This is a genomic window from Kribbella kalugense (genome assembly GCF_004365875.1).
Classification (GTDB): domain Bacteria; phylum Actinomycetota; class Actinomycetes; order Propionibacteriales; family Kribbellaceae; genus Kribbella; species Kribbella kalugense.
Window position 1 is genome coordinate 1,911,033 of the sequence record NZ_SODF01000002.1, and the last position, 230,686, is coordinate 2,141,718.

The following is a 230,686-nucleotide window of genomic DNA, read 5'->3' on the forward strand; positions in this document are numbered from 1 at the left end:
GCCTGGCAGGCCGGTGCATTCACCCTGGCCTCGGTAGCGCGGACTTCGCCGGTGTCCGGTGCGGGCGGCAACTCGAGCTTGACCACGGCCAGGTTCACCGCAGCTGACATCCCGTAGGCCCGGCCGGTCACGTATTCGAGGTGCGCCGTACCGCGGACGACTGACCGTTCGTGCCCACGATCACCGGAGTACGTCGCTGCCAACGGCACCGAGCCCTGATCGTTCAACGGCTGGTTGACCTCGCCGATCGTGCAGTGCGCCGTCCCGGTGAAGTCGGTTGTGGCGTAGCAGGTCTGCTCGTTGACGCCGGCGCCCAGTGTCAGCGCGACCGTCCGTCGAGCCAGCGGGCCTACGGACGACTCGACCAGCTTCGCCCGCAGTTCGGCCGGCGCCCCGTTGGTGACGCGCGGCGCTCCGTCGAAGGCCAGCGAGGTAGCGATCTTGCGCAGCTGGATACGGCCGGCGTACGACGACCACAGCTGGTCAGCGCCACCCGCCCAGTTGAGCCACACTCGGCCGTTGAACGCGTTGATGGCCGGCGCGGTGTCGCCAGAGTTGTCCGCCGCGACCGCCGAGGTCCAGCCGGTGCCGTCCGCGGTCCCAGCAACCCGGAACCCGTCTTCGCCCTTCCAAGCGGCGTAGAGCGTGTCGCCCACGGTCAAGGTCGCCGGGCCGTTGGACTCGCCAATTGTTGCGCCAGGCACCCACTGTGCACCGTCGGAGCTGGACGCGGAGCGAAGAGCCGAGCCGGCGGCCTCCTGCCACAGCAGCACCAGCCGACCCTTGTACGACGCCATCGCCGGGCTGACCGTGGTCCGTCCATCACCGGCATTTGCCGGAGCTGACCAGCTTCGACCGTCCGCACTCGCGGCAATCGACAGACCATCACCCGCACCCCTCCAGGCGACGAAGATCTTGCCGCCCAGCACACTCAGAGCGGGTCCCGCGGTCCCGGCAGCGGCGAGGGTCTTCGCAGCGGCCTGGTCGGTCACCTGAACCGGAGCCGACCAGGTCACTCCATCCGGACTCGTTGCGACCAGGACCTTGTTGCCCTCGGCCCACGATGCGACCAGGTTTCCACCCTGTACGGCGAGCGCCGGGCGTGCAGTCGTCGTCTGCCCGGCGAGCACCTGCGACGCTTCACTCCAGGTCACCCCGTCAGCTGTCGACGACAGGTAGAGCCCGGAGTCCTTCCCGCGCCAGAGCGCGAACTGAACGCCCTTGAAGCTGGTTACAGCAGGCGTGTCGTCCAGGGCCGGCGCCGCAGCGGTTGGGGTTGCCGCCGACCAGGTCGCCAGCGCGGGCGAGTCCACCGGCAGGTCATCGGCCGGCGCACCAGGCGCCGTACCAGGGTTGACCGTATCCGTGACCAACCGCAGATTGCGCATCGCCGTCTGGACCAGCGGCAAGGTCTCGTCGACGCCTTCCCACCGGGACTTGAAGTGGTCGGCGTAGACGCCGGCCAGCCGGTTCAGCCGAACGGCTGCGCTCCAACTCAGGCAGGCCGCGAACGGATCCTCGCCTTCCAGCCCCGGCAGCCGCTGACAGTTGTCGGTGCCTTCGAGCTGATCCTGCTGTTCCGGTGCCTGTCCGGCGGCCAGGTTGTCCGCCGCCGCGTCGAGCAGGGCCGCGAAGGTGAATCCGTCGTCCGACGTGTTGTCGTAGATCGCATGGTCGCCGAACAGCAGCGCCCGTAGGCTGTCGTCGGACTCGAGCGCCCGCGGGAAGCCGAGCTGCGTGTAGGCACGCAGCAGCTTGACCGTCAGGTTGACGTCAGCCGTGGTGTCCAGCTCGCGCCGGAGCGCTGTTGCCGCCTCGCGGTAGTGGTCGATCCGCTTGTTCTTCAGGAACTCCGTCATCCGCGTCACGGCGTCGGCCTCGGTGTCGGCCGGTACGTCGATGGTCGCGTTCTGCTGGAACGCCGTCCGATCGCCCTTCTCCCAGTTGTCGATCAACGGCTTCGACGGCTCGAGCACCGGACCGCATTCGTTCGGCCCTTGCTGCCAGTACTGCTTGCAGGTCTGGTAGGTGACGTGGTTCTCGACGACCTTCGTTGTGGTCCGGGCGACCTTCGTCGCGCTGCCCGGCCAGGTCAGACTCTCGGTGAACTTCACCCGCAGATCCGCGAAGCGCACGGTGATCAGGAACGGTCCGACGATGTCCGAGGTCTCGCCCGGGTTGACCCAGTCGGCGCTCCAGCAGACGTCGTACTTCGGACCTTGCGGATGCGCGTACCGGGCGAACTGCTCGGCGGCGGCCAGGTCCTTGCCGTTCACGTTCTCCGGCGTCAGGAGATTCTCGCCGCCGCCGCATTGCGGGGTGTCCTGCGGACTGACCAGATCGTCTTCCGGAACGTTCTGCTCGGGGCCGTCGAAGAGCCCGTACTCCTTGCCCTCCTTGACGTTCTTCTCCCGCGCCTGGATCGCGTTCGCCAGCTTCACGGTCTGCGAGGTGTAGTTGCCGAGCAGCTGGCCGAACAGCGGGTTCGTCGTACCGTCGGCAGCAGGCTTGCTGAACGACTGGGCAGCGTCGCGGATGTCCCGGCCCGCAGTGATGACGAAGCCGGCGCGGGCCGGCAGGATGCTCTTGGCCAGGGTCGGGTTCTGGCTCGACAGCAGGCTGTACCCGTTCGCGGCCAGCTCCCAGACCGAGGAGTTGCCGACTCGTCCGGACTCCGAGAAGTTCGGGTCCAGGTTCCGCTTCGCGTAGGCACCGAGGAACGAGATCGAGCCGTACGGTCCGTACTGGTCGAGCACCTGACCCACCTTGCCGGTGACGTCGGAGTACGCATCCTCCGGTACGACGTACGTGTCGGTCCCTGCCGTCGTCGTGCCCGCGGTGTAGAACGCGGTCTCGCCCTGCAGGTACTGATCCTTGGTGAGCACACTGCCCGGGCGGTAGTAGCTGTAGTCGATCAGTGCGTCCGTCGTGTCCCACAGCTTGCTCTCGCCGAGCGCCTGGATGGCGCGCAGCAAGGAGACCCCGAGGACCTGCAGCTGGTTCTCGACGTTCGCGAGGTTGGTCGAGATGGAGCCGGCCTGCTCCTGAACCTCCTGGACGTTCTCGTTGATGCGGTCGAACTGGCTCATCATGTCGAGATACAGCCCGTTCAGCTTTCGATCGATCCGGTCGAACTGTTTGTCCAGATGGACGCGCAGATCGGCGATCTGCTGCTTCAGGTCCTTGATCGCGTCGAGGATCTGCTTGTTGACGTCCGAGCCGGCGCCGGCGAACAGCGTGACCAGCGTGCTGATCGCGCCGATGAAGTTGCCGGTCAGCCCGACGGCGGCGAGCGAGAAGACGGTGTTCACCAGTTGGGCGGAGGTGATCACCTTGTCGACCGCCTCGGCGATCTGGATCGCACCGTCCCCGAAGAGCTTGATCTCCCGGGCGAGGTCCTTGTCGACCACCCCGGCCAGGAAGGCCAGCCCGGTCAGCCCGGCCTTCGCGTCGTTGATCCTGGCCTCCCGCTCGTCCGCGGCCTTCTTCGCCGCAGCGCGTTGCTCTGGCGTCGGCTCCGGAGTGGAGGTACCGGCGGGCTTGTCCTTGACGGCCTGCTCCAGGGTGCCGAGGTCGTTCTTGCGGGCCTCGTACAACTTGTCGGTCAGGATCTTGAACTGATCGGTCGTCGCCAGCTTGTATTCGTCGGGATGGCCCTGCTGGGACAGGATCTTGGGGAAGTCCAAGGTGTTCTTGAGCTGGTCGGTGCCCGCCAGGGTGAGGCCGCTCGCGGCCGCGCTGACGTGCAGCGGCGCGCCCAGCGTCGCGTTCCAGCCGCTGTTGAAGGCGGCGTCGGCGCGGGCCGTCTGCGCGACGGCCGCCCAGACAGACGCCTGCGCCGTCGAGTACTCGGCGTTCCAGCTGATCTGCTGCTGCGCGCCGCTGATCCGGTCCGGCGCCTTGCCGGACTGCGACGGGTCGTTCGTCCCGACAATCGAGAGGATCAGCTTCGTCAGGTTCGGCCCGGCCGGTTCAGCGCCGGGCGTCGTGCGAATCGCCTCGATGGCCGCGCCGACCGCCTCGGCGGCGTTTCGCGTCCACAGATAGTCGGCGACCTTCGCATCGATCTGGGCCGTGGTGGCGGCCAGGTGATCACTGATCTCGTCCGCGGTCGCGGCGGGATGAGTCGCCCGCCAGTCGAGCGACTCGGCGCTGGTCACCAGGTCCTTCGGCTCTTGCTTGTCAGCCACCACGAGGTAGCTGCCGAGCAGCGCGTCCGCCAACCCGTCTCCGTCAACCATCGCCGCCCGCGTCGCCGCAGTAGCCGGGCGGATCCCCAGCAGACCGGTGATCACGAGCAACATCACCATCAACCCGACGCGTCGATGTGCGCGCCGCCGTACCTGCATCCTCATGCGTCTCCCCCGGGAGCGAAAACCCCCGGATCGTCCGGGGGGCCTACAGCAGAGTGCGGGCACCCCCTCACACCCCGCGACCTTTTGCCCCCACCACCGCACCAACGCCCCCAACCCCTGCCCGCCCGGGCAACGTGATGCCTGTACCTGTGGGTACAGTGGTGTGGTGGAGACGGTTGAGCGGTTGATTCGGAGTACGCAGGAGTTGTTGTGGGAGCGGGGGTACGTCGGGACCTCGCCGAAGGCGATCCAGCGGGCTGCGGATGCGGGGCAGGGGAGCATGTATCACCACTTCGCCGGGAAGGCGGAGCTGGCGAAAGCGGCGATCGAGCGGTCGGGGGCGGAACTGCGGGCGGCGGCCGACGTGCAGTTGGGCGGTGACGGGACGGCCGGCGAGCGGATCGCCGGGTATCTCGAGCGGGAGCGGGAGGTGCTCAAGGGGTGCCAGGTCGGGCGGCTGACCGCGGACCCGGACGTTATCGCGGATCCGGACCTACGGGCGCCGGTCGCGGAGACGTTCGCGTGGTTGCGCGGCCGGTTGGCGGAAGTTGTTGCGGAGGGCAAGCGGACGGGTGAGTACCCGCAGACGCTGGACCCGGAGCGGACGGCCGCGACCATCGCCGCGGTGTTGCAGGGTGGGTATGTGCTGGCGCGGGCGGCCGGGTCGACCGAGCCGTTCGAGCTTGCTGTCCAGGGATTGATCGACTTGTTGCCGGAGGCTACGAAGTGAAGATCGGTGCGGTGTTTCCCCAGCTCGAGATCGGCGCGGACCCGAACGTGGTGCGGGGCTGGGCGAATACGGTCGAGCAGGCCGGGTACAGCCATGTGCTCGCCTACGACCACGTCCTCGGCGCGGATCCGGCGAACCGGCCGGGCTGGACCGGATACACCGACAAGTCCTTGTTTCATGAGGTTTTCGTGCTGTTCGGATTCCTGGCGGGGATCACGACCGAGCTCGAGCTGGTGACCGGCGTACTGGTGCTGCCGCAGCGGCAGACGGCGCTGGTCGCGAAGCAGGCGATCGAGGTCGACATCCTGAGCGGCGGCCGGCTGCGGCTCGGCGTCGGCATCGGGTGGAACAAGGTCGAGTACGACGCGCTCGGCGTGCCGTTCGAGAAGCGCGGAGCGCGGTTGACCCAGCAGGTGGAGTTGCTGCGCAAGCTGTGGTCCGATCCGGTCATCACGTACGAAGGTGACTTCGACCGGGTCGAGGAGGCCGGCCTGAATCCGTTGCCCGGCCGGCAGATCCCGATCTGGTTCGGCGGAGGCGCCGACGCGGTACTGCGGCGTACCGGACGGATCGGGGACGGGTGGATGCCACAGTCGGCTCCGGATGACCAGGCTCGCGCGCAGATCGCGATGATCCGGCAGGCGGCCGAAGCGGCCGGGCGCGATCCACAGTCGATCGGAATCGAGGCGAGGCTCACACTCGCCGCCGTACCGGAGCAGGAGCGCCGGGCGTTCGTCGACGGCTGGCGGGACCTCGGCGCGACCCACATCAGCGTGAACACGATGAACCTGGGCCTGTCGAACCCGAAGGAACACGCCCAAGTGCTCGCCGAGGTGCTGCCGACGCTGACCTAACGTCGGTTGGCGGTTGAGCCTCGGATGACCAGGGGGCAGGGGAGAGTTACGACCTGGGTCGGGCGGTCGGGGTTGGTGATGCGGTCGCGGAGGAGGTCGACGCCGGCCTCGACGATCGCGTGCACGGGCTGCTCGACGGTCGTCAGGTCGAAGGCTTCCCAGGCGGCCATGTCGGTGTTGTCGAAGCCGATCACCCAGACGTCGTCGGGGACCCGGGCGCCGACCGCGCGGGCTCCGTCGAGGATGCCGAACGCCAGCAGGTCGGTGACGGTGTAGATCGCGGTCGGCGGCTTCTTGCGGGACAGGAGTTTCTCGGCGGCGGCGTGACCGTCGGCGTGCGGGACGCCGACCGAGACCACGTTGCTCGGCTTGATCTTCACGCCGGCGTCGGCGAGAGCGGCGCGGAAGCCCAGGTCGCGGTCGCGCGAGGTGTTCCCGGTGTGGGTCAGCGTGACCAGCCCGATGTCGGTGTGGCCGGCGTCGACGAGGTACTGGCCGGCGTCGTACGCGCCCTGCCAGTTGTCGCCGACGACCTGGTCGCAGTCGAGCCCGTCGATCCCGCGGTGCAGCAGTACGGTCGGGGTGCCGGACGTGACCGCCATCGTGTGCAGCGTCGAGTCGTACGTCGCCGAGGTGAGCAGGAACCCGTCGACCAGGCGCTGCTGCACCACCGCCGCGATCGTCTCCTCGGGATCGTGCTCGATGTTCCACAGGATCATGTGCAGACCCATCGAGCTCAGCACCCGGCCGATCTCGTCCAGCAGCTCGGCGTGGAACGGGCTGGTCACCCGGGTCATGAACACGCCGATGGTGTCGGTCCGCCCGGTCTTCATCGCGCGGGCCAGCGCGTTCGGCGTGTAGTTCGCGTCCTTCAGCACCTGCAGAACTCGCGCGCGGGTCTCCGCGTTGACCTTCGGATTGTTGGTCAGCACCCGCGACACGGTCGCCTGCGACACCCCCGCAAGACGTGCCAAGTCGCGGCTCGTCGGTGGTCGTGACATCATCCGCCTCCCCTCGTCCCCGGAAACCGAACCCTACTGAAGAGTGTGGCCATAGGCCGTTGACCACGCCCGGAGATCTCTGTATACGTATTCATTGTATACGTATTCACCCCTCGCGGATCGGAGATTCCGGTGCAGACCAACCTCTCCAACCTGAGCCGCCGCAGGTTTCTCGCAGGCCTAGGGGGTCTCACCGCCGCCGGTGCTCTAGCCGGCTGCGGTGGTAACGGCGCTGCCAGTGGCGGCAGCAAGAACGGCCTGACTTTCCTCAACTGGGAACAGGTCAAGGGCAACCCGCTGGAACAGGCGATCCAGGCCTTCGAAAAGCAGTCCGGATCCCACGTCACCATCCAGCCCGCGGTCACCCAGGAATACGACACCAAGATGCGCACGCTGATCGCAGGCGGCAGCCCGCCCGACGTGATGCGGATCAACGACGACTTCGTCCGCGGCTTCTCCACCCAGGGGGCGCTGCTGGACCTGAAGCCGTACATCGAGAAGGACAAACTCGACACGTCGCAGTTCGCCAAGGAGACGTTCGACTTCCCGCAGCAGCCCGACGGTTCGCACACCGCCTGGGTGCTCGGGTACGAGCCGCGGCTGATCTTCTACAACGTCGATCTCTTCAAGCAGGCCGGCGTACCGCTGCCGCCGACGACCTGGTCGTCGACCGGTTGGACCTGGTCCGACTTCGAGGCCAAGGCCAAGAAGCTCACCGATCCGGCGAAGAAGCAGTACGGCGCGCTGGTCTACCTGGACACCGGCTACGAGCAGACGTTCACGGTCAACCACGGCAGCCAGACCGGCATCTTCTCCAAGGACGGCACGCAGTTCACGCTGTCGGACTCGAAGGAGTCCGAGGCATTGCAGTGGGCGACCGACCTGACCTGCAAGGACAAGGTGCAACCGCCGTGGTCCGCGCTGCAGCAAGACAGCATCCAGAACCAGATGTTTGCCCAGGGCAAGATCGCGATGATGTTCGCGACCTTCGGCACGGTTCCGTACATGCGGTCCGCGATCAAGGACTTCACCTGGGACGTCGCTCCACCGCCTGGTGACGTGGAGCAGAAGACCGAGTCCAGCGTGATCGTGTTCTGCATCCCGAAGAAGGCGAAGAACCCCGATCAGGCCTGGGCGCTGCTGAAGTACCTGGCCAGCGAGGAAGGCGGGAAGATTCTGCTGCAAGGCGGTGCCTTCACGCCGATCAACCTCAAGGCGGCAGCCGACCTGGCTCCGAACGGGAAGGCGCCGGCGCACATCTCGCTCTTCGCCGAGGCGGCCAAGCACCTGACCGCGACCAACCAGACCAAGAACACGATCGGCGCCCGCGAGTTGTACCGGCCCGCACTGGACACGGCCTACAACTGCGAGAAGCCGGTCGGTGACGTTCTCCAGCAGGTCAAACCACAGGTGGAGAACGCCTTGAAGGGTTGATGTCGATGGCAACCATCACGATGGCGCGCGACACCTCCAGCGCGGTCAGCACCGCCGACGTACGCCGGGCCCGCCGGAAACAGAACCTGACCGGCTGGCTGTTCATCAGCCCGATCGTGGTCGGGGTGGTGGCCTTCCAGTTCTTCCCGATCCTGGTCTCGATCGGCGCCTCGCTGACCGACTGGAACGGCATCGCTCCACCGAAGTTCGTCGGGCTGAAGAACTTCACCGAGATGTTCACCGACGACCCGCTGTTCCTGCAGACGTTCAAGAACACCGTCTACTTCACCCTGGCCAGCATCCCGCTGACGATCGGCATCGGGCTGATCCTGGCACTACTGTGCGCTCGGCCGATCAAGGGCGTCGCGTTCTTCCGGACGGCGTACTTCGCGCCGTACGTGACGAACGTGGTCGCGATCGGGTTCGTCTGGTTCTGGTTCTTCCAGCCGGACAACGGCGTGATCAACGGCCTGCTCCACCAGCTCGGGATCAACGGCCCGCAATGGCTGTCGAGCTCGAGCTGGGCGATGCCGGCTGTGATCATGGTCAGTGTCTGGCAGGGCATCGGCTACCCGATGATCATCCTGCTCGCGGGCCTGCAGGGCCTGCCGAACGAGTTCTACGAGTCCGCGAGGATCGACGGCGCCGGCGCGTGGCAGCGGCTGCGGTTCATCACGTTGCCGCTGCTGACGCCGCACTTCCTGTTCCTGCTGATCACGCAGTTCATCTCGTCGTTCCAGGTGTTCGGCCTGATCTACGTGATGACCAAGGGCGGGCCCGGCCACGCCACCAGCGTCTACATCTACAACATCTATCAGAACGCCTTCAGCTACGGGAAGGTCGGCTACGCCTCGGCGATGGCATGGATCCTGTTCGTGGTGATCGCGGCCGTCACCTTCCTGCAGTGGAAGCTGCAGAAGAGGTGGGTGTTCTACTCATGAGAATCGTCGGAAAGACTTCCCAGTACGTCGTGATGTCGTTGTTCGCGGTGGCGTTCCTGGCGCCGCTGGTCTGGATGATCAGCGCATCACTGCGGCCCGAGGCGAAGGTGCTCAGTTCGCCGCCGAAGTTCCTGCCCACGGACACGCAGTGGAGCAACTACGGCGAGGTGTTCGACCTGATTCCGGTGTTCCTGTGGAACAGCGTGAAACTCGCCGGTCTGAACGTGATCGGCATTCTGATCGTCGCGTCGATGGCCGGCTACGCGTTCGCGCGACTGAAGTTCGCCGGCCGGGACATCGCGTTCATGGTGCTCCTCGCCACGTCGATCATCCCGGGCATCGCGTACCTGATCCCGCAGTACATCGTCTTCCAGCACATCGGCTGGGTGGACACGCAGTACCCGCTGTGGGTGCCGAAAGTACTCACACCGGTGTTCGCGACCTTCCTCATGCGGCAGTCGTTCCTGACCATTCCGAACGAGCTCGAGGACGCCGGCAAGATCGACGGCGCGTCCACGTTCGGCATCTACTGGCGGATCATGCTGCCGCAGACCAAACCGGCGCTCGCCGCGATCGGGGTCTTCACCTTCCTCGAATCGTGGAACGACCTGTTCGGTCCGTTGATCTACATCACGTCCGAGAACCTGCAGACGTTGCCGGTGGCACTCGCCCAGTTCCAGGGCGAGTACTTCACCAAGATCAGTCTGCTGATGGCGGGCGCGACGATTTCCGTCGTACCGGTCATCGCCGTCTTCCTCTTTGCCCAGCGCTATTTCATCCAAGGCATCACGATGACAGGAATGAAGGGGTGAGCACCGTGCCGGACCGGCTCGTTGCCATGCAGATCGGAGCCATCTCGTTCGTCGACGAAGGCGTCGACCAGACACTAGACATCCTGGCCGAGCGCGGCGCGGTGAACGCGCTGTTCCTGGCCACGCCGACCTGGACCCGGGGTACCGGCGGGCGGCAGATTCCCGGCCATCCGATCCCGGACCACGGGGTCTCGGAGTACGACCTCGGCTGGGTCGGCGGCAACTACGCGACGCCGCACCCGCAGTACTACGGGAACACCGTGCTCGGCGCGGTCGGCCGGGCGCCTGAGCACCCGTCGCTGGACCTGCTGGCCGAGGTCGTGCCGAAGGCCCGCGAGCGCGGGATGAAGTCGTTCGCCTGGATGGAGGAGAGCGGGGGCGCTCGCGAACTACGTACGTACCCGAACTTCGCCAAGGTACTCGAGGTGGACGCGTGGGGCCGACCGGGTCGGCGGCCGTGCTTCAACAACCCGGACTACCGCAACTGGCACCTCGGATTCGTCGAGGACTACGTGCAGAACTACCAGCTCGACGGCCTCGCCTGGTGCTCGGAACGGCCCGGTCCGCTGAACATGCTGATGCAGGGCACAGTCGACGTGTCCGAGATCGGCTGCTTCTGCTCGCACTGCAAGCAGGTCGCGCGCGAGCGCGGGATCGACGTCGCCCGCGCGATGCAGGGGTACCGCGAGCTGGTCGAGTGGAACCAGCGGGTCGGTGCGGGTGAGCGGCCGGTGGACGGCGCGTTCGTGACGTTCTGGCGGATCCTGCTCAACTTCCCCGAAGTACTGGCCTGGCAGACGCTGTGGACCGAGAGTCAGCGGCAGCTGTACCGCGACATCTACGGCGTCGCGAAGGCGATCTCGCCCGAGGTGCAGGTCGGCTGGCACGTCTACCACAACATCTCGTTCAGCCCGTTCTATCGGGCCGACCAGGACTACACCGAGATGGCGAAGTTCTCCGACTTCATCAAGGTCGTCATCTACAACAACTGCGCCGGCCCGCGGTTCTTCACCTGGGTAAAGAGCATCTGCGGTGCCCTGTTCGCCGACGCGGAGCCCGAGGACGTCTACCCGCTGATGATGAAGCTGCTGCAGCTCGACGAGGGTTCGTACGAGAAGCTGCCGCAGACCGGCTTCAGCGCGGACTACGTACGGCGGGAGACCGAGCGGGCCGTGGCCGGGGTCGGCGGGCAGAGCGCCATTTACCCAGGAATCGACATCGACATCCCGGTCGGCGTCGCGAAGCAGCGGGGGCTGGAGAAGCCTCGCGATGTCGGGACCAAGATCAACTGGGACGACAACGAGGGTGAGCTCACCGCGTGCACCCGCGAGTCCGTGCGGGACGCGACGCTGGCCGCGTTCGAGGGTGGCGCGGAGGGCGTCGTACTGAGTCGCAAGTACTCCGAGATGCTGCTGGAGAACGTATCCGGTGCGGGCGACGCGGTCCGGAGTCTCAAGTGAAACCTTGGTATCAACGGACACTGAGGTGGGCGCAGACCAACCTCACCGAGAAGGATCCGGCCCGGTACGACGCCGACTGGTGGCGGCAGCAATGGCGTCGTACCAAGATCCAAGGGGTGATCGTCAACGCCGGCGGGATCGTCGCGTACTACCCGAGCAAGTTCGAGCTGCAGCACCGGGCCGAATTCCTTGGCGACCGGGATCTGTACGGCGAGATCGTCGACCTTGCCCGCGCTGACGGCCTGAGCGTGCTGGCGCGGATGGACTCGAACCGTGCCCACCAGCCGTTGTACGACGCGCATCCGGACTGGTTCGCGATCGATGCCGACGGCAACCCTTATCGGGCCGGCAAGCTGTACGTAGCCTGCGTGACAGGCCCGTACTACAAGGAGTTCCTGACCGAGATCCTCGAGGAGATCATCGAACGCACCGCGCCGGACGGGTTGACCGACAACAGCTGGTCCGGGCTCGGGCGGGACTCGATCTGCTACTGCCCGAACTGCCGGGACAGCTTCGGCCAGGATCTCCCGGTCAAGCCCGACTGGGCGGATCCGGCGTACCGGCAGTGGATCCGGTGGAGCTACGACCAGCGGCTGGCGGTCTGGGACCTGAACAACGAGGTGACCCGTCGGGCGGGCGGTCCGGACTGCTTGTGGATCGGGATGAACGGGGGTGAGGTCGTTGCCCAGAGCAAGAGGCTGCGCGACGACGTCGAGATCTGCAAGCGGGCGTCGATCTTCATGCTGGACTCGCAGTGGCGGCACGAGGAGTCCGGGTTCCAGGCGAACGCGGACACCGGCAAACGGCTGCACGGGCTGCTCGGCTGGGACACGCTGATCCCGGAGAGTACCGCGATGTACGACGCCGGCGTACCGACGTTCCGGCTCGGGAGCAAGCCCGAGCCGGAGGCGCGGATGTGGGCGATCGAGGGCTGGGCCGGCGGTATCCAGCCGTGGTGGCACCACATCGGTTCGGTGCACGACGACCGGCGGCAGTACGCGACCGCGGAGCCCTTGTTCACCTGGCATGAGGCCAACGAGGAGTACCTCGTCGATCGGGAGCCGGTGGCAACGGTCGGGCTGCTGTGGAGTCAGCGCAGTGTGGACTTCCACGGTCAGGACTCCCCGGAGGAGGTCAGCCAGCTGCCCTATCGTGGATGGGTGGATGCGCTTGTGCGGGCGCGGATCCCGTACCTGCCTACGACTGAGGTGGATGAGCGCTTCCAGGTGATCGTGGTGCCGAACGTCGGGGTGCTGACCGACGAGCAGATCGCACAGTTGCAGGCCTACAGCGGCCGTCTGGTTGTTACCGGGGAATCGGGGCTCTACGACGAGTGGGGCGATCGCCGGGACGAGTGGGCGCTGGGGCAATTGCTGGGCGTCCGGCACGCAGGCAAGAGGCTCGGCGACGGTACGGTCACCGACTGGGAGAACTACGAGAGTCACAGCTACCTGCGGATCGAGGACCGATCGGTTTTCGACGGGGACACGGACGTGCTGCCGTTCGGTGGACAGCTCGAAGTTGTGGAGGCTGACAAGCCGGCGCTCACCTGGATTCCGCCGTTCCCGATTTATCCGCCGGAGAAGTCGTGGATGGAGGAGCCGCGCAGCGATGTCCCGGCGCTGGTGCTCGGTGAGCGTACGGCGTACCTCGCGGCCGATCTCGACCGTCAGTACGCGAAGCATCACCACCCGGATCACGGTCAGCTACTGGCCAACCTGGTCCGTCACGACGGCATCCCGCTGCGTGTCGAGGGTGCCGGCGTACTGGACTGTCAGCTCTACCGGCAGGGCGACCGGCACATCCTGCACCTGGTCAACCTGGATCAGGGCGGTGCTTGGCGCGGTCGGCTGGAGGAGTTCACGCCCGCGGGTCCGTTCACGGTGTCGCTCAGGGCGAGCGGCGGGCGGGCGCGGCTCCTCGTCTCGGGTGATGAGGTAGAAGTGAAGGAACAGGACGGCTGGATTACGGTCGAGGTAGACCGGATCACCGATCACGAAGTCGTAGTACTGAGCTAAGGAGCCCTAAGTGCCAGTCGACGTCACCGGCCCGATCAACGAGCGGTACGACGAGATTCTCACCGAGCGTGCGCTCGGGCTGATCGAGACGCTGCACCGGGAGTACGACGGGCGGCGGCAGGAGCTGCTCGCCCGTCGCGCGGAGCGGGTCGCGGAAATCGCGGCCGGTGCGTCGCTGGGGTTCCTGGCGGAGACGAAGGACGTCCGGGACGACCCGGAGTGGCGGGTCGCGCCCGCCGCCCCGGGCCTGGTCGACCGGCGGGTGGAGATCACCGGGCCGACCGACCGGAAGATGACGATCAACGCGCTGAACTCGGGCGCGAAGGTCTGGCTGGCCGACCAGGAGGACGCGAACACGCCGACCTGGGAGAACGTGGTCGGCGGACCGCTGAACCTGCTCGACGCGATCACCCGGCGGATCGACTTCAGCACCGACGCGAAGAGCTACGCCCTGAAGCCGGACGAGGAGCTCGCGACCATCGTCGTACGCCCGCGTGGTTGGCACCTGCCGGAGAAGCACATTCTGGTCGACGGTTCGCCGGTCAGCGGTTCACTGGTCGACTTCGCGTTGTACTTCGCTGCGTGTGCCGAGCTGCAGCTCGCTCGCGGGCAAGGACCGTACTTCTACCTGCCGAAGATGGAGTCGCACCTCGAAGCGCGGCTCTGGAACGACGTGTTCGTGACGGCGCAGGACACGATCGGGATCCCGCGCGGGACCATCCGGGCGACCGTGCTGATCGAGACGTATCCGGCCGCGTTCGAGATGGAAGAGATCCTGTACGAACTGCGGGACCACTCCGCCGGGCTGAACGCGGGCCGCTGGGACTACATGTTCAGCGTGATCAAGACGCATCGGACCCGCGGCAAGGACTTCCAGTTGCCGGACCGGAACAGCGTGACGATGACGGTGCCGTTCATGCGCGCGTACACCGAGCTGCTGGTGCGGACGTGCCACAAGCGCGGCGCGCACGCGATCGGCGGGATGGCGGCGTTCATCCCGAGCAAGGACCCGGCGGTGAACGAGCAGGCGTTCGCGAAGGTCGAGGCCGACAAGACCCGCGAGGCCGGCGACGGGTTCGACGGCTCGTGGGTCGCGCACCCCGGCATGGTCGAGACCTGCCGTACGGTCTTCGACTCGGTGCTCGGCGACCGACCCAACCAGCTGGACAAGCTCCGCGAGGACGTCCACGTCACCGCTGACCAGTTGCTCGACGTCGCGGCCACCCCGGGCTCCGTGACCGAGGCCGGCCTCCGCAACAACGTCAGCGTGGCGATCCAGTACCTCGCTGCCTGGCTCGAAGGCACCGGCGCCGTCGGCATCTTCAACCTGATGGAAGACGCCGCCACGGCCGAGATCTCCCGCTCCCAGATCTGGCAGTGGCGCCGCAACGGCGTAGTCCTCGACACCGGCGAAACCGTCACCACCGAATTCGTCGAACGCATCGCCGACGAAGAAATCCACAAACTCGACCAGTACCTCCGCTACCAATCAGCCCGAGCCCTCTTCCTCGAAGTAACCCTCGCCGAAGACTACGTAGACTTCCTAACCCTCCCCGCCTACAACCGCTTCGCCTAGTGGGGTGGGTCTACGTTGACGGTGGGGATGCCGCCGCCGGCTCTGGCGATTATTGCTAGGGACGGGGCGGCGGAGGGGTTGCTTTCGCGGTGGATTGTGTAGGCGGGGACGTGGATGAAGTCGCCGGCTACGGCGTCGACGTACTCGTCGGAGCCTTCGAATTCGAGGCGGAGTACGCCGCGGACGATGTAGAGGCTGCTCTCGTTCTTGTCGTGGTGGTGCCAGCCGGAGATCGCGCCGGGCTCGGTGACCACCTGGCCGGCCCACAGGATCGGGAGCTCGAAGGCTCGCATCCGGAGCATGCCGGAGGTCGGGTCGGCGGCCACCAGGTCGCCTGCCTTGATCACGCGAACCGGTTCGGCCATGGCAACAGTCTGCCTTCGTTCGAAGGCTGCCGCGACCAGCGGGTCGGCGCGTAGGGTGCGGTCATGGCAAGGATTGTGTTGCGGATCCGGCTGACGAGCGGTGATCACCTGGATGTCGCCTACGAGGAGCCCGGCGTGGCGGAGGACGTGCTGATCGAGCACGCCGTCTCGACGCTCACTGGCGAGGGCGGCGCACTCCGGTGCAGACACGGCGACCGGATGATGGTGCTGTTCGCGCGGGGAGTCGCCGCGCTCGAGATCGCCCCACGAGGCGCGGTCCTCTAGCGGAGCTGGGCTTGCAGCGCCTTGGCGGCGGGGGCGATCTGCGCGTAGACGCCGGGCTCGCCGGGCTGGGCGCAACCTTCGCCCCAAGAGACGACGCCGAGTAGACGACCGTTCAGGACCAGCGGCCCACCTGAGTCACCCTGGCAGGCGTCGATCGCGCCCTTCAGATAGCCCGCGCAGACGTTGGTCACGGCGGCGTACCCGTTGGCGACGTAGCTCTGGTTCGCGAGGCACGTCTTGTCGCCGAGGTCCGGTACCGCCGCCTTCTGCAGCGTCTCGTCCGGCCCGGTCCCTTGCGTGTCGCCCCACCCGTAGACAGTCGGTACGACGCCCGCGCGATCAGCTCGCGCCCGGGTCTCCAGCGGCAGCACCGGCACTCCCGTGAACGGCTTGCTCAACGTGAGTACGGCGAAGTCGTAGCGGTTGTCCTTCGTGTTGTACCCGGGGTGGATCCACACCTTGCTGATCGCCGACACCCGCCCGACCGAGTCGTCGCCGAGATCGGCTCGCCCCTGCACCGCGTAGTACGTCGACACATCCTCGTCCATGCAGTGCGCGGCGGTCACGAGCTTGTCCGGCTCCACCAGAACGGCCCCGCAGTACCGCCCGCTGGACGCTGCCGACTGGGTGTTGTTCAGCGCGATCGCCCACGGCGCCTCAGTCACACTCGCCAGCGTTCCCCCGACCACCACCGGCTTCGCCCCGGCCGTCACAGCCAGCAGGATCCCGACAAGAACTGCAGCCCGCTTCAACATCCACTACTCCACGTGAGACGACGATCGCTGCAAGTAAAGTCCCACACTGAGCGGGACGGTCCACAGCCCCCACGCCGTACTCCCGACCAGTCCGGCCGCATCCCAGGTCGGGAACCCGGGGATCGCCGTCGCCATGATGTCGCCTGGTTCGTCAGATACAGCGCGCTCGCAGCGTTGATCGAGAAGCTGCTCGGCGACGCCGACAGCGGCGGCTTCGCGGACGAGAGCAAGCCCTGGCGGGACCGGATCGAGGCCCTCGCCCTCGACGTCCGAGCCAACCTGGTCGCCCACCCCGGCGCCGGCGCGTTGCTGATGAGCGGCCCGATGGACGGTCCCCGTACGACGACACTCAACGAGCGCCTGCTCGGTCTCCTGATCGACTCCGGCGTCGATCCGGTCGAGGCCGCGCGGTCGACGTACCTGCTGATCGTCTACGTGCTCGGCTCGATCGCGCTCGAGGTCTCCGACGAGACCGATCCAGGGCCGCTTCCGTCCGAAACTGCCCGTGTCGCCCGCCGTCGCGCCACCTACGAGCAGATCCCCGCCGAGGTCTTCCCGCGCTCCGCCGCGGCGGTCCCGACGATGGCCCGCTTCATCACCACCGAGCAGTACCTCTGGGGCCTGCACCGCATCCTCGACGGCATCACCCGCGCCGAATGAACACTCGCACCCAAAACTCCGACCGATGAGGTCTCCAACGTCGGAGGTGGCTACTGTCATCAGGTGCAGAAATGGCCTGGTCGTCCTTACCCTCTCGGAGCCACGTACGACGGCTCCGGGACGAACTTCGCGCTGTTCTCGGAGGTAGCTGAACGAGTAGATCTGGCCCTGATCGGTGACGACGGGACCGAGCAGTTGGTGCAGCTGACCGAGGTGGACGGGTTCGTCCACCACGCGTACCTGCCCGCGGTCCAGCCGGGGCAGCGGTACGGATTCCGGGTGCACGGACCGTACAACCCGTCCGAGGGGCATCGCTGCAACCCGTCCAAGTTGCTGCTCGACCCGTACGCGAAGGCCATCGACGGGCAGGTCGACGCCGACGAGTCACTGTTCAGTTACCGGTTCGCCAAGCCGGACGAACTGAACACGATGGACAACCGTGAGCACACGATGCTCTCCGTGGTCACCAACCCGTTCTTCGACTGGGGCAACGACCGCCCGCCGGGGCACGCGTACCACGAGACGGTGATCTACGAAGCGCACGTCAAGGGCCTGACCAAGACCCACCCGGCACTGCCGGAGGAGATTCGCGGCACGTACGCCGGGATCGGGCACCCGGCGATCGTCGAGCACCTCAAGGACCTCGGGGTGACCGCGATCGAACTGATGCCGGTGCACCAGTTCGCCCAGGACGGGCACCTGCAGGAGCGGGGCCTGTCCAACTACTGGGGCTACAACACGATCGGCTTCTTCGCCCCGCACAACGCCTACTCCTCGTTGGGCGGCCGGGGGCAGCAGGTGACCGAGTTCAAGACGATGGTGCAGGCCCTGCACGAGGCCGACATCGAGGTCATCCTCGACGTCGTCTACAACCACACCGCGGAGGGCAACGAGTTCGGCCCGACGCTGTCGTTCAAGGGCATCGACAACGCGGCGTACTACCGGCTGGTGGACTCGGACAAGTCGCACTACTACGACACCACCGGCACCGGGAACAGCCTGCTGATGCGGCATCCGCACGTGCTGCAGCTGATCATGGACTCGCTGCGCTACTGGGTCACCGAGATGCACGTGGACGGCTTCCGGTTCGACCTCGCGTCGACGCTGGCCCGCCAGTTCCATGAAGTGGACCGGCTGTCGGCGTTCTTCGACCTGGTCCAGCAGGATCCGGTGGTGAGCCAGGTGAAGCTGATCGCCGAGCCGTGGGACGTCGGCGACGGCGGCTACCAGGTGGGCAACTTCCCGCCGCTGTGGACCGAGTGGAACGGCAAGTACCGCGACACCGTCCGCGACTTCTGGCGGGGCGAGAAGTACACGCTGGCCGAGTTCGGCTCGCGGTTGACCGGCTCGTCGGACCTGTACCGCGACGACAGCCGCCGCCCGTTGGCGAGCATCAACTTCATCACCGCGCACGACGGCTTCACGCTGCGCGACCTGGTCTCGTACAACGAGAAGCACAACGAGGCGAACGGCGAGGGCGGCAAGGACGGCGAGAGCCACAACCGCTCCTGGAACTGCGGCGTCGAGGGTCCGACCGACGACCCCGACGTCGTGAGGCTGCGGGCCAAGCAGCAGCGCAACTTCCTCGCCACGTTGCTGATCTCGCAGGGTGTTCCGATGCTTGCCCATGGCGACGAGCTGGGCCGCACCCAGTCGGGCAACAACAACGTCTACTGCCAGGACAACGAGCTCGCCTGGGTGAACTGGGATCTGAGCGAGGAGCAGCAGGACCTGCTGGAGTTCACCGGCGGGCTGGTCCGGCTGCGGAACGAGCACCCGGTGTTCCGCCGCCGCCGGTTCTTCCACGGCGACCAGGGGGTCGACGGGCTGGGCGACCTGGTCTGGTTCACTCCCGACGGTCAGGAGATGCAGGACGGGGACTGGAGCCACGACGACGCCCGCGCGGTGGCCGTCTTCCTGAACGGTGACGCCATCTCCGAGCCGGATCCGCGCGGCGAACCGGTGGTGGACGACTCGTTCCTGATCCTGCTGAACAGCAACTACGAGCCGGAGGACTTCCTGCTGCCCGAGAAGAAGTTCGGCGAGGCGTGGTCCGTGGTGGTGGACACCATCAGGCCGACCGGTCGAGCCGAGGAAGGCGAGCACATCGCGGGCAGCACGATCCGGATCGAGGACCACGGCATGCTGGTCCTGACCCGGCCGCGACGGGGAGCTCAGTGACGACTGGCGGGATTCCCTCCTCAGCACCTCACCGTCCCGGTGGCCCGCAGGCCACCTACCGGTTCCAGCTCCGCGCGGAGTTCGGCTTCGACGCCGCCGCGGCGGTAGTCCCGTACCTGGAGAGCCTCGGGATCTCGCACGCCTACCTGTCACCGATCCTCCAGGCCGCACCCGGTTCCACCCACGGGTACGACGTGGTGGACCACAGCCGGCTGTCCGAGCCGATGGGCGGCCGGCCCGCGTTCGATCGACTGGCTGCCCGGCTGGCGGAGAGCCGGATGGGTGCGGTGGCGGACGTCGTACCGAACCATGTCGCCGTACCGACACCGGCCAGTCTGAACAAGGCGCTGTGGTCGGTGCTGCGACTCGGCCCGAGTTCGCAGTACGCCGAGTGGTTCGACGTGGACTGGGGTTCGGGGAACCAGCCGCTGCTGATGGCGGTCCTGGGTCAGCGGATCGGCAAGGTGCTGGCGGACAACGAGCTGTCCATCGACGGCGACGTACTGCGGTACTACGAGCACGAGTACCCGCTGCGGCCGGGCACCGAGGAGCTGCCGATCGAGGAGCTGGTGACGGAGCAGTGGTACCGCCTGGCGCACTGGCGGGTCGCTGACGAGGAGCTGAACTACCGGCGGTTCTTCGACGTCGACACCCTCGCTGCCATCCGTCAGGAGGTGCAGCAGGTCTTCGACGCGACGCACCAGCTTCTGCTCGACCTGCTGCACGAAGGCAAGCTCAACGGCTTCCGCATCGATCATCCGGACGGTCTGGCGGACCCACGCGGCTACCTGCGTCGACTGGCCGAGCGCACCGGCGGCGCGTGGGTCGTGGTGGAGAAGATCCTCGAGGGCGACGAGGACCTCCCGCGTGACTGGCCCTGCGCCGGCACCACTGGGTACGACGCACTGCTCCGGGTCGGCGGCCTGTTCGTCGACCCATCCGGTGCCGCACCGCTCGCAGCGCTGCACTCTGAGCTCACCGGCGCACCGGCCGACTTCGGGTCGGTTGTGGAGGAGGCGAAGCGCGAGGTCGTCCAGAACAACCAGTACGCCGAGGTGCATCGACTGGTCGAGTTGCTGGCTCGCATCTGCCAGGACGACGTTCGACTGCGGGACCACACCAGGCGGGCGTTCCACGAGGTCGTCGCCGAGTTACTCGTCCACTTCGACGTCTACCGGGCGTACGTCGTACCTGGTGAAGAGGCGCCGCCGACGGCGGTAGCTGCGATGGAGCGGGCGGCTGAGAAGGCACGCGCGAACCTGGACGAGGACCGGCAGGCCACGCTGGACCTAGTACTGCATCTCCTGCTGGGTCGAGAGACCAGCACCATCGACGAGCGGGCACGGGCCGAGCTGATTGTGCGGTTCCAGCAGACGTGTGGTCCGGTGATGGCCAAGGGCGTCGAGGACACCTCGTTCTACCGGTGGTTCCGGCTGTCGTCGCTCAACGAGGTCGGTGGGGATCCGGAGCACTTCGGTGTCACGCCGGAGGAGTTCCACGCGTACGCGACCCGACTGAACCGGCACTGGGCGAAGTCGATGACCACGCTGTCCACGCACGACACCAAGCGGTCCGAGGACGTACGGGCGCGGCTCGGTGTGCTGTCAGAGCAGCCCGCAGCCTGGTCCGAAGCGGTCCGGGATTGGCGCCGCCTGTCGGAAGATCACCGGAATCCGTTGCTGGACGGCAGTACGGAGTACCTGTTCTGGCAGACGCTGTTCGGGACGTGGGACGACGGACCGCTCGCCGAGGACCGGATGCAGGCCTATCTGCTCAAGGCGATCCGCGAGGCCAAGCGCAACACCTCCTGGACCTCACCGGACGAGGAGTACGAGCAGACGGTCGCTGCCTTCGCGAACGCGGTCCTGCAGGACGAGAGTGTCCTCAAGTCGGTACGCCGCTTTGCCGACGAGCAGACCGCCTACGTCCGCGCGGCGACCCTTGGCCAGAAGCTGGTCCAGCTCACGATGCCCGGCGTACCGGATGTCTATCAGGGGACCGAGCTGGTCGACCTGTCTCTCGTCGACCCGGATAACCGGCGGCCGGTGGACTACCAGCAGCGGATCGAGCGGCTGCAGCGGCTGGATGACGGTGGTAAACCGGACGACCTGTCTGACGAGAAGCTGCTGATCACCTCGCGAGCACTCCGCGTCCGTCGGCAGTACCCGGACGCCTTTGCCGGCAGCTACACGCCGCTCCCCACGTCCAACGGTCATGCGGTCGCGTTCGCACGTGGCGATGCCGTGATCACCGTGGCGACCAGACTGCCCGCCGCACTGCAGCGACTGGGTGGCTGGGGTGACAGCACCGTCGTACTGCCGAGCGGCCAGTGGAAGAACGTGTTGACCGGTCGCGAGGTCGGCAGCGGCGCAGCCCGGATCGAGGACCTGCTGACCGACCTGCCGGTGGCCCTGCTGGTCAGGAGCTGATCGCCGATGCACACCTTCCGTGTCTGGGTGCCTAAGGCAACCAAGGTCGACCTGGTACTGGACGACGGCGTCCTGCCGATGCGCTGGACCACCGACGGCTGGTGGGAACGCAAGGTGGTCGAGGCCCACCACGGCACCGACTACGCGTACTCCGTCGACGGAAGCGACCCGCTGCCCGATCCGCGCAGCCCGTGGCAGCCGGACGGGGTGCATGGGTCCAGCCGGGTCTTCGACGCAGACCGGTTCGACTGGACCGATGACAGCTGGACGGACCGGGACGTGCGCGGCTCGGTCTTCTACGAGCTGCACCTGGGCACGTTCACGCCGGAAGGGACGCTGGACGCGGCTGCGGAGCACCTGGACTACCTGGTCGTGCTGGGAGTAGAAGTGGTCTCCCTGATGCCGGTCGCCGCGTTCCCCGGCGTACAGGGCTGGGGGTACGACGGTGTGGACCTCTACGCGGTCCACGAGCCGTACGGCGGACCGGAGGCGCTGCAGCGGTTCGTCAACCGGTGCCACGAGGCCGGACTGGCTGTTTGCCTCGACGTGGTCTACAACCACCTCGGCCCGAGCGGGAACTATCTCGCCAGCTTCGGTCCGTACTTCACCGACAAGCACTCCACCCCGTGGGGTCCGGCGGTCAACCTGGACGACACCGGCAGCACCGAAGTACGGCGGTGGATCTGCGACAACGCACTGCGCTGGTTCCGGGACTTCCACCTCGACGCCTTGCGGCTGGACGCCGTACACGCGCTGGTCGACGACAGCCCGACCCATCTGCTCCAGCAACTGTCGACTGAGACAGCAGCGCTCTCGGGAGAACTCGGACGGCCGCTGGGTCTGGTAGCCGAGTCCGACCTCAACGATCCGCGCACTGTCGACCCGGTGTCCGCAGGTGGGATGGGCATGACCGCGCAGTGGAGCGACGACTTCCACCACGCACTGCACGCTCTGCTGACCGGCGAGCGCTTTGGGTACTACGTGGACTTCGGTGACCCGGCCGTCTTCGCGAAGACGCTGACCCGGGTGTTCCTGCACGACGGGACGTACTCGACGTTCCGCGGCAAGAACTGGGGGCGCCCGGTCGACCCGCGCACGCATCGGGGCGGTCAGTTCCTCGCCTACACGTCGAACCACGACCAGATCGGCAACCGGGCACTGGGCGATCGGCCGGCCCTGACGCCGGGCCAGCTCGCGATCGGGGCCGCGCTGGTACTGACGTCGCCGTACACGCCGATGTTGTTCATGGGGGAGGAGTGGGGCGCCTCGACGCCCTGGCGGTTCTTCACCGACTTCGACGAGCCCGCGCTGGCCGACGCGGTCCGGACCGGGCGGCGGCGGGAGTTCGCGGAGTTCGGTTGGGACGCAGATCAGATCCCGGACCCGCAGGACCCCGAGACCTGGCGCAGTTCGGTGCTCGACTGGTCCGAGCTGGACGAGTCGCCGCATCACGACGTACTGACCTGGTACCGGCACCTGCTCACGTTCCGGGCCCGGATGCCGGAGCTGCGCGACGACCGGCTCGAATCGACTCGTATCTCGTTCGATCCGGCCGGAGCCTGGCTGGTGGTGACGCGCGGTAGTCTCCGCGTGGTCGCGAATCTGGCCGCCGCCGATGCCGTGGTGCCGGTCGACGACCTCCCGTCGTACCTGGTGATGTCGTTCGGTGCGGCCGAACTGACCGTCGACGGGCTGTGGTTGCCCGGTCACGGCGTTGCGATCGTCTCCGTCTGAGACTTTCCAACGGTGCACATTAGTGGGTCAAACCAACAGAACCTTGCGTTCGACCGTGTTGATCAGTGGTGATTTCCGGAATCGCTTGCCTGCGACGGCATCGTGACGGACTGTAGATGGGCCAGCAGGGGACGGGGGTTTCCAGGGAGGACCACATGACAGTCGGAGGCGTCGACACTTACTACGATTACGACGAGAAGCAGTGGAAGAGCCGGAAACTGGGCGGCGGCCCGATCCGTCGCGGCCCCGTCTGCCCGGCCCCGCGCACCGCAGATCACCCGCATCACAACACGGCCCGTGAGCGCCGACCATCCGGCCGGGACCGCGAAGTACCCAAGAGCACGCTGAACTGAAACCACCGGTGGCAGGGCCCGCCAGACCAGGTCACCGTCCAGCACCACTCAGCCCTGACCATCTCAGGGGTCAACCCCTGAGATGGTCGGTTGCGCCCTGAGAATCCGCCGGGGCAACCGACCAGCTGAGGGGTTAACCCCTCAAACGTCCCGGAAGAGGGCTGCGCCCTCGCGGTCGAGCCAGGTGGCGAAGTCCATCAGGTCCGGATACCGCTTGCGGAGCGCGGGAATGTCGGCGTCCCAGCCGGCGAACTTCGGGCTCATCCGCGCGTTCTTGGCGCCGCCGAGCAGCGCCGCGACCTTCTCCGCTGGCAGCGGCGACAGATCGACCGGACGCCCCGTGGCCCGGGCTATCGCGTCCGCGATGCTCCGCCGCGGCAGCTCGTCGCCAGCGATCTCGATCACCTCGCCGAGCCAGCTCTCCGGGTCCGCGAAGGCGAGCGCAGCCAGGGCGCCGATGTCGGTGACCGCGATCAGTTGCACGGTTGCGTCGTCCGGGATGACCCGAAGCATGGCCAAGTCGCTGTAGGCGCCGACCATCGTTGAGGCGTGGTTCTCCATGAACATCACCGGCCGCAGGATCGTCGCCGGTACGCCGATGGCCCGGATGTGCTCCTCGATCCGCCATTTCGTGTCCCAGCTAGGAATACCGGCCGCACCCTCGACCGCGCCGACCGACGTGTACACGAGCTGCTTCGCGCCTGCCGCCAGGGCTGCGTCGGCAACATTCACGCCCATCGCGACCTCGTCGATGTTGTTGTACGGCGGTGTCGCGGCGGGCTGAACGCTGAACACGCCATGCACGCCGGCGGCGGCCGCATCCAGGGCAGCGCGGTCAGCCATGTCCCCAACGGCCAGCTCGGCGCCCGCCTCCGCGAGCGCCTTGGCCTTCGGGGCGCCGGCATCGCGCACCAGCGCCCGGACGTGCCACCCGTCGGCGAGCAGGTGCCGTACCGCGGCGCCGCCCTGGTGTCCGGTGGCGCCGGTCACCAAGATGATCCTCGTCATACGATCGCTTCCCTTGCTAGGCTGAAGTCCTCCGGAGCACTGCTCCGGTCCGATGAACCACACCGTACCGGAGCACTGCTCCGGTGTCTATCGAGCCGAGGAGGCGACCCGCGATGTCCGAGGTGACGCGCACCGATGCCCGGCACAATCGCGACCAGTTGGTCGCGGTCGCGCGGGAGGCCTTCGCCGAGCACGGCACCGCGACGTCGCTGCGCGATGTCGCCCGCCGCGCCGGTGTCGGCATCGGCACGCTCTACCGGCACTTCCCGACCAGGCAGGCCCTCATCGAGGCCGTCCTCGGCCACGGCTTCGACCGGTTGCGGGAGCAGGCCGTTGCCCTCACCGGCCAGGGCGACCCCCGGGACGCTCTGCTCACGTGGCTGCGCGACTTCGCCGAAAGCTCGGCCCGCTACCGCGGCCTGCCCGAGTCCGTTCTCGAGGCGCTGCAGGACGAGGATTCCGCCTTGCATGCTTCCTGTTTCGGCGTCCGCGACTCTGGCCGTGCACTGCTGGCAGCGGCCCAGCAGGCAGGCGCGGTCCGAGCCGACCTGACGATCGAAGAGCTCATGGCCCTGGCCGCCGGCGTCGCCTGGGCCGGCGCGCAGAGCCCAACTCCCAACCAGACCGTGCGGCTACTGGAACTCGTCGTCTCCGGACTCGACCCGATCACCCCGCCGCACTGATCACGACGCTCGCTCGAGGAGCCAGCCGCGGTCGGCGGCCTTGACGCCGGCTTGGAAGCGGCTGCGGGCACCGAGGCGGTTCATGATCTGCGCGACCATTCGCCGTACCGTCCGGACCGAGATGTCGAGGTGTGCGGCGGCGACCTCGTCGGTTGCGCCCAGGGCCAGCAGACGCAGCATCTCCTGCTCGCGGAGCGACAGGTCGGCCTCGTCGGGTAGGTCGCTGTCGGCCAGCGGTACGGCGTCCGGCCAGATCCGCTCGAACAGTTCGAGAGCCGTGGCCACGACGCTCGTCAACCGCAGTACCGCGACGCTGCCGTTGGTTGTGTCAGCGGGCAGGACCGTGACCGAGCCGTCGATGACGATCACGTTCATCGGCACGTGCGGGATCGTCCGAACCGCGACGCCTGCCAGCGACAGCGCGCCGAGATGCCGGCCGATGGTCGGCGTGGTCCGCGCGTCGTCGGGGAAGATCGCCCGGTAGCGCACACCGTGCTTGACCTCCCGCGGCCCGAACGTCGGACCGGCCGGGGTCAGACTGCTCATCGCGATCACCTCGTCCTCCGCAGAGGCGAGAAGCTCGGCAAGCCCGCCACGAACGGGAATCTGGTGAAAACCGGAAGGCCGGTTGAGCATGGTCACAGTCATGAGAGAGCAACCCCCAGGGGTAGCGTGGCGGCGAGATGAACCCTTGGTTGGGCCAACGGTGTCCCGATCGCGGTCGGCCTCATGCGACGAGCTCCGCTTGCGGCCCGCTGACCATCATCAGCTGGCTGGTGTGATCACGGATGACCGAGCCGATCTCGAACCGGCCTGGCGCCGGCTCGGTGACCAGGTTGAGGTCCATCAGCTGATCGACCATCAGCTCGGCGTCGGGCCGATCGGTGCCGGTGAGCCGTGCAGCCTGCCGGAGGTCGAACCGTGGCGTCATCCCGATCAGCCGGTAGAGCCGCTGAGCCGGTCCGGGCAGAGCGTCGTACGCCGAGTCGAAGCGAGCCAGGACCTCCGCCAACGCCTGACAGCGGGCCGGCTGGTCTTCGAGGCGGCCCGCCATCCGGGCGACGGTCCACGGTTGCCGGTTGCGTAGCCGCTCGGCCAGGTGCCGGATCGCACCCGGATGACCACCGCAGCAGTTGAGGATCTGCTCGATGTCCGTCAGCCGCGCGGCCTCCGCCGGAGCCAGTACGTCGAGGGTGATCGCGGCCGTTCGGTCCAGGTCGGCCAGCCGGCGGCGGCTGATCACCAGCACCAGTGCGTTGGTGTCGTTCGGCAGCAGGTGCCGGATCTGATCCGCGTTCTCGACGTTGTCCAGGATCAGCAGGCCCGTTGCCGAGGACAACGAGGTCGGCCGGTGCAGGTCGACGTACTGCTGGGTCTCGAAACCCGAGGCGGCGGCGACCTCGAGGGCGAACGCGGTCTTGCCGATCCCCGGCATCCCGTCGATCGTGACTACGCCGCTCACACCGCGCAGCGCTTGCTGCTCGGGCTCGCGGCCGACGAACCCGGGGACCCGCGGCGGCAGGTTCGAGCTCACCAGAAGCGGACTGATCGGGCGAGCCTCCTCGCTGAGGATCTGCTGGTGCAGAGCGGTCAGCTCGGCGCCTGGCTCGATCCCCAGATCGCGGACCAACGCGGTCCGAGCGCGCTGGTACGCCGCCAGCGCGTCGTTCCGTCGTCCCACCTGGCGGTACGCCGCCATCAGCCGAGCCCACGCCAGTTCGCGGAGCGGTTCCTCCTCGGTGAGCGCACGCAGTACGGCAATCGCCTCGGCCGGCCGCTCAAGCAGGAGTTGGGCGTCCGCCAGGTCCTCACGCAGCGCTCGGTGCAGCTCGATGAGCCGGTCGACCGCGGAGGTCGCGTCGGTCAGACCGTCGTACGGCACACCCCGCCAGAGCTCGAGCGCGTGTTGGACGGCGGTGATCGCCTCCGCCGCTCTCTTCCGGCCGAGTAGGTCGCGGGCCTGGTCGCACAGGTCGGCGGCGTCGTCGGCATCCAACTCACCGGGGAGGACGCGGACCCGATAAGCGCCCGGGCGGCTCTCGATCCGCTCGTCGGGCAGCGAGCGACGGAGCTGCCAGACGTACGTCTTCAGGTTGTTCTGCGCGGAGGCGGGCACGTCCCGTCCGGCCCAGACCGCGTCGACCAACTGCTCGGTGCTGACCCAGGCGTTGCGGTGCAGCAGGAGCAGGGTCAGCACGGTCGCCGGCTTGCCGCCGCAGAGGTCCAGCGGGTGTCCGTCGGGGCCGTCGACCTCGAGCGGGCCCAGCACCCGGAAGCTCAACCGGTCTGGTGAGTGCGCTGCGTGACCGTTCATGAAACATACGATCCGGGCAGCCGATGACATTTTGATGACACGCGAGGACGGCGCGCTATCCCAGGTCGCGACTGGCCGGGGTCGGAAGCGAGGTAGTTTCCGGGTCGCATAGAGTGACATCTGTCTCGACAGGAAGGCTGTTGCCTTCAGGAAGGATTGGGCGCGATGGCCGACGCAGGCGAGCAAGGGAACACGTCGTACCCGGGCTTCGACACGACGAAGCCGAGTATCGCCCGGACCTACGACTACCTGCTCGGTGGCAAGGACAACTTCGCCGTGGACCGCGCCTTCGGGGACCGGTTCATCAACGAGCTGCCCGGGTCGCGGGTGATCGCCTACGACAACCGCGGCGCGCTGATCCGCGCGGTCCGCGAGATCGTCACGAACACGCCGGTCCGGCAGTTCATCGACCTCGGCAGCGGGCTGCCGACGGCCGACAACGTGCACCAGGTCGCCCAGCGGTACTCGCCGGACGCGAAGGTGGTGTACGTCGACAACGACCCGATCGTGCTCGCGCACGGCCGCGCGTTGCTCGCCGAGAACGACAACACCACGGTGATCCAGGCCGATCTGCGGGAGCCGAAGGCGATCATCGAGCACCCCGACACCGTGCGGCTGATCGACTTCGGCAAGCCGGTCGCCATCATCTTCAGCGCCACCCTGCACCACGTGAACGACGACGAGGACCCGGCCGCGATCGTCGCCTTCTGGCGGGACCGGATCGTCCCCGGCAGCCACGTCTTCATCAGCCACTTCCGCCGCGAGGACGAGCCGCGCAGCCAGGAGCTCGAGCAGGTCCTGCAGGGCTCCCTCGGCCGCGGCCGCTGGCGCACCGACGACCAGATCCTCGCCCTCTTCGGCGACGGCTTCACCGTCCAGGAGCCCGGCATCGTCCCGGCCTCCGAGTGGCGCAACCCCGAGCCGCCGGACGACCTGACCGACTACCAGCGCCTGATCGCCGCGGTCCTCGCAATCAAGAACTAGCCGGGGCGCTGAGGAAGGCGAACTGAGCCGTCTTCGTCGTCCCGTCCGGCTGCGTGATCTTGGCCTCCGGCCCGAGCACAAAACCACTGCGCTGAAACCGCTCGATCGCCCGCGTATTGCGTACGTCAGGCTCGACCACGATCCGCGGATTCCCCAGATGCTCGAACACGAACCGGCCCAGCACCGCCACCAGATTCCCGGTGAACCCTGCCCGCGCCTCCCCAGGCGCGATCAACAGATGCACCCCAAGATCCCCAGCCCGGACCTCGTACGCCGCCCCAGCCGGATCGGCCTGCGGATCGTACGTCTGCAACAGCGCAACCGGTACGTCGTCCACCCGCACGACGTACACGTGATGCGTAGGCACCGAATCCAGAAACTCGTACGTCGCAGCGATCTCCTCCCGCGACAACGCCCCCATCCCCCAAAAATTGGCCCGCTCCGCCGTCACCCACTCATAGATCAGATCGAGATCCCGCGACGGATCTGCCTCCTCAATCCGCACCGTGCCGAACCCGTCGACGGCAGCCGAGAAACCCAGCTCCTCCCGCGCCACCTCCCCGTCAGCCGGCGCCAGCGCACCTCGCAACCACAGCGGCAACTGATCATGATGATGCGGATCGCGGAGTACGCCGGACGCCCCGAGCGGCACCACCCACCGGCTGGCCGACCGATCCGCCAGATCCCAGGCGTACCGCGCCGCCGAAGCCCGGATGCAAACATCGGTCAGCCCAGGCAGGCTCGACGTCGACATCACGCAATGGTGATCACCGGACAACCCAAGGTCGAAAGGCTCCTCATCCGGCGCGAACACCGGCCCACGCAACGCATGCAGAGGCGCGAGCTGATGAGTCTCGCCCCACGGCGGCCGCGGTTTGCGAGCGGCAACCTCTTCCAGCGCTTCCCGCGCTAGCCAACCGACATTGACGTCCGGGATCAGGTCGGCAGCGAGGAGATTCTCGAGCGCGTATGAGACGTGCGTCAGCGGATCCATCCATGGCATGAACACCTCGGCGACCTCGGCGTTCTCGAGGATCGCGAAGTGGTCGGTGAGCCGGGAGACGAGTGCCTTGCGGACGGCGGCGTACGACGAGGCCGTCGTACTCGCGGCGTCCATCCGGCGGTCCCAGCTCAGCAGTTCGGTGCGGAGGGCAACGGCTTCCGGCGAGAGGTCCTCAAGATCAAGGAGATCGAGGATGGAGCCGGCCGAGCCGAGGAACGTGTCGGTATGGATGTCCGACATCTCGTCGACGGACCAGTCGCTGCGGGCGTTCACCAGTTCACGGATCCGGTGCGAGCGGTGCGGCGCCGCGAACTCGACGCCCAGGGGAGCCGCCAACTCACGCGCGTTCGCCATCACCACGGGCCCGTTCACGTCCTCGCGCGGCATCGGGTCGTGCCAACCGTCCCACTGATGCGCGGCCTCCCAAGCCGGCACGATCCGTAGCCTGTTGCTCGGGTGCCGCCGAGGTACGAGCCCCGCCGTCCGATGCAGCAGCCCGCCCGCGGTGTCAGCCGCCATCACCACGTCCACCGGCTCCACCCAGTCGTCGAACGCCGCGTCGACATCATCAACTGTCGTTGCCCGCAGCAACTTCGCCATCGCCTCGAAACCAAGCCGACCGGTCACACGCGGCGGATACCGCAGACTGATGCCGTCTTGGATGATCGGACCGCGCTCAGTCTCGATCACCTCGACCTCGATCGAGTCGGCCCCGGCGACCTCCACCACCTCAGTGTGGACGGATGCCGGCTTCCAACCATCAGGGCCCAACGCCTCCACGCCAGGGCCGGTCCGGCGGAGCTGTTCGTCGTACAAGTCCTGGTAGTCGGCCATCGCATTCGTGATCGCCCACGCGACCCCGCCGGTGTGCCCGAAGTGAGCGAGGCCAGGAATGCCGGGCATCGCAAGACCTAGTACGTCGTACTCCGGGCACGTGAGCCGGATCTGCTGGTAGACGCCCGGGCTCTCGATGTAGCGATGCGGATCGCCCGCCACGATCGCTTGCCCCGTGGCCGTGTGCGACCCAGGGATCAGCCAACCGTTGCTCCCGGCCCCATGCGGACCCTCCGACGAGAACAGGTCGAGCGCGTCCTCGCCGAGATGTCGCGCAACATGAGTCCGCCACAGTTTCGACGGGAACCCCGCGAACATCACGTGCACCGCCAGCCAGATCCCGAGCGGCGTCCACGGCTCCCACTTCTGCAGCGTCAGGTCGGTCTCCGCGAACTCCGGGGCCCGCGCCGCCCCACCGGGCAGCGCGTGGTTCACGCCCTCGACGTACGCCGTGACCCATTCCCGCGTCTCGTCGTCGAGCGCCTCGAAACAGCGCTGAGCCGTGTCCGCCAGCCGGGCCTGGCGCGCGAACACGTCCCACCCAGCCCCCTCCGAACCGAGGAACGCGGCCGTCGTCCCGAGGTACCGCCGCCGCTCGAACTCGATCTGCCAAGCCCGATCCCGGGCCGCGTTCACGCCCTGCAGATACACCAACGCGAGGGGGTCGCCGGCCCGAAGTTGCGGCACGCCGTACCTGTCCCGGAACACCCTCGCATTCACAACGCGCCTCGTTTCAGTTAGGTTAGGCTGCGCTAACTTACTCAGCAGCAATCCACCACCGCAAGAGCATTCTCGCTGGAGGTCCATCGTGAGGCATGGCTGGGAAGGCGTAGTGCTGAAGCTGTTCCGGGCGAAGGACTTCGTCTTCACCGTGACGGGTGCCGAACAGGTCACCGAGCGCTACCGCCGCGTGCATTTCACCGACGGCGGTCTCCTCGAGCTGATCGGCGTACACCCGACCATGTGGGTGCGGCTCTGGTTCGACAACGCAGGCAGGCCGCATCAGCGCGCGTACACGTTGGTCGATCCGGACGTCGAGGCGGGCACGTTCAGGCTGGAGTTCGCGCTGCACGACGGGTGCGCGAGCGACTGGTCCCGCAAGTGCGAGCCCGGCGACACCATCGAGGCGACCGTGCAGGGCACCGGTTTCGAAGTACCTGACCCGTTACCGCAGCGGATGCTGGTCATCGGCGACCCAGCTTCATTGCCCGCCATCAACTCGCTCCTCGAGGTCGCCCCGAAGGTCCCGACCACGATCTGGTTCGAGACCACTCACGACCTCGATCACAAGCTCCCGTTCCGGATCGACCCGGATCACCACGACCTACGGACAGTGCCGCGCGCCGACCTGGTCGAGAACGTGAAGGCCGATCTGCGAGACCTCGCCGGCCCCGACCCGTTCGTCTGGATCGCCTGCGACACCGCGACCACCCGCACCCTGACGTCGTACGTCCTCAAGGACCTCGCCGTACCGAAGCATCGGGTGAAGTCCCTCGGTTACTGGAAGGCCGCGTAGCCTGACCGGCGTGATCACGTCGCTCGACCTCACCGACCGGACGCTCGCCGAGCGGTTGCTCGCGATCCAGCACGCGGCGTACGCCGTCGAGGCCGAGCTGATCGGATTCGACGGCATCCCACCGCTGCAGGAGGACCTCGCCGGTCTCATGTCATCCACCGAGCACTGGCTCGGGCGGTACGACGGGACAGTGCTCGTCGGCGCGGTTGCCTACGAACTAGCACCTGACTCGGTCGAGATCAGCCGGCTCATCGTCGATCCGGCTCATGCTCGTCGAGGCCACGGCCGGGCGCTGCTCGACCACCTCGACCAGTTGGAGCCGCGACCGATCAGCCTCGTCTCGACCGGGAGCGCCAACACTCCGGCAGTGAGTCTCTACAAGGCCCGCGGTTACACCGAGCTCGGTCAGATCGAAGTTGCCCCCGGCATCCACATCACCCAGTTTCGCCGCGAGTCCGGATCTGCTCGAAGCCGTAGTACAACGCCAGCAGGAAGACGATCAGCAGCGTCACCTGAGCCGAAATGAACGACACCCCGATGCACGCCGCGTAGATCACGGTGCCGAACGAGTACCTGATCAACGACTTGCGTACCTGGGACTTGTTCATGTCGTGGTCGACCAGATGGTTGCGCAGTACGTGCCACCAGATCGCGCTGAAGGCGATCGCGGCCAGCGTCAGGTTGGCGCTGTAGACGGCGGCGGCGACGCTGGCGTTGATCGAGTCGTCTTCCAGGTGCTCGGCGAACATGCTGGTCGGGAACGGCAGCAGCGTGACCCACAGCAGCAGAAGCAGGTTGAGGAACATCAGCCCGCGGTCGGCGCGTTTGATCTGCCGGAACATCGAGTGGTGGTTGACCCACATGATGCCGAGGATCGCGAAGCTGGTCAGGTACGCCGCGAACTGGGGCCACTCGTTCACCAGGGCAGGCCACAGCCGCTGACCCTCCTCGAGCTCGGGGCTGTGCAGTTCGAGGACGAGCAGGGTGATCGCGATCGCGAAGACGCCGTCACTGAACGCTTCCAGCCGGTTGGTCTCCGCAAGATTGGTCTGGGTACTCACGGCCACACAGTCTGAACTACTACACCGGTGAACGGGCGATCGTACTGATCGCCTTCAGCGTAATCATTCTGTCCCGAAAGCATCGAGAGCTCTGATTTTGTTGGTCACGTCGAGGGCGGCGACCTTGTAGGCCTCGGACAGGGTCGGGTAGTTCAGGACGGTGTCGACCAGGTAGTCGACCGTGCCGCCGCAGCCCATGATCGCCTGGCCGATGTGGACCAGGTCGGTCGCGCTGGTGCCGAACACATGGACGCCGAGCAGGGTGCGGTCCTCGGTCGAGACGAGCAGCTTGAGCATTCCGTAGGTGTCGCCGAGGATCTGCCCACGGGCCAGCTCGCGGTACCGGGAGACGCCGACCTCGTACGGCACCGACGAGCGCGTCAACTCCTCCTCGGTGGCACCGCAGTACGAGACCTCGGGGATCGTGTAGATGCCGATCGGCTGCAGCCCGGCCAGCTCGCGGGCCGGTTCACCGAAGGCGTGGTACGCCGCCAGTCGGCCCTGATCCATGCTGTTCGCGGCGAGTGCGGGGAAGCCGATCACGTCACCGACGGCGTAGATGTGCTCGACCGTGGTCCGGTAGTGCTCGTCCACCTTGATCCGGCCGCGTGCGTCCGCCTCGAGTCCGGCGGCGGGCAGATTCAGCTCGTCGGTCACGCCCTGCCGGCCGGCGGAGTACATCACCATTTCGGCCGGGATCCGCTTGCCGCTGGCCAGCGAGGTGACTGTGCCGCGGTCGGAGACCTCCACCCGTTCGACCTCCTCGCCGAACCGGAACGTGACCGCCTGGTCACGGAGATGGAACTTGAGCGACTCGACCACCTCGGGATCGCAGAACTCCAGCATCCGGTCGCGCTTCTCGACCACCGTCACCCGGGTCCCGAGCGCGGCGAACATCGACGCGTACTCGATCCCGATCACGCCGGCGCCGACGACGACCATCGAGCTCGGTACCTTTTCGAGCTGGAGGATCGCGTCGGAGTCGAGCACGTGCCGGTTGTCGAACTCGATCTGCGGCGGTCTCGCCGGCCGGGTGCCGGTGGCGATCACGAACTTCTCAGCGGTGACCACGCTGGTCTCACCACGCCCGGATCCGGTCACCTGAACCGTGTTCGGGTCGACGAAGCTCGCCGTACCGTGAAGCAACTCGACGTGGTTGCGGAGCAGTTGGGACCGGACCACCTCGACCTCGCGACCGACGACATGCTGGGTCCTGGCCATCAGATCGGCGATGGTGATGTCGGATTTCACCCGGTAGCTGGCGCCGTACAGGTCGCGCAGCGCCATCCCGGTCAGGTACAGCACTGCTTCGCGCAGCGTCTTGGACGGGATCGTGCCGGTGTTGACGCAGACGCCGCCGAGCATCGAGATCCGCTCGACCACCGCCACCCGCTTACCCAGCTTCGCACCGGCGATCGCGGCCTTCTGCCCGCCCGGACCCGAACCGATCACCACGAGGTCGTAGTCATACATCGGATCTCCCCACCAGACTGGGCGCATACAGGGCACCCAGTCTGGTACAGCGGGGTCAGTCAGTCGACAGTGAAACAGCTGTCCAGCTGATGGCCGGGAGCGTAACGGTCAGTTTGCCGTCCTGCAGCCGGGCTTCGGCCGGGCGTGGAGTGACCCGATCGGGGTGCTCGGCCGAGTTCGTCGCGAGCCCGTCTTCGTCGTGCATGATCAACGCCTCGTCGATCCTGGTCACTCCGGCTCGGCTGATGTCGACAGTGATCTCGACAGGACCCTCGGTCGACCGGTTCACGGCAAAGAGAGCCAGTCGTCCTTCGTCGTACGTCGCGACCGCGTCGACGGCCGGTACGTCGCCGTACTTCTCTGTCGTGGTCAGCGGTGACTCGGTCTCGACCCGGAGGACCTGGCCGGTTGCGAGTCGGGAGGTGATCGCGAACGGGTGGAAGGTCGGTTGCCGCCAGGCCGGGCCGCCGGGCTCGGTCATGATTGGCGCGATCACGTTGGCCAGTTGCGCGAGGCAAGCGACCGCGACCCGGTCGCTGTGCCGGAGCAACGAGATCAGGAGGTTGCCTAGGACAACGGCATCGGTAACGTTGTACTCGTCCTCGATCCGTCGCGGTGCGACCTCCCACTGATCGTGCGGCCCATCGGTCAGCCGGGATCGATCCTTGTACCAGACGTTCCACTCGTCGAACGAGATGCCGACCTTCTTGCTGTTCTTCAGCTCCGCGCCGACATGGTCGGCGGTCGCGATCACCGCATCGATGAAGCGGTCCATGTTCACCGCGGAGGCCAGGAATGAGGCCGTGTCGCCGTCGTCGTTGCTGTAGTACGCGTGGCACGAGATGTAGTCGACGAAGTCGTACGTCTCGCGGAGCACATCACGCTCCCACGTGCCGAACAGCGGCATCGCGGACGACGAGGAACCGCACGCGACCAGCTGGAGATCGGGCTCGACCATTCGCATCGCCCGCGCGGTCTCGGCGGCCAGTCGCCCGTACTCCGTCGGTGTCTTGTGGCCGACCTGCCACGGACCATCCAGTTCGTTGCCCAGGCACCACAGTTTGATCCCGTACGGCGCTGCGCCGTGCTGCTCGCGGAGATCGGACAACGCCGTACCGCCCGGGTGGTTCGTATACTCGAGCAGGTCGAGCGCCTCCTGGACACCGCGGGTCCCGAGGTTGATCGCCATCATCGGCTCGAGGCCGGCCTTGGCGCACCACCGGCTGAACTCGTCCAGGCCGAACTCGTTCGTCTCGATGCTGTGCCAGGCGAGATCGAGCCGCCGGGGCCGATCGGTCCGCGGGCCGACGCCGTCCTCCCAGCGGTAGCCGGAGACGAAGTTGCCGCCGGGGTACCGGACCAGCGAGACGCCGAGTTCGCGGGTCAGCTCGAGCACGTCCTTGCGGAAGCCGTCCTCGTCGGCGGTCGCATGGCCGGGTTCGTAGATGCCGGTGTAGACGCACCGGCCCATGTGCTCGACGAACGTTCCGAAGGTACGGCGGTTCACGGGCGCGATCGTGAACGCGGGGTCGATGGTCAGGTTGGCAGAGGGCACCAGGTTGCTCCTGTCGTGGGTCTAGCCCTTGATTCCGGCGTCGCCGACACCGCGGACGACGTGACGCTGGAACAGGGCGTAGACGATCAGCAATGGAAGACCGCCCAGCACGGCGGACGCCATGATCTGGGCGTAGCGCAGGCCGTACGAGCCCTGCACGTTGGCCAGACCGACCGGGATCGTCATCATCGACGGGTCGGTGGTCACGATGAAGGGCCAGAGAAAGTTGTTCCAGGCCCCGATGAAGGTGAAGATTCCGACGGCAACGAGGATCGGCCGCGACATCGGCACCATCACACTCCAGACGATCCGCCACCGGGGCGCGCCGTCGACCCGGGCGGCGTCCTCGTAGTCGCGGGAGATGCCGTCGAAGAACTTCTTCAGCACGAACACCATCACCGGCGCGACCACCTGCGGCAGCACGATGCCCCAGTAGGTGTCGACCAGGCCGAGCCCGGTCATCTCCTGGAACAGCGGCACGATCAGCACCTGCGGCGGCACCAGGATGCCGGCGATCATCAGCCCGAACAGCACCCGCCGGCCGGGGAAGTGCGTCCGGGAGAAGCCGTACGCCGCCAGCACCGAGACGACCAGCGTCAGCCCGGTGACCAGGACCGAGACTACTGTGCTGTTCAGGAACCAGCGGATCAGGTCGCCCTGTTCGATGACGCTCCGGTAGGCCTCGACAGTCGGTGCCTGAGGCAACCAGGTGATCGGCGCCCGGGTCGTCTCTGGCTCGGGCTTGAGCGAGGTGTCGAGCGCCCACAGGAGTGGGACCAGCCAGAGCACGGCGAGGATCACCGCGCCGACGACGCTTGCCACTTTCGGGTAGGTCCAGCGCGGTTCGACCGGTCCGCTCGGCGCGGAGCGGGTGGGCATCGTGATCGTCGTCATGCCGCGTCCCTTCGGCCGGAGAAGAGTTTGAACTGGGCGACCGAGACGATCACGATGATCGCGAAGAACAGGTAGGAGATCGCCGACGCGTAGCCGATCCGGTAGCTGGTGAAGCCGGACTGGTAGATGTACTGGATGATCGGCCGCGTCGCGTAGTTCGGCCCGCCGTTCGTCATCAGGTAGATCTGGTCGAAGATCTTCAGCGATGCCACCAACTGCAGTACGACGATCAGCCCGGTGGTCCGGCTCAGCAGCGGTAGCGTGATCCGGAACAGCTGCTGCCGGCCGTTCGCGCCGTCGATCGCGGCCGCCTCGTAGACCTGGGCCGGAATCCCTTGCAGAGCAGCAAGATAGAGCAGGAAGTTGAACCCGACCGTCCACCAGACGGTCGTGATCACCACCGCGAGCATGGCCCGGTTCTCGGTGTTCAGCCAGTCGATCTCGGCGAACCCACCCGACGTCAGCAGCCCGTTCACCAGTCCGAATCCGGGCTGGTAGATCCATACCCAAATCAGTGTCACGACGGTGGCCGGCAGGACGAACGGAGCGAAGTACGAGAACCGCAACAGCCAGCCCAGCAAGCCTTTCCGGTTCGCGAGCAGGGCCATCACCAGCGCGACGATCACCAGTGGCGGCGTACTCATCGCGGTGAAGACGAGCGTGTTCTTCAGCGACGACCAGACAGCCGGGTCGCCGAACATCTCCCGCCAGTTCTGCAGGCCGAGGAACTCCTGCTTGACCCCGGCGAGACTGGTGTTGAAGAAGCTGTTCCAGAATCCGTTGATCGTCGGCCAGACCAGGAAGACCGCGAACAGCAATAGAAACGGGGCGACGAAGAACAGCCCGCCCCAACGCTCCATCCACGGGCGGCCAGCGCCCGGCTTCGGTGCGGCCGGTCGGGTGGTACTGAGGGCACGAGGTGGTGTCTGCACAGCCATGATGGCCTCCTTTCAGACCGGGGACGGGGTGTCGAGCAGCTTTTGGATGGCTGCCTTGAACTGGGCGAGCGCTCCCTTCGCGGTGGCCTGTCCGGTCGCGATCCCGCTGAAGGCTGCCGCCGACTCGTTCTCCAGTTGGGATCCCGAGCCGCTGAACCAGGCGTCCGGGTCGTAGAGCACGTTCGGGGCGACGCTGCGGTACTCCGCTTGCGGCTTGAGATTCAGGTACTCCGTGCTCTTCACCACCGGCTGGTACGCCGGGATGTGGCCGCCGGCCGCCCACCCGACGCTGTGTTTCAGCATCCACGCGATGTACTCGATCGTCGCCTTCGTGTCGTCGGCGTTCCGGTGGGCCTGGTGCGGCAGCACGAAGGTGTGCGAGTCCCCCTGGAACTTCGGGACGTCGTACACCACCGGGAACGGCGCCATGCTGAACGGCAGCTTCGCGGTCTGGTACGTCGTGACCTCCCACTCGCCGTTGAAGCTCATTCCCGCCTCGCCGTTGGTGAACTGCGCGACCAGGGCCGCGTAGTTCGCCGACCGCGGCGTGAGCCCTTCACTGGCGAGCTTCGCGATCAGGTCCAGGGCCTCGAGCGCCTTGGCGTCGTCGATCACCAGCTCCTTGCCGTCCGGGCTGAAGAACTCACCCTGGAGCTGGCCGTACAGCGTGTACCACAGCCGCCATGGGCTGGTGGTGTCCACCGAGACGGCGTACTTGCCGGTGGTCTCCTTGACGGCCCGGAGCATGTCAAGGAACGCAGTCACGCCCTTGACGGTCTTGATCTTGTTGTCGGGTCCGAGCAGGCCGGCCTTCTTGCAGATCTCGAGGTTGTAGTAGAGGACGAACGGGTGCTGGTCGAGCGGGACGGCGTACAACTTGCCGTCGATGACACAGCGGTTCCAGGTGGCCGGCAGGAAGTCGGACTCGTGCACCCCGGCGGCGGTCAGCAGGTCGACCGGGATCGGGTCGAGCATCGTCGTCGGGCTGAATCCCTTCAGCCGGGACATGTGCATCGTCGCGACCTCGGGCGCCCGACCACCGGTCGCCGACATCGCGAGCTTGGTGTAGAACGGCGGGCCCCAGGCGAGCGTGGTTGCCGAGAACCGCACGTCGGGGTGTTCGGCGACGTACTGCTGATGGATCTGCAGCAGGCGAGCACCGTCACCGCCGCCGAAGAGGTTCCATTCGCGGACCCTGGGCTTACCGCCGAGGGCACCGCAGCCGGTGAGTGCGAGGGCGCCGAGCATGCCACCAAGTACTGCTCGGCGCCGGGGGCGGACGTTGGTCATCAGTCCTCCAGGGCGGAGTGGAGCGACGGATTTACATCGGTGTACTACATCGGTGTAGAGATGATGCCCGGCGGGTCGGGGAGCGTCAATAGCTCAGTCGACGCCGACGGTGGATTCGCGGAGGTGCAGCTGGTACGGCGCGATGATCTCGTGGTGCTCGGAGTCGTCGCCGGCCATCCGCTTGACCAGCAGGTCGACCGCGGTCCGGGCGATGTGGACGCGATTCGGGTCGACCGTGGTCAGGGTCGGGCTGCTGAAGCTGGCCTCGTCGATGTTGTCGAAACCGGCTACCGCGACGTCGTCCGGGATCCTGATCCCGTGAGCGGTGAGGGCCCGGACCGCGCCGAGTGCGAGCGTGTCGTTCAGGGCAAGGACCGCGTCGAACTTCTGGCCGGTCGCGAGCAGCTCCTCCATCGCGTCCGCCCCGCTCGACCGATGCCACTTCCCACCGGACACAGCCAGATCCGTCGGCACGGTGACGCCGTACTCCGCCAGCGTTTCGGCGTAAGCGCCGTACCGGATGGCGGCGGTGCCGACCGCCTCGCCGGGTCGGATGCCGATGACCGCGATCTTGCGCCGGCCCTGGTCGAGCAGGTGTCGTACGACGGCCTTGGTGCCGTCGACGTTGTCGATCATCACGTGGTCGACCGGGCCGTGGAAGATCCGCTCGCCGAGCAGCACCATCGGGGTCGGCGTCCGTAGTTGGTCGACGTCCTCGGGGCCGAGGCCGAGTGGGCTGTACAGCAGGCCGTCGACCAGGTGACCGCGCGGCCGAGCGAGGGCGGTCAGCTCGCGATCCCGGTCGGCGCCGGTGGTCTCGATCATCACGGTGAGACCGTGCTCGCCGGCGGCCTCGATGGCCGCGTCGGCGAGCTCGGCGAAGTACGGGTTGCTCAGCTCAGGCACGGCGAGGGCGATGATGCCGGTCCGCCCGGACTTCAGGTTCCGGGCGGAGATGTTCATCCGGTAGCCGAGGGCATCGATCGCGGCGAGCACCTTGGTCCGCGTCTCTTCGCGGATGTACGGGTACCCGTTCATCACGTTCGAGACCGTCTTCGGGGACACCCCGGCCTCGCGCGCGACATCGCGCATGGTCACCGCCATGCCAGCCACCGTAATGCCTGCGCTGCTGGAACTCAGTCCTCGGTGTCGTGCGTGGGGCGGCGTGGCGGGTTGGGCTGCGGGCCGGCGGACGGGCCGCCCGGGTGCTCCGGGACGTCCACCTCGTTGTCGTCGGTCAGCTCGACACCCTCCTCGCGGAGCGTGTCGTCAACCGCCGGATCCCTTTCGTGTCCGGGGTGTGGCAGGCCTGGCCTGTCGAAGCTCATGGCACCCTCCCTGGCGTCGTCGCTGCCACCACGATACGGCCTGTTCGCCCGGTCAGCGGTCGGCTGGTCAGCGGTCGGCCTGCAGGCGGCGGCGCTGGGCGACGTCGGTCAGGGACTGGGGCTGCCAGGCGCCGTCGGCCCGGTAGTGGTCGGTGCCTGGCGGAGTGATCTCGTCGATCTGGTCGAGGGTCTTGTCGTCGAGCGCGAGGTCGGCCGCCTTGATCAGGCCGTCGAGTTGCTCCATCGTGCGCGGACCGGAGATGACCGACGTGACCGCGGGGTGCGCCGTGACGAACGCCATCGCCAGCTCCGGCAGCGTCGTACCGATGCCATCGGCGACCTCGATCAGCTTCTCGACAGCGTCGTACTTCGCGGCGTTCGCGGGCAGCGTCGGATCGAACCGCTCGGGAGCGATGGCTGCTCTGCCCTTCGTCAGGTCGAGCGGCTGGTCCTTCCGGATCTTCCCGGACAGGAATCCGAACGCCAGAGGGCTGTATGTCAGCACGCCCATCCCCAGTCGCCGGCAGGTCGGCAGCACCGACCGCTCGATGCCGCGGGCAATCATCGAGTACGGCGGTTGGTTCGTCCGAAAGCGCCCGTACCCGCGCTGGTCGGACACGTGGTACGCCTCCACGATGTCCTCCGCCGGGAACGCCGAGCAGCCGAACGCGCGGATCTTGCCCGCACTGACCAGATCGGTCAGCGCCCACAGCGTTTCCTCGATATCGGTGGTGTGGTCCGGCCGGTGGATCTGGTACAGATCGATCCAGTCCGTGTCGAGCCGGCGCAGACTGTCCTCGACCTCGCGGATGATCCAGCGGCGCGAGTTCCCGCTCCGGTTGCGGCCCTCGGTGAGCGGGAAGTGCACCTTCGTCGCCAGTACGACGTCGTCGCGGCGATCCTTGAGCGCCTCGCCGACGATCTCCTCGGACTCGCCGGCGGAGTACATGTCCGCGGTGTCGACGAAGTTGATCCCCTGGTCGAGAGCGGCGTGGATGATCCGGATGCAGTCCTCGTGATCCGGGTTCCCGACGGAACCGAACATCATCGCGCCGAGACAGTGTGTACTGACCTCGATCCCGGTCCCACCCAGCGTGCGGTAGCGCATATCAACAGCTCCTCGTGTTCCGATCGGTGACTGTCTCGCACGTTAAGAGCTAGAGCGCTGTCTAGGTCAAGCCCGACCTAAGGTGAGCTCATGGACATCGCTGGGCTGTGGGAACCCGAGCCGGGCTGGTTGAACACCGCGTCGTACGGACTGCCGCCGAAGCCGGCCTGGGAAGCGTTGCAGGCCGCACTCTCCGACTGGCGGGTCGGCGCGACGAGCTGGGAACCGTGGGACGACTCGACCACGCGCGCCCGGGCGTCGTTCGCACGGCTGGTCGGGGCGGACGTCGCCGACGTGTTCGTCGGTAGCACGGTGTCCGCGGCGATGGTGCCGATCGCCGCGGCGTTGCCGGACGGGGCGAAGGTGCTGACCGACGACGTCGAGTTCACGTCGAACGTGTTCCCGTGGCAGGTGCACGCGGATCGTGGCGTCGAGCTGATCGCCGTACCGGGTGACGAATTGGTTGCCGCGATCAAGCCGGGAATCGACCTGGTTGCGGTGAGTGCAGTGCAGTCGTCGACTGGCGTCGTACTCGATCTGCCCGCGGTAGTTGCTGCTAGCAAGCAGATTGATGCTCTCGTGGTGATCGATGCGTCTCAGGCCGCGGGCTGGCATCCGCTCACCGTGACGGGTGTCGATGCGTTGATCGCCCACAGTTACAAGTGGTTGATGTCGCCGCGTGGTGCGACCTTCGGGTACCTGTCGCCGCGACTGCAGGAGCGGTGCCGGCCGTCTGCGGCCGGTTGGTACGCCGCGCGGGACGTGCACGGCTCGTACTACGGGCCGATGATGGACCTCGATCCCGGTGCGCGTCGGTTCGACCAGTCGCCGGCGTGGTTCAGTTTCGTCGGCGCGGCACCGGCGCTCGAGCTGATCGAGGAGATCGGCGTCGACACGATCAACCGCCACAACCTCGAACTGGCGAACGAGTTCCGCGCCGGCCTCGGCCTACCTGCGTCCAACAGCGCGATCGTCAGCACGAGCCTCCCCGGCGCCAAGGAGGCCTTCGCCGGGGCCGGGATCCGAGCCGCCGTACGAGACGGCAAGCTCCGCGCGTCGTTCCACATCTACTCAACCCACGACGACGTACACCAGGCTCTTGAGGCCCTGAAGCCTTTGCTGTGAGAGCTAAGACGAACCCTAGAGGGTGATCTAGGTCCGGGTTAGGGTGCCCCCTATGCGTGGATTGAGTATCGGGCAGGTGGCGGAGCGGACCGGGTTGAGCGTGCATGCCCTGCGGTTCTACGAACGCGAGGGTCTGCTCGCGGACCAGGTACAACGCGAGTCGAACGGGCGACGCGTCTACTCCGAGGACGATGTCGAGTGGCTGGCCATGTGCATCAAGTTCCGCTCGTCCGGGATGCCGCTCGAAACCATCCGCAAGTACACCGACCTGGTCCGCCAAGGCCCCGGCAACGAGCAAGACCGCCTGGCCCTGCTCCGGAGCCACCAGGACCACGTCACATCCCAGATCCAGGAACTCACCGACTGCCTGAGCGTCATCACCCACAAAGTCACCATCTACGAACAACACCTGGACGCCGGCACCGCAGACTGCCTCTGGGTAACCCCACCCGCCAACCTAAACACCAGCGAAGCCTCCTAACCCCCAAGCCCCACCAACCAAGCCAACCACGTGCTCAACCCCAGCCAACCAATCAACCCCGGCCGACCAATCAACCCCGGCCGCCTGACCAACCGAGGCCGCTTTATCAAGCCGGGCTCCTGATCAAGCCCGGTGCTGAGCAAGCGGGCCCCCTGATCAAGCCGGCCCTGATCAAGCCCGGCCTCCTGATCAAGCCAGGCCGACTGACCAGGCGGGCCTCCGGACCAAGGCCGGTCTCCTGAACAGCGAGGCCTACTGACCAGGCCGGCCTCCTGATCAAGCCCCGGCCGGCTGACCAGGCGGGCCTCCGGACCAAGGCCGGTCTCCTGAACAGCGAGGCCTACTGACCAGGCCGGCCTCCTGATCAAGCCCCGGCCGACTAATCAAGCGAGGCCGCTTGATCAAGCCCGGTCGTCTTGCCTACCGAGGCCGCCGGATCAACCGAGGCTACCTAGCCAAGCCGGTCTCCTGATCAACCGACGCCTACTGCTCAAGCCAGCTCCTGTTCAAGTGAGTCCCTACCAGTCTCCTGAGCAAGCCCGGTCTCCTGAGCAAGGTCGATGTCAGGCACCAGCCCCCGCATTCGCCGGGGCCCAACCGGCTGGCCAGCGGAGCCTCCTGATCAACTGAGCGTGGATTCCATGGCGCGAAGAGTGGTTCGCATGTTGTCCGCCAGCTGGTCGAGCCGCCCCTGAATCACCTCCGCGGCCCGCTCCGCCTGCTCGACCGCCCCCTGACGCAGGCCGCTGTCCCCTGGCCCATGGGAGAACGTCTGCCGCACAAGCGTCTGCCCGCCGCGATCCTCCAACTCGTACTCCCAATGCGCAAACGGCACCGCCTCCCCGCCGTACACATCCCACCCAAACCGGTACGGCGCCTCAGCAACGGTAACCGTGCAAGTCACGTACGTCTCGAACCCATCCGAGAACCGATTCCGAGCCTCAAACCGAGCCCCCTCCTCAATCCGCCCGCTCAGCCAGCCCCCGTAGTAACACTCCGGACTCCACTCCCCATACCGCTCAATCGCCGTAACCCCACCCCACACCGCCCCAATCGGCAACCCAACCAAAACCTCAACCCCGGTCGTAGCACCAGTCACTCCGTAGTCATCCATGCCCCAAACGTCGGACCCCCCTCACCAACCTCGACATTTCCCAATCCACCCACCCACAGAGCCCTAGCCCTCGTCCCGAACAAACCCCATCCAGGACCCACCCCCAACCTGACCCGAAGCCCGCCTCCAAGGCCAACGCCGCCCCCAGAACCAACCACCACCCACGAGCGCCACGGGCCCGCCTCGCACCGACCGCCTCGCACCGACCGCCCCGCAGAGACCGCATCGCACGCACCGTGATGCACGGGCCTTGGGCACGAGCCGCGTCGCACGGACGGCACTCACCGTGCCGCGGCCGCGCCGCACCAACCGAGCCGCACCGACCGCGTGGCCCGCACCGCACCGCACCGAGCCGCGCGGACCGGCCCGGATCGCACCGCACGAGCGGCACCGAACGGATCGCACAGCACTGAACGGACGGCACTGAATGCACCGGACCAGCCGTCCGCCCAGACCGCATCGCGTCGTACGGACCACCAGTGCACGAGCCGCCCAGGGACGCACCGCACAGACCACAGCGCACAAGCCGCCCCGCACCGGCCGCGGGTGCAGGACCCGCATCGCACGGACCGCGCCGCAACGCACCACGCGGATCGCATCGCATGTGCGGCGCCGCACGGATCACACGGACCGCGGCGGAGGAGTCGGACCGCTCGACCGGCGCTGTATGGACCGCGGTGCACGGGCCGCGTTGCAGGAATCGCGGGGGTGCGGGTCGGCGCGGTATGGCTGTGCCGCGGGTGGCGGTGATGTTGGCCTGCGGTAGTTGCTAGGGCGGTTCGGGGGCAGTTGTGGCTGGGGTGAGATCGCTGGACTCGTCCCAGGGGTCGAACGGTGTCCTGTCGGAGAGTTGGTGCGCCGATTTCGTTCTCCGGTCGGCGGGTGGGCGCTCGCCCCAGATGGCCAGGTACGTCGCATCGCGCACCGCCGCCGCGTCGTCCTGGGTAGGCGCGGAGGGCGCCTCGTCCCGGAGCCGCCCGCCACCCGGAGCAGACCTCAGACCCGTCTCCGCGGGCGCGACCGAATCCCCGGGCACCGAACGCACGGATCCATCGGCTCGCAGTGATCCTCTGTCCCCACCGGCGCGCAGATCCCCGGCGGCTACTTCGTCCGCCGCCGGCTGATCGACTGCCGAGTCGACTGTCGAGTCGCCGACTGCCTTGTGGTCGGGTCGTGGGTGGTCGGGTGCCTGGCGGTCAGGTATCGGGTCGTCGCCTGTCGACCGGCCGGGTGGTCGGTCGGGCGCCGAGCGGGCTGGTGCGGGAGGTGGGGCTGTGGTCTGGCGGGGGTGGGGTGGTGGGTCGGCCCAGGTGGGGCGGGTTACATGGACCTGGCCGTTGGTGATGGTGATGGTCCAGTGGCCGTTGTGGAGGTCGGTGTGGTGGCGGCGGCAGAGCAGGGCCAGGTTCGAGAGCTTGGTGTCGCCGCCGTCGATCCACGAGATCAGGTGGTGGGCGTCGCACATGATCGGGGGTGCGCCGCAGACCACGCAGCCTCGGTCGCGGGTGTTCAGGGCGCGGCGCATGGCGCGGGTGACGAGGCGTTCGCAGCGGCCGACGTCGAGTGGTTCGGAGTTCGAACCGAGGACTATCGGGATGACTTTCGCGTCGCAGGCCAGGCGGCGGATGGTGGCCGCGGAGAGTCCGGGGCCGTAGACGGTGTCGCCGAGGGCGTCTGCGGTTGCGGCTTTGAGGTCTTGGAGGTCGATGGTGACGGTGATGTTCGCCTTCGCCCCGAACCCGGGCACTACCTCACCTCCCGAACCACCGGCCCCACCGCACGCTCGGCCAGCCATCGAACCGCCAGCTAGACCGTCAGTTGCACCACCGGCCAGCCCAGTCACCGAACCATCGGACGGAGCCTCGGTCGAGCCACCGTCCGGACCGCTGGCCGACCCGTTGGCCGCGCTGCTCCTTGTCTGCGCTGCGCCGCAATCCGCCGCCGCGGCCGGCGTCGTAGTACCGGGGGCAGCGGTGCCCGGTGTGGTCGGTGTGGTCGGGGTGGTCGGGGCGGTCGGGTTCGGGGTGGGCGGGTTTGGGGTGGTGGGGCGGGGGAGGGTGGGGGACGGAGTGCCGGCGTCTAGGGCGGTGGCGGCGAGGGTGAGGGTGGTGGTGAGGGCGTCGGCTTGGCGTTTTTCGCGGGTGCGGGGGTCGGGTTCGCCGTCGACGGTCTTGTGGGGACCGGCGCCGGCGAAGATCAGCGAGCGAAACAGTTCGGCGTTCTCGTTCGCGAGGTAGCCCTTGAACTTCACTCCACGGTCGGCGGTCATCAAGGTGAGGGTTTCGCGGGCGGAGGCTTTCTGTTCTTCGGGTTCTGGGCCGTCGGTGTCGAGGATGTCGCGGGCTTGTTCGGCAGCCTTGCGGAGCTCGGCCGGTGGGAGGTGGCGGGCGAGGCGGACCAGTTCGCGTTCGGCGACCTCGAGATCAGCCACCGGCACGGTCGCGGGGACCTTTTCCAGGGCGGTGACGATCGCTTCGGCCTGGGCCGGGCGGAGTACCACCGCAGGCGCCGCCTCCTCGTCCTCGGGAAGGTCGGTGATGTCGGGGAGGGCGGCGGTGATGGCTGTGTATTTGGGGAGGGCTCGGGCGAGGTGGACGTCGCGGCGGGCTCGGTAGTGGTCGAGGCGGTAGCGGTATTCGAGGTATTGGACGGTGTCGCGGGCGCCGACTTGTTCGGCGTACCCGGAGCTGTCCAGCGCGGCCACGAGCCGTAGGCGGCGGGTATCGATGCGGGCGAGGTCGGCGTCGGCCTGGTCGAGGGCGTGCACCAGTTCCTGGTCGCTCATCAACTCAGGTGCCCGGTCCATACATCAACTCTAGGCACCCCCACCGACAGTTTTCAAAGCCAGAACCCCTTATTTCCAAGGGATTCTGTTATCCACACCTGTGGATCTTGCTATAGGCAACTATGGGAAGATCTCAGTGAGAGCAGGCGCGCGGCGATCGCCTCGGCAGGACCAGGCGCAACCACGGCCAAGGCATCCGCGGCCGCAGGACCGCGTAGCATCGCAGATCCCCCATGACCGATCGGTACGGCGCCTGTTGGCGTCAACCGGACCGGGACAAGCCGAGTGTTGGTCGGGTGACAGGCGACACCGCCCGGAACGGCGATCTGGGCGAGCCGAGGAAGAACCAGACCGCGCATCCGGGCAATCGCAGCAACCCCCAGCGTAAGAAATGCAACGAGTGCAGCGAACGGATTCCCCGGCAACCCGAGCACAAGCCGCCCGTCAGCCAGCCGAGCCAGCGCCTGCGGATGCCCCGGCCCGCAAGCGACCCCATCGACGATCAGCTCAGCTCCCAACGCCTCAAGCGTCGGCCGAAGATGATCCGCCGGCCCCGCGGCCGACGAACCCGACACCAAAATCAGCTCAGCGTCCGTCTCACGCAGCACCCGGATCAGATCCTCACGCGAGTCCGCGAGATGCCGCACCGGCCCAACCAGCGCACCGGCGCGACTGATCAACCCCGGCAACATCGGACCAATCGCGTCCCGCACCCGGCCCGGTCCCGAAGGCCCGCGATGGACCAGTTCGTCACCCGTCACCAACGCGGCGACTGTCGGCTGCGGGATCACAGTCAAGCGATTGAGGCCGACAGTCGCGGCCAGCCCGAGGACAGCCGGATCGACGACCACTCCCGCTGGCAACAGTTGGTCTCCGGGCTTGCACTCCTCGCCGGCCCGCCGGATGTGCCGCCCATCATCAGACGGCCCATCCAGCCGATCACCCGCCACCGCGCTCTCTTCCGACCGCACCACCGAGGTCGCCCCCGCCGGCACAGTCGCCCCGGTCACGATCCCAATCGCCTGCCCGTCCAACAACGCGACAGGAGACGCAGCCCCAGCCTCCACATGCCCGATCACTCGCCAAGGGCCAGCACCACGTACGGCGTACCCGTCCATCGCGGCCCGATCCACCGGCGGTACAGCACCCGGCGAAACCAACGGCGTACCCAGCACACACCCATCGGCCGCGTCCAACCCCCGCGAAACCGGAGTACCGGGCCGGGCCGCCGCATGGGCCAGCCCACGAGCCACGTCCCACGCCACGAGGACCCGCCGCGCACGAAGCTCAGGCCTGTCCTCCACGGGTCCACCCTCCCGGACCCAATCCGGCTTGTCGAACTGAGGATGTGTCACTAGGCGAGGTGACGAGCGGCCAGCGCCGCAGCCGGGGAGAGATCGGTGGCACCGGACTCGGCGTACGCAATCAACGCCCGCTTCATCCGCGGGTCCCAGGTCGTCTTGACGTGGTTGGCGATCGCGACGGCGGCGTCCGCGGGGGAGCGGTGGGCGAACTGTGCGGCGATCTCGTTGGCCAACCGCACGTACGACGGCACGCCACTCATCGGTTGCCTACCGCAACAACAGAGGTCGCGACGATCAGATCGACCTGGACGGCGGTGACCTTGTATTCCGGGCAGTTGGTCGCCCAGTCGGAGCTGTCGGTAGTGACCACGTTCGCCCCGCTGACCGGGTGGTGGAAGGTCGTGTAGCAGACCCCAACAGGCATCCGATCGGAGATCTTCGCCCGAAGCTCGGTCCGCCCGACCCGGCTCGACAACGCGACCATGTCCCCGTCCGAGACGCCGCGTACTTCGGCGTCGTGCGGGTGGATCTCCAGCATGTCCTCGGGATGCCAAGCGACGTTCGCCGTGCGACGAGTTTGAGCACCCACGTTGTACTGCGACAAGATCCGCCCAGTCGTCAGGATCAACGGGAATTTCCGCGTCGACCGTTCCGACGTCGGCACGTACACGGTCTCCATGAATCGACCCTTGCCCCGGGTGAATTTGTCGGAGTGCATGATCGGCGTACCCTCCGGATGCTCGACGTTGCACGGCCACTGGATCGACCCCAGCTCGTCCAGCTTCCCGAACGAGACGCCGGCGAACGTCGGTGTGGTCATCGCGATCTCGTCCATGATCTGCGCGGCCGAGTCGTAGTGCATCGGGTACCCCATCGCTTGCGCGATCTCGCAGATGATCTCCCACTCCTGCTTGCCGGTCCGCGGCGCCATGATCGGCCGGACCCGGTTGATCCGCCGCTCGGCGTTCGTGAACGTCCCGTCCTTCTCCAGGAACGATGTCCCCGGCAACAAAACGTGCGCGAACTTGGCCGTCTCGTTGACGAACAGATCCTGTACGACGAGCAATTCCAATGCACCCAGCGCCGCAAAGACGTGCTGTGTATTGGGATCAGACTGCGCAATATCCTCGCCCTGGACGAACAATGCCTTGAACGAACCGTCGATCGCGGCGTCGAACATGTTCGGGATCCGCAACCCGGGTTCGTTCAGGATCGGCGTACCCCAAAGCTTCTCGTAGATGTCCCGTACGTCGTCGTTGGACACGTGCCGATATCCGGGCAGCTCGTGCGGGAACGACCCCATGTCGCAGGATCCCTGCACGTTGTTCTGCCCGCGCAACGGGTTCACCCCGACGCCGCGGCGGCCGATGTTGCCGGTCGCCATCGCCAGGTTGGCCATTCCCATCACCATCGTCGAGCCCTGGCTGTGCTCGGTGACGCCGAGCCCGTAGTAGATGGCCGCGTTCCCACCGGTCGCGTACAGGCGCGCCGCCGCCCGGATCTCTGAGGCCGGTACGCCGGTGATGTCGGCGACCGCCTCCGGGCTGTGCTCGGGCTGCGCGATGAACGATTCCCACGCGTCGAAGTCCTCGCACCGGCTCTCGACGAACTCACGATCGACGAGGCCCTCGGTGACGACGACATGGGCGAAGGCGTTGATGATCGCGACGTTGGTCCCGGGGGCGAGTTGCAGGTGGTGCCGGGCCTCGATGTGCGGCGAGCGGACCAGGTCGATCCGGCGCGGGTCGGCCACGATCAGTTGCGCGCCCTGCCGCAGCCGCTGCTTCATCCGGGACGCGAACACCGGATGCCCGTCGGTCGGGTTGGCGCCGATCACCAGGATCACGTCGGCGTCCTCGACCGACTTGAAATCCTGCGTGCCGGCTGACTCGCCGAAGGTCTGCTTGAGTCCGTACCCGGTCGGCGAGTGGCAGACCCGCGCACACGTGTCGACATTGTTGTTCCCGAAGACCGCCCGGACCATCTTCTGGACCGTGTACACCTCTTCGTTCGTGGTCCGCGACGACGTGATCGCGCCGATCGAGCCCTGACCGTGAGCGGCCTGAATCTCGCGCAGCCGCCGCGCGGTGAACGAGATCGCCTCGTCCCAGGAGACAGTCCGCCACTCGTCCGCGATCGTGTCCCGGACCATCGGCTCGAGCACGCGGTCCGGGTGACTCGCGTACCCGAGCGCGAACCGGCCCTTCACACACGAGTGCCCCTCGTTCGCGCCGCCGTTCTTGTACGGAACCATCCGAACCAGCTCATCACCGCGCAGCTCGGCCTTGAACGAGCACCCAACTCCGCAGTACGCGCACGTCGTCAACACGGTCCGCGTCGGCATCCCGAGCTCGACCACCGACTTCTCCTGCAACGTCGCGGTCGGGCACGCCTGCACACACGCCCCGCACGACACACAGTCCGACTCGAAGAACGACACCCCGGCGCCGGCCGCGACCTTGGAATCGAAGCCTCGCCCCTCGATCGTCAGCGCCAAAGTCCCTTGTACTTCGTCACATGCGCGAACGCAGCGCGAGCACGCGATGCACTTCGACGCCTCGAAGTCGAAGTACGGGTTGGAGGAATCGGTCGGCGCATCCATGTGGTTCGCACCTGCGTCGACACCCGAGCCGTAGCGGACCTCGCGCAGTCCGGTGACGCCGGCCATGTCCTGCAGCTCGCAGTCGCCGTTGGCCGAGCAGGTCAGGCAGTCGAGCGGATGGTCCGAGATGTACAGCTCCATGACGCCACGACGTAGCTTCCCGAGCCGCTCGTTCTGCGTGCGGACGTTCATGCCGTCGCGGACCGGCGTAGTACATGAGGCCGGAGTACCTTTCACTCCGTCGATCTCGACCACGCACAGCCGGCACGATCCGAATGCTTCCAGGTTGTCGGTCGCGCACAACTTCGGTACGTCGATCCCGGCCTCCTTCGCGGCCCGCATCACCGACGTACCGGGTGGGACTTTCACTGCCACCCCGTCGATCGTGAGCTCAGTGGTGGCGTCGCCCGGGCGGGCCGGCGTACCGAAGTCGGGCTCTTTGAGCAGGCTCATGCGTTGAAGTCCTCTCCGAAGTGGCGGACGGCGCTACGTACTGGCATCGGGGTGAGGCCGCCCATCGCGCAGAGCGAGCCGTCGGTCATCAGGTCACACAGGTCGTCAAGGAGCGTGAGGTTCTGCCGACGGTTGTCACCGGCAACGATCCGGTCGATCGTCTCGACGCCACGGACCGCACCGACGCGGCACGGCGTACATTTGCCACACGATTCGGCCGCGCAGAACTCGAACGCGAACCGCGCCATCGCAGCCATATCCACGGTCTCGTCGAAGACCACGATCCCGCCGTGCCCGACCATCGCCCCGGCCGCCGCGAACGCCTCGTAGTCCATCGGCAGGTCGAACTGCTCAACCGGCAGATACGCGCCGAGCGGTCCACCTACCTGTACGGCGCGCACCGGCCGACCGGACGCCGTACCGCCGCCGAAGTCGTTCACCAGCTCGCCAAGCGTGATCCCGAACGCGGTCTCGACGATCCCGCCGCGAGCAACGTTCCCACCAAGCTGGAACACACTGGTCCCTAACGACCGGCCGGTCCCGTACTGCGCATAGGCCGCCGGACCGTTCGCCAGGATGACCGGGACCGTTGCTAGGGACAACACGTTATTGACCACCGTCGGTCGACCGAAAAGCCCTTCTAGTGCAGGGATCGGGGGTTTCGCGCGAACCATTCCACGCTTACCCTCGAGACTCTCCAGCATCGAGGTCTCTTCGCCGCAGATGTACGCCCCCGCGCCAACTCGGACCTGCAGGTCGAAGCCGAACCCTGAGCCGAGCACGTCCGGCCCTAACCAGCCTTCTTTTTGAGCGACCGCGATCGCCGTCCTCAGGGTCGCGACCGCGTCCGGGTACTCCGACCGCAGATAGACGTACCCTTCCGACGCGCCAACGGCGTACGCCGCGATCGTCATCCCCTCGATCAACGTGAACGGATCGCCCTCGATCAGCATCCGATCCGCGAACGTCCCCGAATCACCCTCGTCCGCGTTACAACACACAAACTTGAGCTCCGCCGCCGCCCCGAGGACCGTCCGCCACTTGATCCCGGTCGGAAACCCCGCACCACCACGCCCCCGCAACCCCGAGTCGACAACCGCCTCAACCACGTCCGCCGGCTCCATCGCGAGCGCTTGGCGCAACCCACTCATCCCGCCGTGCGCTACGTACTCAACGGCCGAGACCGGATCGATCACCCCGACCCGAGCAAACGTCAACCGCTGCTGCCGCTTCATCCACGGCAGCTCCTCCACCAGTCCAAGCCAGTTGTCAGTCGCGGTGCCGTCGAGCATCCCGGCCGCGATCAGCCCATCCACATCCTCAGGCGCCACCGGCCCATACCCAACCCGCCCCGCCGCCGTCTCAACCTCAACCAACGGCTCCAGCCACAACATCCCCCGCGACCCGGTCCGCACTACGTCGGCATTATTGCTGCCAGCAACGATCCGCTCGGCGACCTCATCCGCACCCACCGAGCGCGCGGCCGAATCCCTCGACACATAAACCTTCATCGAGCCTCCCCGAGCAACGCGTCAAGTCTGGCCGGCGTAACTCGCCCGTACAGTCTGTCGCCGACTTGCACCGCCGGCCCGAGCGCACAATTCCCGAAACAGAACACCTCGTCGAGACTCACCCGCCCGTCGTACGTGGTCTCGCCGAACCCACAACCGACGGTCCGCTTGGCATGCTCCGCAAGCTCGACCGCTCCAACAGACCGACAAGCCTCGGCCTGACAGATTCCGACGGTTGTCCGGCCGGCCGCCGTACGCCGGAAGTCCTTGTAGAACGTGACGACACCATGCACCTCGGCAACCGCAAGATTCAGCACGTCCGCGATCACAGCCGCGTCATCAGGCGCGACGTACCCCAACTCCTCCTGCACCGCATGCAGTATCGGTATCAACGCACCCCGAAGCCCCCGCAACTCAAAGGCAATCTCCCGCACCCGCCCAGCCCGCCGCGAACTCAGACCAGGCTCAACCGCAATCACCTCACGCTCCATGTATACAACATCCCGTCGCCCACCCCACCCGGTCAAAGCAATGCTGCCTATCACCCAATAGCCCCCGCCTATCACCCGTCACCCAATGGGTCCTGAGCACAAGCCCGCCCACCCACCGACCGAGCCGCAGACACAGCCCCACCCGCCAGTCACCCGCAGCCTGATGGCCGGCGTGGCCCCGCCCTATCGGCCGTCGAGTCGTGGAGATGGGCGTGTCCACCTGCCCGCCGAGTCGTGTGAATCGGTCGACGACCCATCCGCCGAGTCGTGGATCCCACTCCCCGACACGCCGCCAAAACGACCCCAAATCCACGACTCACCGCCAGTACGGCGGGCTGGCCCCGCGAGACGGCAGTTGGTCCGACCAGCGGAACGCAGAAGAGGAGGACGTCAGTCAGTCGACGGGGCCTTGAACATGAGACGGGGAGTGGAGACACCCAATGGGGACTGGAGACATGAAATAACCTGTCTCAGCCCACCAGGGGATGTCTCACGCCCCCCGCAGCTGACGTCGCCCTGGCAGGCGGACCGCACGCATCCGCCCACCGGCGACTAGGCGGCCGCTCGGTACCGGGTCCGTGAGCACGACCCGTTCCCGGACTACGTCACCGCTGTGTTCACAGCTCTCAGCGGCTCCGGGCGTAGCTGCGTCCTTCCCTGGTCGTGGTGGTGTGTGTCAAGTGTCGAAGATCCCGCAGGGACGCCGAAGGCGCACTTGACTCACGCCGCCCCGACTAGCACGATCACGCAGCCCGGAGACAACCACAACCCATCCGAAGGCCCACCGCCGTACGACGCGCCTGCCGCCCCGCCGACGTACCTGCGCTGCAGACGCACCCGCTGAGGTACGCCGCGTCCGCCGCCCACCGACGTACCTAGGCCCGCCGATGCACCCGCTGACGTGCTCCGTATCCGCTGCCCACTGACGTACTTGCGCCCACGGACGCATCCGCTCACGTACGCCGTGTCCGCCGCCCACCGACGTACCTGGGCCTGCCGATGCACCCGCTGACGTACGCCGTGCATCCGCCCCCACGCCGCACTCATCGCCTAGCGACGCACCCGCGCCGACCGGCGTACGCCGCATCCGCCGCCCACGCCGTGCTCACCACCCCACGTCGTGGTGCCGGCGTACGACGTGCGCAGGTCCTAGGACGTGCCGAGGACGAAGGTTTGGATTGCTACTACTGCGGCTCCTCGGGCCCATTCGCTGAAGTCTGCGGGTTGTAGGACCATCGTCACCTCGGCGCCCGAGGGGTGACGGTCGGCATGGAGCGCGGCTAGGAGTTCGTCCTGGGCGACTTCGGCTAGGCGGACGCCTTCGCCGCCCAGGACTACGAGCTCGGGCATGGTGAAGTTGGCCGCCGCGGCGATCAGCTTTCCCAGCGCTCGGCCTGCGCGGCCGACCACCTCGCGGGCGCCCGGATCGCCCTTGGCGGCGAGGTCGAGTGCCTCCTCGTATCCGACCGGCCGGCCCACCGCCGCGCCGACCTGCTCGGTGACCGCGCTGACTGTCAGCAGGCTGAGCGCACATCCCCGATGACCGCGATCACAGCGCGGCCCGTCGGGGATCAGCGGGTGGTGTCCGATCAGGCCCAGCGTGACGTCCGGGCTGTCGACGATTCGCTTGTGGATCACGAGTCCGTAGCCGACCCCAGCGCCGATCGTCAGCAGTACGAACCGATCGGAGTTCCGGCCGGCGCCGAACCAATGAGTGGCTTCGGTCAACGAGGTCAGGTCGTTTGCGACTACGACCGGCACGCTCGTGCGCCCGGTGAGGATCTCGCCGAACGGTACGTCGACCCAGTTGAGGTACGGCGCCCAGCGGACTTCCGACCCATTCGCGACCCGTCCGCCGAGCGAGACGCCGAGTCCGGTGATCGGCGTACCGCCGGGGACTTGGACTGCTAGCTCGTCGGTGAGTTCGAGGACGAGTTCGGCGACCGCGGACGGGGTGGGGTCGACGAGCGGGCGTTCGACGCTTGCGATCACGTCTGCTCGCAAGGTCGTCAGTACGCCGATTGCCGAGTCGCCGGTGAGTTTGATGCCGACGAAGTGGTGTGCGTTCGGGTCCAGGTCCAGCGGTTGTGACGGGCGGCCGACCTTGGCGTCGGTCGGGCCGCCTTCTACCTCGACCAGGAGGCCTGACTCGACCATCGGTTTCGTCAGGCGGGTCAGGCTGCCGGGCGACAGGCCGACGCGTCGGGAGAGTTCGGCGCGCGACAGCGGCCCGTCGAGCAGGATCTCCAACGCCACCTGCCGCGACGGACCGGACAACGGCTGCCAGGCACCCATTGCGTCAGCGTAACCGGCAGATCAGCGTCGGCCGATCAGCGACGGCGGACCGGCGACCGCGGACATGGGGCTGCGGACCAGCGACGGCGGACCAGCGTCGGCGGACGGGCGTCGGCGCACCGGCGTCGGCGCACCGGCGTCTGCATGGTCGGTGGCTCGACGCCGACGGCGTACGGCGATGGCGACATGGATGCGAGCTGGGTGGCGCAGATGGAGGGGAGTTGGGGCGTGTGGTGGGGGGAGGACGCCGGGACGTGACCCGGTCCGCGGTTCTGGCCGCACAAATCCCGGCGTCATGCTCACCCAAAGACAGCCAGATGTCCACACCCCTCGAATCGAGTGAACACCGTGGCGGCGCAGTACCCAACTCTCCTCGAAGTATGCAACGGATTCCGGCCGGCGGTGCCTGGACAACGCTGTCAGATTGCTCTCAGCGAACTAGTGCGGCAGCTTGCGGGTGTCGATCAGGTGCTGGGCGACGTCGCGCAGCTTGGTGTTGGTGTCCTGGGAGTACCGCTTGAGGATCGCGAACGCCCGGTCCCCGTCCACGTCGAACCGTTCCATCAGGATGCCCATCGCCTGCCCGACCAGCTTCCGCGCGTCGACGGCCAGCGCCATGGTCTCCTCCTGGCGCGCGGACGCCAGCGCGACCGACGCGTGCTGCCCGAGGATGTGTGCGATCGCCTCGTCGTCCGCGGTGAACGCGTCCGGCTCCGGGCTGTACAGCCCTAGTACGCCGACCGTCTGTCGCGCTGCGTCACCCGTTGCCAACGGTACGTCGAGCACACTCCGTACCCCGAGCGCCGCAACCTTGGCCGCCCACTCCGGCCAGCGGTCGTCGGCGGTGGTGTCCGGGATCAGGATCGCCGTTCGTTCGCGCAGTGCGGTGACCAGCGGACCGGTCTCGCTGGCGATCTGCAGCTCGTACACATCGGCGACAACCGGGTCGGTGACCGCGGCGATCTCGGCCCGCGAACCGCGGGTGTACAAGGCGATACCGGCGTACGTGCAGTTCAACGCCTGCAGGGCGAACTGCACCACGGCATCAACGGTCTCCTCGACGCCGGGGGCGTCGTGCAACTCGATCGCCAGGCGGGCAAACGTGTCCGCCGAGGCAGCGAGGTCAGGCTCGGTCACAGAGACTCCAGGGCGTGCTCATGCAAGGGGCACGGACATCATGCAGCCCAAGCCTCATGGAGTGTTAGCCGAACCCGGAAAAACGGCGATCCGACCGGCCGTCGGGCCTCCCGAGAGACCAGTCCCAGGTACGGCGGCGTGCTGCCTACCTGGCCGATCGGTCAGCGGTCAGCACGTGAGCGCCGGTCTCACGGTGGAGGCGTTCGAGCTTGCTCTCGTCGTTGCCGACTGCGCTGAGATGCGACTCGGTTGTGACGATCACGACCGGAATATTGCGGCGCTTGACCAGCCGGATGAGTGCGTCGAAGGCGACCGGGTCGGTGCGCAGATGCTCCACGAAGACCTTGCAGAGGCGAGCTCCTTGCTGATCGGCGAGCGCCGCCAGCTGGTCCTCTGCTCGGGCTAGCTGATGGCAGGTCATCGACCGGTGATGCCGCAGATACCCGACCGCGAGCGCTGGTTTCATGGCGTGGTCCTTCGTGGTGGACGAGGCCGGCGCCGGTCTCAGGGGCTTCACAGCGCCGGCCTCGCCGATCGAGGAGAACGACACCCAGTTCAGCCGACGCAGCCGTGGGCCGGGAGGAGCGAATACCGTGCACTAGGCAACGACCCGTGCAGAACCTGTGCACTGCGCGCCAAAATCGCCGGGCAGAGCGTGTGTTCGCGGTGCTAGCTTCCGGCTACAGTGAGTGGTCTGGTCCAGGATCGCGAAGAGGCTGCATGAGTTCGCCCAACGAGTTGTTCGCCGCGCTGATGGATGATGCCGGTTGCTCGCGAAGCGCGCTCGCCAGGGACGTACGAGAGCTGGCCGTAGCCAGGGGACTCAAGGACATCCGTTGCGACCACGTCGATGTCGGGCGTTGGTTGAACGGGATGGTGCCGCGCGGTGAGAAACCTGCCCTGATCGCCGAGGCACTCGGTCGGCGACTCGGGCGCGCGTTGTCGCTGGGCGATCTGGGCTTTGCCGGCGGGCAGCCGTTGACGTTGGCATTGTCGTTCTCCGAGTCGCGCGATGCGACGATCCGTACCTCTCGCCTGCTCTGGACAGAAGACTTGAAACGCTCGGAGTTCCTCCGCATGGCCGTCAGCGCGGGCTCGCTGACCACCCCGATGGCGCGGTGGCTGGTCTCGCCTCCGGCCGATCCGCCGTACGGCACTGGTAGTTCGCGACGAGTTGGCACCGACGACGTCGACGCCGTACGGGCGACGCTGCACATGTTCGAGAGTCTCGATCATCAGTTCGGCGGTGGACACGCTCGCTCGGCCGCGGTCCAGTATCTGAGCGACGCGGTGACCCCGCTGCTGCACGCGAGCTACACCGATGCGATCGGTCGGGAGTTGTTCTCGGTGGCGGCGCAGTTCACGTACAAAACCGGTGCGATGGCCTACGACGTAGGCATGCACGGACTGGCGCGTCGCTACTTCGTCCAGGCACTGAACCTCGCTCATGCGTCCGGAGACCGCCCATTGGGTGGCAAGGTGCTGGCGCTCATGAGTCATCAGGCCAACTACCTCGGCGAGTATCAAGAGGCGGTTGATCTGGCGAGAGCTGCTGCGCTCGGTGCACGCGGTCAGGCCACTGCGCGGACCGCGGCGATGTACGCCGCCATGGAGGCGCGAGGCTTGGCAAGCATCGGCGACAAGCGCGCCTGTCTACGCATGATGAAGGACGCCGAGACGAGGTTCGCGCGGGCTTCGGGGGCTGAGGAGCCGGATTGGATCGGGTACTTCGACCAAGCCGAACTCCAGGATGAGCTGGCCCACTGTTTCACCGCGCTCCGGGCGCCGAGAGACGCCGAGCGCCATGCGAATCTCGCGCTGAGCCAGTCCTCCGACCTGCATCCGCGGAGCCGCACGTTCTGCCGGATCTCGCTCGCCACCTCTTACCTCGACGCGGGTGATGTCCCGCGTGCGTGCGATACGGCCGTCGAGGCGGTCGCGGCCGCGGGACGGATCAAGTCCGCGAGGGTCCGCAGCTACGTGCGTGGGTTCGATCGCCGGCTGAACGAGTTCGGACATCAGCGGTCGATCACGGAGTTTCGCGAGCGTGCTCGGGTGCTGTTGGCTGCTTCCTGAGTGTCAGGTTCCCGGTGTCCAGGATCGCGGAGCGTCAGGGGTGCGGAGGGAGGCGATGCGGGTGGTGGCTTCGGTTCTTAGGCGGGGTTCGCGGGTCAGGCGGCTGAGGAGCCAGGCGGTCATGCGGAACTCGCGGAGGGCGGCGTAGGTGGTGAAGCCGGGCCAGGTGCGGATGTCCCAGCCGTACGCCTCGACGAAGGCGTTGTATTCGGAGTCGGAGTACCAGCCCAGGCGCTGGTAGACGGCCGGTACGACCAGGTCCCACTCGCGGGGGCCGAGGCTGAAGCGTTCGAGGTCGAGCAGGACGGCTCGGCCGCCTCGGCCGCGGACCGCGTTCTTGCGGTTGGCGTCGCCGTGGATCACGCAGACCGGCAATCCTTCGGTCACGCGCGTGAAGCCGGCCTTGAGCTCTTCGAGTCGTTCGGTGAGGAAGCCGCGGTCGCTCGCGTTCAGCTCGGGCTCGGCGGCCGCGAGGTGCTCATCCAGTCGCACGAACGGGTCCAGCGCCGGGATGTCGAAGTTCGTCGGCACCGGCAGGCTGTGCAATTGACGCAGCAGCGCGGCGAGTTCCGCCGTACTGGCCATTGATGCTTCAGGGATCTCGTGCCACAAGGTGACGACGTGGCCGTCGACGCCGAACGGCTGCTGGATCGAGTCGAGCGGCTCGACCGCCGGCAGACCCTGCGTCGCGAGCCATCGTCCGGTACGAACCTCGCGGAGCGCCCTGTCACCCGCTGCGGATGTTGCGATCCGAGCGACCGTCCGTCCCGGCAGACGGAACACCGCGTTGTCGGCGATCGGTCCCAGCAGTTCGATCCCAGTGTCGTCGAGGCCGAGCCTCGCGGCGACCGCCCGGACCACCGCGTACGCCGCCTCGCGATCAACCGCCATACGAGCAGTCTGTCATCCTCTCGCTCTCCAAGAAGCAATCCGCCGAAACGGTCAATGAGAGCTTTCGGGGGTGGTTAGAGTGAGCGGCATGGCGGACTTTTCTGGTCTGTTGAGTGGGCGGACTAGTTGGCGGCGGGAGTTTGCCGCGCCTATGCGCGCCTTTCTGCGGACCGAGGCGGGTAGTTCCGGGGTGCTCGCGGGCGCGATCGTGCTCGCTTTGCTCTGGGCGAACGTCGGCTCGGGGACGTACGACGACTTCTGGCGGACGGAGCTCTCGGTCGGGCTCGGTGGCGACGTACTGAGTCTGGATCTGCGGGAGTGGATCAACAGCGGTCTGATGACGCTGTTCTTCCTGGTGGTGGGGCTGGAGGCGCGGCGCGAGTTCGATCTCGGTGATCTGCGGGACCGCAGCCGGCTCGTGCTGCCCATGCTGGCCGGGATCGCCGGGATGATCGCGCCGGTGCTGATCTACCTGGGGTTCAACGCCGGCGGACCGGGGTCGCACGGCTGGGGTGTCGCGATGTCGACCGACACCGCGCTCGCCCTGGGCCTGCTCGCGCTGGTCGGTCGCGGCGTGCCGGATCGCGTGCGGGTGTTCCTGCTGACGGTGTTCGTGGTCGACGACTTGCTGGCGCTGGTGGTGATCGCCGTCGTCTACAGCGAGGACATCAAGCTGATGCCGCTGCTGCTGGCGATCGTCGCGTTCGCGATCGTGCTGACGCTCTCCCTGTTCCGCGTCCGCAAGACCTGGGTGTACGCCGTTCTCGGCATACTCATGTGGGCCGCCATGCTGAAGAGTGGCGTCGACCCGGTCGTCGCCGGACTCGCGATCGGGCTGACGGCACCGGCGTACTCACCTGGGCGCGAGGAGCTCGAGGAGGCGACCGGTCTGTTCCGGCTGTTCCGCGAGCAGCCGACGCCGGAGCTGGCGCGATCCGCGACCGTCGGACTGACCACGACGATCTCGCCGAACGAGCGGCTGCAGTACCTGTACCACCCGTGGACCAGCTACCTGATCGTCCCGCTGTTCGGCCTCGCGAACGCCGGTGTGGCGATCGACGCGACGTTCCTCGGGCAGGCGTTCGCCTCGCCGATCACGCTCGGCATCCTGGTCGGGTACGTCGTCGGCAAGCCGATCGCGGTGACGTCGGTGTCCTGGCTGCTCGAGCGTCTCACCGGCGGGCGGATCCGGCCGGGCGTGGGCTGGGCCGCCGTTGTCGGCAGCGGGACGATCGCCGGTATCGGCTTCACCGTTTCGTTGCTGATCGCAACGATCGCGTTCGACGGGACCCAGCTGGCCGAGGCAAAGGTCGGTCTGCTGTCGGCGGTGATTGTGGCGTCGGCGCTGACCTGGCTGGTGTTCCGCGCGGCCAAGCTGCTCTCCCCGCCGAAGAAGGCGCTGGCTCTGCTCGGCAACGCGGAGCAGCTCCAGGACCTGACCGACCCGGTCGATCCGGAGCGGGACCACATCCGCGGTCCGGAGAACGCGTCGGTGACGCTGGTCGAGTACGGCGACTTCGAGTGCCCGTACTGCGGGATGGCCGAGCCGATCGTCCGCGACATCATGAACGACGACGATCTGCGCTTCGTCTGGCGGCATCTGCCGTTGTCCGACGTACACCCTCGCGCGCAGATCGCCGCCGAGGTGGCCGAGGCGGCGGCCGAGCAGGGCGCGTTCTGGGAGATGCACGACCTGCTGCTCGCGAACCAGGACAAGCTCCAGCCGGCCGACATGATCCGGTACGCCGAGCAGCTCGGACTGGACGCCGACAAGCTGCACGACGAGGTGAAGCGGCACGTGGCCGCGGCCCGGGTCGCGCAGGACGTGGAGTCCGCCGACACCAGCGGGGTGTCCGGTACGCCGACGTTCTTCGTCAACGGTCAGCGGCACTACGGTGCGTACGACGTGGAGACGCTGAAGGCGGCGATCCACGTGGCTCGGGCCCGGGCGAAGATCACCGAGCGGCGTGGCTGAATCTTGATGCACTAGGGCATTTCTGCCACTGTCGCCGTACTGCGGCGCTGTCTGACCCTAGGTGCATGACCACACAGACCAAGCAGATCGACCAGGCCGCCGTCGCGCACTTCGCGGAACGGCTGGCATACGAGACGGACGTGTCCGATGTCGCCTCGGACATCGGTGCCGGGGTGACGGGCTGGGTGCTGATCGACAGCCGCAGTCAGGAGAGCTGGGACCAGGGCCACGTGCCGGGTGCGATTCACCTGCCGACCCGGGAGATCGCGGCTCGCGCGGCGTCCGTCATACCTGAAGGCGTCGCTGTCGTGACCTACTGCTGGGGGCCGGGGTGCAACGGTGCGACCCGCGCTGCGCTCGAGTTCGCGAAACTCGGGTATCCGGTGAAGGAGATGATCGGCGGGTTCGAGTACTGGGTGCGTGAAGGCGCTCCGGTCGAGACCGCGGACGGGATCGAACGCCGGCTGTCCGACCCGCTGACCGCGCCGCGGGGAGTCGCCTGCGCGTGCTGAAACCCCTGTGAACGTTGAGTTTTACACAGCTCGAACTCGCCGTGGTGATCCGCTGACTCTCTGTGCGTTACCCTCGTAGTAGACGTGTGTAGCCCCGTGACGCGAGGAGACGGTGTGACTGATCAGCCGATGAACGACGGCGGGCTGGTCGCGTACGGGATCGACACCACGCGTCCCAGTGTGGCTCGGGTCTACGACTACGCCCTCGGCGGCAAGGACAACTACGAGTCCGACCGTGCGCTGTATCGGCAGATCATGAAAATCGCACCGGAGACGCCCGAGTGGGCTCGGGAGAACCGGCGCTGGCTCAGCACCGTGATCACCTGGCTGGCCGAGGAGGCCGGCGTACGGCGGTTCATCGACGCGGGATCCGGGTTGCCGACCGCCGAGAACACCCATCAGATCGCCCAGAAGGTGAACGCCGCCTGCTCGGTCGTGTATGTCGACAACGACCCGTCCGTGGTCGCCCACGGGCGGGCGCTGCTACTCGACAACGACCGGACCCAGTTCGCCGCGGCGGACCTCACCAAGCCCGAGGAGGTGCTGGCGGACCCGGCGGTCGCAGGGCTGCTGGCCGCCGGTGAGCCGGTCGCGCTGGTGATGGCGCTGATGCTGCACCACATCGCCGACTACGAGGAGACGCGGGAGATCACCCGCAAGTACGCCGAGGCGCTGCCGCCGGGCTCGTTTCTGGCGATCACGCACGCGTGCAACCCGGGCGACGGCGGTCCGCTCGACCAGCTTGTGACCGAGTTGGTCGAGAAGGTCAAGCACGCCTTCCCGACGCTGGCGTTCCGCTCGGTCGAGGAGATCTCGTCGCTGTTCGGCGGGCTGGAGATCCTCTCACCGGGCGTCGTCCGGCTGGCCGAGTGGCATGTTCCCGGCGTCCGCATCGACGAGCCGCCGCTGACCGGTGCCCGCGACGCGATTTACGGCGGAGTCGCCCGCAAGGCCTAACCCAGCCCGCAAGGACTAGCCCAGCCCGCAAGGCCTAGCCGAGGTTCGCGAGGTAGTCCGCGTTCCCGCGGATCGCGGCTTCGTAGCGCTTGATCTCCGCGGAGTCCACCTTGTCCGCGATCACCAGCAGCAGCGTGGCCAGCGCCTTGTCCTTGTTCCCGGCCGCGTGCAGCGTCAGCGCCTTGAACACCCGCAGCGAGTCCGACTCCGGGAACTCCGCGCACGCCTGCTTGAACACGTCCAGCGAGTCGTCGAAGCGCTCGAGATTCCGCAGGGTGCTCCCATACTGCAGCAGGCACTTCCGGCGGGTCTCCCCGGTCAGCCCGGGCAGCGCGCGCTCGTAGTACCCGACCGCCTTCTCCTCCTGACCGGCGGTGTCGTACGACCCGCCGACCTCGTAGAGCACGTACGGGTTGTCCGGATTCTCGCTCAGCAGCTTCTCGAAGAAGGCGATCGTCGGGCCCATGTTCGCCCGGTCCCGCCGGGTGAACGCCTCCTCGATCGTCGCAGCCAGCTCCGGCGTCAGATCAGTGGTCACAACTCCATCATGCCGCGTCGGTTTGCTGGGTCGGGCGTTGCTGCCAGGGCCAGGACCCGGAGATCTCGACTTCGAGCGCGAAGCTGAGCACGGTCCGGATCACCACGATCAGCCCGAGCACCAGCACGCTCTGGACCGAGGTCTCGACGATGATCGTCCGGATGATGTCGCCGACGATCAGGATCTCCAGGCCGAGCAGGAAGTCCACCATCCAGAAGTACTAGTCAGGCGGCGCTCTCCGCACTCGACTCGCGGGGGCGGATGTTCTGGTTGAGGTGGAAGATGTTCGCCGGGTCGTACGCCGTCTTGAGCTCGGTCAGCCGGGCCAGCTTGGCCGGCGGGAACGCGCGGTTGATCGGGTCGTCGTTCAGCGTGTTCACATACGCCCCGCTCGCGTACGGCGCCAGTGTCGCGGCGTACTCGCGCAGCTCAGCGATCCGGGTCTGGTCCTCGGCCGGGTCCTCCCACCGCGTCGCGGTGACGAACTCGAACTGCGTGTCCCGCTGGCTGAACGCCGCGTCCTCATCGGGTACGTCGGCGATCACGCCGCCGTACGCCTGGAGGCTCGCCGACACACCGGGCGTCCGCAGTACGGCGCGGATCGCGTCGTCGGTCAGCGCCTTGAAGTAGTGCCCCTTCCAGTACCGCCGGTACCGGTGACCCTGGACGTTGTCGTCGCGAGTCTGCAGCTTCAGGTACGTCGTCTCTTCGACGACCTCATCAGTCACTGGGCCGAGCGCGCGGAACTGCGGTAGCAGACCGTACCCGCCCTCGCCGACCCACACGTACCCGACCGTCACGGTGTCCGCGTTGATGCTCGCGGTGAGCGTCGCCTCACGCGGCGCGTGCTCGTTCAGGTCCCGCCAACCCCGCAGTACCTGGAAGCCTGCCGACGCAGGGAACGTGAGCTCGACGATCAGCGCCCGGGTCCCGATCTGGTGCAGCTGGAACTCGAACTCGGTCACGATCCCGAAGTTCCCGCCACCGCCACGCAGCCCCCAGAACAGCTCGGGGTTCTCGTCCGCGCTCGCCCGGACGACCTCACCGTCCGCGGTCACGACCTGGTAGGACACCACGTTGTCGCAAGCCAGACCGAACTGCCGGGCCAGCCACCCCATTCCGCCGCCGAGCGTCAGCCCGCCGACGCCGGTGTGCGACACGTTGCCCGCGGTCGTCGCCAGCCCGTACTCCTGCGCGGCCTTGTCCAGCTCACCCAGCAACGCGCCACCCTGGACCCACGCCCGCTTCAGCGAAGGGTCGACGCGGACCGCATTCATAGGAGTCAGATCGATCATCAGCCCACCGTCCGGGACGGCGAGGCCGGCGATGTTGTGCCCGCCGCAACGGACCGCGATCTCCAGCCCGGCGTTCCGGGCGAACCGGACTGCCTCGGTGACGTCCTCGGTGGTGGAGCACCGGGCGACCACGGCCGGACGGCGGTCGATCATCGCGTTCCAGACGGTCCGGGCCTCGTCGTACCCGGCGTCGCCGGTGCGCAGCATCCTGGTCATCGGTCTCACTCCTCGTGGGTTTTGATCTTGTCCACCACCCTGACAGCGAAGCGGTACGCCGATAAGGTCCAGTTGTGTGAGCCGAATGAGGACCAGTTCCGGGGCCGGTGAGCTCCTAGTCGAGCTGCAGCGGGACAGCGGCGTACCGCTGCACCAGCAGCTGGAGAGCGGGATCCGGACCCGGATCCGCGCCGGACTGCTCCGCGCGGAGACCGTGATGCCGTCCACTCGCGCGCTCGCGCAGGACCTGGGGCTGTCCCGCGGCGTGGTCGTCGAGGCCTACCAGCAGCTGGTCGCGGAGGGGTACCTGATCAGCCAGGCCGGCGGATATACGCAGGTCGCGGACATCGCCGTGGTCGAACCGGCGGCCGCCCTGAAGTCTGCGGGCGGTCCGCCGCGGATCGACTTCCGCTACAGCCGGCCGGACGTCTCGCGGTTCCCACGAGCAGCCTGGCTCAGATCGGTACGCCGGGTCCTGAACGAGACGCCGTACCGCAGCCTCGCCTATCTCGACGGCCGCGGCACGGTCGAGCTGCGGACCTCGCTCGCCGACTACCTGAACCGAGTCCGCGGTACGGCGGCCCGCCCGGAGAACATGCTGATCTGCAACGGGTTCGCGCAGGGGTCGCGATTGCTGCTGCAGGTGCTCGCCGCGCAGGGGTACCGGCGGCTGGCGGTCGAGGACCCGTCCGACAACGATCTGCGAGACGTCGCCGTGGCGGCCGGGCTCGAGGCGGTCGGCGTACCCGTGCTCGAGTCTGGTGTCGATGTCGAGGCTCTCGAGCGGTCCGGCGCGGATGTCGTGCTGGTGACGGCCGCCCATCAGTTCCCGACCGGGGCGGTGGCCTCGGCGGAGACGCGGGCCGCACTCGTCGCCTGGGCGGCTCGGCACGACGGGCTGGTGATCGAGGACGACTACGACGCGGAGTACCGCTACGATCGCGAGCCGGTCGGTGCGATGCAAGGGCTGGCTCCCGAGCGCGTCGCGTACGCCGGGACCGCGAGCAAGACGCTGGCGCCCGGGCTGCGGTTGGGTTGGTTGATCCTGCCGGCCCGGCTGGTCGAACCGATGGCGCGGGCGAAGCTGATGGACGATCGCGGGTCGCCGGTGTTCGACCAGCTGGCGTTCGCGGACTTCGTGGCGCGGGGTGAGTTCGACCGGCACCTGCGGCGGATGCGGCCGCGGTACCGGTTGCTGCGGGACACGCTGGTCGACGAGTTGTCTCGGCGGATCCCGGAGTTGGAGCCGGTCGGGGTGTCGGCCGGGCTGCATGTGATGACGTGGTTGCCGCCTGACCTCAGCGAGGAGGCCGTGCGGGTAGCGGCGTTGGAGCGCGGGCTCGGGGTGTACGGGTTGGCGCCATACTGGGTGTCCGGATCGGGTCCGGCCGGGCTCGTCTTCGGGTACGGCTCACTCAGCCAGCGAGAGGTTGTCGAGGGCATCGAACTGCTCGCGGACGCGGTCGCGGCGATCCGCGGTTGATGAATAACTATTCGTTTCGTTGCAATTTGATCCGGACGGTTCTACTCTTGGTGGAGTGATCGCAGCAGCTCGCATCGACGCCCTGATGAACCAAGGCTGGCCCGCCGCGGACAGCACCGAACTCGACGGCTGGCTGGTCCGCCGCAACGCCGGCGTCACGCTGCGAGCCAACTCCGTCCTGCCGGCGAGTGCGCCATTCGACCTCGGCAGGGCCTTGGATTACGTGGAAAACCTGTACTCCGCGCACCAGATCGCGCCGTCCTTCCAGGTTGGTCCGGCGGCGCAGCCCGGCGACCTCGACGACTACCTGGCGGCCCGCGGCTATGAGCTCCGCAACCCGACGCTGGTGATGTGTGCTGAGGTTGCCGACGTCCTCGCGAACCTGCCCGAGCCGACGACGGCAGTGAATATTTCGTCCGCGCCCGATGACAACTGGATGGACTTCTGGTGGTCCGTCGACGGCCGCGGCGGATCCGCCGCACAGGCCGCGGCCCGGCAGATCCTCAACCGCGCCCGCGCCCTGTACGCCGTGATCCCGGCCGGCCCGCCGGTCAAGGCCATCGGCCGCCTCGCCCTGGTCGACGACTGGGCCGGCATCTACTGCCTCGCCGTGGACCCGGGCTACCGCCGGCAAGGCCTCGCCCAGGCGACCATCCACGGTTTGTTGCAGCAGGCAACAACACTCGGTGTCAACCGCGTCTGGCTCCAGGTCGTCGAGGCCAACGCCCCGGCCCGCGCCCTGTACGACCGCCTAGGCTTCCAAACCGTCTCTCGCTACCACTACCGCGTCAGAGCGTGACCTGCTGCAGGTGATCGAGGACCATGAACTCCGCGCCGGTTTTCTGCACTGACGTGCGAAGCGGGGTCAGATCGGTCCAGGGGATGCCGGGGTCGTCGAGGGGTTTGTCGAAGTCGTCCCAGTGGGTGGCGATCACCTTGCGGACCGGCTTGATGGTCCGCAGTAGGAGATCGGTGATGCCGGGTTCGCCACCGGGAGCCGCGAGTACGACGTCGACCTGAAGACCGCGCAGTGCGTTCGGGTCGAAGTTCGCCGTACTCAGGCTGAGGATGCGCACGCCGCCGATCGTGATCACGAACGCGAGCGTGCCGCCCTCGACCAGGTCCTCGATCACCTGCGGGCGCTTCGGTACGTCGTACCGGTAGCCCGGGTACGCGTAGCTGTGCCGCTTGCCGCTGCACGAGTGCAGCGACGGGAACACCTCGATCGTGAAGCCGTCGAAGGGCAGGTATTCGCCGCCGCGGACCGGTGAGAGCAGGTCGTTCTGGGTCCGCATCGCGCGGAGAAGGTTGGCGTGGGTCTCGGTGCAGAGCACGGTCGCCTGCGTCTTCTTCGCGACGTACGGTACGTCGGCCATGTGGTCGTAGTGCCCGTGGTGGACCAGGATGGCGTCGGCCGTGGTCAGGTGCCGGTCGATCACCTCGGGCTGGATCACCAACTTGGTCTTCGGATCCGCACCCTCCGGCGTGAACGTCCCGGTCTTGAACCGGGTCAGCCACGGATCGGTCAGTACGACGGTTTGGCCGCACCGGATCTGCCACGCGTGCGTCCCGAACCAGGTCAGCTCCACCGCCTGCCCGGCCGGGCTCTTTGCCGCGGAGATCGTTGCGGGGCCTGTTGCAGGGATCGTTGCCGCCTCGCCCTGGCTCTCGAGCCCGATCACGCCGGCCGCCCCGACCGCCGCCGCTCCGGTCAGCATTCCCCTCCGACTCACCTTCACCCTGTCTCCTCTCGTCGTCACTGAACTTCAGTCAAGGCGAGGGCGAACGGCTCTGTTGAATATGCTCTCAGGCATGAACCGATTGTCTGGAGATATCGCCCCAGGTCAGGCGCACTGTGCTGACTGAACGGCATCTACAGATCTTCATCGCACTCGCCGAAGAGCAGCACTTCGGCGACGCGGCCCGGGTCGTCGGCATCACCCAGCCGCCGCTGTCCCAGGGCCTTCGTCGTCTCGAGGCCTTGGTCGGCGCCAAGCTCTTCGAACGCGGTGCCGGCCGGGTCGAGCTCACCCCCGCCGGGGTCGCGTTGCTGCCGTACGCGCGCCGTGCGTTGACCTCGATCGAGGAGCTGCACCAGGCCGCAGTCGCCCGCGATCCGGAGGGTCCGGAGATCAGGCTCGGTCTCGCGCCCGAGGTCCCGCCGTCGGCCGGTGCCGCGGTGGCCGCGGCGTCGGGCTCGATGATTCCGGGCAGCCGGGTGACGGTGGTGACCGGGCCGACGAGTTCGCTGATCAACCAGGTGAACACGGGCCGGCTGACGTTGGCCGCCGTACTGCATCCCGTCGTACTGGATGGGCTGGAAGCCGGGCCGGTTTCGCTGCTCCCGACGTGGGCTCTCGCGCCGGCCGGCGTGGTGGACGAGGAAGTTGTGGGGTTGCGGCAGCTGAAGGGGCTGCCGATCGCGGTTCGGCCGCGGACGGAGGCTCCGGCGGCCCGCGACCTCTTCCTGGACACGCTCGCTTTGCATCGTCCGACCGGCGGGACGGTCGTCGTCACTGACGAGCGGGCCGGGTTGGCGATGGCTGCGGCGGGGCAGGCGATCGTGGTGACGGCGGATCCCGGTTTGACCGCGCAGGGCGTGACGCGGCATCGGCTGGCCGACGATCCGCTGCCGTTGCGGCTCCGGCTCGTCTGGTCCAGGACGCGTACGCCGTTCCTCCGGCCGAACGACGTGATGGCGCAACTGACGGAAGCGTTGGTGGCCTCGTGAACGCCCGGATCCGCGCGGTCTTCGATGATGCCGGCGTACGCGGTTGGCTGCATGCGGTCGCGCTGGACGAGCCCGAGTCGACGGTCGAGGTCGACGCGGACGGGATCGTGCCGTTGGCGTCGGTCTACAAGCTGCCGTTGCTGGCCGGGTTCTGCCGGCTGGTCGATCTCGGCGAGGTGGATCCGCGCGAACGGATCACGCTCGACCCGTCGGCCAAGACCGAGGGGCCGACCGGGTTGTCGATGTTCGCCGACCCGGTCACGGTGTCGTTGCGGGACCTCGCGCTGTCGATGATGACTGTGTCCGACAACGCCTCGGCGGATGCGCTGCTCGACATTGTTGGACTGCGTCGGCTGGCGGGGATGCTGGAGTCGTTCGGTCTGCATCGGACCTGGGTACGGCGGGGGACCGCGGGCAACCTGCGTGATCTACAACGCCGTACCAGAACCAACGATCCGGACGCAGCCCTCGCCGTACTCGCAGACAACGACCGAACCGATCCGGCCGGGGTCTACGAAGCCGCCAACGCGTCCGCGAGCACCGCCCGCGACATGACGCTACTGCTGCAGCGACTGTGGTCAGGCGAGCTCTTGTCGCCCGAACAAACCGACTTCGTCAAGACGACGATGCACCGGCAAGTCTTCCTCCACCGGCTGGCGTCCGGCTTCCCCCACGACGGCGTACGCGTAGCCGGAAAGACCGGAACCTTCGGCGCCCTACGCCACGAAGTCGGTGTAGTCACCTTGCCCGGCGGCGAGGCGTTCGCCATCGCCGTCTTCACCCTCGCCGCCCGCGGCGACAACCGCCAACCTCGAGTAGACACCGCCATCGGCCAAGCCGCCCGCCTAGCCGTCGACCTGCTCCGTTAGACGATCGCGAACGCCTCGATTTCGAGGAGTACGTCCGGGTGGAAGAGGGCGGCGACCTGGACGGCGGAGGCGGCTGGTTTGATGCCGGGGACGTACCTGTCGCGGACCGCGCGGACGGCAGGCATGTTCGCCATGTCCGTGACGAAGATGGTCATCTTCGCCACGTCCTCGAAGGTTGCGCCGGCGGCCGACAGGCAGCGTTCGAGATTCGCGAAGACCTGCTCAGCCTGGGCTCCGGGATCACCGACGCCGACCAGCTGACCGTCCGGGTCCAGGGCGACCTGGCCGGAGATCGCCACCCACTGCCCGTGACCGGTGACGACATGGCTGTAACCGTTGCCCGGGGCAACTCCGACCGCACGCGGATACTCCAGATTGCTCATGCACCAGATATACCCGGACAGGGGTTGAGAAACCGGTTTCCACCGAGGGAGGATACCGGGGTGGGCCGGACACCGAAGGACTCGATCACGATTGCCGATGTCGCACGGGTGGCGGAGGTCTCGCGAGCGACCGTGTCCCGGGTGATGAACGGCCGACTCAGTGTCGCACCCGAGATCGTCGCACGGGTGCGGGCCGCCGCGGAGCGGCTCAACTATCGGCCCAGCGATCTCGCCCGCAGCCTGTCCCTCGGCCGGACGAACATGGTCGCGCTGGTGGTCCCCGACCTCGGCAACCCGCTCTTCCAGCAGATCCTCCGCGGCATCACGAACGCCTCCGCCGCGGCCGGCTACCGAGTCCTGGTCGCCGAGACGGACGAGGACCCGACCGCCGAGGCGGAGATCGCGATCGAGGCGCGGCGGCGGTGCGACGCGCTGATCATGGTCTCGCCGCGGATGGACGAGGAGCGCCTGCTCGAACTGCTGCCGCAGGTGCAGCCGGTCATCCTGGTCAACCGGCAAGGCCCGGGAGAGTCGGTGGTGGTCGACTACGGCCGCGCCGTACGGATCGTCGTCGATTATCTGGTCGGACTGGGTCATCGGCGGCTCGCGTTCCTGTCCGGTCCGGCGGCCAGTGCGTCCAACATGCTGCGACTACGGGCCCTCGAGGTCGCCGAGCGCGAGATCCCGGGGCTGGAGCTCGTCCGGCTCGAGTGCGGTCGGTCGATCGAGGACGGGTACGCCGCGGTTGAACGAGTACTCGAATCGCATGTGACCGCGGTGGTCGCGTTCAACGACCTGGTCGCGTTCGGCTTGCTGGCCAGGCTCAACGAGGTCGGTGTCGCCGTACCCGCTGATCTGTCCGTGACCGGGATGGATGACATCGGGCTGGCGCGGTTCGCCGTACCTTCGCTGACGACGGTTCGCGTGCCGCAGAAGGATCTCGGCGAGTTGGCGTGGCGGCGCTTGCATGCGGTGATCGCTGCGCCGAACGGCGACGCCGACGCCGTACCCGAGCTGCGGCTGGCGGTGCGGGCGAGCACCGGGCCGGTGCCACAGGAGCCACGACTGCAGGAAGGCGCGACGGCTGGTCGCATCGAGTGGCAGCAGCAGGGCGACATCTTTGTGCTCGGGAGTGATGCGGGCCTGCTGGCGCGGTACGAGTTCGGTCGACGGATGCCGCAAGTACACGCACCGCGGCCGTACCTGCACCCGATCCGCACCCTCGGCGGCCACCCGCTGACCGAGGTCAGCCCGGTCGACCACCGTCATCACTACGGACTCTCGCTCGCCGTCGCGCAGGTCAACGACACCTCGCATTGGGGCGGCCGCACCTTCGTCCGCGGCCAAGGCCCGACCCTGCTGACGAACCACGGCCAGCAACGAAGCCGCGGGGTCACCGTCAACGAACGCGAGCTGATCGACGACATCACCTGGTACGACGAACAGGGCCGGCCGCAGCTAGTCGAGCGCCGTCGTCTCGTCGGCGGACTCAAAGCTGGCGGCTGGCGACTCGACTGGCACAGCGTGCTGACCGCCCGCTACGGGTCCGTGCAGATCGACAGCCCGGCGACGACCGGCCGACCCGGCGCCGGGTACGGCGGAATCTTCTGGCGACTGCCGTCCGCGGCGACGACCGTGTTCAGTGCCGACGGTAAAGGCCTCGGCTCAACAAGCCCTTGGCTCGCCTTCGTACAAGGTGATGCGACCTTGCTGCTGGCCCAGCTTGGTGACGTCCGACCGTGGTTCGTCCGCGTCGAGGAGTTCGTCGGTGCAGGCCCGTCACTCGCGTGGGACAGGCCGCTGACCCTGCAACCCAATCAAGAACTGGCGTTGTCGCTGACCGCTCTCTTGCTGGATCGGCCGGTCGACCTCGCTGAGGCTAGAACGTTGGCAGCCCAGTTGTAGGCGACGACGCTAGCGCCGACTGCCAACGACGCGGGACCCGGCCGGCAAGCCGTGCGTTCCGGCCCGCGGACACGGCGTCGCGCATCGCGGCAGCCATCAGGGCCGGCTTCTCCGCGCGGGTGACCGGGGTCGCGAGCATGACCGCGTCGCAGCCCAGCTCCATCGCGAGCGCCGCGTCACTCGCCGTACCGATGCCGGCGTCGACGATCACCGGAACGTTGGCCGCTTCGGCGATCAGCGCGAGGTTGTGCGGGTTGCGAATGCCGAGTGCGGAACCGATTGGTGCGGCCAACGGCATCACCGCCGCACAGCCTGCCTGCTCGAGTCGCCGGGCCAGGATCGGGTCGTCGTTCGTGTACGGCAGCACGGTGAAACCGTCGGCCACCAAGGCTTCCACGGCATCGAGCAGCTCGAACGGGTCCGGCAGCAAAAGGTGGTCGTCGGCAACAACCTCGACCTTGATCAGGTCGGTGCCCAACGCCTCGCGGGCCAGCTTCGCGGTCAGCACGGCCTCGGCCGCGGTGTGACAACCGGCCGTGTTCGGCAGTACCTCGATGCCGTGCTTCTTGAGTACGTCGAGCACCGAGCCCTCATGACCGGTGCCGAGCCGGCGCATCGCGACCGTGGTCAATTGGGTGCCGGAGGCAATCAATGCCTCCTCCATCACTTCCAGGTTGGCCGAACCGCCGGTCCCCATGATGAGTCGCGACGTGTACGTTCGTCCGCCGAGCTCCAGTGGATCGTCCATCTCAGCCTCCTTGCGTCGCGCTGACGATCTCGACCCGGTCGCCCGGCTGCAACGCTGTCCGCGCCCACTCGGCCTTGGTCAGCACGTTCTGATTCACCGCGACCGCGATCCCGGTGGTGCGATCGGAGTACTCCGTGATCAGCTCAGCCACCGACTTGCCGGGCGGTACGTCGATCGCCGTACCGTTCACCCAGACCGATTCCACGCTTCTCTCCCTACGCCGGAATTACCCGATTCAGGTCCGGAGGGTGTCTGAGGACCCTGAGCCTACTGCGCGGCACTCGACGGGCACCTCGCCGCACTGGAGGGAAGGCCGCGATGCTCCGCATCGAGACCTTCCCTCCAGCACGCCGAGGCACTCCGCCGAGCACCTGCTCGCTACGGCTCAGGGTCCTCAGACACCCTCCAACGGTCGGTGACGGCCCAGTCACCCTCTCAGCCCACTCCTGCAAGCTCCCGCGGACCTCTCGACTATAGCCTCTCAATCAGCTGAGGCGGTTATCGTGACCGGGGAGGGGAGCGCGTTGGCGAAGCGGGTTGCGATCTCGGACGTGGCTGCTCGGGCCGGGGTGAGTCCGACGACGGTTTCGCACGTGCTGTCCGGGCGGCGGCATGTGTCGGAGGTGACGCGGGCCAGGGTGCGGTCGGTGATGGACGAGCTGGGCTGGGAACCGAACCAGCTGGCGCGCAGCCTGCGGATGCAGCGGACCCAGACGATCGCGCTGATCGTGCCGGACATCACCAACCCGTTCTACCCGTCGGTCGCGCGCGGGCTGCTCGACGTGGTGACCGAGCCCGGATACCAGGTGCTGATCGGGAACACCGATGGCTCGTCGCAGGCCGAGCGGGACCTGGTCGCGCGAATGGTGACTCGCAGTGTCGACGCGATGGTGTTCGCCGGCTACTACAGCAAGGCGAGCGACGTGACGGCCGCCGTCGAGGCGGGGATCCCGGTGGCACTGATGGGCGGGCGGCGAGCCTCGCCGGGGATCGACGTACTGTCCTCCGACGATCTCGCTGCAGGGGAGATCGCGACGCGCTACCTGATCGGCCGCGGCTATCACCGGATCGGGTTCATCACCGGACCCTCCGGGGACGGTCCGCCGGCCGATCGCGTGAAGGGCTACCGGCGCGCGCTGACCTCGGCCGGGCTGCGGTTCAACAGCCAGCTGATCGTCCGTGAGGAGTTCTCCCGCGCCGGCGGTACGGCGGGGTTGCAGAAGCTGCTCGAATTGCGGAAGCCGCCGCGGGCTGTGTTGTGTACGAACGACATGGTCGCGATCGGTGCTCTCGATGTGGCTCGGGCTCGCGGCCTTCGCGTTCCCGACGACCTTGCCGTGATGGGTTTCGACGACATCGAGGCCGCCGCGCTGATCTCGCCGGCGTTGACCACGATCGCGGGCGATCCGCGCGAGCAGGGTCGCGCGGTCGGCCGGGTCCTGCTGGGCAGGCTGGAGGAGACGGGCAGGCTGGAGGGGACGGCCGCCAGCCTGCCGCAGCGCATTCTGTTCGCGCCTTCCGTCGTACCGCGGGAATCTGCCTAAAGCTTTTAGGGAGAGACCACCGAGGTCACGGTCGAGCCCGAGATGTACGTCGGCCAGACTCCGACCGTCACGCTGATCTGACCGCTCGCATTCGGAGTGAACGTGCTGGTCAGACCGTAAAGACTGGTGACTTGGACCGGCCCGGTCGCGTTGACTGTCACCGTCGTGTTGGCCCCGGATGCGAGCCAGATCGCGCGGAACGGCGTACCGTCGTTCGCCGCGTAGACCTGGTCGATAAGGCTATTCCCCGGGAACTCCTTGCCCACGAACGTCGCGCCGCGAAGCTGACGGGCAGCTGTTGCATAGGCGACGTACGACGGCTTGGGCGTGTACTTGCCGAGGGCATCGGCTTCGTTGTGCACCAGGCCGAAGTTGTTCTCCTGCGCGGCCGGGTCGATGCCGTCGTTCTTGAAGTCGTACACGTAGAACCGGTCGACGTCGTGCTCGGGGATCGTGAGTTGCGCGCGAGCCATGTACATCGCCTGCGTGGGTTCGTCGACCGGGACGGGACTGCCTGCTCCCGTGTACCAGCCGGCCTCGGTGATCCAGATCGGTTTGTCCACGCCGCCGTTGTACTGGCGGATGGTCGCGCGGACTTGGTCGATCGCGGCGCCGAGACCCTCCGGTGCGTGCAGGAAGTTGTACGGGTGGATCGACACCACGTCGAGGTATTTCAGCCCGCCCAACTGGCAGAACGTCTGGAACCACGCCTGCTGCGTCACGTCGGTGTCGCCACCAGCGACAATCGTGAGATCGGGATGCGTGGCCTTCAGCTTCGTGTACGTCGCCTGCAGCAGCGCGAGGTAGCTGTCGGGTGCCTTGTTCGCCGGGCCTGCCGCGTTGTTGTCCCACTCGTTCCACACCGCCAGGTTGTGGATCTGCGGGTACTGATTCACCAGAGCGTTGGCGTAGTTGGCGAACGCGGTCCGGCCGGCGTCGGTGTACGGCGCGTTGAAGAGCTGATCGGGACAGTCGTAGAGACAGTTGCCGTAGTCGGCGACCAGCAACGGGTCGATGCCGTTGTTCTGATAGGCCTGCAGGTAGGTAGTGACCTTCGCGGGGAAGGCGTACGTGCCTGGAGTCGTCTCGGCGCTCGCCCAGTACGCCTCGTCGCGGCCGGCACGGGCTCCGGACTGCGCGAGCAGCGGCGCCAGGTCCGGGCTCCACGATCCGCCGAAGTGCGTGCCTGCTCCTTGGTACGTCGCCGGTGTGGTCGCCGTGACCGCGTCGAAGTTGATGGCGGCCGTCGTGCCGCCGCCGATGATCAGGCTCTTGTCCAGGGTGAGCATGATCGCCTCGGCCGGGCCATGCCAGACGCCGTCGTCGGCGCCGCCGAAGTGTAGGTAGCTGGTGCCGCCGTCGAAGCGGGTGACGTTCAGCTGCTGCCACGCCGTCGAGCCGGACAGGTTCAGCCGCTGCTGATGGACTTGGCCGGTCGCATCGGTGAGCCGGAGGCCGATTGCCGATACCTGGCTGGTCTTCGCCCAGAGATTGAGTGCGGTCAGGTTGACCGGGACGAAGTTGCGCTGGATCGCGACGTAGTTGCCGCCGCCGGTGAAGTCGCCGGAGAGTTTGGCGGACTGGGCGCCGGCCTGCAGGCTCGTGGTGTCGTAGGTGAGGCTGCCGGTCGCGCCCGCGAACTCGCTGCCTGGGTAGAACGACCAGCCTTCGGCCGCGCTCTCGTAGTCGCCGAGCGGGGTCGTCGGCTTGGTCGACAGGGCGTTGAGAGTGAAGTCGTCGAGGTTGACGCTGCTGCTGGTCGCGCCGGTGATGGCGCCCTTGTCGAGGATGATCTCGAGCTGCTTCGCGGGGCCGTGCCAGACTCCGTCGTTCGCGCCGCCGAAGTGTCCGTACTGCTTGCCGCCGTCGAACCGGGTGACGCTGATTGGCTGCCAATCAGTTGCCCCTGACAACGTCAAGCGCTGCTGGTGGACCTGGCCGGTGGAGTCGGTCAGCCGGAACGTTAGGAACGACAGGTTCGGGGTCTTCGCCCAGAAGCTGACGCTGGTCGCGTTGACGGACGGGAGCAGTCGGTTGACGCTGACGTACGCTCCGCCGGCACTGAAGTTTCCGGACAGTTTGCCGGAGCTGGTGCCGGAGTGATTGGCGGTGGTGTCGAGGGCGAAGCTGCCGGTCGCACCGGGGAATTCGCTGCCTGGGTAGAAGGTCCAGGCCTCCGCGGTGTTCTCGAAGTCGCCGACTCGGTTGGTGGTGAGGCCGGCGACTGGCGCCGTGCTGACTGGGCTGAGGATGGCGAAGGTGGTCTGGGCTGACGTCGTACCGGCCTGGACGGTCAGCTTGTACCAGCCGCGGTTGGTGACCGATACCTGCAAGGTGCTCGCGGCGGCTTGGCTGCCGGTCGCGACGACGGTGCCGTTGACGTCGGCGGCCGACCAGGTGACGGACGCGGCGTCGGTGCTGAGACCGACCTTGACCGGCTGACCGTCGGTGAACACGTTGCCGAGGGTGATGGGCGTCAGGGCGAGGGTCGCGGCGTGCGCGGGAGTGATGGTGCCGAAGCAGAGGAGGAGAACTCCGAGAACGATGGCAAGACTACGTCTCATGCCGACTCCTTGAATCAGGGCGGTGTAGGTGAGACGTCGGCTGCCACGACGTATGCAAATCGATTTGTACTATTGCTGTGGGTGACAGCGGTGTCAACAGCTCAGTCGACTGCTTCCTGTCAGCCGGCCACGGCCTCGGCCCCGGTCAGTCGGTCCGGTCACCCCGGTCAGTCGGCCTCGGCTCCGGTCAGCAGGGCTGCTAGCTCGGTGGGGCGGTAGAGGACCTGCTTGCCGGTGCGTTGCGGCTCGACGAGACCGGTACGGCGCAGCAGTTGGAGGTGCTGGCTCACGGCCGACGGCGTCACCTTCAGCTCGACGGCCAGGTCTGTCGTCGTACGGGGATGAGTGAGCAGCCCGAGGATGTGGGCGCGCGGCGTACCGATCAACTGGGCGAGATCCTGTTGCGACGGCGGCTCGGCGACGGACCACAGGTGGGCCTGTCCGCGTGGCGGATACCCCAGCAGCGGCTCGGCTCCCGGGTCGAACGGGATCACCGCATGCGGCCCGAACAGCGTCGGCTGCAACACGAGCCCCCGCCCGTCGACACTCTCGATCCGGCTCTGCTCGGCCACCCGGTCGACCTTCAGCAACCCGTCCGCGTACGTGATCGCCGGCCCCAGCCCGTTGAGCATCGCGCCGGTCCCTTGCTGGGTGAGAACGTGCCCGCGATAACTGATGTCCGCCGACAGCAGTGTCCGCATCCGACTCCAGTACGGCGCCATGACGGCCTGCCAGTACTCCGTCAACGCATCGACGACCTTCTCGACCGTCAACTCGTCCGGGAACTGCCCGTTGACCGCGACAACCTGCCGCTCGAACGTCTGCCGATCCACACCCGCGATCACATCCAACTCGTCAGCAAGCTGCGTGAGAGGAGATGTCGGTCGCGGAGTCAGAAAGTCCGGGCTGCCCATCGTGTCGTTGATCAGCCACCGAAGTACATCCCAGTTGAGCTCAGCCACGCGGGGCTGGACCGCCCGCACCCACCCCAACTGCAACGGAAACCGCCCCGGATCCCGCAAAGCCCGCAACGACAACACCATCTCCGCCACCGGCGACACCACAAACCGCACATCCGCCAAATCCCGCGAACTAAGCCGATAAGTAAGCACCCCAACCCCTCCGTCAATTCAGAGAGATCCTAAATCGCCCCACCCAAACCCGCCCGACAGTTCCCCACCCCACCCCGCACCCCCGATCCACCCGACCCGCGCGTCAGGTAGGCCCGATCCATCCTCCCGACCCAGCTACCTGTGCGAGAGGTTTCTTGCCCTGCCCCGCGAGCCTGATCGTCCTCCCCGACCGGACTACCTGACCCGTCCGCTCGACCCGACCGGATCGGCGCGACAGCTTCCCCGCCCCGCCCTGCAGGCCCGATCCATCGACCCGACCGGACCCGTGCCACTGACCAACCCCCGGCGCAGGCCGGCTCCGGGCATCGACTAAGCGTGGCGCGACGCTGCCACCCGGCGTTGGTCAGTGAGGCACGTCCGCCCCCACGACCGGACCTGCGCGACAGGTTCCCGTCCCGGCCTGCAGGCCTGATCCATCCTCCCGACCCAAGTACCTGTGCGAGAGGTTTCCGGCCCTGCCCTGCGGGCCCGATCCGTCGTCCTCGACCGGACACCTGATTCGTCCGCTCGACCCGCCCCGCCCCGCCCTGCAGGCCCCGATCCATCGACCCGACCTCGACTAGTGGTGCTCTGCCCCAGCGTCCGACGACGACCCTGACCGGACCTGCGCGACAGCTTGCCCGTCCCGCCCTGCAGGTCCGATCCATCCTCCCGACCCGTCTACCCGATCCATCCGCTGGACCCGACCGGACCGGCGCGACAGGTCTCCCGCCCTGCCCCCTCTAGGCTCGATCCATCGACCCGACCTCGACTAGTGGTGCCCCGCCCCATCGTCGGACGACGAGCCCGACCGCCCGGAGCCCCGCCCGCCGTTGTCGTCGCCGGGCTCTACGTGCTTGCGCAGTCCTCCGTTGTCGTCGCCAGGCTCTACGTGCTTGCGCAGGCCGCCGTTGTCGTCCCCGGGCTCGACGTGCTTGCGCAGTCCGCCGTTGTCGTCGCCGGGTTCGGCGGTCTTGGATGAGCTCGCCGTACGCAGGCCGCCTTTGTCGTCGCCGGGTTCCGCGTGCTTGCGCAGGCCGCCGTTGTCGTCGCCGGGCTCTACGTGCTTGCGCAGGCCGCCGTTGTCGTCGCCAGGCTCTACGTGCTTGCGCAGGCCGCCCTTGTCGTCCCCAGGCTCCGCGTGCTTGCGTAGCCCGCCGTTGTCGTCGCCGGGTTCGGTGGTGCTCGGGGAGGTAGGCGTACGTAGGCCGCCGTTGTCGTCGCCTGGCTCGGTGGTCTGGTGATTGGTCGGTGTCTGCTGGCCGCCCTTGTCGTCGACCGACCAGGCTGCGGTGGCGATGCCGGCCGTTGCTCCGAGGACGATCACGCCGGCACTCGCCCAGGCGACGTACCGCCGCGACTTCCGCCGCGCCGGAGCTGCACCCGTCCGAACACTCTGCTGGTTCATGCTGTTCTGCTCATCAGTTGTCATGCTCCGATGCTCACCCGCCACCACGGGCACAGACCATCGGACATTGGTCCTACGACTCCTGGCCGCAAACGGCACGGATCAGCCGGAGTCGCGGATGACCAGGTGGGGTACGACGACGTTGGCGGTGTCGGCGGCCTCGCCCAGGTGGCGGGCGACCTGGTCGACCGCGAGTTCGCCGAGCTGCCAGGTGTCGATGTGAACCGACGTCAGAGCCGGGGTGATCAGCTCGCCGAGGGGGAGTCCGTCGAATCCGACGACGGCGCAGGACTCGGGAACCTGCCGGCCAAGGCGGAGGGCAGCCCGGATCGCGCCGACGGCGATCAGGTCGCTGTATGCGAACAGAGCGGTGACGTCCGGGTATGCCGTGAGTACCGCCGTCGCCGCCTGATCACGATCCTGCACTGTCTGCGCACACTGTTGCACCGGGCAACGGCTGGGATCGACACCGAGCTCGCGAATGACCGCCCCGAACGTGTCCCGCGGAGTGTCCGGTACGTCGTCAGGCCCTTCGCTGCCGAGCAGCGCGATCGAACGGTGGCCGCCGGCCTGCACTCGCTTCACCGCCGTCGCCGGCGTGGACGACGAGGTGGACCCTGACGGCACAGTCCGCTTCACCGTCACCGCGGACGGCGCCACCCTGGCCACAACGCCCGTACTCACCAACTCCTCCGACCCCTACCCGATCGACGTCGACGTGACCGGCGCCCAACACCTAACCCGACACCGGTGACTCCAACGCCCACGACCACGCCGACTGGGCCAACGCCAAGGTGATTTGCAACTGATCAGGACGCGAAGGATCGGCTGAACTGCTGTCCGGACTGAACCATGTCCCGGACAGCACTCAGCCGTCGCTGTTCATACTCGAGAAGAACACCAGCCGCGACGGCGTCGGCAAGGGCCTCGGCGTCGTCCAACGAAGCGCTGAAGCCGGAACCAGTCATCGGCGTCGGCACATGCGCGGCGTCTCCCACCAAAGCAAGCCGTCCGCGGACGAGCCGGTCAGGAACGTACTCCGCGATCGGTGTACCAATGACGGCACGCCGTTCGATGCAGTCGAGGATGACATCACGCCACAACGCCGGCCAGAGCTCACTGGCCTCGGCGCCGAGCTGGTGGAGCGTCGCCTCTGGTATGTCAGCAGCGGCAAGAGAATGCTGTACGACGTTGCCGACAACGCATCCCGTCTCGCGGAGTAGTTCGTTGCGGCTGGCATCGAACCACCCCCAGCCAAGTTGCCGAGGCAACGGATAGCCGAAGAGATAGTTGCCCTCAGCCCGCAGAATGTTCATATCGCGAGGCAACCGATGCCGTGCCGGAATCGCGGACTCGTCGATCAGACCGATCCACAACACGTACCCAGCGAAGGTCGCGTTCGGGTGCTCCGGCGCGACACTCCGTCGTACGACGCTTCGGTGGCCGTCGGCACCGATCACCACGTCGCCACGGACCACCTCATCATTCGAGGTGGTCGCCCACGCGCCGTCATCGTCCTGGTCGACGCCTCGTACGTACGTGTTGTGGCGAAGTTCGATGTGGGGATCCGCGTCAACGGCTGCCCGCAGTCGCGCATGAACGGCCGTCCACGTCTGCACACTGGCGCGAGTACCGCCCTTGCGTCCGGTGATTCTCTCGAGCCGGCCCTCGGGCACCCAGCCGAGAGAAGCTCCGGTCCGCGGGAACTCGTCCACGCGCTCCAGAATCGTCGCATCGACCCCGGCCCGCGAGAGCGCCAGCCCGGTCATCAATCCCGACAGGGACGCACCGACGACGACTGCTTTCATTGCACCTCAGCAAGCAATCGTACGAACGTACTGACCAGCGCCGCCCGGTCGCCCGCGACCGGAATGATCCGGCTAGCCTCGAGATCTGATTCCCAGGCGGCGTTCGGGGTCACGTACTCGATGCCTGCAGAACGCGTCGCCTCAACGACGCGGTTGTGCAGCTTCTGGATATCGGGATGCGCGACATCGCCATCCAGCCCGAGGGACATCGAGAGATCGAACGGACCGAACATGAGCCCGTCCAGCCCACCCTCGTGCGCGATCGCCTCGACTTCGTCAACGCCTGCAGGGTTTTCGATGATCCCGAACACCAGTACATCGGCGTCCATCCGGCGATAATCGCTCGGCCAGTCCTCGCTGAGATGCCCGACGGCCCGTCCGCAAGGGCACGCGCCGCGGGTCCCGGTCGGCGCGAAGTGCGCCGCCGACGCGATCGCGCGGGCCTGCGTCACCGTACGGACGTCGGGCGCGATGATCCCGGTCGCCCCCAAGTCGAGGGCGTGCTGGATCGCGATCGGCTCGTGGTTCGCGACCCGGACGAGCGAGTCGATGCCGACCGCGTCCGCGGCCCGGATCAGGTCCCGTACGTCGCCCGCATCGAATGCGCCGTGTTCGGCGTCGATCCATGCGAAGTCATAGCCGGCGTACCCGACAGCTTCGACAATCTCAGGGCTGGGCAGCTGAACGGCGATCCCATAAGCCTTGTCTCCGCTCTCGAGTTTGCCGCGGATTCGCCGTGGTGCGATTCTCATGTCGTCTCTCCTCAGAAGACCGCGACCGGGTTGCTGGCGCTCGAAGTGGCACCCACCATCCGCCACGGCAGCGCGGCGAAAAGGAACTCCCACCGGCGCTCCTCCTGGCAGACCTTGGCGAGCTCGGTCAGCTGCATGTTGTCGATCAGCCACAGCCCGAGCGCGACCAGACCTACCGTGTGAATCGGACGCAGGAAGTCGAGCCCGAACCCGGACGGCTGCGCATCCTGTACGCCGTCGTTCCCGAGTACGGCGACGTCGCGCTCGCACAGGTATGGCAGGCAACTGGCGTGCAAACCCGCCTGCCGGGCGCCGGGTCCGACCGCGTCCGGCCCATCGGTCAGGATCGCCGCGACGTTGCCCGTGTGCACCAACAGCGCATCGCCCGGTCGCACTCGCACGCCCTGTCGTTCCTCGGCCGCCTCCAGCTCCTCGGGCGTCACCGCGTGACCCCTTTCAAGCCAAGGGACTTCGTGGAGTGCCGCGATGTCGAGCAGCACACCGCGGGTGACGAACCCGGCCTCAGCGTGATGCACCGAGAGCGACTTCGCCCCGAAGCGCGACGTGGTGTCCGATTCGGGAAAACCGTTGTAGTTCTTGCCTTCCCACGAGTAGTGGGCCAGGCCGTCCACATGCGTATTCGATCCGTGCGCGGAGATTCCGACGTACTCCGTCACTGCGTCGAACCGGAGCGCCTTGCCGTCGAAGTGGTCGGCGACCTCGTGGAGGCCGGTGAAGCGCTGGACCAGGGCGATGCCCGAGCCGAGCGCGTCAGGTGCCTCGGGATCGATGTCCCGTGACAAGGAGAGCGTTCGGCCGGATCGGATCTGGGATGCGGCCGCGACGCGGACCTCGTCGGTGATCAGGTTGAGCGTGCCCAGGCGGTCGTCGGGACCCCAGCGGCCCCAGTTCGACAGGGATGTCAGGTACTGCTCGACATCGGCTTCGGTGATCATGACTTGTCCTTTCAGGATTGGGCCGTCGGGCGGATGACGATCTCGTTGACGTCGACCTCGGGCGGCTGCTCGATCGCGAACGCGACCGCGCGAGCGATCGCATCCGGCGAGATCGCGAACTTGTCCCGCTGCTGCAGCAGTTGCTCGCGCACCTGCTCGTCGCTGACCGTCTGCACGAACTCGGTCGCGACGAATCCCGGCGATACGACCGAGACGCGGAGATTGGGTCCGGCTTCCTTACGCAGACCTTCGGAGACCGCGCGTACGGCGGTCTTCACACCGGAGTACACCGCCATCGTCGGGCTGGTGGTGTAGGCGGCGGTGGACGCGATGTTCACGAACTGCCCGGTCTCCTGGGCACGGAACACCGGTAACGCGGCGGCGATTCCGTTCAGAACTCCGCGCAGGTTGACCTCGACCATCAGGTCCCACTCGTCGACCTTCAACTCGTGCAGGTACGAGACCGGACCGACGCCGGCGTTGTTGACGAGTACGTCGAGGCGCCCGAAACGGTCCGTCGCGGCGGCCACGAGATTCGCCACCTCACTGCGATTGGTGACGTCGACCGGCATCGCGACCGCCGTACCGCCATCGCTTTCGATCTTCTCTGCCACTCGGGTGGCTGCCGTGAGGTTGCGGTCGGCAAGCACTACCTTCGCGCCTCGTTCGGCCAGCAGGGCTGCGGTCGCGCTGCCGATTCCGCCACCTGCACCGGTGACGATGACTACCTTGTCTTTGATCGTTGACATTTTCGTTCTCCTTCAGGTGGATTGGTCAGCCGGTCTGGGCCATGCCACCGTCGGCGAACAGCTCGACGCCGGTGATGAAGCTCGAGGCTTCGCTGGAGAGGAAGACCGCCGCGGTGCCGAGTTCGCGCGGTTGTGCGAGCCGGCCGAGCGGGTTGCCTTCGCCCATCTCGGTGACGAGGGCATCGACCGCGTCCGGACCGGAGGCATCGGCGAGGGCCGAGCGCAGCGACGGGGTGTCGACCGCGCCGGGGCTCAGCACGTTGATGCGGATGCCGGTCCCCTTGACCTCCTGGATCCAGGCTCGGACCATGTTCCGCAGTGCGGCTTTCGCTCCGCCGTACAGGCTCATTCCGGTCGGCGGCTGGATCGAGGCGGTCGATCCGATGATGACGACGGTGCCGCCGTTCTTCATCAGGTTGATGGCCGGCTGAACGGTGAAGAGCACTCCCTTGACGTTGACACCGAAGACGAAGTCGAACTGCTTCTCGGTGATGGTCTGGACACCGTTGCTGTCGCCCGCGCCGACGTTGGCAACGACCGCGTCGAGGTGGCCGTGCGCTTTGACGATGTCGTCGTACATCGCCTGCATTTGTTGGAGATTAGTGACGTCGACGACCACGGTGGTGACGTCCGGACCGAGCGTCGCGGCGGCTTCCTTCAGCGTCGTCTCGTTGATGTCGGCAACGATCACGGTGGCGCCGTAGTCGACGAATTCCTGCGCGATGCCGAGGCCGACGCCTTGGGCGCCGCCGGTGATCAGGGCGACCTTGCCGTCGAGTCGCATCTGGCTGGCTGGCATGACTGAACTCCTCCAGTTGGAGTGGTCCGTGCATCTGAGCGGCGGACCGGGTAAGGTAACTGGACACATGTCCGATTACGCTCGAGACGTTACCGGACACATGTCCACTTAGCAACCCCGGAGCTGGAAGAAGGCACCCGTGACCCCGATCTCCGAGCGACCGGCCCGGCGCGCAGACGCCGAGCTCAACCGTGCGCGCATCCTCGACGCGGCCCGAGCGAGCCTGGCCGAGTCGGGCGAGGCCACGATGCAGGCGATCGCGAAGCGGGCCGGCATCGGCCAGGGCACGCTGTACCGGCACTTCCCCACCAGAGAAGCGCTCGTCCTCGAGGTGCATCGCCACGATGTCGGCGAGCTGGTCGACGCGGCTCCGGTGCTGGTCGCGGAGCACCCGCCGCGCGAGGCGCTACGGCTCTGGCTCGACCGGTTGGCGTCGTACGGCCAGATCAAGCGCGGACTGGCCGGCGCACTCCACACCGCCACCCACAAGCAACTGGCGGGGGAGGGCTATGGGCCGATCATCAACGCGATCAACACGCTGCTCGACGCGTGCAAGAAGGCAGGCGTCGTACGCACGGATGTCGAAGCGGAGGAAGTCCTCCTGCTGGTGGGCTTCCTGTGGCGGATCGAGCCGGACGACGACTGGTCGATCCGCACGTCTCGGATGCTCGACCTGGTGATGGAAGGTCTCGCCCGCGGGTAACTGTCGGTGGCGCGTGGGAGGGTTCAAAGTGACCCGAACATGGCTGGAGGACGCATGGATTATCGGACGATGGATGACGACGAAGCAGCCGAGTTCTTGGCGCAGCCGCTGGTGGCCGTGCTGGCGATCGACGACCCGGGCTGGTCGCCGCATGTGACGCCGGTCTGGTTCCATCACCTGCCTGACGGCAACAGATTCCAGGTGATGACGCCGGCCAAGTCGAAGAAGGCCCGGCTGCAGCGCACCGGCACGGGCGAGCTGTCGCTCTCGGTCCAGACGGCCGACGGGGCAACTGCGAAGTACCTGAACATGCAGGGCTCGGCCCGCCTGCTGCCGCTCAGCAAAGAGCTGCTGAACGCGATGGTGGAGAAGTACCTGCCGGAGGAGTTTCGCGAGGCGTATCTGGCCGACCCACCCGAGGACTCGATGTTCGACATCACACCGCGGAGGATCACCACGGGCGTCATCGGCTGACAGTTCGCGTCGCTGTCTCGTCGTACCCGGTATGACGACCACTACTGGCGACTATGTGCTCGACGCTGGGCGGACACGGATCGGGTTCGTTGCGCGACACCGGATGGCTACCAGGGTGCGCGGGCGGTTCGCCGTGTTCGAAGGCGACGTACACCTGGACGGCGCCGACTCGAGCGCGCGGATCACCATCCGGGCGGACAGCATTGATACCGGGGATCGGCGGCGCGATGCCCAACTGCGCAAGGATTTCCTCGGTACGGCGGCGTACCCGGCGATCACCTTTGTCTCGACGAAGATCTCGCAGGTCAGTGCGGCGGCCTTCGACGTGACGGGCGACCTGACGATCCGGGGTGCGACGCGTTCCGTGACGGTGCCGTTCGAGCTGACCGACGACATTCGCTTCACCGCGTCGTTGACGATCGATCGGCTTGCCTGGAAGGTGAACTGGAACGCGTTCACCACCGCGCTGGTGGACGCGAACGTCGTACTCGAGCTCGATGCCGTCGTGGTGCCTTACTCGCAGCCGACGCCGTCGTGATCAGCGTCGAGGCGGTAGATATCTGAGCCGATGACGTCGACCGGACCGTCGACGTACTCAGGACCGTTGCCGCTGCCACCCGAGCAGTCCACGTCGCTCGCGATCGGAACGCAACCGCTGTAGTTCGGATCGCAACCGGACGACTCCGGCTCGTCGACCTTCGTCCCGACGGCGGTGATCTGCGTCCGCGGCTGCTTGGCGACCTCCTGGCTGAGCAGGTGCTTCCCGGTCTGTATGCCGTTCACGATGGTCACGCGATAGGTCATGCGGCGCGTCCCGTTCACGCCCGCGGTCCGGACCGTCTTCTCGCCCTTCGCGAGCGAGTCATCTGTGACCGTCTTCTTCTTGAACGGGATCGTCCGGAACTCCACGACCTCCTTCGTCGTGGCGACCGGTTTGGTGGCCTTGCGGGTGGTTGGCGCCGACGTTGGCGCGGACGCCGGCGTTGGCGTCGACTGCGGCGTCGGCTGTGGTGTGACCGGGGTTGTGACTTGGACGCTGGCGACCGCGGCCGGCTGATCGGCCACCGTCGTACCCGAGTCCGACCCACATCCGGCGGCGAGCGCGCCGACGGCCACCAGAGCGACCGATACCAGCGCAGCACGAATGAACGACACGAGATTCCCCCCAACCCGCCGTCGGTTCCCCCCGCGGCAGGATTGTCAGCACCCGGACCCCCCGGGCGAAGACCGATCTGTACCACTACGGCCAGGCGGGACGCGAGAGTTCGACTACCGATCGACACGATCCGCACCGGTTTCGTGACCTACCCCGCAGTACCCCTGCACCCCCACGAAGCATTGGCCCACCAAACCTGACACACTGTTCCCCTCACCTGATGAGGGCCTCTAGCTCAATTGGCAGAGCAGCGGACTTTTAATCCGCGGGTTGTGGGTTCGAGTCCCACGGGGCCCACCAAAACCGTGTATGAGTCCGGGTCATCCTTGACAGGTTGGCTCGGGCTCTTGCTTTACGCGGCTCTGGTAGATGCTTGACGGTGGCTTCGGTTGTTTCTTGACACTCGACTCATGTTGCAGGAGTTGAGCGTGCAGGAGCAGAAGTACCAGGCGGTACTCGCGGTGCTGTCCGACGGACGGTCGGTGAGCGAGGTGGCCGAGCAGTGGGGCGTGTCGCGCCAGTCGGTGCATGCCTGGCTGCGGCGCTACGAAGACGAGGGCCTGGCCGGGTTGGCGCCGCGGTCGCGCCGGCCGGCGTCGTGTCCGCATCAGCTCGGCGGGATCGTCGAGGCCAGGATCCTGGAGCTGCGCCGGGTGCATCCCGGCTGGGGCCCGCGCCGGATCCTGTACGACTTGCAGCACGATCAGACGCTCGCTGAGGAGTTGGTGCCGTCGCGGTCGGGGATCTATCGGGCGCTGGTGCGGGCCGGGATGATCGACCCGGCGGCGAGGAGGCGTCGTGACGAGCACTGGCGGCGCTGGGAACGGGCTGAGCCGATGGAACTGTGGCAGATGGACGTGGTCGGCGGGTTCGAGCTGGCCGACGGGCGTCGCGCGAAGGCGTTGACCGGGGTCGACGACCACTCCCGGTACTGCGTCTGCGCGTATCTGATGGTCCGTGAGACCGCGCCCAGGGTCTGTGACGGGCTCGCGGCGGCGATGCGCGCCTACGGCGTGCCGGAGGAGATCCTGACCGACAACGGGAAGGTGTTCACCGGCCGGTTCAACCACCCGCCTGTGGAGGTGCTGTTCGACCGGATCTGCCGCGAGAACGGCATCATCCACCGGCTCACCGAGCCCCGCTCACCCACCACGACCGGCAAGGTGGAACGGTTCCACCGGACCCTGCGCGCGGAGTTCCGCACCGACCGGATCTTCCCCGACCTCGCCACCGCGCAGGCCGAACTCGACGCCTGGGTGAGCGGCTACAACCAGCACCGACCCCACCAAGGGATCGGCATGATCCCGCCCGTCGAACGCTTCCAGCGCCGCGCCGAACCCATCCGGCAACCCGCCGCGGCGAGCTCGCTCGAGGACCGCACCGGCGACGACTGGATCGCCCGCCGCGCCGGATCCAACGGCGTCATCTCCGTGTCCTGGCAACAGATCTGCCTCGGCAAGGCAGCCGCCGGCCACAACGGCGACGTCCACGTCACCAACCAGCTCCTCCACATCTGGGACGGACGCCAACTCCTCAAAACCGTCCCCCGCAACACCCAAGGAGATATCAGGAAGAAACACGCATCCATCCCCAGAAACCAGCATTAATCTCAAACCAACGTGTCAACCAACAACCGAAGCCACCACGTCAACGATCACCCGGAGCCAAACAGGCCCACTGCTTTCCGCAGGTCAGGCGCAGATCGGCGCCTCGGCCGGGATCGTCGGGTCTGCGTTAACTCTGCCAATACTCAGGGTGGCCGATGCGCGCCCGTCTGAGGGGGATCGGCGGCTCCGCGCAGCCAGCTGGCTGCGCGTTTGCTGAGCGACGTATCGCATCCTGTCGCACTGCTCTCGCTTCCTCCAATCTCCAGCCCGCCCAGCCGTTGAGTCGCCACGTGCTGTTGGACTGTGGAGGGCTGAGATGAGCAGACCGCACCTTCCGATCGGAACGTGGGGCAACGTCCGATCCCGTGCTGAGAGGAAGGACAGCAACGGCAAGGTGGTCTCCTGGCGCGCGTCCGCGTACTTCCGTGACCACGACGGACATACCCGTGAGGTCACCGCGTCCGCCAAGACCAAGGGCGCAGCCGAGCATCGCCTACTCACGAAGCTGCGAGACCGGGCAAAGATCACGCAGTACGGCGAGCTGAGCCCGACGGACAAGATCAACGACCTTATCGACCTATGGATCGAGAAGCTTGAGGAACGTATCGAAGACGGCCGTCGATCACCGACGACCCTCACGACGTACCGCACGGCCATCAAGAACCACGTACGCCCCGCCCTCGGCGAACTCCTGATCGGCGAGGCAACCACACCACGCATCGACAGAGTGATCGGAACCATCAAGCGCACCGCCGGTCGATCCACAGCGAAGACCTGCCGCGCAGTCGTTTCCGGCATGATGCAACTAGCCGTCCGATACGGCGCGCTGACCGTCAACCCGGTCCGCGAGGTCGAAGCGATCGAGGCCCGCCCGAAGGACCCGCTGCGCGCTCTGACCAACGAGGAGATCGCCGGCCTACGCCAACTCTTGACCACCGACGAAGCTGCCGTACGAGCCGACCTTCCTGACCTGGTGATATTCATGCTTGGCACAGGCGTCCGAATCGGCGAGTCGCTCGCCGTTCGCTGGTCACAGGTCAACCTCGAGTCCGGCGCCGTTGAGATCACTCACACCATGGTTCGCGTCCCAGGCCAAGGCTTGATCCGCAAGGCCCCGAAGTCCAAGGCCGGCGAACGTGCCCTCCCTCTCCCGGACTGGGCCGTCACCATGCTCCGCCGACGCTACGCAGCCGGAATCCACCTCGACGAACCGATCTTCGCCGACTCGCTCGGAGGGTTCCGAGACCCGTCCAACGTCCGCCGCGCCCTCCGCCGAGCGCTGTCCCCCGTAGCCAGCACCGCCCGCCGCGACCTAGGCAAGACCCTCCAATCCGCCCGACTCCAAGCTGGCCTGACCCGCAAACAGGTCGTCACGAAACTCGGCTGGCCAAAGACCAGACTCGAACTCGTCGAGAACGGCCGCATCAGGCTCGACCGCGAACTCGTGGCCACCCTCGTCAAGACCTACCGCATTGACCTCGACAAATCACCCGCGCTCAGCACCCAAGTCGACCAAGCAACCCAACCCTCGCCCTCAGACGCCCTGACCTGGATCCGCTCCCACACCTTCCGCAAAACCACCGCCACCGCCCTAGACCGCCGAGGCCAATCCGCCCGCCAAATAGCCGACCACCTGGGGCAAGCCCAAGTCTCCATAACCCAAGACGTCTACCTGGGCCGCCGAATCCACAACCCCTCCGCAGCCGCCGCCCTGGACGAGGAGTTCGCCGATCTCGACCTCTGGTCAGGACCGTCCCGCGTTGGTCGCTAGAGGTTGGGTCGAACTTGCGCCGGTTGTCGACCAAGGCGCGTACGTCCGAGCCGGGCGCCCGTCGTGCGTGAGGCGACGGTCGCGCTGACGGGGCCTGGCTGAGGAGATTAGCGGTGCGATGGAGGATGCCGCATTCGTCTGGACTGTCAACTACCTCGCGGTCATCCTGCTCGCGTAACATCGGTCACTCGTCAGGTCCGGGCCAGCTGCGCCAACCATCAAGCTAGATCTGCGAAGGCCTAACGAGTTCGAACGCTTGGCCATTGGCCGTCAACTCCTGAAGGCGTGAGCTGAGCCTGGGACGCCCGGTGTAGGAAACCGAACCACCGTGCGAGGGCCTCGGCTGCGCATGGTGACTCAGCCATCGGGCGTGCTCTTCACTTGCTCACGTTGGCGGTTACTGGTGCCCGAAGGTCGTGTGCGGCCTGGCCATCGGCCACGAATGGCTGTGAGTACGAGCAGGATCACCACCGCCTGTACGACGAGCGCCCGCAACGGAGGAGTCGTCTCAGGATCCGCAGTCCCGACGTCCGATTGAGTCTGCAGAGGGACGATCTCTGGCGTTGCCAACACTACGGCGATGATCAGGAGACCTGGAAGCCACAGACCGATCGCTAGGGATACGACGACGACCAAGGATCGATCCGGCGCAGTCCAGGTCGAGTCCGGCTATGCCATCATCCAAGCGGCTGCGACAGGCCCGGTGATGCCGTAGCTCAGAAGTCCGAAGGTGGCGACGATGAACGGCCAGGCGATAGTCGAGGCCGACCCATCAGGTCCTACTCTTCGCAGGTACCGCCGACCTGCTGTCAGCAGAATTGCCACAGGCGGGACGACGAGTGCCGACGCCGAAGTTACCCTCAGCAGTCCGGACGGGGCCCGTCCGTCGTACATGACGTCGAGATAGTCTCGGCTCGTCATGAGAAGCAGGAGCATCACTCCTGCGGCCACCCCCAGAATCATGAACCGGGACAGCAATGCCAGCGCTTTGTGGTCCCGGTTGGCGAGTGAGCTGTCCGCCGTGCTGTCGACGTGCTCGGCCATCAGCCAACTGATACCCGTCATGACCGCGAATCCGCCGGCGCCGAGCATGCCAGCGGCCGTCATACCCTCGCTCCACACACGTGCGCAGAACCTGTCCGTCGTCAAGCCCGTGACAGTGCCGAAAAGATAGCTGTCGAAGCCCAGGACGACGAAAGTCGCCGCGAACAGGCCCAGTGCCTGGCTGCTGCGAAGGCCGCGTCGGGCAAAGAGGATCACGATGCCTGAGAAGATCACTGCCGCGAGCACACCCGCCAGTTGCGAGTTGGCCGCCGCCGACGTGATGATGCTCCACCCCGTCCCGTTCCCCGACGCACAGCCGCTGTTGTTCATCTTTCCCCCGGCTCGTACATCGGGCATGCGCACACATCGTTACAGATACGACGTCAGTCGCTGCTCGCCTGCATTAGCGTGTGTCGAGTGAACGGATCCGGACGGGATCTGTAGCTCTGGGCCGATCGTGGTCAGGCCTGCCCACTCGAATGGTGTGAGTTCTGGATGACGATGTCGGACCTCGCGTTGGGCTTGCCTGACGGCGTTGGATACGGGGACACCTGCAGCGATGTGCCCAAGGCAGAGCGAGGCCACCATGGCTGAACCAACGCTGCCGATCTGACCGGTGCCGGCGATGACGCAGTCCGATCCTCCGCGCAGTGCGCCGATGGCCAGGCTCATCGGCTCGGTGCCGTAGCGGCTGACGGCTGTGCCGGTCCAGCAGCCGTTGAGGATCACAAGCCGGGGAAGGGAAGCGGTCGCGAGTCGGCCGAGCGTCACGTCGGCTCTCAAGGTCCCAGCTGCCCCTGGCCCCTCGCCGAAGCCGCTCACGTATAAGAGCGAAGCCGCGCTCAGGTCGCCGAGGTCTGTGATCCGCTGATGTCCGTTGGGCCACTTGTCCAGGGCCGCGAGTTCGTCGTTGTGGCCCGGCAGGCCGTCGTCGAGCATGCTGACGCCAGGCCCCCGCGGATCATCAGTTCGGGCCTCTTGGCGGTTGTGGAGCAGCAACAGCGTCCGCAGGCTAGGGGTGAGGCGCACGCTGGCGACGTCGGCCAGGAACGTCGGGCCGCGCCGAATTGCGCCGTACGGGAGCTGCCACAGCCTGGGATCGGGACAGATCACAACGGACTTTGGATCGTCGACGGAGCCTGCCCAGATGCCGTCGTCTGCCAGCAGGAACCGACCGAGATCCTCCCATTCGGAGCCACGGATCGAATCACCAGCAGCCGTGTCGGTGAGGAGCCGCCGGATGATGCGGTTGATGGCAGGTGTGGCGTGCCGGACATCGACCTGCCATTTGCCACCGCTGTAGCGGGTACTGCCGATCACGTGCCACTGTTCGTCGGGATCGGCCCAGATCTGCATCGTCACGAGGACATCGGCCAGTCTGTCGAGATCGTCAGCGGCAATCGTGATGCCGGGTATCGGCAGTAGGTCGGTCTCCGCCGGCGATGCGTCCGGCGAGTCTCCCCGAAGTTCGGCAGCCACCCTGCGCGCGGCCGCAAAGATCGCCGGCAAGGAGTCCGCCGCAGTGGGTCGGGGTACCTCGGGTGCGACCGGGGTACCGATTAGGAGCTGGTTGAGGAGATCGGCGCGACCGACCTCGATCGCGCGAACGACTGCTTCCGAGTCCCCGCGCTCGGCGAAGGACAGTACGGCGTGCGCGTAGATCGACTCTCGTTGAGCATGCAGGTTCGACCGGAGATCGCTGTCGAGTAGTGACGTGCGTTGGGCGTCGGCCGCCGCGAGCGCTGCCCGGAGGGCGAGGACCCGAGTCGTCGGTCGAACGAGGGCGGGCTCCGGCAGACGGAGAACCTGGAACAGGGCCAGCATTGTCCGGGTGAGATCGGCGCGAGCAGGGTCCGCTGCCGTCGTCAGTACTTGCTCGAGCTGGACTGCGGCCTGTTCGGCTGGTTCACCGAGATCAAGGATGCTGCGCGCCAGGTGCAGGCGCCAGCGCAGAGCCTCGAGTGTGGACGATCGTTCGTACAGAGGCCTGGCTCGCTCGAGGGTGCTTCTGACCTCGGTCAGGTCCGCGAGGGTTTGCTGGACTTCGGTCATTTCGATCAGGACTTGACCGAGTCGATAACCATCGGCTGCGTAGTCAGTCGCCAACTGCTTGGCGAGTGCCACTGCGTCGCCCGCTTGATCAAGACGGCTCAGACAGGTGACTTGCCGCACTCGCGCGATGAAGCGATTGTTCTCGCTGATGCCGAGGAACTCCTGCTCAGCTCGCCGATAGGACCGCATCGCTTCCTTGGCTCCGCCGGCGACGAGATCGAGACCACCTTCCCTCAGTGAGACAAGACCTCGAACCAGCGGCTCGACCTCGGCGGTGTCGGCGAGTCGTCGCGCGGTGAGCAAGGTGGTCCGGGCGGTCTCGAGGTTGCCGCTGAGCCGGTGCAGGACCGATTTCTGGAGCAGGGCTTTGACCTGGGCGCTCGCGACGCCCGGCTGCCGGATGTGCCGCTCGCAGATCTCGACCGCAGCCTCGCAGTACCGGATGCCTTCTTGGTAGGCGGCGGCCACTTCGCGGATCGCGGCAAGCTCTCGCCAGGCTGTTGCGTGGGCGAACGCCGTGTCCTCGTCCAGTTCGGTCCTGAGCAGGCGTTGGTTCCAAGCCTCTGCGATGCGGAACCTGGTTGACAGCCGGTTCCTGGCGGCCAGGAATCTGATCGCCTCGGTCTCGCGATGCCGGTCGCCGAGTTCCCTGGCGATTGCTCGTTCGGCGATGAGCAGACGGATGGCGAGACCCGGCGCGTGTCCCGTCCACGCTCGTTCTGACAACGACGTGCAGAGGTTGGCCAGGCCGACCAGGTCGCCTGCGTTATACAGCGCCCTGGCCTCGGGGAGCAGCGCTGTCAAGACGTTGCTCAGGGCGGCCGTAGCCGAGTCCGCGCACAACCGAGCGGCCAGGGCATCGAACTCGTCGGCGGTCATCGCGCCATCGAAGCATCGCGTACCCGCAGGTGTCATCATCATGAGGTGACCGAATCGCCACCACCCGCTGCCGTGGTACTCCGCTTCGCGCCGGAGGTGGATCAGCTCCATCGTCAATGGCTTGTCGCGGCAGTGCGGGACGCCGGCCTCGCAACCGGCGTCGGACTTGACGTCGGCCATAGGTCCACGGAGGACAACGATCACCCGACCGCTGCGGTACTCAATGTTGCGGAGGGAATTGGCGACTGGGCCGTCGTTGCTCGTGCTGCGCGTGACTGGCTGATCACACGACTGCTTCCGCGCCGCCTCCGAACCCGGGTCGAGATCCAGATTGCCGGCACGGGGGCGGTCGTCAAGGTCAGCGCCGACGATCCCGATGATGCGTTCCGGCTGCTGAACGAAGCCGTCAGGAGCGCAGGTCCTGTCTCGATGGCGTGGAACGGCAACACCTGGCAGACGAGTAGTGGCGCGGATGAATCGAGTGTGGTCTCGGAGCCGGGCCGGTTCGACCGCGCTCGTACTGTGTTCGTCGTTCACGGGCGCAACAAGGCCGCCAGGGAAGGCGTCTTCTCGTTCCTGCGTGCGCTGGGCCTCCATCCCATCGAATGGGCCGAAGCGCTGGCAGGGACGGGCCACGGAGCGCCGTACGTCGGTGAAGTGCTCGACAGCATCATGTTCAGCGGTCAGGCGATCATCGTGCTCCTGACGCCGGACGAGGTCGCGTACCTGTTGCCCGAACACGCCGACAACGAACTGGACCCTGCTGTACGGCCGGCCGCGCAGGCTCGGCCGAACGTAATGTTCGAGGCCGGCATGGCCCTGGCGAAGTTTCCCACCCAGACTGTGTTGGTCCGGATGGGAGATCTACGGACTTTCACCGACCTCGACGGCCGTCATGTCGTGCGACTCGACAACTCCCCTCAGCAGCGGCTGATGCTTGCCCAGCGGCTGAAAGCCATCGGCTGCGACGTGGACATGGGCGGAAAGGACTGGCTGTCGGCTGGGGACCTGACGCCACCCAAAGGTCCCGACCTCTCGTCGGCAGCGGCTGAGCGCCCTGCCTCGCCCGACGCCGTCTCGGACGGCACGGCGAGGTCAGGAGTACAAGTCCTGACTGACGAACTGGAGTTGACGCGGTGTGTGGTGGTGCGTGCGACTGGTGGGGACTTCACCGTCCACGGTGAGGCTACGAACACGAGCACGCGACAGATCAGCGCATTCCTCAAAGCCACCTACTACGATGCCAACCGCGTGATCATCGGGACGGCCAGCGGCGTGGTCAATCAGCTGAACCCGAATGCGACCAAGACGTTCTCGCTGGTGACGCTCGACGACGTGACCGGCTATGCGGATTTCTCGGTGCAGGTCGACACCGTCATCTGATGACTGAGCCGGCGCGGAACGAGTTCAGTGGCTCTGCCCAGTTCGTCGTACAGGCAGGGTCGATCACGGGTGACGTCAACCTGGGTGGCCTCAGCGTGTGGGTCGCGCCGAGTCAGTTGCCGCCGGCCTCTCGAGCCTTCGTCGGACGGGACCACGAGCTCGCGATGCTGGACAGCGCGTTGCTGCCAGGAGGAGCCGGCGTCGCACTCGTCACGGGAGCACCGGGGACCGGGAAGACCGAGCTGGCGCTTCAGTGGGCGAGCACGTCTGTCGACGCGTTCGAGGACGGCTTCATCTACCTTGACCTTCAGGGATGGGGAGTTCAATCTCCAGTTCCTGCTGAGGTAGCCGTCGGCGACGTGCTCATGTCACTCGGAGTTCGCCCCGCGGACTTGCCGCCCGGCCTGCCTGCCCGCAGGTCGATGTTCCGGACTCGCATCGCGGGGCGAAAGCTGTTGCTGTTGCTGGACAACGTGCGTTCCTCCGCCGATGTCGCGTCGCTGATGCCTGGATCGTCGAGCTGCTCCGTCCTGGTGACGAGTCGCCACGACCTGTCGTCGCTTGTGATCCGGCAAGGCGCTGTGCGAGTCCGTCTCGGGGAACTGGAGAGCTCCGAAGCAGTGCAGCTACTGAGTCGCTTCGTGGGCTCCAGAGGGGACGCCGAGACGGCGCGCCTCGAGACCCTGGCATCGCTGTGCGGTCGGTTGCCGCTCGCGTTGGTCATGGCCGCGGAGACCTTCGTCACGCGGCCGGAGGCTTCCGTCACCTCGGTTGTCGAGGAGCTGTCCGGCGAGGGCGACCGACTGCCCAAGTTGCGCAGTACCGACCAAGGACTCGATGTCAGAGAGGTCATCTCCTGGTCCTACGGCCTGCTCGACGGGTTGAGCAGACGGGCCTTCCTCGGCGTCGGTGTGATTCCAGGACGGTCGTTCACACCTGGGGTGGTGGCTGCGGTAACGGGCCTGTCCGCCGGCGAGGCCAGTTCGGCGTTGCGGCGGTTGGCGGGATCGCACCTGATCTTCGAGGTGTCGGTGAACCGCTATCAAGCCCATGACATCCTCCGTCTCTTCGCAAGCGAGACGTCGCGCGACGAGCTCGGTGAAGTGGAGATGTTGGTCGGGTGGAAGAGGCTTTGCGACTACTACCTGCTGCTTGCCCGCCGGGCCGACGCGCTCATCGCGCCCGGCAGATTTCAAACCGGGATCGACGAGGACGACAGCGACCTGGACGAGTGTGTGGTGCCGGACCTCGATGATCCGCAGGACGCTCTCCGGTTGCTGAACACCGAGCGACTGAACGTCGTAGCGACCTGCAGGCTCGAACATCCGGCGCTGGATCGACGGCTATGGCGATTGGCCCAGTTGTACCGGGGGTACTTCTTCCTGACGAAGCAGCTCGACAGCTGGCTGGAGGTTCAGCTCTTGGCAGTCGATGCCGCGGTCCGTTCTGGAGACCGTGACGGCGAGGCCATGGCGCGAGGCGATCTCGGGCTGGCACTTGACGAACAGCGGCAGGGCACAGCTGCCTTGGAGCAGTTCGAACGAGCCGACCGGATCTTCGCCGAGCAGGGCAATGAGCACGGGCGTCATACGATGATGGGCCGGAAGGCTCGCATCCTGCGCTCGCGTGGTGATCCCCGAGCAGCCAAGGAGCTGCTCGAGACTGCCCTCACCTTCTACCAGGCCGCCGGCAACCGTCGGAACAGCGCGATCACGTTGCGCAGCCTCGCGTTGGCGGAGCTGGACTGTGGAGACATCGACCAATCGGTCGCCCATCTGCGGGAGTCCGCTCGCATCTGTGCCGCCGACGGTCTCGACCTGGAGGGCGCGATGAGCCAGAACTCCTTGGGGACGGCGCTTGTCCGTGCCGGCGATCGGACGGGAGCCGAGACGGCGTACCGGTCCGCGCTCGCGGCAGCCAACGAATGCGGCGCTACCTATGAGGAGGCGCGCGCGCTTCGTGGCCTGGCAGCGCTGCTGGTGGACATCGATGAGGCAGGCGCAGTGCAGTACCTGGAGAAGGCGCGTGTCTTGCTGGCCGGCCTCGCTTCCCCCGAGCTGGCCGACGTCGAACGCCAGCTCCAGATCATTCTTGGGCGTCCTCCAACAGCTGATTGATCCAGTTCCGCACTCGCTGGGCGATTTCCACCTCGCGCTCGAGGACAGCGAGTTCCTCCGGTGGGCAGTCCTCGCTGTCGAGGGCGTCATCGCGACAGTCCGCGAGGCCGCCGTACGCGTCGTCCGCCAGAACAGCAGCTACGTCGACGTTCCCGTCGAGGTGATCTGCCACGGCTTGGCAGTAGGCCAGGTAGGCGGTTGCCGCCATCGTCCGCGAATCGTCGCTGCCGTACGCTGCGACGCAGGCAGCCTGCAGGTCTACGGCCGCATTCGTCAGCTCTATCTCGAGATCGACGTGGTCGCGGTCGAGGCGAACCTCACCGAGAGAGAGGTCGCCTTCGGCGATGGCCGACGCCGGCGCGTCGCCTGGGTCGATCTGTGCTGGAGCCAGACGGGCCAGTTCGGTACGAAGGAGGTTCAGCATCGTCGTCATGGTGCTTGGGTGGGCCGGCCCCTGAGCGACAAGTCTGCGGAGAAACAGGTCCTGGAAGGTCTTGTCCGGATCGCGCACCTCATGTTGCAGGAGAATGAGATTCTCCAGCGCATCGAGAGTGTCCGGCTGCGTTTCCCCGTATCTACTGGCGCGGCCGGCGTACACCCGGGCTGTCAGTTCGAGTGCGTCGCGTGGACGGCCGAGTCGGCGGTGACTGAGGGCTAGGCTGTTGAGCACGTCGAGAACCGCTGGGTCGTCCGCGGATGCAACGAGCTGCCACCGGGATTGAGCGACCAGCAAGAGACGGTGAGAAGTCAGTCGGCGGCGACGCAGTTCCGTTGGAGATCCGTCCAGGTAGGCATAGGCGATCGCCAGGTTGCCGAGCGCGATCAGCGTCTCACGATGACTGGGACCCAGACTGCGGTAGCGCCATTGGTAAGCATCGCGGAAGGCCTCGTGCGCCTTTCGGAACTCTCGCGCGTCGAAGTACGACACAGCCAGATTGCTCCGCGCGGTCCAGGTCTCAGGCTGGTTTTCACCGACCTCGCACTCGAGGTCGGCTATTGCCCGCTGCTTGAGTTCGAGCGCTCTGCTCAGGTCACCGGTGAGTCCGACCGCGACCGACAGACCGACAAGGGCGGCGTACCGCGTCATCGCGTCGACGTGGGTCGACCTGAGGCAGGCGTCGTGCAGCGCGGTGAACGATGCGACGGCCGTGCTCGGAGCGTCGTACTCGACCTGGACCCGGCCCGTTTCGTGGAGCAGATGGTGATCGCCGCTGGACATGACTGTGGTGTCGCCACCGGGGAGCAAGCCGACGACGGCGCGTACGTGAGGCAGATGGCGGAGAAGGTCGCCGGGAGCCCGGTCACCGTCCGCCGCCTCCACGATGGACGTGAGCCTCCCCACCGCGCGCTCCCGAAGGCGATCCCTGCCGGCAGGACCGGTGTGGATCCGGATCGCGCGCGCCGTGAGCGCGTGCATGACGAAGGCGTCGTCGCCGACCGGCGTCATCAGCCCACGTACGCACGCTTGGCCCAATGCCTCGGGTATGTCGTTCGCCGTCACGATGTGCTCGATCAGGGTCATCGGGATCGGTGCCGGCGACAGCACACTCGCAGCAGACAGCACCTGTTGCGTATCGGGATCGAGTGTGTCGAAGCTGCGGATCAGGACCCGCGAGAACGATCTGGCCAGGCCGGTGCCGAGATCTCCGATGAACTGTGTTGCCAGCTCCAAACCATCCGGCTCCGCAGCCGACAAGGAGGTGAGCAGGTCCGGATAGCCTGCAAAGTCACGTTGCACGGTGAGGCCGGCTGCCAGCCGGAGACCCAGTGGATGTGCGTCGAGGAGCGTGACGAGGTCGGCGACCGCTCGCCGATCGTCGGCGTTGCGCGCCGGTGTGTGGGCCGTCAGGATCCCGCGTGCGGCTTCGGGATCGAGCCGTCCGAGATCCAGTTCCTCGGAGATCCGGCGCAGAAGGTTGAACCGGCCTCGGGTCGTGAGGAGAGTCTTGCCCAGTGCAGTCGGAGCGGACATCCATTCGACGCTGTCGCCGGCCGTCGAGGGGACGTCGTCGACGAGCCACAGGTACGGCGAACCATTCGTGCTGAGCATCGCGCGCAGTGCGACGAGCGGTCCTTGATCACCCGGCGGGATGTACAGCGCCAGTTGTTCGGCGATCCTCCGCACTGCAGTCAGGTACCTCGACCGAAGAGTGAGATCGGTCCCGGCGAAGCGGGGGTCGCTGCCGCCCAAGCGGATCACGAAGACACCGCCGGGATGGTCCCGCGCGAACCAGCGCGCGTACTGAAGGCAGAGATCGGTCTTTCCCTCACCACCTGACGCCCGGACAGCGACCACCGACTGGCCGAGGTCGTCGTTCTTCTCGCGAGCGCGGAGGCTCTCGTGCAGGTCCCACAGTTCGGCTCCGCGGCCGCGGAAGAACGGGTCTCTTGCTACCTCCTCCGGCCACCAGGCGGGCACTGGCAGAGCGGGCGCGTCACCGAACGAACGACCGTCGACTTCGCTGACCTTGCGGGCGATCGTGTCCGCGAGTTCGGCCGGAGGCCGGCCGTCACGCGGCAGCCGGAACCGCTTCAGCTCGCGCGGCCGGAGCTCGCGCACCGCGACGTCCTGTGTGACTGCGAGCACGCGACGAGTGCTCCCGCTGTCGAGGGAGTAGGCGGCCGTCAGCGCCTGGTGAAGCTCGTCACGGCAATGCGGGCTGATCGGAAAGCGAGGCGTGACGAGCGCGACTAAGGTTCGTGAGGACCGCAAAGCGTCCTGGATCGATTCGGTCAAGGGGTCCCAGTCCTCGAGGCCGATCTCGTCGCGGAAGACGCGGAGTCCCCGCTCGACCAGAGCGATGCGGAGTGCCTCCGCGCTCTCCTGGTCCTCCCACTTGTAGCACAGGAACACGTCGTGCCGGGCCGCCACGAGCTCACTGTGGCAGCGGCATGGCCAACTGACAAGGCTGGGCGTCCAAGCGGGGGTACCATCGTCAGCACGGTTGGTCAGTGTGGAGGGGGAGCCCAGTGGAGCCGATTCTGATTTCGATCGCGGCTGCGATCGCCGCCAAGGGCGCCGGCAGCGTCTATGACCTGGTGAAGCGGCGCTTCGGCCGAGATCCAGAGGCGATGAAGGAACTCGAGGCTGCTGAGACTGCGCCTGCTGATCCCGCAGCGGTCGAGGCGTTGGCCGCACGTCTCGATCTCGTCCGCTCGGCAGACCCGTCCTTCGCCGCGGAGTTGAACCGGGTGTGGGACGAGGTCCCGAAGGACCAGCGCGTCGTCAACCAGATCTCAGGTCCGGTGTCGGGCAAGGTCGTCCAGGCCGGTGAGGTGACGGGCAACATCAACTTCTGACCGATCCGCTGCCTGCGTTGCATGCGAGTCAGGTCGGGCGTCGGAAGGCTGCGAGGTCGTTGAGGGCTGCGACGACGACGTTCCAGGCGATGCGGACGCTGTCGTCCTCCGGTTCGTACTCCTGTTTCCATTGTTTGCGGGGGTGGACGAGGTTGCGGTGGTTGCGCAGTACGTCGGCGTACTCGGCGACGTCCTTGGCGATCCAGCGCTCGTTGCGCGCCTTCTCGATCAATGCCTGAAGGTTGTCGCTCGGTGCCGGGCCGTCGGCGCGGGTGGCTAGCGCGACGTCGTACAGCACCCCTTCGAGCAGGCTGCCCAGCATGATCAGGGCTGCTGTTGGGGCACCCGACCGCCAGCACGCGTACGCCTCGTCGAGCCGGTGGCGGAGCTGATGTCCGAAGGCCTCGTCGTTCACGATCTCGGCGATGCTCACGGAGAGCTCGGCAACGCTCGGAGCGCTGATCCGGTCTGCAACCTGGTTGCCTGCGGCAATCACCGGTCGGCCTGCCTGGTAAATGACCTGGAAGCCCTCCAATGCGAGGAGCTTGTTGAGTTCTGCCACGACGGCGGACAGCGTGTCCTTCTCGCCGATGTACTCCCGTGGATCGGCGAGCCGGCACACCACACGTCTCATCGCTGCCGGGTCGTGCCGCCAGGCGCGCAGTTGCTCGAGGGTCCATTCGCGGCGGTAGCCCTCGAATTCGCCGACCGGCAGGCCGGCCGCCTTGAAGAACTTCTCGATCTCGAAACTCCGCCGATAGTGCGGACTCAGATCGTCTCCGGAGATCAGCTGTGCGATACCTTCCAGAACGTTCTCGTCGAGTTCGAAGGCGCCGTCGTCCGCCACGTCAAACCTCCGTCATCTCGTCGTCGTCCTCCAGCTCGACCGGACTCCAGTCGACGCTGGTGTCCTCAACCACCTCGGGCGGGATCCCATGGGCTTCGAGCAACTGCCACAGCGGCGCGAGCTCGTGGTCCCGGTCGAACTCGAACTCGCTCTCGCGAATCCGCACCGTCTGCCACTTCATGCGCTGCAGTTCACGGTCCCGGCGCGCGTCGTTGGCCTGGTCCTCCGGGCTGGTGTGCCAGCGGTGACCGTCGCACTCGACCGCGATCCGCGAGCCCTTGCCTGCGACAACGAGGTCGAGGCGTCGCGAGCCGACCGGATACTGCGGTACGACGTGATAACCCCGCCCGCGGATCTCGCGGAAGACGCGCTGTTCGAAGAGGCTCTCGAACGGCATCACCCGATTGTTCTCCGAGACCTCGTCCAGCGACGGAGAGGCGCCGTACCCCGACGGCGGTTGCAGCATGTATCCCATCAAGGAGGTCCGGAGATCGCCGGGCTTAAGCTCTTCGAGGCCGACCGAACTGAAGAGCCACAGCTGATCCCGTGCGCGGCTCGCGGCGACGTTGTACGCCTGCCGGTAGGGCTCCGCGGTGGCCTTGTGCGGTGTCTCGGCGACGACCATCGACAGGAACACAATGTCGCGTTCGTCTCCCTGGAAGTCCGGTGCGGTACCGATCCGGATCTGCCGCTCCTGACGTACCTCGGGTGCGATCCGTTGGTTGACGAGGTGTTCGAGCAGTTGCAGATGGCCCTTGACCGACTGCAATACCACGATCCCAAAGCTCTTGCCGGCGTATGCCGGATCGTCGAGGCAGCGCGCGAGCTCATCGACGATCGCCGTCGCCTCCGGGCGGTTACGACGCCTGTCGCCGGTCCCTTCGATGTGTGCGTCCGGCACTACGGTGACACGCAGCGGCGGCAGCGCGTTCGCCTCTCGTTCCCGGAGCGGGATCAGTCCGCCCGACACCCCGGAGTCGTCCGTCTCGTAGAACTGCTTCGAGGACCAGGTGATGATCTCTGGCACACACCGGAAGTGCTCACGGAGCCGGATCAAGCCAGCCTTCCCTGAACGTGCCGACAAGATGTCGTAGAGGTTCGACTTCGAGGTGTACAGGCGCCGGATATCGGTGTCGACCTCGGCGAGGTACTCGTCGTTGCGCGCGTACACGACATCGAGCCGGCCGAGCGTGCTGGGTCCCGGCGTGCACTGCTTGTCGTCTCCGACGACGATGATCCGAGGTGCCATCCACAGCAGGTACAGATGTTCCATTCCGACCTGGCTGGCCTCGTCGACGATCACCACGTCGAAGCGGTCGCGCTCGGCAGGAAGGTTCTCCAGGAGATTCGGCAGTGGCACGACCCAGGCTGGAACGGCGCTCTGAGCCTTCTCCATCGCGGAGCGCGCGGCCTGACGGATCTCGCGAACCTTCTTTCCTTGTCCCGCGCCGATCTTGGACATGTGCGTGCGGTACGTGTTCAACGCTCGCTGCTGGTCGTCCGTCAGCCGGGCGATGCAGGCACTGGTGGCTTCGGCGGCGGCGAGTTGGGCCGTGACATGGGCAAGCTGATCCTCCACCTCGCGGAACTCGTCAGCGAGGCGGCGCTCCTGGTCCGCGTTGCGGTGCTCGAGCATGAATCGTTTCGCCAGCGACCACGCCCACGCCGCCGCGACGTCGCGATGCTCCCAGTCCGGATCGACGGCGTCGCGCTCCAGAATCGCGAGCAGCCGGGGATGCGCGTCACGGAGCACGGCGGACAGCTCGAGGCACCGGACCTCCGCCTTCTGCTCCCGCCGCGCGGCGTCGATCGCCGCGACGGCGAGCTCGTACTTCTTGACGTCCCGCTCCTCGATCGCGGCGACGAGGTCCGCGAGCTCCGGGCAGGCGTCCGGTCGCCGTACCAGAGTCTCGAGCGGTGCGCGGACCCGTTCGACCTGCGCCGAGGCGTCGCGGAGTACGGCACCGAGGGTTGCTTGTCCCGCTGCCTCGTGGGCGTCGCGAAGCGACCGGACGTCAGACAGTTGAACGACGACCCGCTTCTGCTGCAGCAGCTCCCTGACGGAATTCCGCAGTACGCCGAGCCGTACGATCGCGGCCAGTACGCGTGCGTTGTCGGCGACCTCGGACAGCACCGCGTGGACGGGGCCGTCCGCGATCTTGACGCCGCCCTCTGTCCAGCGCTGTGCGAGCTGAAGGGCACCGACTTCGGCGTCGATTCTGCGCAGGACGGCACGAAGCTGGTCCGCGCTTCGAATCTCGGTACCGTCCACCCGGACGGCCTCCAGCAGCGGCCTGGCAGCCTTCTGCTGCGCCGACTGCATCAGCTTCTTGAAGCTTCCGCCTTGGTCGAGATAGGCGAGGAACGCATTGCCCGCGACGAGCCAGCCGCGAGCCGTGCCCAGGGTCGCAAAGCTGATCGCTTGCTGCACGAATTCGACGACATGATCGCCATTCTCTCCGCGGATAGCGGCGAGCAGACGGCCCGGCTCGTCAGCGGCTGCGGCGAGATGCTCCCACAGACCGGCGTTCCGACCGGCAAGGGCATCGTCCACCGCCTGCTGAATCCAGGAGCCGCTGGACACCGATGCCGACGAATAGCCGGCTTCCTCCACGCCTTGCACCAACTGGTGCAGCAGATCGGCGACGTTCGACAGGTCTTCAGCCGGCAACGTCGACAGCTGACGCGCGAGCGAACTGTTGACCTGATTCAAGCGCTCACGGGCGTCGCGTTCGGCCCTCGTCAGCTCGGCCAGCGTCGCGGTGGAGACGAGTCCCTCGGGCGACGGGATGCGCTGACCCGGTCTCCGCTCGCGTCCCGGCGTACGGTCGGCCAGCAACAGCCGCAACTCGCTGAACGTTGCGGGCGACAGCGGTGGGCGTTCCGGCGCCGTTCGGGGCAGTTCCGGCACCCAGTCGTGTTCGGCCGCGGTCCGGTTCACATCCCGGACGATCTCCGCGAGAGAGCCGCGGTAGACCGACGGATCGAACCACGGCGCGACGGGATCGAACGTCCGCTGCTCGATCTCCCGCAACTCGGCGATCCGCCGATTCAGGCTGACGCTGCGATCCTTGAGCGCATCCCGCTCCGCGGCCAGCTTCGCCGCAGCGGACTTCAGGCTCTTCTGGTCGGACGTCGCCAACGTGGTCGACAACGCCTGCAGGCCGCGTTCCAGCTCCGCGGCGGCGTCCTTGCTGCCGCCGGTGAGCAACACGCACAAGGACTTCAGTTCCGCGGGGATCCGTTCGCGCAGCACACGGAGGGCCTGATCCTTCTGACTGGTCACGAGTACGCGCTGACCGCGAGCGAGGAGGGCGGAGACCAGGTTGGCGATCGTGTGGGTTTTACCCGTCCCGGGTGGTCCTTGAACGACGACCGCGGTCTCCTTGCTCAGGATGTGCAGTACCCGTTCCTGCTCCTCGTTCGCATCCAGCGGAAACAGCGGATCCTTGCCGAGTACGTCGCCGCGCGTCGACCCCTGGCGCTCCAGCCACGAGCGTCGCTGATCCGGCTCGGTATCGACGATCGCCTGCGCGAGACCCACCGGGACCTCGACCGATGGCTGCCGCAGCTCACCGGCGATCTTCCGGTACGCCTCGGCGAGGAGCTCCCGGCTGCGAGGCCGCAGCACCAGGGCCGGGGCGGGGGCGAGCAACGGACCGGTGGCGAGGGTCGCATCGTCGTCGCTTCTCCGTGTCCGTTCCTCGAATCCGGCGGTCAGTCCGAGGCCCATCCACGCCCGGAGCCGATCCATCGTGGCCGGGCCCAGAAACGGTTCGGCAGCGTCGAGGATGTCTTCCTTCGTCGCGGCGCCGCGGTCCGGACGGTACTCCCCGAGATCCTCGAACAGCTCTCGGTCCTCGAACCGCCTGCGACCGGAAGGCGCCAGCACCCGGACAACCCCGGAGCGTTCGATCACGGGCGCCACGGGCACGGTCAGCAGGTGCCGTCGGATCAGGTCGCCGTCCGGAGCCTGCCATGTCACCAATCCGAGGGCCAGGACAAGCTCGAGCTCGTCGTCGCGCTGCTCCATGGCTTTCGCGGCGTGCTCCAGATCCTCGTGGAACTGCCGCAGGACGGCCCGTTCACGTTCCTCGGCTGCCCACTTGCGCCAGCTTTGCAGCCACTCGAGGTAGGTCGCGCGCCGACGAGCTACCGCCGGATCCTCCGGCCGTTCGTCATCGGCGGGATCGCCCCTGCTCTCCGAGTCCAGTAGCCGGGGCGCCGGGCCGTTCGGATCGCTTCGGCCAGTGCGCTCCACGAACTCGTCGATGTCAGCCGGAACCGCTGGAAACGGCACGATCGCCACTGGCCGGGCCTCCAGTAGGACCTCGGAGTCGCCCGACCTAACCTCGATCCCCGCAGGACGCTCGTCGAGCCACACCACCCGCTCAGGTGCTCGTGCGCTCGACGACATCACGTCGCGGACCGGATTCCGGTTGGCCGAGTCGGTGATGTCCGCCAGGAAGTCGATCAGGCTCGTCGTTCTCCGCACCGCCACCGCGTCGAAGTCGTCATCCGGCACCCCACGTCCCCCCTCCAACAACGCCGCACCCCCCAACGCACCCAGCGTCGTCCAGGCAACTGTCCGTGTTCAGAGTGCCGCAAACCTCGCGATATGTCACCAGACCGTCCCACTGTCCGGCCGTGAGGCTTGTACGAGGGCGCACGTAATATGACCGGTCGTGGCGGCGTCGGTTTCAGTACCTGAGAAGTCGAGCATTGGGTCAGCCAGTATGTGACCTACCGGTTCAAGTCTCGAGCGGCGCTGTGGTGGCCGGCGGCGGGCGAGGACGTCGACGTCGCCTGGTTGCCGTCCAGACCGGGCAAAGCTGTGCAACTCGAGCTCAAGACGACGAAGCTCGTCGGCGCGCACAAGCAGGACGTGCTGGTGGATCTGGGGCAGCTGTGGGACTACTGCCGGCGCCCCTCTCGGTCTGCAGCCGTTCTATGTCTTCCCGCGGCCCGACTGGGGTGGGGAGCTGGCGGCTGTGGCCAGGCACAGCGGTGTCCCGGTGACGGAGCTGGCCTTCCGGCGCAGTGGTGACGGCTGGTGGTTCGCTGACTGGATGATCGTCCTGACGACTGGCGAAGTCGCTGACGTTCTCTCGTCCGAGCTTCAGCCTCATGGCTCGCCCAAGCGAGGGCAGAAGACGTGCCTGGTCCGGTATGACGTCGCGAATCAGACCGAGACGTGGGGATCCGGCAGGCCACGCCCATCTGCGACGAGCTGGCTGGATTTCTGGGACAGACTTCTGCGTTGTGGCCAAGCCGACTGGCCCCAGCTCGTCCGGCTCCCCGCGCACTCCCTCGCCGCCGTGCGCGCGTGGCACCGGCCCGAGGAGGTGCTCCGCCTGCTCCGCGCGGCAGCTCGACAGGAACAACGGCGGCCGCAGGACCTCGTGACCCTCGTTCCCTCAGACGGTGGTTTTCTGGCGGCTACGGACGAGGATCACGGTCTCGATGAGGCCGACTGGGCAGGCGTCGCCGATGAGGGTGTGGAAGACCACCGGCAAGTCGTGTTTCTCGATGCTGCGGCATTGAAGGGCCTGGCCTGATCTCACCCGCCAGGTGGATCTTATCGACACGAGTGGGACGGTCCTCCCGACCGACCGGGACGACGTTGCCCCTGTGCGAGTCTGTCAGGCAGCATTCGCCTTGTCGGTTGCCATGGGAGGTGATGGATGGGATTCGAGGAAGCTGTCGACGTTCTCCAACCGCTGCTTGACGCCGGTTGGTTTCTGGACGAGCAGAACTTGTGGGCAGATGCAGACGTCATCTTCGGCTCGCTCTGTCGTGCGTGCTCGGCGATGGATTTCGAATTCGATCCGAGTGAGCGTCGTCTGACACTTCTCGCCTCGGAGGATCCAGACGCCATGGTTGTCCTGCTTGACGAGCCGCTGGTGATCGGTCTCGGTGGCGGGGACCGGTCGGTCGAGGCACTGGCGGGCGCGTCGGGTCTCCTTGACCCGTGCCAGGTCGAACCCGCTCCCGAGTGTGAAATGCGCGCGAGCGAGTTCACCGCGGTGCTGTTCGTCGATGAGGTGCTCGAGCGTGCTGCCGAGTATCGGGGCACATCGATGAGGGAAGCTGCCGAGGCGCTCGATCAGCACCCTGAGTTCTCAGGAATGATGCGGTGGATCATGTTCACCGGCGGCAGTCGGGTGTTGCCGGAGTATGTCCCATCGGCAGTGGCCCTTGCGATTGGTGGCTTCTGCTGGCGGAACAACACATCTGTCGAGGACGAACACCATCGCGTCACCGACGTGGAGATGGCGAAGACGAACATTGCCGCTGTACGGGTCGCTCAGCGCCATGTGACAGATGACGGCGTCGACTGGGCAGGCCTCGAGGATGCGCTGTGCGCTCCCGGCCGCGAACTGGGCGACGGACGTCGAATCGACCTGCTCTTCGGCGAGTCGTGGGTCGGCGTCGCGGACAGTGTTCGCTCTCAGGTTCGGCTCTGGCGGCGCTTCGACGACGACCTGCTGGGACCAGACGCCACGCTCATCCTGCTATCGATCGCCGGTGCGAGCGGCTACATGCGCCATTGGTGGGGTCAGGGCCGATGGCCGAGCATCGTCGAAACAGTTACCCGGCAGCTAGCGTCCGCCGGTGTTGCTCCGCCACCGCCATACGACGAACTAGGTGTGGAGCGACTCGTCCGCGACTTGTCCGACGCACCCGATCGCGTGCCCGACGAAGTACTGGGCTGGGCGATCGATCCGCCGGTGCCGCTGGATGGCCCTCGCGGCCTCCGGATGACTGACGCAACGTCACCAATCATCCGGAAGTTCTTCGCCGCAACGGCTCCCTGAAGCCTGTCGGCACGCGGAGACGTGTTTGCGCGTTGTCCGCCGATCCGCTGAGGACATCAACAGACTCGAACCGGACCACGTAGTGTCTGCAGCGGGCCCAGCGCCTATGACAGGCCTCGATCCGTCGCCAACGTCGTCAGCTTCCTCGACGTGTCGGCCGCTGCACTGGTCATACTTTGAGTAGGTGTTCGATGGTCGTCGCGCTGATAGCTACCCGGTCGTCTTTGGTCGACGTCGGCTCCTCGTGCTGCCGGATGGCCGTGCACTCGACCACGGCAGAGGTATCGACCTGCGGCCGTCACTGGGCCGATGCGCTAGGCGTTCCCGGGCAGTGGCCATTCTTCGATCTTGCCGTGATGTTCGATCCGTCGGTCGAGAACAATCCGGTGTGGATGGAACGCCTGGAGGCAGACAGCGGACACAAGCTGTGGACGAGGTCCAGGCAAGTCGTTGCCGACATGTTCCGTTGGGCTTCTCTTGGCGATCGTCCAAAGGAACGGTTTCCTGAGTTCGACGACCCGTACGAGCCGATGATCCAGTTGCTTGAACGCGGTGGCGAGATCTGGCCGGCCACGGCTCGATCGAGTTCTACCTAGGGTCCGTGCCGTATCGCAACGTTGCTGACAGGCTCTCCCAGCCCCCTCTTCCGATGGATCCGGTGACATTGGATTCCTTGGACGAGGACTACCGGATCAGGGCCGAGGAATCCCGTGCCCGTGCAGCCGCCCAGCGAGCAGCCGAGTCAGTGCAGCCACCCACGCGAGAGGTGCAATGACGCGGACGCAGCCTGGCCGACCCTTCCAACGCCTCGACTGGATGCGCTACGACGACTGGGCGATGCCGAACAGGAGGCACGCTCCAGGGTGGCTGGTGCGTTCGCCGACCACCGCCACGATGCCCAACTGTTGCGATTGAGCGAGGACATCTCGGCATACGTGTACGTCGAGCGCTCGCCACTGTAGGAATCTCACCCGTCCAAAGGAGCAATTCTGTTGTCGAACGAACAGGGCCGCATCTTCCGTGACGCATGGATCGCGGGCGTGACGAAGCACTACCCCGGTGAACCAAAGCCCGGGTACGTCGCACCATGGGAAGAGACACCCGATTGGGAGCGGGAGAGCGCGGCGGCGGTCTACGAGCAGGTGCGGGCGTTCGTCGAGGTCTCTGGCGGAAACACGAGCAAGCTCAGCCGGGAGCAGAAGGGCCGGTTTGTGGCGCTGTGCTGGATCGCGCAGATCTACCGTCACGTCCCCGATCCCAAACCCAGCTACGTAGCCGATTGGGACGACCTGCCAGGCTGGCAGCGAGAGGCTGACGCGGACATCTTTGAACGGATCGAACGCGAGATCTGACACCCGCCGGTCGAGGCTTCGTACGGTCGAACCGTTGCCACTCGTTGCCCAGCGATAGGCTGATCGCTCGGGTTGAGCGGTCACGTGTGTCTTCTGGTTCAGCCATTGATGCCTGACCCGAGGGCGTCAGCGGCTTGCTCCGAGGGAGGAAAGCATGACCCTGACCTTGTCCCGCCATACGGGGGTCCGAGACGCTCGAACTCGTGTCGAGGCTCAAGCCGCTCTATGCGAACGCGTACTCTGAGCCTCCGTACGGGATGTCGGATGAGGACATTGAGCAGTTCGAGATCCGGATCACGACGCATGCCGGCCTCGACGGCTTCGTCTTGGTCGTCGGAGAGGTCGACGGGCGGCTTGTGGGGTTCTCGTACGGATTCACCTTTCCTCCTGGACGATGGTGGACCGGTGTCGAGACTGACCCTCCTCCTGCCGAGGTTGCTTCAGGCCCCCTTTTCGCGGTGATCGAGCTCGGCGTACACACGGATTTCCGTGGCCGCGGCTTCTCCCGCCAACTCGTCGATGCTGTTCTCGCCGGCCGGCCGGAGGCCTTCGCGAGTCTCATTTCCCGCCCGGGTGCACAGGCTCATGCGATGTATAAACGCTGGGGGTGGAAGAAGGTCGGCACCACGCAGACGTACACGCATCGGCCCGTTGAGGACATCGACGTCCTCCCTCTGCACGACAGCAGGCCCGCCTGACCTCTCGAAGGAGGCCTCGATCATGAGCAACCGTCCGCTCGGTATGTCCCACCTCGTGCGTTCCACCGTCGAGCAGACGGCGGCGGACGAGGCACAGTTCGGACCCTGAAACGCAGATCAGCATGACCTCCTACGGTCAGGCATGGAAGGGTCAGCCTGCCGTGCTCGCTGCCGGGCAGCGCCGGTCGGGTGTCGGCAAGGACGACGCGAACAGTCTGCTCGCCTGATCTGCCGCCTTGATGAGCGACGAGTCGGCTGTTCTGGTACTCACCAACCCGAATGACGTGACGGCCGACCTCGTTGTGCAGAGGCTCCAAGGAACCGCAGGTTCCTCTCCGTGACGCCGCCAACTTCCGATGGCTGTCACGTTGGAGGCGCACCATGAGGACCACGGGGTCGGTGTCCTCAAGCACGTTCATCGCGCCGGCGCTCTGGCCGATATTCGCGGTGTCTACTGCCGCGTCCCCGCAGGTGGCGGCGGGAGGCCGGGAAGTGATGCGGGACAATCTGACTGAGCATGCACGATCGAGACGGCTGAGGTGGCGACAGTGCAGCATGCAACGAGGATCGGTTGGCTCGGCCCGGCTCGCGACCGCCTGGCGCGGGTGCCTAGCCATGTCGCGTGTGAGAAGACCCGGCACCAGTTGACTGGTTCGCAACGACCGGAGTAGTTGGCTCCGCTGAGCTTATGCCGTGCATTCAGCACGACTCCGTCGTCTATGTGCAGCGCGGGTTGCTCTGCCGCAACGCGGTCGAGTAGTTGGCGATCGACGGCGATGCGATCCCGTTGCGCTCGTCCGGCACTGTCGCACAACTGTCACTGGGCAGCTAAAGGCCCGGACGGATCTGTATTGGTCCCAACGTCAGACGTGTAACGCTTAGCGGCTAGCAGCGATATCCAAGGTGTTGCTGGCGGTCCGGGGGCGATCCGTCGGGGGGATGCGCAGCCAGGGGGATGGTGCAACTTTGCATTCAGGCGTAACGAGGCGTCGGTGTGACTGTGTGGAGCAGTCATGCGATGCGCCCGACCGGACACGCCAAGCCTCCCTGACTTCGCACCGATTCATGGATAGGCTGAGCGGAGCTGTGTCTTGATTGGGGTTCCATTGACCGACCGCGTGCGTTGCCCTGTCTGCAACTCACCCATGGTCATGCAGTTCGCATCTCGGGGACGGAATGTCGGCAAGGAGTTTTGGGGCTGCTCGCAGTATCCACGCTGCCGAGGCTCCCGCGACGCCACTGGCGACGTGTCACAGCCGCGGCAGCCGCCGAAGAATCGTGTGGCCACTTCTGCCGCATCGGGACGCGCTCGCGGGAGATCGCTGAGTCGCGGCGATCTGCTGATCTCCTCCGAGAACACATTCGGAGCCGGCAAGTTGGTTGCTCGTGACGGCGAGAACCTCGTGCTCGAGTACTTCGATGCCCCCGGTCAGGATCCGTCCGCCCGATATCAGGAGTCTGTGAGTCGTCGCAGTCTCACCCGACTGACGCTCAGCCCAGAACTTCGAGTGTTCTGGATCGACCAACAAGACCGCTGGCGTTCTGGTCGGATCATTGAATCCAACGAGCACAACGACATCTATGTCCGCGGTCACGAGTGGGAGGGCTTCGTCCCAGAGAAAAAACTCTTCGTCCGCTGGGATAGGCCGCTGTCCGATCCGGTCGGTTTTGGCGAGGTCGGTCTCCTGGAGTCTCCCCTCCTCGCCGACATGCGGTTGCCATTCCTGCAGGGCATCCTCCGGCAACGCTCGGCCGTCCACGGCATGCGAGCGGTGCTCTCGAGTTGCATCGAGTTGCACGAACACCAGGTCGAGACGGCGTGGCGAGTCCTGCAAGACCCTGTCCAGCGCTACTTGCTTGCGGACGAAGTCGGCTTGGGCAAGACCATCGAGTCTGGCATCGTTGTCCGCCAGCAACTGCTGGACAAGCCCAGCCTGCGCGTGCAACTCATCCTCCCGCCATTCCTTGTCGAGCAGTGGAAGCGCGAGTTGACCCAGAAGTTCCGTATCCACGACTTCAACCGAGCTCAGATCCGGTTTTCGCGGGACGATGAGCCGCAGCAGTGGGAGCCGGCCGATCTCCTGATCGTGGATGAGGCACACAACCTGGCCCGGATGGCTGGCAGCGACGATCCCGCCCTTGCAGCGCGGTTCGCGCGCCTAGCTGAGGTTGCGGGCGCCACGCCACGCCTGTTGATGCTGTCTGCGACACCAGCGCTTCACAACGAAGACGCGTTCCTAGCGATGTTGAAGTTGTTGGACCCGGCCGTCTATTCCGAGACAACAGCGGCGGACCTGCGGGGGCGCCTAGAGGCCCGCGCCAGCATTGGCCGCATCTTCCTCGGCCTGCAACCGGGTCTTCCGAGTAGCCTCCTGAACGCGCGACTCGCCGAGATCGAAGCCGAGTTCCCTGGAGACGAGGAACTCGCTGCGATTGTGGCCAGAACCGGCGAGGCGATCCGCGCAAAAAACAAGGATGCAGTTGTCCTCGAGATCCAGGCCCTGCGCAACCATGTGGCCGAGGTTTACCGGGTCCACCGGCGGATGCTCCGCACTCGACGGACCGCAGCGCTGGAAGGCTCATACCGTGTCGGCGGGCGACGTGCACCGGAGGTACTCGCCTTGCACTCCACAGCCGACCAGGACGCGACAGAGGTCATTGACCGGTGGCGAGAGGAGGCCCTGGCTGCCGCGGAGGGCGACCGCGAGGCACTCCGCGCAACCGGTCGCGCGTTGGCCCAGGCCGTGTCATTTACGCTGGACCCGGAGGCTCTGCGGGACTGGGCAGCCGAGCGGGCGTCGACTCGTGTTGATGAGGAAGAACGCGCAGCGTTGGCGCGGGTCATCCGGGACCTCGCCTTCGTGTCGCGTCGCGACACCGTCAGCCGTCCGATAGCCGACGCGATGAGCTATCTGTTCAAGGCCAACGAACGTGTCGTCATCTTCGGCCCGACTACAGCGTCGGCGGCGGAGATCGCCGACGAACTCGAGGAGTTGCTCGGCAGCAAATCTGTCTTCCGCCACCTCGCCAGCGACCCTCCTGACCAGGCAGAGCGAGCGTTGCGCCGATTCGAGCAGATCCGCACCGCCGCCGTATTAGTCGCAGATTCGTCGGCCGAGGAAGGCCGCAACCTCCAGTTCGCCAACTTGCTGGTGCACGTTGGCTTGCCTGCCGAGGCAAACCGCCTTGAGCAGCGCATCGGACGTTGTGACCGTTGGGCCGCAAAGGGCACCTCTCCGTGGCGCTCGTACTTGATCGCAGGAGAGACCGACAACTCGTTCGCCGGCGCCTGGCGGCGGATCTTGACCGACGGCTTTGGCATCTTCGACGCCTCTGTCGCGAGCCTGCAGCAGGCGGTCGACGAAGCGACCAACGAGGCTTGGCGGATCTTGCTGGAGCAGGGGGCAATTGGCGCCGACGAAGCGATCACCAGGGTTCAGGAAATGCTTAGCCGAGAGATTGGGCATGTGCGGGAACAGGACGCGCTCGACAGCCTCGAGACAACTGCAGATGAGCGGTCCGTCTACGCTCGGATGATGGACGTCGAATCCGTCGCCGATGAGTTTGCCGACCGTACCGACAAACTGTTATCCGCCAAGCGGGTGCCAGGCAATTTGCGCTTTGACCCAATCGGCAATCCGATGGGGGGCCTCGGTGGGTACGAAATCCTTGGCCGCTTGCCGGGCAAGCAAGCGCAGATCCCGCTGATCCCTGCCTGGCGCCTGCTACGCGACTTCATGCCGCTCAAGGGGCACCAGGGAACGTTCTCCCGGTCGATCGCGATCGAGAAGGACGACGTCCATCTCTACCGGTACGGCGATCAGTTCATTGACGCAGTCAGCGACTTCCTCTGGCACGACGACCGCGGCCGAGCGTTCGGCATGTGGCGGTGGTTGCCCGACTGGCGGCGTGACGACACTCCTGTCTACCGGTTCGATTATGCCGTCGAGGCCAAGCCCCTCGAGGTTCCGAAGGCGTCCGATCCGCGTCGCGAACTCGCGAAGGTCAGCCTGGGGATGGATCAGTTGTCCATTGCACGCCGCGCCGACGGGATGTTGCCGCCGATCATCGTGACGGTCTGGATGAGCGCGGACGCGACGGAGCTCACCACAAAGGTCCACCTCGAAGCGCTCTCGGCGCCGTACGTGAAGCCGCACCCTGCCGTGGAAGGCGGCGACTATGCGCTCAACCGGACCCGCATCGAGCGTGCCTACGAGTTGATCTCCATTTCGGACTGGCGGAGTTCCTGGCGGAATGCCGAAGCCGCTGCCCAGCGCCTAGTCCGGGGGCGTGAGGACATCCGCGATGCCGTTGCACGTGCGTCAGCCATAGCGTCCAGCGACGCGACGACACGCCTGACGCAGTTGCGACTCCGCGCGGCGCGCAGTTCAGGCGCGGAACTGGCGACCCTCGAGCAGGACATCTATCGCGAAGAGGTCGTGGCTGGCGCCTTGGCTGCGGCAATAGAGACCCCTACATTGCGGCTGGATAGCACTGGCCTGGTCGTCCTCTCTGGCCGTTCAATCGGGCAGGACTGACTAGTGACTGATCAGTGGGACTTGATGACAACTCTGCTCGCTGGCGGCGCTGGAGACCGATCACTGCTGACAGGGCCGTACCGACGGTTGGTTGATGCATGGCTGTCCGACGAAGCCGGCCCGGCAATCGCCGGCGATGTGGCCGCTTTGATCGGACAAATCCTGCGCCACCGGCGCGGCTCTACGGGCCACGGGAACCACAATCTTCGCCTGCGCCTCACCGAACGCGGAATCCCGATTGAGCATTTCGCTCAAGCGCACCTGGCGACGGAAAGATTCGGACTGCAAGAGCACCGAGTCTCACTGGGCGCGGACTGGGCCCCCGGTTGGCTCCTGGGCGATCACCGCTGGATAGACCTGGCCTGCACCAGTCCGAGCCCATACGTCGGGCCGGAGGCAACGGTCTCCACCTTCGCACGTCCGGACATGGCGGTTCCGGTCGACCCCGCTGTCGCTGCGATCGCAGGCATCGACGCGTATCGATCGCGCAGCCAAGCCAGCGCCATCCGCGCAGCCGCTCTGGCGGACCCCGAATCGACGTTGCACGTCGTACTCCCGACCGGCACCGGGAAGTCTCTTGTCGGCATCACCCCGGGACTCCTCGCCGACAAGAGCGTAACCGTTGTCGTCGTGCCGACCATCGCTCTTGCCATGGACCAGGAGAGACAGATTCGCAGGCGATTTCCCGGTCAGAGCCTTCCCGCCGAACTCGCGTATTACGGCGACCGACACGAGCACGACAGGGACGCGATTAAGGAGCGACTGCGGAACGGATCGCAGAAGGTTCTTCTCACATCGCCCGAGGCGTTGGTCACGAGCCTGGCCCAATCGCTGCGCCACCTGGCATCTCGCGGCGCACTTGGCCATCTGGTCATCGACGAAGCCCACTTGATCCGTTCCTGGGGACTGAGTTTCCGGCCGGACTTCCAATTGGTCGCCTCTTTGGTCGGCGAACTTCGAGATATCGCGCGGGCGCAAGCCGTCACACCGCCTCGCGTCGTACTATTGACGGCCACGCTGTCGAAGCAGGGATTGTTGCTGAACGATGAACTGTTCGCCGGCGCAAAGGGTTCGATCTTCGTCGGGTCGACATTCCTGCGAACGGAGTTACGCTACCTCGTCGCACCACCGACATCAGCCGAGGAGCGGATCAACCGGGTTGTCGACGCGATGCGCCACCTGCCGAGACCGGCGATCGTGTATACGACGAAAAAAGAGCCAGCCGATGAGATCGCAGCGCGACTGCGCGAGGCCGGGTTCGCGCGGACCGCAGTCTTCCACGGCGACGTAACGTCTGGGGAACGTCTGGACATCCTGCAAGGTTGGTCCGGCGATGACGGGCCAACCACCTACGACATTGTGGTCGGGAATAGCGCGTTCGGACTCGGCGTCGACCAACCTGACGTCCGAACTGTTCTGCACGCCTGCGTACCGGCCTCAGTCGACCGGTTCTATCAGGAGGTCGGGAGAGGAGGGCGCGACGGCCACTCCGCGGTGTCTGTCTGGCTTCCGACCACCACGGACGGGCAAGAAGGACGCGCCATCGAGAACGCCACGATCCTCGGCGATGGGAAAGGCTGGGGTCGCTGGGAGGCGATGAGAGATGCTCGAGTCGGGGACGATCCCGGCAGGCGTTGGATGGTGTTGGATACTGGCACCATTCCCCCGTGGCTCACCTATCGATCGGACAAGAACCAACTTTGGAACCGGAACACGCTGGTGTTGATGCAGCGCGCAGGATTGCTCGACCTAATTGAAACCTCGCCCCCGACGCTGGTGCGAGGTCCGGACGAACCCGCTGACATCTGGCAGGCACGCAACGAGGCGGCGTGGAAGAAGTACGTGCGGTTGGCGACCATCCAGGTCCGCCCTGGTGTGAACAACCTCGACGAGTCCGCTGTCACGAAAGCCTTCGAACGCGTCCGAACCGAGGTCCGTGATTCCGAGGCGGACTCGATGGATCGTCTGGACCGCATGTTCGCCCTTACCGAGTGTTGGGGCAGTATCCTCAGCGAGGAGTACGAGTACCAGGACGTCGGGCCGATGCACGCACACCAGGTGGTCTCTGCCGCGTGTTCGGGTTGTCCGTCCACCGAGCATGTGCCGGAGCCGTCTTACCGCGCGGCTCAGCCGGTCGTGGCGGAAGCAGCGTTGCCCAACCTGCATCGTCAGGTCAGCCCAACGCTCGCCGCGTTAGCACACGGGCAGCGAACGCTCGTGGTGACCTACCCCGAAGGCGGCCTCCGTGTGCACCTCGATGACCTCGTGCAGCGCTGCGTGTCCCACGGCGTTAGAGGAGTGCTCGCAAGCCCGAGTCTGGTCGCGCTCCCCGCCGTAACCGGTGCGGCGCGTTTCGCGGAGGAAGGCCTGGTAGCAGTCGACCCGATCCTCCCTCTCGGTCCAGCCGTTCATTTCGCGGTGCCGAGTCTGATACTCCTGGATCCAACGGACAAGCCGCGCTTGAGTTGGCTCGCCGGTTCCTCAGGAGCGCTTCGGATACTGGCGCTTCCGAACAGCACTATTGATCCCCAGTACCCGGACCAACTCGTCAAGAACATTCGTGTGCCGCACTGGTCGTTGCCCGACTTCCTCAGGAGCCTCTGAATGGCCGTCCTCAACCCACCTCGAGTCCTGCCCGGTCTGGGCCGAGCGATCGTCAACTATCTCTTGGATGCCCGCCGGACGCCAACTGAGGATGAACTGGTCGCGGCGTTCAAGCCAGAGGGGCTGAATCCCGGAGCGGACGCGGCCTCCGGTCTCAGGAACACCATTTCGGCACTACGAGCGATCAATATCCTCGAAGAGGATGCCGACGGCGCCCTTCGGATCGGGCCGAAGGTGGAGACCTTCAATACTCCATATACCACGCGACAGTTCCGCCGTGTGCTTCAGGATCGTGTGTTTGCCATCGACCAAAGCGGTGATCTGTGGGCGACACAGGCGGGTGAGCGACACACCAGTGGGGCTCGGGATTTGCATCGCGCACTCACCTGGGTGCTCGCTCAGGATGCGCTGGGCCGGCCGTTGGCATGGACCGACAATGTGCAGGCCATGCAGGCAGATCAATTCAAGACCAGGAACAACGAGGCTTGGGCAATCACGAACGATACCCGTTGGCTCGCGACCGTCCGCTGGATCCTCGCTCTCGGGTTGGCGACGACGTCCGTTGTCAAGGACAAGAACGGGATCGTGCCACTTCCTGTTATCGCTGTCGACGACGCCCTCGATGATTTCCCCAACGAGCGGCTGGCCATCCACGATTTACTAGCCCGACTCGGCAGAGCGATCCCGGTCCTGCATGGAGGATCGATCCGCAGCAGTATGGTTGCGCGCCTTGGCGGCGACCCCGATGCCGGGATCAAGGCCGAATGCGCCGATAGTTCCATTGGGCAAGCGCTACGTATCCTCGAAGACCGAGGGCGCCTGGCTTTTGAAGCCCTGCCCGACGCTGACGGCATCCGACTATCGCGTTTCGATAATGCTCGTCAGACTCACGTCATCATCAAGGCAGGAGGAAAGAAGTGAGTTGGCGCGGCGGCATCCTTCCAGCAACGTGCTGGAACTCGAATGAGGCCACGGACATCATTCCGGTCGAGGCAGAGAGCACATCGGCCGGGGTATTTCTCGCGACACACAGCACTATCCCGATCATGCAACGCGCGCAGGTAGGCAACGCAACCAGTGGGAAGGTCGTCGACGAACGAGCCTTGCTCAAAGCGGTCCAGGATCAGCCCGACGACCAGCCGATCATCCCGATTCTTGGCAAGTCAGGTACTGGAAAGTCCCACCTGGTCCGTTGGTTACGCGCGAACCTAGAAGCCAAGGACTCCACGCGCGTTATCTTTGTTCCGAAACACAGGGTGTCGCTGCGCGGGATTCTCGAACTCATCCTGGAACATGCGACTGGCGAGAAGGCAGACGAACTCCGTGCCAAAGTGGCCACCGCCGCTGAGGCTGCAGCGGATGAGAAGACTGCCCAATTAAAGTTGCGCGGGGCCCTCGCGGTGAACATCGAGACCCGCAGCGCCCGTAACAAGGGTTCTGCTGAAGAGATCGAGAACCGTGCGTACCTGGCCTCCGCCCAGGGCCTCCCGGCCCTGTTCGGCGATGAGGTGTTCCGTGGTCGCTTGCTCACAGAGAAAGGCCCGATCGCTCGTCTCGTTCGGGAGAAGTTGAACGGCAAAGGAACGGAGGACAAGGAAGATGCCTTTGGCTTCAGTGCCGAGGACCTGAACCTCTCTGTCGATGACGTCAAGAAGGCGGGCGCCGCTGCCCAGCAAGTAACTGGTGCGCTCACCAGTGACCTGGGGTTTCGCGAACTTGCCGCGACGATGATCAACGAACAGTTGGGACCGTCGGTCAGCGAGGTTTTCGGCGTCGGTGGCGACGACCTCAAGCAGATCCTGACGGACGTCCGTGCAGAACTGAACAAACAGGGATTGGAACTGCTCGTCCTCATCGAGGACTTCTCGATCTTCCAAGGCATCCAGGGTGGGCTCATCGATGCAATAACACTGATCTCGACCGTTACGCAGAAACTCTGCCCGATGCGAGTAGTGATGGCAGTAACCACAGGCTACTTCATTAACCAGATGCCCGAGACGGTGTTCACGCGCACCTACCGGGTCTTTGACCTCGACCTCCCGGACGGTGCCGCCACTGGCTTCAGTCCTGCTGGCTTCGCCGCGCGCTACCTCAACGCCGTTCGAATGGGCGCCACCGCACTTGACGCTGCCCACGACCGGAAGGATGAACTCACCAATGCCTGCGAGCAATGCCCGGTGAATTCCCGGTGTCACGCGGCGTTTGGGGAGGCTGACGGCTTCGGTCTCTTCCCGTTCAACACGGCCTCTCTGGAGCGGGCAATCAAGAGCCAGTCAAGCAACGGGTCGTTCGTTGCGCGTGATGTCTTGACTCGGGTGGTGCGTCCGGTCCTACATCGCGACCAGGCGGAGATTGACGCGGGCCGGTTCCCGAGCGACGGGTTCGCAACCGAATTCAAATCCGGCGCGGACGACCAACTCGTCAACATCGAGGACCAGGTGAGGTTGCGGACTCCGGGCGACACTGAACTCAGCGAGCGCCGGGTGCGTCTGGTGCGTTTCTGGGGCTCAGGTCGCGGTGCCGAGAACCTCGACCCAACTATTCACGAAGCCTTCGGAATCCCGCAGATCGACGGGTTGGAAGACTTCCCCTCGGATGATGAACAACAAGAGCACATAATAGCCCCTGAACCGGTGGACGACCGGCCTACTGAGCAGGCGGCAACAGTAGATCCGCCGTTGGTGAAGGCTGTCGACCGATGGCGGACGACCGAGGAGCTTGATCAGCGCGATCGGAACCTGCTTCGCAATATCGTTCACAACGCCGTGCAGTCGCGGTTGATGTTCGAAGACGGTCTCGGCGGTGATTCACTGTGGCGGGGAGGCAAGGAACTCGCGCCCACCTTCGAGGGCAATTCGGTCGAGTTCAGCCAAGCCAAACATGCCGGCACTGTCCTACCTATTGACCGGACGAACGACGACGACGTCCGCGCGCTCCGTGCGCTCGCTTGGGTAAACGGACTCGGGTCCTGGGGTGACGTTCCGGACGGCGAGAGGTTGCAGCGCCTCGTCGAAGCGCGGATGCAGGTTTGGACCGAACGAGTGACTCACGTTCTTCTTCCGCCGGTTCTGGCTGAGGACGACCCTGAACTAGTGCGTCTGGCGCACACACTGCTGGCAATCGCCAAGTCGCTCGGCATCGGTGACGCCTATAAGCCGGACGCGACTAGTCGAATCCGAGCGCTGTTCGCACCGCCCCCAGTTCGTCCGGATCCTGAACTCCGGCCCCACCTTGCTTCGATGCAGTCGTACGTCGCTTCAGACACCACCAGTCGCCTGAACCGTTACCAACTGCAGCAGCGATTGCTCCGACGCGCGTCCTACAGCCAGGGTGTCGGCAAGCCACTCGCATTGGATCTCGCCAAGTTGAGTCGGGCGGTCCGGGATGCGCACGCCGATGTTGAATGGCCCTCTTCGATACCGGAACTCGTCGTCAAGTCCGTCGGGATAATTACGACCCGACTGGACGAGATTGACGTGCTCCGCACGGAGGCCATGGCCTTGGTGCCGGATCTCTCAGATCTCGGCGGCGACATCGCTCAAGTTTCCGCCGAGTTGGTTACCTTGGTTATTGAGCGCGCTAACGATGCCGCGCTCCCCGAGGGCATCAACGTGGCAGAGTTGCAGGCTGCAGCAAGAGTTGTGAAGACAGGAGACCAGAAAGTCGTAGAGACAATCCGGAGCGAACTCAACAACTGGAGCGGCCTGACCGCGGACCAGCGGATGAAGTTGGTAACCGGAGATTGGGACGGTAGCGCCCGCCGGGTCAAGGTTTGGCTCGCGCTGGCCGAACGCGCAGTCGACTTGCTGGCCAATAGCCTGGGGAAGTCGGCAGCATGCGACGCCCAGCACGAATACGCTCACGCTCAGCAGAAGTTGTTCGAGGATCTGACAACCATGGCTGATTCTCTCGGAGCGGTGCCTGCAAGGGAGGAGACCGAGTGAGCCTGCGCAGCAGGATCCGGGATCTGCGTACTTCTGCAGACGTTGCCAACAACGAACACCAGGTGCGGGTGCGAGCCGGACAGTTGTCTGAGCTCAGCGACCGACTCGCCGTCCCTGCGCAAGAGTTTCCGGCGCTGATGGTGGGGCTGACCGAGGTGTCGCAGTTGAATGTTGAGATTCCGCCAAGCCTGGAACAGGAGGCTGGCCAAGTGGCTGACAGACTTCGCTCAATCGCTGCCGAACTCCCCGAGATGGCGATTGACGCGAACCTGGACTTCGCTAGGGCACAGGTCCGTAATGCGGGAAAGTTCGCAGCCGATGTGCGTGCCTTCGTCGCCGACAGTTGGCGCCGACATGTCACCCAAGCGCCGCCCCCGATCGACCGAGATCTTGTCGATGCATTGGCCGAAGGCGGTGTCGACGTCGAATCGATTCGGGCAACTCTGGAGCACGCGCAGGGACAACTCCTGGCGATCACCAACCGCACCATCCCATTGAAGGGTGACGTCGAGAAATTTCGTGCCGCGTTCGAGTCAGTGCGCGCCTGCGGGGATCAGATCGGCAACGTCGTCGATCCGGACATTGCTGAGGGGATTGTCGGTGCTCAGGATGCGGCCGGCGTGCCGTTGGCCTGGTTCACCCCAGGGCGAGTTGAGGCTTTGTCCGAATTGGGGATCGTCGACCGGTTCCGGGTCCGGTTGCAATGAATCCTACGCTGCTTACCCGCGTCCTCGATCGACTTGAGTCGCTCGAGGACCCACTCTTGTGCTGGGGCGTCGTCGACGGGGGCTTCAGCGACGACGAACTCCGCGAAGTGATCGAGCGGGAGTTGACGGAAAGCCGCGAGTGGGAACTGGACGCGGAGGCCGTCATCGAGGCGATGAAGGCACGAGCGCTCCTAATCTACGACCCGAACACGGCACCACCGCGATGGCGCACGCGCAACGGCGAGACGATCCGACTTGTTGCGCGGCTGCGACAGATCTTCCTGGACAAGTCCTGGCAGGACGGCACCAACCTGATCTCGGACTTCCGCTATGCGCGGCGCCCACGCTTCTACCCTAAGCGTGATCAGCCGTGGGACACCTTGTTCGACGATCTCTCCGGCATTGCTGACGTCCAGCGCAGTGTCATCGACGTGATGACCCTGCGCGATGGGAAACATGATGACCTGAGTGGCTTCCAGGTCCGAGCCACCCGGCAGATCCTTACTGGCCTACAGTCGCAGGTGACCACCGCGACCGTCGTCGGGGCCGGTACGGGTAGCGGGAAGACGAACGCGTTCTATCTCCCAGCCTTCAGCTACCTCGCTGGGATCGAGGACTCCTCCGCCTGGACTAGGGCTCTCGCCGTCTATCCGCGGATCGAACTACTGAAGGACCAACTCGACACTGCCTTTGCGCATGCCCGTCGCCTCGACGGCCTCTGGCAGAGCCTGCACGGACGCCCGATGTCCATCGGGGCCCTTTACGGGAGCACACCGGCCAATGCCGGCAACGCCAAGGCAGCGTACACGGGCTGGGGTAAACGATCCAACGGAATGGTCTCCCCGCAGTTGCGTTGTCCGGGTGACGGATACCAGCGTTGCGGTGGCGAGTTGATCTGGCCATTCGCGGACATCGACAGGGAGGTCGAGCGCCTCGTCTGCAACACCTGTCGCCGCGAGTTCGACCAGAGTCAGGTGGTGCTGACCCGGAAGCGCATGCAGAACAACCCGCCGGACTTGCTCTTCGTCACCACCGAGATGCTCAACCGCGGACTGTCTGATCTGCAGCTCCGCCGTCCACTCGGCATCGATGTCGCTCAGGCTATGAAGCCACGCATGATGCTGCTGGACGAGATCCACACCTACGACGGCACAACAGGTGCGCAAGCCGCCATGGTGCTCCGGCGCTGGCATCACAGCGTCCAGGCGCCGGTCACTTTCGTCGGCTTGTCCGCGACGCTCTCGAACCCAGTTCGCCATATGGCTGACCTCACCGGTGTGGCCGATGACCTCGTGACCAGTATCGCCCCGGAGCCAGAGGAGTTGGAGTACGAAGGCGCTGAGTACCTGCTAGCGCTTCGTAGTGACCCGACGAGTGGGGCATCGGTGTTGTCAACGACAATCCAGACCTCAATGCTGCTTCCGCGGACCCAGGACGTACCTGGGGCGCGCATCTCCCAAGGTATTTTCGGTACGAAAGCGTTCGTGTTTACTGACGACCTCGACGTCACCAACCGACTGTTTTACTACCTACTCGACGCCGAGGGGCAGCGCTACGTCGAGCGTAGGACCAAGTCTGTGAAGCCGCCGCTCGCCTCGAAGCGTGCGCTGGAACCAGGGGATGACGCGACTACGCAACGCCGAGCAGGCCAGGTTTGGGACTTGCCGGTCACAATCGGGCACAGGTTCAACCGGAAGGGCGACGGCCTCAACGTTAGTCGGACGACGTCGCAGGACTCTGGAGTCGAGATTGACAGCCAGTTGATCGTTGCCACCGCATCGCTGGAGGTTGGCTTCGACGACCCTGACGTCGGCGTCGTGATTCAGCATAAGGCCCCTCGCGGGGTGGCTCCGTTCCTGCAGCGAAAAGGCCGTGCCGGCCGAAAGCGAACCATGAGGCCGTACACCGCCGTCGTCCTATCCGATTACGGGCGGGACCGCGCGACTTACGAGGCGTGGGATAGTCTCTTCGATCCGGTGCTGCCCGATCTCGTGTTGCCGATCCGCAACCGCGCTGTACTGCGCATGCAGGCAACAATCGCGATGGTGGACTGGCTCACGGCCCAGTTACAGATGCAGGACGTCCCGCCTTCGACCAAGACCTGGGGTGCCCTCGCCAAGCAACCGGCGGCGAATTTCGCCAAACCTGGTCGTGAGACGCAACTCAAGGCTGCCGCGATCCTGAATTCGGTGCTCCGTGACCCGGGTCGCCAACGTAGCTTACGGACGTGGGTCCAGAATGCTTTGCGGCTCTCCGACGCTGAGGTGAATGAGATCCTGTGGCACCCACCTCGGCCTCTGCTGCTCGCTGCGGTGCCCACCCTCAAGCGTCGTCTTCAGCACAACTGGGCGGTTGCAAGCGCAGGTTCGCTCGACGAGTTCCGTGATCTGAGCGGCGACAACCCACTGCCGGACTTCTTTCCAATGAATCTCTTCAGCGAACTCTCACTTCCGGAGAGTTACGTGAGCGCCCCTCCGCAGTTGCAATGGGAGACCGACCGCGAACTGCACGCTATGGGCCTCGGCCAGATGCTGCGTGAGTATGCTCCAGGACGAGTGTCCCGTCGGTTTGCTACGCGCAACCCCGAGCACCGGCATTGGATCCGGGTCCCGCTGGGTCAGAGCGATGTGAGCATCGAGTTGAGTGAGATTCTGCCGATCTATGGCATCGAGGGGCCGAGCACCATCGCGATCGACGGCGAGCCAGTGGTGACAACCGTTGTCCGTCCCGACCAGATCCTGGTTGAACACCCGCCGCCATTTGTCAAAGACTCATCTAACGCGACCATGCTCTGGGGCTCGCAACTTCTCGAGACCGGTCCCGGTCTGGTGGTTCGCGTTCCGACTGCCGATCCGATCGGCCGCTTCATCTCCGAGATGCGCTTCTTTTTGCACGGCCAGAGCGCACACATCAACGTTCACCGGGCAGCGGTGGGTTCCGATGCTACGGTCGTATTGGAGAACGGAACCGAAGAACGGGTGCACGCTCGGTTCTCGCTTCACGGCGAGCCGGTCGCTCTCGGCTCGACCTATGACGTTGACGGTCTGCGCATTCGGGTGGACCTTCCCGGCCAGATCGAAACTCCAGCGGAGGTCCTGCCTGGCCTGCGCAGTGCGTGGTTCAAGCACGTGCTGATGACCGATGCCGAACTGCTCGCGACGTTGAATACATTCCGGATCGACTGGTTGCATCAGTGTCTCGAGGCGATGCTGTTGACAACGGCTGTGCGGGACAAGTGCACGGTCGCTGAAGCCTATGCTTCGATACACGGATCGTTTGCGACTCGACTAAACGAGACCCTAGACGCGATGTTCCGAAGTTCCAGTGTTCTCGAGTCCGAATCTAAAGCCGTGACGAACATGGGCAAGCGCCTTAGGGACGCATTTGCCGACCCGTCGGTGGCCACACGACTCGACGTGCTTGCATCGCAGTTCTGGTCGCCAGAGCCTGAGCGCTTCAACGAGTGGCTACGTGAACGAACCATGTCCACCATGGGCCACGCCGCACTGGCCGCCGCGAGGCAGATCTGTCCCGAGCACGACCCCGAGGGCATCGTCGTCGACATTGAGCCGGGATTCGACGCAGAAGGAGTCCCGCGAACCGGAGAGATCTGGCTAACCGAATCCTCGGCCGGCGGAGGTGGTTTTATCGAGGCGCTGGCAGCGCGGGTGCGTCCGGATCCGCGCCGGTTCCTCCGCTTGGTCATGCGGGCAACCCAGCCCAGCATGTACGAGTTGGTCGACACGCACCTGCGGCGCGTGATCCGCTTGATCAACGACGACTCGACGTGGGGTCAACTTGTCAGCGAATTCCGTTCGGCCACCGACCAGGCCAGCCGGGTCAAGACCCTCAACGGGATTCGGGATGGGCTCCGCAAAGCGGGGATCTACGGCGCGGAACAGTCCGTGATCTCTTCGCTCTCAAACAGGGTGCTGCGCCCCGGGTCGAGCGCCGCCACGGACCACGCGCTCGGAGCGCTGATTCAGGAGTGGCGCGAGGAGGAAGAGCGGCTGGGCGTCGAGATCCCGCCGCGCACCTGGGCCTACCTGATGCGGGCGAGGGCCGACCTCGATCCCGGACTCGTACTTGTTGCGGGCGCCACCGAGCGCCAACGAATGGACGCGATCCAGAGTCTGCTCTGGCCGCGCGGCTGGCAGTTGCGCGCCGAGGAATTGCACGCCTGGAACCCGTTCGCGGAAAACCTCCCGGCAGCACCCGATCTTCTCCGCTCCATCACCGCCGCTGGCGAGCCGCCGATGGCATTGTCCAACGACATCGCCGTGACCCTACGCGCCGTCCTCGCCGAACGAGGATCCGCACAAATAATGGCCACCCCCGACCAGGCTGTAGCGTTGGCCAACCTGCTAGTCGACCTCAGCATCGAGCCTGTGGTGACGGAATACCTGAGCGTCCATCCACGGGTGGTTGAGATTGATCACCAGGCCAACGGCAACGTCGTCGTAGCTCTCGAACTTGCCGAGGTTTCAGCATGAGGCGCATCACGACGACCGGCCTCGGGCACACTCGAGTCCTTAACGACTTGCTACAGAATCTCTTCATCACCGAACTGCTAGTGCCCTCCGGTCAACTGTGGGTGCTTTCCCCGTGGATCTCCGACATCGACGTCATCGATAACACGGCCGGACAGTTCAAGACGGTTCTACCGGGGTTGCCGGCTCGGCACATTCGGTTCACGGAGGTGCTCGTCGAACTAGCCAGGCGGGGTTCCGACGTACGGGTCGTGACTCGTGACGCTGAGAGCAACACGGCGGTGTGGCAGCGACTCGAGGATCGCAGCGGGCTGAGCGCAAGGCCGGTCGTCAAGATCAGGCCTAACCTGCACGACAAGGGAATCGTTGGTGATCGCTTCCACATCCAGGGATCGATGAACTTCACTTTCCACGGTCAGGCCGTGAACGACGAGGGTGTCACGTTGACCTCCGACCCCCACGAGATCGCTAGCGCGCGGATCGCTTACAACGCGAAGTATCAGGTGTGATCGACGTGGTGACCGACGACTTCTTCGAGGCGGGCAACCTCATCAATCCGGTTGAACTGCCGCCTGAGCACGAATCCTCGATCGAGAAGTGGCTTGATGCGATCAAGCACGGCCAAGTCGGTTTCCTGCCGCGTAAGACGCCTCAGGGCCTGTACTGGTATGCCTTCGCGCCGACGATTCGCGAGAAGAAGGAATTGCTCGTCCTACTCGACGCCTGGGTCGGGCCGACGTTCAGCGATCTTCCGCGAAGTCGCGGACGGTTGTATCCCGCAGATCCGTTTGATGCCTTGTTGCTAGCGAGGCAGGTCCCCCCGTTGCGCTTCGAGGTGCTGCCTCGCGGAGACAGGCAATCAAGAGACCAGATCCGTAACGCTCTCTTGGTGCTATCGCGGCTCGTTTGGAACCGGCCGAGGTCGGAGTTCGACGCTCCGCGTACGACGGTCGAGGTGCTCGACGACCTCGGACATGCGATCGCGGCACAGGATCGTCCGATCGCGCTCCGATGCCTGCACGAACTGGAAGCGACTGCAGATCTCGATCAGACGAACCTGGCCTTCATGAGGTTTCGGGTGTACGAGGGCCTGGAAGACCGGCCCGCGATCTTCGCCGATCAGGATCTCGAGCACGTGCTGCTACTGCGCCGTCCAATCGGCATCACCCGAATTCTTCAGCGTGCGGTGTACGCCCGGTATCTGGAGAAAGTCGACCTAGATGGCAGCGCCGCTAATCTCCTTGAAGCCGCCGAGGCGATCCCACCATCCCTTCGAGTGCTCGCCACAGGCGCCATTAACCGCACGAGGCCGACCGTTGTTGTTGAGTTTCTCCTTGGTCTGTTGACCCAAGCGACATCGGCGACGCTCGACCGTCTAATCCAGGAAGCCGCGTTGCTCGCGTCCCCGCTAGACGCTCGTCTCCGGTCGTTGCTTCCGCCGACCTCCTCACAACCTGAATTCCTGCCAGATCCTGAGCAGGAACTGCCCTCGGCGACGACACGCGTTCACGCCCTCGTCAACGCCGGCGAATTCTCCGCTGCGATCGAGGAGTCACTCGCCGCTGAGTCGGACGTCGAACTGGCTGGTTTGATGCTCGCCTGCGCACGAGAACTGGAAGAGCCGCACCTCGCACTTAGAGTCGCGGAGCATCTGTCGGTTTCTGGCCTTCATGACACATTGGCTCAAGACGGCGCCTTGGTTCGCAGCGATCTGGCTTGGCTAGATGAGTTCGTCAGCCAACAGCGAACCCTTGGATGGCTAGCTTGGCTGACGGCTGTGGAGGCAGACCAGGCGTTGAAGATCACCGAGGCCGATCTGAACTCAACGGCAGATTGGGACCTGCTGGACCGCTCCACGGTTGCTCAGCGCCTCGCCGAGATGTCGGACGAGGCGCTCGCACGCTTCGGCGAGCACGGCGGCGCGTTCATGGCTGCACATCGGGCGTTGTTCGCGCAGGCCGACGGAGCCGATTTGTGTGAGCGTGTCCTTGCAGGCCTCGCTTTTAGCGAGAAGAGTTCGGCCGGTGTTCGAGTCCAGACTCTGACGCTCCTGGAGTACTTGGCCGCTGCCGCTCCCACCGTAGAAATACTCACCTCCGCGCTGGAGTGGACCGGCATGGTCGTTGAAGCCTCAGTCTCCGCGGTCACCGCCAGTTGGGTTGTCGATGTCCTCCAAACGGCGACGAGCAGTCCGCAAGCTCTCGCTTTGGACGCCAAACACCAGTTCTTCTTCCGGGCGCTTGAACAACTCCGACCGGTCAAGTCTGCGCTCGACCTCGCGGACCTCGAAGGACTGCGGCTCGTAGCCGACGAGTTGGCGACGTCTCTCCCTGCCGACTTCGAACTCGAGGAATCCGAGCCCGACTTGGCCGCGCAGTACCGGCACCTGGAGAACATGATGGTCGTGTTGTACTCACTGACCGAATCGGCGATCACGCGAGCCGCTCAGCTCTTGCGTCGGCTGGTCCCTGGTATCGACGTGCGGACGACCTCCGAGCATGATGGCAGCCAACAACTTGCATCGTGGAGTAGTAATGCAGACGTCTTCGTCATGGTTGCCGCCTCAGCGAAGCATGCAGCCACGGACTTCATCAAGGAGCATAGAGGTAGCAGACCTTTGATCCAGGTCAACTCACGAGGCTCCTCGTCGATCCTACGTGCGCTCGCCGAAGGTTAGCCGGGTCCAGATGGGGCCACCAACGCGCTGCCAAGTCCTCGGACTGGCCATGTAACGCCTGCCCTGGCATCGTGACTATGGATGCTCTCGAAGTTTCTAACGGAAACCCGGTGAGCGACCCCGATCTCACGGCACGCTGCTGAGAGATCACGCGCCATATCTTCGACGAACGCGGGATTGTCGTGAGCGCGCATAGTAACCGCGCGCTCGTCGATTCTCTTGATGATCGGGAAGACAGGAGTTGATCCAACTGCGCGGATCATCTCGAAGAGGCGTCTAACAGGGACGGGATACACATCGTCTGACGACCCCAATACCGTGAGCCCCACTCGGCTTCGCTGATTGTGGGCTCCGTAGTCGCTGATGGCTTTGCTGCATGGACAGAGACTTGTTACGTCGGTGCGGACCGTCGTCTCCACGAGTACATCGCCTTCATTGAACTTGGCGGACAACGAGACATCGCTGGCCTGCCATGAGGCGATGGCGGACTCGGGTGCAACTACCTCGAAGGCTATGGGTAGGGAGAGGTCGAACTGCGCACTATCGACGTCTAGCCGACTGGCCGCCGCCTTAAGTGCCGTGGGCAACTCTCGGGGGTCGAGTTGCCTGAGATACTCATGTACGAGTTCGAGCATCCGGCTCATGTGCGTGCCGCGGCGATCAGCGGGCAGACGAACCGAGACGTCAATCGATGCGATCCCGTCCTGCACCGTGCTTCCGTCAGCGAAGTGGACGGGATAGCGCACTCCGGCGACTCCGACCTCGTCGAGTTCGATGCCGCGGCGATCTGGCTCGTCTTGAATGTCTGGTAGCTGCATGGCTCAGGCTCCCCGGTACACGCATCCAGAGGTGCAGGTCTCACGGACCCGGATCTCGCTGAGGTTCGGCAACTCGGTCACGAGGCGGTCCCAGATCCACTTGGCGAGTACTTCGCTGGTCGGATTCTTCAGTCCCTCGACCTCGTTGAGGAAGTTATGGTCGAGTTGGGCTTCCAGCGGCTTGAAAGCCGCCTTGAGATCCCCGAAGTCCTGCACCCAGCCGGTATCGTCACCGACCGATCCGACGAGGTGCACCTCGACCCGGTAGGAGTGGCCGTGCAGCCGTCCGCACTTGTGACCCGTCGGCACATTCGGTAGCAGGTGTGCGGCCTCGAAGGTGAACTCGCGATAGATCTCAGCTGTGTAGGTCACGGGATTCCTAGGTACTTGTGGGTCTGTAGGCTGAGTTGCCAGCGGGGGTTCTCCATGCAGAACTTGACCGCGAGTTCGGTGTTCACCGCGAGGTCAGGTCCGTCCATCGGCTGGACTCGAAAGCTGGTGAAGTCGAGGTGCTCGAACGAGATCGGGTCGACGCCGGCCTGAGGTATGACGAACTTCAGTTCCTGGCCCCTGTGGACCACCAGTTGAGAGCCGATCTTCGGGCTCACGCACAACCAGTCGATCCCATTCGGCGGGCTGATGGTTCCGTTGGTCTCGACGGCAACGTAGAACCCGCGAGTCTTGAGGGCATCGACGGCGACGTCATCGAGTTGCAGTAGTGGCTCGCCGCCGGTGAAGACGACCATCGGCCGCCCGCCGGAGACTGATGGCCACTTTGAAGAGATGGCCTCGGCCAAGCTGTCGGCATCCCGGAACTTTCCGCCGCCTTCGCCGTCGGTGCCTACGAAGTCCGTGTCGCAGAACTTGCAGATCGCACGATCTCGGTCCTTCTCGAGTCCAGTCCATAGGTTGCAGGAACTGAATCGGCAGAACACTGCTGGTCGCCCAGCGTGAGTGCCCTCGCCTTGAAGGGTGTAGAAGATCTCCTTGACCTTGTAGGTCACGCGCCGGACTCCTGGTAACTGAGCGGATCCTCCATGCCTGCCTCCGCGAAGCCCTTCAAACGCAGCAGACATGAGTCGCAGTGCCCGCACGGGCGGCCGTCGGCGTCGGGGTCGTAGCAGGATGATGTAAGTGAGTAGTCAACGCCCAGGCGGGTGCCAACCTCGACGGTTTGCGCCTTGGTTAGCTCGATCAGGGGAGTATGAATCCTGAGGCGTTGTCCTTCAACGCCGGCCCGGGTCGCGAGGTTGGCCATCTGCTCATATGCCGCGATGTACTCAGGACGGCAATCGGGGTAGCCCGAGTAGTCAAGAGCGCTGACACCGATGAAGATGTCGGTCGAGCCGACCACTTCCGCGTACGCGAGCGCGAACGACAGGAACACTGTGTTGCGCGCAGGCACGTAGGTGATCGGGATCTCGTCGTCTGCCAGCTCGTCTGTCGCGTCGTGCTTTGGCACATCGAGCTCGGCCGTCAGCGCGGACCCGCCGAATACTCTCAGATCGATGTCGCACACGACGTGCCGCTGCACCCCAGCAGCGAGAGCAACGCGGCGAGCCGCTTCGAGTTCGACCACGTGCCGCTGACCGTATCGGAAGCTCAGGGCATAGGGTTCGTAACCTTGGTCTTTCGCCATGGCGAGGACTGTGGTCGAGTCAAGGCCCCCGCTGAGCAGGACCACTGCCTTCTGGCTCATCAGCCCACCTCTCAATCGTGTACGTTCTGGCAGATACACACTAGGATTAACTGCAACCTACAGTACCTGCAACTGGACGACAGTTTTCTTACTGAGGGGTCATGTCGCGACAGAAACTGACGATCGTAGTCACCTGCACCGATCGCAAGGTAACCGCGGCGCAGCCTGCCCTCACGGCCCGAACCCTTCCTCAGGGGACGGTGCAGGCCAGGGTCCGGGAGTGGCGCAGGCGGCTGAGCCGAGAGCAAGGGACCATGCGCCTGACCGACCTCTACTCTGGAGAGTCATGGACGCAGGTGAAGCGGCTCGTAGCGACTGCCCGTTCCACCGGCTACGCCCCGGATGTGTTTGTCGCCTCTGCTGGCGTTGGACTCCGTCGCATTGACGAACTCTCCCCGCCGTACGCCGCTACTTTTAGCGTCGGCCATGCAGACTCTGTTGCCCCCTCAGTCGACGAGGCGCGGACGTGGTGGTCCGGACTTCCCCACACCGCCACGCCAGAGGCCCTCCATCCATCGATCTGGGTGTTGTCGGAGGCGTATTCGCGAGTCCTCGCACATACGCTGACGTTGATTGAGCCTGGGGCCGTTGCAGTCGTCTTCGGTGGCTCATCTAACGTGCCCGATGAGGTACGCGTCCCCGCTGATCGTGGGCTGCGACGCGCGCTTGGCGGCACGGTCATGAGTCTCAACGTTCGTATGGCCACTCGTTGGCTAGAAATCGCGGAGGGCCAGGCGCTCGCAGGCGAGCGAACGCGCCTGGCGTGGGAGGAGTGGTCCCGCCGCGAGCGACACGCGGAGCGATACGATCGAAAGCCGCTTTCTGACGACGCTGTGCGTGAGTTCATAGCGAACCTGGCCAAACTTGAACCAGGTGTCTCAAAGACGCGCGCCCTCGGGACGCTGAGGAACTCGGGGATGGCCTGCGAGCAACGTAGGTTCGCAACGCTCTTTTCGGAGGTTGTGAAGCGATGACCGAACCGCAATGGCTGGAACGGCGCGCGCTCAAGGTCTTGCAGAGTGACGACACGCCGCTGTACCTCTTCACGCTCGCCGCTGAAGAGGTGGATCTGGTTGCAGACGTCGCACGGATCGGCCGCGACGAAGCGGGCAAGTTGATCGGCTACCAGCGGCCCGAGAAGCGGAAGCACGTCAAGCAGATCCAGGACTATCTAGACTCCGCGCATCCGTTGTTCCCGAACGGACTCATCCTTGCGTTGCCGCCTGAGGTCAAGTTCAAGTCCAGCCGCGGTCCGTCGACCAGCGACGGGCTCGCGATCTCCGGAACCCTGGAGATCCCGATCGCGTCGGACGCCGACGGGCCGAGGCCGGCGTGGATCGTTGACGGCCAACAACGCAGCCTGGCTCTCGCTCGGACAAAGAATCGCCGAATGCCGGTACCCGTCGCTGGATTCGTCACTCCAAGCCTCGAACTTCAGCGTGAGCAGTTCCTTCGGGTCAACACGGTCCAACCGCTGCCGATAGGTCTCGTTACGGAGCTTCTTCCGGAGATTGCGCGCGTACCATCCGCGCGCATGGCGACGCGACAACTGCCCTCGGCCCTTGTGGACATGCTCAATCAGGATCGCGAGTCGCCGTTTCAAGGCATCATTCGACGTGCGTCAACCACCTCCGACGACAAAAAGTCCACTTACGTGACCGATACCAGCCTCGTCGAAGCAATTCGCGAGTCGCTCGAGTCGCCGTCGGGAGTGCTGTTCCCCTATCGAAACATCGCCACAGGAACTACTGACACTCAGGGCATCCGACGTCTCCTACTGTCCTACTGGACCGCCGTACGCGAGACGTTCCCGTCGGCCTGGAACAAGCCCGCGACGCAGAGTCGACTCATGCATGGCGTCGGAATCCGCGCCATGGGACGACTGATGGACCGCGTGATGACTCACGTGCGCGACGATGATCCGCAGGCTACGCAGCGCGCGACCGATGAACTCCGACTCATTGCGTCAAGGTGTCGGTGGACTAGCGGAACGTGGGAGGATCTGGGCTTGGCTTGGGACGAACTTCAGAACACGCCTCGCCACATCAGTGCGCTGTCCAACCATCTCGTCCGGATCTACCTAGCTGAGCGGACGGGACCACGGTGAAGTTCTACTTTCCCGACAGCCAGGACCTCGTGAGCCCGACTTACGACTTCATGCGAGACGAGTACGTCGCGCATCGCGTCCGGCAACGGGATGACCGGTACGCGCATGAAGTGCTCGAGTCGGCGCCGTATCACGGGGTCTTGGTCAGTAAGTCCATCGTCGATGGTTCCATCAAGGGCGCGGGCAAGTACTCGGCAGCACAGCGTGCACGCATCTACAGGATGGGGGTCCGGCGCTTCTTTCGTCTGCCGGACACCGTTGAAACGCTGGGCGACAACGGGGCCTTCAACTACGTAGATGAGGAAGTGCCACCGGTCACGGCTGAGCAAACACTCGACTTCTACGACGAGTGCGGGTTCGATGCAGGCATCAGCACCGATCACATAATCTTCGGATATGAACCCGACGCAGGCGAGTCTGAAGTAGAACCTCAGTGGGCAGAGCGGCGACGGTTGACCCTCCGCCTCGCGGAGCAATTCATCAATGCAACTCGCGAACGGCGCACTAGCGTGCGACCAGTCGGCGCCGCACAGGGTTGGAGTCCTGCCAGTTTTGCAGACAGCGTGCATGCCCTCCAGGACATGGGATACGAGCGGATTGCGCTGGGTGGGATGGTCCCGCTCAAGACCGCCCAGATCTTGGAATGCCTCACGCAGATTTTCGACGTACTCAAGCCGGAGACAGAACTTCACTTGCTCGGGATTACGCGCGTCGACTCGATGGACAAGTTCGCTGCTCTGGGAGTCACCAGTTTCGACAGCACCTCAGCCTTCCGGCAAGCATTCATGGATGATCGAAACAACTACCACACTAAAGACCGCGCGTATGTCGCCATCAGGGTGCCTCAGGTCGACGGAAACCCAACGCTCAAACGCGCGATACTCGCTGGATCGGTCAGCCAGAGGGACGCCATGAGCGCAGAACGCGAGGCTCTGACCGCGTTGCGGTCATATGACGGATCGACGGCCACTCGAGTAGGGTGCCTGGATGCGCTCGGGGCGTACGAGTCAGTGTGTCAAACAAAGAAGTCGTACCTGACTGCCTACGAGGAGACGTTGGAAGCAGCGCCTTGGACTCGGTGTCCATGCAATCTCTGCCAGCAGCATGGAGTCGAGATTGCGATCTTTCGCGGCACCGAGCGCAACAAGCGCCGGGGCTTTCACAACATGTCAGTGCTCGCGCAGCAGATGAGTGCGTTGAAGGCCACACGAGGAGATGCTGATGGCTGATCGGTACGAGATTCGGCTTCCCGCGTTGCGGATCCGCCAGGGAGAAGAGTTCATCTACACGTTCGGGGTCGATGGCAAGCGGATCCACGACTTCACGACTGTCAGCAGAGTCCACCGCGATGACATCGACCTGCGCGGATATCAGCGCCCTGAGGTCTTGAGTCATATCCGCGCGATCCGGCGCTATCTTGAAGCAGACGGGGCGATGCTGCCGAACGCGATTGTGCTCGCCTTCGACGACCGCGTTACCTTCGAGCCGATCCGCTCGAAGAGTCCGGTGGACTACGTGGCAGTTGGTCAACTCGTGATCCCGGTTGACGAGTCGCTTCCGGAGGAAGCCAAGCCAGCTTGGCTCGTCGACGGCCAGCAACGAAGCGCGGCGATCAGAGATGCGGATTTGGCCGAGTTTCCGGTTGCTGCCGTCGGTTTCATTGCGCGCGGAGAAGCCGAACAGCGATCACAGTTCATCTTGGTCAACAACACCAAGCCGCTCCCGAAGGGGCTGATCCATGAACTCTTGCCTGACACAAAGGGCCAACTCCCGACGGCGTACGCCCGAAAGCAGTTGCCGGCGCAGGTCCTCGCGAGATTGAACTTCGGCGATCGAGCTGCCGGCGAGCCGTTCGCAGCACGAATCGCAACCCCGACCATGGCGAACGGCTACATCAAGGACAACAGCGTTCTCAAGATGGTCGAAAACAGCCTCTACGACGGTGCCCTCTACCAGTACAGGAATCCCGAGGACGGCACAGGCGACATCGACCAGATAGTGCTGCACCTGAACTACTTCTGGACCATCGTTCAGGTGACTTTTCCGGATGCTTGGGAGCTCCCTCCCACGAAGTCGAGACTCACCCACGGTGCGGGCATCCAGGCCATGGGCTATGTCATGGACGCCCTCACGGATGGCGTTCCGACGCGCAAACTGTCGGGTCTCAAGCTCGAATCGAAGGTTGCGGAACTTCGCGAGCACTGCGCATGGACGTCCGGAACATGGGACTTCGGACCGGACCAAACCCGGCGATGGAATGGCATCCAGAACACGCCCAACGACGTCCGCTTGCTGACGAGCCACCTCCTGCGCGCCGTTAGGTGATGTGGCCCGGCTCCTACCTGACCGCGCTCGGCCACGGCAAACCTCCGGTTGCCGCGGCTGCGCTACTCCCGCCGAGCCGGAGTAGAGGTCCCGCCTTTACTCAGCTCAATCGACAGAAGGCAATGACTGTGTACGGTCACGGATACGACGTCCGGCGGTGTGAATCCGCAGGTCACGGGCGGTTTCGCCAATTGATGACAAACGATGAGTGCATTCTTGTCAGAGTCCGCGGGTTGTGGGTTCGAGTCCCACGGGCCTACCAAACCGCTGGTCAGGCGCGTATCGGTGCACTGGGACCGGACCTCCAGGTCAGCTTTTACTGAGCTAATTGGCTGAGTCCGCCGCAGAGCGCCGGGGTGCCCGGCCACCGGGTTGGTGGTGTGCCTACGGCTTCCGGAGAGTCGACGATCGCTCGCCGTTGTGCGACGCCTCGCATCGTTCTCGGGTTGGCCGATCTTCGGCTCGGCCGGGCGTTTAGCTCCCATCGACTGCCGACGGTGGATGGAGCGCCTTGAGTCGCCTCATACGGGTGAGGTGGAGCTAAGTCGTACGAATCGGCCTAACATGGCGGCTCGGCTCGACATCCGTCGACTCGTGTTCTGATTGCTGCTCTACCGTATTGAGACGCCAGCGGGGGGTCGACCGAACCCCGGCGAGCTGGCTATCCGGTGGATCGCTGGGGGGAACCAGCTATGACCGAAACTCCGATTGGCGTGGGCGACTCCGACGACGATGCCGCGCGAGCGGCCGTTGAGCGGGACCGGGACGAGCTGCGGGAGTTCGTCAAGGAGCTGAACGTCGACGACGTCAAGTCAGGCGACTGGTTCTCGAGGCTTGTCGCCCATGCTTTGAGCTCCTACTCCAACAAGGTCGACTGGCAGTACTTCCAGGAGAAGTACAAGGGTGTGCCCGCGGACGGCATCGTCAAACAACGGATCACGATGGCATCGCGGTACGCCGCGCTCGAAGGCGGGCTCTCCGCCGGGGCATATTCGGCAGCCGTCGCCGCCACCATCGGCAGCGTCGGCGGGGCGTCGCCGCTGACCCTGCCTGTCGCCGCTGTGACGTTCATGGTCGACCTCGCCTACATCACCCAGCTTCAGCTGCGCCTGGCCTATGACATCTCCGTGCTCTATCGGATCCCGCTGGATCTGGACGACCCCGACGACATGTGGAAGCTCATTCGCGTAGCTTTCACGATCAAGGCTGGGGAAGTCGCGCGGGAGGGCGTCACCAAATCTGTCCCGTTCGTCGTTCGCCCGTTGATCAAGCAGTTCTACGCCAAGAACGTCCTTGCCACGGCGAAAGCGCTTCCTGTCGTCGGGAAGTACCTGTTGCAACGAAATGCCATCAAGATCGGCATTCCCCTGGTCGGAATCCCACTCTCCGTCGTGCTGAACCGTTACACGACACTGGTCGCGGGTCTGCACGCGCAAGCCATCTTCCGTAACGAAGCCCGGGTGATCGAGCTGGCCGAGAGGCTGAGTAGCTCGAGCCGGTACCCGCAGCTGATGCTGTGGGTCGCGTGGCTCGTCATCACAGCGGACAAGATCAGCGACGACGAGACGCTGCTGATGAAGCACCTGGTGAGAGTCGTGCGCGATCAGCATCAAGTGGTCGACGAGCAGCTCGCCAACGTCATCGACATCGACCCCGGCGATGTGTGGAAACGTCTGGACGCCGAGTCCGGAGACCTGACCGAGCTCCTCGACGTCGCCGACCGGGTCGCCACCGTAGACGGCGACATCACCGCGCGGGAGAAAGAAGTCATTGCCGACCTTCGTTCTCGCTGTCGTCGAGCTTGAGGCAGCCTTGCGATGTTGTGTGATCCTGGGCGGTCTGCCCCTGGCGCATGAGCTGTCCGGCGAGGTAGTAGTCGACCGCCGCACAACCACCGGGTCAGAAGGCGGTGCCGGCCGGGCCGCGCCGTCGATGGTCGGCGGTGACCAGGCGCCTCCTTCAGCGGCCTGGAACGGGCTCTAGGTCGCGGACCATCGCAGGTACCCCTCGTCCACCTCTGCCAATTGTGGGGAATGCCGCTGGGCCGGCCACACGGCCCCGTTTGCGTAGGCTTGGAGGGCGGGACGTCCTTCGGTGAGCGCACTCGCGACGTCGTCGATCATCTCGCCGACGCTGGCCCACCACGGCGCCGACGCTCCGCCTCCCTCGGCGTACCACTCCCAAACGCACCCGAACTGGTCGCCATCGCGCAAGTCGACGTACAGGAGACCGGCGTCAGCCGCGTCGGCGATCGGCAGGAAGGTATCAAGCCAGTCCGTTGTCGGGCTCCCAGCCGGTTCGCTATCTCCTCGCCGGGGGCCGGAACCGACGATGCGACGCTCGATCTCTTGCAGCATCTGCCTGATCGACAGCATGTCCATCACCGGGACAAGGTTGTAGAGCGTCGGGATGAGCGATCCCCGGACCGCCCGGTGCTCCGTGCCGTTGGCGAGCTCGAGCAGTTCGACCAAGTCAGCCGGGAGCGGACGATTGATCGCGGCCTGGAGGTAGCGGATGTCGACAGCCGTCGCGGGCGGGTTGACGAGCGCAGCCGTAGTCGGGTGGTTGGCGGCAAGCCAGTCAACGATCCGCGACCAGGATCTGGCAACGGTCACCAGAGCGTCCCGGCCAGGTCCTGTGCAACATTCGGGCGACGGACGGACTGCGGGCGAAACATGTGCCGCAGTTGTGCGCTCGCCCTCAGTGCGTTCTGAACCGCAGGCTTGGTACGAGTTGGTGCACTACGCCGACGTCCGGCGCTTCGTGCATGGCGTTCCATGGCTGGCTCATCGTTCGTGGGGGCACTTTCGTTTCAGTACCCGAACCGGCAATTGTCGAAGCTACGGCGAGACGCCTGCCCGGACTGCGCGTCATAATCGTGTGGTGACGCGAACCTCTGTTCCTTCGGTCATCTTTCTTAATGGGGCCTCGTCTTCTGGTAAGACGACTCTGGGGAGAGCGCTGCAGGACTCTTTGGATGGGCCGTATTTGTTGATGGGGTTGGACACGTGCTTTGCGATGGTTCCGGCTCAGTGGGCTGGTGGTTCGATGGGGGTTCATCGGGCGGAGGGGTTCCGGTACGTCGACCTGCCGGACGAGGGCGGCAGGCCTGTGTCTGGGATCTCGTACGGGGCGGTCGGGCTGCGCATGCTCGAGGGGTTTCATCGGGCTGTGCGTGAGTTTGTGCGAGCGGGGAACCCTGTCATCGTCGACGAGGTGATGCTGGGACCCGAGGTGCGGGATCACTGGTTCGCGACTCTCGCGGGGATCGACGTTGTCTCGGTGGGGGTTCGCTGCGATCTCGAGGAACTCGAGCGTCGAGAGGGTGCGCGAAAGGGCCGTGCGGGGCTCGCTCGGTGGTCTGAGGAGCGCGTGCACGAGGGGATGACCTATGACCTCTGGGTGGACACGACCGTCCAAGGCGCGGAAGCGTGCGCACATCAGATCTTGGCAGCCGCACGCTGAGTCCGACCAACCTGCGTGATCCCTACGAGTCCCACGAGCCCGATCAGGCGGGTAATGGCGCCCGCTATTTCAGCTTGATGATGGTTCTGCCTCGGGTGTGCTCTGCGAAAGTGGTTGGGACCGCACTCAGGTCGCCGATGGTTGTGATGAGGGGTGTGAGTTTGCCTTCGCGTAGGCGGGTGGCTAGCTGAGACGTCTGGGTGCGGCTGGGTTCTACTACGAAGAAGATTGCGGTGGCGCCGGGAGGTTGGTTGGTTGGGGGGTCGGCGACTGTTACTAGGGTGCCGCCGGGGCGTAGGAGGGTGGTGGAGCGGTCGCGGATTTCGCCGCCGATTACGTCGAAGACCACGTCGACCTCGCCGGCGTCTTCTAGGCGGTCGTTCTCCAGGTCTAGGAACTCGTGGGTGCCCAGGGTGGTGGCCAGGTCGCGGTCGGCGGCCCGGCCGGTGCCGATGATGTGGGCTCCGGTCTCGCGGGCGAGTTGTACGGCGACTGAGCCGACGGAGCCGCCGGCGCCGTGGATGAGGACGGTTTGGCCTGCTTGTAGGTGAGCGTGGTCGAACAGCGCTTGCCACGCCGTCAGACCGGGCATCACCGCGGCAGCTGCGGTCACGTGGTCGATGTCGGCGGGGAGCGGAGCCAGGTTGCGTGCCTCCACGGCGGCGTACTCGGCGAGCGAACCGTTGCGGGCCCAGTCGGTCAGCCCGAAGACCCGCTGGCCGATCGTGAGACCGGTGGTGCCGTAGCCGAGTTCGACGACTACGCCGGACACTTCGTGGCCGAGGACACTTGGCGTGCGGGCGCGGCCGGCGCGGTCGGTCCAGGTACTGGGCCAGTCCGGCTCGGTGCGGAGGAAGCCGGCGGCGTGGACCTCGACGATGACGTCGTTCTCGGCGGCGCGGGGGTGGGGCAGCTCGGTCAGGGACAGTCCGTAGTCGTCGGCCTCGCGGTCCCGGACAGTGATGGCACGCATGACGATCCTTTGCAGTGGTCGATGATGGTTCAACTCGACCGTAGGCAGCAGCGGCCCACGATCGCTAGGCCATTCGGACCCGGTTTCGATGGGCCATCTGGGCGGGTGATCGGCCCAAGTACTCGGCAGCGGCAGGAGAGCAAGGGGAGCAGAGTCGTGTTCCGGTGGTACGGGGGGCTGCGAGGATGGCGGGGTGGATCGCCGTATCGCGGGAGATGGTGAGCTCGGGAGTGAGCGGGTTCTCGAGGTGTGGGGTGCGGGGGAGCACAATCTTCGTGGTGTGGATGTGGCGTTCGGGCCGGGGCTGACGGCTGTTGTTGGGGTTTCGGGGTCGGGGAAGTCGTCGTTGGCGTTTGATGTGGTTTATGCCGAGGCGCGTCGGCGGTTCGTCGAGTCGTTGGCGCTTGGCGGAAACGCAAAGCGGGTTCCTGCTGCGCAGGTACGGCGTATTGACGGTCTAGGCCCGGCGGTCGCAGTTGCCCAGAACGTCCTCAACCGCAACCCGGCCTCGACTGTGGCCACCTCGGTCGGGCTGCACCCGTTCCTACGGATCCTGTACTCACGGTTTGCCGAGGTCGAATGCCCCCGCTGCCACGTACCGGTACGGGCGCTGCCCGCCGAGGAGCGCCTCACCACCGCGCTCGACCTGCTCGCTAGCAACGACACGCTCGACGTCGATGTCGCGATCGTGCGAGGGCTGGTGGGAAGTCACGCACGTCTGCTCGCAGGTATGCGAGGCCAGTTCACCGTCGACGGCCGTCCGTGGTCGAAAGCACTCCACCTCGACCCGGCGCTGCCTCACGACATCGTCGTACGCGTAGCGACTCTTCGGTCCGACCAGTCGGCTGCCGAGGTTCGGTCGACTCTGGAGCGGGCTGACGCGTTGGGCAGACCCGAGGTCCTGCTCGGCGGTACGCCGGTACTGCGAGCGCCGATCTGCCCGCAATGCGGCGCCTGGGTCCGGCCACTCGCACCGTCAGCGTTTCGCGGTGACAACGACACCTCGTCGCACCGCATCGCCGGCACCACGTTCCAGGAGCTGATCGGTCGATCGGTGACCGAGGTCCTCGAATTCGTTCAGCGGCTCCCACCCGCGTCGCGACGCATCCAAGACGAGTTGCTGCGCAGACTGCGTCCTCTGCAAGAGCTCGGCCTTGGCTACCTCGCCCTCGACAGATCGATGCCGACGCTGTCGCGCGGTGAGGCGCAACGTACGAGGCTCGCAGTCGTACTCTCGGGGCGTCTAGAAGACCTGCTGCACGTGCTCGACGAGCCGACAATCGGCTTGCACCACAGCGATCTCAGCCGCCTGCTAGACGCAATCGTGGCGCTGCCCGGCCCCGTGCTGATGGTCGAACACGACCCGCTGGCCGTCGCGATGGCCGACGACGTCGTGGAGATCGGCCCCGGCGGTGGAGACGGCGGGGGACGGCTGGTGTTTCAAGGCCCGCCGGCAGATCTCTGGAAGGCCAACACGGCGTCGGGCATCAGCTTCTCTACCGGCGTACGTCGGGATCGACCGCGGCGCCCGCTGTCCGACGACCGGATCCGCGTCACCGGGGCGAGCCTGCGCAACCTCCGTAGCGTCGACTGCGAGGTCCCGCTTGGATCGCTGACGGTCATCACCGGGCCGTCAGGTGCAGGCAAGACCACTCTCAGCCACGAAGTACTGCTGGCGTCTTTGCGCGAACGCGAGCCCGTCGGATGCACGACGTTCGACGCACCAGTGATGCGGGCGAGGGCGGTGGATCAGGCGCCCTTGGGCAACAACCCTCGCTCGAATCCGGCGACGTACACCAAGGTGCTCGACCGGATCCGTGACGTCTTCGCGAGCGAGACCGGACGCCCCGCATCGGACTTCACCTTCAACCGGACCGAGGGTGCGTGCCCGGACTGCGAGGGGATGGGATCGGTTGCCATCGGCATGAGTTATCTGGCGCCGATCTGGGTTCCGTGCGAGGCCTGCGACGGCGAGCGGTTCCGGCCCGAGGTGCTCGAAGCGACCTGGGCGGGTCGGTCGATCGCCGAGGTAATGGCGCTGAGCGTTGACGAGGCCAGCACTGTGTTCGTCGATCACCCGCCGGTGATCCGCATCCTGCAATCCTTGCAGGAGGTCGGATTGGGATATCTGAGCCTTGGGCAACCATCTCCGAGCCTTTCCGGTGGCGAGGCCCAACGTGTTCGGCTGGCCCGCGAGGTGGCCAAGGCGCGCAGCGGTGATCTCGTACTGCTCGATGAGCCCACGACAGGTTTGCACCCAGGTGACCTCGACCGGCTGCTCGCAGTACTCGATCGGCTGACAGACAACGGCTGCACGGTGGTCGTCGTCGAGCATCAGCCGGACGTGATCGCCGCCGCCGATTGGCAGATCGACCTAGGCCCGGGCGGTGGCCCTGATGGCGGACGTCTGCAGCACTGCGGGCCGCCGCTTGCCGAGAAGCGGCCCCGCACAAGGCCGCGGGCGAAGCCGCGCACCAACCGGCGATCCAGTGATGCCGTCCGTGTTCGCGGCGCCCGCGCGCACAACCTGCAGGGTGTCGACGTCGACTTCGCCAAGGGCCGGTTCACCGTCGTCACAGGCGTATCGGGTTCCGGCAAGTCGTCGTTGGTCCACGACGTCGTCGAGTCCGAGGCGACCAGGCGGCTGCTGGAGTGCCTGTCGGTGTACGAGCGCCAGTCGGTCCGCGAGGGACCGGAGGCTCCGGTCGACTCGCTGACCGGGTTAGGTCCGACGATCAGCATCGACCCATCGGGCCGGGAGTTCGGCGCACGAGGGCCGGGATTCTACCTCTGGGATGCCGACCGGGTGACCGTTGGTCGGTCCACCGATCTCGACCGCCTGATCGCCGTGATCCTCGCCCGAGCAGGCGTTCGGCCCTGTCTTGCCTGCGGCAACGATGCAGTACGCCGTACTTCGCCGAAGCCGGAAGTAGCGTGGGTCTGCGGCGACTGCGGTACCGGCGCGGTGCCGATCGAGCCGCGACATCTGATGGGGTCGCCGGTGTCGACCTGTCCGCAGTGCCTGGGCCTCGGAGTCGAGCACGAGTTCGACTTCGCCAAACTGATCGTGGACCCGGATGTGCCCGTCTTCGACGGCGTCTTCGGCGGCCCGCTGGCCTGGTTCGGCACGACTCGCGGCGAGGAGCCGCCGATACGGTCGCTGGCTGAGCGCCACGGGTTCGACGTGGACCACACCCCCTGGAAGGCGTTGAGCGACGAGGCTCAACACGCCGTGCTGTACGGCGACGCGCACTGGCGCGGGCTGAACGCGTGGGCCGTCAACGACGTCGGGGGCGAGAACTCGACCGTGTTTCCGTGCCGGGAGTGCGGTGGCCAGCGGCTGCGTACGCCGTACCTGGCGATCCGTTTCGAGGGGCTCGGGAGGGATGAGCTCTTCTCAACCCCGCTGGCCAACCTGGAAGATCTCCTCGCTTCGATGGAAGAGCCCGGCGATCGACAGGCGGCGGAAGCTTGGACCACCGTGCTGCGTCGGCTCGGCTTCCTCCGTGCCATCGGGCTGGGCTACCTCGACCTGAACCGGACCACGTGGACGCTGTCGGCCGGCGAGGCGCAACGCATCAAACTGGCGTCGGTGCTCGGCGATGGACTGGTCGGTATGACGGTGCTGCTCGACGAACCCTCTCGAGGTCTGCATCCGTCGGACGTGACCGCCCTGGCCCGGACGCTGACCGAGTTGCGGGCCGCTGGCAACACCGTCATCGCGGTCGAGCACGACCCGATCGTCATTCGCGCGGCCGACGACGTGATCGAGATCGGCCCCGGTCCCGGGCGATCGGGCGGTCGCGTGGTCAGTCTGGACAGCCCGCAGTCGGTGACGCGGGCGGTTCTGGATGGACGGACTCCGCCGACGTACCGGGACCATCGTCGGGAGCCGACGGGTTGGATGCAGGTCAACGGAGCACGGGAGAACAACCTCGACGGACTCGATGTCCGCGTCCCACTCGGCGTACTCGTCGGCGTCTGCGGGGTGTCCGGGTCGGGCAAGTCCTCGCTCGTCGTCGACACGATCGCGCTGGGTCTGACCCGGCCGAAGACGAACATTCCTGGTAGCGGCGTGGTCCGCGTTCGGCCCGGCGAGTACGACGACCTTTCCGGTGCGCCCGGCCGAACGATCGTGGCTGATCAGTCCCGCGCCGAGATCGCTTCACCGGGGATGTTTCTCGGGCTGATTGGTGCCGTACGCAAGGAGCTTGCCCTTAGTGAGGCAGCCGTCGAGCAGGGCATCACGCTCAAGGATCTGACCTATCGCTGCGACGCTTGCAAGGGCAAAGGCATGTGGCAGCAGGACATGTCGTTCCTGCCGTCCGTGTGCCAGACCTGCGATGCCTGCGGCGGATCCGGGTACCGTCGCGAGATCGCAACCCTGCTCCAGCGGGGCCGGAGTCTCGCCGACATCGAGACCCTCACCATCGCCGAGCTGGTCGACGAGTGGGGTGACCTCGACGCGGTACGCCGGGTTGGCGGGGCCGCCGTCGAACTCGGGCTGGGCTACCTCGTCGTACGCCAGCCGGGGTGGAGCCTCTCGGGTGGCGAAGCGCAGCGGCTCAAGCTGGCCAAGGAGCTCGCTCGCCCGACCAAGGCAGCCGCCCTGTACGTGCTGGACGAACCGACCGTCGGCCTCCAAGCCACCGACGTTGCGGTCCTTGTCCGCGCGCTCGAAACGCTCGTTGCTGCTGGCAACAGTGTGCTCGTCGTCGAGCACGATCCGGCGTTCCTCGCGGCGTGTGATTGGCTCATCGAGCTCGGTCCGGGCGCAGGTCCGAACGGCGGCCGGATCGTCTTCGAGGGTGTGCCGGACGCTCTGGTCGACACCACCACCGCGCCCTATCTTCTTGAGGTGCTGCGATGAACATCGGCACCCTGTTGCTCGGAGATCCGTCGCCCTCGCTGCGGTGGCGGGCCGCCCGCGAATTGGAGGGCGCGACCGACGAGGACTTGGAGGTCATCGCGTGGCGCACCGAGATTGATCGGAGTGCGGAGATCGACGCGCTCGTCGCGCGGCTGGAAGCAGCCGAGCCCTACACTGCGGGCTACCTGCTTTGCCAGCTGGCCTATCTCGGATACCGCGGGCCCGCGGTGGAGGCTGCGGTCGAGAAGATCTTTGATGTCCAACAGGCGGATGGCTCGTGGTCGATCCCGCCTGCCGGCTCCGAAGGTCCTCGGTTCGTCACCATGCAGACCGTCGTACCGCTGCGCGGGATCGCTGCGGCCGGCTTCGCGGCTGATCCACGTGCTGAGCGTGCCTTCGAATGGCTTCTAGGCGTTCGTCTCCAGGACGGGTCCTGGCCGTCCGGCCCTAAAGCCGACCTCGGACAGCCCGGCCGGCCGACGCCGCCGGAGAAGGAGTACCGGCGGTTGGCTCGCGGGCTCGGTTGCCGATCGGCGACGACCGGCGCCGTTGCCTGCTTGGCGATGCATCCCGTACGACGACGGTCTGACGCCGCCCGGATCGGCGTCGACCACCTCCTTGCCCGCGAGACCCGGGACGCGTCGACCCTCGGTTGGGAGGTGTCTCGGCTGGTCGGGCTGGAGCGGGCGATGGGACAGGTCACGTTCTACGTCACCCACGACCTCGCCTTCCTACTCGACCTCGCCTCCCGCTGCGGCGTCTCCTTGCAGGACCGGCGGGTCCACGACCTGGTCGACTATTTGGAGACGCTGCGCGGCCCGTACGGCCTGTGGCAACACCCCACCCATCCACAGCTCGCCGGCTGGCTATCCCTCGACCTCGAGACCAGCCTCCGCCGCCTCAACGACGGCGACTGGATCGGCAACGAGCAGCCCGCCGCATCCACGCCGTACCCTCGCAGCCCGCGCCGGTACTGACCCGGTCTCGGAGGATCGAGCAAGCCAATCGCTGGATGATCCACAGCCGGCAGCACTGCAAGCAATCACATGGCCCAGAACCAGCTCATTCCGACCAAATCGCCAGCCTCACGATCAGCTCAATCCCGCTAAACCGTCCCACCGCCGTTAGCCCGAGGCACTTGGGCGTTGAGGCATGGACCTGGTCGGCTCGATCTGCCACCCTCACCTGAACGCTGTAGGCAACAACGGCACCGGCGCAAGCCGCCATGAGGTCAAGTCCTTCAGCACAATGAATTCGCCGCTGTCGCGACAGCGAGACGTATGGCGTGGAGGTAGCGGTGGGGGTTCTGTCACGGCTGCGCAAGGCCGGCCGAGATATCGGTGCAAACGTTCGCTCCGGTCGGCACATCGAGGCGTATGCCACCCTCGTGCTCGGAGTAGCTCTGATCGTGCTCAGCGTTCTTGACGTAGGAGATGACCGCTGGCTCTTCGCCGGCATCCTGGTTGGCATCAGCTTTCTTGTCTTTCACACGACTCTGACCGACACCCGGGCATCCATCGGCGTCGAGTTGCTGGATCGCGACTCCTTCACTCCGTTCTCCGACTTGCTCCACAACGTCGACGAACTGTGGGTTTACGGGCCAACGGCCAACAGCATCCTGGTCAACGTCGCCGACATTCGCCGCCACATCCTCGAACGGGCCGGCTCGGTCCGCTTCATCGTGCAGGACCCCGATCAGGTGGAAGCAGTTGAGGCGAGCAAGTTGCAGCTTGACGACAACCTGGACTTCCTCAGTTCGCTGCGTATCTCCGTCGGCACCCTCCGACGTCTGCAGGCCGGGTATCCCGAGCGAGTCCGCTACGCACTTCTGCCGATGAACCCCGGATTCAGCTTGCTGGTCGTCAACCCGCGCCGACATGACGGGTATCTCGTACTGGAGATGCAGGGGTTCAAAGACGACAACATCAACGATCGGATGCACATGGTGCTCGATCGCCAAGATGCCAGCCGATGGTTCACCTACTGGACCGATCGGTTCGACGCGATGTGGAGTGCCGCCGCGGAACAGTTCCCTGGCCCAGACTCAGTGAAAGCTGACACGCAGAATGCCTAGCGGCCCGACTGGGTTCATGACAGCCTGGAAAGGTTCGGCAGTTGGACACGCCGGGCCCTGGGTGCAGGGACCTAGGCCGCCCAAGCGATTCAATGGCTCCACGAGGCTGGCCGTCAAAAGAGACGGAGTGTGATGGGTGTGCTTACTTTGAGTTATTTGCCCCAGGGGGGCGCCCGCTCGCTCCGGCCGGCGATGAGCTGGGTGGCTCAGCGCCGAGCCGACGACGACCCGTCATGGCAACAGTAGGGGGATCCGATGACGAAGCCTGCAACATCGGAAAAGGGGAATCGTTCAACCACCTTCATGAGCCCGTCTCGCTTTCGCGAGAGCACCGAGTACATAAAGGGCGTGGATCGCCGCGAGGTGCTCAAGAAGGGCGGAATGCTTGAAGACGCGTTGCGCGAGCGTGAGGAGCAAGCAAAGAAGCCAGATCACAGTTGATTCATCGCGCCGATCTGGATCTATGGATGGTTTAGTTCGGCGATGGCCTCGTCGATTGGCCTCGAGAAATGATCGTCGGCGGCTCTCAACGGTTCGATAATACCTTTCGCAACGGTCCGCAACCGCGGCATGCAGGCACTTAGCTTGGTCTGACTTGCGTCTGAACTTAGCGATCCATCGGAACCGGACCTCGATGAGGCAAGAGTTATCACTCCGACTGGGACTTCTCCCTGCTTCTGCTCGTCGTACCAGATAGGTATGGACAAGAAAGATTTCCAGCGCCCTTTCTGGATCGGTGAGTGTGGCGGTGGCCATCGAGTCGGGTGTCCATTGCGAAACGCCATAACAGAGATGTACTCGTCGTCGGTTGGTATCACAGCCTCCCGCATGGAGTATGGGTCAAGCCACGGGCCCGTGGATGTTGCCCAGAGCTGCATGGTTCGCTTCTCGTTCGGCTTCCACCTGATCCACATTTCGATTTTTAAGGCCTCGCTGCTTGGGGCTCGCAATGTCAATCGTACGATGTCGAGGCCAAGGCGAAGAAGCTCGTGGCACGCGCGTTGGTGACCCTCCATGCCGTCTTTGTTCCGAAGGTCCCACCCGGACCACCACTTGGTCAAACGGGACCCGTACCGCATACTCGCCGCGTGCTCCTTGTACTCATTTGGGTCGGGCAACAGCGCTGCAGTTCGGACTTCTTCAAGGAATTGGGCGGAGTGAATATAGTAGTCATGGTAGATCGGCACGACATCGAGTTGATCGAACCGTTTGGTGGCTAGCCTGCGGTACTCGCGGTCCTTGAGCTCCGGCTTGTCCTGGGTGCAGACCAAGGCGTAGCGCTGAAACCCCAGGGATCTCGTACTGCGCAGGGCATTGACCAGCGGTGAATCCATCATCGACGTTCCCACAAATAGAGCGGACGACCGCCTGAGGAGTTCGCACAGCGCCCGTTCGGTGATGTCTGCTGTCGTGGTGTAGTCGGCTTCACTGACGACCGGATATCGCTCCAACTCGTCCGGATGGGCGGCGATCCGGCCATGCAAATGCACAAGATTCAGGCTTCCAGGCGAGAAGAACTTAGAGTTGACCCGCCGCAACCACCCTGCAGGCGTCGTGGAGTTCTTGTCGGACAACGGGTCCGAGGTCGTCGGATGGTGGATTGGCACCGGTCGCTTTGCCACTGGCTGACGGGCGATGACTTTGTCGTTCTGCCGAATTTCTTCGAGCGCCTCGAAAAGATAGTCGTCGTAGTTAGGTGTAACCAGACAGACGGACCGATCATTGCGATAGCTCACCATCGAGTACGCCAGGTATGCGATGTTCTGTGCCAATCGCCCATCGACCCAACTGCCACGGGAATAGATACGGTAGCGCAACATGTCCACCATGCGGTCGCGGGCATAATTTCCTGTCTGCCCGTACTCGACGCTGTCCTCGAACAGTTGCGCCGCGATCGACGCAGCTTGGAGATTGCCCAACTTGCGAATGATTAGATATCTGAGCTTGTCGTCCCGGACATTAGGCGCAAGTATGGTATCGACCATAGTCGCCCAGCTGAGCGTTGAGCGGTTGATTGTGATGCCCGCGCCGCCGTAAATGCATATGCGCTGCAGTTGGGCAATCTCGACGATCAGATCCCGGATCTCGCGTCGATGGAAGAACGGATCCTCGTCAATAGATGTCAACTCGAGCTCCCTAGGATCGCTTGGGGCCCGAATTGTTTTGGAGTTTCGAGAACCACCAGCCCGTACAGTCGGTATGCCTTATCCGTGCGCATCGGTTTGCTGATACGTCGCCGGGCATACCCACGAACTGCCAGGCATTGCTCGATCGGCAGGCTCCGCGACCGTTGCTCGACCGATCCTGTGGCGTTTGCCGCATCGGCGCCCCCGGCTTTGCGCATCGCATCCATGCATCCCCCATCAAGGTCCCCACCCTGAGTTACGGAGGGTACGCGCCTGTTACCTGTTTGACCACTGTTCGTTAGCTCCAGTTTCCAAGGCGTGAGTGGCGGTCAGATCCAGGTGAAGGAGTCGCGATCACCAGCACTCTGCGAGGAACGCTCGCCACGGGCTCGATTCGCCCCGACGGCGCACCGAACTCGAATTCCCGAAGCCCCGTCGCTATGTGGCCCGCGCTAACTCGGGGGTAGTCCTTGACCGACCACCGCCGCGAAGCTCAGTGGTTTCGAGGTTCACAGCCCAAGCCGCAGAATCCGTGGTTGTCGCTTCGAGTCCCCAAACCCCCAGGTCAAGGCAGACGTGCCTGCGATGACCGTTATTGAGCTCACGCTGCCCTACCTTTTCGTCGCGTGGCCCTTTCCGTCGGGCCGGCGCTGAGCACTTCGCCCATCGCCTAATGACCTGCGGGTTCGTCCCGCTCAACAGAAGCGACGGTTCCTGTGATCCGCGAGCAGGTCATCGACACAGTCCGTCGGCTGATCTGCGACAGGCCAGATATCCGGCGACCAACTGTGAGATGCCGAACGGACGGATCTGCCGACAGGTGCGCGGATGTGGAGGGGCTGCTGAATCTTCTGGTGGAGGTGTCGGATCTGGGGGTTGGCGTTCGTTGGGCAAGTGGATGGCGGCCGGCGGATAGGGAGTCAGGCATGATTCGTTCGATGAATACGTCGTACTTAGGTCGGGAGGGTTTGTGAAGCTGCTGCTTACGTCCGGGGGCGTTACGAACGGGAGTATCCGCGCGGCGCTGGTTGAGATGTTGGGGAAGACGATCTCCGAGTGTCGGGCGCTCTGCATCCCCACGGCGCAGTGGGGTCACCCGATGTTGGGGCCTGCGACGGTGCGGAAGTTCATCACCGGCGAGCCTCCGTGGCACCTGTCCAGCATGGGCTGGAAGTCCGTCGGCGTTCTGGAGCTCACCGCGCTGCCCAGTATCGGCGAGGAGCGGTGGGTGCCGTGGGTCCGCGAGGCGGACGTGCTGCTGGTGGACGGAGGCGAAGCGACGTACCTGAACCACTGGATGCGCGAGTCGGGGCTGGCGGACCTCATGCCGTCGCTGCCCGAGACGGTCTGGTTGGGGATGAGCGCCGGCAGCATGGTGATGACACCGCGGACCGGTGACGACTTCGTCCACTGGCCTTCCGCGCCGGACGACCGCATGCTCGGCGTCGTCGACTTCTCGATCTTCCCGCACCTGGACCACGAGGACATGCCGGAGAACACCTTGGGCGACGCGGAGAACTGGGCCGCCGACATCGGAGTTCCGTCGTACGCCATCGACGACCAAACCGCCATCAAGGTCACCGACGGCACCATCGAAGTCATCTCCGAAGGCCACTGGAAGGCCTTCCCCGCCTAACCGCCGTTTGCGACCGTACGGCGATGTCATCATGAGCGGATGTGGCGTGCGGGGACTTTCGGGATGGGCCCTGGTATGACTCATGGTCAGCGCGACAGCGGGTGCTGAAGCGATGAGGCCGCCGAGCGCATTGTCCGCGGCGCGGGTGGGCGGGGCGTGGTGGACTGACTGCAGTTTCGTCGGTTGCTGGCGGGGTTGAGTGGATGGGGGACGTGTCATGCAGGAGGGGGCGTCGGACGGGCGGACGAGGGTTGTGGCGACGCCGGACGGGCGGCGGCTGGGGGTTTGTGTTTGGGGGGATCCGGGTGGGGCGCCGGTGTTCTGGTTGCATGGGACTCCGGGGAGTCGGTTGCTGCGCGAGCCGGGTGCCAGCTATGCGGACAACCACCTCCGGGTGTTCACCTATGACCGGCCTGGGTACGGGCTGTCTACGCGGGTTCGGGGTCGGCGGGTCGTGGATGTGGCGTTCGACGTTCGTACGATCGCGGATGCGTTCGGGCTCGAACAGTTCGGGGTTGCTGGTGTCTCGGGTGGGGCCTCCGCGACGCTGGCCGCGGCGGCACTGCTGCCGGATCGCGTGAGCCGCTGCGCGATCGTTGTCGGACCGGCGCCCGTTTCCGCCGAAGGGCTCGATTTCTATGGCGGTATGGATGAGGAGAGCCGCGCCGGTTGGCGCCATGCGATACAGGGTGAGGTGTCGCTGGAGACCGACTGGCAGGCGATGAAGGACTGGCTCGATGACGGCATGCCGGGGCTGGAGGTTTCGGCCGGCGACCGGGTGATGTTGGCGGAAGCTTTCGGCGAGTCCACCCGTCAGGGTTCAGCCGGGTACGTCGATGACTTCCTGTCTCTCGCCGGCGACTGGGGGCTTTCTCTTGCGGCTGTCCAGGTCCCCACCCGAATCATGGTGGCGCGCGACGATACGTCGGTACCGGTCGCGCACGGGGAGTGGTTTGCGCGGCATCTACCGCGGTCCGAGTTGGTGTACGTCGATGGCGGTCACTTCGGCCCCCGCGATGAGGCCGAAGAGCAGCTGATGACCTGGGTCGGACACGGCAAGACCTCAATCTGAGAGTGACGTGCGGCGTGTTGCCGCTAGCAACAAATGACACGGCGGACGAATTGTCGGTGGCCGTGGGCATACTGGCGGCGTCCTGTTGCCGGCGGTGAGGAGAGACAGATGGGTGTGGCGTTTCAGTTGGTGGTTGACTGCGCTGATTCTGATGTGCTGGCGCGGTTTTGGGCTGCTGCGCTGCGGTATGACGTTGCGCCGGCGCCGGCTGGGTTCGATAGCTGGAACGACTTTTATCGTCGGTTGGGGGTGGCTGAGGAGGACCTGGTTGACGGGGTAGACAGGATCAGTGACCCCGAGGGGCGCGGGCCGGATGTCTGGTTCCATGTCGTGTCGGAGGACAAGGTGGTGAAGAACCGGCTGCATCTGGATATCCATGCCAGTGGGGAGTGGTCGGATCCGTTTGAGGATCGGGTTCGGCGGGTTGACGCGGAGGCGGCGAGGCTGGCGGAGTTGGGCGCCACCATTACCGGGCCGTTCGAGGAAGGGCTGGATCACTACGCGGTGGGGATGAAGGACCCGGAAGGGAACGAGTTCGACATCAACTGACTGTGAGTGCCGGGGGCTGCGGTCAGTTTGGCCAGGTGGGGTTGCGGCCTAGGTAGGCGACGATCTGGTCGAGGGGGTTGTCGCCGGACCAGGGGATGTCCGCAGCGAAGGCGGTGCCTGGTGCGCGGCGGACGTCGCCGGTGGGGACTACCTGGGCTACTGAGTGGGCGGCCTCGAGGGTGGCGGGGGTGAAGGTAATCGGCTTGCCGAGGGACTTTGCGACGTCCCAGCTGTGGACGATGTAGTCGATGAAGTGGAAGCTGATGGCCTGGGCGCCGGGGAAGGCGGCGTTCGGGCCGAACTCGTGGAGTGCGAAAGTGCGGTCCGTGACACCGGGCTCGGCGAATGCTTCCAGGACGTGCTCGGCGGATTCGGTGTACGCCTTGACCGGGTTGTCGCCTAGGTCGAGGAGCTTCCAGATCGCGGGGTCGGACTCGCCGCGGGAGGCGGCGGCGAAGCCGTAGTGCTGGGTGGCCATGTGGGCGAGCAGACCGTACAGGGTCCAGGCCCGGCACGGGGTCGGCTTGGACAGGTCGGCGTCGGTGGCGGTGGAAACCAGCTCGATGCTGGTCCGGACGGCTTCGGCATCTAGTACGACGTAGTCTACGATAGGCATGTGCATATCGTAGGCGCTCGCATATAATTGCGCCAGTGCTACCTTTTCAGTTATGGCAACCGAGCGTCCCGATCTGGCGGCGATGCTGTATCCGCTGGTGCGGAAGCTGATCGCGATCGAAATGCCGGTGCTCGCCACGCACAACGTCTCGATGTGGGGCTACTCGGTGCTCACCGCCCTCGACGACACCCCGGTCCGTACTCAAGCTGCGCTCGCTGAGGCGATCGGGGCGGACAAGTCCCGCATCATCGGCACGCTCGACGAGCTTCAGCAGGCCGGCCTGATCGAGCGCACGCCCGACCCCGACGACCGGCGTGTGCGGCTGCTCTCGATCACCACCGAAGGCCGGCGGGTACGCCGTGCGGTCCGGAGGGGCATCCAGGCCCAGGAGCAGCAGGTCCTCGAATCACTCCCCTTGGTCGACCGCAAGACGTTCATCCGCATCCTGCAACAGCTGCACGCCTCACGCTGAGGGCGGAGGCCGTTCCCTCGCGCGGGTGATCCGGACTCGGTCGCGCCGCAACAGACTGGCCGCATGAGACGAGCGGTGCTGGTGTGGGCGGCGGCGTACGGCGGTGTGCGGATCTGGCTCGCGACGGGCCACGCGCCTGCCTGGAAGCTGCCTGGTAGTGATCTCTTCATCCCGAACTGGGTCGCAGCAGTCGGCTGTCTCGTCACGGCCCTGGCCGTGATCACGATTCGGCCGAGGTTGCTGTGGGTGCTCGCCGCCGGCTGGGCCGCCGCGGCGGGCTTCATCCTGCTCGACGTCGTCGCCGCCATCCTTCCGGGTCTCGGCATCCCGTTCGATCCGCTCGGAATGCTCAGCCGTCTCGGTGCTATCGCCGGCGCCGTACTGATCGGCTTGCTCGCCAGAGCTCATCAATCTCGCGCCACACCCTGGCCGCATTGGATCTCGACGGCGGGCGCATGTCTGGCGGTCGTCGGCTGCCTGACCAGGCTGGGTGCTCAGGCCGTGGTCGGATTCGGGCAGACGCCGTTCGGCGGCAATCAGTCGGTGATGCTCTTCGAGGGCGGCTTCCTGCTGGTCGGCACCGTCCTGCCCTTCTTGCTGGTCCACCCGATCGGGCGGCGGTTCCCGCGCTGGATGCTGCTGCTTCCGGGGTTCGTGATCGGCGCCGGCATGTCGGCGTACTTCGATGTCGGTCTGATTCAGATGATCGTCGCGGTGGCGCAGGGCGAACCGATCTTCGATGACATCGACCTGCCGGACAGCTTCTTCTGGGTCGCGGTCCCGGCGTACGCCGTCTGGGGAGCCGGTCTGCTGGCCGCGACCCGCGGGTACCAATTCGCGACCCGGAAGGCAACCGATTCGGAGTGTGATCTTCAAATCACGCAGCGTTGAACCAAGTAGAGCTCTCAATCGTTTGAACCATGCACATGACCAAACCCACCGCAAGGAGTGAGGCCCTGTGCAGGTGTTCGAGCGTTTTCAAAAAACTGAGCGTTTTCAAAGAGAAGGGATCGGCGTCTTCCGGATCGTCGTAGGGTTCCTGTTCGCCACCCACGGCGCGGCCGCGCTGTTCGGCGTACTCGGGACCGAGCAGGCCGGCCTGTTCGTCTGGCCGTCCTGGTGGGCGTCGCTGATCCAGGCGGTCGGCGGCGCGCTGGTGATGATCGGCCTCGGCACCCGGTACGCCGCGTTGCTGTGCTCGGGCTCGATGGCGTTCGCGTATTTCACCGTGCACCAGTCAGGTGCTTTGCTGCCCGTGCAGAATGGTGGCGAGAAAGCGGCGCTGTTCTGCTTCGCCTTCCTGCTGATCGCTGTCCTGGGCAACGGCGCCTGGTCGGTAGAACAGGCAGCGCGAACCGCACCACAGCAGGCGACCGCAGCAGCCGAGTAAGCGATGTCCGACAGAGCAGGAGCGCCGATGGCCGATGACCGGGCGGCCCTGCTGCGGGAGCTGCACGACGTGCACGCCCCTGCGCTGTGGCGGTTCGTCGTCCGGCTGACCGGCGACGACCGGCTGGCCGAGGACGTCGTACAGGAGACTCTGCTGCGGGCGTGGCGCCGGCCGCAGATCCTGTCCGAGGACGAGGCGGGAGCCCGGGCCTGGCTGTTCACGGTGGCGCGCAACCTGGTCATCGACGACCGGCGCAGCGCCCGGGTCAGCCGGGAGGTCGCCAGCGACGACCTCCCGGAGAACCCGAGTGCCGACCACGCGAACGCCGTACTGGACGCGTGGCTGGTGGCGGAATCGCTGGCACAGTTGTCGGAGGACCATCGGCAGGTGATCGTTCGTGCGTACTACGGACGCCGGACGGTCACCGACATCGCCGAGGAGCTGGACATCCCGTCGGGCACCGTGAAGTCACGCCTGCACTACGGACTACGCGCGCTCAAACTCGCGCTGCAGGAGAAGGGAGTGACCAGTCAGTGAGCGACTCGTACCGGGACTGGGATGCGGCGTACCTGCTCGGCGCGTTGTCGGCTAAAGAGCGGCGCGCGTACGAGGAGCACCTGCAGACCTGTGCCGAGTGCTCGGCGCAGGTGTCGTCCCTGGCCGGAGTGCCCGGGGCGCTGGCCGCGCTGCCTGCCGAGCGGGCGCTGGCCACCATCACCGCCGAACCGCCGAACCTGCTGCCCAGTCTGGTCCGCAGCGTCCAGCGCGACCGCCGCAAGCAGCGCGTCCGGCTCGGTGCGCTGATGACTGGTGTCGCGGTCGCTGCCGCCGCGGTCGGCGCGGTGATCGCGATCCCGCTGGCCCACGACGATCCGAAGGGCGATTACGTCGTACTCGCGCAGACCGTGTCGAGCAAGCTGTCCGCGGATGCCCGGCTGGTGCCGGAGCGCTGGGGTACGACGATCGAGATCAGCTGCCGGTACGACGAACTCGCGACGGCGAAGGAACGGGCCCGAGGCTACGAGTTGTATGTCACAGACTCCTCGGGCAAGGCCCAGCTGATCGCGAGCTGGACGTCCTCACCCGGTACGACGGTGAAGCCGGCGGCCACCACGAAGCTCCAGCGCAGCGAAATCCGTGCCCTGGACATCCGTAGCTCGGAAACCGGACGGGTTCTGCTCGCGGTTCACTTCTGAACACGAATGATCACCGCCCGCTGGGGCACTTGGGTGTCACGACCGGCGGTCACTCGAGAGGCCGCCGCTCCAGGCCCCGGTGTTCAGGGACGTGCACCGGGGCCGTTCAATGCCCCGGTGCTGTGACCTGAATGGAAGAAATTCCCGGGGATTCTGTAACACTCGGCCGTGAGCAGCGATACACCCTGTGTAACGCCACTGAGGATCCCGTCCCAGGTCGTCCGCCCGAAGGGCCTGGGGCGGGTTCCTCTCGTTCGAGGCGCCACGGCAGCGTTACATGCGAAGGCCCCCGGTGATCACACACCCGGGGGCCTTCGCACGCGTTCCCTCCCTAGGACGCTGCTCTGTTGGTCGGGCCGTCCGACTCGGGTAGGGCGATCCGGTCCGCCGGTAGGCGTTCCGTCCGCTCGTTACCGTCGTCGCCCTCGTACTGCACCAGAGCGGTCCATCCCGTCTCCTCGTGGTCGCGGCCGATCAGCCAGCCGCGACGCCAGTGACCGTCCGCGAGGATGACCACATGGCTGGGCAGAGGGAGACGGGACACCAGCTCGGTGCCGGGCTCGAACTCAGTCATGGCCGAAGGCTAGGTGCTATTGGCGCTGAGCGCCTCCTGAAAGCGTGTTCCCTCACACACTTCTCAGACTCCGGACGAGAGTCCAAACGCTTGTACGGCGCCGTTCACCTTGAGCGCACGTCCGCCTGATATATGCGTCACCCATCCGTGGTGCAACGCGTGTGAACATAACGCCGCACCGACAGCGCCGGCGATATGCGGCCGGCGTTCGGTCACGTCCAGACAGGAGCGTACGGCCGGTCGACCTCGCCGTACCTCGACCTGCACGCCGAGATCTTCCAACCAGGCTTGGCCTTCCGGCGTCAACGCGATCCCGTCCGACCAGTCGATCAGGCCACGCTCGGTCATCGCATCCGCCAGAGCGACGCCCAATCTCCCGGCCAGGTGGTCGTAGCACGTCCGCGCCCGGGCGAACGCGTCCCGCTTGCTCACCGCGGACAAACTGTTCGCAACCTCGGTACGCCGTGGTGCCAGCGCCGCAAGCCCTTCGATCAGCTCGGCCGTCTCCGGTCCGGCAAGCTTCATGTACCGATGCCGCCCCTGCCGTACCTCGGTCAGCAGCCCGCCCGCGACCAGCAGGTTGAGGTGCTCGCTGATCGTCGGCCGCGACACCTTCGCCAACTTGGCCAGCTCGGTCGCCGTCCAGGCCCGCCCGTCGAGCAACGCCAGACAAACTGTCGCCCGGGTCCCGTCGGCGAGCATCCGCGCCCAGCCCGCCAGTTCCTCACCCTCGGCACTCATACCCCCATCATGCCGCCCGGACAGTTAGGCCCCGACCGAAGTAACCCGCACCTAGCGTCGAACCACATGACCCACGTGACCATCGAACCGTCCATCCTGTACGTCGGTACGCCGGTAGCCCTCCTGAGCACCACCAACCCGGACGGCACCGTCAACCTGGCGCCCATGTCGTCCGCCTGGGCCCTCGGCGATGTCGTGGTCCTCGGAGTGGGCCTGCCCGGTCAGACCGCAGCCAACCTGCGCGCTGGATCCGACGTAGTCATCAACTACCCGTCGCCGAAACAGTGGGAGGCGGTCGAGCGGATCGCCGGTCTGACCGGGCGCTGGCCGGTGCCGGAGTCCAAACAGGAGCGTTTCCGCTACGAGCGCGAGAAGTTCGCCGCCGCGGGCCTGACCCCGGTCGCGTCCGAGCTGGTCGCCCCACCTCGGGTCGAGGAGTGCCCGCTCCAGTTCGAGGCCGCCGTCGCGCACTGCTCGATTGATGCCGAGGGCAACTTCCTGATCGCCCAGGCCCGGGTACTGCGAGTGCACGCCGACGAGCAGATCGTCGTACCGGGAACGTCGTACGTCCATCCCGGCAACTGGTCCCCACTGCTCTACAACTTCCGCCACTACTTCGGTCTGGGCGCCGAGCTGGGTGAATCCTTCCGAACCGAAACTCCCAAAACGGCCCGTTCAACAGCCCAACCCTTCGCCGAGCACCACTAGCCTCCGGCCTGAACACCTCCCGCCCGGCCCGCGGTTCGCCGAGTCGTGGCATTCGGCTGCTGAAAGGCGGTTTTGGCGACCTCAATCCACGACTCGCGCATAGGGGCACGAGCCGATCACCACGACTCGGCGCGTCGACGGCGTTGTAGACGAGCCGGTGGCGGTCGAGTTCTGAGGCGAGTGGGTTGGGGAGGATCTCCAACCCGATCCGGGCAGAAACCCTCCCCAACCCCCGATCACCATCCGAGCCCGCATCCGTTCAGCCGACCAGCGCTTCGCGGAGCACCGCTAGCACGCAGGCAGGACGTCTCAGGGGTCAACCCCGCAGGTTGCCGGTTGCGTGGCTGGATTCTGCCTCCGCAACCGACCATCCGCGGGGTTGACCCCTGACCCGAACCCCTGATCAGCTCCCGCCGTCCCGGCGAGTCGTGGGATTCGGCTGCTGAAACGCGGTTTTGGCGACGTTGATTCAGGACTCGTGGTTTCGGGGGCGAGCCGATCGCCACGACTCGGCGCGTCGCGGCGTTGTGTCAGCTAGACGTGCCGCAGACGATCGACTTCTTCGTCGTTGAGGACGACGTCGAGGGACGCGAGTACGTCGGGGAGGTCCGTCGGCGGGACGTGACGTTCGGCTGTGCGGCCGTCGGCGTACTCGGTGGTCAGGGTGTCGCCGACCAAACGTCGTACGACGCCGTCGGCAACGCGCATCACGACCGGGCGACCGGTGAACGGCGACTTCGGGTGGGTTGAGACGTAGTGGTGGTAGACCTCGTAGTCGATCGGCCGGACCGGCTCGTCGTTCGACGCGTGCTGCGGGACCCAACCGTCCGTCGTCTGCTTCGACAGCGTCCACAGGTCGCCTTCGAGCGTGAGCCGATGGTCCCAGCCGGCCTGGTCGACCACGACCCCGTCCTTCAACGGAGTCGGATAGAGCTGACCGGCCCCGAACCCGACGTCGGCCAGGAACTCCTGCCCGTCAACGCCGACCTTTAGCAGCGCGTGCGTACGTGGCCCGGCCTTGTGCGGCTGGACCCGGGCAACTCGCCGTACGACGTCGTACCCGAGCTGCTCGAGCGCCGCCCCGAACAGCAGCGCGTGCTCATAGCAATAGCCCCCGCGCTGCCGCCCGACCAGCTTCGTCTGGATCGCATCGAGGGCGATCCCCGGATGCGTCCCGAGGATCACGTCGATGTTCTCGAACGGAATCGCCAGCACGTGCGCCCGATGCAAACGATGCAACGCATCAGCCGACGGCGCCACCCGCTCCTGCCCGATCCGGGCGAGATAGGCGTCCAGGTCGAGGCTCTCGATGTTCCACATGCCCGCTACCTCAACACTTCAACATCACTTGAGGTCAAGCTCGGTGAAGAGGGTCAGTTGGATGCCGCCGGGGGTTTCGAGGCGGGCGTTGAGCGAGTTCCATGGTGTCCGGGTCGGCTGCGCGATCACCGTGGCGCCGGCGTCGACCAGTTGCCGTGTGGTGGCGGCGGAGTCCTCGACCTCGAGTGCGACGCGGTACTTCCCGGCCACCCGTCGGCCGACCTCGACCTCGTCGATGAACTCCGCCTGCCCCGGGTCGGCGATCTCGAGCGTGGCGCGTTCCACCTCCAGGATCGTCACCCGCCCGTTCTCCGAGGAGTACGACGCGCGCTCGGGCAGCCCGAGTACGTCGCGGTAGAACACCACCGCCTCGTCGTAGTCCTCCGCCGTCACGACCAACCGCAGCTCTTTGACCGTCATCCGCCCAGTATCAGGTCTACAGCCGAGACACCTGGTAGTGGGAGATCAGCCAACCGTCATCGGTCCGCCGAAGGATGATGCTGAGGTTGACCGTCACCGTCGCCCGGTCGGTGAAGGTGAAGTCGACGGTGAAGTACCCGAGGACCGCATCCTCTGCCAGGCGGCGGGTTTCGAGCAGTTGGTACTTCGGGGACATGCCCACGGGCTGCGAGTCGTAGTACTCCGCGATCGCGGTCCGGCCCACGCCGTACGGATGCAGACCTTGGAAGATCGCGTCCTCGGTGAAGAGAGTCGCGGCGCGCTCCGAATCGTGGTCGTCGATAGCGGACTTCCACTGGGTCAAGACGTCGTCCAAGATCATCAGTGACCTGCCTGCTGTCCGCCGTCGACGTGCAGGACCTCGCCGGTGACGAACTTCGCGCTCTCCAGGTAGGTGACCGCGTCGACGATCTCCTCGATCTCGCCCATCCGGCCGATCGGATACAGCGCCGCCAGGAACTCGAGCGTCTCCTCCGGATGCATCGGCGTACGGATGACACCTGGCGCGACCGCGTTGAACCTGATCCCACTCGCGGCGTACTCCGTGGCCAGTGACCTGGTGACTGCGTTCAGTCCGCCCTTGGTCAGCGAGGCGAGCGCCGACGGGACCGTGCTGTAGGCGTGCGTGGCGAAGCTGGTGGTGATGTTGACGACGTGGCCGCCGTCCTCGTTCTCCAGCATCGCCGTGACCGCGCTCCGGGTGGTGTCGAAGAAGCCGCGCAGGTTCACGCCGGCGATCCGGTCGTAGTCCTCGTCGGTGTACTCCGTGAACGGCTTGGCCAGGAAGATGCCGGCGTTGTTGACCAGGCTGTCGATCCGGCCGAACGCGTCGAGGCCCTGCGCGATCACCCGGGCGCCGACGCCCGGCTCGGCGATGTCGCCGGCGACGGCCAGCACGGACGGGTCGTCGGAGGGCGTGATGCTGCGCGAGTTCGCGACGACGGCGTAGCCGAGCTTGCGGTACGCCGTGACGAGGCCGGCGCCGATGCCCTGGGAGGCCCCGGTGATCACGGCGACTTTGCGGTGGTTCATGGTTCTCACTTTCTGGAAGGTGATGTACTTCGATCGTTGTCGAACCACCTGAGGTTTTCCACGACCGGCTTGCTCCCAGCTCGGAGGCTCGGCCTACTAGGCTGCGGACGTGGAGCTGCGGCAGTTGCGGTACTTCGTGGCGGTCGCCGAGGAACTGAACTTCGGTCGGGCCGCGACCCGGCTGCGGATCGCCGGGCCGTCGTTGTCGCAGCAGATCAAGTCGCTCGAGCGGGATCTCGGCGTACGGCTGTTCGAGCGAGACCGTCGTACCGTGGCGCTGACGGCGTACGGGGAGACGCTGCTGCCGCAGACGCGGGCGTTGCTCGAGCAGGCCGACGCGTTGCGGCGTACCGCGCGAGGCTTCGCGGCGAGCGAGCCGGTCCGGTTGGGGTATGTCAGCTGGCGGCCGTCGGATCTGGCTGAGCGGGTGTCCGGGGTTGCGCAGTTGCTGGTCGACACCTGGGTGATGCCGTCGCACACGCAAGCCGCGCGGGTGGCCGACGGCAGCATCGACCTGGCCATCTGTTGGGTGCGCGCGACCGACTTGGCCGAGCAGTCGCTGGCCGGACAGTTGCTGGGCGCGGATCGGTTGTTCGCGGTGTCGAGCGGTGACGAGTCGGCGGTGCGGGCGCGGGACACGGTCGTGCTGGTTGACGCGGACACCGAAGCGTGGGCCTCGTGGAACATCTACGCGGTCGAGTTCGCCCGCGCGACCGGAGCCACGGTCGAGCGGATCGAGGATCACGGCATCACCGGACCGGCGTACTTCGATCACGTACGACGGTTGGGCCGGCCGGTCGTGACCTCGCCGAAACGGGACACGACTCCGTTGCCCCGCGGCTTCGTCCGACGGGCGGTGATCGACCCGGTTCCGGTGTGGACGTGGGCGTTGGTGTCACGGCAGGGCGAGGCGCGTCCCGCCGTACTCGCGGCTGTCGAGGCTCTGACTCGGGACGTGAAGCTCGACTTGGAACCCGGGGTCTGTTGGCTTCCGGCAGACGACCCGTTCCGTAGTTACCAGGCCTGAGTCAGTGCGCTGCCGCCGGGTGCTGGGGTGAGGCGGTAGCCGGTGTTGGCCGAGAACTCCGCGGACAGGCCGAAGCGGTCGCCGCGGACGAGCGTGTGCCGCCACTCGACCGGCCGGTTCTGGGACATCCCCTGCCGGTTGATCGAGAACGCGGCGGCCTCGGGCGGGCAGTGCAGGAGGGTGCGTTCGGCCGGGGTCGGGTTGACTGCGCGGATGTCCTCGCGGCCGTGGTCAAGGGTGATGCCGGTGCGGACGGACAGCTCGTTGTAGAGGCTGGTGTGGGTGAAGTCGGCGTCGAGGAGCGGTTCGGCCAGCGTGGCGGGCAGCCAGACCCGGTCGAGGGCGAGCGGCTCATCACCGGCGTACCGCAGGCGCTCGAGGTAGAGGAGCGGGATCGATCCCTCGAGCTCGAGGCGGGCGGCGATCACGCCGTCGGCGCGGACGTCGAGCGCGCGTACGACGCTGCGCTGGGGGAGACCGGATTCCTCGACCGAGGAGAACAGACTGTAGAGCGCACCCATCGGCTGTCGGATCTCCGGCGCTGCCGCGACTCGTGGCTGGCGACCGCGCTCGGCGACGATCAGCCCGTCGGTCCGCAGTTGCCCGAGTGCCTGGCGAACGGTATGCCGGCTGACGGAGTACTCCTCGACCAGCGCGAGCTCACCCGGAAAGGCGTCGTCGAACTCGCCGGACCGCAATCGCCGGACCAGATCCCCCTGCAACTGCTTCCACAGCGGTTCCCCAGCAGCACGGTCCAGCCTGGCCACACTCATCCGTTCCTTCCGGGTTGCCAAATGTCCGGTCATCTCCTACCGTAAATGTGCGTACATTTCCGCAGGAAGGATCCGGTCCAGTGGTGCACATTGAGGTTAGGCCACCCGTGGCCCCTACCGCGCCGACTCCCGCTGGACCATCCGGTCGCCTCCTGTCACGGCTGCCCGGCCTCGGCATCGTCTTGGCGCTGACCGCCATCGCGGTCCCGCTCGGCCGCCTCGTTCCCGTGGTCGGCGGGCCGGTTTTCGGGATTGTGCTGGGAGTGCTCGGCGGTGTGCTCATCCCGGCGTTCCGCAGCGAGACGTGCCGCCCCGGCTACGACTTCGCCTCGAAGACGCTGCTTCAGCTGTCGATCGTCGTACTCGGAACTGGCCTGTCTCTCCAACAGGTCGCGCGGGTCGGCATCTCGTCGTTGCCTGTGATGCTCGGCACCCTCGCGCTCGCCCTTGGTGGAGCCTGGTTCTTCGGGCGGCTTCTCGGCGTACGCGGAGATACTCAAATCCTCATCGGCGTGGGTACGGCGATCTGCGGCGGATCCGCGATCGCGGCCGCAACGGCCGCCATCGGCGCCAAGCGTTCGTCGACGGCCTACGCGCTCGCGACGATCTTCACCTTCAACATCGTCGCCGTACTGACGTTCCCGCCGATCGGCCACCTGCTCGGGATGAGCTCGGAAGCCTTCGGCCTCTGGGCGGGTACGGCGGTCAATGACACCTCGTCCGTCGTCGCGGCCGGCTACGCCTACAGCCAGGCCGCCGGCGACCAGGCGATCGTGGTGAAGCTGACCCGCTCGCTGACCTTGATCCCGATTGTGCTGACGCTGGTCGCGCTGAAGATCCGGCGTGAGAACCGCGCCGCTCGCGCACTCGACGCCGCGTCGGAGGGTTCGTACGAGGGCGCGACGGCGTCGATTCGCCGGCCGTTACCGTGGCGCAAGCTCGTCCCGCTGTTCCTGATTGGCTTCATCGCGACCGCGGGCCTCCGCAGCGCCGGCGTCGTACCGGAAGCCTGGCTGCCGACCCTCAGCCTGATCAGCAGCATCCTCATCACCGCGGCGCTCGCCGCGATCGGCCTCTCGCTCCGCCCGCGCGAGCTGCGCGACGCAGGACCCAGGCCGCTCCTCCTCGGAGCAATCCTCTGGGTCCTGGTCGCGGTCGGCTCGCTCGTACTTCAGTCTTTCTCGTAAGCGGCCTTGCGGTCCTGGATCGCCTTGATCCGCGGTACGTCTAGCTTGTTGCTGCGGTCGAAGTTGTAGACGCCGTTCTCTTCCTGGAAGACGTCGGTCAGCTGCGTGTAGCAGTAGCCGAACATCAGTTCGTTGTCGAGCAGCGCGTCGACCAGACCGGCGAAGCGGGTGTAGAACTCCTCCTCGTTCGCGACCCGCTGGCCGTAACCCCAGGAGTCCGCGGAGTTCCCACTCTTTCCGGCGGCCGCCTTCTCCTCGTTCCACCAGATGCCGCCGAACTCACTGCAGAAGTACGGCTGACCGTCGTACGCGAGGGAGATCGGCTTGCCCTCGGGCCCGCCGGTGTTCCCGTACGGCTTGTCGTTCACCAGGTCCGCCATCTGCTTGGCGAACTCGGCCGGGTCCTGCTCGTAGTTGTGCGAGTCCCAGACGTCGGTCTCCGGCACGCGGTGGCTGTAGCCGGACGCGTCCAGCACCGGACGGCTCGTGTCCGCGGCCTTCGTAGCAAGGAACATCGCGCGGGTGACGTCGTCGAGCTGGGTGATGCGGTCGTGCAGGAGCTGGTGCGTCTCGTTCAGCGGGCACCAGCCGACGATGCTCGGGTGGCTGTAGTCCCGCTCGACCGCCTCCAGCCACTGGCCGACGTACGACGCCGTTGGTTGCTGGTTGTCGTCGCCGGTGTGACCGACCCCGGAACCCCAGTCGCCGAACTCGCCCCAGACCAGGTAGCCCAACCGGTCCGCGTGGTACAGGAACCGCTCCTCGAACACCTTCTGGTGCAGCCGTGCACCGTTGAATCCGGCCGCCAGACTGAGCTCGATGTCGCGGACCAGCGCCTCCTCGGACGGCGCGGTCATCAGACTCTCCGGCCAATACCCCTGGTCAAGAACGAGCCGCTGGAACACGTGCTTGCCGTTGATCAGGATCGCCTTGCCGTTGATGCTCACCGACCGCAGACCGGCGTACGAGTCGGCGGCGTCCGCGATGTTGCCTTCGGCATCGATCAGCTCGAGGTGTACGTCGTACAGGTGCGGGTCGGTCGTGTCCCACAGGCGGACGCGATCGGCCGGAACCTGCAGGGTCAGGCGCGGAGCGAGGTCGAGGTCGGCGCGTACCTCGGCCGTGGTGACCTCGCCGTCGGCGTCCTTGAGGATGGCGCGGATCTTGTAGCCGGCCTTGTTCGCGGACACCGGTACTTCGAGGTGGAAGCTGGAGCCGGCCACGTCCGGAGTGATCCGGGGGCGCTTCAGGTGCACCGTGGGTACCGCTTCCAGCCAGACCGTCTGCCAGATGCCGGTCGTCCGGGTGTAGAGGCAGCTGTGGTTGAAGTACAGCTGGCTCTGCTTGCCACGCGCCTGCGGGCCGCGGTGGGTGTCCCGCGCGCGGACGACGATCGTCGCCTCCTCGCCCGGGGCCGCGACGTGGCGCAGGTTCGCGCTGAACGGCGTGAACCCGCCACGGTGCCGGACGACCTCGACGCCGTTCACCCAGACGGTCGCGTCGTGGTCGACGGCCTGGAAGTGCAGCACGGCCTCCTTGCCGGCCCAGTCCGCGGGGATCGTGACGGTGGTGCGGTACCAGACCGCCTCCATGAAGTCGACGTCCTCGATCCCGGACAACTCCGACTCCGGCGCGAACGGTACGACGATCCGCTGCGTCAGCTCGCGCTCCCGCAGCCCGCGCTCCAGCCCGGAGTCCGACCGGTCGATCTCGAACTGCCAGTCACCGTTCAGATTCACCCACTCCGGGCGAACGAACTGCGGACGCGGATACTCCGCACGAGGCTGCGACATGAACTCTCCCGTAGTGCTGATCTGGGTGGGGACAGCACGACAGTACAACGTTGGAATAACCCCAGCAACGGTCTGTTCACACCGCTCGAGTTCACTTCGTGGTGAAGAGGGCGGCGTTGAGGAAGTTGGGGGCGAAGGTGTTGGGGCGGTCGGGGTTCACGGCGCGGAGTTCGACGGGGGTGAGGGTGCCGAAGATGGTGCGGAGGTCGTCCAGGGAGAACGTCATGCCGCCGTACGTGTCGCCGGTGGTGACGACGTCGAGGTCGCTGGGGGTCTCCATCTGTTCGGCGGCGAACGTGACGATCGCGAACCGGCCGCCGGGGCGGACCAGCGGGAGGACCCGCTGCAGGTAGGTGATCCGGCGATGCGGCGCGATGTGGTGGAAGCAGCCCGAGTCGTACACCAGGTCGAACGGGCCTTCCGGCAGCGGATCGCGCAGTACGTCGAGCGCCGTCAGCGTGACCTCGGCCGGCATGGTCGGCCGGAGCGTGTCGAGGAGATCGGTCGCGAGGTCGATGCCGTGGACCGTCGCTCCCTGCTCGGCGAGCCAGCGGGTGTTGCGCGCTCCGCCGCAGCCGACGTCGAGGACCCGAGCGCCGGAGAGATCACCGAGGAGACCACGGTCGTGCCAGTCGACCAACGGTTCGTCGGGGAGCTGGGTTGCGAGTGGATGCCCGGGCGTCGTCAACAGCCCGGTCCAGTACTCCGCGGCGGAGGCTTCAGACCGATCACCCCGACCGCTCGCACTCACCACCTGATCGAGAACTTCGAGCAATTGATCGACCGTATAGATGCGCGCCATCCTCAGAGTGCCTTTCCGTAGCAGCGGGTTCGGGGCTCGTTGATGTACTTGCCCCAGGGAGCGATCCGCACGTAGCCGCTCGACTCGTAGAGCGCGATCGCCTCCGGCTGTTGCTCCGCAGTGGTCAATCGCAGGAACGGATGACCGGCCGATCGGGCCACCTCTTCGAGTCCGGCGAGCAATCTGCGTGCATACCCTCTGCCGCGGGCGGCCGGCATCACGTACACCCTCTTGATCTCTGCATCGCCCGGATGAGCAGTGTCCGGCCCGAATACCTGTACGGCGCCACACCCGACAGCCTGTCCGGCGTCGTCGAGCGCCACGAAGTACCGTGCACCGTCCTTGACCTGCGTCCGTCCCTCGGCCCCGTTCCGCGAGACGAGCTCGTCGAACGCGGCCTTCAACAGGACGGCCAGCTCCGCGTCGTCGGTCGGCCGTTCCTCCACGTCTGCCATCCGCCAACAAAATCAGATGAGGACCGGTGGCGCGACCCAATACCCTGCCATCGATGTCGTGTTTCTGAAGGCGTAGGTACGACCGTGGCCGGCTCCGGACGGAGTCGGCCGGCTCTGTCGTGCGTGCGCCGCGCTCCGACTGTTCTGTCGATCGCGAGCCTTCAGGAGCATTGCTGTGCCCGACCTTGTCCTGCGCACCATCGATGGCGCCGCCGACCTCCTCTTGGAGGAGTTGCGCGCTATGTCCTCGGTCCGTTCTGTCCAGGAGTTGTCCGCCGAGACTGTCGCCTGCACGGTCGACGGTCCACTGGACGAACTCCTCGCCTGCGGCCTGTACTTCTCCGCCGGTTCGCTGACCTGGATGCGGCGGTTCGGCCCGCTGGAACGGTTGCCGTGGTCAACCAACCCGGTGGTCGCCGAGGTACTCGTCCGGCTGGCGAAGATCCGGCCTGGCCACCAGGTGATCGACCCGTTCTGCGGAACGGGAACCATCCTCCTCGCAGTACGCCGTCGCGCACCGGCCGCCCAGGTCGCAGGAACGGACCACGATCCGCACGCACTCGAGATCGCGACCAGAAACGGGGCGCGAGGTCTCGCGAGAGCCAGGGCCGACGCCCTGCCGTTCAAGGACAGGAGTGTGGACCGCGTCGTCACGAATCTCCCGTTCGGCAAACAGGTCGGTAGTCATCACCTCAACCGCACCCTGTACCCGGCCGTGCTGTCCGAGCTCACCCGAGTCCTGACCCCAGGCGGCCGCGCCGTCCTCTTGACCGAGGACAAACGCCTGCTCCACAAGGCAATCCAGCCTGTGCGGGCACTCAAGATCGTCCGCGAGCGCCTCCTCAAATACAACGGAGCCACCCCCACCGCCTACGTCCTCACCCGCCCGCGCCGAGGGTGAGGCGGACCGCCATGCACGCAGAACCCCTCAAACAGGGCGTCTAAGAGCGGTCGGGACGGGGTTCTGCATGCGTGGCGGTCCGCCCCCCTGCATACGGGCTGAGCTGAAGTGCGATAACATCGCCGGATGGCGATGAGTGTGGTGGATGAGACTGAGGCCCTCGCGGTGGCGGGGTGTTTGTTTCATGGGTTCAGTGATGCGTCGCGGTTGGCGATCGTGCGGCACTTGGCGGCGGGGGAGCATCGCGTCGTCGATCTGACCGAGCACCTCGGGCTGGCGCAGTCGACGGTGTCCAAGCATCTGGCGTGTCTGCGGGACTGCGGTCTTGTCGAGTCGAGGCCGCAGGGACGGGCGTCGATGTTCCGGCTGTCGCACCCCGAAGCCACGATGGACCTGCTCGCCGCGGCCGAACGCCTCCTCGGCCTGACTGGCGACGCCGTCGCGCTCTGCCCGAACTACGGACTGAACCACGACCCCGCCGACGGGCCGAGCCGTGCCTGAGCCGCTGCAGCTCGGCGCCGCCGCGTCCGCCTGGGTAGTCGACCCCGCCGCCAGACGCCGGCTGGGACGTCGCGCCCAGCTCCTGGCCGGCGCATCCGTTGCCTACAACGTGATCGAGGCCGTCGTCGCAATCACGTCCGGCCTGGTAGCCGGCTCCGTCGCCCTGGTCGGATTCGGTCTGGACTCGGTCGTAGAGGTCTCCAGCGGCCTGATCATCCTCTGGCAGTTCCGCCATCCCCTGCCCGAGTCGCGCGAACGCCGAGCCCTACGACTCCTAGCGTTCTCGTTCTTCGCCCTCGCGGCGTACGTCGGCTTCGAGTCGATCCGCACGTTGATCACCGGCGCCGACCCGCACACCTCCCCGGTCGGTATCGGCCTCGCCATCGCGTCCCTGATCGTGATGCCGTTCCTCTCCTGGGCGCAACGCCGTACCGGAAGAGCCCTCGGCTCGAACGCGGTAGTCGCCGACTCAACCCAGACCCTGCTCTGCACGTACCTGTCCGCAGTCCTCCTGGTCGGCCTACTCCTCAACGCCACCCTCGGCTGGTCCTGGGCGGACCCCATCGCCGGCCTCATCATCGCCGCGGTAGCGGTCCGCGAAGGCGTCGAGGCCTGGCGCGGCGAGGGCTGCTGCTCACCTCTCGGCGGCACCTGCAAGGCCGAGTAGGCGCGCGCCGTTGTCCCAGCAGACCGATCGCAACCAGTCGTCGCCCAGGTCCAGCGCCTCAAGAGCCTCGAGCTGGACGGCGTACTCATAAGGGATGTTCGGGAAGTCCGACCCCAGCACGATCCGGTCCTGCAGCTCACCCAACCGCGGGATCAACTCCCGAGGGAACGGCATCATCGCTTCGGTGAAGGGGGTCAGCGCCATCGTCGTGTCGAGGTGGACGTTCGGGTACGACGTGAGCGCCAGATGCTCGGCGTACTCCGGCATGCCCAGGTGAGCGATGACTGCGGTCAACCGCGGGTGCCGCCGCAGCACCTCACCCATCGGCCCGGGTCCGGTGTGTCGCCCGCGGATAGGCCCCGACCCGCAGTGCACCACGACCGGTACGCCGGCCTCCGACAACTGACCCCAGACCTCGTCGAGCTCGTCGGACCGCGGATCGTAGTCGCCCACCTGCACGTGGACCTTGAAGATCCGAGTGCCCAACTCCAAGGCCTCGCGGACGTAATCAGCCGCTGAAGGCTCGGGGAAGAACGTCCCGCTCGACACACACCCAGGCGTGACAGCCGCGAAATCCCTGGCCCACTCGTTCAAGGACGAAGCCATCCCCGGCTTGTGCGGGTACACCAGCGCCGGAAACGCCCGCACCCCCAATGCGTCCAGCGTCTTCAACCGTTCCTCGACCGACGTCCGGTACGTGATCGGCCACTCGGTCCCGTAATGCTCACCGGCCTGGTCGAAGTACGCCCAGACCGCGTTCATCACCCGATCCGGCAGAAAATGCACATGCACATCGACCAGCCCGTCCAACTGGAGCCGCCGCCACCACGCCGGTACTTCCGCATCACGCACGCCCTCTAGCCTGCCTGATCCGCCACCCACAGGTCGGTCAGGCCCTTGAAGTGGGCGAAGAACTTCTCCTGTTCGTGCGCCGGGTACGTCGCGATGACGGTCTCGCGGAGCAACCTGGCGAAGTCCGGCCCGGCAACCCAGTCTCGAACCCGGAGGTCGAAGTCGCCGAGATGGGCGGCGCACCATTCGTGGTACTTCGCGGTTTCGAAGTGCTCGTCCGCCAGCGCCAGGTACGCGTTCAGCTTGGCGTCGTAGTCCAACGAGGTGTCGTCCGCGATCTCGAAGTACCGCTCGGTGTGCAGGTCGACCTTGCTGCGCCGGCCGGTCGCGAGCGAGAACACCGACCACTTCACCAGCGCGCTGATCGCCCACGGGAAGTAGTAGTGCAGCGACGTCACAGCGACGTCCGGGCAGGCGTTGGCGTAGTCGATCGGGTAGACGTCGTCGCCCTTGACCAGCATCTCGCAGGAGTTGAACTCCCAGCCGAAGAACGCGTTCACGATCCGGCTGATCGCCACCGTCTGGTGCCCGGCGGACGGACTCAGGAAGTCGTGTGACACGGCGTACCGGTTGTGCATCGGCTCGTCCGGGCGGAAGTCCATCACCATCGTCTCGGCGCCGATCGACAGCGCCCGGGCGAACTTGTCGTACTCGACCGTGGCCTGCAGGTGCATCAGCATCTCGCCGGACTCGTCGTACGCCTTGTGCAGGTCGTCCTGGTTGTTGATCCGGGATACGCCCCGCCAGCCGCCGCCGTCGAACGGCTTCATGTACATCGGGTAGCCGAGATCGTCCGCGATCGCGTCCAGGTCGAAGGGCTTGTTGTACTTCGACGACGTGTAGGCCCAGCGGACGTTGTCGAGCGGGTTCTTGAACGGCACCAGCACGGTCCGCGGGATCTTCAGTCCGAGTCGGAGCATCGCGCAGTACGCCGAATGCTTCTCCATCGACTGGAACGTGAACGGCGAGTTGAGCAGGTACGTGCCGTTCATCAGCGCGGCCTTCTTCAGCCACTCGCGCGGGTGGTAGTACCAGTACGCGAGCCGGTCGATCACCAGCCCGACCCGGACCGGGTCGTTCAGGTCGAACGGCTCGATGGTCAGTCGCCGGGACCCGAACTCGTGCTCGCCCCCGTCCACGGCGACCGGGCCGACGCGCTGCAGTAACGCCTCGAACGCCTGCGGCCAGTCCTCCTCGGCCCCGAGCAACAACCCGATCAGATGGCGAGAGCGGTCGGCCACAGTCATCCTCCGTACGTCGGCGTCCTCTGAGACTAAGGACGATCCGCTCGCGCGTCGACTGGCGACCTCGCTACACCTGCTTGAGCTCCAGCACGGGGATGGTGCGGATCCCGGCAGTCTTGACCTCGTACTCCGCGAATCCCGGGTAGCGCTGGGCTTGTACGGCGTACACGCGGTCCCGTTCGTCGCCGGTCAACTCGCGGACGGCCACGTTATAGGTCTCGGTCCCGCGCTCGATCGTGCCCTCGCCGGCGGCGATCAGGTTGCGGTACCAGTCCGGGTTGGTAGGTGCCCCGCTTTTGCTGGCGAAGACGTAGACCGTCGTCTCCGGATCGGCCTCGTCCGCGAGATACATCATCGGGGTGACGTACTCCGTGCCGCTCTTGCGGCCGCGGGTGTGCAGCAGGGTCACCGGAGCGCCCTCGAACGGTCCGCCGACCTTGCCCTCGTTCGCGCGGAACTCGTCGATGGTCTGGCTGTTCCAGTCACTCATACGGAACTCCTTGGGTTAGGCGACGACGTCGAGACGTGCCGACAGGAACTGCCCGGCCCGGTCCAGCGCCGCGGCGGCTTCGTCGAGGATCGGGTGATATGCCTGAAAAACGTGGGGTACTCCGGGTACGACGTCGAGCGTAACCTCGACGTCCGCGAGGGCCGCCGCGCGAGCGAGCCGGAGCGCGTCGTCGAGCAGGACCTCGTGGGACCCGACCTGGATGATCAGCGGCGGCAGGCCGGACAGGTCCGCGAAGATCGGGCTGATCAAGGGGAGTCCGGCATCCTGCCCCGACGTGTAGTCGGCGACGCGGGCGCTGAGCGCCTCAGGGCTGAGCAGCGGGTCGGCATCGCGCCTGCTCTTGATGGTCTCGCCGGCCAAGGTCAGATCGACGTACGGCGACATGGCGTACGCCGCGGCCGGCAAGGGCAGCCCGCGATCGCGCGCGTTGACCATCGTGACGACCGCGAGCCCGCCGCCGGCAGACTCTCCCGCGAAGATAACGTCCGCGGGATCCGTGCCGCTCTGCAGGAGGGCTTCGTACGCGGCCAGCGCGTCGTCGACCGCCGCCGGATACGGGTGCTCGGGCGCGAGCCGGTAGTCGACGGAGATGGCCTTCGCGCTGGTACGTCGGCCGACCTGCGCGGCCAGGTCAGCGGAGAGGGCCGCGTCTCCGAGCACGTACACGCCGCCGTGGAAGTACAGGACGATATGGCGAGGCTCGACCCCGTCGACCGTGACCTCGGCCGTCGGTACGTTGCCCAGCGTTGAGGTGGTCACGGTCAGGTCGGGCGGCAGCGGCTGCGCCGACAACAGCTCCCGGAGCAACCGGCGCTGCTCGTCGACGCTGGTGTCGGCCGGGATGGTTCCCTGCCGAAGGATCGCGTCGAGCGTCTCTTGCTGTTTGATGCTCACGCCCTCGAGTCTTGCCGTCGGGCCAGTGAGCGGACATCACTGGAATCAGGTGATTAGCAGAACCGCGGTAGATGGTGGGCGATCTGCTTGCGCCACCAGGGCCAGTCGTGGGCTACGTCGTACCCCCAGAGGTCGAAGTCGTGCGGGATGCCTTTCGACTCCAGTGCGGCGGCGGTGGCGCGGGCCGACGGGAGTGAGCCGGTCGGGTTCGTCTCCCAGTCGCCCTGGCCGACCGTGAGCACGATGAAGAGGCGCTCGCGCAACCAGTCGAGGTGTTCACCGGACAGGTTCGGCAGGTAGTCGGACGGGTTGTTGAAGTACGTCGCGTCGCCGCGTTCACCCCACGCGTGCCAGCTGGCCGCGTCGTAGTTCCCTGACTGGCAGATCGCGACCGGGAACAGGTCGGCCCGTTTGAACGCGAAGTTCAGCGCGTGGAACGCGCCGAGACTGCAGCCCGTGGTGATGATGTCGCTGACCCCGGGCGAGTCCGAGCCGATCGTCGGCACGACCTGGTTCACGATCCAGGACTCGTACAGCTCGTGCCGTCGGGCCCGGTCCTCGAGCTGGATGCTCCGGTCCGACCAGCTGACGTGGTCGAACGAGTCGACGCAGTACAACTTCACCCGGCCGGCCTCGATCAGCGAGGCGACGGCGTCGACCATGCCGTTGTTCTCGTAGTCCCAGGCGCGACCCTGCTCGCTTGGGAAGACCAGCACCGGGCGGCCGAAATGCCCGTAGCGGATCACCGTCCCGGGGCGGTCAAGCCCCGGCGCCTCCAACTCGGCCTGTTCCCGTTCCATCAGCCCCACCCCAGGTCTGCCTCAGTAGATCCGTCAGCTCAGGATGGAGCACATCCCGCCAGGCTGTGAAGTTATGCATGTCGGGAGTTTCGTCGAACGCCACCTCCAGCCCGAGTTCAGCCAGCCGCGCGGCCATCACCCGGTTGTTGTGCACGTTCTCCTCGGTCGTCCCCGCGGTCATCCCGACTAGCGGCGTACTCGGTGCCGTCGTTGCCGTCAGCACCCGGTCCACGAAAGCGGTCACCTCGGCATAGAACTCGAACCGCGACTCCTGCGGATCGGTCTCCGGCGTGAAGAACGATCCCGATTGCAGGAACAGCCCGGCGAACGTCCCCGGATGCAGCCACTCCGCGTGCAACGCCGCCAGCGCACCCAGACTCGCGCCCATCATCACCGGTCTACGGCTCGTGTACTGCGCCTGGACGGCGGGCAGCACGTACTGCGTGAGGGCCTCGGCGTACTGCGGATTCGCGGCGTACCAGAGGTTGCGGTGGGTCGGCCGGATCAGGGCCAACCGGAGCGGCGGCAGGCCGCCCGTGTCGACCATCGCGCCCGCGTAGTGGGTCAGACCGGCGTACGCCGCGAACTCCGGACCGTCGTGGGCGAGCAGCAACGGCAGCTCGAAGGTCGGCGCGATGCCCTCCGGCGCCCAGAGGTGTACCTCGATCGGGCCGACCGGGGACTCGACGGTCAGCGGGGTGAGCGTGGAGGCGATCATCGGGGCGGCGATCCACGAGGGTTCGAAGTACCCGGGGAGCGGCAGCCAGGAGTGGTCGCCGAACGCGCCGCCGACGGTCCGTGGATTCGTCGGATCGGTCCGCATCCCGAGGTCCGCGATGTCGAACAGGTACTCCATCCGGTGCACCGACGGCCGAGGCAGCCGCAGCTCCCAGCCGTACCCGACCGGCTTGAACTCGAGCAGCTCGGCCGGCAGACCGAGCTCCTGCCACAACCGAACGCCGGTGAACGCATGCGGAGCGTCACCGAGGCGGAACACCACCTCGGCCCCTTCGACCGCGCTCACGACACCAGACATCCAACCAAGGTACCGGCGGGAATACTGACAGGAGATGTCAGTGATGACGTTCTATCGTGGGAACGTGGTCGATCTCACCGACATCCGCGAAATCACCGCGGACCTTCCGCGCAGCTACGAGGTACTGGTCCGGGACCGGATCAAGTTCCGCGTCGGCCAGATCGTGTATCTCGCGGTCGCGGCCGACGAGCAGACCATCGGCCTCGGCTTCCCGCGCGAGGAACGCGCCGCCGCGCTGGCCGCGGAACCGGACAAGTTCCTCCCGCCGCGCCCGTCCGACGAGCGCTTCCAGTGGATCGAGCTCAACCTGGCGGCCGTCGAGTACGACGAACTCCGCGAGCTGATCCTGGACGCCTGGTCGCTCTGCGTCCCGAAGAAGGTCCGGAAGGAATACTTCGGAGACTAAGGCAGGGGCCGTCGGCAACCACCTCATCCTCAGGTAGTAGACCAGAACCATCCTGACGGCCGATGGGTAGCGCGATTCCGCGAGCGACTCTTGAAGCATGACTGGGGACTTCCTACCCCGGCGCCAGAAGGCGTCGGTGCTAAGCCAAGCTGTGACCGTTGTGATTCTGCTCGCCGTGGGGGCGGTTGCGCTCTGGCTGCTCACCTAGTTCACGAGTCGCGGTCGGCTGCGACCCCACCCGCTGCTCCGGGTACGCCGAGGCGTGCAATCGCGCCGCCTCCGCCAGACCCGCCGGAGCCTCCCGCTCGAAGGTGATCCGCTCGAACACCGCGTACATCGGCCACGGATTCGCCCCGGTGGCGATCCGGCCAGGCGGCAGGGTTGCCCCGGCGGCCTGGTCCCACCTCTCCTTGCTCACCCGGTCGTACCTGATCTCGTACGGCGAGAGCTCGGACAGCTGACTGATGAACAGCTTGCAGGCCACCCCGTTCCCCTCCCGGAACGGATGGGCCACGTTCACGTCGGCGTACACCGCCGAGATGTTCTCGACGAACTCCCGTCGCGCCATGGTCGACCAGTCCAGGCCGCGAACCCGCCCGCCGACGTCGTCCAGCCAGGTCGCCAGCTCCTGGTAGGCGAGGAACCCCTTTTCGCCCTTGAACACCGCAGTGTCACGGAACTCGCCGGCCCACTCGTAGACGTCTCCCAGCAGATGCCGGTGGAGTGCCCGGAGATGGGCCGCGTCGAAGGTCCGCGGGATCTCGACGTCTCCACGTTCGATGTCGAGCTGCCGGAGGGCCCGAATTTTGTACTCCGCGATGCGGAGCTTCTCGTAGTTGCGCAGCCCGAGCTTGTTGCGCAACACGTTGCTGTGCGGGCGGATGAAATACGCGTCCCACCGCTGCTTCTCAGACTCGTCGGCCACCTGGTCAGGAGTCCCAGCGCACGTCCGCTTCGCCCGGCCGGACCACGCCGGCCTCGTAGGCGACGACCACGGCCTGGACCCGGCTGGACAGGCCGAGCTTCGACAGCACCGAGCTGACGTGGGTCTTGATCGTGGTCTCGCTGACGAACAGCTTGGTCGCGAGGTCGCGGTTCGACAGCCCGCGGGCCATCCAGACCAGGATCTCCCGCTCCCGCTCGCTCAAGTGGGAGAGCAGCCCGGCCCAGCGCGGATCCGGTTGCGCCGGGGCATTCGTCGTACCGCCGTCGACCTGGCGCTCGAGCTCCATGCAGCGCTCCAGCAGCACCCGGGTCGAGGCCGGATCGACCAACGAGTCGCCTCGGTAGACCGCGCGTACCGCAGCCACCAGCAGATCCGGATCGGTGTCCTTCAGCAGGAACCCGGACGCCCCGGCCCGGACCGCGGCCAGCACGTACGCCTCGTCGTCGAACGTCGTGAGCACCAGTACGGCGGGACGCGCACGACCCGCCTCCCGGTTGGCAGTCGTGATCCGCTCGGTCGCGACCAGACCGTCCATCACCGGCATCCGGATGTCCATCAGGACGACGTCCGGGTCGTACTGCTCGATCAGCCGGAGCGCCTCCTCGCCGTTCTCGGCCTGGGCGACCGTGGTCAGGTCCGGCTCGTGGTCGAGGATCATCGCCAGCCCCATCCGGATCACGCCCTGGTCGTCGGCGACCAGGATCCGGATCGACTCGCTCAGTTCTGCGGCGGCAGCCATGCCTGCACTCTCCATCCACCCAGGGGGCCGGCCGCGACGGCGAGGGTGCCGCCGACCGCTGTGGCCCGTTCCCGCATCCCGATCAGCCCGTTGCCGCGACCGCTCTCGTTCCGCCGCGCGGTCTCCAGCACGTTCACCGGCGGCGGTCCGCCGTTCCCGTTGTCGTCGATGGTGAGCAGCTCACCCTGCGGTCCACTCTGCCAGGTCACCCGGGCCGCGGTCGCCTTCGCATGCACCATCACGTTGGTCAGCGCCTCCTGGATGATCCGCACCGCGGTCAGATCGGTCGCCGACGTCAGCTGCCGTTGCCGCGGCGGAAGGTCCATCGACACGTCGATCCCGACCGCCTTCAGCCGCTCGCCCATCCGGGCCACGTCCGCCAGGTCCGGTACGGGCGCAGTTCCGCCACCGGAGCCGGTGTCGCCGGCGATCTGCGGCGAGGCCGTGTTCAGCACCCGGACCGTCTCCCGCATCGCGGTCAGCGCTTCCTTGCCACTGGCAATGATCCAGCGGATCGCCTCGCGCAGTACTTCTGGTCGCTCGTCGGCGACCCGGTCGGCGGCCTGAGCCCGGATCACCACCGCGCTGACGTGGTGCGAGATGACGTCGTGCAGATCCCGCGCGATCCGGGTCCGCTCCGCCACCGCGGCCCGCTCGGCCGCGACCGCGCGCAGCCGGACCAGCTCGGCGTTCCGCTGCTGCAGCAGGGCCACGCTCTTCCGCCGACGGCGGGCGTCCGCGCCGAGCAGCACCATCCCGCAGATCAACGCCTCCGCGAACACGAACAGCGAGACGTCGATGTAGCCGTACAGGCTGCCGATGTCGCGCGGGAGCTTCTGGTAGCGGTCGCCGTACAGGATGGCGCGGTTGGCGTGGCTGAGGACGATCGCGACCACGGTCGGCAGCCCGATCATCAGCGCGGCCAGGCTGCCCATCGTGAAGAAGAGACAGGTGAAACGCCGTACGCCGGCCGACGCCGCCAGGTACCCGACGACGAGCAGCGGGACGAGGTGGATCTCGGACTGCAGCGCGGCGTCGCTGATCTCGGGCTGGCCGAAGATCGTCACTCCGAGCTGGGCGGCCAGGCCGGTGCCGACCGCGGCGTACAGGAAGGGGTAGAGCACCGATACGATCACGAGCATCGTGCGCGGGATCCGTCGGGTGAACGCGACCGTGGCGACCAGGAACACGCCGGTCACCACGGACACGGCCGGGTTGTGCGGGCGCAGTCCGGTGCCGTTGATCAGGTTCAGCGCGATGAACCAGACCAGCCCGATGACCGCAGCGAGCAGCACATCCTGCTGCCACTGCGACAACCGACGCCAGATACCCATCACGTCGCCCAGCGTAGTCAGTTCGTGTTCGCCGAAGCTTCATCTGCCCGGAGGGGCAGTCTCTCCAACTTTTGGAGGAGGCTCGGCGTCCGAACTGATACTCAGGGCCTACGGCGTGCCGTTCCTGGGACCGATGTGCTGAGCGCGCCAATCCGAGAGGCTGTACCCCATGAGTGACGACTTGCCGCCGCGTCGTACGGCTGCGGTACGGACGCAGTTGCTGTCCGTGATCGGCGTCGTCGTAGTCGGAGCGGTCGTCGGCTCGGTGCTGTTGTGGCACGCGCAGGTAGGGGAGTTCCTCGGCCTGGGCGCCGACAAGGAGCCGGTGGTGTCGACGGTGAATGCGCCCGCGATCGGTGCGCCGCCCGCGACCACCTTGGCCACCCCGCTGCCGACCCGCCGCCCGACCCACCGGCCGTCCAAGACCCCGCCGACCACTCCGTCCGAGCAGACGACTCCTTCTGAGAAGCCGACGAAGAAGGCGACTCCGGTGTCGAGCGAGGAGAGCATCGACGGGCTGTCGCCGAAGCTGAAGGCACGCCTGGCCAACGCGATCGCCGCCGCGAAGTCCCAAGGCGTCCGGATCAGCATCACCTCCGCCCGGCGCAGCGCGACCAAGCAGCAGCGGCTGCTGAACGCGGCGATCAAGAAGTACGGCTCGTACAAGCTGGCGACCCGGTGGGTGCTGCCGCCGAAGTACTCCGCCCACGTGCAGGGCAAGGCCGTGGACATCGGTCCGGCGGCCGCGATGACCTGGCTGAACAAGAACGGCTGGCGGTACGGCGTGTGCCGCCGGTACGACAACGAACCCTGGCACTTCGAGGCGCTCACCGCGCCCGGTACGAAGTGCCCGCCGCGGGAACCGCACGCGGTGGCCAAGGCAGATTGAACCCAAGGGGGAACTCCTATGACCATGACCTACGCCCAGCCCCTGACCCGGCGCTACACCCGCGCCCGCCTAGCCGTGCCGGCCCTGTGGCGGCAGGTGATCCGCTCCAGCGACAAGGCAGACGTGACCGCCGTGCGTGAGCCGGACCGGTCCGCGTACACGCAGCTGGAGATCTACGACGGCGTACTGGCCGCGTTCGAGCGCCGGGACGAGGTGGCCGAGGTACTGCGGACTTCCGCGGACCGGCCCACCGCCGTACGACGGCTGCGGTCGGAATTCGCCCTCAGCCAGCTGCAGGCGAGCACTCTGATCGATCTGCCGCTGACGACGGAGTGCCGCGACCGGATCGCGCACCGTGCCGAGGAGCTGCGCACCGCCCTCGACCGCTGACGCCCTGCACCTGCCGACTGCCCTGCTTCGCTGACCCCGCGGCTCGCCCGGACCTGCGGGGTTTGCGTGCCGTGGGGAGGATGGAAGGGTGATCACGATCGAGCAGGCCGCACGACTGCGCAAGGCCGGGGTGCTCTGGGCGCCCGCGGCAGGGGATCGTTTCGTCGTACCGGACCGGGAGATGGACGACGACGTGTTCGTGGTGAGCGACATGACCGTCGAGGTGCACGACTACCAGGGCAGCAAGGTGATCGGCTTCAACGGCACCACCGAGTGGGCCCTGGACAGCATCGAGCAACGCGAAGTCATCTGGCTCCCCCGCGAAGAGCAACTCCGCGCCCTGCTGGGCGACCACTTCCAGTCCCTGGAGTCGGTCCCCGGCGGCTACCGAGTCAACCTGACCGACAGCATCCACCCGTCCGAGGATGCCGAACAGGCCTACGCCCAAGCAGTAATCCACCTACTGGGCGCCTAGGCCGTCAGGCGCCAGTACTGCTTCTTGTCTCTGTCCTTGACTGTGTAGCCGAGGTTGGTGACTTCGGCGCGGAGTTCGCGAAGGTCGGCTTTGCCTTTGTCGCCCTGGCCGAACGCCTTGGAGCGGACTCTGAGTACGGCGTTCACCGCGGGCGGGAGGTCGGGCTCGTCCTCGATCCAGCGGCGGAACTCGGATTCGTGCGGATCACCGGCGTCCGACCACGGATAGCCGTGCGTACGGAACGCGACCGGAATCTGCTTCGCCTCGGACTTGAGCTGATCGTGCTTCTCCCGAGCCAGCTCCCGCGACGATGGGTCCTGCAGGACGATCTCCTTGCCGTCCAGGAACGCGACCGCGACCTTCTCCCGCGGCACCGTCACGGTCTTCTGGTTCTTCAGGAACTCGACCGACTGGTTGGTGATCGTCACCTTCAACGTGTCGTCGAGCGCCATCCCGGCCAGCAGTACGCCGGCGATCACCCCGATGGCGATGCAGATCGCGACCACCCACCAGCCGTCCCACGAGGCGATCAGCTTCAACGGTCCCTGGAACGGCACCCACTTCTGCCGGGTCGCCCAGTCCGCGATGCGCGGCAGGAAGAACCCGAGCACCAGCCCGACCAGCGGCAGCCCGCCGAACAGTACGACCTTGTCGCCGGTCGAGTGCCCGATCACGGTCCGCTCCGGCATCCCAGTCATCGACCCCATGATCAGAACGTAGCGTGACGGAGTGAGACTGAGGCGCAACTAAAGTATCGACCGACGACACCGAAGGAGCCTCGTGGCTGACGGGATCTGGTTGCGCTTCGTGAGCGGTCCGGACGTCGACGAGCTGGGGCTGACCCGGCTGGAGATCGTGGATGCCGTCGAGGACGCGGTCCGCGAGCACGGTGAGGGCCGGACGAGCTTCGAGCCGCGCGTTCACCTGACCCCGGACAACGGCGGCATCGGCCACTTCAACGTACTGCGGGGACACCTCGACGGACTCGGTGAGCACGGGATCAGCGGCGTGAAGGTGGTCGGTGACTTCGTCCCGAACTACCAGAAGGGCCTGCCGAGCGAGCTCGCGATGGCGACGCTCTTCGACCCGACAACCGGCGTACCGCTTGCAGTGCTCGACGCGACCATGATCACGGCGGCCCGGACCGGCGCGATGACGACGGTCGGCGCGCGCTACCTCGCGAGACGCGACAGCAAGATCCTCGCGCACGTGGGAGCCCGCGGTACGGCGTGGTGGAACGTGACCATGCTCGACGACCTGCTCGACCTCGACGAGATCCGGGTGACGTCGAGGCGGCCCGAGTCCCGGGAGAAGTTCGCGGCAGAACTCTCCGCCGAGCTGTCCACTCCGGTACGAGTCTGTGCGACGGCAGAGGAAGCGTTCGACGGAGCTGACGTCCTGGTCGAAGCCACTCGACTCATGGAGCCCGAGCCTCTGCTCCGTACGGCGGCGGTCAAGCCCGGCGCCTTCGCCGTACCGTACGGAACGGTGTCAGCGGTCGAGCTCGATCTGCTCGACGTGATGGACAAGGTGGTCGTGGACGACTGGCGCGAGGCACAGTCCGGCCGGTTCGGGTCGCTCCGACGGCACGTGGACACCGGACGGCTGTCGCCGGAGACTCTGTACGCCGAGATCGGCGAGATCGTCGCCGGCCGCAAACCGGGCCGCGAGAACGATGCCGAACGCAACCTCTTCTGGCATCGCGGGCTTTCCTTGCTGGACGTGGCGATCGCGCACCTGATCCTCCGCCGAGCCGAAGCAGCCGACATCGGCACGATGCTGCGCTTCCACTGACATGCTGATTACCGACCCCGCGGACGTAGATCCCGCAAGCCCCGAGCCGGTCGAGCTCGCGCCGGAACTCCTGGACCGCCTGGGCGCGATCAGGGCCTCGGCCCTGCACCGCCTCGAGTCCGGCGATCCGGTGTACGGCGTCAATACCGGGATGGGCGCGATGAGCAAGCGCCGCCTGACGGACGCCGAGCAGCGCACTCACCAACGCAATCTGCTGCTGGGCCGTGCTGTCGGCGGTCCGCCCTGGTTGCCGCCCGCTGAAGCCCGGGCAGTCCTGCTCGGCCGGCTTCGAACCTTCCTCACCGGGGACGCTGCTGTCTCGCCGGGACTCATCCAGCAATTGGTTGCCTTGATCAACAGCCCGTACGTACCGGCGATCCCGGCGGAAGGCGCCGGCTCGGCCGGAGAAATCATCCCGATGTCCCACGCCGCAGGCCCCCTGGTCGGAATCGGCCAGCTGCTGGACCCTGCTCGTGACTCGGCTCGGCTGTTGTCCGCGGCCGGTGTGCTGCCGGCGTTCGAACTCGGGCCGAAGGAAGGCATTGCCCTGCTTGCGGGCATTCCCGGCGCGACAGGGCGTGCGGCTCTGCACGCGCAGCGTTCCCGACGGCTCGCGGAGCACCTGACTGCGGTCGCAGCGGGGGCGATCGTGGTGATCGGAGCGAACCGGGATCCGTACCGGGAAGCTGTTGGCCGGAGCGACGAGGTGCTGGCGGGCGAGCTGCGGCGTATCCGCGAGCTCGTCGGCGAGGAGCCCGAGCCACGGAGCCTGCAGGCGCCGGTCTCGTTCAGGGTCGCGGGCCACGTTCAGGCGCACGTATACCGGGCGATCGCTGATCTGGATGCGGCAGTCGAGCGCGCCTTCAACGGCGTGACGGACTCCCCGGCGTACCTGGACGGCGACTTCGTCGGGACGGCCGGTTTCCACGGGATCGACCTCACGGCGTACTGCGACCACTTGACCACGGCCCTCGCACACGCCGCCGAGGTCTCGACCGCACGCCTGCACCGCCTGCTGGACCCGAACGTCACCGGACTCCCCGCCCAACTGGCCAGAGACCCAGGACCGCAAGCCGGCATGGTCTCCGTACACAAACGCGCCGTCGCCACAGTCCACCAGCTCCGCCGCCTAACGTTGCCCACGGCAATCAGTACGGCGGAGACGTCCAACGGTCAGGAGGACGTCCAAACCTTCTCCTGGGAAGCCGTCGGCAACCTCGCCGAAGCCATCCGCCTGACCCGCGAGACGATGGCCTGCGAGCTCCTAGCCGTCCGTCAGGCCTTCGCCCTCTCGGCCAGAGCGATCCCACCATGTCTGCACGACCTCTTCCAGGCGGTCGACGCCGTCGTACCTCCGATCGCCGGCGACCGCCCCTTCGGCGAGGACCTGACCCGCCTGATCAGCTCTCTCCGTTGAGCGCCTTCTTCAGCATCGGGACCAGTTTCGGCAGCGCGTATTTGATCCCCAGCGGCCCGCCGATCGACATCGCGCTGGAGAATTCGCCGCTCGGGGTCGCGGTGTTGATGACGGGTGCACCGCCCCAGTACGCGACGTGGCCGGCCTTCACCGTCGGCAGGGCGTTGAACACCTTGTCGTTGACGACCGCGGGGTCGACCTGGCCCGAGTTGTCGAGTGCGGCCATGAAGATCAGGTCAGCGTTCAGCGTCCCGGTCAGCTCCGGCGAGATCTTCACGTAGAAGTCGCCGTTCTCCATCGCGTCGATCTGCGGGTTGGTCTTGAACCCGAGCGAGGTGAGCAGCCGCATCCGCGGGTCGGACGGGAGCCACGCGTTCAGGCTGTTGGCCGAGTACACGCCGGCAGTGATGACCTTGCCGGCGAACTCCGGGTTCGCCTTAGCCGTGTCGGTCACCAGCGTCTCGGTGTCCTTGACGACCTGCTCGCCCGCGGTCGTCGTACCCGTCGCCTTCGCGATCTCGCGGACCTGGTCCTGCCACGCGACGCCGTACACGTTCTTGGTCCCGGTCGGCGCGGCGATCGTCGGCGCGATCGCGTTCAGCGTCTCGAACTGCTTCTTGTCGTTGAGGGTGTTGACGTAGACGATCAGGTCCGGCTTCAGCGCGGCGATCTCCTCGTACTTCGGCTCCGAGGCCTGGATCAGCTTCGGGGCCGGCCGAACGCCGAGCGCGGACTTCACCCAGCCACGCACCTGCGGGTCCCCGAACCAGTCGGCGCCCGCGACCGGGACGACACCGAGCGCGATCGACGCCTCCATGTCGCCGCCGCCGAGCGTGACCACCCGCTCCGGCTTGGTCTTGATCGTGGTCGAGCCGAACAGGTGGTCGATCGTGACCGGGAAGCCGGCACTCTCGCCGGTGGTCGCGGCGGTGTTCTGGGTGTCGTCCTTGCTGCAGGCCGCTAGGCCGGCGCCGAGCGCGAGTGCGGCGAGCGCGACGGCTGCGACGGACCGGATGCGGGACAGAGCCATGGCGGATGGTTCCTTCGAACGTCGGCAGATGTAGGTAAGCCTAACCTGACTTCGCCTCACGTGAAGTAAGGGGTTGATCGAAAAATCCAGCCCGACACGCAGGTGACGCCGAGTCGCAAGTAGCCTGCATCGGGTCTGCGTCGTTGGCCTGAGTGCGCGCGTGGGATCTGGACGAAGCTTGGAGGAGCTCTGTTGAAGCGGTTCGTGGTACCGCCGAGCTGGCCGTCCCCACCCCGTCGCAGCTGGGTTCCACCGAAGACCTGGCGTCCCGACCCGTCCTGGCCGCCGGTTCCGGACGGCTGGCGGTTCTGGGTCGACGGCAAGGGCAAGCCGGTCCGCGGTCCGATCGGCCAGTACGCCGCACCGTCGCGACGAGTTGTGTACGCCGGTGCCGGCGCGCTGATCCTGTTCCTCGGGGTCAACCTCTGGGCGCTGTCCGCGATCGGCCTGTTCGGCGGGAAGTCCGACGACACGGCATCCGTGGTCACCGGCGACCAGTCCCCGTCGCCCAGCGTGAGCCCCACTGTGACTCCGACTGCGACTCCCGTCGTACCGCGCACGACGGTCACGCCGCCGCTGGTGCCGAAGACGGTCGTGCCGACCAAGCAGGCCACCCGCCGCCCGACTCAAGAGCCGACCCGGGCCCCGAGTAGCACCAGGACCACCGAGCGCACGCAGACGCCCGACCCGAAGCCGACCCGGACGACGACGAGCACTAAGCCCACGACGCCGCGCCCGACGGTCCAGCCGTCGACCCGCGAGGAGATCCTGCGGCAGTACTGCATCGATCGCGGCTGGGACCCGTCCTTGTGCGACCCGAAGCGATGGGAAACGCCGCAGCACCCTTGACGGCTGCGTCGGTCGCGACGCATCCTTAACCACATGGTTCTGAAACCATCTGGTTATGAAGTGGCGTTGACCGGCGTCTTCGCCGCTCTCGCCGACCCCACCCGTCGGGCGATCCTGACCCAGCTCAAGCACGGCGACGCGACCGTCGCGGAGCTCGCGGCACCGTTCAGCATGTCGCAGCCGGCCGTCTCCAAACATCTGAAGGTGCTCGAGCAGGCCGGCCTGATCAGCCGGTCCCAGCGGGCGACCGCCCGGCTGAGTCACCTCGAGGCCGAGCCGCTCCGCGAGGCGGTCGGCTGGCTGATGGACTACCGCGCGTACTGGGCGGAGAGCTTCGACCGCCTGGACGATCTTCTCGACGAGCTGAAGGAGCAATCGTGAAGATCGTCGCGGAGCCCGGCGTACCGCAGGTCCTGATCGTCCGGGAGTTCAACGCGCCCCGGGAGTTGCTGTTCCGCGCGTACACCGAGCCCGACCTGATGAAGCGCTGGCTCGGTCCGGCCGACCTCCAGCTGGTGGTGAACCAGCTCGATCCACGGCACGGCGGCCGCTGGCGATGGACGCAGTACGACGGGGACGGTAAGGGGTACGTGTTCCACGGGCTGTACCACGGGGAGCCGACGCCGGAGCGGATCGTGCAGACATATGAGTTCGACCAGGCGCCCGGGACCGTCTACCTGAACCTGATCACCTTCGACGAGGCCGACGGGGTCACCACGCTGACCCAGAACACGGTGTTCTTCGCGGTCGAGGACCGCGACCTGTACGTCGCCGGCGGCATGGAGCGCGGCATCCGCGCGTCCATGCAGCAACTCGACGACCTTGTCGCCGAACTGGCCGAGGAGGCCCACTGATGATGCTCACCGACAAGCAAGCAATCGTGTACGGCGCGGCCGGCCCGATCGGCAGCGCGGTCGCCAAGCGGTTCGCCGCCGAGGGTGCGACCGTCCACCTCGCCGGACGTACGGCGGAACGCCTGGAAAAGGTCGCCGACGAGATCCGCGCGGCCGGCGGGACTGCTGAGGTCGCGGTCGTCGACGCCCTCGACGAGAAGTCCGTGGACGAACACGCCGAAGCGGTCGGCCGGATCGACGTCTCGTTCAACCTGATCGGCCACCAGCAGTTCTTCGGTACGCCGCTGGTCGAGATGCCGCTCGCGGACTTCGAGCAGCCGATCACGACCATGGTCCGCACCTTCTACCTGACCTCGCGGGCGGCCGCGCGGCGGATGATCCCGCAGGGTTCGGGCGTGATCCTGACCTTCGGCGGGAACGGCGACCCGACCGCGAACCTTGGCGGTTTCCAGATCGGCTTCGGTGCCGTCGAGGCGCTGCGTCGCAGTCTGGCACTGGAGCTCGGGCAGCACGGGATTCGGGTGGTGACGTTGCAGACGAACGGAATCCCGGAGGCCCTTCCGGACGACTTTCCCGAGAAGGCGGCGAACGCGATCGCGAAGCAGACCGCCGGCAGCACGATGCTCAACCGCGCCGCGACGTTGTCCGACGTCGGTGCCGTTGCCGCCTTCGCCGCCTCCGACCTGGCCAGCTCGGTCACCGGCACCGCCCTCAACCTGACAGCCGGCGCAGTCGTCAACTAGCTCAGACGACGTTTCGTTCGGCGCGGGTTGCGGAGTACTGGAAGCGGCGGGCGTCCAGCGGGCTGATGTCGACGAAGGGTTCGCGGCCTAGGTAGAGGTCGCGGATGACCTCGCCAACCGCCGGTCCTTGGAGGAAGCCGTGGCCGGAGAAGCCGGTGGCGTAGAGGAAACGGGAGACGCCGGATGCCTCGCCGATCAAGGCGTTGTGGTCCGGCGTCACCTCGTACAGGCCAGCCCAGCCGCCGGTCATACCGACGTCGAGCAGCGCGGGTGCGCGGCGCGCCATCACTGAGGTCAGACGCGGGATCCACGTGTCCGTACGGTCCAGGTGAAAGCCAGGCTGCTCATCAGGATCAGACATCCCGACCAGCAACCCAGGACCTTCGCGATGGAAGTAGAACGTGCTGCCGAAGTCGATCGTCATCGGCAGCCCCGCCGGCAGAGCCGGGATCGCCTCGGTCACGACAATCTGCCGCCGCAGCGGAGTGACCGGAAGATTCACACCAACCATCGCCGCCAGGTCCGCGGCCCAAGCACCCGCCGCACAGATCACCGCGCCCGTCCGAACAATTCCGCTACTAGTCCGGACCGCGGTCACATTGTTGCTGACAGCATCGATATCGCGTACTTCGCAACCGGTCACCAGAGTCGCACCCAGCCGGCGAGCAGCCGTCGCATATCCGAGTACGACGGACTCCGGCGTACAGTGCCCGCCCGTCGGCGAGAAGCACGCACCGAGCAACCCGTCTGGGGCCACGATCGGCGCGAGCGCGACCGCCTCGTCGACGGAGATCATCCGGGTCGGTTGGCCGAGCATGTTCTGTAGGTGCGTGCTCTCGCGGAACTGATCGACCTGCTCAGCAGTCTCGAGCAGGAAGAGATAGCCGACCTGATGCAGGTCGATCTCCTGCCCGGGCCGTTCCCCGAAGGCCGCGAACGCTTCCAGGCTGCGCGCCCCGAGGGCGATGTTTACCGAATCGGAGAAGTTCGCCCGCACCCCACCCGCAGCCTTGCAGGTCGACCCCGATCCGAGCTGATCCTTCTCCAGGAGCAGCACGCGTTCGACCCCGGCTTCGGCCAGGTGAAAGGCGATGCTCGTGCCCATCACCCCGCCGCCGACGATCACCACGTCGGCGGACTCTGGGAGGGCAGCCGGCGTTGTCATCGGCGTCGGTTGGTCACGGACGCCGCTGTCACGGCAGCTCGAACGAGAAGTCGGCTTCGACGGTCTCGGTGTCCATCTGGGCCTTTTGCAACCGGCCTGAGTAGTCCCAGTTCATCGACTGCCAGCGGGTGAACTGGTCCAGCACCCAGATCCCGCTCTGCCGCGACCCGTTGCCCGACTTCCCGTTCCCGCCGAACGGCAGGTGCGCCTCCGCGCCGGAGGTCGAGTTGTTCACGCTGACCATCCCCGCCGAGATCCCCTGCGCGAACCGGAACGCCTTGTTCGGATCGGTGGTGTAGATCGAACTCGACAGCCCGTACCCCGACTTGTTGCCTAGAGCAATCGCTTCGTCCAGGGAGGTGTACGGCGTGACTCCGACGATCGGACCGAACGTCTCGTTCATGAACAGCTCGTCGTCCGGCTGCACTCCGGCCACGATGACCGGGTGGTAGAACAACCCGTCCGCCGGATCCCCGACGAACCCGGCCCGCGGGTTGTCCGCCGTGACCCGCCCGGTTCGGCCGATGACCCGGTGGTGCGGCCCGATCCACCCCAGCGTCTTCTCGAACCCGGCCGCGAACTTCTCGTCCAGCAACGGCCCGAACAGCACGTCCTCCGCCGGATCGCCCATCGCCGCGTCCTCGGTCGCCCGCCCGAACCGGTCCAGGAATTCGTCGTACACCGACCGGTGCGCGATCGCCGTACCGAGTGAGGTGCACCGCTGTCCCGCCGTACCGAAGCCGGAGAAGAGGGCGCCTTCGACGGCCAGGTCGAGGTCCGCGTCCTCGGTGATCACCATCGGGTTCTTGCCGCCGAGCTCGAGGCACGGGTTCTGCAGATGGCGGCCGCACAGCTCGCCGATCCGCTCACCAACGGCGCTCGACCCGGTGAAGCCGACCTTGTTGATTAGCCCCGCCTGCAAGGCCTGTTCGAGACCCGAGAACGTGTCCGGTCCATCGGCGTACACCACGTTGAAAACCCCGGCCGGTACGCCGGAATGCGCGAAGATCTCGTAGAACGCGTCCGAGACCACTGCGGAGTACTCCGCCGGCTTCCAGACGACTGTGTTGCCGCAGAGCAGCGCCGGCACGATGTACCAGGACGGGACCGCGACCGGGAAGTTGCCGGCCGTAATGATCGCGACCGTGCCGACCGGACGGCGGAACGTGAACAGTTGCTTGTCCGGCATCTCCGACGGCACCGTCTGCCCGTAGAGCCGGCGTCCCTCGCCGAGGAAGAAGTCGCAGGTGTCGATGATCTCCTGGACCTCACCGAGCGCCTCGGCGAGCGGCTTCCCGATCTCCTGCGTGACGAGCTTGGCGAGCCGCTCCTTGTTCGAGGTCATCAGCCGGCCGACGTTCGAGATCACCTGACCGCGCTGCGGCGCCGGCGTCGCGGCCCACGCGACCTGCGCGGCCTGTGCGACCGAAGCCGCCTGGACGAACACCTCCGGCCCGGCGCTACCAACCGTCCCGACGACCTCACTCAGCCGGGCAGGGTTGGTCGACGGGGTACGCCGTACCGCCTCCGAGATCCGCTCGCCACCGACAACGGACAGCACCTCTACGGCCATGCGGCATCCCTCTCGTCAGTCGTGAGGATCCACCCTAAAGGGCACCTTGTGGTCGGGATAGAGATCCGGGATCGGGATCGGCATCCGCCACAGGTGGGAGTCCTGGTGGATCATGCCGTGCCGGATGGCGACGTACCGGAGCAGGCGGAGCGGGCCGGCGATCAGGACGAACGCCAACGGGAGTTCGACCAGCAGAGCGCTGAGCAGCGCCTGGGTGAGGTCGCCGCCACGGTGACTGGTCATCACGTCGAACCAGGCGTCGCAGAGCAGCAGCACTCCGGTCGCGAACGCGGTCGGGAAGACGAACTGCTTGCGCTTCCAGCCCGCGAGTGCGGTCAGGATCAGCATCGCGAGCAGCAGGATGTCGAAGCCGACCCAGGTCGCGACCCAGTTCCGGGCGACGTAGTGGCTGGGCAGGGTGATCGCCAGGTAGACGGTCCACGGGATCAGAGCGGCCGCGCAAACCAGCATCAGCGCGGTCCTCCACTTGCGGAGCCGGTCGATCGTCTGCCGGGTCGGCATCCCGGCCGGGTGGGGCGCGAGTCGCAGGATCAGGTCCCGCCGCTCGGCCGGCGTCATCGTCGCGATCTCTTCGTCCGTCAGCTGCACGTTTCGAGTATGCCTTGTGATTGCATTCACAAGCCATTACAGTGATAGTTCGAAGAAGCTGTCGATGATGACAGGCGGTGTGGCCATGACCAAGCGCAGACCACCAGGTATGGACAACCAGGACTGGGTCGAGTCGCAGATCAAGCTGGCTCAGAACCAGGGCGAGTTCGAGAACCTGCCCGGTGCCGGCAAACCACTGAAGCTGGCCGACGGGCACGATCCCGACTGGTGGGTCAAAGACTTCATCCGTCGCGAGGACGTCGAGACCGAGGCGTTGCTGCCGCCGGCGATGCTGCTCCGCAAGGAGAAGCAGCAGGTCTACGAGAAGGTCCGCGGGATGCGGCGCGAGTCCGAGGTCCGCGAGTACCTGGCCGACCTGAACAGCCGGATCCGGCTCAGCATCCGCGACACCACCGGACCAGTCGTGCCGACCGGCCCGGTGAACGAGGACGCGATCATCGCCCAGTGGCGGATGGAGCGGCCCGCGACGACCCCTCGTCCGCGGTCTGCCGACGAGCGGCCGGCGAAGAAGAAGTCGATCTGGCAGCGATTGTTCAGCTGAGCATCGAGCGGGCCGCTGTCTCGATGGTCTGCTCGCTCAGCAGTACTTCGTGCGCGGCCGCGCCGAGCGGCACGTACGAGTCGTAGCTCGTCACTCGGGCCAGCCGTCCGGTGTAGCCGTGGTCGATCAGCGTGGCCAGGATGCCCTCGGACACGCCACCGGACCGACGGGTCTCGTCGGCGACCAGCACGCGTCCCGTGGTGGTTGCCTCGCGCAACAGATCCTCGACCGGCAACGGCGCCAGCCACCGCAGGTCGAGGACGCGGACCCCAGGCACCCGGGCCGCGACCCGCAGGCTCATCGGTACGCCGTTCCCGAACGTGACGATGGTCAGCTCGGTCCCGTCGCCGTACGTCCGGCCGCGCCCGATCGGCACCTCTTCGTCCGGGTACGACGCCAGCCACTTGTCGTCCCCGTCGTCGTACAGATCCCGCCGGTGGTAGAGCGCGATCGGCTCGAGGAACACGCTGACCGTGCCGGACGATCGCGCCGCCGCCGCACACGTGTGCAGCATCGCGGCCGCGTCGTCAGGCCTCGACGGCGAGGCGATCACGATGCCCGGGATGTCCCGCAGTACGCCGATCGCGTCGTCGTTGTGGAAGTGCCCGCCGAAGCCCTTCTGGTACCCGTACCCGGCGATCCGCAGCACCATTGGGTTCGCGTACTGCTCCTGCGAGAAGAACTTCAGCGACGCCGCCTCGCCGCGGAGCTGGTCCTCGGCGTTGTGCAGATAGGCGAGGTACTGGATCTCGGGGAACGGCAGCAGCCCGGAGACGCCGGCGCCGAGCGCCAGACCCAGGATCGACTGTTCGTCGAGCAGAGTGTCGAACACGCGAGGCGGTCCGTAGACCTTCTGCAGCCCACGGGTCACGCCGTACACGCCGCCCTTGCGACCGACGTCCTCGCCGAAGACCATCGCCTCGGGGTACGACGCGAGCACGTCACTGAGGGCCCGATTGATCGACTGGCTCAGCGTGAGCGGCTCGGTCGATGGCGTGCGTTGTGGCAGCGCCTCGGCGACAGTTGCCTTTGCTGGGAAGCGCAGGGGCGCGGCCACGGTCTCGGCGGAGGCGAGCTGCGGGAGGCCCGCGATCTCGGCCGCGATCCGGAGTGCTTCGGCCTGCTTGTCGTCGTACAGCTCGATGATCTCGTCGGCCGTGTAGCCGGCGCCGAGCAGGTAGCGCGCCGTACCGAGCAGCGGGTCGAGTTCCTCGTCAGCGGCCAGCTCGGCAGGGGAGCGGTACGCCGTCTCGACGTCGGAGCCGGCGTGGCCGAGCAGGCGGACGGTACGCAGCCGCAGGAAGGCCGGCCGCCGGTTGCGCCGTACGAACGTCGCCGCCTCGGTCGCCATCGACAGGGCAGCGTCCAGGTCTGTGCCGTCGGCGTCGAAGTACCGCAGACCGGGGCGCGACCCGTACGCCTGCCGGATCCAGCCGTCCGGCGTGCGCACGCTGATCCCGATCCCGTTGTCCTCGCAGACCAGCAGCAACGGCATCGGCAGCCCCTGGTACGACGCGTGCAGGGCGGCGTTGATCGCGCCGGTCGCGGTCGAGTGGTTCGCGGACGCGTCGCCGAAACTGGTCACCACGATCGCGTCGGCCGGCCACGGCGACGGTACGCCGAGCTTCGCCGACCGGTTCAGCGAGAACGCCACGCCCATCGCCCGGGGCAGGTGGGACGCGATCGTCGAGGTCTGCGGGATGATCGCCAGCTCGTGCCGGCCGAACACCTTGTGCCGGCCGCCCGCGATCGGCTCACTGGTCGCCGCGGCGACGCCGAGCAGGATGTCGCGCAGCCCTTCCTTCGAGCCGCACTGGGCCGCCCGGGTCAGGTAGAAGGCACCGGATCGGTAGTGCAGCAGCGCCGGATCGGTCGGCTGCAGCGCGGCGGCGACGGCCGCGTTGCCCTCGTGGCCGGCCGAGCCGATCGTGTAGAAACCGGTGCCCTGGGACTGCATCCAACGGGCCGCGAGGTCGGCGTGCCGGCTGCCGAGCTGAGCGTCGTACAGGCCCCGGAGCAGCTCGTCGTCGTGCTCCCACGGCGCCGGGGCGAGGCCGCGGACGCGTTCGGCGAAGGTCCTCATCTGATACATGATCCGCGATCACGGTCCAGGTCACAGCTCAGACCACGGGTTGAACAGCGGACGGATTCGGGTGACGCTGGACGGGGAACGGTGCGCAGGGGGTGTTCGTTCTCCGGGGGAGGGGATCTGTGCGGGTGCCGATGGTGAGTGAGTCGTGGTGAATTCGAAGGTGGCAGCGTCGCCGGTGGTGCGGCGGATCGGGGTCGCGGCCGGTCTCGGAGTAGGGACCGCCGGGGCGCTTTCCGGCGTCCTCCTGCTGGGTCCGCTGGCCGCTTCGATCCTGCTGACCGTGGTGTTCCTACTGGTCTGGCCGCTCGCTGCGGTGGTTCGGCATGTGACGGACGACGCGCCGTACGGCTCGGCCACGATGGTCGCGGCTTCGGCGGCGGCCGCGGTGTTGTGTCTGCCCGGGCTGGTCCGGCTGCTGGCTTGGGGTGCGCTGGGGGTGGCCGCGGCGATGGTCCTTGCCGGCCTGTTCGTTTTGATCGACTTCGTCGTACCAGAAAGGCGGCCGCGTCGGCGGCGGCACTCGCGTGAGCAGCGCAGGCTCGAGCGGCTCACCGAGGCGCAGCTTGCGGAGGACGAGAAGCTGATCGAGTCCTTGCAGTGCCCGCTCAGCACCGAAGAGCTCTGCGGCGTCTGGTCCGACACCGCCAACCAGCTCTCCAGCGGCGCCGGACTCCGCGACCGCCAGGCCGTCGCCGAGGTCCGCCGCATCTGTCTCGACGAGTTCGAACGCCGCAACCCCGAAGGCTTCCACCGCTGGCTCGACGCCGGCGCCCCAGCGAACCCTGGCCGCTACCTGCTCCCGACACCGGGAGAGTAGGTAGTCAGAGCCGGTTGTACCGCTTGCGGGCCTCGCGGCTTTCCTTCTGGGCGTCGCGGGCAGCGCGGCGGGCCTCGTCGAGTTCGGCGCCGACGCGATGGACGAGGGCCTGGGCCTCGGAGAGGGCTTCGCGGGCGCGGTCGAGCTGCGTGTCGAGATCCTCGACCTTGGCCTCGGCTGTCTGTGCTGCCGCGACCGCGTCCTCGAACGCCTGCCTGGCCTTCGCCCGCTCGGCGGCCTCGCGTTCCTCTTGCTCGGCCTGCTCCCGCTGGGCGGATTCATGCTGTTCCTGGGCGCTGTCGGATTCAGCCTGCTTGGCCTTGCGGCGGTCGCGGGCGGCCTGACGGCGTTCGTCGGTGAGCGGGGTGACGTTGGACGGTTCGCCGTTCTCGTCGACGACGCCGAACCCGACATGCCGGAGCGCACTGCTCAGCCGGCCCTCGCGGACGGCGTCGCCCGCGGCCGGGTCGACCAGGGCGGCGTCCAGCGTCTCGCGCAGCTTCTGGCCGACGTCGGCACTGAGCTTCTGGCCTTCTTCGCCGGCCAGCTGAGCGGCCTCCTTGCTCAGCTTGTCCAGCAGCTGGTGGCGCCTCGGCGTCAGGTCCCGCAGCCGTTCGCCGTCGAGATCGGCGGTCGCCTCGCGGAACTCGTCGCCGAGCGCGAGCAGGTCGTCGAGCTCGTCCGGCACCTTGCGGGACACCAGGTTCGCGATCCAGGCCGCGACCGTCGGCTTGCGCAGCGCCTTCAGCCGGGTCGAACCGTCCGGGTCGCCGTCGGCCTTCAGTCGCTTGGCGAGCTCGTTGCGACGAGCAATGAAGTCGGCCGCCGGCGCCGCGTACAGCGCATCGGCCGCCTCCTCGAAGTCCACAAGGTGACGTTACCCGTTCTTCGGTACCCCGGTGGCCAGTTCGCTGCGGAGCTTTTCCAGGATTCCGCGGAGGAGCCGGGAGACCTGCATCTGGCTGACGCCGAGCTCGTTGCCGATCTCTTCCTGGGTGAAGCCGTTGCAGAACCGCAGCTGGAGGATGCGTTTGTCCCGGTCGCCAAGGTTCGCGACCGCCGGGGTGAGTGTGTGCACGTCCTCGACCAGGTCGTAGCCGCCCTCGGCGTCGGCGACCGTTTCGATCAGGCTGGTCGCGCCTTCCGAAGCACCCGGCGCGTCCAGCGACAGCGTGTTGAAGCAGCCGCGGACGGAGGTGGCCTCGGCGACCTCGGCCGGATCCGTGCCCAGCGCGACGGCGGTCTCCTCGTCGCTCGGCACGTGACCGAGTCGCTGGATCAGCTCGGGCTCTGCCGCGGCGATGCTGCCCTGCATCTCCTGCACCCGGCGCGGTGGCCGGATCGTCCAGGCACAGTCGCGGAAATACCGCTTCAGCTCACCGCGAATCGTCGGTACGGCGTACGACAGGAACGCCGTCGAGGCGTCCAGCCGGTATCCGTTGGCGGCCTTGATCAGGCCGAGGTACGCGACCTGCTCCAGGTCGTCGGAGTCGACACCCTTGCTGCGGAAGCGCGATGCGATCGATCTCGCCACCGGCGCGTTCAGCAGGACGACCTGGTCCAGACACTCCTGGTGCCGGGGATCGGGTACGGCGTCGGCCTCGAGCAGCAGCTCGTGGGTTTCGTCGGCGATGTTCAGCTTGATGTCTTCGGCGCTGACGGCTGCAATCGTCACGGGAGATACCTCGTCGTGTCGTCGTGCAGTTGGTCTAGTGGCAGGGTCTGAACCACTACCTCCACCAGATCAAACTCGGCCGACGCATGCAAGTACCCGCCTGTTACGGCTGTTTCAAACGACTGTGGCCTGACAGTAACTGTCAGGTTTCGGTGCTTCCCTTGCACCTATGAACGATTGCTGCGCCGTCGTCGACCTGCGCCAGTACACGCTGCACCCCGGTCAGCGGGACACCTTGATCGAGATCTTCGACACGTACTTCGTCGAGGGCCAGGAGGGGACCGGGATGCATATCGTCGGTCAGTTCCGCGATCTGGACGATCCCGACCGCTTCGTCTGGATCCGCGGGTTCCCGGACCTGCCCGCCCGAGCGGACGCGCTGAAGGCGTTCTACTACGGCCCGATCTGGCGTGAGCACGCGGCGGCCGCGAACGCGACGATGGTCGACTCGGACAACGCGCTGCTGCTGAGGCCGGTCCGGCTCAGCGCCGGCTACCCGGCTCTCGACGTACCCAGACTGCCGATCGGCAACTCAAGTACGCCGGGATCGATGATCGCCGGCGCCGTCTACCACCGCGGTTCCGAGGACGACGGGTTCGTCGAGTTCTTCACCGATCACGTCGTACCGGTGCTGACCGCGACCGGCGCCGCACCGGTCGCGGTGTTCGAGAGTTTGGTTGCTGAGAACAACTTTCCGGCACTGCCGTTGCGGGACGAGGTGGTGCTCACCTGGTTTGCGCGCTTCGACGACGATGCGGCGCACGACGACCACCGGCAGCGGCTGTCCGCGTCGGCGGCCTGGCAGCAGCGGGTGCTCCCGGAACTGGTCTGCCGGACCTCGAAGCCGGCGCAGGAACTGCGGCTGCGGCCGACCGCACGTTCTCAGCTGCATTAAATAGATTGCGCGCCCCGCTGCGGGCGGGGCATCCTGGTGCGACCGAGCGGCGGCGAGCGCTGCCTGGACCTAAGGAGGGCTGACGGATGGCCATCACTGTGCTGCGGCATGTCCGCGTCAGTCTCACCTCAAGGTTCAGGAGCACACCAGATGTCTTCCGACGTCTTTCGCAGTTCGCACGACCTTTCTGACAACTTTCCCGACCTAGAGTCCCGCTGGGCCGATCTGACTCGCGACGAGTCCGAACCCGATCCCTCCGACGCCTTCGTCTTCAAGTTCCACTCCGTGGACGAGGAGCTCGGTCCGGATCAGCGGTGGTCCACCTGGCTGGACGTCGAGCGCGGCTCTCGCGGACCTGATCCCCGCCCGGACTGGGTGGTGACGGAACAGGCCGCGATCGATACCGAGCTCGGCGTCCTCAAAACCGGTAAGGAAGCCGACGTCTTCCTGGTCGAACGGTCCGTCGAAGCCATCGGCGACAACCCGGCGAAATCCTCCCTGCTGGCCGCGAAGCGGTACCGCAGCGAGGAACACCGGTCCTTCCACCGCAGTACGGCGTACGTCGAAGGGCGCCGTACCCGCAACAGCCGTGACACCCGCGCCATGCAGAAGAAGACTGCGCACGGCCGTGGCGTCGCGGCCGGACACTGGGCGTACGCCGAGTGGGACGCCCTCAACCGGCTCTGGACGGCCGGCGTCCCGGTGCCGTACCCGGTACAGGTGGACGGCACCGAGCTGCTGATGGAGTTCATCGACGACGGTGAAGGCGGGGCCGCGCCACGGCTCGCCCAGGTCCGGCCGTCGAAGGAGCTGCTCGGTGAGTACTTCGAGCAGCTCCGCGGCGCGATGCGTGAACTGGCCCGGGCCGGGCTGGCGCACGGTGACCTCTCGCCGTACAACGTCCTCGCCCAAGGGGAGCGGATCGTGATGATCGACCTGCCGCAGGTGATCGACATCGTCGGCAACCCGAAGGGTATGGACTTCCTGATGCGCGACTGCCACAACATGGCGACCTGGTTCACCAACCGTGGGCTGGAGGTCGACGATCAGGAACTGTTCGCCGACCTGCTCACGATGGTGTTCTGATCGCCTGCTGCAGGAGGGGAACGAGGGGGACCAGCCGGTCGGGGTAGGCGTCGACGAGACCGTCGAGATGATTGCCTGCCTCGACCCGCTGGTACGTGTGCAGCCCGGTCGATGCGGCCAGCTCGGCGTACCGGTCGGACTGCGGGATCGGGAGCAGACAGTCGTAGGTCCCGTGGATGCTGTGCAGCGGCTTGCCGATCTTCCCGGTCAGGGCGAAGCGCTGGATCGCCTCGTGCGCCTCGGGCCGTTGCGAGTAGTCGTACGCCGCCTCGCTGCCTTGGTACGACGGGTCGAGTTCGCGGGTGTAGATCTGTTGGGTCAGCGTCCAGTAGATCGTGTAGTGGTACTCCCAGAGGAAGTCCGACCCGGGATCGAATCCGGCCGCGGTGATCAGCTCCGGAGATTGTTGCTCATAGCCCCTGATCGCCGATGGCAGCGCCGAGAACGGGTTGAGGTCCGCGGTCCACAGCGTGCCTTCGAGCTCGACGCCCCGGGTGTAGAGCTCCGGGTGATTCTCGAGTTGCCAGCGGACCAGATACCCGCCGTTCGAGACGCCGGCCGCGATCACCTCGTCGGCCGGGCGACCGTAGTACTGCGTGACTGTCTCGCCGGCGGACCGGGTCAGCTCGGTCATCCGCTCGTTCCACTCGACGATCGCGTCACCGGGACGACGGCTGTTGCCGTAGAACTCGAGACCCGTGTTGCCCTTGTCGGTGGCGGCGTACGCGTAGCCGAGCGAGAGCACGTAGTCCGAGATCGCCTTGTCGTTCGAGTACTGCGCTCGCACGCCGGGCGCTCCGGAGACGACGAGGCCGCCGTTCCACTGCTCGGGGAGCCGAATGACGAACTGGGCGTCGTGGTTCCAGCCGTGGTGGGTGTTGGTGTGCGAGTCCGACGGGAAGTAGCCGTCGATCTGGACTCCCGGCACATCCGACTGCGCCGGCAGCCCGGCGTGGGTGGTGCCCAGATAGTCGTCGGGGTCGGTGTGACCACCGGCGGTGGTCAGGTCGTCCAGCTCGGCGAGCTCCTGGTGTTCGGCACCGGGAACGCGGACCTCGGTCACGACACAGCCTTCGCGGCCGCGCGTCCCGCCGTACGGCCGGTGAAGAGACAGCCGCCGACGAAGGTGCCTTCGAGGGAGCGGTAGCCGTGGATACCTCCACCACCGAAGCCCGCGACCTCGCCGGCCGCGTACACACCGGGGAGCGGGGTGCCGTCGGTCCGCAGTACCCGCGAATCGAGGTCGGTCTGCAGACCGCCGAGGGACTTGCGGGTGAGGATGTTCAGCCGCACGGCGATCAGCGGGCCGGCCTTCGGATCGAGGATCCGGTGCGGCGACGCGACCCGGATCAGCTTGTCACCGCGGTAGTTCCGGGCGCCGCGAAGGGCGGTCACCTGCAGGTCCTTGGTGAAGGTGTTGGTCAGCTCCCGGTCGCGCGCGACGATCTGCCGCTCGAGGTCGTCCAGGTCGATCAGCTTGTCGCCGGTCAGATCGTTCATCCCGCGGACCAGGTCCGGAAGGTTGCTACGGACAACGAAATCGGCGCCGTTCTCCATGAACGCCCGGACCGGCGCGGTCGCCCCGCCGCGGGCGCGGCCGAGCACCCCCTTGATGTCCTTGCCGGTCAGGTCCGGGTTCTGCTCCTGGCCGGAGAGGGCGAACTCCTTCTCGATGATCTTCTGGGTCAGCACGAACCAGGTGTAGTCGTACCCGGTCGTCATGATGTGCTCGAGCGTCCCCAACGTGTCGAACCCGGGGAACAACGGCACCGGCAGCCGCTTCCCGGTCGCGTCGAACCACAGCGACGACGGCCCCGGCAAGATCCGGATGCCGTGCATCGGCCAGATCGGGTCCCAGTTCTGGATGCCCTCGGTGTAGTGCCACATCCGGTCCTGGTTCACGTACCGGCCGCCGGCCTTCTCGGTGATCGCGAGCATCCGACCGTCCACGTGTGCGGGCACGCCGGAGATCATCCGCTTCGGCGGCTCGCCCATCCGCTTCGGCCACTGCGCCCGTACCAGGTCGTGGTTGCCGCCGATGCCGCCGGATGTGACGATCACCGCCTGCGCGGTCAGCTGGAAGTCACCGACCTCCTCCCGCGAGCTCGACACCCCACGCGGTACGTCGCTGGGCTCGAGCACCTTGCCCGCGACGCCGTCGACCACTCCGCCGGTCACGGTCAGCTCGTCCACCCGATGCCGGAACCGGAACTCGACCAGTCCCTTCGCGACCGCCTCGCGCACCCGCCGCTCGAACGGTGCGACCAGTCCGGGTCCAGTGCCCCAGGTGATGTGGAAGCGCGGCACCGAGTTCCCATGGCCGTCCGCGTTGTAGCCGCCGCGTTCGGCCCACCCGACGACCGGGAAGAACCGCACGCCCTGCGCATGCAGCCACGGACGCTTCTCGCCGGCGGCCCAGTCGACGTACGCCTCGGCCCATTGCCGGGCCCACTTGTCCTCGTCGTCCAGCCGGTCGAATCCGGCCGAGCCGAGCCAGTCCTGCAGCGCGAGGTCATGGGAGTCCTTGATCCCCATCCGCCGCTGCTCCGGGGAATCGACGAACAGCAGCCCGCCGAACGACCAGAAGGCCTGTCCGCCGAGCGATGCCTCGGGTTCCTGGTCGAGCAGCAGCACCTTCCGGCCCGCGTCGGCCAGCTCGGCGGTCGCGGCCAGCCCGGCCAGCCCCGCCCCGACGACGATCACATCAGCGTCCATGTCGACCATGTATAGCGCACTTGCGAAGATGAAGCAGTGACGATCCTTTCTGCGCAAAACCTCGTACTTCCCGCAGCTTCGCTCGGTCCGGAGAACCCGCTGGCGCCGCTCCGCACCCACCGCGAAATCCACCAGGTCGAGAACCTCGCCGAACTCCCGCCGGAGCTCCGCGAGAACATCGAGTACGGGCGTCTGCACAGCCCACTCCCGTGCCTCGATCAGGACGGCTACGACCGCACTCTGGTCGAGACATCCTTCCCGGCCCTCGTGCTGGAGAACGATCACCTCCGCGCGACCGTCCTGCCGAGCCTCGGCGGTCGGCTGTACTCCCTCGTCCATAAGGCCACCGGTCAAGAGCTGCTCTACCGCAACCCGGTGTTCCAGCCCGCGAACCTGGCCCTGCGCAACGCGTGGTTCGCCGGCGGCGTCGAGTGGAACGTCGGCAGCACCGGCCACTGGACCGGCACCTGCGCGCCGATGCACGCCGCCCGCGTCGAGGGCCCGGACGGTACGCCGATCCTGCGACTGTGGGAGCTCGAACGGACCCGCAACCTCGTCACGCAGCTCGACTTCTGGCTGCCGGCCGACTCCGAGTTCCTGTACGTCGGAGTCCGCCTGCAGAACCCGTCCGATGTCGAGGTCCCGGCGTACTGGTGGTCGAACATCGCGGTCGCGCAGTCGCCGGAGACCCGGGTGCTGGTGCCGGCGGACCAGGCCTGGCGTTACGGGTACGGGAGCCGGCTGGACCTGATCGACGTAGATGCAGACCTGACCTATCCGATGCGACACCCGCGCGCTGTCGACTACTTCTTCGAACCGCTGCCGGAAGAGCACTCGTGGATCGCATCGGTCGACGACACCGGCACCGGGCTGGTGCAGGCGTCGACCGAGCGACTGCAGGGCCGGAAGCTGTTCGTCTGGGGTCAAGGCGAGGGCGGCCGTCGGTGGCAGGACTGGCTGGCGCCTGGTCTGAACGGCGATGGGTACGCCGAGATTCAGGCCGGGCTCGCGCGGACCCAGATGGAACACCTGAAGCTGCCCGCCGAGACAGACTGGCACTGGCTGGAGGCGTACGGCCGAGTGTCCGTGGATCCAGCCTCTGCACATGCGGATGACTGGAAGACCGCCCGTCGCGCCGGTGCGAACGCCCTGAGTCCACTGCTCGACGGACTGCCCGCTCAGGAGAAGGCGTGGCTGGAGGTGGTCGACTCGGCACCGGTAGAACTGCTCGCGGTCGGATCCGGTTGGGGCGCGCTGGAACTGGCCCGGACCAGTTGGACGGTGTCGGACGGTACGCCGTTCACCGCCGACACGATGACGTCGCGGGAGCAGGCTTGGCTGCCACTGCTCGACGGGCGGTTGCCTGCGGTTGACGACGTACCGGATGGGACTTTGGTGGCGTGGTCGGCGTTGCTGGAGGCCGCGGAGGGTAACTGGCTCGTTTGGTACCACCGGGGTGTGGCGCGGCACTACTACGGTGACGTCGACGGTGCGGTGGAGGCGTGGCGGCAGTCCGGCGACAACGCCTGGGCGCTGCGCAACCTGGGCCTGGTCACCGGCGATCTGTCGCACTACGAGCGCGCGGTCGAACTGCTGCCTGACCTGGTGCCTTTGGCCGTGGAGGCGGTCGCGGCCACACTGGATTCCGACGTCGCGCTGGCGGAACGCATGCTCGCTCACGCTCCCGATGACCCGCGGATCCAGCTGCTCCGGGTCAGGTATGCCCTGGAGACCGGCGATCCCGCGGCGGCTCACGAGCTGCTGGCCGCGGGTATCCAGCTGGCCACGGTCCGTGAGGGAGCGAATCCACTCACCGACTACTGGCTCGCAGCGGAGCAGGCGCTTGGCACACAGCGGCCAGTACCCCCGCAGTACCAGTTCGGAATGGGCGAAATCTGACAACTACAGGTCAACTCTACCTCTAGCAACACCGCTCCACCGGGCTCTACCATGATGCTGTAGAAAAGGTTTTGTACTTACCTGGAACCAAGTGGAGTCCGGTGGCGTCTCACCGGTAAGCGGCAAACGCCGCGAGAGCAGTTTCGACAAACGACCGCGTCGCTCGCGGGCGGCGCGTCGGGGGTGAGTGTCATGTTGGCGATCGTTGTACTAGGAGGATTCGGCCTGGTGCTGGTGGTTGCGGCCTTCATCGTGACCGAAGTTCTGGCCGGGGTACGGCGGGACGAAATCCCGACCGGCACCGAGGAAAAGACCGCGGGACGAGTGATCCGGGTGCGTGGCCCGGTCCGCGGCCAACTGCAGAGCGGTGCCCCGGCGGTCTACACCGAGGTCATCGTCGAGTACTACACCCGCCGGGGTGAGGGACCGTACGAGGTCGCTCGCAAGTTCCCGGTCGGGAGCAGGATTACTTACGCCAAGGGTGACCGGGTGATCGTCGCGTACGACGTCCGGACGCCACGCCGGGCCCGTCTGGCCGGCCGGGTCAGCCACTGGCCGACCCTGGGTCTGCCGTCCGCCGCCCGGGCAGCCTGACCGTTCATCCTGCTTGAGCCAAACCTCGGCTCAAGCAGGGAGATGAGGGGCGAGCAGGTTGTACAGCACCGGCCGGCCCTGCTCCAGGACGTACTCCGCCTCGTCCGCGGACAGCCGATCGGCCAGGTGGGCCAGTGACTCGCCCATCGCGATGCTGAGCGTGACCGCCAACCGGAAGTCGCGGGAGTCCCGTGCACCGAACCGCGCCGCCAGCAGCTCCGCGAACTCACCGGCATGCTGATCGTCGAACTCGCCCGGCTTCGATTCCAGCTCCGGATCGCCGAGCCCGCTCAGTACAACGGCCTTGAACCCGGGATCCGTCCGGTGCATCTCCCGGAACGTGTCCAGCGTGACGTCGACCGCGGCCCGCCAGCTCGACACGGCCGCCAACCGCTCGCTGACCGCCTCGGTGTAGCGGGCCTGGTTCCGGCGCTCGATCGCCTGGATCAGGCTCCGCTTGTCCGGGAAGTACCGGTACACGCTGCCGACCGCGATCTCGGCCCGCTTCGCGATCCCGCTCGTCGACGCCGCGTCGTACCCGCGCTCGACCACCTCGGCGCAGGCCGCGTCCAGAATCCGCTCAACCTGCCGGTTAGCCCGATCCTGAGTAGGCATCCGCCGAAGCGGATACGCCCCCGAAGTCACCATGCGCTCATTGTCCACGCATCGAGGGACGACGTTGCCACTCCTGTGTGACAGATTGCCGACAGATCGTCGTCATTGGGAGGGAATCAACGCATGCGCATCAGTAGAACTGTCGTTGCCGGGGCCGCGTCCGTCGCGCTGGCTGCGTCCGGGGTCGCCGGTACGGCGGTCACCCGGCATGACTCCGCGGGTGATGGCCTGCGGCTGAATCAGATGCAGGTGGTCGGGTCGCACAACTCGTACCACCGCGAGCTCAGCCCGAACGAGCAGAAGGTCCAGCAGCAGCAGAACGCCGGCTCGGTCGACCTCTGGTACTCGCACGCCCCGATCTCGCAGCAGCTCGAGGACCAGAACGTCCGGTCGCTCGAGCTCGACCTGTTCCCGGACCCGCAGGGCGGCCTGTACACGTACCCGCTGATCCGGAAGCTGACCGGCCAGGGACCGCTGACCGACCCGGCGATGGCCAAGCCCGGGATCAAGGTCATGCACATCCCCGACTTCGACTACAACACCAACTGCGACACCTTCGTGGTCTGCCTGCAGCAGGTGAAGACCTGGTCCGACCAGAACCCGGACCACGTGCCGATCGCGATCAACCTCGAGCTGAAGCAGTCCGACCCGGCCGTGGTCGCGGCCGGCGGTGTCGTCGCACCGCCGTGGGACGCCGCCAACCTGGACTCGGTCGACACCGAGATCCGCTCGGTGTTCCCGGAGAACGAGATCCTCACGCCGGACGACGTACGCAAGCCCGGTCTGACCCTCGAGCAGTCCGTGCTGACCAAGGGCTGGCCGAAGCTGAAGAGCGTCCGCGGTCAGGTGATGTTCTACTTCGACAACGGCGGACCCGGCGAGATCCGCGACACCTACACCGCCGGCAAGCCGAACCTGGAGGGTCGCGCGGTCTTCACCCGCGGTCCGGAGGGTGCGCCTGACGCCGCGGTCACCGAGGTGAACGACCCGCGCGGTACCGGCCAGGCCGAGATCCAGCGGCTGGTCAAGAAGGGCTACCTGGTCCGGACCCGGTCCGACGAGCCGATGGCGACGATCCGCGACAAGGACTACACCCGGCTCGGGATCGCACTGGCCAGCGGCGCGCAGTGGGTGACCACGGACTTCCCGGTCGCCGGAATGGCCGCCCGCTACGACAGCGACTTCGTCGCCAAGCTGCCCGGGCACACTCCCGTACGATGCAATCCCGTCACCGCATCCGCGAAGGCGGCCGTCTCGGAAGGGTGAGCTGGATGTCGGAGCACGTGGTCGATGTGAGTTGGAGCCGCGGTGAGCACGAGTTCACCTACGACACCTACGACCGCGACCACGAGTGGCGCTTCGACGGCGGGATCACGGTCCCCGGCTCGGCCAATCCGAAGTACCTGGGGAATCCGGGCCCGGTCGATCCGGAGGAGGCGTTCGTGGCGGCGTTGTCGTCGTGCCACATGCTCACCTTCCTGTCGATCGCGGCCCGGAAACGCCTGGTGGTGGACGCGTACGACGACCACGCGGTCGGCGTGATGGCTCCGAACGAGGCCGGTCGGCTGGCGATCACGGAAGTGACGCTGCACCCGAAGATCGTCTGGGCCGGCGACGCACCGAACGCCGAGACAATCGAGCGCATTCACCACCTGTCCCACCAGGAATGCTTCATAGCAAACTCAGTAACCACCAAAATCACAGTTGCCTGACGCAAACAAAAACCACCCGCCGGACCGGCCTGAACCTCGCGCAAACGGTGTCAGGATGGTCGGCGGGTGGTTTTGGGTGCACCTCTGTGGCGGTGCACCGGTAACGGATCCGGCGGCGCCTCGCACTGGGCGCCTCTGCGTTTGTGTGCGACTTCCGTGCGGTCTCGCTCGGTGGGCGAGACCGTCCGGGTGCGCCGCCGGGATCCGTTCGTCCGGCCTGCGCCTTACTGCTCGGCGGCGGCGTCGGTCCGGTCGTCAGCGGTCTGGTGGGAGTCGACGGCCAACAGGTCCTCGAGCTGGCGGACCTGCTCGGTGGCCATCGTGGTCATCAGTCGGTGGATCGTCATGCCAGTGAGACGCGCAGGGTCCCCAGGTATGACGGGAATCCAGGATGTGACCTGAGCCACTAACTCTCGTCGAGCCCGTCGAGGCGCAGCGGGACGAGTTTCCGGGCGTCGTCGTACGACGTGCCGGTCAGTTCGAGCAGGTCGATGACGATGGACCGGAGCTGCCCCAGGACGACGACCGCGGACAGTCCGGTCGGCAGCGGCATGTCCGCCGTACGACGTCCGAGCTCGCCCAGCACGCGATGGGCGGCGACCTCGGCGGCCGGTTCGAACAGGGACTCGGCGATCAGGCGGGTGCCGTCGGCGAGGCGTTCGAGCAGCATCGGGTACTCGGCGGGCATGCTCTCGTCCCGCCAGACGGACACCGCACAGCGTCGTACCAGCACCCTGATGTTCCGGATCGCGCGATCCAGCGGTACGACGAGATCCGCGATCTCCTGGACCCGGCCGCGGTGCCGGCGGCGGAACGGGGACAGCCGGACGACCGCGACCCCCTCGTCGGCAGCGCTGCGCAGGTCGTCGAGCCGGGACTCACTGGCCCGTGCCCGCCGAAGAGCGTCGGTGATGGCGTCCTCGTCGCGGGTGCGCAGGCCGTCAGCGGTCTCGACCAGGATCTCAGCCAGCTCGTTCAGGACCTCGGAGGCTTGTTGTCGCGGGCGCCTGATCGCCGCGGCCGGGGCGATGGTGGCGGCGGCCAGCGCGACGACCCCGCCGAGGGCCGCGTCCAGCCAGCGGCTGAAGCCGGCGCCCGGATTCGGCAGCAGGGTGGTGACGATCGCGGCCTGGACACCGGCCTGCGTGGTCATCAGGTTGCCCGCACCGAGCAGTACGGCGACGCTCATCGCGAGCGCGATCACGAAGATGATCTGCGGGATTCCGGTGCCGAAGACGTGGACGAACAGGTCGCCGACACCGACGCCGACCGCTACCCCGACCATCACCTCGGCGACCCGGCGGAGTCGCTGGCCGAAGCTGAAGCCGAGGCAGACCATCGCGGCGACCGGCGCGAAGAACGGCTGCTTGTGGCCGACGACGTACCGGGCGAGGGCCCACGCGATCCCGGCCGCGAGGGCGCACTGGGCGATGAAGAAGGCGCGGCTGCGCCAGCGTTCCACCCGGCGGCGGATCGAGGCACGCGACCGCCGAGCGGCCCGCGGCGCGATATCGTCGCGCAGCTCCCGCAACTGGTCCAACGTCAGCCTGACCGGATCCACGCGCCCCATTCTGCGTCGCGCTTGCTTCCGCTGCTTGCGACGCGCCAAGGTTGCCCCATGAGCGATGACAACCGTGAGGACTACGGCAGCTACTCGGTCGACGACGAGGATCAGCTGCAGGCGGAGGACACCCTGAACGACCGGGGTGTGGACGATGTGCTCGACGAGGGCGTCTCACCGCCGGAGAAGTGGTCCGCGGGCGAAGGGTTCGGCACCACGGCCGACGAAGCCCTGCAGGGTGAAACGCTGGACCAGCGGCTCAGCCAGGAGGTCGCGGACGTCGACCCGTACGCCGAGGACAACGAGCAGGTCGGCGGGCCGGAGGTCGGCGTGGTCCGCTCCGGTCGCCTGGTCGCACCCGACGAGGGCGCGCACAGCGACGACGACAACGAGCTGTTCGCCGAGGACGTCGGCATCGACGGCGCCGCGGCCGGTGCCGAGGAGGCAGCCGTCCACGTCGTCGACGACGAGGACAACTTCGAGCTCGACGATGACGACGAAGAAGACCTCGAGAGCTACGACAACGTCGACCTGGGCGACGTCGGCGACTCCGAAGACTGAAGAACGCACTGCAAGCTGCACCATGCGGCGGCCGTCCGTCTCAGGGGTCAACCCCTGAGACGGACGGTTGCGGAGCGAGAATCCAGGTCCGCAACCGTCCAGGCGAGGGGTTGACCCCTCAGACGTCCCGGGGCGTGGGCCGTCGTGCCGGCTAGCGGGGGGTGACTGTTACTTCTGCGCCGCCGCGGGGGACCAGGGTGACGTTCTTGGGTTGGGCTGGTTCGGGCTTGGGGTTGGGGGCCTGGAAGTTGTAGGCGGTGAGGGCGGCGCGGAGGATTTCGGTGCCCTCCATCAGCGAGAAGCCGGCGCCGATGCAGCGCCGGGCGCCGCCGCCGAACGGGATCCAGGTGCCGGGGGCCGGCGGGTCGTCGGACAGGAAGCGCTGCGGGCGGAACTCCTTCGGCGCCGGGAAGTACTCCGCATCCCGGTGGACCAGGCCGATCGCGGCCATGATCGTCGTACCGCGGGGCAGCCGATAGCCGGCGACATCGGTGGTCTCGGTGAGTCGACGGCCGACCTGATACACCACCGGATGCAGCCGCAGCGCCTCCTTGACGATCGCTTCCAGCTCGTCGTCCGCACCGGCGTCGGCGGCCCGCTGGCCGAACTCCAGATCCTCCGGCCGCCGCGCCAACTCATGGAAGGCCCAGGCCATCGCCGTCGCGGTCGTCTCGTGGCCGGCCAGCAGGAGAGTGACCAGCTGGTCCCGTAGCTCCTGGTCCGACCAGGTGCCTGCGGCAAGCAGTCGCGAGAGTACGTCGTTGCGCCCGGCAAACGTCTCGCGGCGCTTGGCGATCTCGTCGCACAGGATCTCGTCGACCTTGCGCTGGGTGTCCAGGTACGTCTTCCACGGCCGGACCCGGAGCAGCGGCGGGTAGAACCCACCCAGCATGATCACCGGCGACACCGAGACGATCTTGTCCATCAGCGGCCGGAGCGTGTTCAGCCGGTCGACGTCGGTCACGCCGAAGATCACCTGCAGGATGATCTCCAGAGTCAGGTTCCGCATCCGCTGGTGCACCTTGAACGGCTTCCCGGCCGGCCACTTCGCGACCTCGGCCTGAGCCAGCTCCAGCACCATCCCGGCGTACCCGCGCAGTGCCGCGCCGGAGAAAGCCGGCATCAGCTGCTTGCGCATCCGGACGTGGTCCTCGTCGTCGAGCAGCAGCAGCGAGTGCGAGCCCATGATCGGCTCAAGCACGGTGTTCCCCTCGCCGGCGTGCATGATCGCGGGCGGGCTGCCGAACACCTCGCGGATGTGGTCCGGCCGGCTCAGCACCACGCAGACCCGGCTCGACGGCACCAGGCGGATGGTGAACACGTCGCCGTACTTCGCCTGCATCCGCGGGAAGAACGTCTTGCGGTGACTGGCGAACAGCACGGTCTGCGCCAGCGTGGGAAGTTTCGGCCCGGGAGGCAGTGTGCGGGCCGTCTGCCGGTCGAGAGTTCGGGAACCGAGCAAGGGTGTCGCTGCCATACCTTCACGCTACGTCAGCCGGGTGAACGCCGGGCGGGGCTTACGACAAGAACTGGGGGCCTGAGACAGGCAATAACCTGTCCCAGGCCCCCGGAACCTATGCTCAGGCCCGCTTGAAGCGCAGGGTGAGGATCTGGAAGGGGCGGAGCTCGAAGGAGACTCCGTTGTCCTTCAGCTCCCGGTCCGCGAGGTCGCGCTCGAGCAGGTCGACCTCGGTCACCGACGCCGCCGCGAACGACGGCGTGACGGTCGCCCGGCCGCGGCCGCCGGTGGACTCGTACAGCCGGACGACCACGTCGCCGGACTGGTCGTCGGCCAGCTTGATCGCCTCGACGATCACGTTGTCGTTGTCGACAGCAACGATCGGCTCGACGCCGTCGGCACCGGTGACGACCCGCTCCGGCAGGTTGATCCGGTAGCCCTCCTCGACCGCCTCCGGGATGCCGGCGCCGACCACCAGCGCGTGGTTGACGATGTGCACGCCCTGGTCGGTCTTCGGGTCGGGGAACCGCGGCGCCCGGATCAGCGAGGTCCGGATGGTGGTCGTCGTACCGCCGTCCTCCCGCGCAGTCCGGTTGATGTCGTGGCCGTACGTCGAGTCGTTGACGACGGCAACGCCGTACCCCGGCTCGCCGACGTGCACCCAGCGGTGCGCCGCGATCTCGAACTTCGCCGCGTCCCAGGAGGTGTTCTGGTGGGTCGGCCGGAAGATGTGACCGAACTGCGTCTCGGACGCCGACCGATCCGCGTGGACGTCGACCGGGTACGCCGCCTTGAGGAACTTCTCCGTCTCGTGCCAGTCCATGTTGGTCTCGATGTCGACCCGCTTCGCGCCCGGCCGCAGCCGCAGCGTCTGGGTCACGGTGGACTGCCCGAAGGACCGCTTCACCACCACGGTCGCGACACCGTCGACAGTGCTGAAGTCCAGGCTGTCGAGCTCGGTCACGTCGCGGACGTTGTTCTTGTAGAACGAATCGACGTCCCACGCGTCCCAGTGATTCGGGGTGTCCACGTGCAGCTGGAGAAGGTTGCCCACGGCACCTGGTGCGATCACCTCGCGGGCGGCCTCGACGTCGTACAGCGAGGTGATCAGGCCGCGGTCGTCGATCGTCACCCGGATGACGCCGTTGTCCAGGACGCCGTCCTCGATCGTGACGGACTGGCCCTCGCCGGCTGCGACACCCGCGCCCAGACCGGCGACGCCGCTGCGGGAGTGCGGTGCCGCGTTGAAGACGATCTGCGCGTCACCGGAGCCGGCCAGCGCCTGCTGGGCCTTGGCGATGATCGCGTTCAGCTCCTCGGCGACCTTGGCGTACGTCGCCTCCGCCTCGCGGTGCACCCACGAGATCGAGGAGCCCGGCAGGATGTCGTGGAACTGGTGCAGCAGCGCGACCTTCCACAGCCGGTCCAGGTCCTCGTACGGGTAGGTGTCCAGCTTGCCCGCGACCACGGCCGCGGTCGCCCACAGCTCGGCCTCACGCAGCAGGTGCTCGGTACGCCGGTTGCCCTGCTTGGTCTTGGCCTGCGAGGTGTACGTCGCCCGGTGGATCTCCAGGTAGAGCTCGCCGGACCACACCGGCGCGTGCTCGTGGTACTCCTCTTCGGCGGCGGTGAAGAACTCGGTCGGGGACTCGATCGTCACCTTCGGCGAGGACTCCAGGTCGGCCACCCGGCGGGCGGTCGCGACGAACTCACGGGTGGGGCCGCCACCGCCGTCGCCGTACCCGAACGGGACCAGCGACCGGGTCGCGGCGCCGTTCTCGGCGAAGTTCCGCTGCGCGTGCGCGAGCTCACGACCGGACAGGTCGGAGTTGTACGTGTCGATCGGCGGGAAGTGGGTGAACACCCGGGTCCCGTCCAGGCCCTCCCACCAGAAGGTGTGGTGCGGGAACTTGTTCTCCTTGTTCCAGGAGATCTTCTGGGTCAGGAACCACTTCGAGCCTGACAGCTTCACCAGCTGCGGCAGGGCCGCCGTGTAGCCGAACGAGTCCGGCAGCCAGACCTCCTGGGTGTCGATACCGTACTCGTCCAGGAAGAACCGCTTGCCGTGCACGAACTGCCGGGCCAGCGCCTCGCCACCGGGCAGGTTGGTGTCGGACTCGACCCACATCCCGCCGACCGGGACGATGTGGCCCTCGGCAACGGCCTTCTTCAGCCGCTCCCAGACCTCCGGGTAGTTGTCCTTCACCCAGGCGTGCTGCTGGGCCTGCGAGAACGCGAAGACCAGCTCCGGGTACTCCTCGGCCAGAGTGGCGACGTTGGACACCGTCCGGGCGACCTTGCGGCGGGTCTCCCGCAGCGGCCAGAGCCAGGCGGAGTCGATGTGCGCGTGCCCGACCGCGGACAGCTGGTGCGCGCTCGCGTGCGCCGGCCGGCTCAGTACGTCGGTCAGCTGGGCGCGGGCGTCCGTCGCGGTGCCGGCGACGTTCTCGTAGTCCAGTACGTCGAGTGCCCGGCTCAGCGCGCGCAGGATCTCCCGGCGGCGCGGCTCCTGGGCGGACAGCTCCCTCTGCAGGCTGTCCAGCGCCTCGAGGTCGAGGATCAGGTCCCACACCTCGGCGTTGAACACGGCCAGGTCGGCGCGGGTCAGCTGGTAGATCGGGTGGTCGCCGAGCTTCTCGCCGATGTCGACCTTGGCGTAGGCGTTGTCCAGTGGGATCTCCGGGTTGGCGGCCGCCTCGACGTAGAACTCGATCGAGTCGCCGGCCGACGCCGCCGTACCGTCCTTGCCGAGGATCGACAGCGGCGCGTAGGTCTGCCGCGGGTGCAGGCCCTTCAGCGGCCGGCCGGAGCTGGTGTGCACCAGGCCCTCCGCGGAGAACCCGGGACCGCCGCTGAAGCCGAGGTCGATGACCGCCTCGATCTCGCTGCCGGCCCACTCGGCGGGAACCTCGCCGCTGAACTTGAACCACGCGGTACCCCAGGCCGGACCCCACGGCAGGCCGATCTCGGCCTTCTCGTAGGTCTGCGCCAGCGCCTCGGCGGGGGACACGGGCTCACCGGGTGCGTGCCACACCTCGATGTCCAGCGGGACCGCCGCGCCGTAGATCGCGGGGCGGAGCCGCTCCCGCAGGGCGCGCCTGAGCCGCTCCTCGATGAGTTGACGGTCGTCGTGCACGAAATCAGCCTCCGGGGAAGATCCTCACGCGGCCGCCACGGCCGCACGGATGACAACGCTGTCACACCGACCCCGGGTGCGTCCAGACGCAGATGCCCCCTGTTGTATACGTACCTGTGGGTAGCGGTTCGGTTGCGGCCGGGTCCACGGCTACCCCCAAGGCCCCGTTGTTGTCTAGGTTGTCTGCATGGATCGCCCCCGCCTGCTGACCCCTGCCCGGCCGACTGGGCTCGGTGATCGGTTGTTGGCACGACGCAGCATGCTCGGCTTCGGTGCCGCCGCCGCGTCGGCGCTGCTCGTGCCCGGCTGCTCGCGCGGCCGCGCGGACGAGCCCGCGCCCGACAAGCCCGGGACTTTCGTGACCGGCAACACCGGCGGCGTCTACAACGTGTTCGGTGCGGCGCTCAGCGCGCTGGTCAGCGAAGTCACCGGCGTGGAGCTGCAGCCGATCGTGAGCGACGGCTCGGTGGACAACCTGGTCAAGGTCGCGAGCAGTCACGCCGACCTCGGTTTCTGTACGTCGGACTCCGCGCTGGCGGCCTTCGAGGGCACCGGCGAGTTCAACAAGGGCCCGCTGCGGTTCACCGCGCTCGCCCGGGTGTACGACAACTACGTGCACGTCGTCGTACCGATGGCCTCGAAGGCGAAGGAACTGACGGACCTGAACCCGTCGAAGGATGATCCGACCCGGCGGAAGATGGTCGTCAGCGTCGGGCCGAAGAACTCCGGCACCCAGGTCATCGCCGACATGATCCTGAACGAAGCCAAGGTCGACGTCAAACGGGTGAACATGTCGCTGGAGGACTCGGTCGCTGCGCTGGTCCCGCCGGCCAGGGCGAGCCGCGGCAAGATCGACGCCTTCATCTGGAGCGGAGGCGTTCCGACGAAGCCGATCGCGGCGCTGCAGGCCACCCTCGGGTTCCGGCTGCTGAACATCGGAGCGGTGGCGCAGAAGATTGCGCTGAGGGAGTTCGGCGGCTTCGTAGTGTCGTCGATCCCGCCGTCGCAGTACGGGCTGGCCAGCTCGGTGCCGACGCTCGCCGTGCCGAACTACCTGATCGCCAGGCCGAACCTGTCCGACTCGTGGGCCTGGTGGACGGTCAACACGCTGTTCCGCCGCCAGAACGACCTGATCAAGGAGCATCCGGAGGCCGGCGCCCTGGACCCGCGCTCGGCGATCGCCACGATGCCGATCCCGCTGCACCCCGCGGCGGAACGCTGGTACCGCCAGAACCACATCTGAGTTTCAGGCGGCGCAGGTTCAGATGTCGTAGTCGTCGATCAGCGGGACGCGGACCTCGATCACCAGGCCGCCGCCGATCGGCGGGCGGGCGACCACGCGGCCGCCGACCCGGGCCGCTTCGGAGCGGACGATCGCCAGTCCGAGGCCGGTGCCCGGCATCTCCCGGTGGTGCGCGCTGCGCCAGAACCGCTCGCCGACCTTCTTCAGGTCCCGCGAACCGAGCCCGAGGCCGTGGTCGCGCACCGACATCACCACCTCGGTGCCGTCCCGGGTGACCGAGACCTCGACCGGCGGAGCGCCGTACTTGGAGGCGTTGTCGAGCAGTACGTCGAGGATGTCGTCGACCTCGAGCTCCGGTGCGACCCCGCCCGGCACCATCTCGCCGATGATCAGCTCCAGGTCGTCGGCGGAGTACACGGCCTTCCAGCCGACCAGCCGCTCCTTCACTGCCTGCGCGAGGTCCAGCGGCTCTTCACTGTTGGCGTCGCCGTCGGTCGACGGACGGTCCGAGCCGGCCAGCCGGGACAGCCGCTGGACGATCCGGCCCAGCCGGTCGATGTCGCTGAGCGCGAACCGGGCCGTCGGGGACAGCCTGGAAAGGCCCTCGATGTGGATCCGGGCCGACGTCAGCGGCGTACGCAGCTGGTGTGAGGCGTCCGCGACGAACTCACGCTCACGCTGGCGGGCCTGGTGCAGGCTCAGTGCCATCGAGTTGAAGCTGTCGCCGAGCCGTCGGAGCTCTGGTGCACGGCCGTCGGTCGACACCCGGGTGTCGAGCGCGCCGCGGGTGATCTGGTGGGTCGCGTTGTCGAGGTCCTGCAGCGGCCGCAGCACCCAGCGGGTGATCGGCCGGACGATACCGATGATGATCGCGCCGATGCTGATCAGCAGGCCGCCGAGGAGCAGCAGCAGCCCACGCTGCACCTGGTCGCGGGCGTTCTCGGTCGGCACCCGCAGTACGGCGGCACCGAGCACGCTGCCGTTGTTGACGACCGGACGGGACACGATCATCTCGCCGGAACGCCACGGCCACAGCGCCGGCGGCTCGGCCGGCAGCCGACCGGCCAGCGTGCTGTGCAGAGCGGTGGCGATGTCGGACTCCTTGACGTCGACACCGGACACGGAGGTGGCCACCACCCGGGAGTCGACGTCGACGACGAAGACCGGGGTGTCGTACAGCTCCTGGTACCGGACCGTCAGCTCACGCAGGTTGGCGATGTCGCCGGTCTGCAACGGGGACTCCGCCATCGCGGCGAACCAGTCCGCGTCGTTGCTCCGGGACAGGAAGAGCGTGCGCGACGTACTCGTGGCGATGAAGTTCGCCAGCGGGATGACAGCGACGATCGCGAGCGCGACGACCATCGGAACGAGGGACTGCAGCAGTCGACGGCGCAACGGTCAGTCCGAACCCAGTCGGTAGCCGACGCCCCGGATGGTCTGTACCAGTTCGGGCCGGCCGAGCTTGGCGCGCAGGCTGGCGACGTGCACGTCCATGGTGCGCGACGACGCCTCGAACACCGACTGCCAGGCGTACAGCGCGACCTGTTCACGGGGGACCACCCGGCCGTGGTGAGCGGCCAGCACTGCGAGCACGTCGAACTCCTTGCGGGTCAGACTGATGGGCTTGTCCGCCACCTGAACCGTCCGGGCCTCGATGTCCACGGTCAGGTCGCCGACGGTCACCCGGGGGCGGGGTTGCAAAAGTCCGGTACGACGCAGTACAGCATCGATGCGGGCCAGCAACTCGGAAATGGCGAACGGTTTCACCACATAGTCGTCGGCGCCGCTGCGCAACCCGCGGACCCGGTCGGCCGCCTCACCCCGTGCGGTCACCGCGATCACCGGCACATCGGACACCGTGCGGATCTGCCGGCAGACGTTGATGCCGTCCCCGTCCGGCAGTCCGAGGTCCAGTAGAACCAGGTCGCCGGGATCAGCCGCGAGTGCGTCCGCGGCCGTCCGGACGTGCGTCACCATCAGGCCGTATCGCCGCAACGCAGGTATCAGGGCATTGGCGATATCGAGATCGTCCTCGACCAGCAGAATCCGGACCGCGCCACTCATGCGGTGATCGTAGGCCAGGTCACGTCCAGATGTGTCAGATCTTGGTAAAGACGTAATCACGTGACTCCACCCAGTGTTCGGCAACATTAGCCTTCCGGACACAGGAGGGAACCGGTCGATGACTGTCGGTGTTGGTACGGGGGGCAGCGCGATCGCGCCCTCCGACGAGGAACTGGCCGAGTACGAGCAGGAACGGCCCGCTCGGCGGCTTCGGCCTGCTCTGAACCTGGTGATCTCGGTCTGGTGCGCGATCGTCAGCGTCGGCGTACTCGAGCAGGTGTTTTTCCCTCTACCACAAGGCACGCAGTTCTACTTGGTGATCTTTCTCGCAGCGGTTCTGCCGATCACGCTGCTGTGTTACCGCGGCTTTCGCGTGCCCCCGTTCCTGAATCCGCTCAAGCCCCGCGCCGACGACGACCCCGGGATCAGCGACTGGATCCTTGCCGCCGTCGCTTTGGTCGTGTGCGTCTACCCGCTCTTCGACTTCGACGGCTACTTGGAACGGCGGCAGGCCCCGACCACTCTCGACGTGTTGGCCGGCGCCGTACTGCTGCTGTTGCTGCTCGAGGCATGTCGTCGTACCACTGGCTGGGTCTTGCCGGTGTTCAGCCTGGTCTTCATCGCTTATGCGTACTACGGCGGCTACCTGCCCTACACGTGGTCGCTCGCACACCAGGGCTTCAACTTCGACGCGATCATCGCCCAGTTCACGATGGGTACGGCGGGGTTCTACGGGACACCGTTGAGCGTCGCGGCGTCGTACATCGTGCTGTTCACCATCTACGGCGCGGTGCTCGACTACTCGGGCGCGGGCAAGTTCTTCATCGACCTGTCGTTCGCCGCCTTCAAGCGCAGTCGTACGGCGCCTGGCCGGACGGTCACGTTGGCGGGCTTTCTGCTCGGCAGCGTCTCGGGTTCCGGTACGGCGACTGCCGTGTCGCTCGGGACCGTGTCGTGGCCGATCTTGCGGCGGGCCGGCTATCCGCCCGAACCGGCCGGCGGGATGCTTGCCGCATCCGGCATCGGCGCGATCCTGTCGCCACCTACCCTCGGCGCGGCCGCGTTCATCATCGCGGAGTTCCTGCAGGTGTCGTACCTGAAGGTGCTCGGGTTCGCGGTGATCCCGACGCTTCTGTACTACCTGGGGATCCTGCTCGCGATCGAGATCGACGCCCGTAAACATGGGACGACGTCGGCGGAGACGTCGACGGATTCGGCGTGGCGGTTGCTGCTGCGGTTCGGGTACCACTTCCTGTCGTTGTTCGTGATCATCGCGTTCATGGCGGTCGACGTACCGCCGTTCAAGGCCGTGGTCTATGCGGTGATCATCCAGTTCGGGCTGTCGTTCCTTGATCGTGAGCATCGGCTGACCGGTCGGCCGTTGTTCAAAGCGCTTGCCCAGGGCACCCGTTCGGTGCTGCCGGTGGCGGCGACCTGTGCGACCGCGGGCGTGATCGTCGCGGTCACCACGCAGACCGGTCTCGGGTTGAATCTGGCCGAGATCATCGTGAACGCGGCGCGTGGGCTGACCGACAACCACACGGTGGTGCTGATCCTGACCGTGGTGCTGTCGGGGTTCGCCGTACTCATCCTTGGGCTCGCGGTGCCGGTGACCGCGTCGTTCATCATCGCGGCGGTGATCATCTCGCCGGCGTTGGTGAATCTCGGCGTGACGCAGCCCGAGGCGTACATGTTCATCTTCTACTACGCCGTACTCTCCGAGGTCTCGCCGCCGACGGCGCTGGCCGCGGTGGCGACGGCCGCGATCACCGGCGGCAAGGTGATCCCGACGATGTGGCAGGCGTGGAAGTACACGCTGCCGGCGTTCCTGGTGCCGTTCGCGTTCGTACTCACGGACAACGGCGCGCATCTGCTCGGTCAGGGATCGTTCGTCGGGATGGTCTGGACCACGTTGGTTTCGATGCTGGCCGTCGCCGCGCTTGCGGTCGTCACGGGTGGCTGGGTCTTCGTTCAGACGACGTGGGTCGAGCGGGCGGTCTGCGTACCGGCGGCCGCGCTGCTGCTGTACCTCGCGCCCGTAACCATCACGGTCGGAATCTGTTTGCTACTTGTTGCCGTCGTCATCAATCTGGTCCGGCGGCAACGCCAGGCCTCTTCCGTGGAAGGAACTGTTGCCTCATGAGACTCCGGACCACTGTCGTGGCGCTTGCCGCCGTCGTCTCGCTGGCTGCCTGTGGCGGTCAGCGTGAACCCGCCGGGTCCTCGGACGGCGGCGGGCGACTGACGATTGCCACCGGCAACACGACCGGGGTCTACTACCAGCTCGGCGGTGCGCTGGCTTCGGTGATCTCTTCCAAGGTGTCCGGCTACCGTGCGACCGCCAGTGAGACCGGCGCCTCGGTGCAGAACATCCAGGGCCTGGTCGCGGGCAACTACGACATCGCGTTCTCGCTCGGCGACTCGGCTTCGGACGCGGTGAAGGGCGAGAACAGCTTCAAGGACAAGCAGGACGTGGTCGCGCTGACCCGGCTGTACAACAACTACACGCAGGTCGCCGTACGGACGTCTGCCGGGATCAACTCGATCGCGGACCTGAAGGGCAAACGGGTCTCGACCGGTTCGCCGAACTCCGGCACCGAGGTGATCGCGCGCCGGCTGATCGAGGCTGCGGGGCTCGACCCGGCTCACGATGTGACCGCCCAGCGGCTCGGGCTGCCGGAGTCGGTGGACGCGATGAAGTCCGGCTCGATCGACGCACTGGTCTGGTCCGGCGGGTTGCCGACCGGCGGTATCACTGATCTCATCACCAGCATGGGCAAGGGTGTGAAACTCTTGCCGATCACCGATCTGCTGCCCAAAATGCAGGAGAAGTACGGCTCGGTCTACGCTGCGGCGCCGATCCCTGCCGCGACGTACAAGCAGGCGGCCGACGTACCGACGATCGTGGTGCCGAACGTGCTGCTGGTCCGCAAGGACATGAAGGACGACCTCGCCGAGCAGTTGACGAAAGTCATCTACGACAACATGAACGCGCTGGTCGCGGTGAACGCGGCCGCGAAAGGCATCACGCTGGAGAACGCCGACAAGACCGATCCGGTGCCGCTGCACCCAGGCGCGAAGAAGGCGATCGAAGGCTTGCGCTGACTGCTTGCTGGTTTACCGGCGGGAACCGGATACAAAGGGCCGCTGGACCAGCTCACAGACCGTCCTCCCCCGCACTCCAGGCGCAGCGGGGGAGGACGCAGGGCCCGTCTCCGCACACCAGGCGCAGCGGCGACGGGACATGCCGGTTCCTACAACCAGGCGCAGTAGGAGCCGGTAGACCGGGTCCGCCCGTGCGGAGGCATCCGCTGGGCGGGCCCGGTCACCTTTTGTCTAGTCGTGCGGCATCGCCGTTCCGTACAGGTAGTGCGACAGAGCGGAGTCGCGCTTGGGATGCGCGTGGTACTTGATCGGTACGACGCGACCCTCGGCGCTGTCCCACGCGTTGTCGGCCATCCGCCACATTCGGTGAGCGATCCGGCCGGCCATCCCGGTGTGCGGCGACGACGGGTGTGCTCGCGTCGGGGCGACTTCCTCGGCCTCGAGCAGGTCCTCGGTCAGCGTGTTGACGTCAGAGTCGTCCAGCTGGTCGGAGATCTGCCGGCCGTACGTCGCCTCCAGCTGTTCGTGTTCGTCCAGCAGGCGGTCGATGTGCTGCCAGAGGTCGCCGTGATGGAGATGGAGGAAGCGGCTGTCGCCGTACTGGCGTCCTTTGAGGAACCGGAGCGATCGCTCCAGCTCTTTGGCGTTGCCGACGTACCTGGTGACCAGCTGGGCGCCGTCGGGGAGTCGCTGGACGTGTGGGAGGAGCACGTCTTCCGCGGCGGCCAGGTGCTGCGCGGCGATGGCGTAGAACCAGTCGGTCTGATGCCTGTGCTCAGGGTGGGCCGCGTCCGGATGGTGGGCCGGCTCGGCCAGCTCCCGGATGTTGGCGTGTTCGTAACTCAGGGCCATTTCGAGCGTCGAAGCGGTCACCTCAACCACCTCCTGGGGGTCTATCCCAGCGTGTGCCCATCCAGCTCGGACCGCAACCATCCCACCCCGCTCCGTAACCTTCCCGTCAGGCTGGGACGTGGAAACGCCCGCCGCGCAGGGTGCGGGCGAGCGCTTCGGGTGGAGTCTGATCAGCTGTCCGAGCTCTTCTTCCAGAGGTTGATACCGGCCTCGACCGCGTCGGCGTCGATGGCTTCGAGCTCCTCGGGGGAGAACTTCAGGTTGCGGACGGTGGCGAGGTTGTCCTCGAGCTGAGCCACGCTGGAGGCGCCGATCAGCGCGCTGGTCACGCGGTCGTCGCGCAGCGTCCAGGCAAGAGCGAGCTGCGCAACAGATTGGCTGCGTTCCTTGGCGATCTCGTTCAGCGCGCGAACGTGCTTGAGAGTGTCCTCGGTCAGCGAGTCCGGGTTGAGCGACTTACCCTGCGCCGCACGCGAGTCGGCCGGGATCCCGTCCAGGTAGCGGTCCGTGAGCACGCCCTGTGCCAGCGGCGAGAACGCGATCACACCGACGCCGAGCTCACCGACGGCGTCGAGCAGGTCCTCCTCGATCCAGCGGTTCAGCATCGAGTACGACGGCTGGTGGATCAGCAGCGGCGTCCCGAGCTCCTGCAGGATCCGGGCAGCCTCCCGCGTCCGGTCCGCGGAGTACGACGAAATGCCGGCGTACAGCGCCTTCCCCGAGCGGACCGCCGCGTCGAGCGCACCCATCGTCTCCTCGAGCGGAGTGTCCGGGTCGAACCGGTGCGAGTAGAAGATGTCGACATAGTCCAGGCCCATCCGGCTCAGCGACTGGTCGAGCGAGGCGAGCAGGTACTTCCGCGAGCCGCCACCCTGACCGTACGGCCCCGGCCACATGTCGTACCCGGCCTTGGTCGAGATGATCAGCTCGTCGCGGTACTGCTGGAAGTCCCGCGCGAAGTGGGTCCCGAAGTTCGTCTCGGCCGACCCGTACGGCGGGCCGTAGTTGTTCGCCAGGTCGAAGTGCGTGACGCCGAGGTCGAACGCCCGCCGCAGGATGTCGCGCTGCGTGGTGAACGGCTTGTCGTCGCCGAAGTTGTGCCACAGCCCGAGCGAGATCGCCGGCAGCTGCAGCCCGCTCCGGCCCGTCCGCCGGTAGCTCATCTTGTCGTCGTACCGGCCCTCAGCGGCCACATAATCAGTCACGGAACCACAGTCTGCCCCATGTCCCAACCTGTGCAAACCCCCTTGTTTTCCAGCAGAAACCTCAGCACTGACACCAAGAACCCCGCCTTCTTGATCCCGCGTCCTCAGCCAGCTAGGTCAAGGCTGACCACGGGGTGGGCGGGGCGGTGGTGAAGAACTGCAGGATGTTGAGGAGGCGGCTGGCGGTGGGGGCGGTCCAGTGGCGTTGGTCGGGCCAGGGCAGGGCTGGGAGTTTGGACAGGGCCCAGGAGAGGTGGAACCAGAGGATGGCGGCAGCGAGTTCCTCCTCGGACTCGTGGGACGACGAGTGCCGGACGTACGCCGGGAGGATGCCGGACACCTGGACCAGCGGGAGCTTGGCGAACTCCATCGCTCGGGGCGCCCAGGCTGCGTCACCCCAGTCAATCAGCGCGCGGAGCTCGTTGTCCGGACCGGCGAGAAGGTTGTGCGCGGCAACATCTCCGTGAATCAGCACCTTCGGCCCGGACCCGTCGAACCGCTCCGCGAGCCGAGTGAACCACCCCGTCAACCAGCTCGCCGTCGCCGGATCGACATACCCGCGACCGGCAAGCTCGTCAACCGTCCGCCAAGGATCCCCCCAGTCATCCTCCGGCACCCCAGCAATCGCTGGTCGTGGGTTGCGTGGGTTGGTGGGGTCTTGTGGGTGTTCGAGTTGGTGGAGGCGGGCTAGTTGTTCGGGGAGGGCGGTGGGGACCTCGGTTGGTTCGGCGCCGTGGATTCGCTGCATGACGACGTACGGCGCGTCGACGAGGCGGTGGCTGGCGTCGTACTCGACGATCGCCGGCGTCAGTACGCCGACGAAGCGGGCGGCGGGTACGACATGGGTTTCCTTTCGGAGATCGTCCTCATACCCAGCTCGGGAGACCCGCAGGAACAGGTCGTCGCCGAGCACGAACGCCCGGTTGGCCACGCCGCCCGGAACCTCCTTCACCTGCCCGGGATCGACGCCGTGCCGCCGGGCGACAGCGGTCACCTGGTCCAGGAAATCGTCCTGCTCGGCCAATCCACTTCTCCGTCGCGCGTGTGAGCCGTCGACCGGATCCGCGAGGCGGAGTGGGGCGGCATCCACCGAGTTTGATGTACTGCGGGCGTGCGTGTCGATGTAGATCCGGAGACCGTCGGGCGACGGGAGTTCTACGCGCTGCTGAACTCCGTGGTCGTACCCCGTCCGATTGCGTGGGTGTCGAGCCGCTCGGCCGACGGCGTGCTGAACCTGGCGCCGCACTCGTTCTTCACCGTCTCGTGCGTAACGCCGCCGATGGTGCAGTTCACCTCCGTCGGACGGAAGGACAGCCTGAACAACGTCGAGGCGACCGGCGAGTTCGTGGTGAACTTCGCCGCGGAGCCGCTCTACGAGCAGGTGAACGCCTCCGGGACGAACTTCCCGCCGGAGATCTCGGAGTTCGAAGCGATCGGCGTGACCACCGAACCGTCCCGGACGGTCTCCGTCCCGCGAGTCGCCGAATCGCCGGTGGCGATCGAGTGCACCTTGCACACCACCCTCGAGTTGGGCGACTGCACCGTCGTGATCGGTCAGGTCCGGCACATCGCGCTCGACGCCGCAGTGATGGACGGCGACCACCCGGAGGTCACTCGGCTCCGCCCACTCGCCCGCCTCGGCAAGGACGAGTGGACCACCCTCGGCGAGATCCGCTCGATCTCCCGCATCCGCCACTCCGACTGGCCCGGCCACTTCACCCCTCCTGGTAGCTAAACAGTTCTGGACCCGGATAGTTGCTTAGGGCATCTGTTGGTGGCGGGGGTTGGGTGGGAGTTCTTGGGTGGCTAGGAGCTTGGTTAGGGACTCGAGGTCGGGGGAGAGGCGTAGCGGGGCGTGGTCCGGCAGGACTGTGGTGGCTGGGAGCCAATGGAAGTCAGGGGTGACCAGGTAGACGTCCGGTGACAGTGGGCCGGGGTCGCGGGCGTGGCAGCGGGCGGCGAGGTTCAGCAGGAGGCCTAGGGCGGGGATGACCGAGAGGTCCTGGATCACGTGCAGCAGGAGTGTGTCCCGGGCGGGCATGGCGGCGAGGACGCCATGTGGTGGTGGGTGCTCCAGGTGGAGGGATTCGCGGAGAACGGTGTCGAGGACGAGTGCACGCGATGCGGCGAACGGCGTACCGGAGATGAAGGCGATCCGTAGATCGTCGTGGTCTACGTACTCGACGACGTCGGTCAGTTGGCGGAGGTTGGCGAGGCCGAAGCGTTCGGCATCCGACCAGGTGAGGCCCAGGTCGGCAGGCTCGAGGTACATGGTCACGATGGTGTCGTCCGCCGTGGACGGGACCGACAGCAGGCCGGGCAGGAACTCGGGGCGATCCAAGGCCCATCCGGAAGGCAGCGCGTCGCGAGGGACGAGACGCTGGATCAGCTCGCGCTCGGGATCGGTCGGTGTCGGTGGACCGCTGCGGAGCTGCTCGACCACCTGGCTGATGTGCTCCCTGACGAGCAGCGGCCAGCGGTCCTCGGTGAACTGGGCGACGGTCCGGGCGAGGTTGCTCAGACCGACCACCGGGTAGTCGGCGGAGCGGTCGGCCGGCACCAGAGCCGCGCCGCCCTGGTACCTGACGGCGAGGCCGAGGTCGGCCGAGCTGGACAGCGCGAGGTGCACGAGTCGCGCGGCCTGGCGACGGGACAACGGGACCAGTACTGGGTCGGTGGAGTTGTTGCCTTGGGCATGGGTGGTGAATGCGTCGATGGTCATCGGGTCCTCCTTCTCGGCAGAGAAAGTACGAGGATCGACCTCCGCCGGAGACCGCGATTTCCAAATCTGTGGACAACTCGCCGGGATAGTCTGCGCAGGTTCACCGGGAAATCCAAAGGAGCCGTATGTCCAGCAGTAGTCCGTCGTCGCGGCCGACCTCCGAGACCCGGTTGTCGTTGTCGCACATCACCGCGCAGAACGACGCCAACCTGCTCGGGACCGTCCACGGTGGCGTGATCATGACGCTGGTCGACTCGGTCGCCGGCGTGGTCGCGGCGCGGCATTCCGGCGGACCCGCGGTCACGGCGTCGATGGACGAGATGGTGTTCCTGGTGCCGGTGCGGGTCGGTGACGTCGTTCACTTCAGCGGGCAGGTCAACTGGACCGGTCGCAGTTCGATGGAGATCGGCGTACGGATCACTGCCGATCGGTGGGACTCGGTGGGTCCACAGGTGCACGTGGCGTCGGCGTACCTGGTGTTCGTGGCGGTGGACGAAGACGGACAGCCGCGTGAAGTACCGCAGGTCGTACCGGTGACGGACGAGGACCGGCGGCGTTTGCGCGAGGCCGAGATCCGCCGCAGCCACCGCCTGGCCCGCCGCACGGCGATCATCGCCTCCCGCGAAGAATCAGCCCGCGAAGAAGCGTTCCAGGATGAGGCTTGAGCTCACTTCGAGAGGCGTGGCCAGTTGGCGAGAAGGGCGGTCGCGGCTCGGGTGGCAACCTCGGGAGCGTTGGTCATTGCGGCGACTCGGTAGCTGACTAGGGCGCCCTCGTGGAGAAGGAGTAGGCGGTCGGCCAGCTCGCCCGGGTCCTCGAGACCGGCAGCTCGGGCCTGGGCCTCGAATTCGGATCGCAGCCACCGCTTCTGGCCCACGATCACCGGCATCGCCGGGTGGTCCGGGGCCGCCAGTTCCACGCTCGCGTTGATGAAACCGCACCCGTTCCGCGACCCAGCCAACCAGTCCGTCAGCGCGACGAACAACGTCAGGATCACCTCTTCCGGCGTCGCCGGCTTCCGCTCCGCCAGCTGTTCGTCCAGGAAGAGATGCCAGGTCCGGTCCCGCTGCTCGAGGTACGCCGCGATCAGTCGATCCTTCGACCCGAACCGGTCGTACAGCGTCTTCTTCGTCACGTCCGCCGCCGCAGCGATCGCATCGACCCCGACGGTCCGGATCCCTTGCTCGTAGAACAGCGTCGACGCGGCCGCGAGGATCCGCTCGCCGGCGGGCGTCAGCCGGGGCGCCGCGCGTACGCCGCGGTCGACGATCAGTCTCACCTGTTGGTCGAGCATACTGACAGTATACCGACCGGTGTGGTTACTGTCGCTGCCATGGCCACGAAAACGCTCGCCGCCGGGACCGGGTTCGTCGTGTTCTGGAGCTGCGGCTTCATCGGCGCCCGGTGGGGTACGCAGTACACGAACGCCTTCGACCTGCTGGCCTGGCGGTTCATGCTCGCCGGCGCGATCGCCGCACTGGTCCTGGCCTACAGGCGGCCGCGGATCTCCCGCAGGGATCTCGTCACGCAGGTCTGGATGGCGGTCCTCACCCAGTTCGTCTACCTCGGCCTGATCTTCACCGGCATCGACCACGGCATCACGGCCGGCGCCACCGCGCTCATCGGCTCACTCCAACCGCTGCTGATCGCGACCGTCGCCGGACCGCTGCTGGGCGAACGCGTCAGCCGACGCCAATGGATCGGACTGGTTCTGGGACTGGCCGGCGTGGGTCTGGTCGTCGCCGACGACCTCGGTGCCGGGCACGGGTCGCCACTCCTGTTCCTGGTCCCGATCGGAGGCCTGCTCGGCCTCGTGGCGGGCACCTGCATGGAGCGCCAGCGCAAGCCGAGTACGAGTTCACTGGATGCGCTGGCCGTACAAAGCCTGGTGTCGGCAGTTCTGTTCACCGCACTAGCTACTGCGACAAACAGGCTGACTGTGCCGGAGCAGCCCGGTTTCTACGGCGCGGTGGTCTGGCTGGTGCTGCTGGCGACCGGCGGCGGCTGGGGTCTGTACCTGGTCAACCTCAAACTCTCCGGCGCAACCAGGATCAGCTCACTGCTCTATCTGGTCCCGCCGACCACGATGGTGTTCGCGTTCCTGCTCTTCCACGAGACCATCGGCGTACTCGCGGTCGGCGGCATGCTGGTGTGTGGCCTCGCCGTGGTGCTGATCAGGGTCGGCGAACAAGTACGCTGCGGGGATGGCGGACCCCCGGTGGCTGGACCAGCGAGAAGCACAGGCCTGGCGCGCGTACATCGCGGCGCAACGAGTAGTGAGTAGCCGCATCGAGCAACAACTGCAACGCGATGCCGGAATTCCCCATACGTACTACGAGATTCTGGTCAGACTGTCCGAGGCGCCAGGCAACCGGCTCCGGATGAGCGAGCTGGCCGTCGCGACGCTCGGCTCACGCAGCCGGCTGTCGCACGCGGTCAACCGGCTTGAGCAGAACGGCTGGGTCAAGCGCGAGGGCATCGAGTCCGATCGCCGCGGCCAGGTCGCGATCCTCACCGAGCTCGGCCGGCAGAAGCTGGTCGACACGGCCCCCGGCCACGTCGAGGAGGTCCGCAACTCGATCTTCGACGCGCTCACCGCGGAGCAGGTCGAGCACCTGTACGACGTGTGCTCAACGCTGGCCCGGCACTCCGGGGACACCATCGACCGCGCGGCGTGGGAGCGAAACTGAGATGAGGCGTCCGGTCGCGCTGATCGCGCTGACTGCCCTCGCGGTCGCCGGCTGCGGCGACAGCAACTCCCCACCCACCGCAGGCCCCAGCACCGTGCCTTCGTCATCATCCGTCCCCAGCAGCCCCGCGACCACGCCGACCACGTCGGCCGAGCCCCCGGCCCAGACGCCGACAGCAACCGAAACACCGGTGCCCAAGCCGAGCTGTGTCGACCAGAAGCTCCAGGCCCTCACCCTGCGCGAACAGGCCTCCCAGCTGATCATGACCGGCATCAACGCCAGCGGCATGACGGCAGCCCAGAACGCCGTCGTACGACAGAAGGCCGGCGCAGTCTTCCTGATGGGCAGCAGCGGCAGCCTCGCCCACACCAAGACCGCAATGGCCGCAGTGAACTCAGCGGCCACGGTCAACGGGATCCGTCCGCTCATCGCAGCGGACCAGGAAGGCGGTCAGATCCAGCGCCTCAAGGGCTCCGGCTTCGACCGCATCCCCGCAGCAACGGTCCAAGGCACCTGGTCCAGCTCCAAGCTCACCTCAGAAGCTCAGCAGTGGGGCGGTCAGCTCAAGCAGGCCGGCGTCAACGTCGACCTGGCGCCGGTAGCTGACGTCGTACCCAGCTCACTGAAGTCGAAGAACCCGCCGATCGGCCAGCTGAACCGCGAGTACGGCGACACTCCGCAGGAAGCCGGTCAGGGAGTGCAGGCGTTCGTCCAGGGGATGCGCAAGGCCGGGATCGCGACGTCGGTCAAGCACTTCCCCGGGCTCGGCCGAGTGAGTGGCAACACCGACTTCGCGGCCGGTGTCGTGGACGACGTCACGGTCCGCGGCGACGCCGATCTGCAGTCGTTCGCCGACGGGATCGAGGCCGGCACGTCCATGGTGATGATCTCGACCGCGACGTACACCAAGATCGATCCGAAGAACCGGGCGGTGTTCTCGCCGACCGTCATCCAGGGCATGGTGCGTGGCGATCTCGGCTGGAGCGGGGTCGTGATCACTGACGACGTCGGCGCGGCAGCCGAGGTCGCGGCGGTCCCGGCCGGCGATCGCGCGACCCGGTTCGTCGCGGCTGGTGGCGACATCGTCATCAACGCCAAGTCCGGGCTGACCGCAACGATGGTGAACGCGCTGGTCGCCAAAGCCCAGCAGGACCAGTCCTTCGCCGGCAAGCTGACGAGTAGCGTGCGGCGTGTGCTGACTCTCAAACAGGACCACGGCCTGGTGAGCTGCGGATGACCGAGGAGGAGCCGGACTACCGCTTCACCCTGGCCAATGAGCGCACCTACCTCGCGTACCTGCGGACCTCCCTCGCCTGCTACGCCGGCGGCCTGTCCGCGGTGCAGTTCCTCGACCTGGGCCCGGATCGCTGGCCGGCCCGGGTGATCGGCGTGATTCTGGTGTGTGCCGGAATCGTCACGACCGCCGGAGCCTTCCGTCGCTGGCAGCAGAACCTGACCGCGATCCGCCGCGGCGGCCCGCTCCCGGTGACCAGGCTCCCGTTGATGCTCGGGGCAACGATCGCGTTCGTCGGCCTGGTCGGACTGGTTTTCTCGTTGTGGCGATGAGCACACCGGATCCAGGCCGCCAGCCCGAGCGGACTTTGCTCGCCTGGCGGCGTACGACGCTCGGTCTGATTGCCAACGGGGCCCTATTGCTTGCCTCCGGCCACGGTACGTCGGACGTCCGGACCGGCCTCGGAATCGTCGTGCTCGTGCTCTCTTTGGCCTGCTGGGCCGTGGTCAGCGCCGTCTACCGCCGTACCAAGGGCGGCGCGATCCAGGCCCTCGGTCACCAGCACCTACTCCGGCTCGCGGCCGGCCTGGTCCTGGTCGTCGGCATCTTCGACCTGTACGCCGTTGTGACCCGCTGAAACCGATCGGTTACCGATCGTGTCTGCGCTGACGGACGGGTTCATCACAACGCGATACGTTGCCCAGGGCGGATGCCACGTCAGGCGGATGTTCCCCCTAGCATGTTCACGGTTTGTCCCTCGTTCACCCGGAGCTTGAAGTGCCGTTACGTCTGCGTCCGAACGACCCGACGTTCTACGACCTTTTCACCGAGTCCGCCAACCACCTCGTGGACGGATCCCGGATCCTGGCTGAGTTGCTCGGCAGTACGGCCGGAACCGGCCTCGCCTCCAGCCACCAGATCGCCGCCCAGATGAAGGATGCCGAACACGCCGCCGACGAGACCACCCACTCGATCATCCGACGGGTGAACTCGACCTTCGTCACCCCGTTCGACCGCGAGGACATCTACCGGCTGGCCTCCGATCTCGACGACGTGATGGATTTCATGGAGGAGGCGGTCGACACCGTCCACCTGTTCAACCTGGACTGGTTGCCGGAGGAGATCGCCGAGCAGATCGAAGTACTCCAGCGGATGGCTCAGCTGACCGCCGAGACGATGCCCAGGCTGCGGACGATGAAGGACCTGGCCGAGTACTGGATCGAGATCAACCGGCTGGAGAACACCGGTGACGCGGTCCACCGCCGGCTGATCGCGAAACTGTTCAGCGGGGAGTACGACGCGCTGACCGTGATGAAGCTTAAGACCGTGGTCGACCTGCTGGAGGCCGCGATCGACGCGTTCGAGCACGTCGCCAACACGGTCGAGCAGATCGCCGTCAAGGAGAGCTGAGCGTGGAGTTCGCGCTCGTCATCGCCGTCGTCGTCATCGCGCTCGCTTTCGACTACACCAACGGCTTCCACGACGCCGCCAACGCGATCGCGACCTCGGTCTCCACCCGTGCGCTGACGCCGCGGGTCGCGCTGGCGATGGCGGCGGCGTGCAACTTCCTCGGCGCGCTGGCCGGCACCGAGGTGGCCGAGACGGTCGGCAAGGGCATCATCAACACCCCGGCCGGGAAACACGGCCTGGTGATCGTGATCGCGGCGCTGATCGGCGCCATCACCTGGAACCTGATCACCTGGTACTTCGGCCTGCCCAGCTCCTCCACCCACGCGCTGATCGGCGGGCTGGTCGGCGCCGGCCTGGCCTCGACGAGCACCGTGCTGTGGTCGGGCATCGTCGACAAGGTCGTCATCCCGATGGTGCTGTCGCCCGCGGTCGGCTTCCTCGGCGCCTTCCTGCTGATGGTCGCCATCCTCTGGCTGTTCCGGCGCAGCAACCCCGGCAAGACGACGCGTGGTTTCCGGATGGCGCAGTCGCTGTCTGCCGCCGCGATGGCGCTCGGCCACGGCCTGCAGGACGCGCAGAAGACGATGGGCGTGATCTTCCTGGCGCTCGTCACCACCGGTCATGCCCAGCAGAGCGACGGCATCCCGATCTGGGTCAAGCTCTCGGCCGCGACCGCGATCTCGCTCGGCACCTACTCCGGCGGCTGGCGGATCATGCGGACGCTCGGCCGCCGGATCATCCACCTCGACCCGGCCCGCGGATTCGCCTCCGAGGCAGTGTCGGCAGCGGTCCTGTACGTGATGGCGATCGCCCTGCACGCGCCGGTCTCGACGACCCACACGATCACCTCCGCGGTGATGGGCGCCGGCGCGACCAAGCGGCTGTCCGCGGTCCGCTGGGGCGTCGCCAAGGGCATCGTCACCGCCTGGATCCTGACCATCCCCGCCGCCGGCCTGGTCGCCGCAGCTGTCTACGGACTGGCCCACCTGATCCTGGAGTAACTTGCCCGAACCGGTTCATTTCGAATTCACTCACCAGGCCTACGGTCGATCGACTTTGCACCCTGTCCGCCTAGGGAAGTGATCGCGATGGACCTGTCCTTCCTCGTCGTGGTGGTGATCATCACCGCGTTGGTGTTCGACTTCACCAATGGATTCCACGACACCGCCAATGCGATGGCGACCTCGATCGCCACCGGCGCTCTCAAACCCAAGGTCGCGGTCGGCATCTCCGCCGTCCTGA

Annotated in this window: 208 protein-coding genes and 1 tRNA gene (2 of these 209 only partly in view); 109 read left to right on the forward strand and 100 right to left on the reverse strand. The window is 66.5% G+C overall.

What is annotated here, in order from left to right; all coding sequences use genetic code 11:
* Window positions 1-4,355, reverse strand: partial view of a sialidase family protein gene (locus EV650_RS27030; RefSeq protein WP_134121788.1) — the 5' portion only. The gene continues 415 nt to the left of window position 1, outside the view; only the first 4,355 of its 4,770 coding nucleotides appear in the window; it begins with the start codon at window positions 4,353-4,355; its stop codon lies off the left edge, out of view.
* 166 nt (window positions 4,356-4,521) lie between these two features.
* Here EV650_RS27030 and EV650_RS27035 point away from each other — a divergent pair, with 166 nt between their 5' ends.
* Together EV650_RS27035 and EV650_RS27040 are read left to right on the forward strand one after the other, a co-directional pair.
* Window positions 4,522-5,085, forward strand: coding sequence for a TetR/AcrR family transcriptional regulator (locus EV650_RS27035; protein ID WP_134121789.1), 564 nt, complete (start codon window positions 4,522-4,524; stop codon window positions 5,083-5,085).
* Window positions 5,082-5,939 carry an LLM class F420-dependent oxidoreductase gene (locus EV650_RS27040; RefSeq protein WP_134121790.1) on the forward strand — a complete coding sequence of 286 codons (858 nt, stop codon included), beginning with the start codon at window positions 5,082-5,084 and terminating at the stop codon, window positions 5,937-5,939. Before EV650_RS27035 ends, EV650_RS27040 begins: the two co-directional genes overlap by 4 nt.
* Here the strand turns inward: EV650_RS27040 and EV650_RS27045 are convergent.
* Entirely contained in the window at window positions 5,936-6,913 is a 978-nt protein-coding gene (locus EV650_RS27045) for a LacI family DNA-binding transcriptional regulator (RefSeq protein ID WP_166678281.1), read from the reverse strand. The two genes, EV650_RS27040 and EV650_RS27045, sit on opposite strands and share 4 nt — an antisense overlap.
* Before the next feature lie 159 nt (window positions 6,914-7,072).
* Here EV650_RS27045 and EV650_RS27050 point away from each other — a divergent pair, with 159 nt between their 5' ends.
* The 6 genes from EV650_RS27050 to aceB are packed head-to-tail and all read left to right on the forward strand — an operon-like array spanning window position 7,073 to window position 15,181.
* Complete coding sequence (locus EV650_RS27050) at window positions 7,073-8,374, forward strand: ABC transporter substrate-binding protein (protein WP_134121792.1); 1,302 nt, start codon at window positions 7,073-7,075, stop codon at window positions 8,372-8,374.
* A 5-nt stretch (window positions 8,375-8,379) separates the two neighbouring features.
* The gene (locus EV650_RS27055; protein ID WP_238174474.1) at window positions 8,380-9,315 is read left to right on the forward strand and encodes a carbohydrate ABC transporter permease; all 936 of its coding nucleotides are present in this window, start codon (window positions 8,380-8,382) and stop codon (window positions 9,313-9,315) included.
* Window positions 9,312-10,127 (forward strand): carbohydrate ABC transporter permease, encoded by an 816-nt coding sequence (locus EV650_RS27060; protein ID WP_238174475.1) that lies wholly within the window; start codon window positions 9,312-9,314, stop codon window positions 10,125-10,127. Before EV650_RS27055 ends, EV650_RS27060 begins: the two co-directional genes overlap by 4 nt.
* Window positions 10,124-11,587 (forward strand): glycoside hydrolase family protein, encoded by a 1,464-nt coding sequence (locus EV650_RS27065; RefSeq protein ID WP_134121794.1) that lies wholly within the window; start codon window positions 10,124-10,126, stop codon window positions 11,585-11,587. Before EV650_RS27060 ends, EV650_RS27065 begins: the two co-directional genes overlap by 4 nt.
* Window positions 11,584-13,605, forward strand: a complete 2,022-nt coding sequence (locus EV650_RS27070; RefSeq protein ID WP_238174476.1) for an alpha-amylase family protein — start codon at window positions 11,584-11,586, stop codon at window positions 13,603-13,605. Before EV650_RS27065 ends, EV650_RS27070 begins: the two co-directional genes overlap by 4 nt.
* A gap of 10 nt (window positions 13,606-13,615) precedes the next feature.
* Window positions 13,616-15,181 carry a malate synthase A gene (aceB, locus tag EV650_RS27075; RefSeq protein ID WP_134121795.1) on the forward strand — a complete coding sequence of 522 codons (1,566 nt, stop codon included), beginning with the start codon at window positions 13,616-13,618 and terminating at the stop codon, window positions 15,179-15,181.
* Here the strand turns inward: aceB and EV650_RS27080 are convergent.
* Window positions 15,178-15,546: a cupin domain-containing protein gene (locus EV650_RS27080; RefSeq protein ID WP_134121796.1), complete on the reverse strand. Its 369-nt coding sequence runs from the start codon at window positions 15,544-15,546 to the stop codon at window positions 15,178-15,180. The genes aceB and EV650_RS27080 overlap by 4 nt on opposite strands.
* Window positions 15,547-15,609: 63 nt before the next feature.
* On the opposite strand from EV650_RS27080, the gene EV650_RS27085 reads away from it, so the two are divergent.
* Complete coding sequence (locus EV650_RS27085) at window positions 15,610-15,831, forward strand: hypothetical protein (protein ID WP_134121797.1); 222 nt, start codon at window positions 15,610-15,612, stop codon at window positions 15,829-15,831.
* Here the strand turns inward: EV650_RS27085 and EV650_RS27090 are convergent.
* Window positions 15,828-16,586, reverse strand: coding sequence for a S1 family peptidase (locus tag EV650_RS27090; protein WP_134121798.1), 759 nt, complete (start codon window positions 16,584-16,586; stop codon window positions 15,828-15,830). The genes EV650_RS27085 and EV650_RS27090 overlap by 4 nt on opposite strands.
* A 174-nt stretch (window positions 16,587-16,760) precedes the next feature.
* Here EV650_RS27090 and EV650_RS27095 point away from each other — a divergent pair, with 174 nt between their 5' ends.
* From EV650_RS27095 to EV650_RS27115, 5 genes are all read left to right on the forward strand, one after another.
* Complete coding sequence (locus tag EV650_RS27095) at window positions 16,761-17,246, forward strand: TetR/AcrR family transcriptional regulator C-terminal domain-containing protein (RefSeq protein WP_166678282.1); 486 nt, start codon at window positions 16,761-16,763, stop codon at window positions 17,244-17,246.
* 63 nt (window positions 17,247-17,309) lie between these two features.
* On the forward strand, window positions 17,310-19,427 hold the full coding sequence (gene glgX / locus EV650_RS27100) for a glycogen debranching protein GlgX (protein ID WP_134121800.1): 2,118 nt from the start codon (window positions 17,310-17,312) through the stop codon (window positions 19,425-19,427).
* Window positions 19,424-21,856 (forward strand): malto-oligosyltrehalose synthase, encoded by a 2,433-nt coding sequence (gene treY, locus EV650_RS27105; RefSeq protein WP_166678283.1) that lies wholly within the window; start codon window positions 19,424-19,426, stop codon window positions 21,854-21,856. Before glgX ends, treY begins: the two co-directional genes overlap by 4 nt.
* Before the next feature lie 6 nt (window positions 21,857-21,862).
* The gene (gene treZ / locus EV650_RS27110) at window positions 21,863-23,590 is read left to right on the forward strand and encodes a malto-oligosyltrehalose trehalohydrolase (protein ID WP_134121801.1); all 1,728 of its coding nucleotides are present in this window, start codon (window positions 21,863-21,865) and stop codon (window positions 23,588-23,590) included.
* Between the two features lie 155 nt (window positions 23,591-23,745).
* On the forward strand, window positions 23,746-23,943 hold the full coding sequence (locus tag EV650_RS27115) for a hypothetical protein (RefSeq protein ID WP_134121802.1): 198 nt from the start codon (window positions 23,746-23,748) through the stop codon (window positions 23,941-23,943).
* 141 nt (window positions 23,944-24,084) lie between these two features.
* Here EV650_RS27115 and EV650_RS27120 read toward each other — a convergent pair whose 3' ends face one another.
* Window positions 24,085-24,951: an NmrA family NAD(P)-binding protein gene (locus EV650_RS27120; RefSeq protein WP_134121803.1), complete on the reverse strand. Its 867-nt coding sequence runs from the start codon at window positions 24,949-24,951 to the stop codon at window positions 24,085-24,087.
* Window positions 24,952-25,064: 113 nt separating this feature from the next.
* On the opposite strand from EV650_RS27120, the gene EV650_RS27125 reads away from it, so the two are divergent.
* Complete coding sequence (locus tag EV650_RS27125) at window positions 25,065-25,634, forward strand: TetR/AcrR family transcriptional regulator (protein WP_134121804.1); 570 nt, start codon at window positions 25,065-25,067, stop codon at window positions 25,632-25,634.
* Here EV650_RS27125 and EV650_RS27130 read toward each other — a convergent pair whose 3' ends face one another.
* A complete protein-coding gene (locus EV650_RS27130; protein WP_134121805.1) occupies window positions 25,635-26,282 on the reverse strand; it encodes a helix-turn-helix transcriptional regulator in 648 nt (215 codons plus the stop codon). It lies immediately after the preceding gene.
* Window positions 26,283-26,361: 79 nt separating this feature from the next.
* Complete coding sequence (locus EV650_RS27135; protein WP_166678284.1) at window positions 26,362-27,948, reverse strand: AfsR/SARP family transcriptional regulator; 1,587 nt, start codon at window positions 27,946-27,948, stop codon at window positions 26,362-26,364.
* Window positions 27,949-28,113: 165 nt separating this feature from the next.
* On the opposite strand from EV650_RS27135, the gene EV650_RS27140 reads away from it, so the two are divergent.
* A complete protein-coding gene (locus EV650_RS27140) occupies window positions 28,114-28,932 on the forward strand; it encodes an SAM-dependent methyltransferase (protein WP_134121807.1) in 819 nt (272 codons plus the stop codon).
* Here the strand turns inward: EV650_RS27140 and EV650_RS27145 are convergent.
* Entirely contained in the window at window positions 28,922-31,489 is a 2,568-nt protein-coding gene (locus EV650_RS27145) for a GNAT family N-acetyltransferase (RefSeq protein ID WP_134121808.1), read from the reverse strand. The two genes, EV650_RS27140 and EV650_RS27145, sit on opposite strands and share 11 nt — an antisense overlap.
* 88 nt (window positions 31,490-31,577) lie before the next feature.
* Here EV650_RS27145 and EV650_RS27150 point away from each other — a divergent pair, with 88 nt between their 5' ends.
* Both EV650_RS27150 and EV650_RS27155 read left to right on the forward strand, forming a co-directional pair.
* Window positions 31,578-32,285 carry a siderophore-interacting protein gene (locus tag EV650_RS27150; RefSeq protein WP_134121809.1) on the forward strand — a complete coding sequence of 236 codons (708 nt, stop codon included), beginning with the start codon at window positions 31,578-31,580 and terminating at the stop codon, window positions 32,283-32,285.
* Window positions 32,286-32,295: 10 nt separating this feature from the next.
* Window positions 32,296-32,811 carry a GNAT family N-acetyltransferase gene (locus EV650_RS27155; protein ID WP_134121810.1) on the forward strand — a complete coding sequence of 172 codons (516 nt, stop codon included), beginning with the start codon at window positions 32,296-32,298 and terminating at the stop codon, window positions 32,809-32,811.
* Here the strand turns inward: EV650_RS27155 and EV650_RS27160 are convergent.
* The 9 genes from EV650_RS27160 to EV650_RS27200 all read right to left on the reverse strand — a co-directional run bounded on the left by EV650_RS27160 (window position 32,720) and on the right by EV650_RS27200 (window position 41,932).
* Window positions 32,720-33,346 (reverse strand): TMEM175 family protein, encoded by a 627-nt coding sequence (locus tag EV650_RS27160; RefSeq protein WP_166678285.1) that lies wholly within the window; start codon window positions 33,344-33,346, stop codon window positions 32,720-32,722. The two genes, EV650_RS27155 and EV650_RS27160, sit on opposite strands and share 92 nt — an antisense overlap.
* A gap of 63 nt (window positions 33,347-33,409) precedes the next feature.
* On the reverse strand, window positions 33,410-34,819 hold the full coding sequence (gene sthA, locus EV650_RS27165; protein WP_202874922.1) for a Si-specific NAD(P)(+) transhydrogenase: 1,410 nt from the start codon (window positions 34,817-34,819) through the stop codon (window positions 33,410-33,412).
* Window positions 34,820-34,874: 55 nt separating this feature from the next.
* The gene (gene arfA, locus EV650_RS27170) at window positions 34,875-36,374 is read right to left on the reverse strand and encodes an arabinosylfuranosidase ArfA (protein WP_134121813.1); all 1,500 of its coding nucleotides are present in this window, start codon (window positions 36,372-36,374) and stop codon (window positions 34,875-34,877) included.
* A 21-nt stretch (window positions 36,375-36,395) separates the two neighbouring features.
* On the reverse strand, window positions 36,396-37,268 hold the full coding sequence (locus tag EV650_RS27175) for a carbohydrate ABC transporter permease (RefSeq protein WP_134121814.1): 873 nt from the start codon (window positions 37,266-37,268) through the stop codon (window positions 36,396-36,398).
* A complete protein-coding gene (locus EV650_RS27180; RefSeq protein ID WP_134121815.1) occupies window positions 37,265-38,206 on the reverse strand; it encodes a carbohydrate ABC transporter permease in 942 nt (313 codons plus the stop codon). The genes EV650_RS27175 and EV650_RS27180 overlap by 4 nt, the downstream gene beginning before the upstream one ends.
* Window positions 38,207-38,218: 12 nt before the next feature.
* Window positions 38,219-39,496 (reverse strand): extracellular solute-binding protein, encoded by a 1,278-nt coding sequence (locus tag EV650_RS27185; RefSeq protein WP_134121816.1) that lies wholly within the window; start codon window positions 39,494-39,496, stop codon window positions 38,219-38,221.
* Between the two features lie 93 nt (window positions 39,497-39,589).
* The gene (locus EV650_RS27190; RefSeq protein ID WP_134121817.1) at window positions 39,590-40,600 is read right to left on the reverse strand and encodes a LacI family DNA-binding transcriptional regulator; all 1,011 of its coding nucleotides are present in this window, start codon (window positions 40,598-40,600) and stop codon (window positions 39,590-39,592) included.
* A 32-nt stretch (window positions 40,601-40,632) separates the two neighbouring features.
* Window positions 40,633-40,824, reverse strand: coding sequence for a hypothetical protein (locus EV650_RS27195; protein WP_134121818.1), 192 nt, complete (start codon window positions 40,822-40,824; stop codon window positions 40,633-40,635).
* Between the two features lie 67 nt (window positions 40,825-40,891).
* Window positions 40,892-41,932 carry an aldo/keto reductase gene (locus EV650_RS27200; protein WP_134121819.1) on the reverse strand — a complete coding sequence of 347 codons (1,041 nt, stop codon included), beginning with the start codon at window positions 41,930-41,932 and terminating at the stop codon, window positions 40,892-40,894.
* A gap of 90 nt (window positions 41,933-42,022) precedes the next feature.
* On the opposite strand from EV650_RS27200, the gene EV650_RS27205 reads away from it, so the two are divergent.
* Both EV650_RS27205 and EV650_RS27210 read left to right on the forward strand, forming a co-directional pair.
* A complete protein-coding gene (locus tag EV650_RS27205) occupies window positions 42,023-43,057 on the forward strand; it encodes an aminotransferase class V-fold PLP-dependent enzyme (RefSeq protein ID WP_134121820.1) in 1,035 nt (344 codons plus the stop codon).
* A gap of 52 nt (window positions 43,058-43,109) precedes the next feature.
* Window positions 43,110-43,538: a MerR family transcriptional regulator gene (locus EV650_RS27210; RefSeq protein WP_134121821.1), complete on the forward strand. Its 429-nt coding sequence runs from the start codon at window positions 43,110-43,112 to the stop codon at window positions 43,536-43,538.
* Between the two features lie 622 nt (window positions 43,539-44,160).
* Here the strand turns inward: EV650_RS27210 and EV650_RS27215 are convergent.
* The 11 genes from EV650_RS27215 to EV650_RS27265 form a co-directional block, all read right to left on the reverse strand.
* Window positions 44,161-44,652: an SRPBCC family protein gene (locus EV650_RS27215; protein WP_134121822.1), complete on the reverse strand. Its 492-nt coding sequence runs from the start codon at window positions 44,650-44,652 to the stop codon at window positions 44,161-44,163.
* A 769-nt stretch (window positions 44,653-45,421) separates the two neighbouring features.
* Entirely contained in the window at window positions 45,422-47,458 is a 2,037-nt protein-coding gene (locus EV650_RS27220) for an HNH endonuclease signature motif containing protein (RefSeq protein WP_134121823.1), read from the reverse strand.
* 89 nt (window positions 47,459-47,547) lie between these two features.
* Window positions 47,548-48,741, reverse strand: a complete 1,194-nt coding sequence (locus EV650_RS27225) for a molybdopterin molybdotransferase MoeA (RefSeq protein WP_202874924.1) — start codon at window positions 48,739-48,741, stop codon at window positions 47,548-47,550.
* Window positions 48,742-48,791: 50 nt separating this feature from the next.
* The gene (locus EV650_RS27230) at window positions 48,792-49,001 is read right to left on the reverse strand and encodes a formate dehydrogenase subunit delta (protein WP_134121824.1); all 210 of its coding nucleotides are present in this window, start codon (window positions 48,999-49,001) and stop codon (window positions 48,792-48,794) included.
* Complete coding sequence (gene fdhF, locus EV650_RS27235; RefSeq protein WP_134121825.1) at window positions 48,998-51,796, reverse strand: formate dehydrogenase subunit alpha; 2,799 nt, start codon at window positions 51,794-51,796, stop codon at window positions 48,998-49,000. Before fdhF ends, EV650_RS27230 begins: the two co-directional genes overlap by 4 nt.
* A complete protein-coding gene (locus tag EV650_RS27240) occupies window positions 51,793-53,307 on the reverse strand; it encodes a formate dehydrogenase beta subunit (protein ID WP_134121826.1) in 1,515 nt (504 codons plus the stop codon). The genes fdhF and EV650_RS27240 overlap by 4 nt, the downstream gene beginning before the upstream one ends.
* On the reverse strand, window positions 53,304-53,798 hold the full coding sequence (locus EV650_RS27245) for an NAD(P)H-dependent oxidoreductase subunit E (RefSeq protein ID WP_166678286.1): 495 nt from the start codon (window positions 53,796-53,798) through the stop codon (window positions 53,304-53,306). The genes EV650_RS27240 and EV650_RS27245 overlap by 4 nt, the downstream gene beginning before the upstream one ends.
* A 720-nt stretch (window positions 53,799-54,518) precedes the next feature.
* On the reverse strand, window positions 54,519-54,845 hold the full coding sequence (locus EV650_RS27250) for a hypothetical protein (RefSeq protein ID WP_134121827.1): 327 nt from the start codon (window positions 54,843-54,845) through the stop codon (window positions 54,519-54,521).
* Window positions 54,846-54,947: 102 nt separating this feature from the next.
* A complete protein-coding gene (locus EV650_RS27255; protein WP_134121828.1) occupies window positions 54,948-56,093 on the reverse strand; it encodes an ROK family transcriptional regulator in 1,146 nt (381 codons plus the stop codon).
* Between the two features lie 438 nt (window positions 56,094-56,531).
* On the reverse strand, window positions 56,532-57,230 hold the full coding sequence (locus EV650_RS27260) for a GAF and ANTAR domain-containing protein (protein ID WP_134121829.1): 699 nt from the start codon (window positions 57,228-57,230) through the stop codon (window positions 56,532-56,534).
* A gap of 145 nt (window positions 57,231-57,375) precedes the next feature.
* Window positions 57,376-57,696: a recombinase family protein gene (locus EV650_RS27265; protein ID WP_134121830.1), complete on the reverse strand. Its 321-nt coding sequence runs from the start codon at window positions 57,694-57,696 to the stop codon at window positions 57,376-57,378.
* A gap of 254 nt (window positions 57,697-57,950) precedes the next feature.
* Here EV650_RS27265 and EV650_RS27270 point away from each other — a divergent pair, with 254 nt between their 5' ends.
* On the forward strand, window positions 57,951-59,306 hold the full coding sequence (locus tag EV650_RS27270) for an NsdA family TPR-like regulatory protein (protein WP_134121831.1): 1,356 nt from the start codon (window positions 57,951-57,953) through the stop codon (window positions 59,304-59,306).
* Window positions 59,307-59,309: 3 nt separating this feature from the next.
* On the opposite strand, the gene EV650_RS27275 is transcribed toward EV650_RS27270, so the two are convergent.
* Window positions 59,310-60,197 (reverse strand): aminoglycoside phosphotransferase family protein, encoded by an 888-nt coding sequence (locus tag EV650_RS27275; protein ID WP_134121832.1) that lies wholly within the window; start codon window positions 60,195-60,197, stop codon window positions 59,310-59,312.
* Window positions 60,198-60,285: 88 nt separating this feature from the next.
* Between EV650_RS27275 and nhaA the strand changes: the two genes are divergently transcribed.
* From nhaA to EV650_RS27290, 3 genes are all read left to right on the forward strand, one after another.
* Window positions 60,286-62,172 (forward strand): Na+/H+ antiporter NhaA, encoded by a 1,887-nt coding sequence (gene nhaA / locus EV650_RS27280; RefSeq protein WP_134121833.1) that lies wholly within the window; start codon window positions 60,286-60,288, stop codon window positions 62,170-62,172.
* 65 nt (window positions 62,173-62,237) lie between these two features.
* Window positions 62,238-62,684 (forward strand): rhodanese-like domain-containing protein, encoded by a 447-nt coding sequence (locus EV650_RS27285; protein ID WP_134121834.1) that lies wholly within the window; start codon window positions 62,238-62,240, stop codon window positions 62,682-62,684.
* A gap of 114 nt (window positions 62,685-62,798) precedes the next feature.
* Complete coding sequence (locus EV650_RS27290; protein WP_202874926.1) at window positions 62,799-63,641, forward strand: SAM-dependent methyltransferase; 843 nt, start codon at window positions 62,799-62,801, stop codon at window positions 63,639-63,641.
* Between the two features lie 34 nt (window positions 63,642-63,675).
* Here EV650_RS27290 and EV650_RS27295 read toward each other — a convergent pair whose 3' ends face one another.
* The 3 genes from EV650_RS27295 to EV650_RS27305 are packed head-to-tail and all read right to left on the reverse strand — an operon-like array spanning window position 63,676 to window position 65,690.
* Window positions 63,676-64,179 carry a tetratricopeptide repeat protein gene (locus tag EV650_RS27295; RefSeq protein ID WP_238174478.1) on the reverse strand — a complete coding sequence of 168 codons (504 nt, stop codon included), beginning with the start codon at window positions 64,177-64,179 and terminating at the stop codon, window positions 63,676-63,678.
* Window positions 64,180-64,186: 7 nt separating this feature from the next.
* Entirely contained in the window at window positions 64,187-64,390 is a 204-nt protein-coding gene (locus EV650_RS27300) for a DUF1622 domain-containing protein (RefSeq protein ID WP_134121835.1), read from the reverse strand.
* Between the two features lie 13 nt (window positions 64,391-64,403).
* Window positions 64,404-65,690 carry an FAD-binding oxidoreductase gene (locus EV650_RS27305; protein ID WP_134121836.1) on the reverse strand — a complete coding sequence of 429 codons (1,287 nt, stop codon included), beginning with the start codon at window positions 65,688-65,690 and terminating at the stop codon, window positions 64,404-64,406.
* Between the two features lie 85 nt (window positions 65,691-65,775).
* Between EV650_RS27305 and pdxR the strand changes: the two genes are divergently transcribed.
* The gene (gene pdxR / locus EV650_RS27310) at window positions 65,776-67,173 is read left to right on the forward strand and encodes a MocR-like pyridoxine biosynthesis transcription factor PdxR (protein WP_238174479.1); all 1,398 of its coding nucleotides are present in this window, start codon (window positions 65,776-65,778) and stop codon (window positions 67,171-67,173) included.
* Window positions 67,174-67,228: 55 nt separating this feature from the next.
* Window positions 67,229-67,972: a GNAT family N-acetyltransferase gene (locus EV650_RS27315; RefSeq protein ID WP_134121838.1), complete on the forward strand. Its 744-nt coding sequence runs from the start codon at window positions 67,229-67,231 to the stop codon at window positions 67,970-67,972.
* Here EV650_RS27315 and EV650_RS27320 read toward each other — a convergent pair.
* The gene (locus tag EV650_RS27320) at window positions 67,962-68,912 is read right to left on the reverse strand and encodes an MBL fold metallo-hydrolase (RefSeq protein ID WP_238174480.1); all 951 of its coding nucleotides are present in this window, start codon (window positions 68,910-68,912) and stop codon (window positions 67,962-67,964) included. The two genes, EV650_RS27315 and EV650_RS27320, sit on opposite strands and share 11 nt — an antisense overlap.
* A 116-nt stretch (window positions 68,913-69,028) precedes the next feature.
* On the opposite strand from EV650_RS27320, the gene EV650_RS27325 reads away from it, so the two are divergent.
* Window positions 69,029-69,904: a LysR family transcriptional regulator gene (locus tag EV650_RS27325; protein ID WP_134121839.1), complete on the forward strand. Its 876-nt coding sequence runs from the start codon at window positions 69,029-69,031 to the stop codon at window positions 69,902-69,904.
* Window positions 69,901-70,773: a serine hydrolase gene (locus EV650_RS27330; RefSeq protein WP_134121840.1), complete on the forward strand. Its 873-nt coding sequence runs from the start codon at window positions 69,901-69,903 to the stop codon at window positions 70,771-70,773. Before EV650_RS27325 ends, EV650_RS27330 begins: the two co-directional genes overlap by 4 nt.
* On the opposite strand, the gene EV650_RS27335 is transcribed toward EV650_RS27330, so the two are convergent.
* On the reverse strand, window positions 70,770-71,156 hold the full coding sequence (locus tag EV650_RS27335; protein WP_134121841.1) for a RidA family protein: 387 nt from the start codon (window positions 71,154-71,156) through the stop codon (window positions 70,770-70,772). The two genes, EV650_RS27330 and EV650_RS27335, sit on opposite strands and share 4 nt — an antisense overlap.
* Window positions 71,157-71,216: 60 nt before the next feature.
* Between EV650_RS27335 and EV650_RS27340 the strand changes: the two genes are divergently transcribed.
* Window positions 71,217-73,061: a DUF6807 family protein gene (locus EV650_RS27340; protein WP_202874928.1), complete on the forward strand. Its 1,845-nt coding sequence runs from the start codon at window positions 71,217-71,219 to the stop codon at window positions 73,059-73,061.
* Here EV650_RS27340 and EV650_RS27345 read toward each other — a convergent pair.
* A complete protein-coding gene (locus EV650_RS27345; RefSeq protein WP_134121843.1) occupies window positions 73,036-73,809 on the reverse strand; it encodes a thiazole synthase in 774 nt (257 codons plus the stop codon). The two genes, EV650_RS27340 and EV650_RS27345, sit on opposite strands and share 26 nt — an antisense overlap.
* A 1-nt stretch (window position 73,810) precedes the next feature.
* Window positions 73,811-74,014 (reverse strand): sulfur carrier protein ThiS, encoded by a 204-nt coding sequence (gene thiS / locus EV650_RS27350; protein ID WP_134121844.1) that lies wholly within the window; start codon window positions 74,012-74,014, stop codon window positions 73,811-73,813.
* A gap of 298 nt (window positions 74,015-74,312) precedes the next feature.
* On the opposite strand from thiS, the gene EV650_RS27355 reads away from it, so the two are divergent.
* Window positions 74,313-75,353, forward strand: coding sequence for a LacI family DNA-binding transcriptional regulator (locus EV650_RS27355; RefSeq protein ID WP_134121845.1), 1,041 nt, complete (start codon window positions 74,313-74,315; stop codon window positions 75,351-75,353).
* A 5-nt stretch (window positions 75,354-75,358) separates the two neighbouring features.
* Here EV650_RS27355 and EV650_RS27360 read toward each other — a convergent pair whose 3' ends face one another.
* The 4 genes from EV650_RS27360 to EV650_RS27375 form a co-directional block, all read right to left on the reverse strand.
* Window positions 75,359-77,917, reverse strand: coding sequence for a glycosyl hydrolase (locus EV650_RS27360; RefSeq protein WP_134121846.1), 2,559 nt, complete (start codon window positions 77,915-77,917; stop codon window positions 75,359-75,361).
* 167 nt (window positions 77,918-78,084) lie between these two features.
* Window positions 78,085-79,029, reverse strand: coding sequence for an ArsR/SmtB family transcription factor (locus EV650_RS27365; RefSeq protein WP_369409963.1), 945 nt, complete (start codon window positions 79,027-79,029; stop codon window positions 78,085-78,087).
* Between the two features lie 772 nt (window positions 79,030-79,801).
* Window positions 79,802-80,461 (reverse strand): hypothetical protein, encoded by a 660-nt coding sequence (locus EV650_RS27370; RefSeq protein WP_134121848.1) that lies wholly within the window; start codon window positions 80,459-80,461, stop codon window positions 79,802-79,804.
* Window positions 80,462-80,539: 78 nt separating this feature from the next.
* A complete protein-coding gene (locus EV650_RS27375; RefSeq protein WP_202874930.1) occupies window positions 80,540-81,022 on the reverse strand; it encodes a substrate-binding domain-containing protein in 483 nt (160 codons plus the stop codon).
* On the opposite strand from EV650_RS27375, the gene EV650_RS40735 reads away from it, so the two are divergent.
* Window positions 80,919-81,191, forward strand: coding sequence for an NPCBM/NEW2 domain-containing protein (locus EV650_RS40735; protein WP_202875126.1), 273 nt, complete (start codon window positions 80,919-80,921; stop codon window positions 81,189-81,191). The genes EV650_RS27375 and EV650_RS40735 overlap by 104 nt on opposite strands.
* A gap of 55 nt (window positions 81,192-81,246) precedes the next feature.
* On the opposite strand, the gene EV650_RS27380 is transcribed toward EV650_RS40735, so the two are convergent.
* Genes EV650_RS27380 through EV650_RS27400 form a run of 5 tightly spaced genes read right to left on the reverse strand, consistent with a single transcriptional unit; the run spans window position 81,247 to window position 85,501 of the window.
* Window positions 81,247-82,245, reverse strand: coding sequence for an FAD-dependent monooxygenase (locus EV650_RS27380; protein ID WP_134121850.1), 999 nt, complete (start codon window positions 82,243-82,245; stop codon window positions 81,247-81,249).
* On the reverse strand, window positions 82,242-82,997 hold the full coding sequence (locus EV650_RS27385; protein WP_134121851.1) for an HpcH/HpaI aldolase family protein: 756 nt from the start codon (window positions 82,995-82,997) through the stop codon (window positions 82,242-82,244). The genes EV650_RS27380 and EV650_RS27385 overlap by 4 nt, the downstream gene beginning before the upstream one ends.
* 11 nt (window positions 82,998-83,008) lie before the next feature.
* Window positions 83,009-83,953, reverse strand: coding sequence for a cyclase family protein (locus EV650_RS27390; protein ID WP_134121852.1), 945 nt, complete (start codon window positions 83,951-83,953; stop codon window positions 83,009-83,011).
* Between the two features lie 11 nt (window positions 83,954-83,964).
* Window positions 83,965-84,702 (reverse strand): SDR family oxidoreductase, encoded by a 738-nt coding sequence (locus EV650_RS27395; protein ID WP_134121853.1) that lies wholly within the window; start codon window positions 84,700-84,702, stop codon window positions 83,965-83,967.
* A gap of 25 nt (window positions 84,703-84,727) precedes the next feature.
* On the reverse strand, window positions 84,728-85,501 hold the full coding sequence (locus EV650_RS27400; protein WP_202874932.1) for an SDR family NAD(P)-dependent oxidoreductase: 774 nt from the start codon (window positions 85,499-85,501) through the stop codon (window positions 84,728-84,730).
* A gap of 139 nt (window positions 85,502-85,640) precedes the next feature.
* On the opposite strand from EV650_RS27400, the gene EV650_RS27405 reads away from it, so the two are divergent.
* From EV650_RS27405 to EV650_RS27415, 3 genes are all read left to right on the forward strand, one after another.
* Entirely contained in the window at window positions 85,641-86,204 is a 564-nt protein-coding gene (locus EV650_RS27405) for a TetR/AcrR family transcriptional regulator (RefSeq protein ID WP_202874940.1), read from the forward strand.
* Between the two features lie 69 nt (window positions 86,205-86,273).
* Window positions 86,274-86,678 carry a pyridoxamine 5'-phosphate oxidase family protein gene (locus tag EV650_RS27410; RefSeq protein WP_166678287.1) on the forward strand — a complete coding sequence of 135 codons (405 nt, stop codon included), beginning with the start codon at window positions 86,274-86,276 and terminating at the stop codon, window positions 86,676-86,678.
* A 31-nt stretch (window positions 86,679-86,709) separates the two neighbouring features.
* Window positions 86,710-87,216 carry a YceI family protein gene (locus tag EV650_RS27415; RefSeq protein WP_134121855.1) on the forward strand — a complete coding sequence of 169 codons (507 nt, stop codon included), beginning with the start codon at window positions 86,710-86,712 and terminating at the stop codon, window positions 87,214-87,216.
* Here the strand turns inward: EV650_RS27415 and EV650_RS27420 are convergent.
* On the reverse strand, window positions 87,192-87,833 hold the full coding sequence (locus EV650_RS27420) for a G5 domain-containing protein (RefSeq protein ID WP_134121856.1): 642 nt from the start codon (window positions 87,831-87,833) through the stop codon (window positions 87,192-87,194). The two genes, EV650_RS27415 and EV650_RS27420, sit on opposite strands and share 25 nt — an antisense overlap.
* Before the next feature lie 225 nt (window positions 87,834-88,058).
* On the opposite strand from EV650_RS27420, the gene EV650_RS27425 reads away from it, so the two are divergent.
* The 3 genes from EV650_RS27425 to EV650_RS40470 all read left to right on the forward strand — a co-directional run bounded on the left by EV650_RS27425 (window position 88,059) and on the right by EV650_RS40470 (window position 91,212).
* A tRNA-Lys gene (locus tag EV650_RS27425) sits at window positions 88,059-88,134 on the forward strand.
* Window positions 88,135-88,247: 113 nt separating this feature from the next.
* A complete protein-coding gene (locus tag EV650_RS27430; protein WP_134122714.1) occupies window positions 88,248-89,441 on the forward strand; it encodes an IS481 family transposase in 1,194 nt (397 codons plus the stop codon).
* A gap of 316 nt (window positions 89,442-89,757) precedes the next feature.
* Window positions 89,758-91,212, forward strand: a complete 1,455-nt coding sequence (locus EV650_RS40470) for a helix-turn-helix domain-containing protein (protein ID WP_166678288.1) — start codon at window positions 89,758-89,760, stop codon at window positions 91,210-91,212.
* Between the two features lie 669 nt (window positions 91,213-91,881).
* On the opposite strand, the gene EV650_RS27440 is transcribed toward EV650_RS40470, so the two are convergent.
* A complete protein-coding gene (locus EV650_RS27440) occupies window positions 91,882-92,586 on the reverse strand; it encodes a hypothetical protein (RefSeq protein WP_166678289.1) in 705 nt (234 codons plus the stop codon).
* A 39-nt stretch (window positions 92,587-92,625) separates the two neighbouring features.
* Complete coding sequence (locus tag EV650_RS27445; protein ID WP_166678290.1) at window positions 92,626-95,187, reverse strand: CHAT domain-containing protein; 2,562 nt, start codon at window positions 95,185-95,187, stop codon at window positions 92,626-92,628.
* A 45-nt stretch (window positions 95,188-95,232) separates the two neighbouring features.
* On the opposite strand from EV650_RS27445, the gene EV650_RS27450 reads away from it, so the two are divergent.
* Together EV650_RS27450 and EV650_RS27455 are read left to right on the forward strand one after the other, a co-directional pair.
* On the forward strand, window positions 95,233-96,570 hold the full coding sequence (locus EV650_RS27450; RefSeq protein ID WP_166678291.1) for a TIR domain-containing protein: 1,338 nt from the start codon (window positions 95,233-95,235) through the stop codon (window positions 96,568-96,570).
* The gene (locus tag EV650_RS27455; protein WP_134121860.1) at window positions 96,570-98,687 is read left to right on the forward strand and encodes a tetratricopeptide repeat protein; all 2,118 of its coding nucleotides are present in this window, start codon (window positions 96,570-96,572) and stop codon (window positions 98,685-98,687) included. Before EV650_RS27450 ends, EV650_RS27455 begins: the two co-directional genes overlap by 1 nt.
* Here EV650_RS27455 and EV650_RS27460 read toward each other — a convergent pair.
* Entirely contained in the window at window positions 98,656-101,559 is a 2,904-nt protein-coding gene (locus EV650_RS27460; RefSeq protein ID WP_166678292.1) for a tetratricopeptide repeat protein, read from the reverse strand. The two genes, EV650_RS27455 and EV650_RS27460, sit on opposite strands and share 32 nt — an antisense overlap.
* A gap of 98 nt (window positions 101,560-101,657) precedes the next feature.
* On the opposite strand from EV650_RS27460, the gene EV650_RS27465 reads away from it, so the two are divergent.
* Complete coding sequence (locus EV650_RS27465; protein ID WP_134121862.1) at window positions 101,658-101,987, forward strand: hypothetical protein; 330 nt, start codon at window positions 101,658-101,660, stop codon at window positions 101,985-101,987.
* Window positions 101,988-102,015: 28 nt separating this feature from the next.
* Here EV650_RS27465 and EV650_RS27470 read toward each other — a convergent pair whose 3' ends face one another.
* Window positions 102,016-102,834, reverse strand: a complete 819-nt coding sequence (locus EV650_RS27470; RefSeq protein WP_134121863.1) for a DUF4145 domain-containing protein — start codon at window positions 102,832-102,834, stop codon at window positions 102,016-102,018.
* Between the two features lies 1 nt (window position 102,835).
* Window positions 102,836-107,359, reverse strand: a complete 4,524-nt coding sequence (locus EV650_RS27475; protein ID WP_134121864.1) for a PDDEXK-like endonuclease domain-containing protein — start codon at window positions 107,357-107,359, stop codon at window positions 102,836-102,838.
* Between the two features lie 490 nt (window positions 107,360-107,849).
* Here EV650_RS27475 and EV650_RS27480 point away from each other — a divergent pair, with 490 nt between their 5' ends.
* The 13 genes from EV650_RS27480 to dpdD all read left to right on the forward strand — a co-directional run bounded on the left by EV650_RS27480 (window position 107,850) and on the right by dpdD (window position 130,662).
* The gene (locus EV650_RS27480; RefSeq protein WP_134121865.1) at window positions 107,850-108,392 is read left to right on the forward strand and encodes a hypothetical protein; all 543 of its coding nucleotides are present in this window, start codon (window positions 107,850-107,852) and stop codon (window positions 108,390-108,392) included.
* Between the two features lie 126 nt (window positions 108,393-108,518).
* Complete coding sequence (locus tag EV650_RS27485; RefSeq protein WP_134121866.1) at window positions 108,519-109,652, forward strand: hypothetical protein; 1,134 nt, start codon at window positions 108,519-108,521, stop codon at window positions 109,650-109,652.
* Between the two features lie 191 nt (window positions 109,653-109,843).
* On the forward strand, window positions 109,844-110,248 hold the full coding sequence (locus EV650_RS27490) for a hypothetical protein (RefSeq protein ID WP_134121867.1): 405 nt from the start codon (window positions 109,844-109,846) through the stop codon (window positions 110,246-110,248).
* A gap of 396 nt (window positions 110,249-110,644) precedes the next feature.
* Complete coding sequence (locus EV650_RS27495) at window positions 110,645-111,004, forward strand: hypothetical protein (RefSeq protein ID WP_134121868.1); 360 nt, start codon at window positions 110,645-110,647, stop codon at window positions 111,002-111,004.
* Window positions 111,005-111,207: 203 nt separating this feature from the next.
* The gene (locus EV650_RS27500; RefSeq protein ID WP_134121869.1) at window positions 111,208-111,702 is read left to right on the forward strand and encodes a GNAT family N-acetyltransferase; all 495 of its coding nucleotides are present in this window, start codon (window positions 111,208-111,210) and stop codon (window positions 111,700-111,702) included.
* A 1,280-nt stretch (window positions 111,703-112,982) separates the two neighbouring features.
* Window positions 112,983-116,240, forward strand: a complete 3,258-nt coding sequence (gene dpdE / locus EV650_RS27505) for a protein DpdE (RefSeq protein WP_166678208.1) — start codon at window positions 112,983-112,985, stop codon at window positions 116,238-116,240.
* A gap of 24 nt (window positions 116,241-116,264) precedes the next feature.
* Window positions 116,265-118,844, forward strand: coding sequence for a protein DpdF (dpdF, locus tag EV650_RS27510; protein ID WP_134121870.1), 2,580 nt, complete (start codon window positions 116,265-116,267; stop codon window positions 118,842-118,844).
* Window positions 118,845-119,765: a protein DpdG gene (dpdG, locus tag EV650_RS27515; RefSeq protein ID WP_134121871.1), complete on the forward strand. Its 921-nt coding sequence runs from the start codon at window positions 118,845-118,847 to the stop codon at window positions 119,763-119,765.
* On the forward strand, window positions 119,762-122,788 hold the full coding sequence (gene dpdH, locus EV650_RS27520; protein WP_134121872.1) for a protein DpdH: 3,027 nt from the start codon (window positions 119,762-119,764) through the stop codon (window positions 122,786-122,788). Before dpdG ends, dpdH begins: the two co-directional genes overlap by 4 nt.
* Window positions 122,785-123,495 carry a hypothetical protein gene (locus EV650_RS27525; RefSeq protein ID WP_134121873.1) on the forward strand — a complete coding sequence of 237 codons (711 nt, stop codon included), beginning with the start codon at window positions 122,785-122,787 and terminating at the stop codon, window positions 123,493-123,495. The genes dpdH and EV650_RS27525 overlap by 4 nt, the downstream gene beginning before the upstream one ends.
* Entirely contained in the window at window positions 123,492-127,988 is a 4,497-nt protein-coding gene (gene dpdJ / locus EV650_RS27530) for a protein DpdJ (RefSeq protein WP_134121874.1), read from the forward strand. The genes EV650_RS27525 and dpdJ overlap by 4 nt, the downstream gene beginning before the upstream one ends.
* Window positions 127,985-128,494: a phospholipase D-like domain-containing protein DpdK gene (gene dpdK / locus EV650_RS27535; protein WP_134121875.1), complete on the forward strand. Its 510-nt coding sequence runs from the start codon at window positions 127,985-127,987 to the stop codon at window positions 128,492-128,494. Before dpdJ ends, dpdK begins: the two co-directional genes overlap by 4 nt.
* Window positions 128,491-130,662 (forward strand): protein DpdD, encoded by a 2,172-nt coding sequence (gene dpdD / locus EV650_RS27540; RefSeq protein WP_134121876.1) that lies wholly within the window; start codon window positions 128,491-128,493, stop codon window positions 130,660-130,662. The genes dpdK and dpdD overlap by 4 nt, the downstream gene beginning before the upstream one ends.
* On the opposite strand, the gene folE2 is transcribed toward dpdD, so the two are convergent.
* Genes folE2 through queC form a run of 4 tightly spaced genes read right to left on the reverse strand, consistent with a single transcriptional unit; the run spans window position 130,659 to window position 133,179 of the window.
* Window positions 130,659-131,480: a GTP cyclohydrolase FolE2 gene (gene folE2, locus EV650_RS27545; RefSeq protein WP_134121877.1), complete on the reverse strand. Its 822-nt coding sequence runs from the start codon at window positions 131,478-131,480 to the stop codon at window positions 130,659-130,661. The genes dpdD and folE2 overlap by 4 nt on opposite strands.
* A gap of 3 nt (window positions 131,481-131,483) precedes the next feature.
* On the reverse strand, window positions 131,484-131,852 hold the full coding sequence (queD, locus tag EV650_RS27550; RefSeq protein ID WP_134121878.1) for a 6-carboxytetrahydropterin synthase QueD: 369 nt from the start codon (window positions 131,850-131,852) through the stop codon (window positions 131,484-131,486).
* Window positions 131,849-132,484 carry a 7-carboxy-7-deazaguanine synthase gene (gene queE, locus EV650_RS27555; RefSeq protein ID WP_134122716.1) on the reverse strand — a complete coding sequence of 212 codons (636 nt, stop codon included), beginning with the start codon at window positions 132,482-132,484 and terminating at the stop codon, window positions 131,849-131,851. The genes queD and queE overlap by 4 nt, the downstream gene beginning before the upstream one ends.
* Window positions 132,481-133,179 carry a 7-cyano-7-deazaguanine synthase QueC gene (gene queC / locus EV650_RS27560; protein ID WP_134121879.1) on the reverse strand — a complete coding sequence of 233 codons (699 nt, stop codon included), beginning with the start codon at window positions 133,177-133,179 and terminating at the stop codon, window positions 132,481-132,483. The genes queE and queC overlap by 4 nt, the downstream gene beginning before the upstream one ends.
* A gap of 254 nt (window positions 133,180-133,433) precedes the next feature.
* Here queC and EV650_RS27565 point away from each other — a divergent pair, with 254 nt between their 5' ends.
* The 5 genes from EV650_RS27565 to EV650_RS27585 all read left to right on the forward strand — a co-directional run bounded on the left by EV650_RS27565 (window position 133,434) and on the right by EV650_RS27585 (window position 139,416).
* Window positions 133,434-134,153 carry a hypothetical protein gene (locus EV650_RS27565; protein ID WP_134121880.1) on the forward strand — a complete coding sequence of 240 codons (720 nt, stop codon included), beginning with the start codon at window positions 133,434-133,436 and terminating at the stop codon, window positions 134,151-134,153.
* A complete protein-coding gene (gene dbpB / locus EV650_RS27570) occupies window positions 134,150-135,286 on the forward strand; it encodes a DGQHR domain-containing protein DpdB (protein WP_134121881.1) in 1,137 nt (378 codons plus the stop codon). Before EV650_RS27565 ends, dbpB (EV650_RS27570) begins: the two co-directional genes overlap by 4 nt.
* Window positions 135,283-136,515 (forward strand): tRNA-guanine transglycosylase DpdA, encoded by a 1,233-nt coding sequence (gene dpdA / locus EV650_RS27575; RefSeq protein WP_134121882.1) that lies wholly within the window; start codon window positions 135,283-135,285, stop codon window positions 136,513-136,515. The genes dbpB (EV650_RS27570) and dpdA overlap by 4 nt, the downstream gene beginning before the upstream one ends.
* On the forward strand, window positions 136,508-137,611 hold the full coding sequence (gene dbpB, locus EV650_RS27580; protein WP_134121883.1) for a DGQHR domain-containing protein DpdB: 1,104 nt from the start codon (window positions 136,508-136,510) through the stop codon (window positions 137,609-137,611). Before dpdA ends, dbpB (EV650_RS27580) begins: the two co-directional genes overlap by 8 nt.
* Before the next feature lie 692 nt (window positions 137,612-138,303).
* Entirely contained in the window at window positions 138,304-139,416 is a 1,113-nt protein-coding gene (locus EV650_RS27585; protein ID WP_134121884.1) for a hypothetical protein, read from the forward strand.
* A 174-nt stretch (window positions 139,417-139,590) separates the two neighbouring features.
* On the opposite strand, the gene EV650_RS27590 is transcribed toward EV650_RS27585, so the two are convergent.
* Window positions 139,591-140,226: an SMI1/KNR4 family protein gene (locus EV650_RS27590; protein WP_166678293.1), complete on the reverse strand. Its 636-nt coding sequence runs from the start codon at window positions 140,224-140,226 to the stop codon at window positions 139,591-139,593.
* Between EV650_RS27590 and EV650_RS41165 the strand changes: the two genes are divergently transcribed.
* Window positions 140,126-141,076, forward strand: a complete 951-nt coding sequence (locus EV650_RS41165; protein ID WP_134121886.1) for a chloramphenicol phosphotransferase CPT family protein — start codon at window positions 140,126-140,128, stop codon at window positions 141,074-141,076. The genes EV650_RS27590 and EV650_RS41165 overlap by 101 nt on opposite strands.
* Before the next feature lie 64 nt (window positions 141,077-141,140).
* Here the strand turns inward: EV650_RS41165 and EV650_RS27600 are convergent, their stop codons facing one another.
* On the reverse strand, window positions 141,141-142,049 hold the full coding sequence (locus EV650_RS27600; protein ID WP_134121887.1) for an NADP-dependent oxidoreductase: 909 nt from the start codon (window positions 142,047-142,049) through the stop codon (window positions 141,141-141,143).
* A 193-nt stretch (window positions 142,050-142,242) separates the two neighbouring features.
* Between EV650_RS27600 and EV650_RS27605 the strand changes: the two genes are divergently transcribed.
* From EV650_RS27605 to EV650_RS27620, 4 genes are all read left to right on the forward strand, one after another.
* Window positions 142,243-146,919, forward strand: coding sequence for an excinuclease ABC subunit UvrA (locus tag EV650_RS27605; protein ID WP_134121888.1), 4,677 nt, complete (start codon window positions 142,243-142,245; stop codon window positions 146,917-146,919).
* Window positions 146,916-147,896, forward strand: a complete 981-nt coding sequence (locus EV650_RS27610) for a hypothetical protein (protein WP_134121889.1) — start codon at window positions 146,916-146,918, stop codon at window positions 147,894-147,896. The genes EV650_RS27605 and EV650_RS27610 overlap by 4 nt, the downstream gene beginning before the upstream one ends.
* Before the next feature lie 308 nt (window positions 147,897-148,204).
* A complete protein-coding gene (locus tag EV650_RS27615) occupies window positions 148,205-148,993 on the forward strand; it encodes a hypothetical protein (protein WP_134121890.1) in 789 nt (262 codons plus the stop codon).
* A 255-nt stretch (window positions 148,994-149,248) separates the two neighbouring features.
* On the forward strand, window positions 149,249-149,434 hold the full coding sequence (locus EV650_RS27620; RefSeq protein WP_134121891.1) for a hypothetical protein: 186 nt from the start codon (window positions 149,249-149,251) through the stop codon (window positions 149,432-149,434).
* Window positions 149,435-149,454: 20 nt separating this feature from the next.
* Here EV650_RS27620 and EV650_RS27625 read toward each other — a convergent pair whose 3' ends face one another.
* Window positions 149,455-151,119, reverse strand: coding sequence for an SIR2 family protein (locus tag EV650_RS27625; RefSeq protein ID WP_134121892.1), 1,665 nt, complete (start codon window positions 151,117-151,119; stop codon window positions 149,455-149,457).
* A gap of 970 nt (window positions 151,120-152,089) precedes the next feature.
* On the opposite strand from EV650_RS27625, the gene EV650_RS27630 reads away from it, so the two are divergent.
* From EV650_RS27630 to EV650_RS27640, 3 genes are all read left to right on the forward strand, one after another.
* Window positions 152,090-152,755, forward strand: a complete 666-nt coding sequence (locus EV650_RS27630) for a Type 1 glutamine amidotransferase-like domain-containing protein (RefSeq protein WP_134121893.1) — start codon at window positions 152,090-152,092, stop codon at window positions 152,753-152,755.
* A gap of 217 nt (window positions 152,756-152,972) precedes the next feature.
* Window positions 152,973-153,827, forward strand: coding sequence for an alpha/beta fold hydrolase (locus EV650_RS27635; RefSeq protein WP_134121894.1), 855 nt, complete (start codon window positions 152,973-152,975; stop codon window positions 153,825-153,827).
* 108 nt (window positions 153,828-153,935) lie between these two features.
* Entirely contained in the window at window positions 153,936-154,376 is a 441-nt protein-coding gene (locus EV650_RS27640; protein ID WP_134121895.1) for a VOC family protein, read from the forward strand.
* A gap of 22 nt (window positions 154,377-154,398) precedes the next feature.
* On the opposite strand, the gene EV650_RS27645 is transcribed toward EV650_RS27640, so the two are convergent.
* A complete protein-coding gene (locus tag EV650_RS27645; protein ID WP_134121896.1) occupies window positions 154,399-154,992 on the reverse strand; it encodes a TIGR03086 family metal-binding protein in 594 nt (197 codons plus the stop codon).
* A gap of 52 nt (window positions 154,993-155,044) precedes the next feature.
* Between EV650_RS27645 and EV650_RS27650 the strand changes: the two genes are divergently transcribed.
* From EV650_RS27650 to EV650_RS27670, 5 genes are all read left to right on the forward strand, one after another.
* On the forward strand, window positions 155,045-155,464 hold the full coding sequence (locus EV650_RS27650; protein WP_134121897.1) for a MarR family winged helix-turn-helix transcriptional regulator: 420 nt from the start codon (window positions 155,045-155,047) through the stop codon (window positions 155,462-155,464).
* 63 nt (window positions 155,465-155,527) lie between these two features.
* Window positions 155,528-156,355, forward strand: coding sequence for a hypothetical protein (locus EV650_RS27655; protein ID WP_134121898.1), 828 nt, complete (start codon window positions 155,528-155,530; stop codon window positions 156,353-156,355).
* Window positions 156,356-156,422: 67 nt separating this feature from the next.
* Window positions 156,423-156,854 carry a DoxX family protein gene (locus EV650_RS27660; RefSeq protein WP_238174482.1) on the forward strand — a complete coding sequence of 144 codons (432 nt, stop codon included), beginning with the start codon at window positions 156,423-156,425 and terminating at the stop codon, window positions 156,852-156,854.
* Between the two features lie 27 nt (window positions 156,855-156,881).
* Window positions 156,882-157,391 carry a sigma-70 family RNA polymerase sigma factor gene (locus tag EV650_RS27665; RefSeq protein ID WP_134121899.1) on the forward strand — a complete coding sequence of 170 codons (510 nt, stop codon included), beginning with the start codon at window positions 156,882-156,884 and terminating at the stop codon, window positions 157,389-157,391.
* Window positions 157,388-158,050, forward strand: coding sequence for an anti-sigma factor family protein (locus tag EV650_RS27670; RefSeq protein ID WP_134121900.1), 663 nt, complete (start codon window positions 157,388-157,390; stop codon window positions 158,048-158,050). The genes EV650_RS27665 and EV650_RS27670 overlap by 4 nt, the downstream gene beginning before the upstream one ends.
* Before the next feature lie 331 nt (window positions 158,051-158,381).
* On the opposite strand, the gene EV650_RS27675 is transcribed toward EV650_RS27670, so the two are convergent.
* Entirely contained in the window at window positions 158,382-158,624 is a 243-nt protein-coding gene (locus EV650_RS27675) for a hypothetical protein (protein ID WP_134121901.1), read from the reverse strand.
* Between the two features lie 63 nt (window positions 158,625-158,687).
* On the reverse strand, window positions 158,688-159,365 hold the full coding sequence (locus EV650_RS27680; protein ID WP_134121902.1) for an ArsR/SmtB family transcription factor: 678 nt from the start codon (window positions 159,363-159,365) through the stop codon (window positions 158,688-158,690).
* Window positions 159,366-159,431: 66 nt separating this feature from the next.
* On the opposite strand from EV650_RS27680, the gene EV650_RS27685 reads away from it, so the two are divergent.
* Entirely contained in the window at window positions 159,432-160,073 is a 642-nt protein-coding gene (locus EV650_RS27685) for a flavin reductase family protein (protein ID WP_134121903.1), read from the forward strand.
* Window positions 160,074-160,607: 534 nt separating this feature from the next.
* Here the strand turns inward: EV650_RS27685 and EV650_RS27690 are convergent.
* The 4 genes from EV650_RS27690 to EV650_RS27705 are packed head-to-tail and all read right to left on the reverse strand — an operon-like array spanning window position 160,608 to window position 162,884.
* Window positions 160,608-161,393 carry an arylamine N-acetyltransferase family protein gene (locus tag EV650_RS27690; protein WP_134121904.1) on the reverse strand — a complete coding sequence of 262 codons (786 nt, stop codon included), beginning with the start codon at window positions 161,391-161,393 and terminating at the stop codon, window positions 160,608-160,610.
* A gap of 24 nt (window positions 161,394-161,417) precedes the next feature.
* A complete protein-coding gene (locus EV650_RS27695) occupies window positions 161,418-161,813 on the reverse strand; it encodes a VOC family protein (protein WP_134121905.1) in 396 nt (131 codons plus the stop codon).
* A gap of 16 nt (window positions 161,814-161,829) precedes the next feature.
* Window positions 161,830-162,174 carry an SgcJ/EcaC family oxidoreductase gene (locus EV650_RS27700; protein ID WP_134121906.1) on the reverse strand — a complete coding sequence of 115 codons (345 nt, stop codon included), beginning with the start codon at window positions 162,172-162,174 and terminating at the stop codon, window positions 161,830-161,832.
* On the reverse strand, window positions 162,174-162,884 hold the full coding sequence (locus EV650_RS27705) for an SDR family NAD(P)-dependent oxidoreductase (protein ID WP_134121907.1): 711 nt from the start codon (window positions 162,882-162,884) through the stop codon (window positions 162,174-162,176). The genes EV650_RS27700 and EV650_RS27705 overlap by 1 nt, the downstream gene beginning before the upstream one ends.
* Window positions 162,885-162,993: 109 nt before the next feature.
* Here EV650_RS27705 and EV650_RS27710 point away from each other — a divergent pair, with 109 nt between their 5' ends.
* Window positions 162,994-163,911, forward strand: coding sequence for a LysR family transcriptional regulator (locus tag EV650_RS27710; RefSeq protein WP_134121908.1), 918 nt, complete (start codon window positions 162,994-162,996; stop codon window positions 163,909-163,911).
* On the opposite strand, the gene EV650_RS27715 is transcribed toward EV650_RS27710, so the two are convergent.
* Window positions 163,899-164,684, reverse strand: a complete 786-nt coding sequence (locus EV650_RS27715) for a GntR family transcriptional regulator (protein ID WP_134121909.1) — start codon at window positions 164,682-164,684, stop codon at window positions 163,899-163,901. The genes EV650_RS27710 and EV650_RS27715 overlap by 13 nt on opposite strands.
* A 107-nt stretch (window positions 164,685-164,791) precedes the next feature.
* On the opposite strand from EV650_RS27715, the gene EV650_RS27720 reads away from it, so the two are divergent.
* Window positions 164,792-165,871, forward strand: a complete 1,080-nt coding sequence (locus tag EV650_RS27720; RefSeq protein WP_238174483.1) for a YeiH family protein — start codon at window positions 164,792-164,794, stop codon at window positions 165,869-165,871.
* Here EV650_RS27720 and EV650_RS27725 read toward each other — a convergent pair.
* From EV650_RS27725 to EV650_RS27735, 3 genes are all read right to left on the reverse strand, one after another.
* Entirely contained in the window at window positions 165,856-167,664 is a 1,809-nt protein-coding gene (locus tag EV650_RS27725) for a glycoside hydrolase family 2 protein (protein ID WP_134121910.1), read from the reverse strand. The two genes, EV650_RS27720 and EV650_RS27725, sit on opposite strands and share 16 nt — an antisense overlap.
* A 91-nt stretch (window positions 167,665-167,755) precedes the next feature.
* On the reverse strand, window positions 167,756-168,466 hold the full coding sequence (locus tag EV650_RS27730; RefSeq protein WP_134121911.1) for a class I SAM-dependent methyltransferase: 711 nt from the start codon (window positions 168,464-168,466) through the stop codon (window positions 167,756-167,758).
* Between the two features lie 2 nt (window positions 168,467-168,468).
* Complete coding sequence (locus tag EV650_RS27735) at window positions 168,469-168,921, reverse strand: GNAT family N-acetyltransferase (protein ID WP_134121912.1); 453 nt, start codon at window positions 168,919-168,921, stop codon at window positions 168,469-168,471.
* Window positions 168,922-169,096: 175 nt separating this feature from the next.
* On the opposite strand from EV650_RS27735, the gene EV650_RS27740 reads away from it, so the two are divergent.
* The 3 genes from EV650_RS27740 (at window position 169,097) to EV650_RS27750 (ending at window position 170,990) form a co-directional block, all read left to right on the forward strand.
* Window positions 169,097-169,822: a TRM11 family SAM-dependent methyltransferase gene (locus EV650_RS27740; RefSeq protein WP_134121913.1), complete on the forward strand. Its 726-nt coding sequence runs from the start codon at window positions 169,097-169,099 to the stop codon at window positions 169,820-169,822.
* Window positions 169,823-169,948: 126 nt separating this feature from the next.
* Complete coding sequence (locus EV650_RS27745) at window positions 169,949-170,323, forward strand: ArsR/SmtB family transcription factor (RefSeq protein WP_202874944.1); 375 nt, start codon at window positions 169,949-169,951, stop codon at window positions 170,321-170,323.
* Complete coding sequence (locus EV650_RS27750) at window positions 170,316-170,990, forward strand: cation diffusion facilitator family transporter (protein WP_238174484.1); 675 nt, start codon at window positions 170,316-170,318, stop codon at window positions 170,988-170,990. The genes EV650_RS27745 and EV650_RS27750 overlap by 8 nt, the downstream gene beginning before the upstream one ends.
* Here EV650_RS27750 and EV650_RS27755 read toward each other — a convergent pair.
* The 6 genes from EV650_RS27755 to EV650_RS27780 form a co-directional block, all read right to left on the reverse strand.
* Window positions 170,958-171,842, reverse strand: a complete 885-nt coding sequence (locus EV650_RS27755; RefSeq protein WP_166678297.1) for an amidohydrolase family protein — start codon at window positions 171,840-171,842, stop codon at window positions 170,958-170,960. The two genes, EV650_RS27750 and EV650_RS27755, sit on opposite strands and share 33 nt — an antisense overlap.
* Window positions 171,843-171,847: 5 nt before the next feature.
* Window positions 171,848-173,083: an ATP-grasp domain-containing protein gene (locus tag EV650_RS27760; protein ID WP_238174485.1), complete on the reverse strand. Its 1,236-nt coding sequence runs from the start codon at window positions 173,081-173,083 to the stop codon at window positions 171,848-171,850.
* A gap of 70 nt (window positions 173,084-173,153) precedes the next feature.
* Window positions 173,154-173,576, reverse strand: coding sequence for a nitroreductase family deazaflavin-dependent oxidoreductase (locus tag EV650_RS27765; RefSeq protein ID WP_134121915.1), 423 nt, complete (start codon window positions 173,574-173,576; stop codon window positions 173,154-173,156).
* Between the two features lie 15 nt (window positions 173,577-173,591).
* Window positions 173,592-174,491: an alpha/beta hydrolase gene (locus EV650_RS27770; protein WP_134121916.1), complete on the reverse strand. Its 900-nt coding sequence runs from the start codon at window positions 174,489-174,491 to the stop codon at window positions 173,592-173,594.
* A 53-nt stretch (window positions 174,492-174,544) separates the two neighbouring features.
* Entirely contained in the window at window positions 174,545-175,291 is a 747-nt protein-coding gene (locus EV650_RS27775) for an esterase family protein (RefSeq protein ID WP_134121917.1), read from the reverse strand.
* Complete coding sequence (locus EV650_RS27780) at window positions 175,251-176,327, reverse strand: alpha/beta hydrolase (RefSeq protein ID WP_134121918.1); 1,077 nt, start codon at window positions 176,325-176,327, stop codon at window positions 175,251-175,253. The genes EV650_RS27775 and EV650_RS27780 overlap by 41 nt, the downstream gene beginning before the upstream one ends.
* A 43-nt stretch (window positions 176,328-176,370) precedes the next feature.
* Here EV650_RS27780 and EV650_RS27785 point away from each other — a divergent pair, with 43 nt between their 5' ends.
* Entirely contained in the window at window positions 176,371-176,733 is a 363-nt protein-coding gene (locus EV650_RS27785; RefSeq protein WP_134121919.1) for an MmcQ/YjbR family DNA-binding protein, read from the forward strand.
* A gap of 139 nt (window positions 176,734-176,872) precedes the next feature.
* On the opposite strand, the gene EV650_RS27790 is transcribed toward EV650_RS27785, so the two are convergent.
* The 3 genes from EV650_RS27790 to EV650_RS27800 are packed head-to-tail and all read right to left on the reverse strand — an operon-like array spanning window position 176,873 to window position 179,752.
* Window positions 176,873-177,658 carry a Fic/DOC family protein gene (locus EV650_RS27790; protein ID WP_134121920.1) on the reverse strand — a complete coding sequence of 262 codons (786 nt, stop codon included), beginning with the start codon at window positions 177,656-177,658 and terminating at the stop codon, window positions 176,873-176,875.
* Window positions 177,659-177,662: 4 nt separating this feature from the next.
* Window positions 177,663-178,400 (reverse strand): response regulator, encoded by a 738-nt coding sequence (locus tag EV650_RS27795; protein WP_166678349.1) that lies wholly within the window; start codon window positions 178,398-178,400, stop codon window positions 177,663-177,665.
* Window positions 178,397-179,752: a sensor histidine kinase gene (locus EV650_RS27800; protein WP_134121922.1), complete on the reverse strand. Its 1,356-nt coding sequence runs from the start codon at window positions 179,750-179,752 to the stop codon at window positions 178,397-178,399. The genes EV650_RS27795 and EV650_RS27800 overlap by 4 nt, the downstream gene beginning before the upstream one ends.
* Window positions 179,753-179,921: 169 nt before the next feature.
* Here EV650_RS27800 and EV650_RS27805 point away from each other — a divergent pair, with 169 nt between their 5' ends.
* The 3 genes from EV650_RS27805 (at window position 179,922) to EV650_RS27815 (ending at window position 181,506) form a co-directional block, all read left to right on the forward strand.
* Window positions 179,922-180,641 carry a M15 family metallopeptidase gene (locus EV650_RS27805; protein ID WP_134121923.1) on the forward strand — a complete coding sequence of 240 codons (720 nt, stop codon included), beginning with the start codon at window positions 179,922-179,924 and terminating at the stop codon, window positions 180,639-180,641.
* Between the two features lie 18 nt (window positions 180,642-180,659).
* Window positions 180,660-181,031, forward strand: coding sequence for a hypothetical protein (locus tag EV650_RS27810; protein ID WP_134121924.1), 372 nt, complete (start codon window positions 180,660-180,662; stop codon window positions 181,029-181,031).
* Between the two features lie 88 nt (window positions 181,032-181,119).
* Window positions 181,120-181,506, forward strand: coding sequence for a pilus assembly protein CpaE (locus EV650_RS27815; RefSeq protein WP_134121925.1), 387 nt, complete (start codon window positions 181,120-181,122; stop codon window positions 181,504-181,506).
* On the opposite strand, the gene EV650_RS27820 is transcribed toward EV650_RS27815, so the two are convergent.
* Entirely contained in the window at window positions 181,503-182,213 is a 711-nt protein-coding gene (locus tag EV650_RS27820) for a YqeB family protein (RefSeq protein ID WP_238174486.1), read from the reverse strand. The genes EV650_RS27815 and EV650_RS27820 overlap by 4 nt on opposite strands.
* A gap of 73 nt (window positions 182,214-182,286) precedes the next feature.
* Here EV650_RS27820 and EV650_RS27825 point away from each other — a divergent pair, with 73 nt between their 5' ends.
* Together EV650_RS27825 and EV650_RS27830 are read left to right on the forward strand one after the other, a co-directional pair.
* Entirely contained in the window at window positions 182,287-183,300 is a 1,014-nt protein-coding gene (locus EV650_RS27825) for an ornithine cyclodeaminase family protein (RefSeq protein ID WP_134121926.1), read from the forward strand.
* A 1-nt stretch (window position 183,301) separates the two neighbouring features.
* Complete coding sequence (locus tag EV650_RS27830; protein WP_134121927.1) at window positions 183,302-184,717, forward strand: aromatic amino acid lyase; 1,416 nt, start codon at window positions 183,302-183,304, stop codon at window positions 184,715-184,717.
* Here EV650_RS27830 and EV650_RS27835 read toward each other — a convergent pair.
* The gene (locus EV650_RS27835) at window positions 184,701-185,747 is read right to left on the reverse strand and encodes an iron-siderophore ABC transporter substrate-binding protein (RefSeq protein WP_134121928.1); all 1,047 of its coding nucleotides are present in this window, start codon (window positions 185,745-185,747) and stop codon (window positions 184,701-184,703) included. The two genes, EV650_RS27830 and EV650_RS27835, sit on opposite strands and share 17 nt — an antisense overlap.
* 192 nt (window positions 185,748-185,939) lie before the next feature.
* Between EV650_RS27835 and EV650_RS27840 the strand changes: the two genes are divergently transcribed.
* From EV650_RS27840 to EV650_RS27855, 4 genes are read left to right on the forward strand one after another with little or no spacing between them, the layout of a single operon-like run.
* Window positions 185,940-186,596 carry a hypothetical protein gene (locus EV650_RS27840; RefSeq protein WP_134121929.1) on the forward strand — a complete coding sequence of 219 codons (657 nt, stop codon included), beginning with the start codon at window positions 185,940-185,942 and terminating at the stop codon, window positions 186,594-186,596.
* Window positions 186,597-186,629: 33 nt separating this feature from the next.
* Window positions 186,630-186,977 (forward strand): ArsR/SmtB family transcription factor, encoded by a 348-nt coding sequence (locus tag EV650_RS27845; RefSeq protein WP_134121930.1) that lies wholly within the window; start codon window positions 186,630-186,632, stop codon window positions 186,975-186,977.
* Window positions 186,974-187,450, forward strand: coding sequence for an SRPBCC family protein (locus EV650_RS27850; RefSeq protein ID WP_166678298.1), 477 nt, complete (start codon window positions 186,974-186,976; stop codon window positions 187,448-187,450). Before EV650_RS27845 ends, EV650_RS27850 begins: the two co-directional genes overlap by 4 nt.
* Entirely contained in the window at window positions 187,450-188,193 is a 744-nt protein-coding gene (locus EV650_RS27855) for an SDR family NAD(P)-dependent oxidoreductase (protein ID WP_134121932.1), read from the forward strand. Before EV650_RS27850 ends, EV650_RS27855 begins: the two co-directional genes overlap by 1 nt.
* 1 nt (window position 188,194) lies before the next feature.
* On the opposite strand, the gene EV650_RS27860 is transcribed toward EV650_RS27855, so the two are convergent.
* From EV650_RS27860 to EV650_RS27870, 3 genes are read right to left on the reverse strand one after another with little or no spacing between them, the layout of a single operon-like run.
* A complete protein-coding gene (locus tag EV650_RS27860; RefSeq protein WP_134121933.1) occupies window positions 188,195-189,358 on the reverse strand; it encodes an NAD(P)/FAD-dependent oxidoreductase in 1,164 nt (387 codons plus the stop codon).
* A gap of 28 nt (window positions 189,359-189,386) precedes the next feature.
* The gene (locus tag EV650_RS27865) at window positions 189,387-190,931 is read right to left on the reverse strand and encodes an aldehyde dehydrogenase family protein (RefSeq protein ID WP_134121934.1); all 1,545 of its coding nucleotides are present in this window, start codon (window positions 190,929-190,931) and stop codon (window positions 189,387-189,389) included.
* A gap of 15 nt (window positions 190,932-190,946) precedes the next feature.
* Window positions 190,947-191,540, reverse strand: coding sequence for a hypothetical protein (locus EV650_RS27870; protein WP_202874945.1), 594 nt, complete (start codon window positions 191,538-191,540; stop codon window positions 190,947-190,949).
* A gap of 85 nt (window positions 191,541-191,625) precedes the next feature.
* Here EV650_RS27870 and EV650_RS27875 point away from each other — a divergent pair, with 85 nt between their 5' ends.
* Window positions 191,626-192,102 carry a DnaJ family domain-containing protein gene (locus EV650_RS27875; RefSeq protein ID WP_134121935.1) on the forward strand — a complete coding sequence of 159 codons (477 nt, stop codon included), beginning with the start codon at window positions 191,626-191,628 and terminating at the stop codon, window positions 192,100-192,102.
* On the opposite strand, the gene EV650_RS27880 is transcribed toward EV650_RS27875, so the two are convergent.
* Window positions 192,095-194,185: a thiamine pyrophosphate-dependent enzyme gene (locus tag EV650_RS27880; RefSeq protein WP_238174487.1), complete on the reverse strand. Its 2,091-nt coding sequence runs from the start codon at window positions 194,183-194,185 to the stop codon at window positions 192,095-192,097. The genes EV650_RS27875 and EV650_RS27880 overlap by 8 nt on opposite strands.
* A gap of 157 nt (window positions 194,186-194,342) precedes the next feature.
* Here EV650_RS27880 and EV650_RS27885 point away from each other — a divergent pair, with 157 nt between their 5' ends.
* A complete protein-coding gene (locus tag EV650_RS27885) occupies window positions 194,343-195,011 on the forward strand; it encodes a hypothetical protein (RefSeq protein WP_238174488.1) in 669 nt (222 codons plus the stop codon).
* Window positions 195,012-195,015: 4 nt separating this feature from the next.
* Here the strand turns inward: EV650_RS27885 and EV650_RS27890 are convergent, their stop codons facing one another.
* A complete protein-coding gene (locus EV650_RS27890) occupies window positions 195,016-195,879 on the reverse strand; it encodes a hypothetical protein (protein WP_134121937.1) in 864 nt (287 codons plus the stop codon).
* Window positions 195,880-195,888: 9 nt separating this feature from the next.
* Window positions 195,889-196,686, reverse strand: coding sequence for a sigma-70 family RNA polymerase sigma factor (locus EV650_RS27895; protein ID WP_134121938.1), 798 nt, complete (start codon window positions 196,684-196,686; stop codon window positions 195,889-195,891).
* A 169-nt stretch (window positions 196,687-196,855) separates the two neighbouring features.
* Here EV650_RS27895 and EV650_RS27900 point away from each other — a divergent pair, with 169 nt between their 5' ends.
* Both EV650_RS27900 and EV650_RS27905 read left to right on the forward strand, forming a co-directional pair.
* Window positions 196,856-197,581, forward strand: coding sequence for an NIPSNAP family protein (locus EV650_RS27900; protein ID WP_134121939.1), 726 nt, complete (start codon window positions 196,856-196,858; stop codon window positions 197,579-197,581).
* 150 nt (window positions 197,582-197,731) lie between these two features.
* A complete protein-coding gene (locus EV650_RS27905) occupies window positions 197,732-198,667 on the forward strand; it encodes a serine protein kinase RIO (RefSeq protein WP_134121940.1) in 936 nt (311 codons plus the stop codon).
* On the opposite strand, the gene EV650_RS27910 is transcribed toward EV650_RS27905, so the two are convergent.
* Together EV650_RS27910 and EV650_RS27915 are read right to left on the reverse strand one after the other, a co-directional pair.
* Window positions 198,651-199,730: an alpha/beta hydrolase family protein gene (locus EV650_RS27910; RefSeq protein WP_238174489.1), complete on the reverse strand. Its 1,080-nt coding sequence runs from the start codon at window positions 199,728-199,730 to the stop codon at window positions 198,651-198,653. The two genes, EV650_RS27905 and EV650_RS27910, sit on opposite strands and share 17 nt — an antisense overlap.
* Window positions 199,727-201,382 carry an FAD-binding dehydrogenase gene (locus EV650_RS27915; protein ID WP_202874947.1) on the reverse strand — a complete coding sequence of 552 codons (1,656 nt, stop codon included), beginning with the start codon at window positions 201,380-201,382 and terminating at the stop codon, window positions 199,727-199,729. The genes EV650_RS27910 and EV650_RS27915 overlap by 4 nt, the downstream gene beginning before the upstream one ends.
* 36 nt (window positions 201,383-201,418) lie before the next feature.
* Here EV650_RS27915 and EV650_RS27920 point away from each other — a divergent pair, with 36 nt between their 5' ends.
* Together EV650_RS27920 and EV650_RS27925 are read left to right on the forward strand one after the other, a co-directional pair.
* Window positions 201,419-203,281, forward strand: coding sequence for a DUF5107 domain-containing protein (locus tag EV650_RS27920; RefSeq protein ID WP_134121943.1), 1,863 nt, complete (start codon window positions 201,419-201,421; stop codon window positions 203,279-203,281).
* A gap of 192 nt (window positions 203,282-203,473) precedes the next feature.
* Entirely contained in the window at window positions 203,474-203,875 is a 402-nt protein-coding gene (locus tag EV650_RS27925; RefSeq protein WP_238174490.1) for a DUF3592 domain-containing protein, read from the forward strand.
* Between the two features lie 30 nt (window positions 203,876-203,905).
* Here EV650_RS27925 and EV650_RS27930 read toward each other — a convergent pair whose 3' ends face one another.
* A complete protein-coding gene (locus EV650_RS27930) occupies window positions 203,906-204,490 on the reverse strand; it encodes a TetR/AcrR family transcriptional regulator (RefSeq protein WP_238174491.1) in 585 nt (194 codons plus the stop codon).
* A 123-nt stretch (window positions 204,491-204,613) separates the two neighbouring features.
* Between EV650_RS27930 and EV650_RS27935 the strand changes: the two genes are divergently transcribed.
* Both EV650_RS27935 and EV650_RS27940 read left to right on the forward strand, forming a co-directional pair.
* Window positions 204,614-205,756, forward strand: coding sequence for a phosphatidylinositol-specific phospholipase C1-like protein (locus EV650_RS27935; RefSeq protein ID WP_134121945.1), 1,143 nt, complete (start codon window positions 204,614-204,616; stop codon window positions 205,754-205,756).
* A gap of 5 nt (window positions 205,757-205,761) precedes the next feature.
* Complete coding sequence (locus EV650_RS27940; RefSeq protein ID WP_134121946.1) at window positions 205,762-206,202, forward strand: OsmC family protein; 441 nt, start codon at window positions 205,762-205,764, stop codon at window positions 206,200-206,202.
* A gap of 224 nt (window positions 206,203-206,426) precedes the next feature.
* Here the strand turns inward: EV650_RS27940 and EV650_RS41355 are convergent, their stop codons facing one another.
* Together EV650_RS41355 and EV650_RS27945 are read right to left on the reverse strand one after the other, a co-directional pair.
* Window positions 206,427-206,549: a hypothetical protein gene (locus EV650_RS41355; RefSeq protein ID WP_255512112.1), complete on the reverse strand. Its 123-nt coding sequence runs from the start codon at window positions 206,547-206,549 to the stop codon at window positions 206,427-206,429.
* 59 nt (window positions 206,550-206,608) lie between these two features.
* A complete protein-coding gene (locus EV650_RS27945) occupies window positions 206,609-207,763 on the reverse strand; it encodes an FUSC family protein (protein ID WP_238174492.1) in 1,155 nt (384 codons plus the stop codon).
* A 57-nt stretch (window positions 207,764-207,820) separates the two neighbouring features.
* On the opposite strand from EV650_RS27945, the gene EV650_RS27950 reads away from it, so the two are divergent.
* Window positions 207,821-208,324 carry a DUF5709 domain-containing protein gene (locus EV650_RS27950; protein ID WP_134121948.1) on the forward strand — a complete coding sequence of 168 codons (504 nt, stop codon included), beginning with the start codon at window positions 207,821-207,823 and terminating at the stop codon, window positions 208,322-208,324.
* Between the two features lie 151 nt (window positions 208,325-208,475).
* On the opposite strand, the gene EV650_RS27955 is transcribed toward EV650_RS27950, so the two are convergent.
* Both EV650_RS27955 and EV650_RS27960 read right to left on the reverse strand, forming a co-directional pair.
* A complete protein-coding gene (locus EV650_RS27955) occupies window positions 208,476-209,801 on the reverse strand; it encodes a cytochrome P450 (RefSeq protein ID WP_134121949.1) in 1,326 nt (441 codons plus the stop codon).
* A 103-nt stretch (window positions 209,802-209,904) separates the two neighbouring features.
* Window positions 209,905-212,919: an alpha-mannosidase gene (locus tag EV650_RS27960; RefSeq protein ID WP_134121950.1), complete on the reverse strand. Its 3,015-nt coding sequence runs from the start codon at window positions 212,917-212,919 to the stop codon at window positions 209,905-209,907.
* A 187-nt stretch (window positions 212,920-213,106) separates the two neighbouring features.
* Between EV650_RS27960 and EV650_RS27965 the strand changes: the two genes are divergently transcribed.
* Entirely contained in the window at window positions 213,107-214,162 is a 1,056-nt protein-coding gene (locus tag EV650_RS27965) for a TAXI family TRAP transporter solute-binding subunit (protein ID WP_238174493.1), read from the forward strand.
* An 18-nt stretch (window positions 214,163-214,180) separates the two neighbouring features.
* Here EV650_RS27965 and EV650_RS27970 read toward each other — a convergent pair whose 3' ends face one another.
* Window positions 214,181-215,557 carry a sensor histidine kinase gene (locus EV650_RS27970; protein ID WP_238174494.1) on the reverse strand — a complete coding sequence of 459 codons (1,377 nt, stop codon included), beginning with the start codon at window positions 215,555-215,557 and terminating at the stop codon, window positions 214,181-214,183.
* Window positions 215,558-215,560: 3 nt separating this feature from the next.
* Window positions 215,561-216,226, reverse strand: a complete 666-nt coding sequence (locus EV650_RS27975; RefSeq protein WP_012918592.1) for a response regulator transcription factor — start codon at window positions 216,224-216,226, stop codon at window positions 215,561-215,563.
* Window positions 216,227-216,344: 118 nt separating this feature from the next.
* On the opposite strand from EV650_RS27975, the gene EV650_RS27980 reads away from it, so the two are divergent.
* Window positions 216,345-218,369 (forward strand): TRAP transporter permease, encoded by a 2,025-nt coding sequence (locus EV650_RS27980; protein ID WP_134121951.1) that lies wholly within the window; start codon window positions 216,345-216,347, stop codon window positions 218,367-218,369.
* Window positions 218,366-219,331 (forward strand): TAXI family TRAP transporter solute-binding subunit, encoded by a 966-nt coding sequence (locus tag EV650_RS27985; protein WP_134121952.1) that lies wholly within the window; start codon window positions 218,366-218,368, stop codon window positions 219,329-219,331. The genes EV650_RS27980 and EV650_RS27985 overlap by 4 nt, the downstream gene beginning before the upstream one ends.
* A 231-nt stretch (window positions 219,332-219,562) precedes the next feature.
* Here the strand turns inward: EV650_RS27985 and EV650_RS27990 are convergent, their stop codons facing one another.
* The 3 genes from EV650_RS27990 to EV650_RS28000 all read right to left on the reverse strand — a co-directional run bounded on the left by EV650_RS27990 (window position 219,563) and on the right by EV650_RS28000 (window position 222,478).
* On the reverse strand, window positions 219,563-220,204 hold the full coding sequence (locus EV650_RS27990; RefSeq protein ID WP_134121953.1) for a hypothetical protein: 642 nt from the start codon (window positions 220,202-220,204) through the stop codon (window positions 219,563-219,565).
* Window positions 220,205-220,353: 149 nt separating this feature from the next.
* Window positions 220,354-221,388 (reverse strand): L-glyceraldehyde 3-phosphate reductase, encoded by a 1,035-nt coding sequence (mgrA, locus tag EV650_RS27995; RefSeq protein ID WP_134121954.1) that lies wholly within the window; start codon window positions 221,386-221,388, stop codon window positions 220,354-220,356.
* A 112-nt stretch (window positions 221,389-221,500) separates the two neighbouring features.
* Window positions 221,501-222,478, reverse strand: a complete 978-nt coding sequence (locus tag EV650_RS28000; RefSeq protein ID WP_166678299.1) for a phosphotransferase family protein — start codon at window positions 222,476-222,478, stop codon at window positions 221,501-221,503.
* A 21-nt stretch (window positions 222,479-222,499) separates the two neighbouring features.
* Between EV650_RS28000 and EV650_RS28005 the strand changes: the two genes are divergently transcribed.
* Window positions 222,500-223,123, forward strand: a complete 624-nt coding sequence (locus tag EV650_RS28005) for a flavin reductase family protein (RefSeq protein WP_134121956.1) — start codon at window positions 222,500-222,502, stop codon at window positions 223,121-223,123.
* Between the two features lie 24 nt (window positions 223,124-223,147).
* Here the strand turns inward: EV650_RS28005 and EV650_RS28010 are convergent, their stop codons facing one another.
* The gene (locus tag EV650_RS28010) at window positions 223,148-224,110 is read right to left on the reverse strand and encodes a DUF1444 domain-containing protein (RefSeq protein WP_134121957.1); all 963 of its coding nucleotides are present in this window, start codon (window positions 224,108-224,110) and stop codon (window positions 223,148-223,150) included.
* Between the two features lie 125 nt (window positions 224,111-224,235).
* Here EV650_RS28010 and EV650_RS28015 point away from each other — a divergent pair, with 125 nt between their 5' ends.
* The gene (locus EV650_RS28015; RefSeq protein ID WP_134121958.1) at window positions 224,236-224,775 is read left to right on the forward strand and encodes an acyl-CoA thioesterase; all 540 of its coding nucleotides are present in this window, start codon (window positions 224,236-224,238) and stop codon (window positions 224,773-224,775) included.
* Window positions 224,776-224,777: 2 nt separating this feature from the next.
* Here the strand turns inward: EV650_RS28015 and EV650_RS28020 are convergent, their stop codons facing one another.
* Window positions 224,778-225,404 carry a TetR/AcrR family transcriptional regulator gene (locus EV650_RS28020; protein ID WP_134121959.1) on the reverse strand — a complete coding sequence of 209 codons (627 nt, stop codon included), beginning with the start codon at window positions 225,402-225,404 and terminating at the stop codon, window positions 224,778-224,780.
* Window positions 225,405-225,443: 39 nt separating this feature from the next.
* Here EV650_RS28020 and EV650_RS28025 point away from each other — a divergent pair, with 39 nt between their 5' ends.
* The 8 genes from EV650_RS28025 to EV650_RS28060 form a co-directional block, all read left to right on the forward strand.
* Entirely contained in the window at window positions 225,444-226,394 is a 951-nt protein-coding gene (locus EV650_RS28025) for a DMT family transporter (protein WP_134121960.1), read from the forward strand.
* Window positions 226,387-226,800, forward strand: a complete 414-nt coding sequence (locus EV650_RS28030; protein ID WP_238174495.1) for a MarR family winged helix-turn-helix transcriptional regulator — start codon at window positions 226,387-226,389, stop codon at window positions 226,798-226,800. The genes EV650_RS28025 and EV650_RS28030 overlap by 8 nt, the downstream gene beginning before the upstream one ends.
* Window position 226,801: 1 nt before the next feature.
* A complete protein-coding gene (locus EV650_RS28035; protein ID WP_134121962.1) occupies window positions 226,802-228,037 on the forward strand; it encodes a glycoside hydrolase family 3 N-terminal domain-containing protein in 1,236 nt (411 codons plus the stop codon).
* The gene (locus tag EV650_RS28040; protein WP_166678300.1) at window positions 228,034-228,366 is read left to right on the forward strand and encodes a YidH family protein; all 333 of its coding nucleotides are present in this window, start codon (window positions 228,034-228,036) and stop codon (window positions 228,364-228,366) included. Before EV650_RS28035 ends, EV650_RS28040 begins: the two co-directional genes overlap by 4 nt.
* A complete protein-coding gene (locus tag EV650_RS28045; RefSeq protein ID WP_134121964.1) occupies window positions 228,363-228,671 on the forward strand; it encodes a DUF202 domain-containing protein in 309 nt (102 codons plus the stop codon). The genes EV650_RS28040 and EV650_RS28045 overlap by 4 nt, the downstream gene beginning before the upstream one ends.
* A 140-nt stretch (window positions 228,672-228,811) precedes the next feature.
* Window positions 228,812-229,444: a DUF47 domain-containing protein gene (locus EV650_RS28050; protein ID WP_134121965.1), complete on the forward strand. Its 633-nt coding sequence runs from the start codon at window positions 228,812-228,814 to the stop codon at window positions 229,442-229,444.
* 2 nt (window positions 229,445-229,446) lie between these two features.
* On the forward strand, window positions 229,447-230,445 hold the full coding sequence (locus EV650_RS28055; RefSeq protein WP_134121966.1) for an inorganic phosphate transporter: 999 nt from the start codon (window positions 229,447-229,449) through the stop codon (window positions 230,443-230,445).
* Between the two features lie 87 nt (window positions 230,446-230,532).
* Window positions 230,533-230,686: the beginning of an inorganic phosphate transporter gene (locus tag EV650_RS28060; protein WP_134121967.1), read on the forward strand. 983 nt of this gene lie beyond the right edge of the window; only the first 154 of its 1,137 coding nucleotides appear in the window; it begins with the start codon at window positions 230,533-230,535; its stop codon lies beyond the right edge, outside the window.

What these genes read in the sequence shown, in the direction of transcription:
- EV650_RS28020 (WP_134121959.1), bottom strand. Translation starts at nt 225,404, where the DNA reads ATGCTCGACCAACAGGTGAGACTGATCGTCGACCGCGGCGTACGCGCG.
- EV650_RS27140 (WP_134121807.1), top strand. Translation starts at nt 28,114, where the DNA reads ATGGCCGACGCAGGCGAGCAAGGGAACACGTCGTACCCGGGCTTCGAC.
- EV650_RS27220 (WP_134121823.1), bottom strand. Translation starts at nt 47,458, where the DNA reads ATGGACCGGGCACCTGAGTTGATGAGCGACCAGGAACTGGTGCACGCC.
- EV650_RS27135 (WP_166678284.1), bottom strand. Translation starts at nt 27,948, where the DNA reads ATGAACGGTCACGCAGCGCACTCACCAGACCGGTTGAGCTTCCGGGTG.
- EV650_RS27955 (WP_134121949.1), bottom strand. Translation starts at nt 209,801, where the DNA reads ATGGCAGCGACACCCTTGCTCGGTTCCCGAACTCTCGACCGGCAGACG.
- queC (WP_134121879.1), bottom strand. Translation starts at nt 133,179, where the DNA reads ATGAGCCAGAAGGCAGTGGTCCTGCTCAGCGGGGGCCTTGACTCGACC.
- EV650_RS28035 (WP_134121962.1), top strand. Translation starts at nt 226,802, where the DNA reads ATGAGGCGTCCGGTCGCGCTGATCGCGCTGACTGCCCTCGCGGTCGCC.
- EV650_RS27875 (WP_134121935.1), top strand. Translation starts at nt 191,626, where the DNA reads ATGACCAAGCGCAGACCACCAGGTATGGACAACCAGGACTGGGTCGAG.
- EV650_RS27240 (WP_134121826.1), bottom strand. Translation starts at nt 53,307, where the DNA reads ATGAAGGTTTATGTGTCGAGGGATTCGGCCGCGCGCTCGGTGGGTGCG.
- EV650_RS27415 (WP_134121855.1), top strand. Translation starts at nt 86,710, where the DNA reads ATGACGACCACTACTGGCGACTATGTGCTCGACGCTGGGCGGACACGG.
- EV650_RS40735 (WP_202875126.1), top strand. Translation starts at nt 80,919, where the DNA reads ATGACCGCCCCGAACGTGTCCCGCGGAGTGTCCGGTACGTCGTCAGGC.
- EV650_RS27735 (WP_134121912.1), bottom strand. Translation starts at nt 168,921, where the DNA reads ATGGCAGACGTGGAGGAACGGCCGACCGACGACGCGGAGCTGGCCGTC.
- EV650_RS27700 (WP_134121906.1), bottom strand. Translation starts at nt 162,174, where the DNA reads ATGATCTTGGACGACGTCTTGACCCAGTGGAAGTCCGCTATCGACGAC.
- EV650_RS27370 (WP_134121848.1), bottom strand. Translation starts at nt 80,461, where the DNA reads ATGACAACTGATGAGCAGAACAGCATGAACCAGCAGAGTGTTCGGACG.
- EV650_RS27345 (WP_134121843.1), bottom strand. Translation starts at nt 73,809, where the DNA reads ATGGACGATCCACTGGAGCTCGGCGGACGAACGTACACGTCGCGACTC.
- dpdJ (WP_134121874.1), top strand. Translation starts at nt 123,492, where the DNA reads ATGAATCCTACGCTGCTTACCCGCGTCCTCGATCGACTTGAGTCGCTC.
- EV650_RS27665 (WP_134121899.1), top strand. Translation starts at nt 156,882, where the DNA reads ATGGCCGATGACCGGGCGGCCCTGCTGCGGGAGCTGCACGACGTGCAC.
- EV650_RS28025 (WP_134121960.1), top strand. Translation starts at nt 225,444, where the DNA reads ATGGCCACGAAAACGCTCGCCGCCGGGACCGGGTTCGTCGTGTTCTGG.
- EV650_RS27445 (WP_166678290.1), bottom strand. Translation starts at nt 95,187, where the DNA reads ATGACCGCCGACGAGTTCGATGCCCTGGCCGCTCGGTTGTGCGCGGAC.
- dpdG (WP_134121871.1), top strand. Translation starts at nt 118,845, where the DNA reads ATGGCCGTCCTCAACCCACCTCGAGTCCTGCCCGGTCTGGGCCGAGCG.
- EV650_RS27860 (WP_134121933.1), bottom strand. Translation starts at nt 189,358, where the DNA reads ATGACAACGCCGGCTGCCCTCCCAGAGTCCGCCGACGTGGTGATCGTC.
- EV650_RS40470 (WP_166678288.1), top strand. Translation starts at nt 89,758, where the DNA reads ATGAGCAGACCGCACCTTCCGATCGGAACGTGGGGCAACGTCCGATCC.
- EV650_RS27865 (WP_134121934.1), bottom strand. Translation starts at nt 190,931, where the DNA reads ATGGCCGTAGAGGTGCTGTCCGTTGTCGGTGGCGAGCGGATCTCGGAG.
- EV650_RS27780 (WP_134121918.1), bottom strand. Translation starts at nt 176,327, where the DNA reads ATGTCTGGTGTCGTGAGCGCGGTCGAAGGGGCCGAGGTGGTGTTCCGC.
- EV650_RS27125 (WP_134121804.1), top strand. Translation starts at nt 25,065, where the DNA reads ATGTCCGAGGTGACGCGCACCGATGCCCGGCACAATCGCGACCAGTTG.
- EV650_RS27115 (WP_134121802.1), top strand. Translation starts at nt 23,746, where the DNA reads ATGACAGTCGGAGGCGTCGACACTTACTACGATTACGACGAGAAGCAG.
- EV650_RS27685 (WP_134121903.1), top strand. Translation starts at nt 159,432, where the DNA reads ATGACCCACGTGACCATCGAACCGTCCATCCTGTACGTCGGTACGCCG.
- EV650_RS27915 (WP_202874947.1), bottom strand. Translation starts at nt 201,382, where the DNA reads ATGGACGCTGATGTGATCGTCGTCGGGGCGGGGCTGGCCGGGCTGGCC.
- EV650_RS27705 (WP_134121907.1), bottom strand. Translation starts at nt 162,884, where the DNA reads ATGAACCACCGCAAAGTCGCCGTGATCACCGGGGCCTCCCAGGGCATC.
- EV650_RS27980 (WP_134121951.1), top strand. Translation starts at nt 216,345, where the DNA reads ATGACTGTCGGTGTTGGTACGGGGGGCAGCGCGATCGCGCCCTCCGAC.
- EV650_RS27680 (WP_134121902.1), bottom strand. Translation starts at nt 159,365, where the DNA reads ATGAGTGCCGAGGGTGAGGAACTGGCGGGCTGGGCGCGGATGCTCGCC.
- EV650_RS27610 (WP_134121889.1), top strand. Translation starts at nt 146,916, where the DNA reads ATGAACATCGGCACCCTGTTGCTCGGAGATCCGTCGCCCTCGCTGCGG.
- EV650_RS27305 (WP_134121836.1), bottom strand. Translation starts at nt 65,690, where the DNA reads ATGACCAGGATGCTGCGCACCGGCGACGCCGGGTACGACGAGGCCCGG.
- EV650_RS27210 (WP_134121821.1), top strand. Translation starts at nt 43,110, where the DNA reads ATGCGTGGATTGAGTATCGGGCAGGTGGCGGAGCGGACCGGGTTGAGC.
- EV650_RS27855 (WP_134121932.1), top strand. Translation starts at nt 187,450, where the DNA reads ATGATGCTCACCGACAAGCAAGCAATCGTGTACGGCGCGGCCGGCCCG.
- EV650_RS27200 (WP_134121819.1), bottom strand. Translation starts at nt 41,932, where the DNA reads ATGCGCTACCGCACGCTGGGTGGGACCGGGATCGAGGTCAGTACACAC.
- EV650_RS27810 (WP_134121924.1), top strand. Translation starts at nt 180,660, where the DNA reads ATGACCATGACCTACGCCCAGCCCCTGACCCGGCGCTACACCCGCGCC.
- EV650_RS27745 (WP_202874944.1), top strand. Translation starts at nt 169,949, where the DNA reads ATGGCGATGAGTGTGGTGGATGAGACTGAGGCCCTCGCGGTGGCGGGG.
- EV650_RS27385 (WP_134121851.1), bottom strand. Translation starts at nt 82,997, where the DNA reads ATGAGAATCGCACCACGGCGAATCCGCGGCAAACTCGAGAGCGGAGAC.
- EV650_RS27205 (WP_134121820.1), top strand. Translation starts at nt 42,023, where the DNA reads ATGGACATCGCTGGGCTGTGGGAACCCGAGCCGGGCTGGTTGAACACC.
- dbpB (WP_134121881.1), top strand. Translation starts at nt 134,150, where the DNA reads ATGACCGAACCGCAATGGCTGGAACGGCGCGCGCTCAAGGTCTTGCAG.
- EV650_RS27185 (WP_134121816.1), bottom strand. Translation starts at nt 39,496, where the DNA reads ATGACCAACGTCCGCCCCCGGCGCCGAGCAGTACTTGGTGGCATGCTC.
- EV650_RS27180 (WP_134121815.1), bottom strand. Translation starts at nt 38,206, where the DNA reads ATGGCTGTGCAGACACCACCTCGTGCCCTCAGTACCACCCGACCGGCC.
- EV650_RS27270 (WP_134121831.1), top strand. Translation starts at nt 57,951, where the DNA reads ATGAGTTCGCCCAACGAGTTGTTCGCCGCGCTGATGGATGATGCCGGT.
- EV650_RS27925 (WP_238174490.1), top strand. Translation starts at nt 203,474, where the DNA reads ATGTTGGCGATCGTTGTACTAGGAGGATTCGGCCTGGTGCTGGTGGTT.
- nhaA (WP_134121833.1), top strand. Translation starts at nt 60,286, where the DNA reads ATGGCGGACTTTTCTGGTCTGTTGAGTGGGCGGACTAGTTGGCGGCGG.
- EV650_RS27060 (WP_238174475.1), top strand. Translation starts at nt 9,312, where the DNA reads ATGAGAATCGTCGGAAAGACTTCCCAGTACGTCGTGATGTCGTTGTTC.
- EV650_RS27950 (WP_134121948.1), top strand. Translation starts at nt 207,821, where the DNA reads ATGAGCGATGACAACCGTGAGGACTACGGCAGCTACTCGGTCGACGAC.
- EV650_RS27785 (WP_134121919.1), top strand. Translation starts at nt 176,371, where the DNA reads ATGACGTTCTATCGTGGGAACGTGGTCGATCTCACCGACATCCGCGAA.
- EV650_RS27730 (WP_134121911.1), bottom strand. Translation starts at nt 168,466, where the DNA reads ATGGCGCGCATCTATACGGTCGATCAATTGCTCGAAGTTCTCGATCAG.
- EV650_RS27715 (WP_134121909.1), bottom strand. Translation starts at nt 164,684, where the DNA reads ATGAGTGTGGCCAGGCTGGACCGTGCTGCTGGGGAACCGCTGTGGAAG.
- EV650_RS27985 (WP_134121952.1), top strand. Translation starts at nt 218,366, where the DNA reads ATGAGACTCCGGACCACTGTCGTGGCGCTTGCCGCCGTCGTCTCGCTG.
- EV650_RS27190 (WP_134121817.1), bottom strand. Translation starts at nt 40,600, where the DNA reads ATGGCGGTGACCATGCGCGATGTCGCGCGCGAGGCCGGGGTGTCCCCG.
- EV650_RS28045 (WP_134121964.1), top strand. Translation starts at nt 228,363, where the DNA reads ATGAGCACACCGGATCCAGGCCGCCAGCCCGAGCGGACTTTGCTCGCC.
- EV650_RS27565 (WP_134121880.1), top strand. Translation starts at nt 133,434, where the DNA reads ATGCGCCTGACCGACCTCTACTCTGGAGAGTCATGGACGCAGGTGAAG.
- dpdK (WP_134121875.1), top strand. Translation starts at nt 127,985, where the DNA reads ATGAGGCGCATCACGACGACCGGCCTCGGGCACACTCGAGTCCTTAAC.
- EV650_RS27335 (WP_134121841.1), bottom strand. Translation starts at nt 71,156, where the DNA reads ATGAGCAATCTGGAGTATCCGCGTGCGGTCGGAGTTGCCCCGGGCAAC.
- folE2 (WP_134121877.1), bottom strand. Translation starts at nt 131,480, where the DNA reads ATGCAGCTACCAGACATTCAAGACGAGCCAGATCGCCGCGGCATCGAA.
- EV650_RS27600 (WP_134121887.1), bottom strand. Translation starts at nt 142,049, where the DNA reads ATGCGTGCCATCACTGTCCGGGACCGCGAGGCCGACGACTACGGACTG.
- EV650_RS27300 (WP_134121835.1), bottom strand. Translation starts at nt 64,390, where the DNA reads ATGGTGGACTTCCTGCTCGGCCTGGAGATCCTGATCGTCGGCGACATC.
- EV650_RS27085 (WP_134121797.1), top strand. Translation starts at nt 15,610, where the DNA reads ATGGCAAGGATTGTGTTGCGGATCCGGCTGACGAGCGGTGATCACCTG.
- EV650_RS28010 (WP_134121957.1), bottom strand. Translation starts at nt 224,110, where the DNA reads ATGACCATCGACGCATTCACCACCCATGCCCAAGGCAACAACTCCACC.
- EV650_RS27635 (WP_134121894.1), top strand. Translation starts at nt 152,973, where the DNA reads ATGCAGGAGGGGGCGTCGGACGGGCGGACGAGGGTTGTGGCGACGCCG.
- EV650_RS27835 (WP_134121928.1), bottom strand. Translation starts at nt 185,747, where the DNA reads ATGGCTCTGTCCCGCATCCGGTCCGTCGCAGCCGTCGCGCTCGCCGCA.
- pdxR (WP_238174479.1), top strand. Translation starts at nt 65,776, where the DNA reads ATGAGGACCAGTTCCGGGGCCGGTGAGCTCCTAGTCGAGCTGCAGCGG.
- EV650_RS27765 (WP_134121915.1), bottom strand. Translation starts at nt 173,576, where the DNA reads ATGAGTGACTGGAACAGCCAGACCATCGACGAGTTCCGCGCGAACGAG.
- EV650_RS27250 (WP_134121827.1), bottom strand. Translation starts at nt 54,845, where the DNA reads ATGAGTGCGGCGTGGGGGCGGATGCACGGCGTACGTCAGCGGGTGCAT.
- EV650_RS41165 (WP_134121886.1), top strand. Translation starts at nt 140,126, where the DNA reads ATGTCGACAGCCGTCGCGGGCGGGTTGACGAGCGCAGCCGTAGTCGGG.
- EV650_RS27800 (WP_134121922.1), bottom strand. Translation starts at nt 179,752, where the DNA reads ATGGGTATCTGGCGTCGGTTGTCGCAGTGGCAGCAGGATGTGCTGCTC.
- EV650_RS27230 (WP_134121824.1), bottom strand. Translation starts at nt 49,001, where the DNA reads ATGAGTGGCGTGCCGTCGTACGTGCGGTTGGCCAACGAGATCGCCGCA.
- sthA (WP_202874922.1), bottom strand. Translation starts at nt 34,819, where the DNA reads ATGTATGACTACGACCTCGTGGTGATCGGTTCGGGTCCGGGCGGGCAG.
- EV650_RS27930 (WP_238174491.1), bottom strand. Translation starts at nt 204,490, where the DNA reads ATGCCTACTCAGGATCGGGCTAACCGGCAGGTTGAGCGGATTCTGGAC.
- EV650_RS27775 (WP_134121917.1), bottom strand. Translation starts at nt 175,291, where the DNA reads ATGGAACGGGAACAGGCCGAGTTGGAGGCGCCGGGGCTTGACCGCCCC.
- EV650_RS27090 (WP_134121798.1), bottom strand. Translation starts at nt 16,586, where the DNA reads ATGTTGAAGCGGGCTGCAGTTCTTGTCGGGATCCTGCTGGCTGTGACG.
- treZ (WP_134121801.1), top strand. Translation starts at nt 21,863, where the DNA reads ATGCACACCTTCCGTGTCTGGGTGCCTAAGGCAACCAAGGTCGACCTG.
- EV650_RS27620 (WP_134121891.1), top strand. Translation starts at nt 149,249, where the DNA reads ATGACGAAGCCTGCAACATCGGAAAAGGGGAATCGTTCAACCACCTTC.
- EV650_RS27830 (WP_134121927.1), top strand. Translation starts at nt 183,302, where the DNA reads ATGCTGATTACCGACCCCGCGGACGTAGATCCCGCAAGCCCCGAGCCG.
- EV650_RS27650 (WP_134121897.1), top strand. Translation starts at nt 155,045, where the DNA reads ATGGCAACCGAGCGTCCCGATCTGGCGGCGATGCTGTATCCGCTGGTG.
- EV650_RS27695 (WP_134121905.1), bottom strand. Translation starts at nt 161,813, where the DNA reads ATGACGGTCAAAGAGCTGCGGTTGGTCGTGACGGCGGAGGACTACGAC.
- EV650_RS27880 (WP_238174487.1), bottom strand. Translation starts at nt 194,185, where the DNA reads ATGAGGACCTTCGCCGAACGCGTCCGCGGCCTCGCCCCGGCGCCGTGG.
- EV650_RS27360 (WP_134121846.1), bottom strand. Translation starts at nt 77,917, where the DNA reads ATGAGACGTAGTCTTGCCATCGTTCTCGGAGTTCTCCTCCTCTGCTTC.
- dpdF (WP_134121870.1), top strand. Translation starts at nt 116,265, where the DNA reads ATGACAACTCTGCTCGCTGGCGGCGCTGGAGACCGATCACTGCTGACA.
- EV650_RS27255 (WP_134121828.1), bottom strand. Translation starts at nt 56,093, where the DNA reads ATGGGTGCCTGGCAGCCGTTGTCCGGTCCGTCGCGGCAGGTGGCGTTG.
- EV650_RS27410 (WP_166678287.1), top strand. Translation starts at nt 86,274, where the DNA reads ATGGATGACGACGAAGCAGCCGAGTTCTTGGCGCAGCCGCTGGTGGCC.
- EV650_RS28015 (WP_134121958.1), top strand. Translation starts at nt 224,236, where the DNA reads ATGTCCAGCAGTAGTCCGTCGTCGCGGCCGACCTCCGAGACCCGGTTG.
- EV650_RS27845 (WP_134121930.1), top strand. Translation starts at nt 186,630, where the DNA reads ATGGTTCTGAAACCATCTGGTTATGAAGTGGCGTTGACCGGCGTCTTC.
- dbpB (WP_134121883.1), top strand. Translation starts at nt 136,508, where the DNA reads ATGGCTGATCGGTACGAGATTCGGCTTCCCGCGTTGCGGATCCGCCAG.
- EV650_RS27275 (WP_134121832.1), bottom strand. Translation starts at nt 60,197, where the DNA reads ATGGCGGTTGATCGCGAGGCGGCGTACGCGGTGGTCCGGGCGGTCGCC.
- fdhF (WP_134121825.1), bottom strand. Translation starts at nt 51,796, where the DNA reads ATGAGCCTGCTCAAAGAGCCCGACTTCGGTACGCCGGCCCGCCCGGGC.
- EV650_RS27130 (WP_134121805.1), bottom strand. Translation starts at nt 26,282, where the DNA reads ATGACTGTGACCATGCTCAACCGGCCTTCCGGTTTTCACCAGATTCCC.
- EV650_RS27455 (WP_134121860.1), top strand. Translation starts at nt 96,570, where the DNA reads ATGACTGAGCCGGCGCGGAACGAGTTCAGTGGCTCTGCCCAGTTCGTC.
- EV650_RS27675 (WP_134121901.1), bottom strand. Translation starts at nt 158,624, where the DNA reads ATGACTGAGTTCGAGCCCGGCACCGAGCTGGTGTCCCGTCTCCCTCTG.
- EV650_RS27120 (WP_134121803.1), bottom strand. Translation starts at nt 24,951, where the DNA reads ATGACGAGGATCATCTTGGTGACCGGCGCCACCGGACACCAGGGCGGC.
- EV650_RS27080 (WP_134121796.1), bottom strand. Translation starts at nt 15,546, where the DNA reads ATGGCCGAACCGGTTCGCGTGATCAAGGCAGGCGACCTGGTGGCCGCC.
- EV650_RS27390 (WP_134121852.1), bottom strand. Translation starts at nt 83,953, where the DNA reads ATGATCACCGAAGCCGATGTCGAGCAGTACCTGACATCCCTGTCGAAC.
- EV650_RS28040 (WP_166678300.1), top strand. Translation starts at nt 228,034, where the DNA reads ATGACCGAGGAGGAGCCGGACTACCGCTTCACCCTGGCCAATGAGCGC.
- EV650_RS27935 (WP_134121945.1), top strand. Translation starts at nt 204,614, where the DNA reads ATGCGCATCAGTAGAACTGTCGTTGCCGGGGCCGCGTCCGTCGCGCTG.
- EV650_RS27905 (WP_134121940.1), top strand. Translation starts at nt 197,732, where the DNA reads ATGTCTTCCGACGTCTTTCGCAGTTCGCACGACCTTTCTGACAACTTT.
- EV650_RS27940 (WP_134121946.1), top strand. Translation starts at nt 205,762, where the DNA reads ATGTCGGAGCACGTGGTCGATGTGAGTTGGAGCCGCGGTGAGCACGAG.
- EV650_RS27055 (WP_238174474.1), top strand. Translation starts at nt 8,380, where the DNA reads ATGGCAACCATCACGATGGCGCGCGACACCTCCAGCGCGGTCAGCACC.
- EV650_RS41355 (WP_255512112.1), bottom strand. Translation starts at nt 206,549, where the DNA reads ATGACGATCCACCGACTGATGACCACGATGGCCACCGAGCAGGTCCGC.
- EV650_RS27175 (WP_134121814.1), bottom strand. Translation starts at nt 37,268, where the DNA reads ATGACGACGATCACGATGCCCACCCGCTCCGCGCCGAGCGGACCGGTC.
- EV650_RS27585 (WP_134121884.1), top strand. Translation starts at nt 138,304, where the DNA reads ATGACCGAAACTCCGATTGGCGTGGGCGACTCCGACGACGATGCCGCG.
- EV650_RS27440 (WP_166678289.1), bottom strand. Translation starts at nt 92,586, where the DNA reads ATGAACAACAGCGGCTGTGCGTCGGGGAACGGGACGGGGTGGAGCATC.
- EV650_RS27285 (WP_134121834.1), top strand. Translation starts at nt 62,238, where the DNA reads ATGACCACACAGACCAAGCAGATCGACCAGGCCGCCGTCGCGCACTTC.
- EV650_RS27805 (WP_134121923.1), top strand. Translation starts at nt 179,922, where the DNA reads ATGAGTGACGACTTGCCGCCGCGTCGTACGGCTGCGGTACGGACGCAG.
- EV650_RS27975 (WP_012918592.1), bottom strand. Translation starts at nt 216,226, where the DNA reads ATGAGTGGCGCGGTCCGGATTCTGCTGGTCGAGGACGATCTCGATATC.
- EV650_RS27380 (WP_134121850.1), bottom strand. Translation starts at nt 82,245, where the DNA reads ATGAAAGCAGTCGTCGTCGGTGCGTCCCTGTCGGGATTGATGACCGGG.
- EV650_RS27490 (WP_134121867.1), top strand. Translation starts at nt 109,844, where the DNA reads ATGGTCGTCGCGCTGATAGCTACCCGGTCGTCTTTGGTCGACGTCGGC.
- EV650_RS27820 (WP_238174486.1), bottom strand. Translation starts at nt 182,213, where the DNA reads ATGGGGTCGATGACTGGGATGCCGGAGCGGACCGTGATCGGGCACTCG.
- EV650_RS27965 (WP_238174493.1), top strand. Translation starts at nt 213,107, where the DNA reads ATGGATCGCCCCCGCCTGCTGACCCCTGCCCGGCCGACTGGGCTCGGT.
- EV650_RS27725 (WP_134121910.1), bottom strand. Translation starts at nt 167,664, where the DNA reads ATGTCGCAGCCTCGTGCGGAGTATCCGCGTCCGCAGTTCGTTCGCCCG.
- EV650_RS27395 (WP_134121853.1), bottom strand. Translation starts at nt 84,702, where the DNA reads ATGTCAACGATCAAAGACAAGGTAGTCATCGTCACCGGTGCAGGTGGC.
- EV650_RS27195 (WP_134121818.1), bottom strand. Translation starts at nt 40,824, where the DNA reads ATGAGCTTCGACAGGCCAGGCCTGCCACACCCCGGACACGAAAGGGAT.
- EV650_RS27645 (WP_134121896.1), bottom strand. Translation starts at nt 154,992, where the DNA reads ATGCCTATCGTAGACTACGTCGTACTAGATGCCGAAGCCGTCCGGACC.
- EV650_RS27245 (WP_166678286.1), bottom strand. Translation starts at nt 53,798, where the DNA reads ATGGAGCGTGAGGTGATTGCGGTTGAGCCTGGTCTGAGTTCGCGGCGG.
- EV650_RS27900 (WP_134121939.1), top strand. Translation starts at nt 196,856, where the DNA reads ATGAACGATTGCTGCGCCGTCGTCGACCTGCGCCAGTACACGCTGCAC.
- EV650_RS27485 (WP_134121866.1), top strand. Translation starts at nt 108,519, where the DNA reads ATGGGATTCGAGGAAGCTGTCGACGTTCTCCAACCGCTGCTTGACGCC.
- EV650_RS27265 (WP_134121830.1), bottom strand. Translation starts at nt 57,696, where the DNA reads ATGAAACCAGCGCTCGCGGTCGGGTATCTGCGGCATCACCGGTCGATG.
- EV650_RS27215 (WP_134121822.1), bottom strand. Translation starts at nt 44,652, where the DNA reads ATGGATGACTACGGAGTGACTGGTGCTACGACCGGGGTTGAGGTTTTG.
- EV650_RS27400 (WP_202874932.1), bottom strand. Translation starts at nt 85,501, where the DNA reads ATGCCAGCCAGCCAGATGCGACTCGACGGCAAGGTCGCCCTGATCACC.
- EV650_RS27655 (WP_134121898.1), top strand. Translation starts at nt 155,528, where the DNA reads ATGAGACGAGCGGTGCTGGTGTGGGCGGCGGCGTACGGCGGTGTGCGG.
- EV650_RS27640 (WP_134121895.1), top strand. Translation starts at nt 153,936, where the DNA reads ATGGGTGTGGCGTTTCAGTTGGTGGTTGACTGCGCTGATTCTGATGTG.
- EV650_RS27690 (WP_134121904.1), bottom strand. Translation starts at nt 161,393, where the DNA reads ATGTGGAACATCGAGAGCCTCGACCTGGACGCCTATCTCGCCCGGATC.